Origin of the sequence: Streptomyces sp. MJM8645 (assembly GCF_001625365.1) — a bacterium.
Lineage (GTDB): Bacteria > Actinomycetota > Actinomycetes > Streptomycetales > Streptomycetaceae > Kitasatospora.
Map to the genome: position 1 here is coordinate 1932698 of NZ_LJJF01000001.1, position 228602 is coordinate 2161299.

The window sequence follows — 228602 nt, forward strand, 5'->3', positions numbered from 1 at the left end:
CCGGCCGCGTAGTCGCTCGCCAGGGCGGCCGGGTCGGCGATCGCGGCCAGGGCACCCTTGGAGGGGCTGGAGCGCTTCACCTCGCAGATCACCCGGACCCCGTCGCCCTTGAGCGCGGCGACGCCGTCCTTGGCCTCGGGGGCCTTGGCGGCGAGTTCCTTCAGCTGGTCCAGGGAGACCCGGGCCTGCCGTTCGGCGAGGTCCTCGCGGACCCCCTCGATGATCGTGTCGAGCACACTCATGCGCACACCTCGCTTCGCTCAGCAGGCGCTGCGCGCAACACGCACCTGTCAATGGTTCGCTCGCTCACGCGAAGTGCCCCCAACATTTCTGTTCGTTCGCCGGCGACGAGCCGTCCGGGCGGTGGCCCGGCGGCACTTCGATGGTATCGGCACCCGGGGGCGCGGGGCGCATCCGCCCGGTGTGCGTCTCGCGTGCCGGACGCCCCCCTGAGCAGCCCCCAACTGCGGTTTCACCGGTTCCCCGGCGGTGCCCGGACGCGCGGTGCGGACCAAGTGGACCGATGTACGGGCCCCGGTGTGGACCGGTGCGCGAGCCTGCGCGGCTCGCTACCCGCCGGCGTGGGCGATCAAACCAGCAGGGGCGCCAGCCCCGCCCCGACGGGCAGGTTGCGCACCACCGTGAACACCAGCAGCAGCAGGAGGATCAGCACCCAGCGCCGGGCCCCGACCGGGGGCCTGGGCCGCGGCCCGGCGCCGGTCAGCGCGGCCCAGGCCCAGCGCAGCCACAGCAGCGCCAGGACGCCGAACAGCAGGACGGCCGCGGCGTTGTCGTGCAGCGCGCCGGTGAAGTCCCCGTGGGCCAGCGCGTGGACGCAGCGCAGCCCCCCGCAGCCGGGGCACCACCAGCCGGTGGCGGCCAGGAAGGGGCAGTCGGGGTAGTGCCCGGGGGTGTTCGGGTCCACCGCGGCGACGTAGACGGCGGGGACGGCCACCGCCGCCAGCGCGGCCAGCGGCGGGCCGAGCCGGCGCAGGACGGGCGGCAGGGCGGAGGTGGTGGAGGCGGAGGTCACGCCCCGATTCTGCCCGTGCCGGGCCCGGACAGAACGAAACGGCGGGCGTGGCGCGCCCGCCGTTCGGTACTGCTACAAGTCGGTACTGCTACGAGTCGTACTCCTGCGAGTCGTACTGCTGCGAGGAGTCCGTCGTCAGGCGGCGACGGCGGCCCGGGCCGCGCGCTGCTCCTCGTGCGAGGCGTACACGTTGGCGCTCGGCTGCTGGCCCATGCCCGCCATCGACATCGCCTTGCCGACCACGCCGCCGGCCAGGATGACCGCAATGCCGGCCCAGACCAGCATCACCGACGGGAGGATCATCGCGACCCCCGCGATCCCGAAACCGATGAACGTGATGGTCACGCCGGTCCAGGCGGCGGTGGTGTGACCGTGTGCTGCTGCTGCCATCTGAGTGGTGCTCCTAGCCTCTCGGGGCCCGGCCGGGCCTGCGGGGCCGCCGGCGGGTTGACGGGTTCCATTGTGCCGGGCCACACACCGGCGACCCAAAGCGGGTGGCGGGTCTATCGCGTCACACCGCCGCCGGGGCCCGTTGAGGGCCGCTGGAGCCCGAAGCCCGGACCCGCTCGGGCCCGGCACTCGAAGCCGGCGCTCAGACCGTGGTCGGGTCCTCGCCCCGGTCCAGCGCCTTCCACAGGTCGGCCGGGGTCTCGCTCTTCGCCGGGGCCTTGCGGGTGGGCGCCTCGTAGCGGCTGCCCATGGCCGGCCAGCTCCGGCCGTAGCGGAGGGTGAGCAGCCCGGCGACGGCCAGCAGCAGCCCGCCGGCCAGCGCCACCCAGGGCCAGCCGGTGTGGCCGACCTCGGTGGCCGCCGACCCGGACAGCGCCAGCTTGCGGGCCGCCTCGGCGTCCAGCGCGGCGGTGTCCCCGGCGCCCGCGGCCGAGGCGGCTGCCGCGCCGAGGCCCGCCAGGAGGGTCAGCGCGCCGACCGCGAGCCGGCCCGCGCCGCGCACCGCGAACACCGCGACGGCCGCCGCCAGCCCCACCAGGGCCAGCCCGCCCGGGAGTTCGGAGATCGCGCCGCCGGAGACGGACACCGCCAGGGTGCCGGCCCGGCCCTCGGCCCAGACCCGGCCGACGGCGGTCAGCACCAGCACGGCGCTCAGCACGGTCAGCAGGAGCATCACGCCGAGCGTCCGGCGGCCCGCCGCGGGGGCCGGCGGGGCGGGTACGGGGGTCTGGTCAGGTGCGCTCACCCGTCCACTATCCCCCGCCCGGCGTCCGGCCCCGCACCCGGGGTGGGCGGCCCGGCCGGGAACTCGTCCGTCCGCAGCACCAGCGTCCGCCCGGCGAGCGGCAGGAACAGGTCGTTGCCGAACGGCACCCGCTCCGCCTCCCGGTACCCGCCGTCGGCGGACGGCGCGGTGTGCACGGTGCAGGCCGCCGCCGCCGGGTCGACCACCACGTACAGCGGGATCCCGCTGCGCGCGTACGCCAGCGCCGCCTCGGCGAGGTGCGGCCGGGCCACCTCCAGGACGGCCTCGACGTCGCGCCCGGCGTACCGGCCCCGGCCGTCGGGCTCCGCCCCCGGGGCGGTCACCGTCAGGTCGGGGATCAGGTCGGGGGCCCCGGGGACGTCGGTCACGGCGCCGGACAGCACCCGGCCGTGCCCGCCCAGCTGGTCCTCGATCTGGGCGGCCGCATCGAGCACGACCACCCGCCGCAGTTCGTCGGGCGACACCTCGGACATCCCGGCCGCCTCCCTCGACGACTCACGGCTTACAGCTCACGACTGTCGACTCACGACAGTTCCGGCGTCCGCAGCGTATTGGCGGTGGCGACGGCCCGCAGCACGGCAGCCGCCTTGTTGCGGCACTCGGTGTCCTCCCCGTGCGGGTCGGAGTCCGCGACCACGCCCGCGCCGGCCTGCACGAAGGCGGTGCCGTCGCGCAGCACGGCGGTGCGGATCGCGATCGCGGTGTCGGAGTCCCCGGCGAAGTCCAGGTAGCCGACGCAGCCGCCGTACAGGCCGCGGCGGGTGGGCTCCAGCTCCTCGATGATCCGCATCGCACGGGGCTTGGGCGCGCCGGACAGGGTGCCGGCCGGGAAGCAGGCGGTCAGCACGTCGAAGGCGGTCCGCCCGGGCGCCACCCGGCCGGTGACGGTGGAGACGATGTGCATCACGTGGCTGTAACGCTCGATGTGCATGAAGTCGACCACCTCCACGCTGCCCGGCTCGCAGACCCGGCCGAGGTCGTTGCGGCCCAGGTCGACCAGCATCAGGTGCTCGGCCCGCTCCTTGGGGTCGGCGAGCAGTTCGGCGGCCAGCGCCGCGTCCTCGTGCGGGGTGGCGCCGCGGTGCCTCGTCCCGGCGATCGGGTGCACCATCGCCTCGCCGCCGGTCACCTTGACCAGCGCCTCCGGGCTGGAGCCGACCACGTCGAAGCCGCCCTCGGCGGTGCCGTCCGGCCCCGGGAAGCGGAACAGGTACATGTACGGGCTGGGGTTGGTGGTGCGCAGCACGCGGTAGACGTCCAGCGCCGAGGCCGGGCAGGGCGCCTCGAAGCGCTGCGAGGGGACGACCTGGAAGGCCTCGCCGGCCCGGATCCGCTCCTTCACCACCTCCACCGCCGCCCGGTACGGCGCGCCGCCGAACGGGGAGCGGGCCTCGCCCGGCCCGGCCGGGGTGAAGGTGGCCAGGCCCGGGTCGACCGGCTTGAGCAGGTCGGCCTCCATGGCGTCCAGACGGGCCACCGCGTCCGCGTAGGCCTCGTCCACGCCGCTGGCCAGGTCGTTGTGGTTGACGGCGTTGGCGATCAGCAGCACCGTGCCGTCGACGTGGTCGAGCACGGCGAGGTCGGTGGCGAGCATCATGGTCAGCTCGGGCAGCCGCAGGTCGTCCGGGTTGAGATCGGGCAGCTTCTCCAGGCGGCGGACGACGTCGTAGCCCAGGTAGCCGACCAGGCCGCCGGTGAGCGGCGGCAGGCCGTCGTCGTCCCGGCGCGGGGTGTGCAGCGCCTCCAGCGCGGCGCGCAGCACCTGCAAGGGGTCACCGCCGGTCGGGATGCCGACCGGCGGGGTGCCCAGCCAGCGGGCCTCGCCGTCCTCCCCGACGGTGAGGACGGCGGCGCTGCGGACGCCGACGAAGGAGTAGCGCGACCAGCTGCGGCCCTGCTCGGCAGACTCCAGCAGGAAGGTGCCGGGCCGCTCCTCGGCGAGGCTGCGGTACAGGCCGATCGGGGTGAGACCGTCCGCGAGGAGCCTGCGGGTGACCGGGATGACCCGGGTGTCGACGGCGAGCTTGCGGAAGGCTTCGAGATCCATGGCGAGCGGCACCTTCTGGAGATCCGGTAGGAGGAGCAGGAGGAGAGGTCAGGCGAGCGGGAGCACGTCGGCGTCGAAGCAGGTGCGGTCGCCGGTGTGACAGGCGGCACCGGTCTGGTCGACCTTCACCAGCAGGGTGTCGCCGTCGCAGTCCAGCGCCACCGACTTGACCGCCTGGGCGTGGCCGGAGGTGTCGCCCTTCACCCAGTACTCGCGGCGGCTGCGGCTCCAGTAGGTGCAGCGGCCGGTGGTGAGCGTGCGGTGCAGCGCCTCGTCGTCCATCCAGCCCAGCATCAGCACCTCGCCGGTGTCGTACTGCTGCGCGATCGCCGGGAGCAGGCCGTCCTCGGTGCGCTTGAGGCGCGCGGCGATCTCGGGGGCCAGGGCGGTGGTGCCGGGGGTGGCGGGTGTGGTGGACATGGGGCCATTGTTGCAGTCCGGCCCGCAGCCCCGGTGCGGCCTGCGCCCTGCGCCGTGCGCCTTGTGCGGTGGGCCCTACCCCGTGGGCCCTACGCGGTGCACTCACTACCTCCGGGCCGGATCCGTGCGGCCGGGGAGCCTATCCCGTCCCACCCCGAACCTCGCCGTAAAGGGGCGATTTCGGCCAACCGCCTGCCGGGCGGGCCCCGCGTGGGCCATCCTCATGGCCATGACCTCCGAGCAGCAGCCGCCCGCAGCCGCCGACCCCCGCCCGTCCCGGGGCCTGGTCCTCGCCGTCGTGGCCGTCCTGGCCGTGCTGCTCGCGGTGGTGGCCACCGTCCTGCTCTGGCCGGAGGAGCGCAAGCCCGCCGCCGCGCCACCCCCGCCCACCCCCACAGCCACCCTGACCCCGACACCCACCCCCACGCCGACACCCACCCCGACCAAGGCCCCGCCGTACGCCTTCTTCCCGGTCGGCGCCTGCTTCGACCACCCGCAGCTCAGCCCGGTGATCACCAAGGCCGAGGAGCGCCCCTGCACCGGCGAGCACGACGGCCAGGTGATCGCCGACCTGAAACTGGCCGACGGCCTGACCGGCGAGATCCCGATCTCGCTCGCCATGCGCGAGGGCTGCAAGGAGGCCGAGGCCGCCGCCAAGGCCCGCCAGAACGACGGGAAGACGTACTACGGCCGCCAGTTCGGCCCCGCCCAGGCCAACTACCAGCAGGGCTGGCGGGACTACACCTGCACCCTGACGGCCTCCAACAAGCAGGGCGGCCCCAAGCTCACCGGCAACCTGCACTGACAGCCTCTATCGTGGCGCCATGTCGAACCACGCCCTCGCCGAACGCCACCGCCTCGCCGCACTCCTGGCCGCCGCCGGGCCGGACGCCCCCACCCTCTGCGCCGGGTGGACCACCCGCGACCTCGCCGCCCACCTGGTGATCCGGGAGCGCCGCGCCGACGCGGCAGCCGGCATCCGGGTCGGCGCCCTCGCCGACTGGACCCACCGGGTGCAGTCGGCGTACGCCGAACGCCCGTACGAGGAACTGCTGAAGCTCTTCCGCTCCGGCCCGCCGGTGTTCTCCCTGTTCGCCCTGCCCGGCGCCGACGAGGCCGCGAACACCGTCGAGTACTACGTGCACGCCGAGGACGTCCTGCGGGCCACCGACGACTGGACGCCCTCCCCGGTGCCCGCCGGCCGCGCCGAAGCCCTGTGGCGCCGCCTGCCGCTGCTGGCCCGCCTGGAAGCCGGCCGCCGCTCCCCCGTCCGCCTGACCCTGCGCCGCCCCGACGGCCAGTCCCTCACCGTCGGCCCCACCGGCTCCCCCACCGTCCAACTCACCGGCGAACCGGGCGACCTGGTCCTCTTCATCTACGGCCGCGGCACCCACACCACCCTCACCACAGACGGCTCCCCCGACGCCCTCGAAGCCCTCCGCCACGTCCTCCCCCTGCCCGCGCGGTAGGGCCGACCTTGCATATCAAAAGAGAAATTTAGATACAAAAGGGAAAAATGATGCGCCCGGATCTGGTGTTGCCCCTCGGTGCGCCGAGGGGCAACACCAGATCCGGTCAACAGCGGCGCCCCCTTGGCAGACCAAGGTGGCGCCGCAAACAAAAGCATCAGCCGACCCAGCAGAGGGCACGCTTCGGACACGTTCATTCTCGATCAACGCCGCACAGCAGTGGGGCTGATCGAGACCGAGCGCCCGGCGAGCCAGGACCCACATCATCCACCCGGCCTCTGAGATGCTGTCGTTCCGTCGAGAGGGGCCGCAGCGATGCAGTGGAAGATCCACGGGGAACGTCCGATCTACGAGAACCCCTGGGTGAACCTGTGGCTCGCCGACGTCGAGCAGCCCGACGGGCACCGGTGGGAACACCACGTGGTCAAGCTGCGGCACCTCGCGGTGGCCGCCGTCGTGAACAGCGAGAAGCAGATCCTCATGATGTGGCGGCACCGCTTCATCACCGACACCTGGGCCTGGGAACTCCCGATGGGGCTGATCGAGCCCGACGAGACCCCTGCGGAGGCGGCAGCCCGGGAGGCGCTGGAGGAGACCGGTTGGAAGGTCGGTGAGGTCAAACCACTGATCTACGCCCAGCCGGCGAACGGCATCACGGACTCCGAGCACTTCGTCTTCCGAGCCGATGCGGTCGAGTACACGGGACCGCCCACCGAGCGCAACGAGTCCGACCGGATCGAGTGGATTCCCCTGTCCGCGCTGCGCGGGATGGTCGACCGCCGCGAGATCGTCAGCAGCGGCACGCTCGTGGGCGTGCTCTACCTGCTCCTGGACGAGGCCGGTCTCTGAATCACCTGGCCATGCCGGTGATCCGGTCGACCAGATCCACAACCGGGGCACTTCTGCGGTAGGGCCCAAGGAGCCAACGGAACTCCTGGAGGTGGGCAACCACCCGGGGAGACTCAACAACCGCCGTGAGGTCGAGGGCCTTTGTGGCAGTGGCGCAAGCCAACTCGACCTCTCGTCGTTGGACTTGGGTCCGCGCGAGCCAGAAGGTGTGGAACGCGCGCCCTCTGAGGTTCGTCGTTGACTCGGTCCGCAGCGCTTCGGCGATGAGGGGTTCGGCAGCGATGGCTTCCCCCATTTGGCCAAGGGCGATTCCGGTATCGCCCCGCCCCCGGCTGCGGATGTCAGTGGGCGGGTGCAGACTCGCAGAGGGTCGGGGAGGGTGCGTGCGCGCGCCTGACGGAACCGGCCTGGTCACGTCTTCCGTCGAAGGGGCACCACCTCATGCTCACCACCGACTTTCCGGCCGGCGCGCCCTGCTGGATCGACCTCGGCAGCCCGGACATCCCCGCCACCGCCGAGTTCTACGGCAAGGTCTTCGGCTGGACGTTCCGGTCCGGCGGCCCGGAGGCGGGCGGCTACGGCTTCTTCCAGCTGGGCGGCAGGACGGTCGGCGCCGTCGGCCCGCTCGACGAGGGTGACCAGCCGATCTGGACGACGTACTTCCATGCCGCCGACGTGCATGCCACGGCGAAGGCCGCCGAGCAGGGCGGCGGCTCGGTGCTGGTGCCGCCGATGGACGTCATGGGCGAGGGGTGGTTCGCCCAGTTCGCCGACCCGCAGGGGGCCAGGTTCGCGGTCTGGCAGCCGGGCAAGACCGCCGGTCTGGAGGCCGTGTCGGAGGACGGCGCGCTGGTCTGGTCCGAGCTCCACACTTCGGACCAGAGCGCCGGGGTCGGCTTCTACCAGGCGCTGTTCGGCTGGCGGGTGGAGAAGTTCGAGCCGGCTCCGGGCATGGACTACCGGGTGATCTCGACCTCCGAGGGCGACCAGCAGGCCACGGCCTTCGGTGGCATCGCCCCGACCATGTCCCCGCAGGAGCCCTCCGCCTGGACGCCGTACTTCGCCGCCGACGACGTTGACGCGGTGATCGCGAAGGCGACGGCGGCCGGCGGCTCGGTGCTGATGCCCGCCGAGAGCGTGCCGAACGTCGGCCGGCTGGCCTGGCTGGCGGACCCGCACGGCACGCCGTTCGCGCTGATCAAGGGCGAGCCGCCGCAGGCCTGAGAACGCAGGAGACCTGAGAACACCGCAGGCCTGAGAACGCGGAAGGGCCCGCCACGCACCAGCGCGGCGGGCCCTCAGGGCGTACGTCCGGTCACCGCACCGGGTGCCCGGCCTCCCGCAGCGCGTCCTTGACCTGCCCGATCCGCAGGTCCCCGAAGTGGAAGACGCTCGCGGCGAGCACCGCGTCCGCACCCGCCTCGACGGCCGGCGCGAAGTCGGCGAGCTTGCCGGCGCCGCCGGAGGCGATGACGGGCACGGAGACGGTCTTGCGGACGGCCCGGATCATCTCCAGGTCGTACCCGTCCTTGGTGCCGTCGGCGTCCATCGAGTTGAGCAGGATCTCGCCGGCGCCGAGTTCGGCCGCGCGCCCGGCCCATTCGACGGCGTCGAGGCCGGTGCCCTTGCGCCCGCCGTGGGTGGTGACCTCGTAGCCGGACGCGGTCTCGGTGCCGGGAGGGCAGCGCCGGGCGTCCACGGACAGCACCAGGACCTGCCGCCCGAAGCGCTGGGCGATCTCGCGGACCAGTTCCGGCCGGGCGATGGCGGCGGTGTTGACGCCGACCTTGTCGGCGCCGGCCCGCAGCAGCTTGTCGACGTCCTCGACGGCGCGGATGCCGCCGCCGACGGTGAGCGGGATGAAGACCTGTTCGGCGGTGCGGCGGACCACGTCGTAGGTGGTTTCCCGGTCGCCGGAGGAGGCGGTGATGTCGAGGAAGGTCAACTCGTCGGCGCCCTCGGCGTCGTAGAGCTTGGCCATCTCGACCGGGTCGCCGGCGTCGCGCAGGTTCTGGAAGTTGACGCCCTTGACCACCCGCCCGGCGTCGACGTCCAGGCAGGGGATGACACGTACGGCGAGGGTCACGGCTGTTTGCCTTCCAGGGTCTTTGCCAGCCCGGATCGATAGGCGTCGAGCTCGATCTCGACCATCATCCGGGAGTCGATCAGCCCGTCGACCACCACCATGGTGGCCACCGGGCGGGCGGCGTCGAAGAGTTGGTGGTGGGCGCGGCCCACCTCGTCGGCGTCGCGGACGTGGGTGATGTACATCCGGGTGCGGACCACGTCGTCCGCCGTCAGACCGTACGCGGCGAGGGCGTTGAGCCCGACGCCGAACGCGGCGAGGGTCTGCCGGTAGGGGTCTCCCTCGTGCTCGATCCGGCCGTCCACCCAGGCGGTGGAGCCGGCCACGTGCACGTGGTCTCCCGCGGCGACCGCCCGCGAGTAGCCGAACTGGTCCTCCCAGGGGGAGAATCCGCCGACCCTGCCACGTACGATCCGACGTTCCGTCATCCTGAAACCGCCTCCAGGGCCTCTTCGAGGGTGAACTTCTGCTCGTAGAGTGCCTTGCCCACGATGGCGCCCTCGACACCCGCACCGACCAGGCCGGCGATGGCGTGCAGGTCGTCGAGCGAGGAGACGCCGCCGGAGGCGACGACGGGGCGGTCGGTGGCGGCGCAGACGTCGCGCAGCAGCTGCAGGTTGGGGCCGGTCAGGGTGCCGTCCCGGTTGACGTCGGTGACGACGTAGCGGGCGCAGCCCTCCTGGTTGAGCCGCTCCAGCACCTCGAAGAGCTGGCCGCCGTCGCGGGTCCAGCCGCGGCCGCGCAGGGTGGTGCCGACGACGTCCAGGCCGACGGCGATCTTGTCGCCGTGCTCGGCGATGGCCTTGGCGACCCACTCGGGGGCTTCCAGGGCGGCGGTGCCGAGGTTGACCCGGGTGCAGCCGGTGGCGAGCGCGTTGGCGAGCGACTCGTCGTCGCGGATGCCGCCGGACAGCTCGACCTTGATGTCGAGGCGGCCGGTGACCTCGCGCAGCAGCTCGTAGTTGGTGCCGGTGCCGAAGGCGGCGTCGAGGTCGACCAGGTGCAGCCACTCGGCGCCGGCGTTCTGCCAGGCGAGGGCGGCGGCGAGCGGTTCGCCGAAGGAGGTCTCGGTGCCGGACGCGCCCTTGACCAGGCGGACGGCCTGGCCGTCCCGGACGTCGACGGCGGGAAGCAGTTCGAGGCGGCTCATAGTCACAACTCTTCCAAGCTCAGAGGGTGTTGACCCAGTTGGTCAGGAGGGCGGCGCCGGCGTCGCCGGACTTCTCGGGGTGGAACTGGGTGGCCCAGAGCGGGCCGTTCTCGATGGCGGCGACGAAGGGCTGCCCGTGGGTGGCCCAGGTGACGAGCGGGGCGTGGATCCGTGCGCTGTGGGTCTCCAGCTCCCAGTGCCGCACGCCGTAGGAGTGCACGAAGTAGAAGCGGCTCTGCGGGTCGAGGCCGGCGAACATCCGGCTGCCCTCGGGCACGTCGACGGTGTTCCAGCCCATGTGCGGGATGACGGGGGCGTCCAGCGGCTCGACGACGCCGGGCCACTCGTCGCAGCCGGCCGTCTCCACGCCGTGCTCGACCCCCTTCTCGAAGAGGATCTGCATGCCGACGCAGATGCCCATGACGGGGCGGCCCCCGGCGAGCCGGCGGCCGATGATCCAGTCGCCCCGGACGGACTTCAGGCCGCGCATGCAGGCCTCGAAGGCGCCGACGCCGGGGACGAGCAGGCCGTCCGCGTTCATCGCGGTGTCGTAGTCGGAGGTGACGGTGACGTCCGCCCCGGTCCGTTCGAGCGCGCGCTGCGCGGAGCGGAGGTTGCCCGACCCGTAGTCGAGGACGACGACGTTCTTGCCCATGTTCAGGTGTCCAGTCTCTCTACGTGTCCGGAGCTCACGTGTCCAGAGCCCATGTATCCAGCGTCCATGCGGCTAGAGGCGCATGATGCCGGAGGCCAGGCACATGACCGAGCCGAACGCGAGCACCAGGATGACGCCCTTGGGCAGCTTCTGCTTCCAGAACGAGATCACGCCGCCGGCCAGGAAGAGGCCGACGAAGATGAGGGCGAGGGTCGCCTTGCTCACAGTGCACCCTTGGTCGAGGGGAGGATTCCGGCCGCGCGCGGGTCGCGCTCGGCGGCGTAGCGCAGGGCTCGGGCGAGCGCCTTGAACTGGCATTCCACGATGTGGTGGGCGTTTCGCCCGTACGGCACGTGGACGTGCAGGGCGACCTGCGCCTGGGCCACGAAGGACTCCAGGATGTGCCGGGTCATCGTGGTGTCGTACGAGCCGATCATCGGCGCCATGTGCTCGGGCTCGGTGTGCACCAGGTACGGCCGGCCGGAGAGGTCCACGGTGACCTGGGCGAGCGACTCGTCCAGCGGCACCGTGCAGTTGCCGAAGCGGTAGATGCCGACCTTGTCACCGAGCGCCTGCTTGAAGGCGGCGCCGAGCGCGAGGGCGGTGTCCTCGATGGTGTGGTGGGTGTCGATGTGCAGGTCGCCGTCGGTCTTGACGGTGAGGTCGAAGAGACCGTGGCGGCCGAGCTGGTCGAGCATGTGGTCGTAGAACCCGACGCCCGTGGAGATGTCGGTCTTCCCGGTGCCGTCGAGGTCGATCTCGACCAGGACCGCGGTCTCCTTGGTGGTGCGTTCGACGCGTCCGATGCGGGACATACGGGTTACAGCTCCTTGATCACTGTTCGAACGGCGTCCAGGAAGGCGTCGTTCTCTGCGGGCGTGCCGGCGGTGACGCGCAGCCACCCGGGGACGCCGTTGTCACGGACCAGGACGCCCTGGTCGAGGATGGCCTGCCAGACGGCGTGGGTGTCGGCGAAGCGGCCGAACTGGACGAAGTTGGCGTCCGAGTCGGTGACCTCCAGGCCGAGCCCGCGCAGCGCGTCGACCAGCCGGTCGCGCTCCGCCTTGAGCCGGCCGACGTACCCGAGCAGGGTGTCGGTGTGCTCCAGGCAGGCCAGCGCGGTGGCCTGGGTGACGGACGACAGGTGGTACGGCAGGCGGACCAGCTGCACCGCGTCCACCACGGCCGGGTCGGCGGCCAGGTAGCCCAGGCGCAGCCCGGCCGCGCCGAAGGCCTTGGACATGGTGCGGGAGACCACCAGGTTGGGGCGGCCCTCGATGAGCGGCAGCAGCGAGGCCCGGTGCGAGAACTCGACGTACGCCTCGTCGACGACGACCAGGCTGGGCCCGGCGGCCTGCGCGGCCTCGTACAGCCGCAGCACGGTGTCGGCGGCGACGGCGGTGCCGGTCGGGTTGTTCGGCGAGCAGATGAAGACGACGTTCGGCCGGTGCTCGGCGATCGCGCCGAGGGCGGCGTCCAGGTCGATGGTGAAGTCGTCGTTGCGCGGGCCGGAGATCCACTCGGTGCCGGTGCCCCGGGAGATCAGCGCGTGCATCGAGTAGGAGGGCTCGAAGCCGAGCGCGCTGCGGCCGGGGCCGCCGAAGGTCTGCAGCAGCTGCTGGAGCACCTCGTTGGAGCCGTTGGCGGCCCAGACCTGCTGCCGGGTGACGGCGAAGCCGGTGGTCCGGCCGAGGTACGCGGCGAGGCCTTCGCGCAGTTCGACGGCGTCCCGGTCGGGGTAGCGGTTGAGGTTGCGGGCGGCCTCGGCGACGCGTTCGGCGATCCGGGCGACCAGCTCCTCGGGGAGCGGGTACGGGTTCTCGTTGGTGTTCAGCTGGACGGGCACGTCCAGCTGCGGCGCGCCGTACGGGGACTGGCCGCGCAGCTCGTCGCGGATGGGGAGGTCGTCGATCCGAGTCACCCGAGTCGCACCAGCCACCGGAGTCGCACCAGCCTCAGAAGTCACAGGAGTCACAGAAGAAGTAACAGCAGTCACGATCCCGGCACCGTCCAGTCGAAGCGCGCCTTGATCGCGTCGCCGTGCCCGGGCAGGTCCTCCGCGTTGGCGAGGTTGACCACGTGCGCGGCGACGTCGGCGAGCGCGTCCCGGTCGTACTCGACGACCTGGACGCCGCGCAGGAAGGTCTGCACGGACAGGCCCGAGGAGTGGCAGGCGCAGCCGCCGGTGGGCAGCACGTGGTTGGAGCCGGCCGCGTAGTCACCCAGCGAGACCGGCGTCCAGCGGCCGATGAAGACGGCACCCGCGTTGACGACCTTGGCGGCCGCCGCGTGCGGGTCCCGGGTCTGGATCTCCAGGTGCTCGGCCGCGTAGGCGTTGACCACGGCGAGGCCCTGTTCCAGGTCGTCGACCAGGATGATCCCGGACTGCCGGCCGCCCAGCGCCTCGGCGACCCGCTCGCTGTGCTTGGTCCTGGCGACCTGGACGGCGAGTTCCGCCTCGACCGCGTCGGCCAGCGCCGGCGAGTCGGTGACGAGCACCGAGCCGGAGGTCGGGCCGTGCTCGGCCTGGCTGATCAGGTCGGCGGCCACGTCGGAGGGCAGCGCGCTGTCGTCGGCGAGGACGGCGATCTCGGTCGGGCCGGCCTCCGAGTCGATGCCGATCCGGCCGGCGAAGAAGCGCTTGGCGGCGGCCACGTAGATGTTGCCGGGGCCGGTGACCATGTTGACCGGCGCGCACTCCTCGGTGCCCAGCGCGAACATCGCCACGGCCTGGGCGCCGCCGACGGAGTACACCTCGTCCACGCCGAGCAGCGCGCAGGCCGCCAGGATGGTCGGGTGGACGCGGCCGTCGAACTCCTTCTGCGGCGGGGACGTCACGGCGATGCCCTGGACGCCCGCCTCCTGGGCCGGCACCACGTTCATCACCACGGAGGACGGGTAGACGGCCAGCCCGCCCGGCACGTACAGGCCGACGCGCTCCACGGGCACCCAGCGCTGGGTGACGGTGCCGCCCGGCACCACCCGGGTGGTGTGCTCGGTGCGGCGCTGGTCGGCGTGCACGGCGCGGGCCCGGCGGATCGACTCCTCCAGCGCGGCCCGCACCTTCGGGTCCAGCGTCTCCAGGGCCTCGGTCAGCTGCTCGGCCGGGACACGGGTCGACTCCAGCCGGACGCCGTCGAAGCGCTCGGTGATCTCGATCACGGCCGCGACCCCGCGATGGCGTACGTCCTCGGCGATCGGCCGCACCTTCTCCAGGGCGGCCGCCACGTCGAACTCGGCACGGGGCAGCAGGTCACGCGGGTCGTCCAGCGAGCCGCGGAGGTCGATTCGAGAGATCACGCCACCCAGTGTAAGGAGTGGCCGGAACCCCTGGTCCCGCATTTCAGTCCGTGATACGAAAGGCGAGACGACCGGGGGGACGGGGAAAACCATGCTGGAGCACGCTCCGGAGGGCTGGACCGATACGGAGCGTGAGCTCTGGGAGGCCTTCCGTCGCGGCAACGTCTTCGACCGGCGCAGTGGCGACGCCGCCACCGACGACCCGTTCGGGGACGCCGCCTGGGGCCCCGGGCGCACCGTCCGGGCCAGGGTGCTCGCCCATCTGCTGCTGGCCGGCCCGGCCGCCGCGACCGGGCGGGTCGCCTCGCTGCGGCTCAACGGCGTGCTGGTCACCGGCGCGCTCAACCTGGCCGGCGGCGCCATCGGCCACTACGTCGAGCTCCGCGAGTGCCGTTTCGAGCGCAAGATCCTCATCTCGGAGGCCTCGGCCTCGACGCTGCGCTTCGTCACCTGCCTGATCCCCCGCCTGGAGGCCTCCCGGCTCACCACCACCGGCGACCTCCATCTGGCCCGCTGCCGGATACCCGAGGGCGTACGGCTCACCGACGCCAAGGTCGGCACCGACCTGCTGCTCAACCAGACCGTCCTGGGCGGCGACCGCTACGGCCGCGCGCTGTCCGCCGACGGCCTGGCCGTCCACCAGGATTTCGAGGCCGAACGCGTCGATGTGCAGGGCGAGTTGAGCCTGCGCACGGCCCGGATAGGCGGCCGGCTGTCGCTGCGCGGCGCCCAGCTGCACGCCGTCCCGCAGAACCGCACCTGCCTCAACGCCGTCCGGCTCACCGTCGGCCACACCCTCTACCTGACCAGCTCCGCCGACGGCGGCTGGTTCGGCTCCCGCAGCTACTACGGCTCCGGCTACGGCCAGAACCCGCCGCCCGGCGCCCCCAGCACCCCGTTCCGCGCCTTCGGCCGGGTCCGGCTCTCCGACGCCCGCTTCGAGAGCGCCTGCCTGATCTCCGGCGAGTTCCACCTGGAGGGTGACGACGAGCTCTCGCTGCGCCGCATCCACACCCCCGAGCTGCGGTTCACCTGCCGGGTCCGCCCCACCGGCACCGTCTCGCTCTCCCGCGCCCGGGTCGGCAACCTCGTCGACACCCCGGACGCCTGGCCGCGCGGGCGCCACCTGGGCCTGACCGGCTTCGTCTACGAGGTGCTGCGCCCGGTCGGGCCCTTCAGCGTCCAGCAGCGGATCGCCTGGCTGGAGGGCTCCGCGGTGGACTTCCAGCCCGAGTCCTACGAGCAGCTCGCCGCCGCCCTGCGCCGCGACGGCGCCGACGACGACGCCCGCGAGGTGCTGTACGCCAAGCAGCGCCGCCGCCATCGGACCCTCCCGCTGCCCGCCCGGATCTGGGGCCGCGTCCAGGACGCCACCGTCGGCTACGGCTACCGCCCCGGCCGGGCCGGCCTGTGGCTGCTGCTCGCCTGGGCGCTGGGCAGCGTCTGGTTCGCCACCCATCCGCTGGAGCCGCTGAAGGCCGACGAGCACCCGCACTGGAACCCGGTGCTGTACACGCTCAGCCAGCTGGTCCCGGTCGTCGAGCTCGGCCAGCAGGGCTGGAACCCCGGGGGCCTCAGCCAGTACGTCACCGCCGGGCTGGTGATCGTCGGCTGGCTGCTCGCCACCACCGTCGTGGCCGGCGCCACCCGCATGCTGCAACGGGGCTGACCGCCCCGGCGGGCCGCCCTCGGGCGCAACCCCGACGCGCCGCGACCGCGCGGGGAACTACGCTGTCCGCCGTGACAGAACGGCTCCCGCTCTTCCCGCTGAACAACGTGCTCTACCCGGGCCTCGTGCTGCCCCTGAACGTCTTCGAGGAGCGTTACCGCCGTCTCGTCGCCGACCTGCTCCAACTACCGGCCGACACGCCGCGCCGCTTCGGCGTGCTCGCCATCAAGGACGGCCGCGAGGTCTCCCCGGTCCGCCCCGAGGAGGGCCCGGCCGGGCCGCTCGACGGCCTCGGCACCGCCACCGGGGACCCGCTGGAGGCGATGTTCCACATCGGCTGCGTCGCCGACGTCGCCTCCGTCCAGGAGCAGCCGGACGGCCGCTACGAGCTGCTGGTCACCGGCACCACCCGGTTCCGGCTCCGCTCGGCGGACGTCTCCGGCCCGTACCTGACCGGCGAGGCCGAACTCGTCGAGGAACAGCCCGGCGAAGGCTCCGGCGCCCTCGCCGCCGAGGTCGAGCGGGCCTTCCGGGTCTACCAGAAGCGCCTCGCCGGGGCCCGCGAGGCCAGCACGGTCGGGCGCCAGGAGCTCCCGGACGACCCGCAGGTGCTCTCCTACCTGGTCGCCGCCGCCTCGGTGTTCGAGACCCCGGTCAAGCAGCAGCTGCTGGCCTGCCCCGACACCGCCCAGCGGCTGCGCACCGAACTCGACCTGCTGCGCCGCGAGAGCTCCGTGCTCAGCTGGCTGCCGTCGCTGCCCGCCGTCGACCTCACCCGCCAGTCGTTCAGCCCCAACTGATCCGGGAAGCCCGCACGCCGACCCGGAAAACCCGCACGCTGACCCGGGAAGCCCGCACGCTGACCCGGAAAACCCGCACGGCGAAGAAGGAGCCCCACATGGCGAAGAAGCCGAAGAAGGGCGGGCAGGGTACCCCCGCCACCGTCGCCCTGGAGACCGCCGCCGTCCCGTTCACCGTGCACGCCTACGAGCACGATCCGGCCGCCGCCTCCTACGGCGGCGAGGCCGCCGAGGTCCTGGGCGTCGCCGCCGAGCGGGTCTTCAAGACCCTGGTCGCCGACGTGGACGGCGTGCTCACCGTCGGCGTGGTCCCGGTCGCCGGTCAGCTCGACCTCAAGGCCCTCGCCGCCGCCGTCGGCGGCAAGCGCGCCGCCATGGCCGATCCGGCCGCCGCCGAGCGCAGCAGCGGCTACGTCCTCGGCGGCATCTCCCCACTCGGCCAGCGCCGCCCGCTGCGGACCGTGGTCGACGCCAGCGCGCTCACCCACCCCACCGTCTACGTCTCCGGCGGGCGCCGCGGCCTGGAGGTCGAACTCGCCCCGGCCGACCTGGTCACCCTGACCGGCGCCCGCACCGCACCGATCGCCCGCTGACCCCGGCCGACGGGCCCACCCGCGGGTGGGCCCGGGCCTACGCGGTCAGCCCTGCCCGCGCTCCCCCGGCCGTGCAGCGTCCTCCGGCCGAACACCGTCGTCCGCCCGCACGGCGTCCTGCGGCCGCGCCGCGCCGTCCGCCCACACAGCGTCGTCCGCGGGGGCCTGCGGCGCAGCCGCCCCGTACGGCCCGGCCCAGTACGGCGGCGGGTCCTCCTCGCGCTTGCCGAACGCCGCCGACAGCGCCAGCAGCACCACCATCGCCGCCATCGGCCACACCAGCAGCGCCCCCAGCGCGCCGAGGTCGATGCTCGCGTCGAAGTGCCCGCCGTTGCCGACCCGCCGGGCTTCGGCGATCAGGTCGTTGCTGGGGCCGAGCCACCGGCCGAGCCGCCAGGCGCCGACCGAGCCGAGGAGTCCGCCGACCATCAGTCCGAGCGCGACCGCGATGCCGCCGCCGCGCTGCCGGGTGGCCAGGAAGGCCCCGAGCGCGGTCAGGAGGCCGGCGCCGAGCGCGATCAGGGCGAAGACCGCGTCGGCCCCCGCCCGCTGTTCGCCTTCGGGGTCGGCGTAGAGGATGCGGTCGCCGTCCACGACCAGCGGCACCTTGGGCGCGAGCCAGACCCACAGCCCTGCCATCACCAGTCCGACCGCGATGCAGGCCAGTACCGTGCCCGCGCCGAGCCGCAGCTCGGGCAGCAGCCGCTCCTTGAGCGTGGGGCCCGGCGACTGCGCGACCGCGAGGCCGGCCGGCGGCGGGGTCCCGGCGTCGGGGGCGGGCGGCGGCGCGTACGGATCGGGGGTGATGTCCGGCACCGCGTCCGCGGCGGCGCGGGTGGGGTCCGGAGGTGTGTTCGGTACGGTCACAGGCCCCATCGTTTCACGATCGCGGCCGGGACGAGCCGCCGCCCGTGCCTCCCGGAACCCGAACCCCGCACCTCGCGGAGCCGGACCCCGGGCGACCCCCGGGACGCCCCCTACCGGGAGACGGCCCGCCGGTAGGCCCAGGTGGCGATCGCCAGCGACACCACGCCGACGCCCGCGCAGACGGCGAGGTCGCCCGCGATCAGCGCCCAGTCCGGGTCGGGTTCGAACGTCCGGGCGAAGGCCTCGACGCCGTACGTGGAGGGCAGCAGGTCGCGCAGCCACAGGACGGGCTGCGGGAGGTGGTCGACGGGCAGCACGCCGAGCAGCAGCGCCGCCGACATGCCGAGCTGCCCGAGCATGGTGGCGATCTCCTGGCGGGGCGCGAGCAGCCCGCAGGCGGCCCCGAGCCCGGACAGGGCGGCTCCGGCGAGCGGGACGACGGCCAGCAGCACCCACAGCTGCCCGAGCGGCAGCCCGAACATCACGGCGCCGAAGGCCGCGGTGAGGACCGTCCCGGGCAGCGTGAACGAGGCGTAGGCGGCGGCCGCGCCGAGCACCACGGAGGCGGCGGGTACGGGCAGCGTCGCGTAGTGGTCGAGTCCGCCGGTGGCCCGCAGCTTCCCGAAGTACTGGGCGAGCAGGTTGAGGGCGACGAACGCCACCACCAGCACGCTGGACCCGGCGACCACGGACCGCGCGGCCGAGGTCTGCCCGGCGTCCACCACGCCCCGCATCATCACGAGGATGCCGACGGACTGGAAGGTGGCGACGAACAGCAGCGGGATCCGCGCCACCCGGGCCCGGGCGAGCTGGGCCCGGTAGACGGCGGCGAGGGCGGGCAGCAGCCGGGCCGCGGGGGCGAGCGGGGCGGGGGTGCCGCCGGTCGCGGGGGCGGTGGCCTGCGGCGGCACCGAGAGCAGCGTCACTTGGCCAGTCCTCCGTGGCGGCCCCCGAGCTTGAGGTAGGCGTCCTCAAGGCTTGGGGTGGCGAGGGTGAAGTCGTCGAGGGCGGCGAAGGCCGGGCCGGTGGTGACGGCGGCGACCAGTTCGCGGGCCTGTTCGGGGGTGGTGCGGACGGTCCAGCGGCGGCCGGTGCGTTCGGCCCGTTCGGCGAGTTCGGCGACGGCGGGGACGGTGAGCGGCGCCTCGTCCCGCCAGACCAGGTCGAGCCGGACGTCGCCGTCGACGAGGGCCTTGAGCCCGCCGGGGGTGTCGCAGGCGATGACCCGCCCGTCGTCGATGACGGCGACCCGGTCGAGCACGGTCTCGGCCTCGATGACGTTGTGGGTGACCAGCAGGACGGTGGCGCCGCGTTCGGTGCGGCGCCGGTCGACGGCGGTCCAGACGGCCCGCCGGGCGACGGGGTCCATGCCGGTGGTGGGTTCGTCGAGGACGAGCAGCGGCCGTTCCCCGACGAGGGCGGCGGCGACGCAGGCGAGTCGGCGCTGGCCGCCGGAGAGCTTGGCGAGCGGCCGCTGGGCGAGGGGTTCGAGCCCGAGTTCGGTGAGGACGTCGGCGGCTTCGGTACGGGCCTGGGCCCGGGTGAGGCCGCGCAGCCGTCCGGTGGTCTCGGCGGCGAGCGCGACGGTCAGTTCGTCGAGGGCGCTGGATTCCTGGCCGAGGTAGCCGAGCAGCCGGGCGGCCCGTTCGGGGTGGCGGACGATGTCGTGGCCGAGGAGTTCGACGGATCCGGAGTCCGGGCGCAGCAGGCCGGTGAGCTGGCGGACGAGGGTGGACTTGCCGGCCCCGTTGGGTCCGAGCAGCCCGAAGATCTCGCCCTGGTGGACGGTGAGGCTGATTCCGTCGTTGGCCCGGATCTCGCCGGCGCCGGCTCCGCGCCCGGTGCGGTAGGTCCTGACGAGGTCGCGCACGGCGACGCACGGCGGGGTGTTCTGGGGTACTCGCCCTGCCGACTCGGTCACGACCGAAGACTTTACGCGTTCGCCCGGGCGAACCGGACAAGGGGGCCTGATCACCGAAAACCGGCACGCGGCTCGCCGGGTCCAACCCGGGCCGTGCGCCCGTCAGTCGTCCACGACGACCATCGATCCGCCGGGCACCCGCACCGCCAGTTCCTTCCAGAATCCGGCCCGGATGGCGTAGCGGTCGTGTTCGTCGATCTGGTCGTCCTTGTGCGCGAGCAGTCCGAAGCGGGCGGCGTAGCGGAGGAGTTCGCCGTCGACCCGGTGCGGGATGCGGGGGTAGTCGGGCCAGAGCACGGTGAGCCGTTCGACGTCGCCCAGCCGTTCGCTCCAGCGGCGGGCGAAGACCTGGCCGACTTCGTGGGCGTCGCCGCCGATGGAGGTGATGTCCTCCTCGCGGTCGGCCCAGCGCTGTTCGGCGGTGGTGAGGTGGGCGAGGGTGGGGAGGCTGTCGCCGGCGGTGACGGCGGGTTCGGGGGCGGGGCGGTCGACCCATCCGCGGTCGGAGGACCAGCGCAGGACGGGGCCGGCCTGTCCGGGGGCGCCCGTCGTGCCGACGGCCTGCCCGTTGGTGCCGTGCCCGTTCGCCTGCCCGTTCGCCTGCCCGTTCAGGAACCCGTTGCCGCCGTGCCCGTTGCCGCCGTGCCCGTTGACGAGCCCGTTGCCGCCGTGGCCGTTCGCGAGTCCGGTGCCGCCGTGCCCGTTGACGGCCGGGGCGACGGCGGGGGTTCGCCCGGCGAGGTCCTTGGGGGTGGGGACGACCTTGAGCGCGGCGGCCGGCTGGGGCCGCCCGGCGCCTGGGACGGCCCCGACGGCGGAGGCCCCGAGGGCAGCGGGCACGGCGGCAGCGGGCACGGCGGCCGGGGCGACGGCGGCCGGCTGGACGACCGGGGGCGCCACGACCGGCGCCGCGGCGGGTGCCACCACGGGCGGGGCGCCGGGCGGGGCGGCGAGGATCTTGGCGATCTCCTGGCGGGCGCCGGGCGCCGGAAAGACGTTGGCGTTGTCCCGGAGGCTGAAGGAGCCCTCGATCCACTCGCGGTCGAGCACTCTTCGCTCGTCGGCCTCGCCGACCAAGTCCTCGGACTGGTTGAAGTCGCCGTCGGCGGCCTGGAGCGCCCACAGGTGGACGGCCACGCCGTGTTCCTTGGCGGTCATCATGCCGGGCAGCAGGTCGCCGTCGCCGGTGATCAGGACGACGTCGGCGCAGGCCCGGTTGCGGGCGAGTTCGGAGAGTTCGGCGTGCATGGCGGCGTCGACGCCCTTCTGCACCCAGCGCCCTTCGGCGCGGGTGAGGGCGCCGAGCCGCACGGTGACGCGGGGCAGGACGCGCAGTCGGCGGTGTTCGGGCATCGGGCGCCGGTCGGGGGCGGCATCGAACCAGTAGATGCGCAGCAGCGGAAGCCCGGTCTCGGCTTCGGCACGTTCGCGCAGCGCGGTGATCAGCGCGGTGTGGTCGACGGTGACTCTGGAACGGGATGGGTCACCGGCGAGCAGGCTGGCGGCGGCGCCCAGCAGGTATCCGGCATCCACCAGGACGACACAGCGGTCCATCGCGCACCTCTTTCCACTCGCCCTCGTGTGGGGGTCGGGCCGGGTGGGCGCGGATCCGCCCGTCGTCCGGACGTGGTGGGGTGAGGGGCCCCCGTGGCCGCCCGATCGTTGGGTCACCTTTTCCCCCTGGTTCGCGCGCCGAACCTCGACGGATGTCGCGGTACCGCAACGGCAAGCCCAACGGAACGCAAAGGCGGGCCCCGTTCAACGACGGGGCCCGCCCTTGGTCACGCCGGGGAGTGCGAGCGGGCGCCCCCCGCGAGGTGCGAGGCGCTCGCCGCGAGGTGCGGGGTGCGAGCGCCCGCGGCCCGGCGGGGCCGGGTGTCAGCCCTTGAGCTCGGCGGCGACCAGCTCGGCCAGCTGGACGGCGTTGAGCGCGGCGCCCTTGCGCAGGTTGTCGTTGGACACGAACAGCGACAGGCCGTGCTCGACGGTCTCGTCGGCCCGGATGCGGCCGACGTAGCTCGGGTCCCGGCCGGCGGCCTGGAGCGGGGTGGGGATGTCGGACAGCTCGACGCCGGGGGCGGCGGCGAGCAGTTCGGCGGCGCGCTCGGGGCTGATCGGGCGCTCGAAGCGGGCGTTGATCTGGAGCGAGTGGCCGGAGAAGACCGGGACGCGCACGCAGGTGCCGGCGACCTTGAGGTCCGGGATGCCGAGGATCTTGCGGCTCTCGTGGCGGAGCTTCTGCTCCTCGTCGGTCTCGTTGGAGCCGTCCTCAACGATGGAGCCGGCCAGCGGCACCACGTTGAAGGCGATCGGGCGCTGGTAGACCTTGGGCTCGGGGAACTCGACGGCGGAGCCGTCGTGGGCGAGCGCGGCGGCGCCGTCGACGACCTTGGCGGCCTGGTCCTGGAGTTCGGCCACGCCGGCCACGCCGCTGCCGGAGACGGCCTGGTAGGTGGAGACGACGAGCGCGGCGAGGCCGGCCTCCTCGTGCAGCGGGCGCAGCACGGGCATGGCGGCCATGGTGGTGCAGTTCGGGTTGGCGATGATGCCCTTGGGCCGGTCGGCGATGGCGCCGGGGTTGACCTCGGAGACGACCAGCGGGACGTCGGGGTCGCGGCGCCAGGCGGAGGAGTTGTCGATGACGACGGCGCCGGCCGCGGCGGCCTTGGGGGCGAGGGCCTTGGAGGTGGAGCCGCCGGCCGAGAAGATCACGATGTCCAGGCCGGTGTAGTCGGCCGTGGCCGCGTCCTCGACGGTGACCTCGGTGCCCTGCCAGGGCAGGGTGCGTCCGGCCGAGCGGGCCGAGGCGAACAGCCGCAGCTGCTCGACCGGGCCCAGTCCGCCTTCACGACCAGCGCGCTCCGCCAGGATCTCGCGGACCACTGCGCCGACCTGGCCGGTGGCCCCGACAATGCCGATCTTCATTCCGACTACTCCTCTGGATGGTGCTGTCTACAGCCGCACTCTGCCCATCATGCCTTGTCACGAGGGTGCGGCGGCCTGGTGTTCCACGGTGTGAGAGCGACTAGTGGTCCAGACCACTCACGAGCTTCAGCGCCGCCTCGACCTCCGCCCCGCCGGCCGGCAGCAGCGGCAGCCGGACGTCCGGGGTGGGGATCCGGCCCTGGGCGTGCAGCACGCCCTTGATCACCGTCGGGTTCGGCGCGGCGAAGGCGGCCAGCGCCAGCCCGGTGAGCCGGTGCCCGAGCGCCCGGGCCCGGGTGGCGTCCCCGGCCTGCCAGGCCTGCGTCAGCTCGACGAACCGGGCGGTGGCCAGATGGGCGGAGGCGAGGATGCCGCCGGCCGCGCCGAGCGCCAGCAGCGGGGACAGGAAGGCGTCCTCCCCGGTCAGCACCGCGAAGTCGGCGGGGGCGGCGGCGAGCAGTTCCACCGCCGTCTGGTCCACTCCCCCGGTCGCGTACTTGACGCCCACCACGCCGTCCAGCGCGGCGAGTTCGAGCAGCGCGGCGGCGGACAGCTGCTGCCCGGTGCGGTACGGGATGTGGTAGACGACCAGCGGCAGCGGGCTGCTCCCGGCGAGCGCCCGGAAGTGCGCGACCGTCCCGGCCTCGCCCGGCCGCAGGAACGCCGGGACGGTGACCAGCGCGGCCGCGGCCTGCGGCACCCGCTTGCCGAGCGCGGCCAGCGACTCGGCGGTGGAGCGGGTGTCGCCGCCGTGCGCGCCGACGGTCAGGAGGGCCCCGCGGGCGGCGCAGGCGGCCGCGGCGGTCTCGACCACGGCCCAGCGCTCGTCCTCGCTCAGCGCGGCGGGCTCGCCGGTGGTCCCGAGGGCGACCAGCCCGGCCGCACCGGCCTCCAGCAGCTCGGCGGCGAGCACGGCGAGGGCGTCCAGCGCGACCGTGCCGTCCGCGGCGAAGGGCGTGATCAGGGGGACGTGGATGCCGGTGAGTTCCATGGCCACGATCCTGCGGCCCGCCGATCACCCAGGTCCAGTTCACATTCGTGATGCTTCTCGTAAGCTGAGCCGATGCTCGACGTCCGACGCCTGCGCCTGCTGCGCGAACTCGCCCACCTCGGCACCATCGCCGCCGTCGCCGAGGCGCTCTCCTTCAGCCCTTCGGCGGTGTCCCAGCAGCTGTCCGTCCTGGAGAAGGAGGCGGGCGTCCCGCTGCTGGAGCGGACCGGGCGGCGGGTCGCGCTCACTCCGGCCGGGCGCAACCTCGTCCGGCACGCCGAGGCGGTGCTCGCCCTGCTGGAGCAGGCGGGCGCCGAACTCGCCCACGCCCGACGGGGGTTGGCCGGCCCGCTGCGGATCGGCACCTATCCGTCGGCGGCCCGCGCGATCATCCCGGCGGTGCTGGGCGAGCTGGCCGCCTGGCACCCGGGCCTGGAGCCGATGGTGACGGAGGTGGATCCGGCGGGCGTCGCGGCGGCGCTGCGCGCGGGCGAGCTGGACGTCGCGCTGGTCCACGAGTACGACCTCGTCCCGGCCGATCCGGAGCCGGGCCTGGCGGTGACCCGTCCGGTGTTCACCGAGCCGATGTACCTGGCGGCCCGCGCCCCGGGCACGGTCGCCGAGCAGCGCGGCGCGCCGTGGATCATGGCCCCGCCCGGCACGCTCTGCCACAGCATGGCTGTCCGGGCCTGCGAGGCCGCCGGGTTCGCGCCCCGGATCCGGCACCAGATCGACGACTTCGCGACCGTCCTGGCCCTGGTCGCGGCCGGCCAGGGCGTGGCCCTGGTCCCGCAGCTGGGCGCCGCGCAGCCCCCGCCCGGCGTGGTCCTCACCCGGCTGCCGATGTACCGCCGCACCCGGGCCGCCTTCCGCGCGGGCGCCGGTTCCCACCCGGCCATCTCGGCCTTCGTCTCCGCCCTGCACACGGCCGTCCCCCCGGGCCTGGGCGGGCACGGCTGATCCCCCGGAGCACGCCCCGGGGGATCAGCGCCGAATCCGGCTCAGCCCGCCAGACAGCTCGGCCCGAGCAGCTGCTTGAGGTCCCCGAATAGCGCCGGGTCCGACTTCACCCGGTGCCGGTCCAGCCGCAGCACGGTCGTCTTGTTCCGGCTCTCCAGCCGCACCCGGACCTCCGTGGTGCCCCGGTGGCTGCCCAGCACCTCGCCGAGCCGGGCGATCAGCGGCGGGGTGATCTTCACGCTCGGGATGTTGATGATGATCGGCGCCTCGGCGTGCGCGTTCGACAGGTCCGGGACGGTCAGCTCCATCCCCATCAGTCGCGGCACGTCCTCCCGCTTGTCCAGCTTGCCGCGCACGAACACCACGGCGTCCTCGACGAGTTGGGCCGAGACCAGCTGGTAGCTGGCGGGGAAGAACATGCAGTCGATCGAGCCCGCGAGGTCCTCGACGGTCGCGATCGCCCAGGCGTTGCCCTGCTTGGTCATCTTGCGTTGGAGGCCCGAGATGATGCCGCCGATGGTGACGATGGTGCCGTCGGGCCGTTCGGCGAGGTCGGCCACCGCACAGTCGGCCTTGTCGGCGAGCACGTGCTCGATGCCGTGCAGCGGGTGCGAGGAGACGTACAGGCCGAGCATCTCGCGCTCCTGGGTGAGCAGGAAGGACTTCTCCCACTCCTCCTCGGAGAAGACGACGTCGAGGCCGAAGCTGGGCTCGTCGGAGACGGCGTCCCCGCCGAACAGGTCGAACTGGCCCTCGGCCTCCTTGCGCTTGACCCCGACGACGTTGTCGATCATCGGCTCGAACTGCGCGCTGAGGCCCTTGCGGGTGTGCCCGAGCGAGTCGAAGGAGCCCGCCTTGATCAGCGATTCGACGGTCCGCTTGTTGCAGACCACCGACTCCACCTTGTCGAGGAAGTCCGGGAAGGAGCTGAACTTCCCCTTCGACTTGCGGGTGCGGATCATCGAGTCGACGACGGGGCCGCCGACGTTGCGGATCGCGGTGAGGCCGAACCGGACGAGCGTGTCACCGTGCGGGGTGAAGTCCGAGTCCGACTCGTTGACGTCCGGCGGCAGCACCTGGATGCCCATCTTGCGGCACTCGTTGAGGTAGATCGCCGACTTGTCCTTGTCGTCCTTGACGGACGTCAGCAGGCCGGACATGTACTCGGCCGGGAAGTTCGCCTTGAGATAGGCCGTCCAGTACGAGACCAGCCCGTACCCGGCGGTGTGCGCCTTGTTGAACGCGTAGCCGGAGAAGGGGACCAGGACGTCCCACACCGCCTGGATCGCCGCGTCCGAGTAGCCGTGGTCCCGGCAGCCCTTCTGGAAGGGCACGAACTCGGCCTCCAGGATCTCCTTCTTCTTCTTGCCCATGGCCCGGCGCAGCAGGTCTGCCTGGCCGAGCGAGTAGCCGGCGAGGATCTGGGCGGCCTTCTGCACCTGCTCCTGGTAGACGATCAGGCCGTACGTCGGCTTGAGGATCTCCTCCAGGGGCTTCTCCAGCTCCGGGTGGATCGGGGTGATCTCCTGCTGGCCGTTCTTGCGCAGCGCGTAGTTGGTGTGCGAGTTGACGCCCATCGGGCCCGGTCGGTACAGCGCGAGGACGGCGGAGATGTCTTCGAAGTTGTCGGGCTTCATCAGCCGCAGCAGCGAGCGCATGGGGCCGCCGTCGAGCTGGAAGACGCCGAGCGTGTCGCCGCGTGCCAGCAGTTCGTAGGTCGGCTTGTCGTCCAGGGGCAGATCAAGCAGGTTGATCTTGATGCCCTTGTTCTTCTCGATCGCCTTGACGGCGTCGTCCATGATCGTCAGGTTGCGCAGGCCGAGGAAGTCCATCTTGAGAAGGCCGAGGCCCTCGCAGGTGGGGTAGTCGAACTGCGTGATGGTGACGCCGTCGGTGTGCCGGGTCCAGACCGGGATGTGGTCGGTCAGCGGCTCGGCGGACATGATGACGCCGGCCGCGTGCACGCCGGGCTGGCGGATCAGGCCCTCGATGCCGCGCGCGGTGTCGATGACCTTCTTCACGTCCGGGTCGCTCTCGTACAGCCCCCGGATCTCACCGGCCTCGCTGTAGCGCGGGTGGCTGTTGTCCGTGATGCCGGACAGCGGGATGCCCTTGCCCATCACGTCCGGCGGCATCGCCTTGGTGATCCGGTCGCCCATCGCGTACGGGTAGCCGAGGACGCGCGAGGAGTCCTTGATCGCGGCCTTCGCCTTGATGGTGCCGTACGTGACGATCATGGCGACCTTGTCGGATCCCCACTTCTCGGTCACGTACCGGATCACGTCACCGCGCCGGCGCTCGTCGAAGTCGATGTCGACATCGGGCATGGAGATGCGCTCGGGGTTGAGGAAGCGCTCGAAGATCAGGCCGTGCGGAATGGGGTCGAGGTCGGTGATGCCCATCGCGTACGCGACCAGCGAGCCGGCCGCCGAACCACGGCCGGGGCCCACCGCGATGCCCTGCTCCTTGGCCCACATGATGAAGTCGGCGACCACGAGGAAGTACGCCGGGAACCCCATCTGGATGATGGTGTCCATCTCGTACTCGGCGAGCTTCTTGTGCTCCTCGTCGTACCCGCCCGGGAAGCGCCAGTCCATGCCCTTCCACACCTGGGACTTGAAGAAGTCCGCCTCGGACTCGAAGCCCTCCGGGATCGGGAAGCGCGGCATGAGGTTGCGGAACTTGAACATGCCCTCGGTGTCGACCCGGGAGGCGACGAGCAGCTGGCTGTTGCGGCAGCCCTCCTGCCAGGCGTCCGAGGAGTCCAGGGCGTACATCTCGGCGGCCGACTTGATGTAGTAGCCGGTGCCGTCGAAGCGGAAGCGGTCCGGGTCCGAGAGGTTCTTGCCGGTCTGCACGCAGAGCAGCAGGTCGTGCGCCCCGGCGTCGGCCTCGGTGGTGTAGTGCGAGTCGTTGGTGACGACCGGGGGGATGTTCAGCTTCTTGCTGATCTCCAGCAGCCCGTCGCGGACCCGCTTCTCGATGTCGAGGCCGTGGTCCATCAGCTCCAGGAAGTAGTTCTCCTTGCCGAAGATGTCCTGGTAGTCGGCGGCCGACTTCACCGCCTCGTCGAACTGGCCCAGGCGCAGCCGGGTCTGCACCTCGCCGGACGGGCAGCCGGTGGTGGCCATCAGGCCGCCGGACAGGTCGGAGATCAGCTCCTTGTCCATCCGGGGCCACTTCACCAGCCAGCCCTCGGCGTACGAGCGCGAGGTCAGCTTGAAGAGGTTGTGCAGGCCCTCCTTGTTACGGGCCCAGATGGTCTTGTGGGTGTACGCGCCGGAGGCGGAGACGTCGTCCCGCTTCTGGTGCGGCTGGCCCCACAGGATGCGCTTGGTGTTGGAGCGGGACTCCGGCGCGACGTACGCCTCGATGCCGATCACCGGGGTGATCCCGGCGGCGGTCGCCTGCTTGTGGAACTCGGCGGCGCCGTACATGTTCCCGTGGTCGGTCATCGCGACATGGGTCTGGCCCAGCCGCTCGACCTCCTTGAACATCTGCTTCAGCCGGGCGGCACCGTCCAGCATCGAATACTCGGTGTGGACGTGCAGATGCGCGAACGGCTGATCGCTCAAGGCGGGGCCTCCGGAGGCGAGTGCGGGTCTGGTGGGCCGGCGAACGCGCAGGTACGCGCAGGTCACGGAAGGTGCCTGGAAACGGATGTGGCCCGGACCACCTCGTGGGGTCCGGACCATCACTCACACGTTCACGCGTCTACTCTAGCTCCCCTTCGGAGCCGGCTCCCTCCGGCTCGGAGCCTCCCGAGCTCAGCCCGGCGAGTCGCGCCCCGGCGGCCTCGCGGACCTCCGCCTCCTCCATCGGATCGTCCCGCAGGTGGGCGAGGCGTTCCCGGACGTGGGGGCGGTCGGGGGCGTGCGCGACGGCCGGCAGGCGGGCGCCGGCCTCGCAGTCCCAGAGGCACTCGGTGTACACCTCGGCCAGCCCGACGGGGGCGACGGCGGCCAGTGCCTCCAGGTAGGCGGGGCGCTCGGAGGAGTGCGGCGTCCACAGCCAGAAGCGGCGCAGCAGCGACGCGGCCCCGGCGGCTTCGGGGCCGAACCGGGCCAGGCCCCGGGCGGTGTGCATCGGGCCACACCACTCCTGGGACGCCCACTGCCGCTCCAGCTCTCCCGTCAGCATGTTCAGACCGGGATCGCTCTCGCCGCCGTGCTCCGACAGCAGGGCGCGCGGGCTCGCACTGTCCTGCTCGGGGACGGGGTCCATCGAGCCGCGGGGGCCACGCCGCTGGCGTACGTCCTGCCCAGCCACCCGGTGCTCGCCCTCTCGGACGTGGGTACGGAGTGCTTCCCGGGCCTCGGCGGAGTCGGCGAGTGCGAGCAGCTCCAGGACTCCGGTGGCCCGCAGGCAGGTGTCCTCGTCCCCGGTCAGCAGGTCGACGATCGGTCCGACCGGCAGTTCCAGGTCCCGGACGAGCCGCGCCAGGTAGAGGTGCCGGTCGTCCACCTGTCGGTTCCAGCGCCAGTCCCAGCGGATGCACCCGTAGACCAGGTCGGCGGCTGCCGCCGGGTCCTCCGCCGCCATCTGCGCGCCCAGGCCCCGGCCGCGCTGCAACAGCCCGGGCAGGGTGCCTGCCGGGGCGTACTCGTATCTCCGCTGTGCCACGTGCCCAATCGTCCCTTAGCCCCCGACGGCTGGGCGGCGGGGGCTGGGGGTGGGGCTGGGGGTTAGGTGTCCTCGTCGGGCGGGGTCACCTTGAGAGCCGTGATGACACCGAGGACGACCGTGGCGATCGCCAGAGCGAGGAGGACCGCGAAAGCGGTGGCGATCAGGAAACGCACGAGTCGTCGCCTCGCTCGGCGGCGAGGAGGAGGGAGAGGAGGTTGAGGAGGGTGGAGGCGGGGGCGGCGTTGAAGCGGACGAGGATGCGGCCGTCGATGGTCTTGTCGGTGGTCGCGGAGGGCCAGATCAGGCCGAACCTCCGGCCACGCTCCTGGACTTCGGCGAGGAGCGTGTGGATGTGGTCGTCGGTGTAGTGCCGGATCCGGGGGTCGGTCGGCAGCATGGGGCGACGACGCGGGAGCGGGAAGGACATCAGGCGGCGTCCAGCTCGAACCAGACCATTTTGCCGCGTTCCTGGGGGTCCACGCCCCAGCGGTGGGTGAGGCCTTCGATGAGCTGGAGGCCCCGGCCGGACTGCGCGAGGGGCGCCGGCGCTTGCTTCTTGGGGAGGTCCGGGCTCTCGTCACTGACGGACACCCGGAGGGTGGGGCCGACGGCGAGGATGAGGACGAGCGGCGCGGGGGTGCCGCCGTGCCGCCAGGCGTTCACGAGCAGTTCCACGAGCGCGAGTTCGGCATCGTCGGTGACCGAGGGCAGGTACCCGCAACGACCCATCGCGTCCCGGAGGGACTGGCGGGCGATGGCGAGGGAGGGCGTGTTGAGGTGGCGCATGGGGAGTTCTCCCGAGGCGTGATGGTGAGGGAAGAACCGGCGGGCATGCCGCCGAAAGCCCAACGAGAGGGCTTTATTGACGATCCGTCGGATCGCCATGACACCGAACATAGCGCAGATGAGTATCCAAATTTCTACGCTCTCGGGAAGTTCCCCCTATGGTGGTAACTGGTGGACCGGCGCTCGACGAGCGCGGCAGACTTGGCCACACTGCACGCCAGGAAGGAAGCCATGCCGCCACGCTCGAACCCAACGCTCCGTCAACGCCGACTCGGAAGCGAGCTGCGGAGAATGCGCGAGCAAGCCGGGTTTGGCGGCTCACAACTCGGCCGCGTCGTCGGTATGAGCCCCGCCCAAGTGACGCAGATGGAGTCAGGCCGGATCGGCATCAGCGTCGAACGTCTTCACACCATCGCCGCCGCATGTAACTGCGCAAACCGGCCCCTGGTCGATGCGCTCGCCGCCATAATCGCGGAGAGGGGAAAGGGCTGGTGGGAGGAGTACGGCGAGGTCCTCACGTCGGACTTCCTTGAGGTAGCCGAGATCGAGGGGTACGCCGAGAAGCTCTCCATGTGCACGACCACCTACATCCCGGGGCTACTCCAGACCGCCACCTACGCCTCCGCTGTGTTCAAGCGGATCTATCCACCACTGCCTCGCAAGGATGTCGACATCCGAACAGCGTTCCGCGTCCAGAGGCAGCAGGTCGTCCGATCCGGCCGAACGCCGTTCCGAGCGTTCATCCACGAGGCTGCACTGCGGATGCAGTTCGGCGGGCCGAAGGTTCTTGTGGACCAGCTTGAAGCTCTGCTCGAAGACTCCCAGCAGCCCGGAATCTCCGTTCGCGTAGTTCCCTTCGCGGTCGACACCTTTCCCGGGGCCGGTGAGAACCTCACATTCGCAGAAGGGTCGGTCCCCGAGCTCGACACCATTCAGCTGGACGTCTCCCAAGGAGCCCTGTTCTTCGACTCTCCTGCGGACCTTGCCCGCTACCGGGCGATCTTCGCCCGCCTGGCCTCCACAGCTCTCCCCGAAGATGGGTCTCGAAGCTTCATCCGATCCATCAAGAAGGAACTGGAACAAACTTATGCCTGAGTCGACATGGCAAAAATCCAGCTTCAGCGCCTCAAGCAATGAGTGCGTCGAAGTCCGAACGGTCGACGGGCTGGTCGAACTCCGCGAGTCCGACCAGGGCCACCTCACCATCCCCACCACCCCCACCAACTTCGCCGCCTTCCTCCAGGCCGCCAAAGCCGGCGAGTTCGACCACCACGCCTAGTACTGCAACCGCATCTGCGTGACGGATGTGGTGTTGGGCTCGTTGGTATCTCTGTGTGCTGATGAGCTGATGGTCGAGCAGGTCGAGTCGCCCCTCGGGTAGGACGATTTGCAACTCGGGGCTCGGCGCCCCGCAGTGCGGCGGGACGCCGAGCGGGTCCTATCGAATCTCCCTACCCAGAGCTGGAGTCGGTGGCCTATTCGCGGCCGCTTCGAGACGGCCTCGGGGTGCCGACAGTGGCACCGCCATCGCCGGCTCCGAGCGACGGGTCGCCGCAGCTGACCGTGATGGACTGCACCGATCTCCAAATCGCCAGGCAACTGCGCATCAACGCAAGTAGGGTGGAGCAGCGCCTGACACGCGTGTACCGGAACTCGACGTCAAACGCCGAAGAGACCTTCCCATGGGCCTGCGCAACGACGGAACCACGACCGGGCGGACAGGCCCCGGAGGCCTCTGACACGGAGCACTCCCAGCCGTCCTCGCCCCCACGGAACCGACTGCCCCTGCCTAAGGATTCATGTGCCGCACACCTCGGACGACCGACCGACCACCCTTGCAGTCGGCACCTACACCATCGACGCCGGACGCAGCACGATCGCCTTCACCACGCGCCACTTCTTCGGCCTGGGCGCCGTGCGCGGAACGTTCGGCCTTACCTCGGGGCAGGTGCACGTCGCCGCCGAGCCCACGCAGTCGTCGGCCACGGCTGTCATCGATGCCGACAGCTTCTCGACCGACAGCGGTACCCGCGACAGGGTCGTGCGCTCACCCAAGTACCTGGGCACAGCCGCACACCCCCACATAGCCTTCGCCTCGAACGCCGTCCAGTCCACGGACACCGGGTACGTCCTGCGCGGAGAGCTGACCGTCAAAGCCACCACGCGGCCCATCGAACTTACCGTCGAGCAGCCGGAATTCACAGCCGATGGAATCCGGTTCCGCGCCACCACCAGAATCGACAGGTACGCATTCGGTATCACCGTCGACAAAGGCATGACCGCCCGTCACCTCACCCTTTCCCTCGACATTCTCGCCGTACCCGCCGTAGGCGGCATCCCCGGCGACTAGTACTGCAACCGCATCTGGGGGTTGTGGCCTCGGCGTTTGCCGTGGGAGCGGCGGGCTCGGGCCTGGCTGCGTCGGCGGAAGCGTGACCAGCGCAGATGGTGCTCGTTGGTGTGGTGGCGGGGTGTGACGATGAGGTGGCCTGCCGAAACGGTGCGCGAAGCGGGCATGGAAGCCCACTATCACCTCGGACCACGACTCGACCTGCTCAACCGTCAGCTCGTCAGCACACAGTCATACCAACGACGCCGAACGCCAGCGGTAACGACAGATGCGGTTGCAGTACTAGACACACCACGGCGCAGGAAGTCTGCCAGCCCGACTTCCTGCGCCAAACAACCAACGGGGCCCCAAATGACCAACACCAACTGGCAGAAGTCCACCTACAGCGGCGCGACCAACGAGTGCGTGGAGATCCGCACCGCCGACGGCCTCGTCGAACTCCGCGAGTCCGACCAAGGCCACCTCACCCTCCACCCCACCCCCGCCCACTTCGCCGCCTTCCTCCAGGCCGCCAAGGCCGGCGAGTTCGACCATCACGCCTAGTGCAGCGCCGCGTTGATCCTTCGGGGGTTCATGCGGCTTTGAGTGGGCTGCCGTCGTAGGTCCAGCGGCAGGGCTTGGCGTCGTGTTCGTCGTAGGCCAAGACGAAGGTGACGCTCGACGATGCCGGCGAAGGGAACCCCGCGCCGCACGACATAATCCCGGCGGATTACTCCGGTACCTCGCGGGGGCTACGAACGACACCAGAATGTCTACATCCATGGGCTGATTCGATACGGAGCTGCGGAACCTAGCGTCGATCCCATGAAACGCAATCGCCGTATCAGCGCTGTCGCGGTGTTGGCGCTCGCCGCCCTCGTCACCGGAACCGGCGCCGGGTTCGCCGCCACGACCACACCGTCGGCCACACCGGTGGCCACGCACGCGTTAGACACCGCACCGGCCACGGCCACCGCGCCCACGCGGTCCTTCCAAGGCACGCTCCCCGCGCCGACCGGCCCCTACGCCGCCGGCGAGGACGTCATCCACCTCACCGACGCGAGCCGTCCCGACCCGTGGGTGCCGTCATCCGGCCCCCGCCAACTGACCGTCACGATGGTCTACCCGGCCGTCCCCGGGACCGGGACTCCGGCCCCTTACATGACCCTCGCCGAGGCAGCCGGAGTCATCCAGCAGCGGAAGTTGCCGGCGAGCTACGGCGTCACCGCACAGAACCTTTCCGGCGTCACCACTCACGCCTTCGACGGCGCGCGGCCGCAGCGCGGCAAGCATCCGCTGGTGGTCCTCTCACCCGCGTACGAGGACCCGCGCATGACGCTCACCTCGCTCGCGACCGACCTGGCCAGTCACGGCTACGTCGTCGCGCTCGTCGGCCACACCTACGAGGACAGCGGCGAGACGCTGGCGAACGGCCAGACGCCGCCGTGCGCGATCTGCGATGACCCGACGCGGCTCGACTTCGACTCCGTCGCCGCCAGCCGCGCGCTGGACGTGTCCTTCGTGATCGACCGGTTGACGCACGGCAATACCGCGTGGCGCCTGGCACACCTCATCGACAAGCACGAGATCGGCATGGCCGGGCACTCCCTCGGCGGAGCGGCGGCCGCCGCCACGATGATCGCCGACCCGCGAGTACGGGCCGGAGTGAACATGGACGGCGCCTTCCACCCGGCCCCGATGCCCGGCCAGATCAACCGGCCGCTCCTCATGCTGGGTGCGGCCGACAACCACCCGGTCGGCGGCCACGACACCTCGTGGGGGCAGACCTGGGCCGCCCTCGGCGGCTACAAGAAGTGGCTGACGGTCGCCGGAGCCGACCACTTCAGCTTCGCCGACCTGGACCTGCTCCTGGAGCAGGCCGGGTTCCCGACGCCGCCCCTCTCCCCGGAACGCGGGGTGGCGATCACCCGCGAGTACGTGGCAGCGTTCTTCGACCAGACGCTGAAGGGGATCGACAGTCCGCTGCTGGACGGCCCCTCGCCGAACAATCCGGAAGTGCTCTTCCAGTCCTAGTGCAGCGCCGCGTTGATCCTTCGGGGGTTCATGCGGCTTTGAGTGGGCTGCCGTCGTAGGTCCGGCAGTAGGGCTTGGCGTCGTGTTCGTCGCAGGACAGGACGAAGGTGTCGATGGCCGCGGCCAGTTCGTCGCGGGAGGCGAACTGGCCGCGGCGTCGTAAACGTCGGGTCAGGGTGGAGAAGAACAGCTCGACTTGGTCGAGCCGGCCGGCCTGTTCGGGCGTGTGGTGGATGTTGAAGCGGGGACGGGACCTGTGCTCTCCGGCTGGGGCGGCTGGTGCTGCCGCGAGACTCCGCCGAACCGGCCCATGGGACTGGCCCGTTACTCGCGCGGTGACGCCTGCTGGCTGTCGTAGTGCTCCTGGGCGGCGAGCAGCTCGCCTCCGTGCCGGCCGAACCACTGGATCAGTTCGGTCAGCGGCCCGGCCAGGCTGACACCGAGTTCCGTCAGGCTGTAGGTGACCTGGGGCGGGTTGGTGGGCGCGACCTGGCGGTCGACGAGCCCGGCCCGGGCCAGTGCCTTGAGGTTCTGCGACAGCATCTTCTGGCTGATGCCACCGACTCGTTGGTGCAGCTGCGCGAAGCGGTGCGGGCCGGCGATGAGGGCCGAGATGATCAGTATCGCCCAGCGACTTGTCGTCTGGTCCATGATCGGCCTGAGCACGCACTTGTTGTCGAAGGTGTCGTGGGCCAGGAGCCGGGCGGCTGTCGCGACCTGCTGAGTTTCCATCACAGCAGGAGCTTACAAAAAAGTAGGTACTTCCCAGCAGTAACTGGCTTTCCTACGGTGACCTCGTAAGCACCAACGTTCGAGGAGCCACTGTGAGCAGCAGCAACGCGCGTACGGCGATCGTCACGGGCGCATCGAAGGGCCTGGGCGCGGGGATCGCCAAGGCGCTGGCCGGGACCGGCGCAGCCGTCGTGGTGAACTACCGGGAGGATGCGAAGGGCGCCGAGCGGGTCGTCGCGGGCATCACCGCCGAGGGCGGCCGGGCGATCGCGGTCCGGGCCGACGTGGCCCGCAGCGACGAAGTGCGCCATCTGTTCGATCGGGCGCGCGAGGAGTACGGACCGGTCGACGTGCTCGTGAACAACGCGGCCGTCGCCGCCTTCGCGCCGCTGTCGGGCATCACCGAAGAGGAGTTCCAGCGCGAGATGACCACGAACGTCCTGGGCACGATCCTCACTACGCAGGCCCTGGCCGCGCAGGACGACATCGGCGCCGCTTCGATCATCAACGTCTCGACGGCCGGCACACTCACCCACCCGCCGTACGCCTCGCTCTATGTCGCGTCCAAGAGCGCTGTCAACGCGTTCACCATCGTTGCGGCCAAGGAGCTGGGCCCGCGCGGCATCCGGGTCAACGCGATCATGCCCGGGCCGTCGGACACCGAGGGCACCAGGGCCATGGGATTCCCCGGCTCGGCCCAGGAAGCACAGGCGATCGCCGGCACCCCGCTGGGCCGAACGGGCACCCCGGACGACTACGGCCCGCTGGTGGCTTTCCTGGCTTCCGACGACGCGCGCTGGATCACCGGGGATGTCATCCTCGCTTCCGGCGGCATGCGCTGACGTCCCGTCCGTTCGGCTCCGGGCTCCGTCGGCCAGCACTTTCGAAACACGCCCTGGACACACCACGGCGCAGGAAGTCGGCCAGCCCGACTTCCTGCGCCAAACAACGGGACCCCAGCTGACCGACACCAGCTGGCAAGAGTCCAGCTACCGCGCCCCTGGCCCATTCGAGGCCGGAAGATAGCCAACAAACCGGGGCCGCCCGGCACCGAAGTGCGCCGGGCGGCCTCGGCGCCGGGACGTCAGCGGCCTCAGCGGCCCCAGCGGCCTCAGCGGCAGAGGGCGGCTTCCACCAGGCCCTCGACGTGCTTCATGGCCGCCGGGTCGGCCGGCCGGTTCGTCACGGCGATGTTCGCCGCAGCGCTGCCGTCCTCCGTGACGCCGCCCCGGGTCTCGTAGCCCGGGAAACTGCCGCCGTGGCCCCAGTAGAGCCCGCCGCCGCAGGGCAGGGGCTTGCTCACGAGGCCGAGCCCGTAAGCGGCGCCGGGGCCGAGGTAGTCGGCGGGGACGGTCTTCTTCATCTCGGCGAGCTGGGCGGGCCGGAGCAGGTCGCCGTGGAGCAGTTCGGAGAAGAACCGGTTGAGGTCGGAGTTGGTGGAGATCATCTGACCAGCTGCCCAGCCGAAGGACGGGTCCGTCTCCGTGACGTCGCCCAGCGGCGCGTCCGGGGTGTCCCGGTAGTAGCCCTTGGGGTGCGGCTCGCGGATGGTCACGTCGCCGGGGGCGGGGAAGTAGGTGTGGCGCAGGCCGATGCGCTTGACGATGCGGCGGTCGATCTCCGCCGCGAGCGGGCGGCCGGTGACCCGTTGGACGATCAGTCCGGCCACGATGTAGTTCGTGTTGCTGTACTTGGACCGGTCGCCCGGGGCGAAGTCGGCCTTGAACTTCAGTGCGGTGTCGAGGAGGTCGCGCGGCTCGTAGTAGCGGGGCGGGACATCGCCCTTGAGGTAGTCCGGGAGCCCGCTGGTGTGCTGGAGGAGCTGACGGACGGTGATCTTTCGCCCGTCGATGCCGTCCCCGCGGAGGAGGCCCGGCAGGTAGGTCTCGACGGGCCCGTCGAGGTCGATCTTCCCCTCTCCGACCAGTTGCAGCACGACCGTCGCCGTGAACGTCTTGGTGTTGCTGCCCATCCGCACCTGGCCGTCGACCGGGACCTTCGCCTTGGTGGCCAGGTCACCCACCCCGGCGGTGTAGTTGCGGGCGCGGCCGTGCCCCTTCTCGACGCTCGCCAGCGCGCCGGGAATGCCGTCGTCCCGCACCAGCGCGTCGAGGCCCTGCTGGACGATGTCCGGCTTCGGCGCCGCGAACGCCGCGGTCGGGGCCAGCACCCCCGTCGCCAGGGCACCGACGGCCATGGCGGCCACCAGGACCTTCCGGTGCCGGGACGGATGGACGGTCTGCCGCGCCTGCTTGCGCATGTGTCAACTCCGGTTGTTCGTCGAGGGAAACGGCGGATCGCGCCGTTACCCCCACCCTCTCCGGAACAAACCACCTGCGACGATGCTGCTACCCACCCGGTCTTGGGTGGGGTTATCCCCCTATGTCCGCAGGAGTACGGGTTCACGGCAGCACGGCCACCGCCTCCACTTCCACCAACTGGTCGTTGAGGCTTCCTTGTCAGCGGACCTGGTCGCTCTTCGGCCCGATGCCTTCGACCCTGGCCGGAGTTCCGTCCGGGGCGAACGCGTGGTGGAAGGTGAAGGCGTGCGGCGCGGAGCCGTGGTCGTGGAGGTGTTCCAGCCTCGAAACCCCGTCCTGCCAGACGGGTATCACGCCGTCGGAGACCCACCAGAACACGTAAGCCGGGCGTCCTGTCCTCTCGAACCAGTCGTAACGCCTGTTCAGCGCCTCACGGTGCAGACCGGTGTAGATGGCGTCGAGGGCGGAGCGCAGGTCGGTCCAGAGGGAGAGGGTCGCGGCCAGGGCAGTGGTTTCCGCCGTGCAGCCCTTGCCGTACCAGGCCGGTACGGCGAACTCCCCCCATGCGCCCCAGTCCAAGTCGAAGTGCGTGCCCCGGCCGCCGTCTGCCGCTTCGGCATGGGCGAGGTACCCGGGGTGCTCGCTGATCTTCCGGTAGACGGCCTCGCCGGTGTCGTGGAGTTCGCGCGTGAGAGGTGAGGGATCGGCGAGAGGTGACTTCAGGACGCCGAACGTGTACAGCGCAAGATGAGGCATGCGTCTCTCCCTGGTTGGGGGTGCCTGGTGCGGGCCCGGTCGCGGGCGGCTCAGCTCGAAGGAACTCCCGTACGACCGTGGGCGATCGCCGAGGACCAGGTGAAGATAGCCGCCTCCGCGACCCCTGTCGAAGTTGCGTTTTCCCCGCCAAAATGGCCTCTCGCGCCGGCCGTTGCGGGCGCCCCGAACAGCCGGCGGATCGCGAGACGCCTCACCGCGCGTCGAGGAACGAGCTGTCTGCGAACAGGTGCTGGTCTCGGGAGTACAGGAACAGCTCCGCGTCGGCGGAACCGGAGACGAGCGCGCGGGCGGCATCGAGGTCCAGCTCCAACAGGGTCGGCGGATCGTAGGCCGTGACGGCGCCGGAGGCGATCACGGTGAGGCCGTCGGGATCGGTGGCCAGCCAGCGGAGCACCACCGCGCCGCCCTCCGCCGGATCCAACCGGCCGGCGGCAGCCAGCCAGCGCCGCAGCAGTGCCGGGCGCGACAGGTGCCGCCACACCGCGGCCACCGGCTGCGGGTAGTGACGGTAGAAGCACACAGCCTGGTGACCTGCGTCGATGGCGACGATCCTGCCGTCGGGCCTGGGGACGCTCGGGGTGCCGGTCACGCTCCGATCACCGCCTGCCGCCACCGTTGCGGCACCCCGGACTGCGTCGTCGGAGGAGGCTGGACCCACCACGCGGGAGCCCGCCGCGCGGCTCACGAACGGCGAGTCCGTGAGCCGCGCGCGGGTACCGCCCCGCACCGAGCCGTCGGCCTACGCCCCGGACACCGCGCGCGACAGGCGCGGCGGCGCCTCGACGGCGCTGGCGGCGCCGAGTTCGCGCACCGCCTCCCGCCGCGTCGCCGCGACCGGAGCCGCGAGCTGAGCCAGGGTCGCCGCCGGAGCGTGGACCGTCAGCTCGAAGTCGCGGCGGGCCTTGGCGTCCGGGGCGAGCGGCAGGCGGATGCGGCCGTCCGCGACCATCCGGCGGACCCGGCTGCGGCTGAGGCCGAGGCCGGACATGAGCAGGCGTTCGACCCGGACCGGGACCGGCAGCTCGAAGCTCACCAGCACTGTCAGCGGGGTCGGATCGTCGATCGCGTGGAGCGGCGTGCGTGCCTCCAGCTCCCAGGTGCCGCTCCAGTCCAGGCTGTAGTCGTTCTTGGCGGCGAGCGACGCACTCATCGTCAGTTCCCGCACCACGGCGAGGTCGTTGTTCTCGTACGCCTCCCTGCGGGCGGGTTCCAGCGACGACGTGTGGACGCGCTCGTGGACGGGCACCTTCGAGGTCCGGTCGCAGCCCGCGCAGCTGAGCAGCAGCCAGACGTCGAGGAGCTTGCCGTTGGCGTTTACACGGATCTTGCCCGAGGGCCGGTGCCGCGTGCTGGAGCAGTCCGGGCAACTGCGGACGACGGTGGGCAGCGCGGACTGGCGCACGGCCCAACGGGCCTTGCGTTCGGTATGCATGGTGGTCTGTTTCCTGGTTCAGCAGGAACGCGCGCAGGCCGGATCGGCTGGATCGGCCGGGGTTCCTGGGATCTGATGAGTGCTCACGAGGGCGCGTGTCATCGCCTCGGGGCGGGTGGCCGCATGGCGGGCGTCCCGAGGTCGATCGCGCAACAGGTCGTGCCTCTCCGTGGCAACTCGCGACAGCGCGTCTCATCGCCTCGGGACATGGCCGCATGGCCACATGGCCGAGCGCCGAGGGCGGTCGATCGCGTGAGCGCGCGTGTCATCGCCTCAACGCGCGGCCGGTGGCCCGGCGCAGAGGTCGATCGCGTAGGGGTGAGTTGCTACGTGGCAGTCGTCAGCACAGGTACATGCCGCACATCGTGATCTGGGGCGGCGCTCCCCCGCAACCGGTTTTTTCGGACCAACGCCGTCAGACCGGCGTAGTGCTCTGGTGATGCGCACGGCGGTCGTCACCCGCCAGGTCGGAGCGCCGGCCTTGACCAGCCGGTCGCCGCCCCGGGCGGTGACAACCGCCGTGACCAGGCGAGGCAGGTGACAACAATCTCGACCACTTGGTGACAGCTAGCGCGACCACGGCGAGGCGAACGCGCAGGTCGTAGATCGCCCTCGACCGTCGCCGGACCAGATGAACTGAGACAACACCTTGCATCCCAGCTTCCGGGACCAGCTCGCTTGAGATTTTCGGCACCTCAGCGCCTCAACCGATCTGGTCGCCACAGGTCAAAGTCCTTCCCGCAGACCAGATCATTTGGGACGGGGCATCCGCCGACTAGCGCTGACAGTCACATGTGCCCGTTCCTGTGGCCCGCGCACCGCTAACGTCGAGCCCATGATCGTATGGCTCAACGGCACCCACGGCGCAGGCAAGACGACGACCAGTGCACTCGTGCAGCAACTGATCCCCGACTCCCGGGTGTTCGACGCCGAGAAGGTCGGCGAGACACTCATGGACATCACGCCGGGCCTGCCCGGGACGGACAACTTCCAGCACTGGCCGCCGTGGCGGCCACTCGTAGTCGAGACCGCCCGCCACGTGCTCGACTACACCGGCGGGACTCTGGTGATGCCGATGACCGTCCTGGTCGAGCAGTACTGGCGTGAGATCAGCACGGGCCTCGCCCAACACGCCATTCCGGTACGGCACTTCGTACTCCACGCCGACCAGGAGACCCTCCGCGGCCGCATCGCGGGGGACACTGTGGTCGGCCCCAACTCCCGGTTCCGCCTCAACCACCTTGAGCCCTACGCCGAAGCGGCCCGTACCTGGTTGCACGCCGAGGCCGAGGTCGTCGACACCACGCACCTCACGCCCGCCCAGGCCGCCCTGCAGATCGCAGAGGCCGTCAGGAGTTGAGGTCCGCCCGCCACACGCGACAACAACGAGCTCCGGTGTCGATCGAGTAGCGCGAACAGCCTCCACCAGGGACCGGCTCAGCCCGCCCAACGCCCCACTGCGCAGGAAGTCGGCCGGCCCGACTTCCTGCGCAGCCCCGGCGCAGGATCAGACGCTGCCCGCCTTTTCCTCGACCAGGACGGCGCCGGATGCCGGTTCGGGCTTGCGCAGCGGGAGCTTGGACCAGCGGAACGGAGCCAGCAGCAGGCCGAGGTAGGAGTCCGGCAGGCGGACCTGGTCGGCCAGGCCGATGTCCTCGGGCGGCATCCGGTCACCGGGCAGGTAGAAGGTCCCGAACAGCAGATCCCACAGGACGACCTTGCCGCCGAAGTTCTTGTTGGCTTCGCGCAGGTCCCTTGAGTGGTGCCAACGGTGCCCTTCCGGTCCGGGCACCAGGTAGTTCAGCGGGCCCAGCCGGACGTCCATGTTGGAGTGCATGGTGACGCCGTGGCAGTTGTAGAAGGTGAGAAGGATGATCAGGCCGGAGATGCTGTGCAGCGTCCACCCGGTCAGGGCCAGCGGGAAGACGATCGCCACGTCGTCGAGGAAGAAGTCAATGGGGTGGAACCGGGCGGAGTTGAGCCAGTAGAGCCGCTCCGAGCTGTGGTGCACCGCGTGGAAGCGCCAGAAGACCCGCGAACCGTGAATCCAGCGATGCATCCAGTAGTAGAAGAACTCTCCCACCAGGAGCGCCAGTGCGGCCTGGGCGACGGGAGGCCAACTCGTCGGCCACAACGTGCTGTCCAGCTCTTCGGACAGCAGGACGGATCCGGCGAACAGGACCGAGAGGAACAGCGGCTCGATCAGCCGGGCGACCACCAGCAGGGCCACCAGACTGGAGGTGGCGTCCGACACGACGTCCTTGCGCGAGCGGTTCCAGCCCTCGTAGAACGGCTGGACCCGCTCCAGGACGGCCACGTACACCGAGGCGAAGAGGGTGACCATCGGCACGATGGCCCACTGCGGGAACGAGGTGTCGACCAGGGTGATGGACGCCCCGAGTGTCAGCACCATGAGGATCGGATAGCTGAGATAGCGGATGGTGAAACGCAGGGTTCTGCGCGCGGCGCCAAGTTCTCTTGCGGTTGCTAAGTTCATTCCTGATCTCCCCCTGGACTTCTTCGGAATTCTTCTGCACCCCTCCGCGCGGGACGGGCAGGTATTTATTGGCTTCCGGCCATCTGCTGCCATATCCGAACCGGCCCCAGCGGCGCGAATCCGTTTTCCTCGGCGGCCGCCAGCTCCGCGTCCCGCTCATATCCGACCAGGTCGACTCCCGGCGCCTCTTCGTGAGCACAGGAGACGAGACCGGCCCATGTCCGGGCGGATTCCCCCGGGGGGCCGAAGACGTTCGTCACCCCCGCCACACCATGGCTCAGGTGAAGCACGGCTCCCGCCACCAGGCTGTCGCCCGAGAATCCCCCGAGGAAGATCACGTCGTCATCGAGCAGAAGGGTTTCTGGGAACGTGTTCACCGATGTGTCGCCGCCCGCCCATGCCCGCTCCCACGTGCGCAACTCATCGGCACCGGTGATACGCCGCCACCGCTGGTCGGCGCCGCCCCGTGACGCCACCGGCACCGAGGCCGCGACCGCAGCCGGCCGATGGATCCACTCCGCCTCGATGAGAATTCGATAGTTCCCCGGGAGGAGATCGGCGTTGGCGAAACTGTCCTTGACGAAAAGCGGCCCCAGCGGTGCCTCCCGCAGGACGTCGAGAACCTCCGAGCCGGACATCGACGGGCTCAGAATCACCAGATTCGGGTAGTACGTGAGGCTCTTCTTCAGATTCACCCACGCGACGTCGGAGAGTTCTCCGGAGAACCCGTGCGCCCGACACATCGCCTCGCACCAGGACGAGTTGTTCCGGGCCGCGGCGAGCAGCATCGGCGCCACCTGGGAGTCGGCAGCCGCAGCCCGGTCATTGCCGAACCGTCTCACCGCGAAGGCCCCAACCGGGAGAACCGATCGACACCAGCGGACCCACAGCCTCGCAACGTCCACCAACTCCCTTTCATCAAGGCCGAATCCGCGCCCGGCCGGCTTCCGCACCGCCGACCCTTCGAAAGGGATGGGTCCTGTCCGGGAAATCCCCGGACTGCACTCCGGCCGCCCGAGCAAACGCCCCGACCGGCACACCCGAACACGACGGGCTACTGGACCGCCACTGACGCCTCGGGCCGAACGCCTTCAACGACCTTCTCGCGCATCAGCGTTGCGCAGTGCTCCGCTATGATCACCCCTGCTCATGACCACGTCAAGATCCTTTCCGGGGTCACTCCTACGGCACCCGCACACGCCCGCCGGCGTCGACGCGTCCGTGGACCGGAAGCGCGGTCGGGCCGACAATTACCGCGCACACTCGCGGTTTCGTGCACCACAATGCCCGCATGGAAACGGACACCGTGGCGGAGCTGGTCACGCGGGCACTGTCGGCAATGCGCGCCATCATCGCCTCGGACGACCCGGACGACCACGACGGCTGGGACGAGTACGCACCGCTGCTGTGGCGCGCGTCCGCCGACGAGGCGGCGCTGCCGCTCGGCCTGGAGCTCATCGGCTCCGCCGATCCGATCGAGCGCGCGACAGGCTGCGACCTGCTGCGCGACACCAACTACCACCACGAGGCAGTCCGCACCGAAACGGCCACCGCACTCGTCGCCCTCGCCCAGCGGGAAACCGACGAGCACGTGCTGCGCTCCCTGGCACGCGCGATCGAGCAGACGCACGACCCGCGCGCCGTCCCCGTCCTCGTCACCCTCGCCGGGCACCCTGACGCCGAGGTCCGCGAGCAGGTGGCCCGCTCGTTCGCCGAGGTCCTCACCGGCCTGCCGGACGGGCCGGACATCCACACCCTCATCGGGCTGACCCAGGACCAGAACCCGCACGTCCGCGACTGGGCGACGTTCACCCTCGGCGTCCAATCCGGGGCGGACAGCCCCGCGATCCGGGCCGCGCTCTGGGAGCGGACGGCCGACGAGCACGACGAGACCCGCATGGAAGCACTCCACGGACTGGCCAGTCGGCACGACCCCCGCGTCGTCCCGCTCCTCGCCGAACTGGTCGGCAACCCCGAGGGCGCACACGCCCTCACCTTCAGCGCGGAGCCGATCACGGGCGCCCCCCAACTCCTGCCGCCCCTCCCGGAGTACGAGCCCGGCGACGACTGGACCACCGACGCCGTGAACGCCTGCAACCCGGTGCGGCGGGCCCGCCTGGACGCCTTCGCCTGGGAACTGGTCTGCACGCTCCACCGGCTCCGCCCCGACCTGGACGCCGCCGTCTCGATGGAACGCTGCGGCTGGGGCCGTTTCCTCGGCATCCACGCCGCCTCGGAGGCAACGGGCTACGACATCGAGGCGCTGCTCACCCGCGCGGACGGCGACCCCATACGCGCTGCCGAACTGGTCTCAACCGACCTGCCGAGAACCCAGCCCGCCTGATCTAGCCCGACTGATCTAGCCCTTGGTGCCCCTGCCGCGCAGGAGGTCCGCGATGCGCGCGTCGACCTGCTCGCGGTCGTAGCCGCGCCGCACGATCTCGAACGCCGGCGGGGGCGGCGGTGAACCGGCTTCGGACAGGGCGCTGAGGTAGCGGTCGACTTGCTGGCGCTCGTAGCCACGCCGTACCAGGTCAAAGCCACGGAACTCTGGCGTTGTTGACACTTCGCGTGTCCTCCCACCTTCTGTGTCCACGTTGATCGCCATGGCACTGGCGATGGAAACGCCGGTGCGGCCACCGGTGCCCACCGGCGTGGCCGCAGCTCACACCCTAGACCCCACCCACCGACGGACGGCGGGCAGTCTCCGGGCCGTCGAAACCCGTCAGCCCAAGGCCGTCTGAACCCGTCAGCCCCCGCCCGTCAGCCCCGCCCCCTCCGGTCGAGTCGCAGCGGCAGCACCCCGCGGACGCGCCAGCCGCGGGCGTGCGGGCCGGCGGACAGGTCCCCGCCGAGGGCGCCGATCCGCTCGGACAAGCCGGCCAGGCCGGTGCCCCCACCGCCGGGGCGGCGGGCCGGCAGACCGCCTGGGCCACCGAGGCCGCCCTGCCGCCCGCTGTCGGTGACGGTGACCCGCAGGGCGGGGCCCGGGACGCCAACCACCTCCACCTCCAGCCGGCCCGCGCTCGGGGCGTGCCGACGGACGTTGGTCAGCGCCTCCAGGACGACGCGGTAGGCCGCGTCCTGGATCGCGTGCGGGGCGGTCCCCGCCAGGCCCGGCTCCAGTTCGAGGGAGCCGCCGGTCGTGCCGGACGCCAGGAAGCGGTCGACCATCTCCGGGAGGTCGGCGAGGCCGTGGACCTTGGTCGGCGGCGGTTCGGCGAGCGCGGGCGCCTCCGGGTCGCGCAGGGTCTGCAGGGTGTGGTCCATCGAGTCCAGCGCCCGCAGACCGGCCGCCTCCAGGCGGGACAGGAGCTCGCTGTTCTCCTCTTCGTCATAGGCGCTGACCTGGGCGGCCTGGACCTCCAGCAGGATCCCGGTCAACTCGTGGGCGACGAAGTCGTGGAGATCCCTGCCCACGTCGAGCCGCTGCTCCCGGCGGGCCCGCTGGACGGCGCGGGCCCGCTGGTTGTCCTGGCCCCGCAGGTAGAGCCCGACGCCGACGGCGCAGGCCACCGGGAACATCGCCATGGCGACGGCGACCACCGACGGTTCGAGGACCGCCTGCGGCAGCAGGCGCGTGAAGCGCAGCGGGAGCGCCATCAGCGCGAGCGCCAACGCCGAACCGACCAGGGCGGCTTGGCGGACCGGCGCCCGCCGGATCACCCTCCCGGCCAGCACCAGCATGGCCACGAACTCGACCGGGAGCCACGACAGTACCAATCCCTGCGGTCCGGGATGGACGGCGTCCGTGACGAGCGAGAGCCCCGCGACCAGGCCGGCCGCCAGGACGGGGGCGACCGGGCCCAGCGGCCGGCGCAGGATCGCGGTCGCCATCGCCGCGGCGGCGACGACGGCCCCGGTCCACGCACTCGGTGGGGCGATCGCCGCCGGGGCCGCGACCACTGCCGTCGCCGCCGCACACACCGCGCGGCGGCGACGCGTGTCAGGCACCAGTTCGGTCTGCACGGGCCGAGCCTACGCACGGCGGAGGAGCGGTACACCCCCCAGCACATGACGGATCGTCAGGCATCTGCCGTTCGGCAAACCGGCACTGGTCGACCGACTCCCCGAAGAGCCGTACGGGGCCGCTGACTTGACCTTCCCAGAGCTGTCCCTTGACCTTTCGAAGGCCGGCCACCGGCATTGAATTCGGTCCGCGGAGTCCACTCATCCGGGACGGCACATAAAAAGGCGTCAAGACCTCCCGGCTCGCCATATGGATTCCGTATGGAGTCGCGAGACGGAGGATTCCGGAACCTACGATCCATCCTTGCCGACCAGAAAGATGAATCCGATATGAAACCCCTGTCCCGCCTCAAACGCGCCCTGGCCTGCGGGATCGCCGCAGTCGCCATGGTCTCCGGCCTGACCGCACAGGCCCAGGCCGCGCCGGAGCCGCCCCTCCACGCGGACAAGACCTGTGGAACCCCGGCCTCGCCGGGCGGCGGCAACTGCATGACCGCGCTGATCAGCTCCGCCTTCGACACGATCAGGCTCATGCGCAACGCCGCCAACCTCAACAAGCTGGACAACGCGGAGTTCACCCAGAGCACCGCGTCGAAGTTGAGCGCGAAGTTTCCCGGGTTCAACGTCATGGTGTTCAAGACCGTGGGCACCGACCTGTACGACACCGAGTGGTTCAAGAACGAGTACAAGTCCGACATGAAGGGGGTGTTGATCGACACCACCTACAAGCTCAACCATTTCATGGACAAGGAGAAGAAGGAGCCCTCCGGCTACGACATATTCCGGATCTGGGTTTTCCAGGGGGACTCGACCCTCCGCAACCGCGGCGACGGCGGGTACATGAACTGGGCGTTCATCGGCAATGACGGCGACACCGTCAAGAAGGAGCCGTGGACCTGCCGGGCGGGCACCGCGCGGCCGTACAAGTGCGACGGCGACGTGCGCAGCATCCACTTCCCCGCGCGGTCCGGCTACGGCACCAGGACCGGCAGCCTGACCCCCGACTCCAGCCCCGGCTACCACGCCTGCCTGGACGTCAACGGCAACGGCAACGCGAACGGCACCCCCGTGCAGATGTGGGAGTGCAACGGCAGCGACGCCCAGAAGTGGACGTACAACGGGTACAAGCTCCAGGCGGCCAACGGCAAGTGCCTCGACCTGGAGGCCAACAAGGCCGCGAACGGGACCAAGCTCCAGGTCTGGGACTGCCTGGAGATCCCCGGTCAGCGCTGGAACATGTCGGCCAGCGGCGGTTTCCGGCACATGACGGACATGGACGACCGGTCCAAGGACGTCTGCATCGACGACTTCAACGGCCGGACCTCCAACGGCAGCACCGTGGCGGCCTGGGCCTGCGGCTCCGAGGACCGGCGTGACGCGCCCAACCAGAACTGGGCCTGGGACGGCACCCCGCCGACCACCAACCCGCCCACGCCCGGCGGAGGCGGCGGCAACAACGGCGCCGACGTGTACCTGAAGCTCGACAACGGTCTGGGCGCCGTCCCGGTCAGCGGCTCCGCCGGCGCGTCGGTCGTCCCCGGCCTCCGGGGTGGCAACGAGTCCAAGTGGAAGCTCACCTCGGTCGGCGGCGGTCGCTACCGGATCACCAGCTCGTACGGGCTGGAACTCACCGAGAACGGCAACTACATGGCTGAACTCCAGCCGTGGAGCAACTCCTCCCAGCAGAAGTGGGAGCTCGTCGGAGTCGGCAACGGCAAGTACCAGATCCGGATCTCCGACGACGACTGCCTCGCGCACGACGCCGACTTCAAGCAGCTCGGCGTGTGGACGTGCAAGTCGGGCTGGCAGCAGGCGTGGGTGCTGGAGTCCACCTCCGGCGGCGTGATCACCCCGACCGACCCGACCACCCCGACGAAGCCGGACCCGAAGCCCAAGCCGGACCCCAAGCCGAAGCCGGACACCAAGCCGACCGTCCCGACCGAGCGGCCGCTGTTCCTGAAGCTCTCCAACGGCCTGGGCGCGTCGGCCCCCACCGAGACCTCGACCTGGGGTGCGCCGATCGTGGGCGGGATCCTGGGGTACAAGGGGTCCACCTGGACGATCAAGCCGCTGGGCGGGGACCGCTACCGGATCGTCAACGACCTCGGGTACAACCTCACCGAGAACCCCGACACCTACGTCGCCGAGCAGCAGGCGTGGGGCGGCACCTCCAACCAGAAGTGGCAGTTCGTCGGCCTCGGCAACGGCAAGTACCGGGTCCAGATCGACGACGACAACTGCCTCACCCACGACTCCGACTTCAAGCAGCTCGGGGTGTGGAGCTGCGAGGGCGGCTGGAAGCAGGAGTGGACCTTCCAGCTCCTCTGACCCCGGCCGCACCAGGCCGCAGTCACGACGAAGGACGAAGGGCGCCAGCCGCGTACGGTTGGCGCCCTTCGGTCGTTCTTCTCAGCCGACGTCCCGCCCGGAGGCGGAGTGGTAGCGCAGGCCGTCCATCAGGAGGTCGAGGAGGCGTTCCATCCGGGCGTGGTGCTCGGGGGTCGTCGCGGCCATGGACAGGCCGCTGAGGCTGAACAGCACGTCCTCCGGTTCGACGTCGGCGCGCAGCACGCCCGACTCGGCCCCGGCCCGCAGGAGTCGGGTGATCGCGGCGGTCAGCATCGCGCGGCTGTGCGAGAAGGGGTCGCCGCCGGAGGCTATGAGCGCGCGCAGCGCGTCGGACATCCCGCGCTTGGTCGTCATGTAGCGGACGAAGCCGTCCATCCAGGCGCGCAGCGCGGCGTCGGGCCCCCTACTGGCCAGGAGCTCCGCGGCGGAGTCGCACAGCTTGGCGAGTTCGCTGCGGTAGGCCGCGTCGACGAGTTCCTCGCGGGTGGCGAAGTGCCGGTAGAGGGTGCCGATGCCCACGCCGGCCTCCTTGGCGATCGCTCCGAGCGTCGCGTCCGGTCCGTCCTGGGCGAAGGCCCGTGCGGCCACTTCGATCAGTCGGTCGCGGTTGCGGCGCGCGTCGGCGCGCAGCGGCCGGGGGTCGGCGGTGGTCACGGCTGGTCCTCCTCGGGTTGCAAGCGGAGGATCCTCCGCTTAACCTGGAGACATGCGGAGGGCCCTCCGGTTTCCACTCTACCGGCCGCACCCTCCCGCGCACCCCCAGCTCCGGTCACCCAACCAGACGGGAAATGATCATGAACGCCAGCGCCCCGCGCCTCACCTCCCCCTTCGGCGCCGAGTCCACCGCCGCCGAGGTCATCTCCGGCGTCGACCTGACCGGCCGCCGCGCCGTCGTCACCGGCGGCGCCTCCGGCATCGGCGTCGAGACCGCACGCGCCCTCGCCTCGGCCGGCGCGCAGGTCACCCTCGCGGTCCGCAACCTCGACGCCGGCGCCCGCACCGCCGAGGACATCACCGCGACCACCGGCAACAAGGACCTCCGGGTCGCCCCGCTGGACCTGGCCGACCAGGCCTCCGTCGCCGCGTTCGTCGCCGCCTGGGACGGGCCCCTGCACATCCTGGTCAACAACGCCGGCGTGATGGCCTCGCCCGAGGTCCGCACGCCGGAGGGCTGGGAGCTCCAGTTCGCCACCAACCACCTCGGGCACTTCGCGCTGGCCACCGGCCTGCACGCGGCCCTGGTCCGGGACGGCGGCGCCCGCGTCGTGGCCGTCAGCTCCAGCGCCCACCACCGCTCCCCCGTCGTCTTCGAGGACATCCACTTCCGCGAGCGCGCCTACGAGCCCTGGTCCGCCTACGGCCAGTCCAAGACCGCCAACGTCCTGTTCGCGGTCGAGGCCGCCAAGCGCTGGGCGGCGGACGGTATCACCGTCAACGCCCTGATGCCCGGCGGCATCCGCACCGCCCTCCAGCGCCACGTCTCCGAGGAGGAGCTCGACCGGCTGCGCGCCCAGGCCGCCAACGGCGCGGAACTGCTGTGGAAGACCACCGAGCAGGGCGCGGCGACGTCCGTCCTGCTCGCGGCCTCGCCGCTGCTGGCGGGCGTCAGCGGCCGCTACTTCGAGGACTGCAACGAAGCCGTCCGCGGCGAACTCAGTGCCCGCACCGGCGTCGCCGAGTACGCCCTCGACCCCGAGGCGGCCGCCCTGCTCTGGCAGGTCTCGCGCGACACCCTGGGCAGCCGCGACTGACAGCCCCCAGCAGAACGCCCCGCTCCCCCAACTCGCAGAGGGGGAGCGGAGCGCGGGGCGGGCCAGTTACCTGCGCGGCCCCACCAGGGCGTAGACCCCGGCGCCGGTCACCAGCAGGCCCACCGCCGTCCAGGTGGACGCCTCCGTGCCAGGGGGGTAGGACATCCAACCGAACGCCTTCCCCACGGTGTTGGGCGGCAGCGGCGGGGAGAGGACGGCGAACGCGAGCCAGGCGGTCGGCAGGGTCCAGGCGAGGTGCGCCCCGCACACCACCGCCCCGAACGCGGCCAGGCCGGCCAGGCCCGCGGTGTCCCGGACGACGACCTCGGTGGGGGCGAACCTCGGCCCCACCGCCTGGACCGCCAGCAGCGCCGCACCCGCGACCACGCCGATCAGCAGCGCGTGCGCCGCCCGGCGGGGCGCCCACCGGATCGCGGCCGTCCTGTCCAGTGCGGCGTCCTGCCCGCCGAGCCCGACGGAGCCGGCCGCCACGCCCGCGGCGAGCACGAAGTACACGATCGGGTTGATCGCGTCCGCGTCCATCGCCCCCGTGCCGCCGCCCCGGTTGAAGGCCCACACCACCAGCGCGGTGAGCGCGACCGCGGCGGCCGACGTGGACACCTGCCGTGAACGCGCGTACAGCATCAGCCACCTCATCGCGACGCTCCCCCGGCCAGCTTCGGAACCTGCTTGTACCCCTCGCAGGAGAGCGCGGCGGCGTGCAGCTCGACGATCCGCGAGCGCTGCTCGGCCGGCGGCAGCGCCATCAGCTTCTGCCACGCGAGGTCGGCCTCCGCCCAGGTTTCGAGCGCGTACCGGCTGGTGCCCTTCTCCTGCAGCGGTTGGAGCTGGGAGTCGTGGAGGGCCCAGCTCACGGCGATGCTCTGGGCGGGGATGTCGTGGCTCCCCCCGCCCTCCTTGTCGTTGTCCGGGTAGCAGCTCGGCGCCAGGCCCCTGGCGATCAGCGCGCGGGTCAGCTTGTCACCCTTCGCGTCGGCGAGCATCCGGTCGTTGAAGTCGACCAGCAGCACGTCTGCGGAGAGTTCGCGTGGCGCGGCGAGCTCGTGCAGCGCGGTGTCCTCCCGCACCGAGGTCGGCGCCTTGTCGCCCAAGGCGTCGTGCAGCACGGGCATCGCGTCCTTGCTGCGCTGCGCGAGCTCGGCCAGGCGTGAACGGCTCGCCTGCGTCACGCACACCGGCCCGTCGCACACCAACGCCGCGGCGGCCTTGTCGACGACGTAGGTGTCGCGCGCGGCGGCCGGGAGCACCAGCAGGGCCAGGCCCAGGCCGGCCAGGACGGGAGTCACCGCGAGCAGCCGGGCCCGGCGGGTCACGGCCGCCAGCAGCGCGAAGCCGGTGGCGAGCAGGCCGAGCAGCCAGAGCGTCTGGCCGAGGTGGACGGAGCCGGACAGGGTCAGCAGCATCTGCCGCGGCTCCACGGTCGCCGGGGACAGCTGGGCGAACCGGTTCGACACCCTGCCCGTCGGCACCGCCGCTTCGTTGTTCATGCGCAGGAACAGGCCCGTCCCCACGAAGACGATCACCACCAGGGCCGGCGGCGTGAGGGTGGAGGGCAGCGCCCGCGCGACGCCCATGCCGAACACGGCGCCCGCGACCAGGGACAGTGCCGCCACCAGCGAGATCGGCAGCCAGCCGAGGGATGCGTAGCTGGTCGGACCGGCCGCCACCTGGACTCCGCCCACCAGAACCAGCAGACCGAAGCCCACCGCCAGCGCGAGCCCGATCGCACCGGCCGGCAGCGCCGCACGGCGCCAGGCCGGCAGCGGCGTGGTCGTCAGCAGCTCGGTCATCCGCGAGCGGGATTCGCGCAGCCCGTACACCGCCCCGATGCCGATCACGAACGGCCACCAGAAGGCCAGCAGGGACCGGGTCCACATGGCCATGGTGGTCCACTGGGCCGTCCACCCCGCGGTGCCGTGCCACCAGAGCGCGTCGAACGGGAAGAAGACCGCCAGGCTGCCGGCCAGCACGACGATGCCGGCCCACGGGGCGGCGGAGCGCCTCAGCTCCGTCCGCAGCACACGTCCGTTCACCAGGCGCTCCCCTGCTGGCCGGAGTTGCTGAGCAGCGCCGAGTAGCCGCGCTCCAGGGGGCTGTCGCCCGGGTGGTCGGTACTGCCCGCCGCGCCCAGTTCGTCCGGCGTGCCCTGGAAGACGAGGCGGCCGTCGGCGAACAGCACCACGTCGGAGCAGGCGGCCGCGACGTCCTCGACCAGGTGGGTGGAGACGACCACGCAGGTGTCGCGGCCCAGGTCCTGCAGCAGTTCGCGGAAGCGCAGCCGCTGTGCCGGGTCCAGGCCGGCCGTCGGCTCGTCCAGCAGCAGCACCGCGGGGGAGTTGACGATGGCCTGGGCGATGCCGGCCCGCCGCACCATGCCGCCGGACAGGGTCTTCATCCGGTGGTCGGCGCGGTCCGCCAGGCCCACCCGTTCCACGGCCCGCTGGACGGCCCCGGGGATGTCCGCCTTCGGCACCTCCTTCAGCCAGGCCATGTACTCGACGAACTCGCGCACCGTGAAGCGCTTGTAGTAGCCGAAGTCCTGCGGCAGGTAGCCGATCTGGCGGCGCAGGGCCCGGTGGTCGACCACCCGGCCCCCCAGGGAGGTGCCGAGCATCTCCAGTTCGCCCTCGGTGGGGCGCAGCACGGTGGCCAGCGTCCGGATCAGGGTGGTCTTGCCCGCTCCGTTGGGCCCGAGGAGCCCGTGGGCGCCGATGCCCAGGGAGAGGTCGAGCCCGTCGACGGCCATCTTGCTCCGTCCGACGCGTACCCTCAGGCCGCTGGCCCGGATCTCCCAGGCGTAGGTCTTCGGCGCGGTGTCGGCCGCGCTCGCCGTATACGTCATGCGATGGTCCCTTTCCAGGGTGGACATGGGTTTCACAGCGTTGAGTACGCGTCCCTGCGGGCGATCACGGCGCAGACGCCGAGCGCGAGGAGCAGCCCCCACACGGGCAACTGGTCGCGGTGCAGGGCGAGTTCGAGGACAGCGGGGATGCGGCCGGTGACGAACGTGGGCACCACGACGGCAGCGCCCCACACGGTCACCAGCCCCACGGCGGCGCGGGTCACGCCGATCACGGTGCCCAGCGCCAGGGCGGTGGAGGTGAAGGCCAGGGAGGGCAGCAGCCACTGCGCGGCCGTCGTGTTCCCGGTCAGCCATCCCCCCAGCAGGAGCCCGGGCACGACCACCACGAGGACCGCGGTGGTGCGCCTGAGCAGCAGGGCCAGGCCGGCCCGGGCGGTCGAGGCGGTCAGTTCGTGCGCCGGGTCCAGGCCGCGCGACCACGATGCGGCGACACCGCACAGCGGCAGCACGGGCGCGATCAGCGCCACCATCGAGGAGCCGCCGAAGACCTTCGCCGGCGCGGCCACGTCCAGCAGCAGCGCCATCAGGGTGACGACGGCGGTCATCGCCAGCCACGGGGTCATGGCCGGTGTCAGCCAGGCCGACACCCAGGTCGGGCGGTGCCGCCTCCGAGGCGCCCCGACGGCCGCGCCCAACTGCGCGTCCAGACCGGCCCGGACGGTGTCGACGAGCGCGGCGACGCCGGGCGCCTCGGTGGCCACGGAGGCCGCCAGCAGGCTCCGGCACGGCGCGCACGTCTCCAGGTGGGCCTCCAGTGCCCACACCGTGTCCGCGGCCATCGCCGTGTCACCACGCGCGTAGTCGTCGATCAGCCGCCTCGACGCGTGTTCCGCGTTCATGCCAGCGCCTCCCGCATCGCGATCCGGGCCCGGCGGGCACGGGTCTTGACCGTGCCTTCGGGCAGTCTGAGCAGGACGGCGGTCTCCCGGACGGAGAGCCCGTCGAGCACCGTCGCCTGCAGTACGTCTCGGAGTTCCGGCGCCAGCCGCCGCAGGGCGTCGCCCACGTCGCCGCCGACGGTCCCGGCGAGCGCCTCCTCCTCCGCCGCGGGCACCACGGCCCGCTCGGCGGCGGCGACCGGCGGTTCGGCGTGGTGGGCACGGCGCCGGAAGGCGTCGACGAGGCGGCGCGCCGCGATCGTCCACAGCCATCCGACGGCCGTCCCGCCGACGGCGCTCCCGGCGAACGCACCGGCCGCGCGCCACACCGCCAGATAGGTCTCCTGCATGACCTCGGCGACGATCTGCTCGTCCGCGCAGCGGCGGCGCAACCGCACCGCCAGCCATGGCGACGTGCGCCGGTACAGCTCGTCGAACGCCGCGCGGTCACTTCTGGCGATCAGCCGGACGAGGCGTTCCTCGTCCAGCTCGTCCAGTGCTCTCCTGCGTGATCTCACACCAGCCAGACGCCGGCGACCGCGCGCAGGTTCTGCGTTCGACATGACCTGCGTCACATGAAAGCAGCACAGGAAGTCGGCCTACCCGACTTCCTGCGCTGCGGCGACCTCGACGCCCGGATCAGGCACCTGCGGTGGCGAGCACCCCGCCGCCCTACCGGTCCTCGGCCGTCCGCGCCAGCAGCGCGATCTCGGCCGCCACCGCCTCCGGCTCGGCCGCGACGGCGATGTCGAACACCGGCAGCATGTCCCGAACCGGCCTGGCCGACACGAGGACCACCCGGTACCGGCCCGCTCGCACTCCCCGATCGCCACCGGCGCTCCGGCCTCCCGAAAACCGCTTGCCGGGCGGACGACGGCCCCCGTACCGTCGCCCGGCGTGACCCCGACCCTGCGCACCGAGCGCCTGCTGCTCGACCCGTACGTCCTCGCGGACGAAGAGGACTTCGTGACGCTGTTCCAGGACCGGGAGGTGTCCCGGTGGATGGGCGACGGCCCGCAGTCCGAGGCCGAGGACCGGGCCCTGTTCGGCCGCATCTTCACCCAGGTGTACGCCTCGAACCGGTTCGACGTCTGGGCCGTCCGGCAGGGCGGCCGCCTCGTCGGGCACGCCGAGATCAAGCCCACCACCGTGGTCGAGGGCTTCGAGATCGTCTACGCGCTGGCCCCGGAGGCGTGGGGCCGCGGCCTGGGCACCGAACTGGCGGCCGCGATCGTCGACTACGGCTTCACCGCCCTGGGGCTGGCCGAGGTGCACGCGACGGTCGCCGACGCCAACCTCGCTTCGCTGGCATTGCTGGGCAGGATCGGCTTCCGGCACGTCCGCGACATCACGGAGGACGACGGCAGCACGACCCGCCTGCTCACTCGGGGCCGCGCCGATGCCGCCGGAGCCGCCTCGCCGTAGCCGTCCCGCCGGAACAGAAAGACCGGAACGAACGCTCCCCCGATCGGGGGAGGCCCCCCATGAGCTGCGCCGCAATACTGGTGATCATGATCAGGGGAATCCGGCCGCTGCTGCGCGGCTCCACGTACTCGGGTGTGCTGTTCGCCTTCCTCGGCGCGCTGGCGAGCCTGCCGCTACTGCCGTTCGCGATGCTGCCGATGATGGCCTGGCCGTCCGGCCCCTACCTCACGCGGGCGGTGCTCACCCTGCTGTTCTGGGCGGCGCTGCTCGCCGTGGTCGGGCTGGCCCGCACCACCCGGCGGGTGCTGATCGGCGGCGTCCGCCGGCTGCTGAGGGTGTCGCTGCCGGATCCGGTGTCCGGCGCCCGGGCGGCGGACGCCCCCGGCACCGACCGTTGGCGCACCCCGCTGTGGCTGGTGCTGCACGTGGCGCTGGGCTGGGTGGGAGGCCTGGCCAGCCTCGTGCTGCTCGGCGCAGCCGTGGCCCTGCCGGGCGGCTGGGTCTCCGGTGATGCCCGGCTGAGCTGGCCCGGCCGGTCGGTGCAGCTGACGGGCGCCTGGAGCTGGGTGGTGGCGGCGGCCTGCCTGCTGCTGGCGCCGGTGGTGTGCGCGGCGGTGGCGGGCGCGCTGCGCGGGCTGGCCCCGAAGCTGCTGGGTCCGTCGGCGGCCGAGCGGCTGGCGCTGGCGGCGGAGCGGGAGCGCCGGCTGGCCGAACGCAACCGGCTGGCCCACGAGTTGCACGACTCGATCGGGCACACCCTGACGGCGGCCACGATCCAGGCGGCGGTGGCGGGCGAGGTGCTCTCCGCCGACCCGGTGGCGGCGCGGGCCGCCATGCGCAGCATCGAGGAGTCGACCCGGGCCGCCCTGGAGGACCTGGACTACGTGCTGGGCGCGCTGCGCGAGGAGGAGTCGGGGGCGGCCCCGGCCCGGACCTTGGCCGACCTGCCCGAGCTGCTGGACCGGCTGCGGCACGCCGGCGCGGTGGTGGAGCCGGAGCTGTCCGGCGAGCTGGCGCAGGTGCAGGGGACGCTCTCCCGGGCGGCGTACCGGATCCTCCAGGAGGGGCTGACGAACGCGCTGCGGCACGGAGCGGGCGGCCCGATCGAGGTCCGGGTGGCGGCCGGGCCGGACACCCTGGAGCTCAGCGTGGCCAACCGGACCGGGGCGGGCCCGCGCCAGGGCGCCTTCCCGACCTCCGGCCACGGCCTGCCGGGCCTGGCCGAGCGGGTCCGGCTGCTGCACGGCGAGATCGAGGCCGGGCCGGACGGGCCCCAGGCCTGGCGGCTGGCCGTCCGGCTGCCCGTACGGTTGTCGGCATGACCGGCCCAGATCCCACCGACGCCGCGCCCGACGCCCCGGGCGACGCCACCGGCACCCCCGTCACCCTCCTGATCGCGGACGACGACGAGGTGACCCGCAGCGGCCTGCGCACCCTGCTCGCGGCGCAGCCGGGGATCACGGTGGTCGGGGAGGCGGCCGACGGCGTCGACGCGGTCGAGCAGGCGCAGCGGCTGCGGCCGGACGTGGTCCTGATGGACGTACGGATGCCGCGCCGCAACGGGATCGAGGCCACCCGGCAGTTGCTGGCCGAGTCGGCCGCGCCGCCGAAGGTCGTGGTGATCACCACCTTCGAGAACGACGGCTACGTCACCGCCGCGCTCAGCGCGGGGGCGAGCGGGTTCGTGCTGAAGCGGCTTCCGGTGCGGCAGATCGCGGAGGCGGTGCGGGTGGCGGCGGCCGGGGAGGCGATCCTCTTCCCGGCGGCGCTGCGCCGGATGGTCTCCGCCCGCCCGCTGGACTCCGCCGAGGCGTTGCCCCGGGCGGCGTTGACGGTGCGGGAGGAGGAGGTGCTGCGGTCGATGGCCACGGGCCAGTCCAACCCGGAGATCGCGGAGTCGCTCAGGGTGAGCCTGGAGACGGTGAAGACGCACGTCGGGAACGTGCTGACCAAGCTCGGCGCGCAGAACCGGACCCACGCCGTGGTGATCGCGTACGAGTCCGGCCTGGTGGTGCCGGGGCTCGCCGGCTGACCCGGCCCGCCCCGGCACCCGCCCTCGGTCAGGAATCCAGCTCGCCGAGGAAGTCCAGCGCGATGGCCCAGGCCCGCTCCGCCGCCTCGGCGTCGTAGTCGGCCAGCTCGGTGTCGGTGAACAGGTGCCCGGCGCCCCGGTAGCGGTGCACCTCGACGTCGGCCCCGGCCCGCCGCATCCCCAGGTACCAGGCGTTCAGCCAGTCCTCGGTCTCGAACGGGTCCGGCTCGGCGACGTGCAGCTGCACCGGGATCTCGGTGGCCGCGTCCTCGCGCAGGTCGGAGGTGCCGTGCAGGAGCAGCAGGCCGCGGGCCTTGTCGTCGGCGAGGGCGAGGTTCTGCGCGAGCGAGCCGCCGAGCGAGAAGCCCGCGTAGACCAGGCCGCCGTCGGACAGCGGAGCGGCGGCGGTGACGGCCCGGCGCAGCAGTTCCTCGCTGCCGCCGACCTCCTCCTGGTACGCCAGTCCGGCCTCGATGTCGTCGAAGGTCCGCCCGTCGTACAGGTCCGGGGTGTGCACGGTGTGCCCGGCGGCGCGCAGCCGGTCGGCGGCGGCGTGGACGGCGGAGCGCAGCCCGAGGGCGGAGTGGAAGAGGACGATCTGGGCCACGGTCGGGGTCCTTCGGCAGCTGAGGGCGGGTACTCCCCCATGATCCCGCATGATCCGGCGACCCGACTTCCCCGGCCCGCCCACCCCGGCCTCCCCCGCTCGCCCGCCCCGGGCAACCACACCCGCCCGCTCCACGACGGATCGTCAGGTCACCTGATTTACCTACGCTTTACTAACGGGTAACCTTCCGGACGTGAACGATCTTGTCCATGACATGGCCCCTGCCCACCCGCGCCGCCGCCAGGTCCTGAAGGCCGGCGCGCTGGCCGCCGGCGCGACCGCCGCCCTGCCGATCGCCCTCCCCACCCCCGCCGAAGCCGCCGAGCCGGCCCAGGCCACCCAGACCGCCCAGGCCGCCGGAGCCGCCCAACCCGCGCAGGCCCCCGAAGCCGCCCCCCGCTTCCTGCACGGCATAGCCTCCGGCGACCCCCTCCCCGACGGCGTCCTGCTCTGGACCAGGGTGACGCCCCGCCCCGAGGCCCTCCCCGGCTCGGGCCTCGGCCCCGACACCGAGGTCCGCTGGGAGCTGGCCGCCGACCAGGCCTTCACCCGCGTCGTCGCGAGCGGCACGGTGACCGCCACCGCCGCCGCCGACCACACCGTCAAGGCCGACGTCCGCGGCCTGACCCCGGACACCCCCTACTGGTACCGCTTCACCGCCGCCACCGCCACCACTGGTACCAGCAGCGCCGTCTCCCCCACCGGCCGCACCCGCACCACCCCCGCCACCGACGCCGCCCTCTCCCGGCTGCGGTTCGGCGTCGCCTCCTGCGCCAACTGGGAGGGCGGCTACTTCTCCGCCTACCGCCACCTCGCCGCCCGCGGCGACCTGGACGCCTTCCTCTTCCTCGGCGACTACATCTACGAGTACAAGACCGGCGAGTTCTGCGCCCGCGGCACGGTCGTGCGCCCGCACGCCCCCGCCCACGAGATCCTCACCCTCGCCGACTACCGCACCAGGCACGGCCAGTACAAGACCGACGACGACCTCCAGACCCTGCACGCCAAGCTCCCGACCATCGCGATCTGGGACGACCACGAGTTCGCCAACGACGCCTGGTCCGGCGGCGCCGAGAACCACACCCCGGGCACCGAGGGCGCCTGGGCCGACCGGATGGCCGCCGCCAAGCAGGCCTACTTCGAGTGGATGCCGGTCCGGCCCTCGATCGCCGGCACCACCTACCGCCGCCTGCGCTACGGCAAGCTCGCCGACCTGCACCTGATGGACCAGCGCTCGTTCCGCTCCCAGCAGGCGAAGACGGGCAGCGGCGCCGTCGACTCGGCCGACCGCACCCTCACCGGCCGCGCCCAACTGGACTGGCTCAAGGCCGGGTTGTCCGCCTCCGACACCACCTGGCGACTGATCGGCAACGAGGTGATGATCTCCCCGGTCGCCTTCCTCTCGCTGCCCGACTACCTGCTGCGCCCGCTGGCCAAGCTGCTCGGCCTGCCCGGCGAGGGCGTGGCGGTCAACCCCGACCAGTGGGACGGCTACACCCACGACCGCCGCGAGCTGCTCGGCCACCTCAAGGCGAACGGGATCACCAACACCGTCTTCCTGACCGGCGACATCCACTCCGCCTGGGCCGCCGACGTCCCGAACGAGGCCGCCACCTACCCGCTGTCCGGCAGTGTCGCCACCGAGTTCGTGGTCACCTCGGTGACCTCCGACAACGTCGACGACCTGCTGAAGGTCGCCCCGCAGACCGTCTCGCTGGCGGCCGGCACCGCGATCAAGGCGGCCAACCCGCACGTCAAGTGGGTCGACCTGGACTCGCACGGCTACGGGGTCCTGGACATCACGCCCGAGCAGACCCAGATGGACTACTACGTCCTCTCCGACCGCACCCGCAAGGACGCGACCAGCAGCTGGACCCGCTCCTACCGCACCCGCACCGGCACCCAGCGGATCGAGCGCGCGAACGCCCCGATCGCCTGACCCCAGCCCTGACCCCCGCCCTGCGCCCCACCCCGGTCACCCACCCCGGTCACCCACCCCGGGCCCGCCGCACCCCCGCGGCGGGCCCGCAGCACAACGGCCCTACGACACCACGTCCTTGCGCGCGAACCCCCGGAACGCCAGCGCGAGCAGCACCGCCGCGTACGACAGCGACAGCGAGACGCCCTGCACCATGCCGCCCCACTCCAACTGCGGCTGCAGGGCGTCCGCCCAGGCGTACTGCCAGTGCGCGGGCAGCCACTCCCGCAGGCCCCCCAGCGCCGTGACGGCGTCCAGCACCCCGGTGATGATCGACGCGAACACCGCCCCGCCGACGGCGCCCAGCGGCGCGTCCGTCGCCGTGGAGAGCCAGAACGCCAGCGCGGCGATCACGATCTCGGCGAGGAACACGTACGCCGCCGCGACGGCCAGCCGGGGCAGCGCCTCCCCGGCCGAAAGGCTGGCCCCGGTGGGCAGTTTGAGGTCCCCCCAGCCGTACGCGGCGGTGCCGACGACCAGCCCGATCAGCGGCAGCATCGCCACCGCCACCGCCGAGAACGCCAGCCCGACCGCGAACTTGCGGGCCAGCAGCCGGGCCCGGGGCACCGGCGCGGCCAGCAGGTAGCGCAGCGAGGACCAGCTCGCCTCGGAGGCGACCGTGTCGCCGCAGAACAGCGCCACCGGGATGACCAGCAGGAAGCCGGTGCCCACGAACAGCATGGTGGCGGCGAAGTTGGGCCCGGACGCGGTGGCCAGGTCGATGAAGGTGGTCCGGTCGGGGCGGCTCGGGGTGCCGCCGATCTGGAACGCGGCCAGCATCACGAACGGCAGGGCGGCCAGCACCGCACCGATCACCAGGGTGCGGCGCCGCCGCAGTTGGCGCATCGCCTCCACCCGCAGCGGCAGTGTCCGGCCCGCCCGGTACCCCTCGGCGTGGTCCGCCGACACGACGCCGCTCACGTCACCGCTCACGCCATCACCCACCTCGCTGCTCACCTCACTGCTCACGCCACCGTTCGCACCCCTGCTCACGCCGCACCTCCGATCAACGACAGGAACGCGTCCTCCAGCCGCCGCTGCGGCCCGGCGCTCTCCACCGGCACGCCGAGGCGCACCAGTTCGGCCAGCAGTTCGTGCGCCGCCAGCCCGTCCAGGCGCACCAGCAGCCCGCCCTCGACGGCCTCCGCCGAGCCGACCCCGGCCAGCGCGCCGACCTTCTCGACGACCGACCCGGGCTCGTACCCGGCGGGCACGCCGAGGAACAGCAGCTCGCCCGCGCCGACGATCTCGCCGACGGCCCCGGTGGTGATCAGCCGCCCGCGGTCCATCACCACCAGGTCCGTGCAGCTCTGCTCGACCTCGGCGAGCAGGTGGCTGGAGACGATGACGGTACGGCCGGCGGCGGCGTACCGGATCATCACCTCGCGCATCTCGCGGATCTGCGGCGGGTCGAGCCCGTTGGTCGGCTCGTCGAGGATCAGCAGGTCCGGCATCCCGAGCATGGCCTGGGCGATGGCGAGCCGCTGCCGCATGCCCTGCGAGTAGGTCCGCACGGCGCGGTCGAGCGCCTCGCCGAGACCGGCGATGGCCAGCGCCTCGTCGAAGCGGGCGTCCTCCTCCGGCCGGCCGGTGGCCTGCCAGTACAGCCGCAGGTTGGCCCGGCCGGTGAGGTGCGGCAGGAAGCCCGCGCCCTCGACGAAGGCGCCGACCCGGGAGAGCACCGGCGCACCGGGGCGCACCAGGTGGCCGAAGATCCGGATCTCGCCCGCGTCGGGCCGGATCAGGCCCATCAGCATCCGCAGCGTGGTGGTCTTGCCGGCGCCGTTGGGCCCGAGCAGGCCGAGCACCTGCCCCTGCTCCACCCGAAAGCCCAACTCCCGTACGGCGTAACGGTCCTGGGCGCCCTTGTAGCGCTTGCTCAGGCCGGTGATCTGCAACGGCACCCCGGCCAGCGCCGGGTCGTACGCCGGCCCGTCGCCCGCCCCCCGCCGACGGCGGCGCAGCAGCCGGGGCGACAGCACCAGGCCCAGCGCCACCACGACGGCCGCCAGCGGCAGCAGCCAGGTGCGCGCGGGCAGCGGCGTGGCCTCGGTGACGAGTTCGTCGTCGGTCGGCACGGTGAGCGCCCCGGCCGGCGCGACCCGGTAGGTGGCGGGCTCGACGGGCGAGGCGTACGCGAGGTCGGTGGCGGCCAGCACGAGCCGCAGCCGGTGCCCGGTGGCGAAGGTGTGGTCGACGGCGGGCAGCGCGACCGTGACGGTGCGGCCCGCGTCGGCGCCGGTGACCCGCAGCGGGGCGGCGAGCTGCTGCGGGAGCACGGCCTTGCCGTCCGGGCCCACGTCGTACAGCTTGGCGAAGAGCACCGCGTCCGGCCGGTCGGCGTGCACCTGGACGGGCACGGTGGGCTGCCCGGTCAGGTGCAGCGGCTGGCCCAGCGGCGCGGAGTCGAAGGCGGCGTGCTGGCCGGGGAAGTCGAGCGACAGCCCGGCGCCGAGCGAGGCGGCCTGGCTGAGCGCCCCGATCCCGGGCAGCGTCGAGATCCCGGGCGGGGCGCCGCCGGGCGGGTTGGCGATGGTCTGCTCGCCGCCGGCCAGTTCGACGCCGTGGGAGCCGGTTCCGTCCAGGCCCGGGTAGCGGTCGGCGGAGGCGCCGCGCAGCACGGCCTGGAAGCCGGTGGAGTCGACGCCCCCGGTGCGGGTGACCCGGAACGCGGGGCCGGTGTCGTCGCCCTGCCCCTTCAGGTAGTGGTCGAACCAGGCGGTCACCCGGTCGTCGACCCGGGCGCTGGTGTCGGTGCCGCCGTCGTGCCCGCCGGCGAACCAGTCCACCGAGACGGGCGCGCCGTTGGCCGCGACGGCCCGGGCGATCCGGTCGCCCTGGTCGAGCGGGAACAGCGAGTCCTGCTGGCCCTGCACGACCAGGGTGGGCGCCTTGAGCTGCGCGGCCACCGAGGACGGGCTGGAGCGGTCCAGCAGTGCGACGGCCTCCGGGTCGGCGTGCCCGGCGGTGGCGACCCGGTCGTACATCTGGCAGAGCGACTCCAGGAACCGCCCGCAGCCGACCGGCCCGCCCGCGGCGTCACCGCCCTGCCCGGAACCGCCCTGCCCGGGAGCGCCCTGCCCCGGCCCGGCCCCGCCGCCGCGCGGCGCGCCGCCGGAGGGGCCGAGGTCGCCGGCCGCGCCGGTGGTGAAGAAGATCCCGGCCCAGAGCTTCTTGAACACGCCGTCGACGGCGCCCGAGCCCTGCACGCCCTGCGGGAACAGCGCGTCGGCCAGGTTCCACCAGGTGATCTGGGTGGCCACCGCGTCGATCCGGTGGTCGTACGCGGAGGCCAGCAGCGAGACGGCGCCGCCGTACGAGGCACCGGTGATGCCGACCCGGGGGTCGCCGGGCCCGTCGAGCTGCACCTCGGGCCGCTGGGCCAGCCAGTCCACCAGGTGCTTGACGTCCTCGACCTCGCGGTCGGGCGCGTTGAGGCCGATCTTCCCGCCCGAGTGCCCGAAGCCGCGCGCCGACCAGGTCAGCACCGCGTAGCCCTGTCGGGCCAGCTGCTGGGCGCGTTCGCGCTCGCCGTCCTTGGAGCCGCCGAAGCCGTGCGCGAGCAGGACCGCCGGGCGCGGGGTGCTGCCGGTGGTGAAGAAGGAGGTGTCCACCTGGACCTGCTGGTCACTGCCGGGGGTCTCCGGCATGGCGAGGAAACGGTCCTCCTGATGGACCGCCGGCTCACCGCCGGACGCCACCGTCGCCGTACCCGCCCCGGCCACCACCACCAGGGCCACCGCACCGGCCACCACCCTGCGCCGCACCGTCGTACCCCGGCTGCGCCACCGGCGCCACGCCCCACCGAACTCCATGGGGGCTGATCGTATCCGCCCCCCGGGTAGGCGTCCGATAAGGCCACCGCCGAAGCCGCCGCTTGCGCCCTGTTCACCCCGTTGCGTCCGGGTACCGCACGGGAAAACGGAGATCCCCGCACCCCGTCAGGGGCACGGGGATCCGCACGGCCGGGCCCGAAGCCCTACAGCACCCGCGTCATCGTCCGATGCGGTATCCCCGCGGACTCGTACACCGGGCCCTCGGCCGTGTACCCCAGCCGCTCGTAGAACCCCAGCGCCCCCACCTGCGCGTGCAGTTCCACCTCGACGGCCCCGCGGTCGAGCCCGGCCGCCTCGATCGCCCGCACCAGCTGGGCCCCGAGCCCGGTCCCCCGGGCCGCCGACACCACCGCGAGGCGTCCGAGCAGCACCCGGCCCTCGACACCCCCGGTGAGCTTCAGCGCCTGCTCCCCGAAGATCAGCCGTGCGGTCCCGAGCGCGGTCCCGTCCGCCGCCACGGCCAGCAGGTGCACCGAGGTCGCGTCGTACTCGTCGTACTCCAGTTCCTCCGGCACGTGCTGCTCGACGATGAACACCTCGCGCCGCACGTCCCGCACCAGAGTCAGGTCCGCGGCGCCCGCCGCGGTCCGGATGGCCGCCGTCATCTCAGCTCTCCGACGAGATGATGTCGAGCGCCTTGCGCAGGTCGGGCGAGTACTCGCTGGAGAACTCGACCCACTGCCCGTCCGCCGGGTGCTCGAAGCCGAGCGACACGGCGTGCAGCCACTGCCGGGTCAGCCCGAGCCGCTTGGCCAGCGTCGGGTCGGCGCCGTAGGTCAGGTCGCCCACGCAGGGGTGGCGCAGCGCGGACATGTGGACCCGGATCTGGTGGGTGCGCCCGGTCTCCAGCTTGATGTCGAGCAGCGAGGCCGAGCGGTAGGCCTCGACCAGGTCGTAGTGGGTGACGGACGGCTTGCCGTCCTTGGTCACGGCCCACTTCCAGTCCGAGCTGGGGTGCCGTCCGATCGGCGCGTCCACGGTGCCGCTCAGCGGGTCCGGGTGCCCCTGCACGAGGGCGTGGTAGCGCTTCTCGGTGATCCGGTCGTGGAACTGCCGCTTGAGGTCGGTGTACGCGCGCTCGGACTTGGCGACGACCATCAGCCCGGAGGTGCCGACGTCGAGCCGGTGCACGACGCCCTGGCGCTCGGCGGCGCCGGAGGTGGAGATCCGGTAGCCGGCCGCGGCGAGCCCGCCGATGACGGTGGTGCCGGTCCAGCCGGGGCTGGGGTGCGCGGCGACGCCGACCGGCTTGTCGACGAGCACGATGTCCTCGTCGTCGTGGACGATCCGCATGCCCTCGACCGGCTCGGCGATGATCCGCACGGGGGCGGCGGGGGCGGGGATCTCGACCTCCAGCCAGGAACCGGCGGTCACCCGGTCCGACTTTCCGGCCACGGCGCCGTCGAGCGTCACCTTGCCGTCGGCGGCCAACTCGGCGGCCTTCGTCCGGGAGAAACCGAACATCCGGGCGAGGGCGGCGTCGAGGCGCTCGCCCTCCAGGCCGTCGGGTACGGGGAGGCTGCGGATCTGCGCTGCGGTACTCACCCGTACGAGTATGCCGGAACCGCGGCCCTCCGCCGCCCGCCCGACCGCCCGGGGCCCCTGCTACTCGGTCTTGCCGCCCTGCTGGTGGACGGTGCCGTCCGGGTTGCTGCCCCGGAAGGAGAGCAGCACGACGAGGATTCCGCCGCAGACGATCGCCGAGTCGGCGAGGTTGAAGACCGCGAAGTGCTGGACGGAGATGAAGTCGACGACGTGCCCGCGGAAGACGCCCGGCGAGCGGAACAGCCGGTCGGTGAGGTTGCCCAGGGCCCCGCCGAGCAGCAGCCCGAGCGCGATCGCCCAGGGCAGGCTGTACAGCCGGCGGGCGATCCGCCAGATCACCACGATGACGGCCGAGGCGATCATCGTGAAGACGACGGTCAGCGCCTGCCCCATGCCGAAGGCGGCGCCGGAGTTGCGGATGACCTGGAAGGTGACGACGTCCCCGATCACCTTGATCGCCGCGTGGTTCTCCAGCCGGGCCACGACCAGCAGCTTGCTGCCGAAGTCGATCAGGAAGGCGAGCAGCGCGACGACCATCAGCACGCCGATCCGCCGACGGCCCTTCGGCGCCTCCGCCGCGGCCGGGGCGGTCGCCTCGGCGGGCTCGGCAGGCTCCGCGGGCTCGGTGGGCTCGGCCACGGCCACCTCCACGGCTTCGGCGGGGGTCGGGACGGCGTCGTCCCGCGTCTGGGGGGAACCTTGCGTACTGATGATCCGCTCCGCTGCCGGTGGAGCTCCCCCGGTTGGAGGTGGGGGAGGGTGGGCCCATGGTCGCCGTACCGGACACCTCCGAACCGGACGTGTCCCAGGATTCAGGCGACGTTACGGGGTCGAGCGTACGGCAAGCCCGACCCCCTGCGCCGCCCCGGTCGGCCGCGTCAGCGGCGTTCCTGCTTGGCCTTGCACTGCACGCAGAGCGTGGCCCGGGGGAAGGCCTGCATCCGGGCCTTTCCGATGGCCTGCCCGCAGGACTCGCAGGTGCCGAAGCCGACGCCCTCCAGCCTGGTCAGGGCCCGCTCGGTCTGGGCGAGGCTGTCCCGGGCGTTGTTGGCGAGCGCGAGTTCACTCTCCCGCGAGATGTTCTTCGTACCGGCGTCCACCTGGTCGTCACCGGCTCCGTCGTTGGAGTCACGCATCAGGCCGGAGATGGCCGCCTCGGCGGCGTCGATCTCGTTCTGCAGCCGCTCCAGCTCGCTGATGAGCTCGGTGTGCAGCTCGTGGACCTCGTCGGTGGTCCACGGGTCCTCGCCGGGCCGGACCGGCAACGTGGCCGGGTCCACCGACTCGGCGCCGCGCGGCACGGTGACGGTGTCGGTGCTGCTCTTCTGCCGTGCGGTAGTGGTCACGGTCCCCTCCCCTGGATCGGCCGCCACGGCCTTGCGTGCCCGCTTGGTGGCGGTACCCGCGCCGGTTGCCTTCTCAGCCATGGCTTCGACCCCATCTACGAACGAATCGAGCCGCCGGTTCCCGGCGGCCTCCAGTGCCGGAACGATAATCCCGATCAAAACCGGTCACAACATGACATTCCGACGCCCCATGATGATCCCACCCAGGCAGTCGCCCCAGCCGCCACGCCCCGCGCGCTGACCAGACTTGTGCCCAGATCACCCCCGCCTAACCACCACCGCCGCCGGCCCCGGAGCGCCCCGGCCGTCCACCGCGGGGAAAAACGATTTGGACAAACCGACTCACCCGGCCGATACACTGGCCCTGCAAGGCGCAGATGGGACGAGTACCGACGTACGCAGCCACCAGCGACCCGGGGACGGTGCGAGCCCGGGGGTGTGCACGGCGGGAAGATCACCCCGGAGCCGCCGGAAGAACGGCCGCCCGCCACCGCGCGGGCCGGCCCACTAGACCCGGCAGCAAGCCCAAACAAGAGGGCCGCAGCAGCACCGCGGCCAAGGAGGGTGGTACCGCGGGGCGGCTCGCCGTCTCGTCCCTCCGTCGGATCCCGTTCACATCCGCCGGAGGTATGACGCCCGCGATGAGCACCTACAACTCCGTCCCCGCACAGGTGGACCTGCCCGCCCTCGAACACCAGATCCTGTCGTTCTGGCAGGACAACAAGATCTTCCAGCGCAGCCTGGAGCAGTCCGAGGGCCGCCCCGAGTGGGTCTTCTACGAGGGCCCGCCGACCGCCAACGGCATGCCCGGCGCCCACCACATCGAGGCCCGCGTCTTCAAGGACGTCTTCCCGCGCTTCCGGACGATGAAGGGCTACCACGTCGCCCGCAAGGCCGGCTGGGACTGCCACGGCCTCCCGGTCGAGCTCGCCGTCGAGAAGGAGCTGGGCTTCTCCGGCAAGCAGGACATCGAGGCGTACGGCATCGCCGAGTTCAACGCCAAGTGCCGCGAGTCGGTGACCCGCCACACCGACGCCTTCACCGAGCTGACCACCCGCATGGGGTACTGGGTCGACCTCGACGAGGCCTACCGGACGATGGACCCGTCGTACGTCCAGTCCGTCTGGTGGTCGCTCAAGCAGATCTTCGACAAGGGCCTGCTGGTCCAGGACCACCGGGTCGCCCCCTGGTGCCCGCGCTGCGGCACCGGCCTGTCCGACCACGAGCTGGCCCAGGGCTACGAGACCGTCGTCGACCCCTCGGTCTTCGTCCGCTTCCCGCTGACCAGCGGCCCGCTGGCCGGCCGGGCCGCGCTGCTGGTCTGGACCACCACCCCGTGGACCCTGGTCTCCAACACCGCCGCCGCCGTCCACCCGGAGGTCACCTACGTGGTGGCCACCGACGGCGAGGAGAAGCTGGTCGTCGCCGAGCCGCTGCTCGCCAAGGCCCTCGGCGAGGGCTGGGAGGCCACCGGCGAGTCCTTCACCGGCGCCGAGATGGAGCGCTGGGCCTACCGCCGCCCGTTCGACCTGGTCGAGATCGAGAACGCGCACTACGTCCTCAACGCGGACTACGTCACCACCGAGGACGGCACCGGCATCGTCCACCAGTCGCCCGCCTTCGGCGCGGACGACCTCGCGACCTGCCGCAAGTACGGCCTGCCGGTGGTCAACCCGGTCCTCGCCGACGGCACCTTCGCCCCCGAGGTCCCGCTGGTCGGCGGCCAGTTCTTCAAGAAGGCCGACGAGGCCCTGGTCGCGGACCTCAAGGAGCGCGGCCTGCTCTTCCGCCACCTCCCGTACGAACACAGCTACCCGCACTGCTGGCGCTGCCACACCGCGCTGCTCTACTACGCGCAGCCGTCCTGGTACATCCGCACCACCGCGGTCAAGGACGCCCTGATCCGGGAGAACGAGGCCACCAACTGGTACCCGGAGACCGTCAAGCACGGCCGCTTCGGCGACTGGCTGAACAACAACATCGACTGGGCGCTCAGCCGTAACCGCTACTGGGGCACCCCGCTGCCGATCTGGCGCTGCGAGGAGGGCCACCTCACCTGCGTCGGCTCGCTGGCCGAGCTCTCCGAGCTCACCGGCACCGACCAGAGCGAGCTCGACCCGCACCGCCCGTACATCGACGACGTGACCTTCGCCTGCCGCGAGTGCGGCGGCGCCTCGACCCGGGTCCCCGAGGTCATCGACGCCTGGTACGACTCGGGCTCGATGCCCTTCGCCCAGTACGGCTACCCGTACCAGAACAAGGAGCTGTTCGAGAAGCGCTACCCGGCGCAGTTCATCTCCGAGGCGATCGACCAGACCCGTGGCTGGTTCTACACGCTGATGGCGGTCGGCACCCTGGTGTTCGACAAGAACAGCTACGAGAACGTCGTCTGCCTGGGCCACATCCTGGCCGAGGACGGCCGCAAGATGTCCAAGCACCTGGGCAACATCCTGCAGCCGATCCCGCTGATGGACCAGCACGGCGCCGACGCCGTCCGCTGGTTCATGGCCGCCGGCGGTTCGCCCTGGTCGGCCCGCCGGGTCGGCCACGGCACCATCCAGGAGGTGGTCCGCAAGACCCTCCTCACCTACTGGAACACCGTCGCCTTCCAGGCCCTGTACGCCCGCACCGCCGGCTGGTCCCCCTCGGCGGCCGATCCGGCCCCGGCCGACCGCCCGCAGCTGGACCGCTGGGTGCTCTCCGAGCTGAACACCCTGGTCCGCGAGGTCGACGCCGCCTTCGAGGCGTACGACACCCAGCGCGCCGGCAAGCTGCTGTCCGGCTTCGTCGACGACCTGTCCAACTGGTACGTCCGCCGCGGCCGCCGCCGCTTCTGGCAGGGCGACGCGGCCGCGCTCGCCACCCTGCACGAGGCGCTGGAGACGGTCACCCGCCTGATGGCCCCGATGACCCCGTTCATCACCGAGCAGGTCTGGCAGGACCTGGTCGTCCCGATCGCCGCGGACGCCCCGGCCTCGGTCCACCTGGCCACCTGGCCGCAGGCGGACGAGTCGCTGATCGACACCGACCTCTCCCGGCACATGGCGCTGGTCCGCCGCCTGGTGGAGCTCGGCCGGGCCACCCGCGCCGAGTCCGGCGTGAAGACCCGTCAGCCGCTGTCCCGCGCGCTGATCGCCGCCCAGGGCTGGGACGAGCTGCCCGCCGACCTGCGCGCGCAGATCGCCGAGGAGCTCAACGTCTCCACCCTGGAGTCGCTCGCCGAGGTCGGCGGCTCGCTCGTCGACACCAGTGCCAAGGCCAACTTCCGCGCCCTGGGCAAGCGGTTCGGCAAGGGCGTGCAGGACGTCGCCAAGGCGGTCGCCGCCACCGACGCCGCCCGCCTGGCCGCCGAACTGCGCGCCGACGGCGAGACCTCGGTCGAGCTGAACGGCGAGCCGGTCGCCCTCTCCCCGGACGAGGTGATCATCACCGAGACCCCGCGCGAGGGCTGGGCCGTCGCCAACGAGTCCGGCGCCACCGTCGCCCTCGACCTGGCCATCACCCCGGAGCTCAAGCGGCTCGGCGTCGCCCGCGACGCCATCCGCCAGATCCAGGAGGCCCGCAAGAACTCCGGCCTCGACGTCGCCGACCGGATCGTCCTGCGCTGGCGGGCCACCACCGAGGAGACCGCCGAGGCCATCGCCGAGCACGGCCCCCTCGTCGCCGAGGAGGTCCTGGCCACCGACTTCGCCGCCGGCACGGCCGACTGGGACTCCGAGACCTTCGCCGACGAAGCCCTCGGCCTCGCCTTCCAGCTCCGCAAGGCCTGACCGACTCCGAAGCCGCCGTCACCCCGCCCGGGGCGACGGCGGCTTCGCCGTACCCGCGCGCCCCTGAAGTGGCGTCACCACCCCGCGCGCGCCCATCCCCCGCCCCCGTCCGCACCACAGCAGAGCGCCCCCTGTTCGACCCGTGGGTCGAACAGGGGGCGCTCTCAAAAGGCCGTGCTACAACCTCAGTTGTCGCCGTCCTCGTCGATCAGGAAGCCCCGCATCGGCGCCGGAGCCTGCTGCATCGGCTGCGGAGGCTGCGGGCGGACGGCCGCCATCGGCTGCGTCATCCCGGCCGGCTGCATCTGCGGCGCGCCGGTGTTGCCACCGGACGCCTGGCCGCCGAAGCTCGGCGCCGGCGGGTTGCCGCCGAAGGAGCTCTGCCCACCGAACGACGGCGCGTTGCCGCCGAAGGCCGGCTGGTTGCCACCGAAGGCCGGGGCACCGCTCATCGCACCGGCACCGGCCGGAGCCATCGACGAGGCCGCCGGCGGCAGCGACGCGGTGGCGGGGATCCGCGGCGGGGCGAGCGAGTCGTCGGCCTGCGACTCCAGCTGGCGCAGCTGGGTCTCCAGGTACGACTTCAGGCGCGTCCGGTACTCGCGCTCGAACGCCCGCAGGTCCTCGACCTTGCGCTCCAGCGTGGCGCGCGCGGACTCCAGCGAGCCCATCGCGACGCGGTGCTTCTCCTGCGCGTCCCGCTCCAGGGCGTCGGCCTTGGCACGGGCGTCGCGCTCCAGGCCCTCGGCGCGGCTGCGGGCCTCGCCGACGATCTTGTTGGCCTCGGAACGGGCCTCCGAGATCGCCTGGTCGGCGGTCTGCTGAGCGAGCGCCAGAACACGGGCGGCACTGTCGCCACCGGGGCCCTGCTGCTGCATGGGGGCGCCGAGCGGGCCGCCCATCTGCTGCTGCGGCGGGCCGCCCATGGGGCCACCCATCGGCTGCATCTGCTGCTGCTGGCCCATGCCCTGGCCCATCGGGTTGCCCATCTGCTGCGGACCACCGGGGCCGCCCATGGGCTGGAGCATCTGACCGCCCATCGGCTGCACCAGCTGCTGCTGGCCGCCCATGGTCTGGTTCATCTGCTGCTGCTGGCCGCCCATCTGCTGGGGGCCGGCGGGGAGCTGCGGGGCGCCGGAGGGCAGGCCGAGCGGCTGGTTGCCCATCTGCTGCTGCTGCGGGCCGCCCATCTGCTGCTGCTGCTGCGGACCACCGGGGCCCATCTGCTGCTGCTGCGGACCGGGGCCCTGCTGGCCGGGAACCGGCGGGCCGGATATGGCGGCCGGGACGGGGGCGCCGGAACGGGCGTCCTGCGGCGGCTCCTTCCGCATGTTCGCCTGGTTCTGCGCGGCGGCGCGAGTCGCGGCGGCCAGCTTGGCGCGCAGGTCCTCGTTCTCGCGAAGCAGGCGGGTCAGCTCTCCTTCGACCTCGTCGAGGAAGGCATCGACCTCGTCCTCGTCATAGCCTTCGCGCAGGCGGACGGTCGTGAACTGCTTGTTCCGAACGTCCTCGGGGGTCAATGGCATCTCTTCACCTCAACGTGATCGTCGGCACACCGGCATCCTGTCGCATCGCTCACCTACGACTAGGGCCGCACAAGCGAGATCAGGACATACACAATGATCATCAGTACGAAGAAGGACAGGTCGAGCGCCACGCCCCCGAAACGCAACGGCGGAATGAACCGCCGAAGAAGCTTGAGCGGCGGATCCGTGACAGTGTACGTGGCCTCCAGGACCAGGACCATGGCCTTGCCGGGCCGCCACGAACGCGCGAACTGGAAGACCCAGTCCATGACCAGTCGCACAAGCAGGAACACCAGGAAGACGGTCAGGGCGTAGTAGAGCACCGCCCACACGATGTCCATCGCGTTTCCCTCTCCCCGGTTCCGGGCCCTCGGGCCCGCCGCTCGTCACCTGTCGCTAATCCACTGTTGATCAGATCCACACGTAAAGTCGTGGCCGGGTCAGCTCTGGTTGAAGAACCCACCCTCGGCGATCCGAGCCTTGTCCTCCGCCGTGACATCGACGTTAGCAGGCGACAGCAGGAACACCTTCTGTGTCACGCGCTCGATACTGCCGTGCAGACCGAAGACGAGTCCAGCGGCGAAGTCTACGAGTCGCTTCGCGTCGGTGTCGTCCATCTCGGTCAGATTCATGATCACGGGGGTCCCGCCACGGAACTGTTCCCCGATGGTACGGGCCTCGTTGTAGGTTCGCGGGTGCAGCGTGGTGATGCGGTAGGGCTCTCGTTCGTTCACTACCTTGGGCATGATCACCGGGGCGCTCTTCTCCAGGTTGTGGCGGCGTTCGGGTGTGATGGACGACACGGGGGCCATCCTCGGGGTCTCCTGCCGGATCGGCACCGCGGCCGGAACCGGCTGCGGGGTGATCGAGGAGACCGGGGCGGGCGCGGCGGCCGGCCGGGGGATGTCCTCGGTCCGCTGTCCCGTTCGAATCGGCTCGGGGTCCGCGTCGTAGTCGTCGTCAGGGTCGTACCCCTGACCGTCGTACGTCTCGTCCTCCACGAGGCCGAGGTAGACCGCCATCTTGCGCATTGCGCCGGCCATGCTCCTGTCTCCTCCGCTCATAGCCACCTCGCTGGCGCTCGGTGGCGGCTTCGCGAAACGCGCACCTTCCGATGGTCGCTCGCTCTGCTCGCTCCGTGCGGACCGGCTCCGTCCCGGCGGCCAGGCCGTGCGGCCCTGCCTGCGGATTCCGCGGTCCACCCACGACGGCCCGTCAGGCCGACGGCCGGTCAGAGTTCTTGGGGTGGGGGCCGCGGAGCTGCGATCCACGGTTCGCTAGCGCTCCGAGGAGCTGCTAGATTCTGTCCTATTTTGTCCTGCAGTCTGATCTACTACCCGGTGACGTTACCTGAGGGGTGACCTCACTCCGAGTACCGCCGTTCCGACGCGCACATGTGTCGCCCCGGCGGCAATCGCCTGCTCAAGGTCACCGCTCATCCCTGCGGAGACCATGGTGGCAGCAGGATGGGTCGTGCGTACTGCGGTTGCGATTTCCGTCAGCCGCTCGAAGGCGCGGAGCGGGTCCCCGGCGAGCGGACCGGCCAGCGGAGCGACGGTCATCACACCGTCCAGCCGCAGGCCGGGCGTGTCGGCGATCGCGTCCGTGAGTTCCGCGACATCCTCCGGGGCGACTCCGGCCCGGTGGGCCCCCTCGCCGTGCTCCTTGTCCAGGGCCACCTGCACCAGGCAACCCAGCTCCGGGCGCTCGGACTTGAGCACCGCCGCGGAGAGCGACCCGACCAGCCGCAGCCGGTCCACCGAGTGCACGTGGTTCGCGTACCGGACGACCGAGCGGACCTTGTTGGTCTGCAGCTGTCCGACGAAGTGCCAGTCAAGAGGAAGGTTTCTGCACTGCTCTGCCTTGGGAGCGGCGTCCTGGTCGCGGTTCTCCGCGACATCCGTCACACCCAGTCCGGCCAACAGCGCGGTGTCCTCGGCGGGGTAGGTCTTGGTGACGACGACCAGGGTGACCTCGTCACGCGGCCGTCCGGCAGCCGCACAGGCGTCGGCGATCCGCCGCTCGACCACGTCGAGGTTGGTCCCCAGCTCCTCGTACCGGGCCCGCTGCCCCTCCGTCAGGGTCTCCAGCCAGCTCTGGTCGGGAAGGCCGCCGCGACTCCCCGGGAACGGTCCGTAGATGTCGTTCGTCATCAATGATCAGAGCCCAACCAGACGTAGCTCGCGAGCCGGCCGGTGCGCTGCTCGCGGCGATAGGAGTAGTGGTCCGCGGATTCGAGGGTGCAGACCGGTGACCGCACCAACTCGGTGACCCCGGCGGCGGCCAGCTGGGCCGCGACCCCCTCGGCCACGTCCAGCGCCGGTGTTCCCCAGGAGGTCTCGGCGAACGCGGCGGGCACCACCGCGGCGACCTCCGCCCGCAGGCCGGCCGGCACCTCGTAGCACCGGCCGCAGACCGCCGGGCCGGTGGCCGCGGCGATCCGGCCGGGTTCGGCCCCCAGTTCGACCATCGCCCGCACGACCGCGGGCACCACCCCGGCCGCCAGCCCGGGCCGGCCCGCGTGGGCCGCGCCCACCACGCCCGCCACCGGGTCGGCCAGCAGCACCGGGGTGCAGTCGGCGGTCAGGACGGCGAGCGCCAGCGGCCGGTCGGTGACCACCGCGTCCACCGTGGGGGCTTCCCCCGGCGACTGGCGCTGCGTCACCACGGCGACCTGCGCACCGTGCACCTGGTTCATCCAGACCACGTCGGCCGGGTCGAGCCCGAGCTCCCCGGCGGCGATCGCCCGGTTCTCCCGGACGGTCTCCGGGTCGTCCCCCACCGCCCCGCCGAGGTTGAGCTCCCCGTACGGCGAAGTGCTCACCCCGCCCCACCTGTCGGTGAAGGCGAAGTGAGCACCCGCGCGTACGGCGTGATCGATCACTTAAGGAAATCCGGGACGTCGAGCTCCTCCGCCGGGCTCTCGACGTACGGCTGCCGGACCGGCTGCACCTGCGGCGGCACCGGGGCGGCGGTCACGGTCTCGGTGGCCCGCGGCGAGGCGTGGGTCTCCCCCTCCGAACGGGAGGTCACCGAGCCGATGCTCCCGTAGGACGGCCGGGTGGCCGGGCGCTCCGGGGCGGCCGGCGGCGTGGCCGCGGCGGGGGTGGCCTTGACCACCGGGTCGCGGACGATCGCCGGCGGCTGCCCGCCGTCGAAGCCGGCCGCGATGACGGTGACCCGGACCTCGTCGCCGAGCGCGTCGTCGATGACCGCGCCGAAGATGATGTTGGCCTCGGGGTGCGCGGCCTCGCTGACCAGCTGGGCCGACTCGTTGATCTCGAACAGGCCGAGGTCGGAGCCGCCCGAGATGGAGAGCAGCACGCCGCGGGCGCCGTCGATCGAGGCCTCCAGCAGCGGCGAGGAGATCGCCATCACGGCGGCCGCCTTGGCGCGGTCCTCGCCGCGGGCCGAGCCGATGCCCATGAGCGCCGAACCGGCCTCCGACATGACGGACTTGACGTCGGCGAAGTCGAGGTTGATCAGGCCGGGGGTGGTGATCAGGTCGGTGATGCCCTGGACACCGGAGAGCAGGACCTGGTCGGCCGAGCGGAACGCGTCGAGCACGCTGACCTGGCGGTCCGAAATGGACAGCAGCCGGTCGTTGGGGATCACGATGAGGGTGTCGACCTCTTCGCGCAGGCTCGCGATGCCGTCCTCGGCCTGGTTGGCGCGGCGGCGGCCCTCGAAGGTGAAGGGCCGGGTGACCACGCCGATGGTCAGGGCGCCGAGCGAACGGGCGATGTTGGCGACCACGGGCGCGCCGCCCGTGCCCGTGCCACCACCCTCACCCGCGGTGACGAAGACCATGTCGGCCCCCTTGAGGACCTCCTCGATCTCCTCGCGGTGGTCCTCGGCGGCCTTGCGGCCGACCTCGGGGTTGGCGCCGGCGCCGAGGCCCCGGGTGAGTTCACGGCCCACATCGAGCTTGACGTCGGCGTCGCTCATCAGGAGGGCCTGCGCATCGGTGTTGATCGCGATGAACTCGACGCCCTTGAGACCGACCTCGATCATCCGGTTGATGGCGTTGACACCACCGCCGCCGATTCCGACGACCTTGATGACTGCGAGGTAGTTCTGCGGTGCTGCCACGTCGAAGGCCTCTCGCCTCGAATTTCCGGGTCGGTCCGACCCGACGGGGGATCGTACCGACGGATGTCGATGGGTAGGGAGCCTGGTTTCTGACTGAATGTCCGAAATGCCGACCGCCGACCCCAACCCTAAACTTGACCTTTAGGGTTAGTCCTGTGCCTCCGTCACATCACCAGGGGGCACAGTCTGGTGACACAGGACACTAGGTGGCTCCAGGCACGTGTTTCAACGAACACGCCGAGCTTCCCCTTTTCTTTTGAGCCTATGTGATCATCGGCCGGCATATGAAACCGGGGTGACCACCAAGGGTCGGGCCGACACTTCACAGCGTCAACCCCTCCCTCAGGCACAGAACCTACCGGATCATCCCGACACCGCCGGCGCCTCCGGCGCACTCACGTCGAAGTTCGAGCCCTTCTGAGCCATCAACGCGACCAGTGTCCGGGCCTTGCGATCGGTCTGCTCCGGGCTCCCCCAGCGCACCGTTGCACCCCCGCTGAGCTGCAGCTGAATATCGTCGTACGAGTGCACCAGCACCGCTCCGGCCCGCTTCGCCACCTCGGGCGGCAGTCCGGCGGCCACCGACACCGCGCCCTGCACCAGCTGCGCACGGGAGATCACCCCGTCCGCGTCCTTCGCCTGCTGACTGAGCCGCAGTTCCACCACCGGCACCCCCTCCGGCGGGGCCGCCTCGGTGGCGAAGCTCACGCCGACGGCGTCCACCTGGGTGAACTGACCGTCCTCCCCCTTGACGGCCGCCACCGCCGTGCGCTGGACGACCTTCACCCGCAGGGTGTGCGGCCAGCCCCGCCACACCTCGGCCTTCGCCACCCGGGGGATCGCCTCCACCCGGTGCTGGACGGCGTCCAGGTCCACTCTGGCCAGCGGGCCGTCACCGATCCCGCCGATCGCCTCGCGGACCTGGTCCGCCGTCAGCTTCTCGTCCTTCGACCCCTGGACCGCGACCTCGCGCACGTCCAGCACCGAGGAGAAGAACACCACCCAGGCCAGCACGCCCAGCACCGCGGCGCCGAGCACGCTCAGCACCACGATGCCCCGCCGGGAGAGCCGGAGCCGAGGAGCGGACTCCTCGGCCTCCAGCTCTTCCTCCAACGGGTCGGCGAGCCGGCCGTCAGCCACGGCGGCGACCGCCGCGGGAGGCCTGGATGGCCTCGTAGACCATGCCGACCAGCAGGTCGTCGGCGTCCCGGCGGCCGAACTCGGCGGCGGCCCGGCTCATGTCCCACAGCCGCTGCGGGTCGGTGAGCACCGGCAGCACGTTCTGCAACACCCATTCCGGGGTCAGCTCGGCGTCGTCCACCAGCAGGCCGCCGCCGGCCTTGACCATCGGCTGGGCGTTCAGCCGCTGCTCGCCGTTGCCGATCGGCAGCGGGACGAACGCGGCGGGCAGCCCGACGGCGGCCAGCTCGGCGACGGTCATGGCACCGGCCCGGCAGAGCATCAGGTCCGCCGCCGCGTAGGCGAGGTCCATCCGGTCGACGTACGGCACCGCGCGGTACGGCGGCATCCCGGGGATGTCCTCGACCTGCGGCAGCTCGTTCTTCGGGCCGACGGCGTGCAGGATCTGCACGCCGTACTGCTGGAGCCGCGGGGCGATCGCGGTGACCACCTCGTTGAGCCGGCGCGCGCCCTGGGAGCCGCCGGAGACCAGCAGGGTGGGCAGCCGCTGGTCGAGGCCGAAGTAGTGCCGGGCCTCCGGCCTGGCGGCGCCCCGGTCCAGGGTGGCGATGGTCCGGCGCAGCGGGATGCCGATGTACCGGGAGTCGCGCAGCTTGCTGTCCGGCGTGGAGACCGCGACGAAGTCCGTGTAGCGGGCGCCGATCTTGTTGGCCAGGCCCGGACGGGCGTTCGCCTCGTGCACCACGATCGGCACGCCGGCCCGCTTGGCGGCCAGGTAGGCGGGCATCGCGACGTAGCCGCCGAAGCCCACCACGGCGTCCGCGTTGACCCGCTCGATGATCTCCTGGGCGGCCCGGACGGTGCCGCGCAGCCGGCCGGGGACGGTGATCAGCTCGGGGGTGGGCTTGCGGGGCAGCGGGACGGCCGGAATCAGCTCCAGCTGGTAGCCGCGTTCCGGCACCAGCCGGGTCTCCAGTCCGCGCTCGGTTCCCAGGGCGGTGATCCCGATGGACGGGTCGTGCCTGCGGAGGGCGTCCGCGAGGGCCAGCGCCGGCTCGATGTGACCGGCGGTCCCCCCGCCGGCGAGTACGACATGCACCGAAATTCACCGCTCCCTGCGTGCCGGCCCCGGGGCCGGGCGCGCTGTGGTTCGTCGTCGTGGCAGCACCCGGGCCAGTCGTCTCCTGATCCGGGAGTTCTTGCTCCGGGCGGCCAGCGCCGCCTTCGCGCCCGAGGTGCTGCGCGCCAGGCACAGCAGCACTCCGATCGCGGACATGGCCGACAGCATGGCGGAACCCCCGTAGGAGAACAGCGGGAGCGGGACGCCCGCGATGGGCAGCAGTCCCAGCGCCGACCCCAGGTTGATCATGGCCTGCGCCATGATCCAGGTGGTGGCGGCTCCCGCGGCGTACCTGACGAAGGGGTCCTTCGTACCGATGGCCACACGGATACCCGCGTAGCCTAGTGCCGCGAAGAGACCGATCACCGACAGCGTCCCCACCAGGCCCAGTTCCTCGCCGGTCGCGGCGAAGATGAAGTCGGTGTGCGCCTCGGGCAGCTGGCCCCATTTCTCCACGCCGGCACCGAGGCCGGTGCCGAAGCCTCCGCCGAGCGCGAACGAGTAGACGCCGTGCAGCGCCTGGAAGCAGGCCCCGTCGGGGTCGGGCTTGGTGACGCCGATGCAGCCCAGGCGCTCCGCCCGGTGCGGGACGCTGATCACCAGCGCGGTGCAGACGACCACGGCCACCCCTACGGTGGCCACGAACAGCCGCAGCGGCGCGCCGACCATCCAGAGCATCGCGAACAGCATCGCCACCAGGATCATCGAGGTGCCCATGTCGCCGCCGAGCATGATCAGCGCGAGCAGCAGCAGGGCGCCCGGCACCAGCGGGACGAGCAGGTGCTTCCAGGTGGTGAGGGTGCCGGCCTTCTGCTTGCGGGCGAGCAGGTCGGCGCCCCAGAGCACCAGCGCGAGCTTGGCGAACTCCGAGGGCTGGAACTGGAAGAAGCCGAAGTCCAGCCAGTTCTGGTTGCCGTTGATCCGCACCCCGATGCCGGGCACGGCGACCAGCGCGAGCGCGCCGATCACCCCGAACATCACCGGGTAGACGATCACCCGCAGCACCGCCAGCGGCACGGAGGCGAAGCCGATCAGCAGGACCAGGCCGAGGATGGCCGCGATCAGCTGCTTGAGGAAGTAGTACTGCGCCGAGTGGTGCTGGCCCAGGGCGAGGATCTGCGAGGCCGAGAAGACCATCATCAGGCCGAGCACCACCAGCAGCAGCGTCGTGCCGATGACGAGCAGGTAGGGCGTGAGCGGCCGGTCCAGCCAGTACCGCACCCGGTACCGGAAGGCCCGGACCCGGGCCAGCGGTCCGGCCGACTTGTACTTGGTCGTGGTGGCCGAGATCACGCGCCACGGCTCGGCGGCCTCCCGCTCCGGTGCTCCGGAACCCGCCCTGCCCTGCCCAGCCACTCCCCGCTCACTCTCTCTTCACGGCTCACCCGCCGCCGGGCCGCTTTGGCCCGGCACGGCCCTTCGGCTCACTCCCCGCGGTCCGCCAGCTGCCGGACCGCGGCGGCGAAGAGGTCGCCGCGCTCGCCGTAGTTGGTGAACATGTCCATCGAGGCGCAGGCCGGTGCCAGCAGCACCGTGTCACCCGACCGGGCGAGCGAGGCGGCCGTCCGGACGACCTCCGCCATCGCCACCGCGCCAGTCTGGCCCTCGGCCGCCTCGATCACCGGGACATCCGGAGCGTGTCGCTCCAGCGCCTCCCGGATCAGCGCGCGGTCCTCGCCGATCAGCACGGCCGCGCGCAGCCGCCCGGCAGCGCCCTGGACCAGGTCGTCGAAGGTCGCGCCCTTGGCCAGGCCGCCGGCGATCCAGACGACCGGCCGGTAGGAGGCCAGCGAGGCGGCGGCGGCGTGGGTGTTGGTGGCCTTGGAGTCGTCGATGTAGGTGACCTCGCCGACCACGCCGACCTCGGCGATCCGGTGGGCGTCCGGGCGGAAGGCCCGCAGGCCCTCCCGGACGGCCTTCGGCTCGACGCCGTACGCCCGGGCCAGCGCCGCCGCGGCGAGCGCGTTGGCGATGTTGTGCGGGGCCGGTGGGTTGACGTCCTCGACGGCGCCCAGCTCGGCCGCGTTCTTGGCCCGGTCGGCCACGAACGCGCGGTCCACCAGCAGCCCGTCGACCACGCCGAGGTTCGACAGGGCGGGCGCGCCGAGGCCGAAGCCGATCGCCCGGCAGCCCTCCTCGACGTCGGCCTCGCGGACCAGCGCCTCGGTGGCCGGGTCGGCCAGGTTGTACACGCAGGCGACGGTGTTGCCCTGGTAGATCCGGCCCTTGTCGGCGGCGTACGCCTCCATCGAGCCGTGCCAGTCGAGGTGGTCGGGGGCCAGGTTGAGCACGACCGCCGAGTGCGGGCGCAGCGAGGGCGCCCAGTGCAGCTGGTAGCTGGAGAGCTCGACGGCGAGCACGTCGTAGGGCTCCTCGGCGAGGACCGCGTCCAGCACCGACACCCCGACGTTGCCGACGGCGGCGGTGCGCCTGCCGGCGGCGGTGAGGATCGAGGCGAGCATCTGGACGGTGGTGGTCTTGCCGTTGGTGCCGGTGACGGCCAGCCAGGGGGCGGGCTCGCCGGTGGCGGGCAGCGGCCGGCGCAGGCGCCAGGCGAGTTCGACGTCGCCCCAGACCTCGATGCCGGCCGCCGCGGCGGCGGCGAACAGCGGGCGGTCGGGCGCCCAGCCGGGCGAGGTGACGACCAGCCGGGTGCCCTCGGGCAGGCTGTCGCCGTCGCCGAGGCGGACGGTGACGCCGAGCGCCTCCAGCTCGGCGGCCCGGGCGGTCAGGCCCGCGCCGCTGCCGCCGTCCACCACGGTGACGTGGGCGCCGAGGCCGTGCAGGACGCGCGCGGCGCTGATGCCGGAGACGCCGAGCCCGGCGACGACGACGGGCAGCTTCACGAACTGCGAATTGATCAACTGGGGGTTCGTCATCCGGTCCGGTATCCCGCGTAGAAGAGGCCGAGGCCGACGGCCACGCAGAGTCCCTGGATGATCCAGAACCGGACCACGACCAGGACTTCGCTCCAGCCCTTGAGTTCGAAGTGGTGCTGCAGTGGCGCCATCTTGAAGACGCGCTTGCCGGTCATCCGGAACGAGCCGACCTGGATGATCACCGACAGGGTGATGATCATGAAGAGGCCGCCGAGCAGGATCAGCAGCAGCTCGGTGCGCGAGCAGATCGCCAGGCCGGCCAGGGCGCCGCCGAGGGCGAGCGAGCCGGTGTCGCCCATGAAGATCTTGGCGGGCGAGGTGTTCCACCAGAGGAAGCCGAAGCAGGAGCCCATCAGGGCGGCGGCGACCACCGCGAGGTCCAGCGGGTCGCGGACGTCGTAGCAGCTGACGGTCGCGGTGACGGAGTAGGCGCAGCTCTGCCCGTACTCCCAGACGCCGATGAAGGTGTAGGCGCCGAAGGCCATCACCGAGGCACCGGTGGCGAGGCCGTCCAGACCGTCCGTCAGGTTCACGCCGTTGGAGGTCGCGGCGATCATGAAGTAGGCGAAGATGACGAACAGCACCGGGCCGATCGACCAGCCGTAGTCCCGCACGAAGGACAGGTGCTGGGACGCCGGGGTGAGCCCGCGGTCGTCGTGGAACTGCAGCGCCAGCACGGCGAAGGCCAGGCCGACGATGGACTGGCCGGCCAGCTTCGCCTTGGCCCGCAGACCGAGCGAGCGGCGCTTGACCACCTTGATGTAGTCGTCCAGGAAGCCGACCAGGCCCAGACCCGCCGTCAGGAAGAGCACCAGCAGGCCGGAGGCGGTCGGGCTCTCGCCCGTTATCGCCTTGGTCCCGAAGTAGGCGATCAGGGTCGCCAGGATGAAGGCGATGCCGCCCATGGTGGGCGTGCCCTTCTTGCTGTGGTGCGCCTTCGGCCCGTCGTCACGGATGTACTGGCCGTAGCCCTGCCGGGCGAGCAGCTTGATCAGGGCGGGGGTGCCGGCCAGCGACAGGATCAGGCCGATCATGCCGGAGAAGAGGATCTGCTTCATTACGCGGCCACACCGTCCGAGAGGAGGGCCTCGGCCACCTTCTCCAGCCCCACCGAACGGGACGCCTTCACCAGGACCACATCCCCCGGCCGAAGTTGACTGCGCAGCAGCTCGACCGCCGCGTCCGCGTCGGACACCAGCACCGACTCCTCACCCCACGAACCTTCGTTCCTCGCGCCGAGTTCCATGCAGGCCGCCTCGCGTCCACCGACCGCCACCAGCTTGGTGACGTCCAGTCGGACGGCGAGCCGCCCGATGGCGTCGTGCTCGGCCAGGCTCTCCTCGCCGAGCTCCCGCATCTCGCCGAGCACCGCCCAGGTGCGGCGGCGCTCCGGGCCGCGTCCCCCCATCGAGACCAGCGCCCGCAGCGCGGCCCGCATCGAGTCGGGGTTCGCGTTGTAGGCGTCGTTGACGACGGTGACACCATCGGCCCGGTCGACGACCTCCATGCGCCAGCGGGACAGCGCACCCGCTTCGCCCAGGGCGGTCGCGGTGTCGTCGACGGACATCCCGAGCTCCACCGCCACCGCAGCGGCGGCGAGGGCGTTCGAGACGTGGTGCTCACCGTACAGGCGCAGCTGCACGGGCGCGGAACCGGCCGGGGTGGTGAGCGTGAAGGACGGCCGTCCGGCGGCGTCCAGCTGAACGTTCGTCGCCCGGACGTGGGCGTCCGGGGATTCCCCGAACAGGACCACCTTCGCCCTGGTACGGCTGGCCATCGCGCGCACCAGCCGGTCGTCCGCGTTGAGGATCGCGGCGCCGTCGGCGGGCAGCGCCTCGACGAGTTCGCCCTTCGCCTCGGCGATCGCCTCCTGCGAGCCGAACTCGCCGACGTGCGCGGTGCCGACGTTCAGCACCAGGCCGATCCGGGGCGGCGTGATCGTGGTGAGGTACTCGATGTCGCCCTTGTGCCGGGCGCCCATCTCCATGACCAGGTGCCGGGTGCCGGGCTCGACCCGCAGCGCGGTCATCGGGTGGCCGATCTCGTTGTTGAGCGAGCCGGGCGGGTAGACCGTGTCGCCGATGCGCTGCAACAGCTGCGCGATCAGGTCCTTGGTGCTGGTCTTGCCGGCCGAGCCGGTCAGCGCGACGACGGCGGTGCCCTCGGCGCGGGCGACCACGGTCCGGGCCAGCTTGCCGAGCGCGTCCACCACACTGTCGACCAGGACGGCGGGCACGCCGACCGGGTGGTCGGCCAGCACCGCGACGGCGCCGGCCCCGACCGCGACGGCGGCGTAGTCGTGGCCGTCCACGTGCTCGCCGACGAAGGCCGCGAACAGGCCGCCGGGGCGCACCTTCCGCGAGTCGACCTCGACCGGGCCGGTCACCAGGGCGCCGGGGTCGGCGCCGTCCAGGATGCCCCCGACTGCGGCGGCCACCTCGGCGAGGGTCAGTGCGATCACTGCTGCTCTACTCCTCGGTCGCCCCGGGCGGCCGTGGTCTGCGTGATGGATTCGCGCAGCACCTCCCGGTCGTCGAAGGGGCGGATCTCGTCTCGTACGTACTGGCCAAGTTCGTGGCCCTTGCCGGCCACCAGCACGGTGTCCCCGGCGTGGGCGCGGGCGACGGCGATCCGGATCGCCTCGGCCCGGTCGGGGACGACCAGGACGGTCCCGCGCTCGGCCTCGGGCACCGCTGCGGCGCCGGTCAGCATGCTGGCGAGGATCGCCAGCGGGTCCTCACTGCGCGGGTTGTCGCTGGTCAGCAGGGCGGTGTCGGCGAGCCGGGCGGCGATGGCGCCCATCGGGCCGCGCTTGTGCGGGTCGCGGTCTCCGCCGCAGCCGACGACGACGTGCAGCCGGCCCTTGGTGACCTCGCGCAGCGAGCCGAGGACGGCCTGGAGGGCGTCCGGCTTGTGCGCGTAGTCGACCACGGCGACGAACGCCTGTCCGGCGTCCACCCGCTCCAGCCGGCCCGGCACGCCGGGCACCGCGGCGACGCCGGCCACGGCCCGCTCCAGCGGCAGGCCGGCGGCGACCAGCAGGGTGATCGCGGCGAGCGCGTTGGCCACGTTGAACGGGCCGGGCAGCGGCACGGCCGCGTCGGCCTCGGCGCCGTCCGGGCCGAGCACCCGGAAGGTGGAGCCGACCGGGCCGAGCTGGACGTCCACCGCCCGCCAGTCGGCCTCGACGGCGCCGGTGGCGGAGAAGGTGGTCACCGGGATCTTGGCCTCGGCGGCCAGCCGGCGGCCGTACTCGTCGTCCACGTTGACCACGCCGTGGCGGGACTTACCGGGCTGGAAGAGCCGGGCCTTCGCCTGGAAGTAGTCCTCCATGTCCGGGTGGAAGTCGAGGTGCTCGGGGGTGAGGTTGTTGAACAGGGAGACGTCGTACGTCACCCCGTCGGTGCGGCCGTAGACCAGCGCGTGGCTGGAGACCTCCATGGTCACCGCGTCCGCGCCGCGCTCGGCCATCACGCCGAGGATCGCGTGCAGGTCGGTGGCCTCGGGGGTGGTGCGCTCGCTCTTGATCCGCTCGTCGCCGACCCGCATCTCGACGGTGCCGATCACCCCGGGGGCGCGCCCGGCGCCGAGCAGGCCGCCCTCGACCAGGTAGGAGGTGGTGGTCTTGCCGTTGGTGCCGGTCAGCCCGATCATCAGCAGCCGCTCGGAGGGGCGGCCGTAGACGGCGGCCGCGAGCTCGCCCATCCGGGCCCGCGGCCGGTCGACGACCAGCAGCGGCAGGCCGGTGCCGGCCGCCAGCTCGGCGCCGGCCGGGTCGGTGAGCAGCGCCGCCGCGCCCGCCGCCGCGGCCTGGGCCGCGAAGGCCGCGCCGTGGTGGTTGGCGCCGGGGAAGGCCACGTACACGTCGCCGGGGCGCACCGCCCGGGAGTCGTGGGTGACGCCGCTGACGAGGCCCCCCTCGACGGGGTCGAGGCCCAGCTGGCGGGCCAGTTCGGCGAGCGGCAGGGCGGCGGTCCCGGCCGGGCGGGGCGGACTCACGGTGATTTGATCGGGTTTCGGCACGGCGGGAAGGCTATCCGCCGAAGGGTGTCCAGGGCCAAACCGGCCCTTCGCCGCGCCGCCGTCCGGCCCGACCCGCTCGTTGCTCATGCTCGCTCACGGCTTCCACTCGACGGGCAGGTTGGGCGCCTCGCTGCCGCTGGGCGGGACCTGCATGGTCTTCAGGGTGAACTCCATCACCTGCTTGAACACCGGTCCGCACAGCTGGCCGCCGAAGTGGCCGTTGACCGGCCCCTGGAGGGTGCAGGAGACGGTGTACCGGGGGGCGTCGGCGGGGGCGAAGCCGATGAAGGAGGCGGTGTAGCCGTCGTAGCCGACGCCGTTGGCGGCCCCCCGGTTGGCGGTGCCGGTCTTGCCGGCGACCCGGTAGCCGGGGATGGCGGCCTTGCCGCCGGTGCCCTGCTCGTCGTCGACGACCGACTCCAGCATCGAGGTGAGGGTCTTGGCGGTCTCTTCGCCGACCACCCGGGTCTGCTCGCCCGGCGGGGTCGCGGTGTACTTGCCGTCCGGGCTGGTGGTGCCCTGGACGATGCTGGGCGCGACCCGGACGCCGCCGTTGGCGATGGTCGAGTACACCGAGGTGGCCTGCAGCGCGTTCATCTGCATCGGGCCCTGGCCGAAGGAGGTGTTGTACTTCTCCGAGGCGACAAGGTCCTCCGGCTTCTTGAGCTTCCCGGCCGTCTCGCCGGGGAAGTTCAGACCGGTCGGCTGGGCGACGCCGAACTTGCGCATGTAGCTGTCCAGGATCTGGTTGGCCTTCAGCTGGTCGCCGTCGCCGAGCGTCTCCATGGCCTCGATGGTGCCGATGTTGGAGGACTTGGCCAGCACCCCGGCCAGGGTCAGGTACCAGGTTTTGTGCTCGATGTCGTCCTTGAACTGCTGGCCGGCCCGGACCAGCGGGTAGGGCACCGTGACCTTGGTGTCCCAGGTGGCCTTGCCGGTGTCCAGGACGGCTCCCAGGGTCATCAGCTTGGCGGTGCTGCCCGGCTCGTACGCGTCGACCAGCGCGGCGTTGCCCATCTGGGACTGCTTGGCGGTGCTCAGGTCGTTCGGGTTGAAGCCGGGCGCGGTGGCCATCGCGAGGACCTGACCGGTCTTCACGTCCTGGACGACGACGTAGCCCTTCTCCGCCCCGGAGTTGGCGACCTGGTCGGTGAGCGCCCGCTGGGCGGCCCACTGGATGTCCCGGTTGATGGTCAGCTTCACGTCGGTGCCGGGCACGGCCGGGTCCATCGAGCCCCCGGCGGTGGGCACCAGCCGGCCGCCCGCCTGGGCGTAGCTGCTGTGCCCGTCCTTGCCGGCGAGCTGCTTCTGGTACTGGAGCTCCAGGCCGCCGGCGCCCTCGCCCTCGCCGTTGACGAAGCCGACCAGGTTGGCGGCCAGGCCGTCGGCGGGGTAGATCCGCTTCTGGGTCTCCCGGTTGAACACCCCGGCCAGCGGGTTGGCGCACTCGTTGTCGACCCGGGTGCGTCCGCCCTGGCCGGCGGCCTTGGTCAGCAGCCGCTTCTGGGCCTGGCAGGTCCGCGAGCCGGCCTGCTTCTCCAGGCCCGCCTTGAGGTCGCTGATCTGGCTCTTGGTGGCCGGGGTCTGCTGGGCGGCGAGCCGCTTGTAGCGGGTCTTGGGGGTGTGCAGGTCGGCGGCGATCTTGTCCTTGGGCACGCCGAGGATCGGCGACAGCAGGGCGGCCGCCTGCTCCGGGGCGTCCGGGATGCCGGTCGCCGCCGGGGTGAACATCGCCGGGTCGGCGGTGATGTCGTACGCGTCGACGGTGGCGGCCAGCGCCACCCCGTCGGAGGACGTTATCGAGCCGCGCTCGGCGGTGATCGGGATGTTCAGGTAGCGGTTGGTGTTGGCGTCGGCGGCCAGCGCGTCGGAGTCCAGCAGCTGGAGCTGCACCAGGCGGCCGGCGAACACCGAGAACACCAGCGACATCACCACGGTGATCACCCGCAGGCGGCGCTTGGGCTCGGCCAGCCGGAGCGCCTTGGGGCGCTGCGGGCGGCGCGGCCGGACGGCGGCCTGGCTCCGGGCCGGCGGGCGGCCCTCGGGGCGGCGCTGCTGCGGTGCCCGGGGTGTACGGGCGGCGGCGGCCTTGGCGGGCTGTCCCTTGACGGGCTGCCCCTTCGCGGGCTGCCCCTTTGCGGGCTGGGCCTTGCCGGCGGACTGGCCGCGCGGCGCGGCCGCGCGGGGCGCGGCGCCCTTGGGCGGCTGACGGCGGCCGTTGCCGGAGCCTCCGGACGGCTGACGTGGCGTGCTCATCGGCCCGCACCTCCGGTCGACGGTGCGGGCGCGGCCGGGGAGGCCGGGTTGATCTGGACCACGGAGTCACCGGCAGTCGCCCCCGGACTCGGTGCACCTGGGGGCGCACCCGTCGGGGCGCTCGGCGCCGGCTGCTTCATCGGCCACGGGTCGACCGTCGAGCGCTTGACCGGCGGGCTGTCCTGCGCCGGTCCGGGCGTGCCGATCACCTTGCCGCCGTTCGGGACGTCCAGGAAGGCCATCCCGCCGGCCGGGACCATGCCCAGCTCGGCGGCCCGCCGGGCCAGCGCGTCCGGCGCCGAGCTCTGGTCGATCTGGTGCTGGAGGCCCTGCTTCTCGTCGGTCGCCACGGTGGTCTGCTTCTGCAGCCGGGACAGCTCGAAGGAGCCCTCGTTGAGCGCCGTGTTCAGCGCCAGCAGCCCGAGCAGCCCCGCCGCGAGCAGCACCACCACGAGCACCGCGAACGGCGTGCGGCCCCGCACCGGACGCCGCCCCGGCCGGACCGTGATCCGCGCCCTGCCCTGTCCGGGGAACGATCCCCGCCCCGCCCGGACCTCACCGGCCACCGGCCCCACTGCTCTCCTCCGCCCTTCGGACCCCGCCGGGGCCAACGTTTCAGCCCCGCTTGCTACGGTCCCTGATCCTCTCCGCCACCCGCAGCCGTACGGGCGCGGCGCGCCGGTTCTCCTCGATCTCCTCCTCCGTGGCCTGCTCGGCACCACGGGTGATCAGCTTGAGCCAGGGCTGGTGCTCCTCCGGGATGAACGGCAGCCCCGGCGGCGCGGTGTTGGTCGACCCGGCGGCGAAGTACTGCTTCACCAGCCGGTCTTCCAGCGACTGGTAGGACATCACGACCATCCGACCGCCGATCGCCAGGGCCTCCAGCGCTCCGGGGATCGCCCGGTCCAGGACCTCCAGCTCGCCGTTGACCTCGATCCGCAGCGCCTGGAACGTCCGCTTGGCCGGGTTCCCGCCGGTCCGGCGGGTCGCCGCCGGAATGGCGTTCCGCACCAACTCGACCAGACGCGCGCTGTTGGTGAACGGTTCCTTCTCCCGCTCCCGCAGGATCACCGAGGCGATCTTCCCGGCGAACCGCTCCTCGCCGTAGACCTTGAGGATCCGGGCCAGGGCACCGTGGCTGTAGGTGTTCAGCACCTCCGCCGCGCTGATCCCCCGGGTCTGGTCCATCCGCATGTCCAGCGGCGCGTCCTGCGCGTACGCGAAACCGCGATCGGCCTCGTCCAGCTGCATCGAGGAGACGCCGAGGTCGAACAGGACGCCGTCCACCCGGTCGATGTCCAGGCGCTCCAGCACCTCGGGGATCTCGTCGTAGACGGCGTGCACCAGGGTGGCCCGGTCGCCGAAGGGCGCCAGCCGCTCGCCGGAGAGCTTCAGCGCCTGCGGATCGCGGTCCACCGCGACCAGCCGCACCTCGGGGAACTGGGTGAGCAGCGCCTCGCTGTGCCCGCCGAGGCCGAGGGTGGCGTCCACCACCACCGCCCCGGGGCGCGAGATCGCCGGAGCCAGGGCGTCCATGCACCGCTGCAGCATGACCGGAACGTGCTTGGGGCCCGGATCGTTGGTGGTCATGCGCGGTGGCGCCCTTCCTCAGGTGCGGAGCAGCCCGACGACCGGGAGCTTCGACCATTCTCGCCCACCACTGCACGACGCGACGACGCGGCCCGTGGTCCCCGCCCGCTCCAAGGGGAAGATCGTGACCGCCCGGCGCCGGGGAAGGTGCGCCAGGTGGGCACGGAGCGGGTGGAGGCCACGGGCCGCATCGACCGGGCCACCCGGGCCGGAAAAGCCCGGTTGACGGGATCCGGCGGGTGTGCTCCACTGCGCCGCAAACTCTATCGCGCGGACCCCGCCAGTCAATGGTCCGCTCCGGCGCACCACCCGGGCGGCGGTACGGATCACCGCAGGTCGCAGCCGTGGGACTGGCCCCGCGGAGGTGCCGGCCGGGGGCCTGCGGGAGCGGCCGCGCGCCCCACCCGCGCACCCGCCCCGCGGGCGCTCCGGGACCAGCCCGGACAAACCCTCCCGAACGCGTGGAACGGTCGGCCCGTTGTGGCTATGCGCTCGATCACAGCGGCCCGATCTGTAGCTCTCCTCCCCACCGCGGGCGCCCGAATCGCACTAACGTCGCCACCATGACAGTGACCCCCGACCGGCCGACGCCGACCGACGCTGCCGACTCCCCGCGACCCGCCATCATCGACCGCTTCGTCACGGACAACCGCGAGTACGCCGTGACCTTCCGGGACGGCGGGATGGACGCCCGCCCGGTCCAGAAGATCGCCGTGGTGGCGTGCATGGACGCCCGCCTCGACCTCTTCGCGGCACTCGGCCTCGAACTGGGCGACGCCCACGTCATCCGCAACGCGGGCGGCGTCGTCACCGACGACACCATCCGCTCCCTCACCATCAGTCAGCGCGCCCTCGGCACCCGCTCGGTCGCGCTGATCCACCACACCGGCTGCGGCCTGCTCGGGCTGACCGAGGACTTCCGCCGCGAGCTGGAACTGGAGGTCGGCCAGCGCCCGCAGTGGGCGGTGGAGGCCTTCGTCGACCTCGACGGCGACGTCCGCCAGTCCATGCAGCGGGTCCGCACCTCGCCCTTCCTGCTGCACACCGACGACGTCCGCGGCTTCGTCTTCGACGTCCACACCGGGCTCCTGCGCGAAATCCACTGAACCCCGTACCGCACCACCGCCCCCGCACCGTGCACCGCCCGGCCAACGGCGTCCGGGCATCCGGGGCCCTCCCGAGGGTGACTTCTGGTCACCGGTCAGGGGAGAATGCGCCTGCCGGTCAGACCCCGAACCACCTGGGGCGGCCAGGCCGCAGGCCGCTGCCCCGGCGCCGGATCCCCGACGGAACCGCCCCTGGGAAGGCCGCGTCAAGCATGGGGTGGGGTCCGGCCTCGGGGTGAGGCGGGCACAGGGTGCCAGGGAGCGTATACGGGTGACGAGCTACAGCGATCAGGCCGGTCTCGGCAGTTCTGCGGGGGGCGACCAGGGGACGGACGGGTACCACCGGGCCGGACTTCCCGAGCTCGCCGCGGTCGTGGACCGGATCCGCGCCAACATCGAGAGCGTGATCGAGGGCAAGCCGGAGGCCGTCCGGATCGCACTGACCGTCCTGCTCGCCGAGGGCCACCTGCTGCTGGAGGACGTGCCCGGCGTCGGCAAGACCATGCTGGCCAAGGCACTCGCCCGCTCGGTCGACTGCACCGTCCGCCGCATCCAGTTCACGCCCGATCTGCTGCCCTCGGACGTCACCGGCACCAACATCTACGACCAGCACCAGCGCGACTTCGAGTTCCGCCCGGGCGCGATCTTCGCGCAGATCGTGGTCGGCGACGAGATCAACCGCGCCTCGCCCAAGACCCAGTCCGCACTGCTGGAGTCGATGGAGGAGCGCCAGGTCACCATCGACGGCACCAGCTACGAGCTGCCCTCGCCGTTCATGGTCGTGGCCACCCAGAACCCGGTCGAGATGGAGGGCACCTACCCCCTGCCGGAGGCCCAGCGGGACCGCTTCATGGCCCGGATCTCGATCGGCTACCCCAGCCCCGAGGCCGAGTTCGCGATGCTCGACGTGCACTCCGGCGCCAGCCCGCTGGAGGACCTCCAGCCGGTGGCGCACGCCTCCGACATCCTCAAGCTGGTCGACCTGGTGCGCAGCGTGCACATCGCCGACCCGGTCCGCCGCTACGCCGTCGACCTGGTCGGCGCCACCCGCACCAGCCACGAACTGCGTCTGGGCGCCTCGCCGCGCGCCACCCTGCACCTGGTCCGGGCCGCCCGCGCCGCCGCCGCGCTCGACGGGCGCGACTACGTCACCCCGGACGACATCCAGCGCCTGGCCGTGCCCGTCCTCGCGCACCGTCTGATGCCGACCGCCGAGACCCAGCTCAGCCGCCGCACCGCCGAGCAGATCGTGACCGACCTGGTCGCCCGGCTGCCGCTGCCGCGCCCGCAGGGCGGCCCGGCCGTCCGGAGGGGCTGAGGTGGCCCCGTCCGACCCGACGTCAGGACTGCGGGCCGGGCTGCGCGGCCTCACCACCCGGGGGCGCTCCTTCCTCGCCGCCGGCGTCACCGCGGTCGGCTGCGCCTACCTGCTCGACCAGGACGCGCTGCTGCGCGTCGGCGTGCTGCTCGCCGCGCTGCCGCTGGCCGCCGCGCTGATGGTCGCCAACACCCGCTACCGGGTGGCCAGCGGCCGCCGGCTGAGCCCGCGTCGCGCGGTGGCCGGCCAGGAGGCCCGGGTCCACCTGCGGGTCGACAACGTCTCCCGGGTGCCCACCGGGCTGCTGCTCCTGGAGGACAAGGTCCCGTACGTGCTCGGGCCGCGCCCGCGCTTCGTGCTGGACCGGGTCGAGCCGCGCGGCCACCGCGAGGTCTCCTACCGGGTCCGCTCCGACCTGCGCGGCCGCTACCCGCTCGGGCCGCTCCAGCTGCGGCTGTCCGACCCGTTCGGGATGTGCGAGGTGAACCGTTCCTTCTCCGCCTCCGACGTCCTCACCGTCGTCCCCCAGGTCCAGGCCCTGCCGCACGTGCGGCTGAGCGGCGAGTGGGGCGGCCAGGGCGAGAGCCGTGCCCGCACCCTGGCGCTGGCCGGCGACGACGACGTGATCCTGCGCGAGTACCGGCCCGGCGACGACCTGCGCCGGGTGCACTGGAAGTCCACCGCCCGGTACGGCGAGCTGATGGTGCGCCGCGAGGAGCAGCCGCAGCGGGCCCGGGCGACCGTCCTGCTGGACACCCGGGAGATCGGCCACCGGGGCAGCGGCCCCGCCTCCTCCTTCGAGTGGGCCGTGAGCTGCGCCGCCTCGGTCGCCGCGCACCTGCTGGAGCGCGGCTACCAGACCCAACTGCTCACCGACACCGGCCAGTGGGTGCCCGGCCCCGGCGGCGGCAACACCGCGGCCGACGCCTCCGGGCTGATCCTGGACGCGCTCGCGGTGGCCGACCTGTCCGACGGCGGCGGCCTCTCCCGCGCCGAGGAGCCGCTGCGCGCCGGCGGCGAGGGACTGCTGGTCGCCGTGCTCGGCGAACTCGACGAGGCGCAGACCGTCCGGCTGGCCCGGCTGCGCAACCGCACCGGCGGGGCCGTCGCGTTCCTCCTCGACACCGGCACCTGGGCGGGCCTGCGGATGCTCGCCCCCAACACCGGCGGCGACGAGTTCCGCAACCGGGTCCGGCAGCTGCGCGAGGCCGGCTGGACCGTCCTGCCGGCCAGCTCCGGGGACTCCGTCCCGGACCTCTGGCAGGCCGCCGACGGCGCCAAGACGACCTCCCCCTACCGAGAAGAGACCGGCGCGTGACCACCCGGGCCAAACTGACCGTCTACTCGGCGCTGGCCACCGCCCTCGCGTCGCTCTGCCTGACCCCGCTGCTCACCACCAGGAGCTGGGTCACCCACGCCTTCCTGGTGATCGCGGTGATCGCGGCGGTCGGCGCGGGCCTGCGGCGGGCCCCGCTGTACCGCTGGACGGTGCCGGTCGGCCAGCTGCTGGTGCTGTTCCTGCTGATCCTGATCGGCTTCGCCGGCTCCGGCTCGCTGCTGGGAGGCGTGCTGCCCGGGCCGTCCTCGCTGCGCGCCCTCGACCACGTCGTCAGCTCCGGCCTGGACGACATCCAGGTGTACGCCATCCCGGCGCCCCCCAACCCGGGCCTGCGGCTGATCCTGGTCGCCGCGGTCGGCCTGGTCGCCGTCGTGGTGGACACCGTCGCGGTGACGTACCGGCGCTCGGCGCTGGCCGGGCTACCGCTGCTGGCGCTGTACTCGGTCGGCAACGGGCTCTCCGGGGACCACGGCAGCTGGCTCTGGTTCGCCCTGGCGTCGGCCGGCTACCTGGTGCTGCTGTTCGCCGAGGGGCAGGACCGGGTCTCCCGCTGGGGCCGGGTCTTCCACGGCAGCTCGCGCGACTGGACGAGCTCCGGCCGGGTCAGCCCGGGCGGCCAGCAGGTCGGCGTCCTCGCGCTGGTCGCGGCGCTGCTGCTGCCGGTCGTCCTGCCGCACTGGGACTCCGGCCTGCTGAGCCCCGACTCCGGCGGGTCCTCGGGCAGGAGCTCCATCGGGTCGGCCACCAGCCTCGACCCGCTGGTCAGCCTGGAGTCGGCGGTCACCAAGCCCACCAACAACGAACTGCTCACCTACACCCTGGACAGCGAAATCGCCGACCAGGTCTACCTGCGCACCGGGGCACTGGACCAGTTCGACGGCACCAACTGGCGGCTCGGCAGCACCACGGTCAACGACCTCCCGTCCTCCTTCCCCGCCCCCGAGGGCCTGCGGGACGCCAACCTCCCCCGGATCGAGGGCGACTTCCAGATCAGCGACCGGCTGGAGAAGAGCTGGCTGCCGATGCCCTATCCGGCCGCCTCCGTCCAGGTCCCCAACCGCTCCGACTGGAAGCTCGACCCGTTCACCCGCACCGTCCTGCCGACCAACGACCGGGCGATCCGCGGCCTGCGCTACCACGTCAGCGCCCTGGACCTGCGGCCCACCGCGAACGAGCTGCGCACCGCCTCGACCGCGCCGCAGGACATCCGGGACCACTACACCAGCCTCCCCCAGGACCTCCCGCCGGTCGTCGCGCAGCAGGCCCACGAGGTCACCGCCAAGGCGACGAACGACTACGACCGGGCGATGGCGCTGGTGAACTGGTTCACCGGCCCGCAGTTCCAGTACGACACCGCGGTCAACGGCGGCACCGGCAGCAACGCGATCGCGGTCTTCCTGCGCGACCGCAAGGGCTTCTGCGTCCACTTCGCCTCCACCATGGCGGCGATGGCCCGCACCCTGAAGATCCCGTCCCGGGTGGCCGTCGGCTTCACCCCCGGCGACGCCAAGGGCGGCAACGTCTACTCGGTGACCGGCCGGATGTACCACGCCTGGCCCGAGCTGTACTTCTCGGGCTACGGCTGGCTGCGCTTCGAGCCCACCCCGAGCCGCGGCAACCAGCCGCGCTACACCGAGCAGTCCACCACCGCGACCACCGCGCCGTCCCAGCAGCCGACCGCCTCCGCGCAGAGCTCGGCGCCGGTCCCGGCGCCGACCGACAGCAAGGGCTGCGACGCGAAGCAGCGCCAGCTGGGTGAGTGCGGCGACAGGAGCAAGGCCGTCAGCAGTGCCGCCGAGGACTCCTGGCTGCTGTCCGGGCAGGTCCTGGGCAGCGCCGCCGTGGTGGTGCTGGTGATCGCGCTGCTGCTGGTGCCGATGCTCTGGCGGTCGGCGCTGCGCCGGCGCCGGCTCGGCTCCGGCGGCCGGCGCGGGCCCGGCCGTGGCCCGGCCGAGCTCACCGACGCCCAGGTGCTGGCCGCCTGGGACGAGCTGATCGACTCCGCCTGGGACGTCGGAATTCCCCCGGACGAGTCACACACCCCGCGCTCGGCCGCCCGGCGGATCACCGAGAAGGCTGAGCTGGACGCGGACTCGGCGGCGGCCGCCGGTCGGCTGGCGCTGGCCACCGAACGGGTGCTCTACGCTCCGGCCGGCCAGGTCACCACCGCCCCGCTGTCGGCCGACGTCCGGACCGCCCGGCAGGGCCTGCGGGCCACCGCCAGCCGGGCCGGACGGACCAGGGCGGTGCTGCTGCCGCCGTCCTCGGCCCAGCTGTGGTGGCGGATCTCCGACGCCCTGCGAGCGGCCCGGGAGGCGGTCGGCACCAGGGTCGGCCGGGTGTCCACCGCGGTCACCGGCCCGGTGCGGCGGGTGGTCTCCCGGCGCAAGCGCAAGCCGGAGTCCGAGCAGGACCCCGGGGAGTCCTGAGCGGGGCCCGAGCGAACGGGCCGTCGCGCGGATACGAGAACGCCGGGGCGGGCAGTCGATCGACTGCCCGCCCCGGCGTTCGTCCAGCGTGTGCGCGCCCCGGCGGGCGTGCGGTGCGCGGCTCAGAAGCCGCCGGTCTGCTCGTCCCGTCGACGCTGCCAGCGCTGTTCCACCCGGTCCATCATCCCGGCCTTGCGGCGGGGCGCGGCGGCCGGCCGGGGGCCGGAGCCCTGGCCGGCGGGGCCGCGGCGCCAGCCGGTCACGGCGAACACCGCGCACCCGAGCATCACCAGGAAGCCCACGACGCTGACCCAGATCTGGTCGGGGACGACCATGCCGCCCATCAGCAGGCCGATGCCCACCACGAAGCCGGCAACGGCCAGGTACACCCGCCGGCGGGTGTAGGTGCGCAGCCCGGTTCCCTCAAGCGCCGTCGCGAATTTGGGATCTTCGGCATACAGCGCTCGCTCCATCTGGTCGAGCAGTCGCTGCTCGTGCTCCGAGAGCGGCACGGAGTCCTCCTACTCGTCGGTCGCGGGTGCGACCGGTCCGCCACCCCGGTCGGGGAGGCAAAGTCCAATCAGCCTTCGGGGCACACGGTCGGACGCCTGTGCGGGGGGACCCGGCCCGTGTCGTCCATATGCCCCACGCATCCGGCTGTCATGCTTTCCGGCTTTACCCAGATCATACGGTCCGTGAGCCCGTTACGGAGTGGTCTGCGCCGCGTGGGACGGGCCACTTCGACCGGGCACGGCCGCACCCGGCTCAACGCCACGAGACGCGGACAAGTGCCCGAACGGGTGGAATCGGTCCGGACCTGGGCAGGTTCGGGACCACCCGGACGAGGCCGGGGGGCGTCCGGAAGGCGAACCGCCGCCGCACGGCGTGCGAACCGTACGGCGGTGGGCGGTCCCGCGGCCGCTCAGGCCAGGGTGGCCAGCAGGTGCAGCTGGGTCGCCACGGCGTGGAACGCGGGCTGCTCGGCGGCGGCCTCCTCCAGCTTCAGCAGCGCCTCCATCGCGCCCGGCTCGGCGTCCACCAGCACCCCGGGCACCAGGTCGGCGAAGACCCGGACGCCGTGCACCGACTCCACCCGCAGGCCCGCGCCCTCGGCCAGCCGGCCCAGCTCCTCGCCGGTGAAGCGGCGCGGCATCGGGTCCTGCTCGCCCCAGCGGCCGTCGGTCGCGGACAGCACCGTCCGGGCCTCGGTGAAGTGGCCGGCCAGCGCCCGGGCCAGCACGGCGCCGTTGCGGTTGGCGGCCAGCAGGCTGACCAGGCCGCCCCGGCGCAGGGTGCCGGCCAGGCTGCCGAGCGCCTCCGCCGGGTCGTCCACGACCTCCAGCACACCGTGGCAGAGCACCGCGTCCACGGAGCCGGGGGCGACCAGCTCGGGCAGCGTCTGGGTGTCGCCCTGGACGGCCCGGACCAGCTCCGTCACCCCGGCCTCGGCTGCCCGGCGCTCCAGCGCGAACAGCGCGTCCGGGCTGGGGTCGACCACGGTGACCCGGTGGCCGAGCTTGGCCACCGGCACGGCGAAGTTGCCGGTGCCGCCGCCGGTGTCGACCACGTCGAGCACCGGCTGGTCCAGCTCGGCCGCCCGCTTCTCCAGGGCGGCCCGCACCACCTCCCACACCACGGCGGTACGCAGGGCACTGCGGGGACGCGTCGGGTACAAGGCGGGGCTCCTCGGCACATGCAGATCGATCAGGATGCCTCCACCTTAGACCGGGCGGGTGGCCGGGCCCGTCACCCCCGGCGGGTCGTCGCCGTCCAGCGGAAGCCGCAGGGCCGGCGGGGCCGGGCGCAGGCCGAGCAGGCGCTCCACCAGGCGCAGGAACAGGGCGGAGTTGCGGACCAGGTCGTCGGCGTCACGGGCCGAGGCGGCGCCCCTGATCCCGGCCTCGGCGGCCGCCCGGCGGCGGGCGCCGGCGGCGTAGTAGAGCGCCCACTCGGCCAGCTCGGGGGCCATCTCGGGCAGCACCTCCCAGGCACTGCGGATGGCCTTGCGCCGGCGCGGGCTCTTCTCCGGCCGCCCGCGCACCGCGAGCACGGCCGCCACCGTGCGCAGCGCGGCCAGGTGCGCGGTGGCGTACCGCTCCAGCGGGTCCTCCAGGAGGCGGGCCCGGGCGAGCGTGCGGTGGGCGTCGGCAAGCAGGTCGAGGGCGGCCGGCGGCGCGGCGGCCCGGCGCAGCACGGGGTGGACGTCCCCGCCACCCGGGCGCCCGCCCGGGGAGGACGGCAGGGCGGTGGAGTGGAGGCGGGCGGTGACGGGCTCAGGACGGCTGATGGTCATGGTCTCCCCCGTTCCGAGGCAGCGCGCGGACCGGGCGGTCCGTGCCCCTCCATCGTGAACGGGACCACTGACAACGCGGCCCGGAACGGGTGAGCGGCGGCGGGCACCGGCCTGTCCCCCCAGGTCCTGTGCCGCCGCCGTACGCCGCCGCTCCGCCGTTCCCCACAGGCGGCGGTGGCCAGCTCCCCCTTCCGGTGGCCGGTCTCCCCCCGGCCCGCTCCGCCGCCCCGTGTCGGCGGTGCAGGGCCCGTGACCGGCTCCAGTGGCGGATCTCCGCCGCCGCCCCGCCGACCCCTCATCTGCCGGCTGGGCGGACGGATCCGCCGTCCGGGGCGGGGCGCCCGACGCGCCGCCGTCCCGGTGCCACCACTCTCCCGTCCCGGCAGGTCGGCGGGCCATCCGCTGACGTACTCAACCCCGGATCTGAGTACGCGTACTCAGATCCGTCGGCCCCGGGCCCTGGCGTGGCCGGAACCGGCGGGCCGACCCGGCACGTCCCGGTACGGTACGGCCGTGGCCCGGGCGGCCCGGCCACGGCCACGAGAAGGAGGGGGAAAGCGATGAGGAGGGGGAAGCCATGACGATCGTGCCGCTGATCTTCACCAGCGGACTCGCCAGCGGCATCAACGCCTACGCGGTGGTGCTGCTGCTCGGACTGCTGGGCCGCTTCGGCGGCGCGGACTCGGTGCCGCCCGCACTGGAGCGCACCGACGTGCTGGCCGCGGCCGCCGTGCTGTTCCTGCTGGAGGCGGTGGCCGACAAGATCCCGTTCGTCGACAGCCTCTGGGACTCCGTGCACACCGTGATCCGGCCGATCGCGGGCGCCACCGTCGGCGCGCTGATCGCGAGCACCGACCCGGGCTCGCTCGGCGAGGTCGCGGCGGGCGCCATGGGCGGCACCACGGCGCTGGTCAGCCACCTGGTCAAGGCCTCGCTGCGGATGGCGGTCAACACCTCGCCCGAGCCGGCCAGCAACATCGCGGTCAGCATGGCGGAGGACGTGTCGGTGGCCGGGCTGGTCTCCCTGGCGATCTTCCACCCCTGGCTGGCCGCCTCGATCGCCGCCGTCCTGCTCGCCGTCGGCCTGCTGCTGGTCTGGTTCGCGGTCAACCGGATCCGCGCCTTCCGGGCCCGCCGCCGCGAACGCCGCGCCGCCCGCGACGCCCGGTCCGCCGCCCGCGGACAGGAGGCGGACCGGCCGTACGTCCCACGGCGCTGAGGACGGCGCCCGCCGGGCCCGGCCCGGCCCAGGTCACGCCCTAGGATCAGGTGCCATGGCACGGATCGTCATCATCGGCGCAGGAATGAGCGGGCTCGCGGCGGCCTCCAGGCTGGCCACCCTCGGACACCGGGTGACGGTCTGCGAGGCCGGCGGCACGTACGGGGGCATGGTCGGCCGGTACGAGCGCGACGGCTTCGCCTTCGACACCGGCCCCGGCCTGCTGACCCTCCCGGCCGTCTACCGCGACCTCGCGCTGAAGACCGGCAAGGAGCCGCTGGAACAGCTCGTCGACCTCGCCCCGGTGGACCCGGAGAGCCGGCACCTGTTCCCGGACGGCACCGCCGTCAGCCTGCCCAACGCCTCCCGCGGCGGCGTCAGCCAGGCCCTGGACGCCGCCTTCGGCGCCGGCTCGGGCGCCCGCTGGAGCGCGGTCATGAACCACGGCCGGACGGTCTGGGAGGCCACCCGCCGCCCGCTCCTGGAGGAGCCGCTCCCGGCCGACCGGTCGCCGCTGCACACCGACCCCTACCCCGTCCCGCCCCGGCGCGGCCTGCTCGCGCGGCTCGGCCGGCCCCGCCCGTGGACCCTCGCCGACGTCGCCGCCCGCGAACTCGGCGGCCACCCCGGCCTCACCGCCCTGCTGGCGGAGCACGCCCTACGCTTCGGCCTGCCCCCCGGCTCCGCCCCCGCCGGGGCCACCGTGCTGCCGTACATGGAGCAGTCCTTCGGCGTCTGGTACGTCCGGGGCGGCCTGCGGGCCCTGGCGGACGCGGTGCACCGGCGCTGCGAGCTGCGCAAGGTGGAGTTCCGCTTCGACACCCCGGTCACCGAGGTGCTGGTCGAGGACGGCCGGGCCTGCGGCGTCGACACCCCGGGCGGCCGGATCGACGCGGATCTGGTGGTCTCCTCGATGGACGCCAGGACCCTGTTCCGTGACGGTCTCGCCCGGTGGCCGGAGCTCGGACCCGGCCACGGGGAGCCGTCCGAGGTGCCCGGCCGGTTCAGCGTGCTGCTCGCGCTGAGCGGCGCCCGGCCGGCCGGCACCCCGCACCGGACGGTGGTGCACGCCGCCGACCCGGCGGCCGAGCGGGACGCCCTGACCCTCTCGGCCCCGCCCTGCGAGCGCCCCACCCTCCAGGTGCTGCGCCCGGACGATCCCTCGCTGCGCCCCGACGACGCGCACGAGAGCGTGGTGCTGACCGCGACCGTCCCCGCCCAGGGCGACGTCGACTGGACGGCGCCCGGGGTCGCCGAGCGCTACGCGGACCAGCTGTTGGCGCACGCCGACGCCGCCGGCCTGGGCCTGCGCGAACGGGTGCTGTGGCGGGTCGTGCGCACCCCGGACGACACCCGCCGGGAGACCGGCGCCCTCGGCGGGTCGGTCCCCCGCCCCGCGCTCGCCGGAGACGGCGGCGGATGGCTCCAGCCCGCCAACGAGTCGCCCGTCCCCGGCCTCTACCTGATCGGCGGAGCGGCCCACCCCGGCGGCGGACTGGCCCGGACCGGCATGTCCGCCTGCATCGCCGCCAACCTGATCGGCCCGGCGTAGCGGCCCTGGCGCCGGAACTCAGCCCTGGGGCCAGGTGTTCTGCTGCTGGTAGCCGTACGTGTGGTCGTAGGACTGCTGCTGCGGGATGCCCTGGGGGTGCTGGCCCGGCTGCTGGCCGGGGTGCTGCTCCAGGTGTTGCTCGGGGTGCTGCTGCGGGGTCTGCCACTGCTGCTGGGGGTGCTGCTCCCAGCCGGGCTGCTGCTGCGGGTAGGACTGGTACTGGTCCTGCTGCGGGTAGCCGTTGTACGGATCGGGCTGCTGGGGGTAGGCCCCGTAGCCCTGGTCGTAGGCGAAGGCGGGCTGCTGCTGGCTCTGCCACTGCTGCTGCTCGTAGGCCGGCTGCGGCTGGGCGGCGTTGTCGTAGCCGGACTGGTAGGCCTCGGCGTAGGGGTCGTGCGGCGCCTGCTGCTGCTCGTAGTAGGCGGGCGCGTAGACGCCGTCCTGGGTGAGTTCCTGCATCTCGAAGGCGGCGGTCTGCTCGACCTCGGGGATGTCCTCGGCAACCGGGGCAAGGACGGGGGCGGCGACCGGGGCCTCCTCGACGGCGCTGACCTCGCCGATCCGCTTCTCGGTGTCCTCGACCGCGGCCACGGCGGCCGCGCCGCCGGTGAGGGCGCCGAGCAGGGGCACCTTGGCGAGCGGGCCGGGCAGCGAGCCGTCGGCCTTGCGCAGCGACCAGCCGGCCCGGTAGCCGCGCTTGACGGAGAGGGTGACGAAGGTCTGGCCGGCCGCGAAGAGGGCGGCGCCGGCGCCGATCACCGGGACGGAGCCGAGCACCATGCCGGCGGCCACCCCGAGGAAGCCGACCAGGGCGAGGGCCCGCCAGTGCAGCGGGGCCCGGTTCTGCAGCAGGACCTCGGCGACCAGCCAGAGCGCCACCACCGCCAACGCGACGTACAGCAGCAGGTATCCGATGCCCATCCGCCCGCTACCTCCAGTCGCGTGCCCGCGCTCGCCGCGCGTGTGCGGCGACTGTACCGGTTCAACGGCCGGGGTACCGCATCGCGTTCCCGCCGGTCGCGGCCGGGGCGCACACGACCGAGCCCGTCACCGTCGGGGCGGTGACGGGCCGGTGAACGTCCGGGCTCGCGGACCCCGGTCTGCCCGGAGCAGGGCCCCCGACGGCGCCGGACGGGGCCTACGCGTGGCGCTGGTGCAGGCCGAGGTTCTGGTAGATCTCCAGCGTCGCCGTGGAGTGGTTGAGCGTGATGAAGTGCAGGCCCGGCGCGCCCTCGGCGAGGAGGCGTTCGGCCATCGCGGTGGCGTGTTCCATGCCGATCGCGCGCAGCGCCGCCGGGTCGTCGACGGCGGCCCGCAGCCGGGCCTCCAGGTCGGCGGGGAAGGCGGAGCCGCTCAGCTGGGGGAAGCGTTCCAGCTGCTTGGCGTTGGTGACCGGCATGATCTCCGGGATGATCGGCGTCTCGCAGCCGGCGGCGGTGACCCGGTCGCGCAGCCGCAGGTAGTCGTCGACCTCGAAGAACATCTGGGTGATCGCGTAGTCGGCGCCCGCCCGGACCTTGCCGACGAAGTGCCGGATGTCCTCGTCCCAGTCGGTGGAGCGCGGGTGCATGTTCGGCGAGGCGGCGACGCCGACGCAGAAGTCGCCGATGCCCTTGATCAGCTCGACCAGCTCGTACGCGTACGTGACGCCGTCGGGGTGCTTGACCCATTCGCCCATCGGGTCGCCGGGCGGGTCCCCCCGGACGGCGAGGACGTTGCGCACGCCCTGGTCGGCGTACTGGCCGATGATGTTGCGCAGCTCGGCGATCGAGTGGTCGACGGCGGTCAGGTGGGCGACCGGGGTCAGCGTGGTCTCGGTGGCGATCCGGCCGACGATGTTGACGGTGCGCTCGCGCGAGGAGCCGCCCGCGCCGTACGTCATGCAGACGAAGTTGGGGTCCAGCGGTTCGAGCCGGCGGATGGCGTCCCAGAGTCTCTGCTCGCCGACCTCGGTGCGCGGGGGCATGAACTCGAAGGAGAAGGACCGCTTTCCGGCTGCCAGGAGTTCGCGGACCGTCAGTGCGCGGTCCGGTCTGGTGGAAGCGATGCCGAGTGCCATGCTGGCAGGTTATCGGGCGTTCGAAGGGGCCGGACAACTCGGTACCACGGATTGAGACAAGCGGTGGACGATACTCCGTCCGTGGTCCGACGAATTCCGACCGGCGCTCGAAGCCCGCGCCCGCCGGCCCGCACGCCGGCTCGCACATCCGTTCCCAGCTACCCCGCTACGCTTGCTGCACCCCAGCGAACCAGCGGAGCCTCATCGTGACCTCGTCCAGCAACCGGCCGGCCAACCCCATAGACGTGGAGGACGTCCGCGCGCGCGTCAACGCCGCCCTCGCCGCGTTCATGGACGGCCAGTCCGCCCTGTTGGACAAGATCTCCCCGCAGCTCGTGCCCGCCGCAGACGCCCTGCGCGACTTCCTGCTGGACGGCGGCAAGCGGCTGCGCCCGGCCTTCTGCTACTGGGGCTGGCGCGGCGCCGGCGGCCCGGCCGGCGGCGAGGGTATCGCGAACGCGGCGGCCGCGCTGGAACTGCTCCAGGCGAGCGCCCTGGTGCACGACGACCTGATGGACCGCAGCGACACCCGCCGCGGCCTGCCCTCGATCCACCGCCGCTTCGAGGCGCTGCACCGGGCGAACGGCTGGCGCGGCGACCGCGAGCAGTACGGCGCCTCGGCGGCGGTGCTGCTCGGCGACCTGCTGCTGATCTGGTGCGACGAGCTGTTCCTGCGCTCGGGCCTGGAGCCGGCCGCCGTGCTGGCCGCCAAGCCGGTGTTCGACCTGATGCGCACCGAGGTCATGGTCGGCCAGTACCTGGACGTCCTGGAGCCGGTGGCCGGCGACTCCGCCGACGAGGGCGCGCTCGACCGGGCGCAGACGGTGCTGCACTACAAGTCGGCGAAGTACACGATCGAGCGCCCCCTCCAGGTCGGCGCGCTGCTGGCCGGGGCCGGCCCGGAGCTGGTGGCGGCGCTGGGGGCGTTCGGGCTGCCGCTGGGCGAGGCCTTCCAGCTGCGGGACGACCTGCTCGGCGTCTTCGGCGATCCGGCGGTCACCGGCAAGCCGGCCGGGGACGACCTGCGCGAGGGCAAGCGCACCCTGCTGGTGGCGCACGCGATGCGGGGCCTGCCGGCCGCCGACGCCCGACACCTGGACGAGCGGCTCGGCGCGCCGGACCTGGTGCCCGAGGAGGTCGCCGGGCTGCGCGACCTGGTGGCCCGCAGCGGCGCGCCCGAGCGGGTGGAGCGCCGGATCGACGAGCTGATGCGGCAGTCCCTGGCCGCGCTGGAGGCGGCGCCGCTGGCCGACGAGCAGGCCCGCACGGTGCTGCTGGCCCTGGCCGAGGCCGCCACCGTCCGCAAGTACTGAGATCCGCACGCAAGAGGATCCGCAGGTACGGAGAACGGTGACGGCCCCCGGGGCCGTCAGGCCGAGCGCACCCGCCGGGCGAGCTCGGCGGCGGCGGCCTGCGGGTCGTCGGCGGCCGTGATGGCGCGGACCACGACGATCCGGCGGGCGCCGGCGGCCAGCACCTCGTCGAGGTTGCCGAGGTCGATGCCGCCGATGGCGAACCACGGCCGGTCGGTGCTCTGCTTCGCCGCGTACGAGACCAGGCCCAGGCCCGGCGCCGGGCGGCCCGGCTTGGTCGGGGTCGGCCAGACCGGGCCGGTGCAGAAGTAGTCCACGCCGGGCTCGGCGACCGCCGCGTCCACCTCGGACTCGGCGTGGCAGGACCGGCCGATCAGCACCTCGTCGCCGAGGATCGCCCGGGCGGCCGGCACCGGCAGGTCGTCCTGCCCGAGGTGCAGCACGTCCGGCCGGGCCGCGTGCGCGACGTCGGCGCGGTCGTTGACGGCCAGCAGCTTGCCGTGGCGGCGGCAGGCGTCCGCGAAGACCTCCAGGGCCTCCAGTTCCTGCTTGGCCTCCAGGCCCTTGTCCCGGAGCTGGACGATGTCCACCCCGCCCGCCAGCGCCGCGTCCAGGAACTGGGCGAGGTCGCCCTGCTCCCGGCGGGCGTCGGTGCACAGGTACAGCCGGGCGTCGGCCAGCCGCCGGCGCGGCGTGTCCGCCGCCATCAGATCAGCATCGCCTGGGCGCGCCGCTTGACCTCGGTGCCGCGGTTCTCCTGCAGCGCCTGGATCGGGCTGCCGGGCAGCGACGGGTCCTCGGTGAAGAGCCACTCCAGGATCTCCACGTCGTTGTAACCGCAGTCGCGCAGCACGGTCAGGGTGCCGGACAGGTGCTTGACCAGCCCCTGGCCGTCGATGAACGCCGCAGGGACCTGCAGCGACTTGTTGGGGCCCCGCCGGACGGCGATCAGCCCGCCGGTGCGGACCAGGTCGCGCACCTCGGTGACGCGCACCCCCCACTGCTCCGAGATGTCGGGCAGGTACATCCACTCGGAAACCAGGGCTTCAATCTTGCTTTCAATCTCACTCACGCCACCAGACTGCCACCTCCACAGCCCCCCGCGCACCAGCCGCTACCCCGCGACCGCCGACTTCAGCGGCACCGAGGGGTCCGCCGCGCGGGCCCGGTCCAGCGCGGTGCCGCGCTCGATCAGCCGGCGGCCCTGGGTCAGATCGCGCGGCCGGTCGACGGCCAGCAGCGCGCTCGGCACCCCGTCGCGCAGCCAGAGCACCGTCCAGGAGGCGTCCTGCGGGCCGCCCCGCCACAGCAGTTCGTCGCCCTCGGCGTGCCGCCCGGCGTACTGGACCATCCGGCCGAACTGCTCCGACCAGAAGTACGGCACCGGGTCGTACGGCGGCGCGTCCGCGCCGAGGACGGCGGCCGCCGCGGCCTCGCCGGACTGCAACGCGTGGTCCCAGTGCTGGACGGCCAGCCGGGCGCCGGAGCGGGCGGACGGGTAGCTGACGCAGTCCCCGGCCGCGAAGACGCCGGGCAGGCCGGTGCGCAGCCGCCCGTCCACCAGGACGGCGCCGGTGCCGTCCAGCTCGACACCGGAACCGGCCAGCCAGCCCGTCGCGGGCCGGGCGCCGACGCCGACCACGACCTCGTCGGCGGGCAGGTGCGAGCCGTCCGCGAGCAGCACCGCGCCCGCCTCGACGGCGGCCACGCCGACCCCGCAGCGCAGGTCGACACCGGCCTCGGCGTACCAGGCGGCCATCGCCGAACCGACCTCGGCCGGCAGCGCGCCGGGGACGGGCGCCGGGCCCGCCTCGACCACCGTCACCTCGCAGCCGGCCGCTCGGGCGGCGGTGGACACCTCGGCGCCGATCCAGCCCGCGCCGACCAGCACCAGCCGCAGGCCGGGCCGCAGCAGGGCGCGCAGCGCCAGCGCGTCGTCCAGGGTGTGCAGCAGGTGCGCGCGCTCGGCGCCGGGCAGGGCGCGCGGGGTGGCGCCGGTGGCGATCACCAGGGCGTCGTACGGGAGGTCGCCGGCGCCGGTGTGCAGCACGCCGGGGGTGAGGCCGGTGGCGCGGCGGCCGGTGAGCAGCTCGATGCCCAGGTGCGGGTAGTCGATGTCCAGGGTGGTGGCGTCGGCCTTGCCGAGCAGCACGTCCTTGGAGAGCGGCGGCCGGTCGTACGGCGCGTGCGGCTCCTCCCCGACCAGCGTGATCCGCCCCCGCCAGCCGCCCTGCCGCAGCTTCAGGGCGCACTGCGCCCCGGCCAGCCCGGCCCCGACGACGACCACCTGATCCGTTGCGTTCAGCTCTGCCACGCCCGTCACTGTACTCAGCGCCCTGCCGGGGCCACCGGCCCGTCCACCCCGCATACGGGCCTTCGGCCGGGCCCGCCCCCGGCGTTATGGTGGGGGCACCATCACGGGAGCCCGGCGTACCGGGCTGAGAGGCGGGCTGGCACGGCCCGCGACCGTCCGAACCTGATCCGGGTCATTCCGGCGAAGGGAGAAGAGCAGCCTTGTCACGCTTGCCCGAGGAAACCCACGCCGACGTGCTGGTGATCGGCGGGGGCATCATCGGCCTCGCCGTCGCCTGGCGCGCCGCGCAGCGCGGGTTGCGGAACATCGTCGTGGTCGACCCCTCCCCCGGCGGCGGGGCGGCCGGGGTCGCGGCCGGGATGCTCGCCCCGGTCACCGAGCTGCAGTACGGGGAGGAGCCGCTGCTGCGCCTCGGCATGGCCTCCAACCAGCGGTACGGGGACTTCGCCGCCGAGCTCACCGAGGCGAGCGGCGGCCTGGACACCGGGTACCGCCGGTGCGGCACGATCGCCGTCGCGCTGGACTCCGACGACCGCGAGGAACTGCGCGAGCTGCACGCCTTCCACCAGCGGCTCGGCCTGGACTCGTCCTGGCTGACCGGCCGGGAGGCCCGCAGGCTGGAGCCGATGCTCGCCCCCGGCGTACGCGGCGGCCTGCACGTCGCGGACGACCACCAGGTGGATCCCCGCCGGCTGCTGACCGCCCTGGTGGCCGCCTGCGAGCTCGCCGGGGTCGTGGTCCACCGTGCCGAGGCCGTCGGGCTGCTGGTCGAGGGCGGCCGCGCGGTCGGCGCCCGGCTCGGCACCGGCGAGACCCCGAGGGCCGACCAGGTGGTGCTCGCGGCCGGCCCGCACAGCCACCGGCTGCCCGGACTGCCGGAGGGCGTGCTGCCGGCCGTCCGCCCGGTGAAGGGGCAGATCCTGCGGCTGCGGATCCCCGAGGCGTACCGGCCGTTCCTGTCCCGCAACGTCCGCGCGGTGGTGCGCGGGCAGCACCTGTACCTGGTGCCCCGGGAGAACGGCGAGCTGGTGATCGGCGCGACCACCGAGGAGCAGGGCTACGACACCACCGTCACCGCCGGCGGGGTGTACGAACTGCTGCGCGACGCCCACGAGTTGGTGCCGGGCATCACCGAACTCCCGCTGCTGGAGACCTCGGCCGGGCTGCGGCCCGGCTCGCCGGACAACGCCCCGCTGCTGGGCCCGACCGCGCTGCCCGGGCTGGTCGCCGCCACCGGCCACTACCGCAACGGCGTGCTGCTCACCCCGGTGACCGCCGACCTGCTCGCCGAGTACCTGGCGACCGGCGAACTCCCCGAGCTCGCACAGCCGTTCACACCCACCCGGTTCTCCCCCGACCGCTCCACCACGAAGGCCTCCGCATGACCGAGATCGCACCACCCGAGACCACACCGGCCCAGACCACCCCAGCCCGGACCGCACCGGCCGAGATCGCGCTGACCGTCAACGGCGAGCCCCGCCGGGTGTCCACCACGACCACCCTCGCGGAGGTCGTGGCCACCCTCAGCACCGCCCACAGCGGCGTCGCCGCCGCCCTCAACGAGGCCGTGGTGCCGCGCAGTTCGTGGCCGGCCACGGAACTGTCGACGGGCGACCGGATCGAGATCCTCACCGCCGTCCAGGGAGGCTGACATGGCCGACGACCTGCTGACCATCGCCGGGGCGTCCTTCGGCTCCCGGCTGATCATGGGCACCGGCGGCGCACCCAGCCTGGAGATCCTGGAACGGGCGCTACTGGCCTCCGGCACCGAGCTGACCACCGTGGCGATGCGCCGGGTCGACGCCGGCACCCAGGGCTCCGTCCTGGACGTGCTGACCCGCAACGGCATCCGGGTACTGCCCAACACGGCGGGCTGCTTCACCGCCGGGGAGGCCGTGCTGACCGCCCGGCTGGCCCGCGAGGCGCTCGGCACCGACTGGGTGAAGCTGGAGGTGATCGCCGACGAGCGGACCCTCCTGCCGGACCCGATCGAGCTGCTGGACGCCGCCGAGACCCTGGTCGACGACGGCTTCACGGTGCTGCCGTACACCAACGACGACCCGGTGCTGGCGCGCAAGCTGGAGGACGTCGGCTGCGCGGCGATCATGCCGCTGGGCTCGCCGATCGGCTCCGGCCTGGGCATCCGCAACCCGCACAACTTCCAGCTGATCGTGGAGGGCGCGGGCGTCCCGGTGATCCTGGACGCGGGCGCCGGCACCGCCTCGGACGTCGCGCTGGCGATGGAGCTGGGCTGCGCGGCGGTGATGCTCGCCTCCGCGGTGACCAGGGCGCAGGACCCGGTGCTGATGGCCGAGGCGATGCGGCACGCCGCCGAGGCGGGCCGGTTCGCCCACCGGGCCGGCCGCATCCCGCGCCGGTTCCACGCCGAGGCCTCCTCGGCGATGGCCGGCCGGGCGGAGCTGGACACCCGCGAGCACCCGGCGTTCTGACGCCCTGGCGCCCGGGCACCCGCCGCGTGTGCCGTGTCACAAACCGGGCACAGCCGGGCCCGGAGGCGATGTCCTCCGGGTCCCGCTGCCGCCTGCGGCCCTAGACTCTCCGGGTGGACATGGCATTGCACGACCCCTTGATCGGTACCCTGCTCGACGGCCGGTACCGGGTCGAGCAGCGCATCGCGACCGGCGGGATGTCCACCGTCTACAGGGGCACCGACACCCGGCTGGACCGGGTCGTCGCCCTCAAGGTGATGCACCCCGCGCTGGCCGGGGACGACGGCTTCACCGCCCGGTTCATCCGCGAGGCCAAGGCCGTCGCCCGGCTCTCCCACCCGAACGTGGTGAACGTCTTCGACCAGGGCGCGGACGGCGCAAACGTCTTCCTCGCCATGGAGTACGTGCCCGGCCGCACCCTGCGGGACCTGCTGCGCGACCGCGGCGCGCTGTCCGTGCGGGCCGCGCTGGACGTGCTGGAGCCGGTGCTGGCCGCCCTCGGCGCCGCCCACCGGGCCGGGCTGGTGCACCGGGACGTCAAGCCCGAGAACGTGCTGATCACCGAGGACGGGCTGGTCAAGGTCGCCGACTTCGGCCTGGTCCGGGTCCTCGGCACCGCCGACGGCGCGCCCACCTCGACCAGCACCGCGACCGGCGGCACGGTCCTCGGCACCGTCTCCTACCTGGCCCCCGAGCAGATCCTCCCGGACGCCCCCACCGACCAGCGGGTCGACGTCTACGCGGCCGGCATCCTGCTCTACGAGATGCTCACCGGCCGCCGCCCGCACACCGGCGACAACCCCGTCCAGGTCATGTACAAGCACCTGCACGAGGACGTCCCCGCCCCCTCGCTGATCGCCCCGGCCGTCGGCCCCGGGCTGGACGCCATAGTGGCCGGCGCCTGCGCCCGGACGGCCGAGGCCCGCCCGTACGACGCGGTCGAACTGCTCGCCGCCCTCCAGCGGCTCCGCCGCACGCTCACCCCGGCCGAGCTGGACGCCGAGCCGCCGGCCTCCACCCGGCCCAGCCCGCGCTACCCGACCAGCGAGCCGACCTCGGTGATCCAGCAGCCGACGGGGCCCGTCGACGCCGCGGCGCCGGAGCCCACCAGCGTGCTGGACGTGCCGGCGGAGCTGCTGGACCAGCTGCTGGTCGAGCCGCGCCCGTACGACGAGCCGACCCCGGTGCGCGGGCGCCGGCCCGGCCTGCTGCGCCGCCTCCCCCGCAAGCCGCTGATCTGGGCGGCCGCGCTGACCGCCCTGGTGCTGGCGGTCGGCGGCGCGACGTACGGGCTGTCCGAGGGGCTGTACGGGCCGGTGCCCGGCGTGCTCGGCAAGGACCGGGCCGAGGCCCAGCGGATCCTGGACAAGGACGGCATGCACGGCCGCTTCGTCGAGGTGTTCAACGAGAGCGTCCCGGCCGGGCAGGTGATCGCCACCGACCCCGGGGTGGGTGCGCGGACCCGCAAGAGCGACACCGTGACGGTGACCGTCTCCAGGGGCCCCAAGCGGATCGCGGTGCCGGACCTGACCGGGAAGACCGCCGACCAGGCCGCCGACGCGCTGACCGCCGCCCAGCTGACCAGGGGCGGCGTGACCGGGACGTACGACGACACCGTGCCGGAGGGCGTGGTGATCAGCAGTTCGCCGGCGGCCGGGCAGCTGCTCCAGGAGAACACCGCGGTCTCGCTGGTGGTCAGCAAGGGCATGGTGCCCGTCCCGGACGTCACCGGGATGAGCAAGGACGACGCGGCGAAGGCGCTCCAGGCGGCCGGCTTCACGATGCAGACCAGCGGGGTCAACCTGTTCGGCACGGGCAAGGTGTCCGGCCAGTCCCCGGCGGCCGGCGAGCGGCGCCCGCAGCACACCGCGGTGACGGTCAACTTCCCCTTCTTCTAAGGGGATCCCTCGCTTCTGAGGGGATTCCTCCGAACGCCGGCCCGCCCTCAGCGCAGCGGGCCGTCGCCCGGCTCCTCCTGGTGGGAGTAGCGCTGCTCGCGCCACGGGTCGGCGAGGTTGTGGTAGCCGCGCTCCTCCCAGAAGCCCCGGCGGTCGGCCCGCATGTACTCCACCGCGCGGACCCACTTGGGGCCCTTCCAGGCGTACAGCCCGGGGACGATCAGCCGGACGGGGAAGCCGTGCTCGGCGGTCAGCGGCTCGCCGTTGCGGTGGGTGGCGAAGATCGTCCGCGGGTCGGCGAAGTCGGCCAGCCGCAGGTTGGCGCTGTAGCCGTACTCGGCCCAGACCATCACGTGGGTGACGCCGGGCGCGGGGGGCTCCAGGTCGAGGAGGGCGGCGGCCGGCACGCCCGACCACTCGTTGCCGAGCAGCGTGAACTTGGTGACGCAGTGCAGGTCGGCGACGACGGTGGTGCGCGGCAGGGCGTGGAAGGCCTCGAAGTCCCAGCTGTGCTTCTCCGCCGAGGCGGTCGCGCCGAACACCTGGAGGTCCCAGGTCAGCGGTTTGAAGCGGGGTACGGGCCCGTAGTGCAGGGCGGGCCAGCCGCGCTGCACGCGCTGCCCCGGGGGGAGCCTCGGGTCAGACGGCGGAAGCGGTTCTTGTTCGGACTGACCCATGACTCCATGGTGACAGACGGCGGTCGACGCGCCGTGCGCGCCCCTTGGCGCGGCCACGCGCCCCATCCCCAAGAACCGGTGGTCGAGCCCGTATCAGCTCAAATCGGATATTCCGAAACATGTCCTAGTGAGTGTGAACTTACTGGAATTTCCTCCCATTTCGATGCCAGGATGCGCAGCGCAGGAGTCACAACAGGCCGTAGCGCAGGGAGGCACCAGCCATGCAGGGCGACCCAGAGGTCATCGAGTTCCTCAACGAGCAGCTCACCGCGGAGCTCACCGCGATCAACCAGTACTTCCTGCACGCCAAGATGCAGGAGAACTTCGGCTGGACGAAGCTCGCCAAGTACACCCGGCACGAGTCCTTCGACGAGATGAAGCACGCCGAGACCCTCACCGACCGGATCCTCTTCCTGGACGGGCTGCCGAACTACCAGCGGCTGTTCCACGTCCGGATCGGCCAGACGGTCAAGGAGATGTTCGAGGCGGACCGCCAGATCGAGGTCGAGGCGATCGACCGGCTGAAGCGCGGGATCGTCGTGATGCGCGCCAAGAACGACGTCACCTCGGCGAACATCTTCGAGGACATCCTGGCCGACGAGGAGCACCACATCGACTACCTCGACACCCAGCTGGAGCTCCTGGAGAAGCTCGGCGAGGCACTCTACCTCGCCCAGGTGATCGAGCAGCCGGAGTCCTGAGCCCTCAAGGCCGAGCCCTCAGGCCGAGTCCTCAGGCCGCGCGCAGCGGGGCGACCAGGGCCGGGGCGGCGGGAGCCGCGGCGGCCACCGGCGCGGGCGCGGCCTGGGCCTGCGGGTCGGCCAGGCCGAGCTTCGCGGCGAGGCGGGCGGTCGGGCAGGGCCGGGCGCCGTGCTCGCCGAGCAGGGCCTGGATCCGGCGGACGCAGGACCCACAGTCGGTGCCGGCCTTGCAGCCCCGGGCGATCTGGCGCGGGGTCTCGGCACCGGCGTCGATCGCCTTCTTCACCTGGTCCTCGGTGACCGCATGGCACATGCACACGTACATCGCGGACTCTCCAGGGTGGTGCGGCGCCGACCGGCGGAACGATCTTGACTAAGGCTTGCCTTACTTCACTAAGCCTCACCTTACCCGGCGATCCGGGTACGAAAAAGCCCCTCCGGGCTCGGGGACCCCGAATCCGGAGGGGCTTTCGTCACATTCGTTCACCGGTGACCCGCCGGCGGCGGCTCACCCGTGGCAGCTCACTGGCCGCGGTACATCTCCGCCACCAGGAACGCCAGGTCCAGCGACTGGCTGCGGTTGAGCCGCGGGTCGCAGGCCGTCTCGTAGCGCTGGTGCAGGTCGTCGACCAGCACCTCGTCGCCACCGCCGACGCACTCGGTCACGTCGTCGCCGGTCAGCTCCACGTGGATGCCGCCCGGGTGGGTGCCCAGCGCGCGGTGCACCTCGAAGAAGCCCTTGACCTCGTCGAGCACGTCGTCGAAGCTGCGGGTCTTGTGGCCGCTGGAGGCCTCGAAGGTGTTGCCGTGCATCGGGTCGCAGATCCACACCGGCTGGGCGCCGGACGCGGTGACCTTCTCCACCAGGGTGGGCAGGTGGTCGCGGACCTTGCCCGCGCCCATCCGGGTGATGAAGGTGAGGCGGCCCGGCTCGCGCTCCGGGTCCAGCTTCTCGATCAGGGTCAGTGCCTCGTCGACCGAGGTGGTCGGGCCGAGCTTGACGCCGATCGGGTTGCGGACCTTCGAGGCGAACTCGATGTGCGCGTGGTCCAGCTGGCGGGTGCGCTCACCGATCCACACCATGTGGCCGGAGACGTCGTACAGCTCGCCGGTGCGCGAGTCCACGCGGGTCAGCGCGGTCTCGTAGTCGAGGATCAGCGCCTCGTGCGAGGAGAAGAACTCGACGGTCTTGAACTCCTCCGGCGCCACACCGCAGGCGTTCATGAACGCCAGGGCGTTGTCGATCTCCCGGGCGAGCTGCTCGTAGCGCTGGCCGGCCGGCGAGTTGCGCACGAAGTCCTGGTTCCAGGCGTGCACCTGGCGCAGGTCCGCGTAACCACCGGTGGTGAACGCGCGCACCAGGTTCAGCGTCGCGGCGGACGCGTTGTACATCCGCTTGAGGCGCTCCGGGTCCGGGATGCGGGACTCGGGGGTGAAGTCGAAGCCGTTCACCGAGTCGCCGCGGTAGACCGGCAGCGTCACGCCGTCGCGGGTCTCGGTCGACTTGGAGCGCGGCTTGGAGTACTGGCCGGCGATCCGGCCCACCTTCACGACCGGCACCGAGGCCGCGTACGTCAGCACGGCGGCCATCTGCAGCAGGGTCTTCAGCTTGTTGCGGATGTGCTCCGCCGAGACGCCGTCGAAGGCCTCGGCACAGTCACCGCCCTGCAGCAGGAAGGCCTCCCCGCGCGCCACGGCTCCGAGCCGGGCGCGCAGCTGGTCGCACTCGCCGGCGAACACGAGCGGCGGATAGGAGGCGAGCTCGGCAAGGGTCTTGCGCAGAGCCTCTTGGTCCGGCCATTCAGGCTGCTGCGCCGCGGGCAGGGACTGCCAGGAGTGGCCAGTCCTCGATGTCTCAGTCGTCACGGTCACACCACCAAGGCTACGGGGTGACCCGAGCGATTCGTGACCATTGCCCGAGGGGTGAGACATAACTCGGACAAACACGTGACCGGGCTCACCCTCCCCGCACGATCCGCTACGCTCGAAACATGCACGCGCCCCACACCCACTCCTGGTGGTGGGCCTCCCCCAAGGGTGGCCCACCGATCGCGCGTTCCTAGACGAACACGACGGCCGCCCCTCGGGGCGGCCGTCGGCGTATGCGCAGACGGCCCTCCGGGAGCGGATCCCAGCACCGCACCTCACCAGTCCCCCGGAAGGAAGCCGCTCCGTGACCGCCACCGCCGACCTGCTCGCCCGCCTCACCGCTCCCGACGCGCCCGCGTTCGCCCTGCTGCACCGCCGCACCCCCCGGCTCGCCCCGGACACCGTCGAGGTGCTGGTGGGCACCGTCGACAGCTACCGGAACCTCGCCGACCTGCCGGTCCGCACCGGCGTCCCGGCCGACGGCCCGGTGCACGACCTGCTCGCGCTCGTCCCGTACCGGCAGATCCGCGAGCGCGGCTTCGAGGCGCACGACGACGGGACCCCGCTGCAGGCCCTCTCGGTGACCGAACAGCACACCCTGCCGCTGGCCGAACTCACCGCCGCCCTGCCGCAGTCGCCGGTCTCGCTCACCGGCGGCTCGTTCGACATCGACGACGAGGCGTACGCCGCGATCGTCCGCCGGGTGATCGAGGAGGAGATCGGCAACGGCGAGGGCGCCAACTTCGTGATCCGGCGCGACTTCGGCGCCACCCTGGAGAACTTCTCGCCCGCACTCGCGCTCACCCTGTTCCGGCGGCTGCTGGAGCAGGAGCGCGGCGCCTACTGGACCTTCCTGGTGCACACCGGAGAACGCGTCCTGGTCGGCGCCTCCCCCGAGGTGCACGTCCGGCAGAGCGGCGGCACCGTCGTGATGAACCCGATCTCCGGCACCTACCGCTATCCGGCCGGCGGCTCGGACATCGACTCGCTGCTCCGGTTCCTCCACGACCCCAAGGAGCTGGAGGAACTGACGATGGTCGTCGACGAGGAGCTCAAGATGATGTGCACCGTCGGCGACCTCGGCGGCCAGGTGCTCGGGCCCCGGCTCAAGGAGATGTCCCACCTCGCCCACACCGAGTACGAGCTGCGCGGACGCACCTCGCTGGACGTCCGCGAGGTGCTCCGCGAGACGATGTTCGCCGCCACCGTCACCGGCAGCCCGGTACAGAACGCCACCCGGGTCATCAAGCGGTACGAGCCCGGCGGACGCGGCTACTACTCCGGCGCGCTCGCCCTGATCGGCCGCTCCGCCAGCGGCGGGCAGCTGCTGGACTCGCCGATCTGCATCCGCACCGCCGACATCGACCCGGCCACCGGCCGCCTGGTCGTCCGGGTCGGCGCCACGCTCGTCCGCCACTCCGTCCCCGAGTCCGAGGTCGCCGAGACCCACGCCAAGGCCGCCGGGGTGCTCACCGCGATCGGCGCCCGGCCCGCGCCCGCCCGGCTGCCCGGCCCCACCGGCCCCCGGCTGGCCGACGACCACCGCGTCCAGGCCGCCCTGGACGCCCGGCGGGCCGACCTCGCCCCGTTCTGGCTGCGGATGCAGACGCCGACCGTGGTCACCGAGTCCGCGCCGACCCTGGTGGTCGACGGCGAGGACACCTTCACCTCGATGCTCGCCCACCTGCTCACCTCGATCGGCCACCAGGTCAGCGTCGTCCGCTACGACGCGCCCGGGCTGCCCGCCCTGCTGGCGGCGCACCGCGGGCCGCTGGTGCTGGGCCCCGGGCCCGGCGACCCGGCGCTCGCCGACGACCCCAAGATGGCCCTGCTGCGGCCGGTCGTCGCGGACGCCCTGGCCGCGGTCCGGTCCGGGGCCCGCACCGCGCCGCTGCTCGCGGTCTGCCTCAGCCACCAGCTGCTCTGCGGCGAGCTCGGGCTGGCGCTGGGCCGCAAGGACGTCCCGTACCAGGGGGCGCAGGAGAGCGTCGACCTGTTCGGCACCAAGCACACCGTCGGCTTCTACAACACGTTCACCGCGCGCTGCTCGGACGCCGACGCGGCCCGGCTCGCCGCACAGGGCGTCGAGGTCGCCCGGGACGCCGCCACCGGGGACGTCCACGCGCTGCGCGGGCCCGGCTTCGCCGGCCTCCAGTTCCACCCCGAGTCGGTGCTGACCCGCGACGGCGTCGGCATCGTGGCGGGCCTGCTGCGCGAGGCGGCGGCCGTCCGCGGCTGAGGAACCGGCTGAGCAGCCGGTGGGGGGCCGGTCCCGGGACCGGCCCCCCACCGCACGCGGGACCGCCGACGCGGCCGGACCCGCCGGAGCCGTCAGATGTCGTCGTCCAGCCCCTGCTCGATCGCGTACCGCACCAGTTCCACCCGGTTGTGCAGTTGCAGCTTGCCGAGCGTGTTCTGGACGTGGTTCTGCACCGTCCGGTGCGACAGCACCAGCCGGTCGGCGATCTGCCGGTACGACAGGCCCTTGGCCACCAGGCGCAGGACCTCGGTCTCCCGCGCGGTCAGCTGCGGGACGGCCGGCGCGGAGGCCGGGGCCGGTTCGGCGGCCAGCCGGCGGAACTCGCCCAGCACCAGGCCGGCCAGGCCCGGGGTGAACACGGCGTCGCCCACGGCCGTGCGCCGCACCGCGTCCAGCAGTTCCTCCCGCCCGGCCGACTTGACCAGGTACCCGGTCGCGCCGGACTTCACCGCCTCCAGCACGTCCTGGTGCTCGCCGCTGGCCGAGAGCACCAGCACCCGCACCGCCGGGTCCTGCGCGACCACCTGGCGGCACACCTCGGCGCCGGGCAGACCGGGCAGGTTGAGGTCCAGTACGACGACCTGCGGCGAGCAGGCGCGGGCCCGGCGGACGGCCTCCTCGCCGTCGCCCGCGGTGGCCACCACGTCGAGCCCCGCCTCGGCGAGGTCCCGCGAGACGGCGTCGCGCCACATCGGGTGGTCGTCCACGACCATCACCCGTATCGGCCGGTCAGTCGTCGGCTGATCGGTCATCAGAACCCTTCCTCGGGACACGGAGTTCGACCTCGACGCCCTCTCCGGGCGCCGAGTACAGCTCGGCCGTGCCGCCGAGGTCCAGCAGCCGGCCGCGGATGGACTGGGAGACGCCCAGCCGCCCGGCCCGCTCCGCCTCGCCGAGGCGGCCGGGGGCGAAGCCGGGGCCGTCGTCGCGGATGCTGACCGTGACGGCCTGCGGCTCGTCCTCCACCAGGATCCAGGCCCGGGCCCGCTCCCCGGCGTGCCGGCGGACGTTGTCGACGGCGGCGCCGACCGCCGCGGCCAGTTCGCCGGCCGCCCCGGCGGGCAGCAGCACCGGCCCGCCGGGGGCGGACAGCGTGATCCGCTCGTCGGCGTACGGGCGCAGCAGCGCGGTGAGGTCCTGCGGCTCCCCGGCCCCGCACTCCTGCGGGCGCTGCCCCGGGATCGGGCCGCCGGTCATCAGCGCCCGCAGGGCGCGTTCCTGCTCACCGGCCAGTCGGCCGAGTTCGGCGAAGTCGGCGTCGCCGCCCGGGCGTCCACCGGCCGCAGCCGCGGCGCCCTCGGCCGGCCGCGCGGTGAGTTCGGCGCCGTGGCGCTGGACGAGGGCGAGCACCTGGAGCACGCCGTCGTGGATGTCCCGGGAGAGCCGCTCGCGCTCCCGGGTGGCCGCCTCGACCTGGAGTGCCCGGGTGAGCGTCGCCTCGCTGGCGCGGGCCAGTTCGATGACGTAGCCGATGGCGCAGCCGGCCACCATCAGCAGCATGATGTTGTGGATGTTGTCGCCGGTCGGGCCGCCGTGGCCGAGGATGTTGGCGACGCCGATCACCGTGCCCGCGGCGGCCGCCCAGCGCCAGCCGCCCTTGCCGGCGAAGCCGAGCACCGTACCGGCGGCCCAGATGGTCGGCAGGGTGGGCGCGCCGTGGCTGATCCGTACCGGGTCGTCGGTCAGGCCGCTCATCACGATGCCGGTGACGGCGAGGGTGAGGTCGGTGCCGAGCACGTACCAGGTGCAGCGCTGCGGGCCGGCGAAGGCCCGGGTGCTGGCGAGTGTCCAGAGGGTGAGCGTGCCGAGGAAGATCCAGCCGGCGACGGGGTGCAGGAAGTCCAGGTAGGAGTTGAGGTAGCGCAGCAGGGCGTAGCACAGGGCCAGCACCCGGAAGTAGGAGATGGCCTTCCACAACGGCAGTTCGACGGACATGCCCCCGGCCGCGACCGCGCCGCCGACTGCCCCGGTTCTCTCGCCGTCCGTCATCCTTGCGCCCCTCCCCTGGGCCGTGCCCGCGGTCGTCAGGCCGACCCGGTCTCCTTCGGCTCCTGCCCGGACTGCTCGGCCTGCTCGGCCTTCTCCGTCGCGGCGGCCTTGTCGGCGGCGGCCTTCTCGGCATCCGCCTCCGCCTTCTCCGCCTTGGCGGCGGCCTTGCGCTCGGCGTCGGCCTTCTTCTTGTCGTCGGCGATCTGCCGCTTGGCGGCGGTCGCGTAGATGTCCACGTACTCCTGGCCGGAGAGCCGCATGATCTCGTACATCACCTCGTCCGTCACCGAACGGAGGATGAAGCGGTCGTTCTCCATGCCGTGGTAGCGGGAGAAGTCCAGCGGGCGGCCGATCCGGATGCCGGGGCGGGTGCCGAAGTTGGGGATCACCTGACCGGGCGGCTGGACCTTCTCGGTGTCGATCATGGCGACCGGGATGACCGGCGCGCCGGTGGCCAGCGCGACGCGGGCCAGGCCGCCGACCTTGCCGCGGTACAGCTTGCCGTCGGGCGAGCGGGTGCCCTCGGGGTAGACGCCGAACAGCTCGCCGCCGTCCAGCACCGCGATGGCGCTGCGGATCGCGGCCTCGCCCGCGCCGCGCACGCCCGAGCGGTCCACCGGCAGCTGGCCGACGCCCTTGAAGAACGCGGCGGTCAGCCGGCCCTTGATGCCCGGGGTGTTGAAGTACTCGGCCTTCGCGATGAAGGTCACCCGGCGTTTGATCAGCGCGGGGAAGAAGAAGGAGTCCGAGAAGGACAGGTGGTTGCTCGCGATGATGGCCGCGCCCTCGGTGGGGATGTTCTCCTCACCCTCGATCCACGGCCGGAAGAAGATCCGAAGCAGTGGCGCGACGATCATCTTCATCAGTCGGTAGAACAACCCGGGCCTCCTGTTATGCGGACCGGTCGATCCTAATGCCCCGTGGGCTCGGCCCGCGCCCCGCCCCGCCCCGGCGGGCCGCCATCGGACTCCCGCAGGCACTCGCACGGGGGCCGCCGAGAGGGGTGTGCGGCCCGCGCGGAGGCCGCCATGAGGGGTGTACGTCCCGGGCGGGGCCGTGGGACGATGCGGATTCCCGCAGCCTCCCCCTCCAGCGTCCCTCCCCCAGCGCCACCCGCCCGCGAAGGAGTCCGCCATGCCGTTGCTGCCCGGTGCCGAACCGTACCGCCACCACGGCGGACCGGTGGGGGTGCTGCTGTGCCACGGCTTCACCGGATCGCCGCAGTCGCTGCGGCCCTGGGCGGAGGAACTGGCGGCGGCCGGGTTCAGCGTGTCGCTGCCGCTGCTGCCCGGGCACGGCACCCGGTGGCGGGACATGCAGGTCACCCGCTGGGAGGACTGGTACGCCGAGGTCGAGCACGAACTGCTGACGCTCTCCGCCGAGTGCGAGCAGGTCTTCGTCTGCGCGCTGTCGATGGGCGGCGCGCTGGCGCTGCGGCTGGCCGCGCTGCACGGTCCGGCGGTGTCCGGGCTGGTGCTGGTCAACCCGTCGGTGCGCTCGGACAACCCCGCGAGTGCGCTGCTGCCGGTGCTGCGGCACCTCGTGCCGAGCGTGCCCGGGATCGCCGACGACATCGCCAAGCCCGGCGCGGTCGAGCTGGGCTACGACCGGACGCCGCTGAACGCCGCCTGGTCGCTGGGCCGGCTGTGGCGGGACGTCCAACGGCGGCTGCCGCAGGTGACCCAGCCGGTGCTGCTCTTCCGCAGTCCGCAGGACCACGTCGTCTCGCCGGCCAACTCGGAACTGGTGCTGGCCCGGATATCCTCGACCGACGTGACGGAGCGGCTGTGCCAGCGCAGCTTCCACGTCGCGACGCTGGACCACGACGCGGCGGAAATATTCGCGGCCAGCCAGGACTTCATCCGACGGCTGGCCCCCGCGCACGCGGTGGGCGTCACCGGGGTCGAATCCGACGATCACCATGGCTGAAGGGCCGGAAGTGCACGAGAGCAGCACGGCGGGCGGCGGGGACGAGGCACCCCGCGAGGACGGCACGGCGAAGGACAGCACAGCGAAGGACGGCACGGCGAAGGACGGCACCGCGCACAGCGGCGCCCCGGCGGACCGTCCGGGGGCGGACGGCGTCACCGCCCCGGCCGCGGAGGCCGCCGAAGCACCGGCCGCCGACCGGCGCCCGGCCGAACCGGACGCCACCGCGCCCGCGGAGCCCCGCACCCGGCGCGCCCCCGAGCGCAGCCAGGCCGAGCAGGACGAGATCTTCGCCGCCCTGGTCGCCCAGTTCGACGACCCCGTGGACCTCACCAACCCCAACTGGCCGGAGGTCGAGAACCTCCGGGCCCAGAGCGAGCTGAAGGGCGGCTTCAAGGACGCCCCCGGCTCCCGGACCGACCCGGACGACCTCGCCGACCTCGCCCCGCAGCCCCGCCCCCGCTCCGGTCGGCCGGTGATGCCGGCGGCGGGCTCGGGCCCGCGCGACTTCGAGCTGGCCGAGGAGACCGACGAGGACCACTACGTCCCGCCGGAGCCCCCGCCGCTGCCGACCGCCGACGTCACCGCGAAGTTCGCCTGGCTCGCGGTGCTCGGCGGCCCCGCCCTGCTGCTGTTCGACGCGGTGGTGTGGCGGGAGATCGCCGGCTGGCCGGCCTGGGTCGGGATCACCGCCTTCCTCGGCGGCTTCGTCACCCTGGTGACCCGGATGAAGGACCGCGACGAGGACGAGCCCGAGGACCCGGACAACGGCGCGGTCGTCTGAGCCAAGCTCCTAAGCCTCCGGCAGCTCCAGCACCGCGAGCACCGGCAGGTGGTCGGTCGCGGCGCGCAGGTCGGCCTCGGTGACGCCGGGCAGCCCGTGCGGCACCCCGCAGCCGAGGACGGTGATCCCGGGCGTGGCGAACACGGCGTCGATCCGCTGGTAGGGGCGCTCGGGGACGGACGTGAACTCGCCGCCCCAGGGCGCGGTCGGGTACCCGTCCTGGAGCCGCGCGGCCAGCAGCTGCCAGCCCCTGCCGTCCGGGTGCTCGTTGAAGTCCCCTGCCACGATGCCGTGTTCGGCGATCCCGAGCTGGTCGAGCAGCAGCTCGAACTGGCCGTACCGCTCGTCGGCGTCCAGGCTGAGGTGGCAGCTGGTGAGGGTGAACGGCGCCGTTCCGGGCAGTCGCAGCAGCGCGGTGGCGAAGCCGCGGGCGTGCAGGCCGCGGGTCTTGGGCAGCAGCCGGTCGTGCACGCCCAGCAGTTGCGCCGCGCCGGGCCGGCCGAGCAGCAGCGGCCCGGCGGCGGTCCGGCCGCCGCCGGCCAGGACGACCGTCCCGGTGCTCCGGGCCAGCCGGGCGGCCTGGCCCTCGGGCCGCCAGTAGCGCGGTGACTCCTGGATGCAGACCAGGTCGGGTGCGCAGGCCCGGATCACCCGGGCCAGCGCCCGCCGGTCGTCCCGCAGCGAGCGGATGTTGTAGCTGAGCAGGCGCAGCCGGCGCGGGCCGGGCGGCGGCGGTTCGGCGGGTGCCGTGGTCATGGTCCTGGTCCTCCCCGTACGTGGTGCGTGGGACGACCGTACGGCAGGGCCGGGGGCGTGCGTCGGCGGCGGCGCGTCCGGGGTTGGTCGGGGTCCGGTCGCACCGCCGCCGGCGGGTTCAGGGGGTGGCTACGCGGTGCGGGCCAGGTCGGCGGCGCCGACGATGCCGGCGGCGGAGCCCATCGAGGCCAGCACGACCTCGGCGCGCGGGCGGTGGATGCCGCCGGTGAGGTAGTGCTCGAAGGCCTTGGCGACCGGGTCGAGCAGCAGGCGGCCGGAGTCGGAGACGCCGCCGCCGAGGACGAAGACGCCCGGGTCGAAGAGCGCGGCGAGGTCGGCCATGCCGCGGCCGAGCCAGTCGGCCAGTTCGGCGTAGCACTCCAGGGCGAGCGGGTCGCCCTCCTCGGCCGCCTCGGTGATGTGGATGCCGCGGATGGTCTCGGCGACGCCGTCGTTGAGCTCCAGCATCCGCCGGCCGCGCACCTGGTCGGCGGCGGCCTTCTCCCGACCGTAGCGGCGCAGCGCCCGCCCGGAGCCGTACTGCTCCCAGCAGCCCTTGCCGCCGCAGCCGCAGGTCAGGCCGTCGGGGACCATGTTGAGGTGGCCGATCTCGCCGGCCACGCCGAACCGGCCGCGGTGCAGCCGGCCGTCGAGGACGATGCCGCCGCCGATGCCGGTGCCGACGGTGATCAGCACCATGTCCTGGTGGTCGGCGGCGGCGCCGAAGCGGAACTCGGCCCAGGCGGCGCAGTTGGCGTCGTTCTCGACGACGGTGTCCAGGCCGGCGAGCTCCTCGATGCGGCCGCGCAGCGGCTCGTTCTCCCAGTCGATGTTGGGCGCGAAGATCACCGTGGAACGGTTGCTGTCCACGAAGCCGGGGGCGCCGACGCCGACGGCGGTGACGTCGGGGTGCTGCTCCTTGAGCTCGCGCACGGCCTGCGCGATGGCATCGACCGCCCACTGCGGATCGGCCGGGGTGGGCACCCTGGTCCGGGCCAGGATCGCGCCCGCCTCGTCGACCACGCCTGCCGCGATCTTGGTCCCGCCGACATCGACGCCGATGGTCAGAGCCATGTGTCCCTCAGCTATTCACTCGTTCCCGCTGGGCGGAACGGTACCGCCCAACCCTGCCCCCCGTACACAGCCTCGCATACATTAACCGAAGACAATCATGGACCAACCGGGCCGTGACGCTTCAAAAGTCGTATCTAATCGCCCGCTTCGTCACGCACCAGAGCAACGCGATCACGGTTCGAAGGTTACGGATTCACTGCTTGGCGGACGCCTCGTCAGGCGTGTCGAGGTCGATCCGCTCGGTGGCGGCGCCCCCGCCGGCCGTCCAGCGGTGCTCGTGGCCGGCCACCGCGGCCCGGTAGGCGGCCAGCAGTTCGGTGCCCGCGGCGGCCAGTCCGGAGCCGGCGGCGGCGAGGTGGGAGTAGACCTCGGGCTGCTGGGTGCGCAGCCGGTCGGCCAGCCCGGAGAGGGTGATCAGGGTGTCGGCGCTCGCCTCCTGCGCCTTCTGGCCGACGGCGGAGACGAGCTTGCGCACCTCGTCCACCAGCGGGCCCAGCTCCGGCCCGAACGGGTGGGCCTGCGGGCCGCCCGGCTCGGCGGTGGGCTCGGTCCGGTCGTCGGTGCTGGTCATCGCGGGCGCCTCCTCAGCCGGGGCCGCACCCCGCGGCCCTCGGGCCCGACGCTACCGGACAGCCCGTAGGGGCCCCGAAAGCACTTCAGCCCCGGGGCCAGAGCGCCGGGTCGGGCGCGAACCGCACCGAGAGCGCCCCGTCGTGCAGGCTCGCGCCGGCCACCGTGCAGCGGCGCAGCGCGGACGGCAGGGTGAGCACCCGGCGGTGGGCGCCGAGGCCGACGACCAGTTCGTCGCCGCGCCGGACGAGGTCCAGCTCGGCCCGGTCGGCGCCGGGCAGCGCGAGGTGCCAGACCAGCAGGCCCTCCTCGGCGAGGCGGTCCTCGACCGGCCAGGGCTCGGGGGCCAGCCGCTCCGGGCCGGGCCCGTCCCCGTACAGCCGGTCGGCGACGGCCTCCAGGGTGGCCTCGGCCAGTCCGGTGGCCAGCACCGGGGCGTCGGTCTCGGCCGCGAGCTCGGCCAGCTCCTCCCGGCGGCGGCGGGCCAGCGCGGCCAGCCACGGGTCCGGCGAGTCGGCCGCGCCCTCGGGCAGCACGCCGTGCACCACGACGGCGTCCGGCCGGTGGCCGTGCAGGGCCAACCCGGCCCGGATCCGGCCCAGTTCCTGGTACGGGTGGCCGTCGGCGGGCACGACCAGGCGCACGCTGGTGCCGGGCGCGGCGATCGCGGCGCGGGACTCGGCGAGCACCGCGGCGGCCTTGGTCCGCCCCTCGTACAGCCACTCGGCGGGCATCGGCACGCCGGCCAGGCCGGCCAGCAGCGGGCGCAGCGCCCGGGCCGCCTGCCGCTGCTCGGGGACGAGCCGGTCCAGGTAGCGCTCCAACTGCTCGGGCAGGGCGAGGGTGGCGATCAGCTCGGCGGGCGGCGGGGCGAGCACGACCAGGACGTCCTGGTCGGCGGCGGGCAGGGCGCGCAGCAGGGCGATCCGGGCGATGCCGGGGAGGGCGGTCAGCTCCTCGGGGTCGAGCTGCTCGGCGCCGAGCAGGTCGAGGGCGGGCTTGAGCCGGCTGGTGAGCTCGCCGGCGGCGTACCGGAAGGCGGCCTGCTCGTCGATCCGGGAGACGGTCAGGCCGGGTGCGCAGCGGGCCGGTTCGGGCTCCAGGCGGGTGCCGAGGACGCCGTCCAGGGCGCGGTGCGGGTCGTCGGCGGCCAGCAGCCAGGTGCGGTGGCCGCGCCGGGCCGCGTGCAGGGCGGTGGCGGCGGCCACCACGGGCGCGCCCGCGTCGCCGCTGACCAGGATGATGCGTGTCGCCGTCATGCCGTCGGCCCCCGTTCCGCCGCGTCAGCCCTGGACGGGCTTCTTGCCGTCGGCGTCCTCGACGCGCTTCTTCAGACCGGCCAGGGCGCGGTCGATGATGACCTTCTCGGCCTTGCGCTTGATCATGCCGAGCATCGGGATCTTGACGTCCACGGCGAGCTGGTACGTCACCTCGGTGCGGCTGCCGGAGAGCGGGGCGAGGGTGTAGGAGCCGTCCAGCGAGCGGAGCATCTGGCTGCGCACGAGGGTCCAGCCGACCTCGCGGTCGCCGTCCCAGGTGTAGGCGAGGACGTGCTCGTCACGGATGGCGCCGGCGTCGAGCAGCAGGCGGACCTGGGCGGCGCGGCCGTTCTCGCCGGCTTCCAGGACCTCGACCTCCTTGACCTCGCCGGTCCAGGCCGGGTAGGCGGCGAAGTCGGCGATCACGGCCATGACCGTGGCCGGGGTCGCGTCGATGGTGATGCTCGACCTGGTGTGCTCCGCCATGGAATGGCCCTCCGCGTCGTCCCTCTGCCTGCCGGTCCGGTCGAGCGTGCTCGGCCTTGTCCGCCCGGAGCAGGCTACCGCGACCGGCGATCGGCTCGGCCGCGCGGGCCGCGGCTCGGCGGGGGCCCGGCGCCGGTCGGCGGGGCATGCTACCGGCCGGTCACCTCGGGGCTGTCGTAGGGTGCCATTCGAACGACCCGGTCACGGCCTGGTCGGACCCGGCCGGGTGTGACACTTCGAACACCGGAGCCGACCCCCCTGGTCGAAGCTGCCTACCGGGCAGTAACGTCCTGCCGTCCCGCAGCGTCGCGAACGAGGAGCAGTCTTGCTCGACTTCAGCCTTCCGGCTCTCTACCAGGTACCCAGCGGCGGTAATCTCTCCGACCCTGTGCACCGGAACGCAGCGGAGCACCCGGATGTCGCGGTGCTCAGCCGTAAGGTGGACGGCCGCTGGCAGGAGTTGACCGCGGTGCAGTTCCTGGCCGAGGTGCACGCCGCCGCCAAGGGCCTGATCGCCGCGGGCATCGAGCCGGGCGACCGGGTGGGCGTCATGTCCCGCACCCGGTACGAGTGGACGCTGCTGGACTTCGCGATCTGGACGGCCGGCGCGATCACCGTCCCGGTGTACGAGACCTCCTCCGCCGAGCAGGTCGAGTGGATCCTCGGCGACTCCGGCGCGGTCGCCGTCGTCACCGAGACCGACCAGCACGTCAAGGTCGTCGACGAGGTCCGCGGCCGGCTCACCGGGCTGAAGCACACCTGGCAGATCGAGGGCGGCGCGATCGCCGCGCTGGCCGAGGCCGGGAAGGACGTCCCGGACGAGACGGTGCAGGAGCGCCGCTCGACCGCGACCGCCGACTCGATCGCCACCATCGTCTACACCTCGGGCACCACCGGCCGCCCGAAGGGCTGTCAGCTGACGCACGCCAACTTCCTCGCCGAGTGCGGCAACGTGGTGGAACGCCTGGCCCCGCTGTTCCGCACCGGCGACAGCTCCGTCCTGCTGTTCCTCCCGCTGGCCCACGTGCTCGGCCGGATCGCCGAGATCGCCACCGCGATGGCGCCGATCAAGCTGGGCCACGTCTCCGACATCAGGGACGTCACCGCCGAGCTGGCCGCCTTCAAGCCGAGCCTGATCCTGGGCGTGCCGAGAGTCTTCGAGAAGGTCTACAACACCGCCCGCGCCAAGGCCCAGGCCGACGGCAAGGGCAAGATCTTCGACAAGGCCGCCGACACCGCGATCGCCTACAGCCGGGCGCTGGACGCCGGCGGCGCGGGCCTGGTCCTGCGGATCAAGCACGCGGTCTTCGACAAGCTGGTCTACAGCAAGCTGCGCGCCGCCCTCGGCGGCCGGGCCACCCACGCCATCTCCGGCGGCGCCCCGCTCGGCGAGCGGCTGGGCCACTTCTACCGGGGCATCGGCTTCACCGTCCTGGAGGGCTACGGCCTGACCGAGACCTGCGCGGCCACCGCCTTCAACCCGTGGGACAAACCGAAGATCGGCACGGTCGGCCAGCCGGTCCCCGGCGCCTCGGTGCGGATCGCCGAGGACGGCGAGGTCTTCTTCAAGGGCCCGCACGTCTTCACCGGCTACTGGAACAACCCGCAGGCCACCGCCGACACCCTCAAGGACGGCTGGATCGCCACCGGCGACCTCGGCTCGCTGGACTCCGAGGGCTACCTGACCATCACCGGCCGCAAGAAGGAGATCATCGTCACCGCAGGCGGCAAGAACGTCGCCCCGGCCGTGATCGAGGACCGCATCCGGGCGCACGCGCTGGTCGGCGAGGTCATGGTGGTCGGCGACCGCAAGCCCTTCGTGGCCTGCCTGGTCACCGTCGACCCGGACTTCTTCCCCAAGTGGAAGGAGCTCAACGGCAAGCCCGCCACCGCCACGGTGGCCGAGCTGAGCCAGGACCCTGACCTGCTGGCCGCCCTCCAGGCCGCGGTGGACGACGGCAACGCGGCCGTCTCGCACGCCGAGGCGGTCAAGAAGTTCCGCCTGCTGGACACCGAGTTCTCCGAGGAGAGCGGCCACCTGACGCCCTCCCTCAAGCTCAAGCGCAACCTCGTGCTGAAGGACTTCGCCGCCGACATCGAGGCGATCTACCAGAAGTAGCCGCAGGGCCCCGCCTCCGCGGAAGGAGGCGGGGCCCGCTCACGTACCTAGGCCGCCAGCAGCGAGGTCAGCCGCCCGGCCAGCAGGTCCCAGCGCCAGGAGCGCTCCACCCAGCGCCGCCCGGCCTCGCCCATCCGCCGCCGCAGCTCCTCGTCGCCCAGCAGCCGGACGATCCGCTCGGCGGCCGCGGCGGCCGAGCCGCCCGGCACCACGTACCCGGTCTCGCCCTCCAGCACCGCGTCCGGCGCGCCGCCGGAGTCGCCCGCGACCACCGGCAGACCGGTCGCCGAGGCCTCCAGGTAGACGATGCCCAGGCCCTCGACGTCCAGCCCCCCGCGCCTGGTCCGGCAGGGCATCGCGAAGACGTCCCCGGCCCCGTAGTGGGCGGGCAGCTCCTCCCACGGCACCGAGCCGGTGAAGCGCACCGAGGCCCGGACTCCCCTGGCGTCGGCCAGCTTCTCCAGGTCCGCCCGGTACGGGCCGCCGCCGACGATCAGCAGCACGGCGTCCGGCACGTCGGCGAGGATCTGCGGCATCGCCTCGATCAGCGTGTCCTGCCCCTTGCGCGGCACCAGCCGGGAGACGCAGACCACCACCGGCCGGTCCGCCAGCCCGAGCCGGCGACGCACCTCGGCGCCCCCCGAGCCCGGGTGGAAGGTCGTCTCGTCCACGCCCGGCGGCAGCTGCACCATCCGGGCCGCGGCCTGCGGCCCGACCGCGCCCGCGATCCGGGACCGGGTGTACTCCCCCAGGTACGTCAGCACGTCGGTGCCCGCGCCGATCCGCCGCAGCAGCTGCCGGGCGGCCGGCAGCTGGGCCCAGGCGGCCTCGTGCCCGTGGGTCATGCCGAGCAGCCGCGCCGCACCGGCCCGGCGCAGCGCGGGCGCCATCAGCCCGAGCGGGGCGGCGGCGCCGAACCAGACCGAGTCGCACTTCTCCGCCCGCAGGATCTCGGCGGCCCGCCGGGTGACCCGCGGTGTGGGAACCATCACCTTCGTCCGGTCCCGGATCACCGGGAACGGCTGCTCGGCGTCGAAGCGGGCCACCTCGGTGCCGTCCCGCCAGGTCGAGGCGTACACCACGATGCTCCCGGCGGGCTGACGTACAGCCATGTTGTGCACGAAGGCCTGGATGCCGCCGGGGCGGGGCGGGAAGTCGTTGGTGACGATCAAGGTTCGGTGCATTCAGGCCACGGCTCGCTTGTCGGGGGGTGCGCGGTGTACCGCTGGGTGATCCGTACGATAGGTCAACACCATGACCCGCCGGGAACGGATCCGCGCACGGCAACCGTTTCACCCCCGGGTCAGTCCTAGAACCTAGGCGGCCGGTGGCGGCCCGGCCCAGCGTGCCGTGCCCGCCCCTCCGACCGCCCGGGCGTCCGTCGCGCGGCGCCTCCGGTGGGACGTCCGAGACGAACGAGGGAGCGCAGTGGAGTTGGCCCCGGCCACCGAGTCCGGTACACCCAGCGGCGCCGCCGGCCCCGGCCCGACGCCGGCCGCCCGGCAGGAGCCGGCCCGTGCCCCCGGCCGCCCGTTCGGGGCGCTCGCCGCACTCGGCGCCACCTGGCTGGCCACCCGGACGGTGCTGGTGCTGCTGATGACCGGCGTGGTCAAGGGGCTCGGCGGGGACATCACCGCCGACGTCTGGATGATCTACCACGCCTGGTACGGCGTCCTGCAGACCGGCACCTTCCCGTTCGACGACGTGACCTGGCAGTACCCGCCCGGCGCGGCCCTGGTGATCCTGCTGCCGGGCCTGCTGCCCTGGTCGTACCTGGTCTCCTTCTGGGTGATCTGCGGGATCGCCGACATCGCCGCCACCGCCCTGCTGGTCCGCACCGGACTGCGCCGGGGCCGGGCACTGACCGGCGCCTGGATGTGGGTGGTGGCCGTGCCGCTGCTCGGCCCGATGGTCTACAACCGGCTGGACATCATCGTCACCACGATCGCCCTGGCCGGCCTGCTGGCGCTGATCCGCCGCCCGGCGATCGGCGGGATGCTGCTCGGCCTGGGCGGGATCATCAAGATCTGGCCGCTGCTCGCCCTGATCGGCACCCCCTCCGGCCGCCGCACCCGCCGCGCCTGGACGCTGGCCGCGGCCACCGCCGTCTCGGTGGGCTTCCTGCTCGCGGCCGGGATGAACGGCGCCTTCGGCTTCCTCGCCTTCCAGAAGGAGCGCGGCATCGAGGTGGAGTCGCTCGGCGCGCTGCCGCTGCACTTCGCCCGGCTCGCGGACGCCTGGGACGGCAAGGTCACCATGAACTACGGCTCCCCGGAGATGCTCGGGCCGTGGGTCCCCGTGATCAGCAAGGTGATGATGGCCGGCACCGTGCTGGGCTTCGCCTGGCTGCTGCTCTGGCGCTTCACCGCCAAGCGCCGCAACGCGGCCACCATGTACGACGCGGCGCTCAGCGCGCTGCTCATCTTCACCGTCACCAGCCGGGTGATCAGCCCGCAGTACCTGGTCTGGCTGATCGGCGTCGCCGCGGTCTGCCTGACCGTGCGCGGCAGCAGCCAGCGGCCGGTGGCCCTGCTGATCCTGCTCGCCTGCCCGCTGACGCTGGCCGAGTTCCCGCTGATGTTCAGCCGGATCCTCGCCAGCGAGCCCTGGGGCGTCACCGTGCTCAGCCTGCGCAACCTGCTGCTGCTGGCCGCCACCGTGCTCTCCTGCATCCGGCTCTGGCGCGCCACCCGCGGCCCGGCACAGCTCCCGGCGACGGTGGTGCTGGCCAAGCCCGAGGCGGTGCCCGCCGGCGCCTACCCGGTGCGCCCCGGCATCGCCTACGAGCAGGACCTGCTGGACGGCATCGACCGGCCCGGCACTCCGGCCAGGCAGCGGCCCGGCACCCCGGCCAGGCAGCGGCGCTGAACGACGCGCGCCTTCAATCGCGCAGCGCGGCCACCTCGGCCAGCCAGAGCCGGGTGAACTCGGCCAGGCCGACGCCCGGTCCGGCCCGGAGCAGCCGGTCGAGCCGGCGGTCCCGGTCCTCCCCCTGCCCGTCGGCCGCGCCGACCGCCCGGTAGAACGCCACGAGCCGCTCGGGCCCGTAGCGCCGGGCGATCAGCTCGCAGACGAACCAGGCCTGCTCGTACGCCTGCGCGATGCCGTCGGCGCCCGCGGTGAAGTCCCGGTCGGCGGGCAGCGCGGTGGGCAGCCGGCCGGCGGCGACGTCCCGGGCCAGCTCGGGGGCGATCTGCTGCGGGCGCCGGCCGGAGCCCCGGTAGGCGGTCCAGTCGGCGACGCCCTCGGAGAGCCAGAGCGGTGTCCAGGCCCGGGTGTCGGCCCTGGTCGCGACGTGGGTGGCCTCGTGGGTGACGACCACCTGCCGGCCGAAGTCGCTGAGCCGCCCGAACGTCCCGGGGTTGACCAGCACCCGGTCGGCGGGGGTGTGCCAGGGCGCGCCGGCGGCGGCCGAGGTGACCGCCGCCATGCCCGTCCAGCCCGCCGGGTCGACCTCCAGCAGCCGGGCGAACTGCTCTGCGGTAGCGGGCACTTCGAGCAGCAGGCGGCCCGCCCAGCCGGTGCCCCAGGCCTCGCTCACGGCGGGCACGGCCCGGTCCGCCACCGCGACCAGGCCGGCCGGGTCGGGTCCGTCGGCCAGGCCCAGCACCAGGCAGTGCGCGCCCGCCGCGGACCGGGCGGAGCCGAGGTCCCAGAGTGCCGGGGGCCCGCTCGCGCTCTCCTCCCGGTCGACCCGCCAGCTGCCGCCGGCCCGGACCAGGTCGATCCGGCGCGGGTACACCACCGGGTAGTCGTCGTACCCGGTGATCCGGACCGCCAGGTCGGCGGCGGCCGTGAGCCGCTCCGGCCCGGCGTCCGCGCCGAGCACCAGGTTGCGGTAGCCGGCCTCGATCGCCGCCGGTCCGGACCAGGAGGGCAGCGCCCGGGCCCGCGCGTCCAACAGTGCGGCCACCTCGGCCCGCCGGTCCGCCGCCCACCGGTCCGCCGCCCGCCCGGCCGCCGAGGGGGCCGCCGGCGGCAGCGACAGCTGGGCCAGCCCGCCGGCCGCGAGCAGCAGCGCACCGCGCCGGGACAGCGTCCGGCGGGCGCCGTCTATCGGGTGGGGGGTGTCGGGGTCGGACGGTGCCGGGCTCAGAGCCGGACCACCCCCGCGACCGGCATCGCGTTGACGCTCTCGTAGCGGACCCTGGCGCCCGGGTAGGGGGCGTGCACGATCACCCCGCCGCCGGCGTACATCCCGACGTGGTGCATGTCCCGGTAGAAGATCACCAGGTCTCCCGGCCGCGCTTCGGAGAGGCTGACCCGCTGCCCGGCGTACGCCTGGGCCTGCGAGGTGCGCGGCAGGGTCACTCCGGCCTGCCGCCAGCTGTAGTACATCAGACCGGAGCAGTCGAAGGCGCGGGGCCCGGTGGATCCGTAGAGGTAGGGCGAGCCGATCATCCGCACCGCGGCGGCCAGCGCGGCCGCCCCGCGCTCGGAGGCGGGCGGGGCCGTGCCGAGGTCCAGCCGGTCGGTGCCCCGGGTGGCGCGCTGCTCGGCCTCCTGGGCGTCCTGGGCGGCCATCCGGGCCCGCTCGGCGACGCCCAGGCTGTTCAGCAGCCGCTGGGCCTTGGTGAGCCGCTGCTGGATCTGCTGCTTGCTGTCGGCGAGCGAGCGGCGGGCCTGGTCGAGTTCGGCGAGCTTGCCGGCGGTCTCGGTGCGGCGCTGGTCGAGCCGGCGCTGGCGGGTGGCCAGTTCGTGCAGGGTCTCCTGCTGCCGCTCGGCGGCCTGGTCGAGGGTGCGGGCCCGGGACAGGTAGCCCTCCGGGTCGGTGGAGAGCATCAGCTGGACGGTCTGGGCCATGCCGCCGCCGCGGTACTCGGCGCCGGCCACGGTGGCGAGGTCGCCGCGCAACTGGTTGAGCTGCTCCTGGGCGACGGCGATCTCGCCCTGGAGGACGGTCGTCTCGCCCTGGAGGCGCTGCTGCGTCTCCAGGGCGGCGTTGTACTTCTCGGACGCCTGCTCGGCCTCGCCGTAGAGCTGTTCCACCTGCGCCTTGACGTCCTTGCGGGTGGGCGTGTCCGGCACGGCGGGGGCGGCCTGGGCGCTGCCGCCCGCCGTCACGCCCAGGGCGGTGGTGGCGGCCGCGGTCAGCACCAGCGCACGGGCGAGCAGTTGGGGACGACGGTGCACGGGCATGGCGGCAGCGGCTCCGATCCGGCGGTGGGGCCCCGCCGCCGCACCAACGCGGGCGGCCCTGGAAGCGGAGTCCGGTGGCAGACGTTAGCGAGTCCGGGCAACCGAGTCCAAACCCCTGCCAACCCGAATATTTGACCCGTAATCGGACATCAGTCCGAGGCGCCGGAAAAGCCGCAGGCCCGGCCTTCCGTGGTGGAAGGCCGGGCCTGGGAGGGCCTGCGCGGGGATCAGACCCGCACGATGGAGGTCAGCGGCATGTTGCCGACCGCCTCGTAGCGGACCGACGCGCCGGGCTTGGGCGCGTGCAGCACCTGGCCGTTGCCGGCGTAGATGCCGACGTGGTGGGCGTCCCCGTAGAAGATCAGCAGGTCGCCGGGCTGGGCCTGGGAGAGGTCGGTGCCGATCCGGGTACCGGCGTGGGCCTGCTCCTGCGAGGTGCGCGGCAGCGCCACGTCGACCTGGTTGAACGCCCAGACCATCAGGCCCGAGCAGTCGAAGGAGCCGGGGCCGGAGGCGCCGTAGACGTACGGGCTGCCGATCTTGGAGGCGGCGATGGACAGCGCCGCGGCGCCGCGCGAGCTGCCGGCGCTCGGCTTGGTGACCGGCGCGGCGGGGGCCTGCGACGCGCTCAGGTCGGTGCGGCTGTTGTCGCGGGAGGAGCGGTCGGCGGCCTGCTGGGCCGCCGCCTGCTGCTGGGCGGCCTTCGCGGCGGCGTCGGCCTTCGCCTTGGCCTCGGCGGCGGCCTTCTCCTCGGCCGCGCGGATCGCCTGGCGCTCCTGCTCGGACAGGGTGTTGAAGAGGTCCTGCGCGGCCTTGAGCTTGCCCTGGACCTCGTCCTTGGCACTCTTCAGCTGCTGGGTGGTGGTCTCCATCTCGGCGAGCTTGCCCTGGGCCTCGGAGCGCACCTGGTCGAGCTTGCGCTGCTCGTCCTGGAGCTGCTTGAGCTGGCCCTTCTGGGTGCCGCCGGCCTGGTTCAGCGTGTCGGCCTGGCTCAGGAAGGTGTCCGGGCTGGCGGAGAACATCAGCTGGACGGTCTGCGATATGCCGCCGTTGCGGTACTGCTCGCCGGCGATCTCGGCCAGGCCGCCCTGAAGGTCGGTCACCTGCCCCTGCTGCCGCGCCACCTGGTCCTGGAGGTCGGTGACCTGCTTCTGCAGCTGCTGCTGCTTCTCCTGGGCGGCGTTGAGCTTCTCGGTCGCGACCTCGGCCTGCTCGTTGAGCTGGTCGACCTGCTCCTTGACCTGGTCCTTGGTCGGCTGCGGGTCGGCGTGGGCGCCGGACTGCGCGGACAGCGCGACGGCCGCGGCGGCGAAGCCGGTCATGATCGAGACCCGGGTGCGACTAGCGGGCTTGGGACGACGATGGGACGCCACGAAGGCGGACTCCTTCTTCCTACGCCGTCTACCGGGTGAGCTGACGGGTTCGGGCCGGAAGCGTGCCCTACGACGCCTCACGGCCGTTCCACCGGCCGACCTGGCGCCGATTCACCCCGGAGGAACGTGGTTCCCCGGCTCCGTTCGACAGCACCCCCGACTGCTGGGCTCCCCGTCGGGCAGGCACTGGGCCCGCCCCGCTGCGTCACGAACTCGACGGAAACCACCGCCGTCACCCTGGCTGGGCGATCGGGAGTGCGGTGGTTCGGGGCACGACCCTAGTAACTGAACCGTGATCCGTTCAAATCCTTGTCAGAAAAAAGACGGAAGAAGACCAAAGTTCTTTTGTGAATATGACACATAGTGATCACCGCCGTACGCAAAGCTGATCAGTCTTCACCGGGGACTCGCGCGGCGGACAAAACCCGAACGCCACCCCCGGCCGGAGGGTGGCGTGGATCACAGGCCCGGACGGGGCCCTTCGGGCGTGTCGGGCCGTCAGACCCGGCGGATCGTGTTGATCGGCATCGCGTCGACCTTCATCACCTTCACCACGTCGCCGGTGTGCGGCGCGTGCACCACCATGCCGTTGCCGATGTACATCCCGACGTGGTGCCGGTCGGGGCCGTAGATGACCAGGTCGCCCGGCTGGGCCTGGTCCAACGTGACCTTGGTGCCGACGTTGCCCTGCTCCTGCGAAGTACGCGGCAGCGAGACGCCGGCCTGGCCGTACGCCCAGACCATCAGGCCCGAGCAGTCGAAGGTGGTCGAGCCGGTGGCGCCCCACACGTACGGCGAGCCCTGCTTGCTCATCGCCTTGGCGACGGCCACGCCCGCGTAGCCGCCGGCCTGCGGGAGGCTGCCGAGGTCGGCGCGGTCGCTGCCGCGCGAGGCGCGGTCGTCCTGCTGCTGCTGGGCCCGCAGCGCGGCGCGGTCGGAGGCGCTGAGCGAGTTCAGCAGGTCCTGCGCGGCCTTGAGCTTCTGGTTGACGTCCGTCTTGGCCTGGTTCAGGTCCTTGGTGGTGGAGTCGAGCGAGGCCAGGACGGCGGCGGCCTCGGACTTCTCCTGGTCCAGCCGGCGCTGCTGGTCCAGCAGCCCCTTGAGCGCCTCGGACTCGCTGGCGCTGGCCTGCTGAGCGCTGGACGCCTTCTCCAGGTAGCCGGACGGGTCCGAGGAGAGCATCAGCTGGACGGACGGGTCGATGCCGCCGGTGCGGTACTGCTCGCCCGCCACGCCGGCCAGGCCGGTCTGGAGCTGGGTCATCTCGTCCTGGCTGCGGGCCACCTTGTCCTGCAGCTGGTCGGACTGCTTGCGGAGCTGGTCGGCCCGCTCCTTGGCGCCGTTGTACTTCTCCGCCGCCTGCTCCTGGTCCTGCTGGAGCTGGTCGATCTGCGCCTTGACGTCGCTCTTGCTCGGCTGGGGCGCGGCGTGCGCGGCGACCTGCGCGGAGAGGGCGACCGCGGTCGCCGCGGCAGCGGTGAGCACGGAGACCCGGGCGCGGCTCGGCTGCTTGGGACGGCGGTGGGAGGCCAAGGGAATTGCTCCTTCTTCCATCGGCCTCACCCGATCAGGTGAGAATCCGGAAAATAGGTTTGACGCCACACCCTAGGGAAGATCCACGGGTTTTGCCACTCCCCCGAAGGCGTGAACTCCACTTCCCCCGCAGGCTTCACCGGATGTGCACACCGCCGCAAACCGGGCGCTGACCAGGCGTCATTCCGTCGCGGCAGCCGTCAGGGCCGCGCCAGCCGGTTCAGCAGCAGAACGGAGGCCACGGGGCGCGCGCCCGCCTTCCGCACGCCCTCCGCGACCTCCCGGTCGGTGGACACCACCACCACCGGACGCCCCTGCGGCTCGGCCCGCACCAGACGGCGGATCAGCTCGTCCGCGGTCTCGCCGGTCCGGCTGAACCGCACCCGCACCCCCCGCGGTGGCGCCATGATCACCGGAACGTCCAGGTCCTGCCCGTCGAACACGCAGGTGACCTCCGCCTGCGTGCGCTGGGCCAGCATCGCCAGCCCGCCCAGCAGCCGGATCCGCTGCTGCTCCAGCGGCAGCGTCGGATAGCCCGTCTTGGTCACGTTGTAGCCGTCCACCACCAGGTGCACCTGCGGGATCGCCAGCAGCTGGTCCAGCAGCGCCGGATCGTCGTCGGCCAGACCGCGCCGGGCCACGTCGTGCGGCGAGGCCGCCCCCGGCACCACCGCCTCCACCAGGTCCCCCGGCCGGATCTGGGAGACCGGCAGCGCCAGCTCCCGCTGGAGCCCCTGCGCCGACTGCAGCACCGTGTCCAGCAGCAGCCGCAGCCGCATGTCCTCGACGCTGCGGCCCTCGCGGGCCGACCGGCGGCCCTGCTCGGCCGCCGTCTCCAGCTCGCCGACCCGGTGCCGCAGCCGCCGCGCCTCGGACTCCGCGGCGCCGCGCTCGGTGGCCGCCTGCGCCCTCGCGGCCTCCAGCTCGGCGGTCAGCCGCCTGGTCTCGGCCTGCGCCCGGCGGGTGTCGCTCTCCAGCGAGCGCACCTTCTTCCGCAGCGACTCGGCCTCCCGGCGGACGTCCTCGGACTCCGCACGCTGCCGCTCCAGGTCCGCCCGGGCGGCGGACCGCAGCTCGGCGAGCTCCGCCTGCAGCTTCTCCACCAGCCGGGTGGCCTCGGCGGCCGCGCCCTCGGCGCCGGCCCGCTCGGCCTCCTCCCCGGCCTCGGCCACCAGCCGGCTCCAGCCGGCCGACCGCACCAGGTAGGCGGCGGCCGCGACGTCCATCGGATCGGCGGCGCCCGGGACGCTGCCCGACTCCAACGCCTTCACCAGGTCCGGCTGGCCCAGCCTCAGCCGCTCCGCTATCCGCACCCGGAACGCCGGCTCCGACTCCAGCGCCGCGGCCAGCGCCGTGGCCGCGTACTTGGCCCGCCGGGCCGGGGTGAACTTGACGTACTGGCGCAGGCTCTGCGGGAGCTCGCCGGGCGGCAGCCCGCCGAGCGCGTCCGAGGCCAGGCCGACCACGCGCCGGCGCACGCCCTCGGGCAGCGGCCGGTCCAGCTTCTCGGCAGCACGCTCCGCCACCGCCTCGCCGGAACCCACCGACGCATCGGAACCCGCCGCCTCGCCGACGGCCGCGGGCCCGGACGGGGCCGCGTCGGCGGCCTGCGCCTGCGCGGCGGCAGCAGGCTGAAGCCCCTGCGCTTCGGCGGGCTCCCTCGCTGCGTCCACCACGTCCTCGGCTCCGATCCTGGTCCTACGGGGTCACGGCCCGCGGCCGCCGCCCTGTCGTCACGCTCCGTGCGTCCTGTCTGTATTGTCCCAGCGCGGCGGGCAGGCGCGCCGCGCACCCGCCCCCCGCGCCGTCGGGCGTCAACCCTGCTCGGCGGAGGCCTCCGCGCTCTCGGCGCCCGGACGGGCCACCAGCTCGACCTGGTCCACGGCGTTGCACCAGCGGCAGCGCACCGACTCGATCGTCTCGCTCAGCACCTCGGTCTCCTCGACCTTGGACTCGCCGGCCAGGTCGAAGTGCAGGAACTCGGTGACCCGCGCGGTGCGGGTCACGTCGAAGCGGGTGAGGTTTCCGCACAGGGTGCAGCGCCAGCGCGTCTCGGCGGTCAGGGCGGGGACGGTCATCGGGGGTCCTCTCGGGTGGTCCCTGGGTGGGCTAGGCGCTCCCCCCGGGGCCCCGGCGTCGGCGGCGGGAGGCGGGATTGCCCGCCCCAAGCCTATTGCCTGAGGCAACCATCCCGGCCACCAGTCAGGAGAACGAGCGGGCTAGTCCACCTGCCGTACAAGGCCGTGTCACACGCCCGACACGGAGGGATGCTTGGCCGCATGGCACTGACGGCCCCCGGGCACACCGACGCGCGGGGCGAACGCCCGTCCGTGCCCGCCCCGGCGGTCACCTACGCCCTGATCGCGGTCAACACCCTGGTGTTCCTGTTGGGCCCGGCCGCCGGGCTCAATCCGCTGTACGGCACCGGCCAGTCCCGGCTCTGCGCGGAGCAGCGGTACGAGCAGCGCTGGGGCGTCATCCCCGCCGAGGTGCTGGCCGGCCGCCCGCTGACCGCCGAGCAGCTGGCCCAGGCCCCCGACCCGGCCCCGGGCTGCCCGGCCGCGCCCACCCCGGCCAAGCACCCGGCGCTGTCCGTCCTCACCGGGCTCTTCGTGCACGCGGGCTGGCTGCACCTGCTGGGCAACCTGCTCTTCCTCCACGTCTTCGGCCCCACCGTCGAACAGCGGCTGGGCCGGGCCCGGTTCGCCCTCTTCTACCTGGCCGCCGGCAGCCTGGCCACGTACGGCTTCGCCCTCGCCGAGGCGCACTCCCCGGGCTCCACCCGGGTGCTGATCGGCGCCTCCGGCGCGATCTCCGCCGTCCTCGGCGCCTACCTGCGCTTCCATCCGCGCGCCCGGGTGACGACGCTCGTCCCGCTGCTGCTGTTCCTGCCGCTGCGCTTCCCGGCCTGGCTGGTGCTCGGCCTCTGGTTCGCCCTGCAGTGGTGGTCGGTCCACTCGGCCGGGCCCGGGGTGGCCTATCTGGTCCACGTGATCGGCTTCGCGGCGGGCTTCCTCTACGCCTGCACGGCGGTCAGCCACCCCCCGAGACGACCCGGCTGACGCCCGATACGCTGGCGGCACCCCACAAAGGAGCCCGAACAGTGATCACCGCCATCGTCCTGATCAAGACCAGTGTCGACCGCATCCCGGAGATCGCCGAGGCCATCGCGGCCATCGAGGGCGTCAGCGAGGTGTACTCGGTGACCGGTGGCTACGACCTGGTGGCGATGGTCCGGGTGCGCCGGCACGACGATCTGGCCGCGGTCATCCCGGGCCGGCTGAACAAGGTCCCGGGCGTGGCCCACACCGAGACCCAGATCGCCTTCCGCACATACTCCCAGCACGACCTCGAGGCCGCCTTCGCCCTCGGCCTGGACGAGTAGGCCCCTCAGCCCTGCCGACCGGGCCCCTCAGCCCTGCCGACGCCCCCGGTCGACCTCCACGGTGGCGACGCAGCGTCCGCCCTCGTTGCGGTAGTTCCACGCGGCACCGTCCGTGACCAGCTCGCGGACGGCGGTCAGGAAGCGGTCGACGTGCTCGTCCGGGGTCCCGGCCCCGAAGCTCACCCGGATCGCGTTCAGGCTGCGCTCGCCGGGCAGCGACGGCTCGGGCGCCCCGCACTCGGAGGGGGAGACCTCTTCGTCCCCGAGCAGGGTGCGCAGCAGCGGGTGCGCGCAGAACAGGCCGTCGCGGACCCCGATGCCGTACTCGGCGGACAGCGCGGCCGAGAAGTGCGAGCTGTTCCAGCCCTGGACGACGAAGGACAGCACGCCCACCCGGGCCGCCTCGGCACCGAACAGGTTCAGCACCTTGACCTGCGGGATCTCCGCCAGCCCGGCGGTCAGCCGGGCGATCAGCTGCCGCTCCCGGGCCTCCAGCGCGTCGAAGCCCGCCTCGCTCAGCGCCCGGCAGGCCGAGGCGATCGCGTAGGCGCCGATGACGTTCGGCGAGCCGGCCTCGTGCCGGGCCGGGCCGGAGTGCCACTGGACGGCCACCGAGCCGTCGGTCTCCCGGGCCACCGTCCGGGTCGCCCCGCCGCCGGCCAGGTACGGGTCGGCCGCGTCCAGCCAGTCCGCCCGGCCGGCCAGCACACCGGCGCCGAAGGGCGCGTAGATCTTGTGGCCGGAGAAGGCGATCCAGTCGACGTCCAGCTCGCGCACCGAGACCCGGTGGTGCGGGGCCAGCTGGGCGGCGTCCAGCACCACCCGGGCGCCGTGCCGGTGCGCGGTCCCGGTCAGCTCGGCGACCGGCCACAGCTCGCCGGTCACGTTGGAGGCTCCAGTGACGCAGAGCAGCTTGGGGCCCTCGGGCGCCTCGGCGAGCGCGGCGTCCAGGGCGGCGACCGCCTCGGCGTGCGAACGCGGCGCGCGCAGGTAGTGGACGTCGAGCCCGGCGTGCGCCCAGGGCAGCAGCGAGGCGTGGTGCTCGGTCTCGAAGGCGAACACCCGGGTCCCGGCCGGGACGGCCGAGGCGAGCAGGTTCAGCGAGTCGGTGGTGGCCCGGGTGAAGACCACCTGGTCGCCCTCGCGCAGGTCGAGGAACTCGGCGACGGTGCGGCGGCTCTGCTCGAACAGGTCGGTGGACAGCTGGGAGAGGTACCCGGCGCCGCGGTGCACGCTGCCGTAGTAGGGGGCGTAGGCGGAGACGTCGTCCCAGACCCGCTGGAGCGCCGGGGAGCTGGCCGCGTAGTCGAGGGCCGCGTACCCGACCTTCTCGCCGCTGGCGAGCGGGACCTGGACGTCGTGGCCGAGGACGGCGAGGGGGGCGCAGATTTCGGTGGCGACGGACATGAGGATGCACTCCTTCTGGGGGTGTGGGACCCCGGGAGTACTAGTCGTCGGGCGTCCGCGCTTGCCGCACGGACGATTCGCCGAGCGACCCGGTCCTCACCCAGGGCACCCCGCCACGGACGGAGGGTTGCCGGACAGCAAGCTGGGGCTTGACGCTGTCACTCATGACCTGGCCAAGACTCTAGGTCGCGCCCAGCGAGTGGTCAAACAGGCATCCACCATCCGGACAGCCGAGGAGCCCGCGCCGACGTTGCGGCACGGGCTCCCAAGTACCGCCTCACACCCGGCTGGTGGCCTCCGACCAACGCCGCAGCAGCTCCTGCGCCGCGCCCGAGTCGATGGCCCGCTCCGCCCGCGCCATGCCGGCCGCGAGCTGTTCGGTGAGCGGCGCCTCGCCCAGGTCGAGCGCGACCAGCGCCGCCGCCGTGTTCATCAGGACGGCGTCCCGCACGGCCCCGCGCTCGCCAGCCAGCAGCCGGCGCGCGACCTCGGCGTTGTACGAGGGGTCCGCCCCGCGCAGCGCCTCGATGCCGACCAGCTCGACGCCGACGTCCCGCGGGTCGAAGGTGGTCTCGGTGACGGTCCCGTCCCGCACGATCCACACCTGCGAGGTGGTGGTGATGGTCAGCTCGTCCAGGCCGTCGTCGCCCCGGAAGACCAAGCCGGTCGAGCCGCGCCGGGCGAGCACACCGGCGATCAGTGCGGCGAGCCGGGTGTCGAAGCAGCCGATCGCGTGCGAGGTGACCTTGGCCGGGTTGGTCAGCGGGCCGAGGATATTGAACGCGGTCGGCACTCCGAGGTCGCGCCGGGCGGTGGCGGCGTGCCGCATCGACGGGTGGAACTTGGCCGCGAAGCAGAAGGTCAGCCCGACCTCCTCGGCGATCTCGGCGACCCGCCGGGCCGACAGGTCGAGGCGGACGCCGAGCTTCTCCAGCACGTCCGAGGAGCCGCTGGCCGAGGAGGAGGCCCGGTTCCCGTGCTTGACCACCTTGGCGCCGGCCGCGGCCGCGACGATCGCCGACATGGTGGAGATGTTGACGGTCTTGGCCCGGTCCCCGCCGGTGCCGACGATGTCCACGGCCGGGCCGGGGATGTCCAGCGGCTCGGCGTGCGCGTACATCGCGTCCACCAGGCCGGTGATCTCGTCGACCGTCTCGCCCTTGGCCCGCAGCGCCACCATGAACCCGGCCACCTGGACGGGGGACGCCTCGCCGCTCATGATCCGGTCCATCGCCCACGCGGTGGCCGAGCGGTCGAGGTCCTCCCCCTTCAACAGCGCCGCCAGGACGTCCGGCCAGGTGCGGACCACCTGCGCGGGTGCGGTACCACCGTTCGCAGGGTTCACGTTCACCATGGCTGACTCCAGCTGTTGTCGGGTTCCCCGCGTCGGGGGGACGTCCGTACGGATGGAGTCAGCCTATCGACCAGTCGGGTTCCCGAGGCGGCGTCTTCTCTAGTCGTGAGACGGCACCGCTCAGCGGCTGACGGGCGCCCGCTTGGCCAGCCGTGCCCGCAGCAGGGTGGCGACCGCGCCGGCCAGCGCCACCGGGTCCACCGGGCGGGAGATCGCGGCGTCGGCCCGGCTCCAGGCGGCCAGCCAGGAGTCCTGCGGCCGGCCGATCAGCACCAGCACCGGCGGGCAGCCGTAGATCTCGTCCTTGAGCTGGCGGCCGAGCCCGAGCCCGCCGGCCGGCACCGCCTCGCCGTCCAGGATGCAGAGGTCCACGCCGCCCTTCTCCAGTGCCTTCAGCACCGCCGGGGTGGTCGCGCACTCCAGGTAGGACAGTTCCGGAAGGTCCTCGACGGGCCGGCGGCCGAGTGCCGTCAGCACCTGCTCGCGGGTGTTGCGGTCATCGCTGTAGACGAGGACGGTGAGCGTCTCGTCGGTCGTGTACGCCATGGGCCCTGCTCCCTCAAGTGTGATCCGGACCACGTTCGCCTGATCCGGATGCTACTCCCGATCACCCGTCGCCGAGTCCCCCTCGCGGACCTTCCTCCTCAAGCCGCCGCGCCCGCGACTCACCCGCCCGGAGGACGGCCCGTCACCCGGACCCGTCCAGACCACCCGTACGGCCGATAAGGGGCCCGCGCATTACCCCCGGAGGCTCCGCCAAGCGTGCAACGACGCGCTGGGCAACGGGGTCGCGGGCCCCTTCGAGGAACCGTCAGAAAAGGGACACGCCGCTGCTCAGCCGCCATTGGGGTCCCCCACCGCCCCTCAGGGGGGCATACCGCACGCACCGGACACTCCGAGGGACACCCCCCGGCGTGAAGACGGAATAAGGGACCGACATAATGTCCGTCGTGGCGACAGCAACAGCAGTAGAAACCGGGCACGCGCACGGATCGGTCAACCGGCCGAACATGGTCAGCGTCGGAACGATCGTCTGGCTCAGTTCCGAGTTGATGTTCTTCGCGGCCCTCTTCGCGATGTACTTCACGCTCCGCTCCGTCAAGGGAGCCGAGTTCTGGACCGAGAAGGCGCACGCCCTCAACGTGCCCTTCTCCTCGGTCAACACCACGATCCTGGTGCTCTCCTCGCTGACCTGCCAGCTCGGCGTGTTCGCTGCCGAGCGCGGGGACGTGAAGAAGCTCCGCTCGTGGTTCGTCATCACCTTCGTGATGGGCGCGATCTTCATCGGCGGCCAGATCTTCGAGTACACCGAGCTGGTCAAGAAGGACGGCCTCTCGCTGTCCTCCGACCCGTACGGCACGGTGTTCTACCTGACCACCGGCTTCCACGGTCTGCACGTGACGGGTGGTCTGATCGCCTTCCTGCTGGTCCTGGGACGGACGTACGCAGCCAAGCGCTTCACGCACGAGCAGGCCACCGCCGCGATCGTCGTGTCGTACTACTGGCACTTCGTCGACGTCGTGTGGATCGGCCTGTTCGCGACCATCTACCTGATCAAGTAACCAGCTGATCAGGTCGCTGGCCACCGGCTTCGGTCCCCGCCCTCACCGGCGTCGGGCCGATTCTGCCGGTGGGCGACGCTCCCACCGACCGACCGCGCGCGCAGCCCTAGACAGGCAGCCTCGTGCCGGCCAGACCGGCCGCCGGGTGCACCCACCAGTCGACCAGATCCTGACACCGGGGTTATTCCGTGAAAAAGCTCTCCGCACGACGGCGCCACCCATTGGCGGCGCTGGTCGTCCTACTTCTCGCCCTGGCGGCAACCGGGGGGCTGTACGCCGCGTTCGCGCCCGCCGACAAGGCGCAGGCCGACGTCGCCGCGCAGTCGCTCGCGATCGATGAGGGCAAGAAGCTCTTCGCCGTGGGCTGCTCCTCGTGCCACGGCCTGAACGGCCAGGGCAGCAGCGACGGTCCGAGCCTGGTCGGCGTCGGCTCCGCCTCTGTCGACTTCCAGGTCGGTACCGGCCGCATGCCGGCCCAGCAGCCCGGCGCCCAGGTGCCGCGCAAGAAGAACATCTACTCGCAGGCGGAGATCGACCAGCTCGCCGCCTTCGTCGCTTCGCTCGGCCCCGGCCCGGTGACGCCGACCCCGGAGCAGTACACCTCGACCAACCCGGACGACATCTCCAAGGGTGGCGAGCTGTTCCGCACCAACTGCGCCCAGTGCCACAACTTCGCCGGCCAGGGCGGTGCCCTGACCAAGGGCAAGTACGCCCCGTCGCTGGAGGGCGTGGACGCCAAGCACATCTACGAGGCCATGCAGACCGGCCCGCAGAACATGCCGTCGTTCCCGGACACCACCATGCCCGAGGAGCAGAAGAAGCAGATCGTGGCCTTCGTCCGCCACACCACCTCCGATGAGCCCAACCCCGGTGGTCTCACGCTCGGCAGCCTCGGTCCGGTGACCGAGGGTCTGTTCGGCTGGATCTTCGGTCTCGGCACGCTCATCGCGGTCGCGATCTGGGTCGCCGCCCACACCACCAAGGCCAAGAAGTCATGAGCCACGACATGTCAGAAGAGAAGCTGCCGGAGTCACACGGCTCCGCCGGTGACGTCGCCGCACACGGCGACCCGTTCGCCGACCCGGGCCTTCCGGCCCACGAGCCCCGCCGCACCGACATCGACGAGCGGGCCGCCCAGCGGGCCGAGCGCCAGGTCTCGCTGATGTTCGTGGTCTCGATGCTCGCCACCATCGGCTTCATCGCCTCGTACGTGGCCATCGACCCGGACAAGATCGTCTACATCTTCCCGCTCGGTCACGTCAGCGCGCTGAACTTCGCGCTCGGCATGACCCTGGGCGTCGCGCTGTTCATGATCGGCGCGGGTGCGGTCCACTGGGCCCGCACGCTGATGTCGGACGTCGAGCTGCCGGCCGAGCGCCACCCGATCGAGGCTGACGACGAGGTCCGCGCGGACGTCATCGAGCAGTTCAAGACCGGTGCCGCCGAGTCCGGCTTCGGCCGCCGCAAGATGATCCGCAACACCCTCATCGGCTCCATGGCGCTGGTCCCGCTCTCCGGCGTGGTCCTGCTCCGCGACCTCGGGCCGCTGCCCGAGAAGAAGCTGAAGGAGACGGGCTGGAACGAGGCGACCCCGGCCCAGCCCCTGCAGCTCATCAACATGAACACCAACCTGCCGATGAAGGCCGAGGACATCGTCATCGGCTCGCTGACCTTCGCCATGCCCGAGGGTCTGCACGTCCACGACGAGGACTTCCAGCAGGCGATCGCCAAGGACGCCCTGATGCTGGTGCGCATCGCACCGGACGACATCAAGGACGACCGGTCGCGGGAGAAGGGCTTCGAGGGCATCCTCGCCTACTCCAAGATCTGCACCCACGTCGGCTGCCCGATCAGCCTGTACGAGCAGCAGACCCACCACGCGCTCTGCCCCTGCCACCAGTCGACCTTCGACCTGGCGGACGGCGCGCGCGTGATCTTCGGCCCGGCCGGCCACCCGCTGCCGCAGCTGAAGATCATCACTGACGAGAAGGGCTACCTGGTCGCCACCGGCGACTTCGACGAGCCCGTCGGCCCGAGCTACTGGGAGCGTGCTCGATGAGTACGAGCAGCACCACCGGTGCCGCCAAGCCCGCCAGCACGCGCGCCAAGCCCGCCAACAAGTGGGAGGCCGCTGCTGACTGGACGGACGGCCGGGTGGGGATCTACTCCCTCGCCAAGGCCAACCTGCGCAAGATCTTCCCGGACCACTGGTCCTTCATGCTGGGCGAGATCTGCCTCTACACGTTCGTCATCATCATCCTGACCGGTGTCTACCTGACGCTGTTCTTCAAGCCGTCGATGGCCGAGGTCGTCTACAACGGCTCGTACGTGCCGCTCAAGGGCATCGGGATGTCCGAGGCGTACGCCTCGACGGTGGACATCAGCTTCGAGGTCCGCGGCGGTCTGCTGATCCGGCAGATCCACCACTGGGCCGCCCTGGTCTTCGTGGCCGCGATGCTCGTGCACATGATGCGCGTGTTCTTCACCGGCGCGTTCCGCAAGCCGCGTGAGATCAACTGGGTCTTCGGCTTCCTGCTGCTGATCCTGGGCATGTTCGACGGCTTCTTCGGCTACTCGCTGCCGGACGACCTGCTGTCGGGTACCGGTATCCGGTTCATGGAAGGCGCGATCCTCGCCGTCCCGCTGGTCGGCACCTACATCCAGATGTTCCTGTTCGGGGGCGAGTTCCCCGGCCACGACATCGTGCCGCGCTTCTTCACGATCCACGTGCTGCTGATCCCGGGCATCATGCTCGGCCTGCTGGTGGCGCACCTGATCCTGGTCTTCTACCACAAGCACACCCAGTGGGCGGGCCCGGGCAAGACCGAGAAGAACGTCGTCGGCATGCCGCTGATGCCGGTCTACATGGCCAAGGCCGGTGGCTTCTTCTTCCTGGTGTTCGGTCTGATCGCCGCCATCTCGGCGATCGCCACGATCAACCCGATCTGGGCGTACGGCCCGTACCGCCCGGACCAGGTGTCCACGGACGCCCAGCCCGACTGGTACATGGGCTTCTCCGAAGGCCTGATCCGCGTCATGCCGGGCTGGGAGGTCGGCCTGTGGGGCCACACCCTGAACCTGGGTGTCTTCATCCCGCTGATGATCTTCCCGCTGGTCCTGGTCTCGATCGCGGTCTACCCGTTCATCGAGGGCTGGATCACCGGCGACAAGCGCGAGCACCACATCCTGGACCGCCCGCGCAACGCGCCCGTCCGCACCGCGCTCGGCGCCGCCTGGATCAGCCTGTACCTGGTGCTGCTGGTCGGTGGCGGCAACGACCTGTTCGCCACCCACCTGCACCTGTCGATCAACTCGATCACCTACTTCGTCCGCGTCGGCTTCTTCGCGGTGCCGGTCATCACCTTCATCATCACCAAGCGCTGGTGCCTCGGCCTCCAGCGCCGGGACAAGGAGAAGGTGCTGCACGGCCGCGAGACGGGCGTCATCAAGCGCCTGCCGCACGGCGAGTTCGTCGAGGTGCACGCCCAGCTGCCGCAGAAGGACCTGTACAAGCTCACCGCGCACGAGCAGGTCCAGCCGGTCGAGCTGCCGGCCCAGACGGACGAGAACGGCGTGGCCGGCAAGGCCGGCCTGATCGGCCGCACCCGGGCCAAGCTGTCCCGCGGCTTCTACGGCGGCGGCGCCCAGATCCCCAAGCCGACCTCCGAGGAGCACCACGAGATCACCAGCGGCCACGGCCACCACTGATCCCGTACGCCCCGCAGCGTCACACCCGAGGGCCGCTGACCAGAGTTCTTCTGGTCGGCGGCCCTCGGGCTTTCCCGTCCCCCGTCCGCACCCTCCAGGAGCTCCCGTGCAGCTGTCCGTCGACCCCGCCGCCGCCACTCCCCCGTACGAGCAGATCCGGGCCCAGATCGCCGAGCGGGCCCGTTCCGGCGAACTGCCGACCGGGCTGCGGCTGCCCACCGTCCGGGCCCTGGCCGAGGAGCTGGGGCTGGCCGCCGGGACGGTCGCCCGGGCGTACCGGGAACTGGAGGCGGACGGCGTGGTGGAGACCCACGGCCGGCGCGGCACGCTGATCGCGGCCACCGGCGACACCGCGCACCGGCTGGCCGCCGCGGCCGCCGCCGAGTACGCCGAGCGGGCGACCCGGCTCGGGCTCCCGCGGGCGGACGCGCTGGCCGCCGTGGACGCCGCCCTGCGGCTGGCCTACCAGGAGGCCTGAGAAGGCGCTCCAGGGGCCCTCAGGCCTCCGGGCGGATCATCCCCGAGGCGTGGGCCTGGGAGGACGGCACGGTGGTGCTGACGGGCTGTCCGAGGGCGCTGTGCTTGATCCAGTCCGTCCAGGAGATGTTCCAGTCCCCGAAGCCGTTGCCGAAGGGCTCCATGGTGGCGCCGCGGCTGTTCACCACCGTCACCAGGTCCCCCACCCTGGTGTTCTGGAAGTACCACTTGGCGTTCTCGGTGCTCATGCCGGTACAGCCGTGGCTGACGTTCTCCAGGCCCTGCGAGCGGACCGACCAGGGCGCCGCGTGAACGTACTCGCCGCTCCAGGTGACCCGGGTGGCCCACTCCACGTTGAGGTCGTAGAACTCCGAGCTCCCGGCCTTTATCCCGATCGTCTCGCCGTTCATCCGGACGGACCGCTCCTGGCCGAGCACCACCTTGACGCCGTTGCGGGTGTCGAAGCCGGGCTTGCCGGTGGTCACCGGGATGCTCCGGAGCAGCTCGCCGTCACGGCTGAGGGTGAGCAGGTGGGCGGCCGCGTCGACCACCGTCTCGACCCGTGCGCCGATCCGCAGGCCCAGCGTGCTGCGGTCGCCGCCGTAGAGGCCGTCCGCGATCCGGACGCCGGTGCCGTCGAAGGCCAGCGAGACGGTGGTGCCGGCCGGCCAGTACTCCTGCGGGCGGAAGTGCAGTTCCTTGTCGCCCACCCAGTACCAGGCGCCGGTGACGGCGGGCTGGGAGCTGACGGTCAGGACGCGCTCGACCTCCTGGCGGGCCTGCGGGTCCTGCACCGCCTCGGAGAGCTGCACGGTGAGCGGCTGGCCGACGCCGTAGATGCCGCTGCCGGAGGAGTCCGGGCCCAGCTTGGCGGTGAGCAGGCGCTGGGCGGCGAGGGTGCTGAAGTCCGCCGTGGTGTCGCCGCGGCCGCCCTTGCCGTCGTCGGCGGCGATCCGCACCGAGTAGTCGGTGTCGGCCTTCAGCCGGCCGGTGGTCTGCCAGCTGCGCTGGTCCTCGGCGAGCTGACCGGCCACCACCCGGCCGTCCGGGCCGGTCACGGTGACGTCGGTGAGCCGGCTGCCGGGCACGGACGTCACCGTGACCGGTTTGGAGGGGTCGACCTTGCCCCCGCCCTCGGCCGAGAGATGGACGAGCACGGCCGCGTCGATCCGGTGGGGGCCGACCGCCTCGCCGCCGCCGGACGAGCAGGCGGCCAGCGGGGCCAGTACTGCGAGGGTCAGCGAGATGCCGCCGATACCTGCGATTCCGCGCCTGTCGGCCATGAAACGCCTCCGAGAGTCCGCACGATTGCTCAGATCGTAGGAACGAGGCCCGCCGAAGCGACATCGGAGCGCCCCCGCGTTCACCCGGGTGAGTGAGTTCGTCACCCTGGAGACGCAACGGGGCCGGTCCTCCCCGTGCGGGAGGACCGGCCCTGTCGTCGTCGGCGGAACCCGGGAACCTACTGGTTCTGGTTCTCGCCCCGGTAGAACTCGAAGACCCAGCCGAAGAGGCCGATCAGGATGATCGGGATCGACCAGAACAGCAGCCACCAGCCGAAGATCACTCCGAGGAACGCCAGCGAGCCGCCGATCGCCAGGGAGAGCGGCTGCCAGCTGTGCGGGGCGAAGAAGCCCAGCTCGCCGGCGTCGTCCGCCACCTCGGCCTCGGGGTTGTCACCCGCGCCGCTGTCCACCCGGCGGGCGGTGAAGGCGAGGTAGTACCCGATGAAGGCGCAGAGCGCGAAGGCGAGGAACAGCGCCGTGGTGCCGGCCGCCTCGATCCCGTGCTCCGAGTGGTTGGTCCACAGGCCGTAGGTGACGGCCATCGCGAGGACGAAGACCGCCAGCCCGAGGAAGATCTTTCCCTGTTCCTTCATCAGACGTCGCCCTCCTTCTTGCCCTTGTCCAGCTTCGGGGCGTCGTACTTCGCCGGGGTCACGCCGGCGAGGTGCTTGGCCGGCTCACCGTGGTTCTCCAGGTAGTCCAGCGCGGCGATCTCCGGGTGGTGGAGGTCGAAGGCCGGGGATTCGGAGCGGATCCGGGGCAGGGTGAGGAAGTTGTGCCGCGGCGGCGGGCAGGAGGTCGCCCACTCCAGCGAGCGGCCGTAGCCCCACGGGTCGTCGACCTCGACCTTCTCGCCGTACTTGGCCGTCTTCCACACGTTGTAGAGGAACGGCAGCATCGAGGCGCCGAGCACGAACGAGCCGATGGTCGAGACGGTGTTCAGCGTGGTGAAGCCGTCCGAGGCCAGGTAGTCGGCGTAGCGGCGGGGCATGCCCTCCGCGCCGAGCCAGTGCTGCACCAGGAAGGTGGTGTGGAAGCCGAAGAACAGCGTCCAGAAGGTGATCTTGCCGAGGCGCTCGTCCAGCATCTTGCCGGTCATCTTCGGCCACCAGAAGTGGAAGCCGGCGAACATCGCGAAGACGACGGTGCCGAAGACCACGTAGTGGAAGTGGGCGACGACGAAGTACGAGTCCGAGACGTGGAAGTCGATCGGCGGGGAGGCCAGCAGCACACCGGTCAGACCGCCGAAGAGGAAGGTGACCAGGAAGCCGACCGTCCAGAGCATCGGCGTCTCGAAGCTCAGCGAGCCCTTCCACATGGTGCCGACCCAGTTGAAGAACTTCACACCGGTCGGGACCGCGATCAGGAAGGTCATGAAGGAGAAGAACGGCAGCAGCACCTGCCCGGTGACGTACATGTGGTGCGCCCACACCGTCACCGACAGACCGGCGATCGCGATGGTGGCCGCGATCAGGCCGGAGTAGCCGAACATCGGCTTGCGGCTGAAGACCGGGATGATCTCCGACACGATGCCGAAGAACGGCAGCGCGATGATGTACACCTCGGGGTGGCCGAAGAACCAGAACAGGTGTTGCCACAGCATCGCCCCGCCGTTGGCGGGATCGAATACGTGGGCCCCGAATTTACGGTCCGCCTCCAGGGCGAACAGCGCGGCGGCCAGGACCGGGAAGGCCAGCAGGACCAGCACGGCGGTCAGCAGGACGTTCCAGACGAAGATCGACATCCGGAACATCGTCATGCCGGGGGCGCGCATGCAGATGATCGTGGTGATGAAGTTGACCGCACCGAGGATCGTGCCGAAGCCGGAGAAGGCCAGGCCCATGATCCACATGTCGGCGCCGACGCCCGGCGAACGGACCGCGTCCGACAGCGGGGAGTAGGCGAACCAGCCGAAGTTGGCCGCGCCGTTCGGGGTCAGGAAGCCCGCCACCGCGATGGTCGAGCCGAAGAGGTACAGCCAGTACGCGAACATGTTCAGACGCGGGAACGCCACATCCGGGGCGCCGATCTGGAGCGGCATGATCCAGTTCGCGAAGCCGGCGAACAGCGGCGTCGCGAACATCAGCAGCATGATCGTGCCGTGCATCGTGAACGCCTGGTTGAACTGCTCGTTCGACAGGATCTGGGTCCCGGGACGAGCCAGCTCGGCGCGCATGACCAGCGCGAGGATGCCACCGATCAGGAAGAAGGCGAACGACGTGCCCAGGTACAGGGTGCCGATCGTCTTGTGGTCGGTGGTGGTCAGCCACTTGATGATGGTCGAACCCGGCTTGCGGGTCCGCTGCGCCCCGACCGTGACGGCCCCGGCGCCCCCGCCGGCCGCGGCGGGCTCGTTGAGGATGGTCACTTCTCTTCACTTCCCATGGTCGTGATGCCGGAGGGCAACGCGCCGGTCTGGCCCTTGGCCCGGAGGTCCGCCAGGTGCTTGTCGTAGTCGGCGCGGTCGACGACCTTGACGTTGAACAGCATGCGCGAGTGGTCGACGCCACAGAGCTCCGCGCACTTGCCCATGTACTCGCCCTTGACGGTGGGGGTGACCTCGAACCTGTTCACCACGCCCGGCACGACGTCCATCTTCATCATGAAGTTGACGGGCCAGAAGTCGTGGATGACGTCACGCGAGGTCAGCCGGAACTGCACCGACTCGTTGACCGGCAGCCAGAGCGTCGGAACGTCCCTGGGCGTACCGACGTCGTACGCGGCGTCCTTGTTGGCCGGGTCGGGGTTCTCGGTGTTCTCGTAGTTGAACGCCCAGCTCCACTGGAAGCCGACCACGTTGACCGTGTGCTGCGGCTTCTCGGAGACGGCGATCAGCTTCGACTCGTCGCGGGCGACGAAGTAGAAGAGCACCGAGACGATGATGATGGGGACCGCGGTGTAGAGCGCCTCGATGGGCACGTTGTACCGGGTCTGCGGGGGGACCTCCACGCCGGTGCGGCTGCGCCGGTGGAAGATCACGCTCCAGATGATCAGACCCCACATCAGTACGCCGACCACCAGCGCCGCGATCCAGGAGCCCTGCCACATCTGGAGGACCATCGGCCCTTCCTTGGTGACGGGGCTCGGGAGGCCAAGCCTGGGGAGGTCGTTGGCCGAGCAGCCGGTGGCGGTCGCGATGACGAGGCCCAGTGCCAGCGCCTGAGGCAGCTTCCGCCGCATCGTGCGCCGCGGCGAGCGGTCGGAGCCGTTGGGACTCACGTAGCGCCTTCCCGAAGTCTCGCCCGCCTTCGCGTCGCCCCGCGGAGGATTGTGAGCCTCCCCGGCGACCCGTCCACGGGCACGGTTTGAATGCTTATGCGGGCCAAACCCTACTCCAGCCTTATGCGCTCCTGACGGGCAGCCCCCGGTAACGCGCCGCCCGGTCGCCCGATCAGGCCCGGCAGGGGCTGCGTCGCAGGTCATCGTAGGCATTCGAGGTCCTTACGCCCGATCGGGGGATGACCTCGAACTACGCGGGTGACGGTCCGTCGGACGCGGACGAAGCGGACATTCGGGGTGATCGACTGACGGCCGGTAAGCGATGTCGTCGGACCGGAACGGCTCCGGGTGTGTCGTTAAATGTGACCGTGTACTTCGACGCGGCCTCGACGGCCCCTCTGCACCCCGTCGCACGGCAGGCGCTGACCGCCGCCCTGGACGAGGGCTGGGCCGATCCGGCCCGGCTGTACCGCTCCGGCCGGCAGGCCCGGATGCTGCTGGACGCCGCCCGCGAGACGGTGGCCGAGGCCCTGGGCGCCCGGGCGGACGAGATCTCCTTCACCGCTAGCGGGACGCAGGCGGTGCAACTCGGCATGCTGGGCGCGCTGGCCGGCCACCGGCGGCGCGGCGGCCACCTGGTGCACTCGGCGGTCGAGCACTCCAGCGTGCTGCACGTCGCCGAGCGTCAGGAGGCGGGCGGGGGCACCGTCTCGGTGGCGCCGGTGGACCGCGCCGGACGGGTCGACCCGGACGTGTTCGCCGCGCTGCTGCGCGCGGACACCGCGCTGGCCGTCCTGCAGAGCGCCAACCACGAGGTGGGGACGGTCCAGCCGGTCGGCGAGGTCGCCGGACACTGCCGCGAGGCCGGTGTCCCGCTGCTGGTCGACGCCGCGCAGAGCGTCGGGCGGATGGACGTCCCGGCGGGCTGGTCGCTGCTGACCGCCAGCGCGCACAAGTGGGGCGGGCCGCCCGGCGTCGGGGTGCTGGCGGTGCGCAAGGGCGTCCGGTACGCCTCGCCGCTGCCGGCCGACGAACGCGAGGGCGGGCGGGTGCCCGGCTACGTCAACGTCCCGGCGATCGTCGCCGCGGCCGCCTCGCTGCGGGCCGTCCGGGCCGAGGCCGCGCGGGAGAACGCCCGGCTCCACGCGCTGGTGGAGCGCATCCGGGCCCGGGTGCCGCAGCTGGTGCCCGAGGTGGAGGTGGTCGGCGACCCGGTGCGGCGGCTGCCGCACATCGTCACCTTCTCCTGCCTGTACGTGGACGGCGAGGTGCTGCTCACCGAACTGGACCGGGCGGGCTTCGCGGTCTCCTCCGGCTCCTCCTGCACCTCCTCCACCCTGACGCCGAGCCATGTGCTGGCCGCGATGGGGGTGCTCACCGAGGGGAACGTCCGGGTCTCGCTGCCGCCCGGGACGGCCGAGGCCGACGTCGAACGCTTCCTCACCGTGCTGCCGGAGCTGGTCGCTGGCGTCCGGGCGCCGCTCGGGCTGGACCTGCCGGCCCCGGAGCCGGAGCCGGCGGCCGGGCCCCTGCTGGTGATCGACGCGCTGGGCAAGCGCTGCCCGCTGCCGGTGATCGAGCTGGCGAAGCGGATCGGCGAGGTGCCGGAGGGCGGCACGGTCGCCGTGCTCGCGGACGACGAGGCGGCCCGGCTGGACATCCCGGCCTGGTGCGGGATGCGCGGTCAGGAGTACGCGGGCGAGGCCCCGGCCGCCGACTACGGCGGCGACCGGGGCTCGGCCTACCTCGTCGTCCGGCGGACTACTTGACCAGGTGCGCGCGGACGTCCGCGGCGGCCTCGGCGCCGTAGGCGTCCTCGAAGCGCTTCAGGAAGGCGGTCGGGCGCAGCTCGTACTCCTGGGTGCCGACGGTCTCGATCACCAGGGTGGCGAGCATGCAGCCGAGCTGGGCGGCGCGCTCCAGGTCGAGCTGCCAGGACAGGCCGGTCAGGAAGCCGGCCCGGAAGGCGTCGCCGACGCCGGTCGGGTCGACCTTCGCCTCCTCGGCGGCGCAGCCGACCAGGATCGCCGCCTCGCCCTTGCGCTCGATCCGCACGCCCTTGCTGCCCAGGGTGGTGATCCGGGTGCCGACCCGGGTGAGGATCTCCTCGGCGTCCCAGCCGGTCTTGCTCTCGATCAGCGCGGCCTCGTACTCGTTGGTGAAGAGGTACGCGGCGCCGTCGACGATGTCGCGGATGTCGTCGCCGTCCAGGCGGGCCAGCTGCTGGGAGGGGTCGGCGGCGAAGGCGAAGCCCCGGGTGCGGCACTCCTGGGTGTGGCGCACCATGCCCTGCGGGTCGTCGGCACCGATCAGGACGAGGTCGAGGCCGCCGACGCGGTCGGCGATCGGCTTGAGCTCGATGTTGCGGGCCTCCGCCATGGCACCGGTGTAGAACGAGGCGATCTGGTTGTGGTCCTCGTCCGTGGTGCACATGAAGCGGGCGGTGTGCCGGGTCTCGGAGATGTGGACGGAGTTGCAGTCCACGTTGTTGCGCTCCAGCCAGCTGCGGTACTCGGCGAAGTCCGCGCCGGCCGCGCCGACCAGGATCGGGCGGAGCCCGAGCACGCCCATGCCGAACGCGATGTTCGGCGCGACTCCGCCGCGGCGGATGTCCAGGGTGTCGACCAGGAAGGACAGCGACACGGTGTGCAGCTGCTCGGCGACGAGCTGGTCGGCGAACCGACCGGGGAACGTCATCAGGTGGTCGGTGGCGATCGAGCCGGCGACGGCGATACGCACGGGAGGTCTCCTCAGGATGGCTGCGGGGCCAACGGGCAAGCACGGGTGAACCCACACACGGTACCGGGCTCGGGGCGGGCGGCAGCAAGACCGCCGCAATCCGCCGGCCCGCAGTGCCATCGTGGCACCCGTCACCGTCGAACGTGTACTACCTCCGGGTAGCACTGGTGGGTGGGCCGAACCCCGGCCTAGGGTCGGCAGCAGGGGCCCTGCCGAGCCGGGCGGGCCCCGTCGTCGACCGTGGCAGTGCGGCCACGGCCATGGATCGGAGCGATGCTCGATGATGCCCAGCCACGCCCCGCTGTCCGCCCTCCGGACCGAAGCCGACGGCGAGAGCCTCGACGCGCTGGTGAGTTCGTCCCGGCGGCTGCGCCGGTTCTGGCCGCTGCTGGCGACCGGTCCCGAGCCGGCCGCGCCCGCCCGGGAGGGGTTCCGGGTGCCGTCCGACGCGCAGCGGCTGGTCGCCGGGATGGCCGAGTACGACATGTGACCCGGCGCCCGCCCCGGCCCGGGGCGGGTGGAACCGGATCCGACCGGGTCACGTCACATCCGCGCGGAGCGGCCGAGCGGGCGGCACCGCTGAGCCCTCGGGAGGATGTGCAGATGGACCTGGAGACGATGCCCCGGCGCGGTCGGCGGGCGGTGGCCCTGGCGGGCCTGGCGCTGGCGGCGGTGGTGACGGTGGCCGGGTGCAACGGGGACGGCAAGACCTCCTCGGACGCGGCGGCGGGCGGCGTGGCCACGACCTCGGCGGGCGCGAGCGCCTCCCCGGAGGCCCCGGCGTCCTCCGGCGCCCCGTCCGCGCCGGCTCCGACGGCTCCGGCGGCGAGCCCGTCGGCCACGTCGGACCAGCCCGGCCAGACACCGCCGACCAAGTGGGCCCCCACCCCGGCCTCGCCCGCCCCTGGGCAGCCGTCGACGGCAGGCTCCGGGGGCACTCCCCCGGGCCCCGGGATCGCGGTGGGCGAGCCCGACCCGGCCGGGTCGGGGGCGCGCCCGGCGGTCTCCTACCGGGTGGACGGCAGCAACGGGCTGACCGTCTACTTCTTCGGCGGGGTCTGCCAGAAGTACGCGCTGAAGGCGGACGAGTCGCACCCCGGCCGGGTGGACGTCAGGATCGTGGTGGCGGCGCCGGTGCAGCCCGGGCAGGTCTGCAACGCGCTGGCCAAGCGGCAGTCGGTGACCGCCGATCTGCGCTCGCCACTGGCCGGGCGGACGGTGACCGACCAGTCGAGCGGCCAGAACGTGCCGCTGGAGGCCGATCCGCACATGGGGCCGGACCCGGTCACTCCGGACGTCGCCGGCCAGTAGCCGCGACGACCCAGTAGCCGCGACAACGGTGTGGAACGCGGAGGCGGCCCCGGGGATGATCCCCGGGGCCGCCTCCGTACCGCGGCTCGAACGAGCGTCGAGCGGTGCTGCTTAGGCCTAGCTGAACGAGTCGCCGCAGGCGCAGGAGCCGGTGGCGTTCGGGTTGTCGATCGTGAAGCCCTGCTTCTCGATGGTGTCGACGAAGTCGACGGTGGCGCCGCCCAGGTACGGGGCGCTCATCCGGTCGGTGACGACCTTGACACCGTCGAAGTCCTTGAGCACGTCGCCGTCGAGCGAGCGCTCGTCGAAGAACAGCTGGTAACGCAGGCCGGAGCAGCCACCGGGCTGGACGGCGACGCGAAGTGCGAGGTCGTCGCGGCCCTCCTGCTCCAGCAGGCCCTTGACCTTGGCCGCGGCGGCATCGGTAAGGAGGATGCCACTCTCGACGGTGGTCTCGTCCTGGACGGTCATCTGCTTTCTCCCGGTCTTTGACGACGGTTTGCCCACAGTGCCAACCAACGGCCGTCCGGATTCATTTCCCGAACGGCGATTGTCTTCGTCGGCTTGCTGGTGGCGGAATTTCCGTGGGCCGGGTGTGCCACCCGTGTCCCCTACGCTCCCCATGCTCGCACAACCCGGGAGGGCGGGTCACCGCCCGAGCCGCGGAATCCGGGGAACCGGCCCCGAGCCGGGCCGGCGGACGCCAGGATGGTGGCCATGATCCTGCGCCAGGTCAGGGACACCGCCGCCGACGCGGAGGCCGTCCAGGAGCTCTCCCTCGCCGCGTTCGCCGATCCGGCCCTGCCCGGTCCGGCGGCCGTGCCGACCCCGCTGCAGCTGGCCCGGACGAGACATCTGGCGCGCACCGATCCGGCGGGCTGCTGGCTGGCGGAGAGCGGCGGGGAGCCGGTCGGCGCGGTGCTGTCGATGCGCCGGGAGGGCCTGTGGGCGCCGTCCCTGTTCGCGGTCCGGCCGCAGGCGCAGGGCAAGGGCGTCGGGCGGCTGCTGCTGGAACGGGCGGCGGCGCACTCGCGGGGCTGCCTGCGCGGGATGGTCTGCGCGTCGGCGTCCCCGGCGGCGGTCCGCCGCTACCGGCTGGCCGGGTTCACCCTGCACCCGGCGATGCGGCTGACTGGGCGGGTGGACCGGGCCGGGCTGCTCGACCCGGGGGACATCCCGGTGCACCGGGGCGGCGCCGTCCACCGGCACCTGCTGGACTCGGTGGACCGGCGGCTGCGCGGGTCCGCGCACGGCCCGGACCACGAGCTGATGCTGGGCCACTTCGAGGAACTGCTGATCGCCGACGCGCTGGCCGGCAGCGGCTACTGCTACCGGGACGGCGGCGAGGTGAAGCTGCTGGCGGCCACCACCAAGCGGATCGCCGCCCGGCTGCTGCGCGAGGCGCTGGCCCGGGTGCCGGACGGGGTCGAGGCGCGGGTGGAGTTCCTGACCGCCGAGCAGGAGTGGGCGCTGGACGTCGGCCTGGAGGTGGGGCTGACCCCGCAGAGCCGGGGCTTCGTCGGGCTGCGCGGGATGCGGCCGCCGGCGCCGTACCTGCCGAGCGGCGCCTTCCTGTGAACAACGGGACGACGGGACGACGGGACGATCGGACGACGGGACGACGTGGCCCCCGCCGGCTGCCTGCTCCGACGGGGGCCACGGGTCACCGGGGGCCGATCAGGCCATGGTGTCCAGGATCTCCCGGACCATGTCCATCGTCGTGCCCGGGTGCAGGAAGGCGAAGCGGGCGACCGTCTCGCCGTCCCAGCCGGTGGGGGTGACGAAGCCGATCTGGTCCGCGAGCAGCTGCTGCGACCAGCGGTAGTAGTCCTCGTTGGTCCAGCCCTTGCGCTTGAAGCAGACGGCCGAGAGCTGCGGGTCGAACAGCAGCTCCAGGTGGTCGGTGTCGCGGATGAGCTGGGCGGTGTCCCGGGCGAGCGTGAGGCCGGCCTCGATGGCGTCGGTGTAGGCCTGGGTGCCGTGGACGGCGAGGGAGAACCACAGCGGCAGGCCGCGGGCGCGCCGGGTGAGGTGGTAGGCGTAGTCGGTGGGGTTCCACTCGTCGCCCTCGGTGTGCAGGACGTCGAGGTAGGAGGCGTCCTGGGTGTGCACGGCCCGGGCGAGCTGCGGGTTGCGGTAGATCAGCGCGGCGCAGTCGAAGGGGGCGAACAGCCACTTGTGCGGGTCGACGACGAAGGAGTCGGCGTGCTCGATGCCGTTGTAGCGCTCGCGCACCGAGGGGGCGAACAGGCCCGCGCCGCCGTAGGCGCCGTCGACGTGGAACCACAGGTCCCGCTCGCGGGCGACCTCGGCCAGGCCCTTGAGGTCGTCGACGATGCCCTCGTTGGTCGTCCCGGCCGTGCCCACGACCGCGATGACGGTCTCCGGGTTCGGGTCGGCGGCCAGCGCGGCGCGCAGCGCCTCGCCGGTGAACCGGCGGTTCACGGTGGGGACCTTGAAGGCCTCGACGCCGATGATGTTGAAGGTGTTCTTGACCGAGGAGTGGACCTGGTCGGCGACGGCGATCCGCAGCCGCGCCTCCGGCCCGACGCCCAGCTTGCGGCGGGCGGTGTCGCGGGCGACGACGAGGGCGGAGAGGTTGCCCGCGGAGCCGCCGGAGACGAAGGTGCCGCCGGCCGAGGCGGGCAGGCCGGCGCGGTCGGCGATCAGGCGCAGCACCTGGTTCTCGGCGGCGATCGCGCCGGCCGCCTCCAGCCAGGAGATGCCTTGCAGGGACGCGCAGGAGACCACCATGTCGAAGAGCAGCGCGGCCTTGGTCGGGGCGCACGGGATGAACGACAGGTAGCGCGGGCTGTCGGCGGAGATCACCGCGCGGGACAGCTCGTGGTCGTAGAGCTTGAGCACGTCGGCGGGGGCGTTGCCGTCCGCGTTCAGCAGACCGGCCAACTGGGCGCGCAGGTGCTCGCCGTCACCGGGGTGGTCGAGCGGGACGGGGTCGTACTGCAGCCGGTCCCGCATGTAGTCGAAAACCAGGTCGACCAGTTCGTTGTCGGGCCGGTGCATGCGGTCGGGGGCTGCGGACACGGCTGTCCCTCTCGGCTGTGGGGTGTCGGGGGATGCCCGGTCGGCGGGGCGGTTCACCGCGTGGACCGGACGTGATCAGCGTAGGCAGCGGGAGGGGTTCGCCGCGCGTCGGAACCCGGCTGGTCAGGCAGCTTTCGGGCGTCTTCGGGTCGGTCCGCGCAGGATTCCTGCGCACCGGCCGGAGGGGGCCGGACGGGGGAGCCTCAACCGATGAGCTGGGAGAGGACGACCGAGGAGCGGCTGCGCTGGACGCCGGGCTCGCGGCGGATGCGCTCGATGACGGCCTCCAGGTGGCGCATGTCGGCGGCGCGCAGGTGGACCAGGGCGTCCGGGTCGCCGGTGACCGTCCAGGCGGCGATCACCTCGGGGAACTGGCGCAGGCTGGCGAGGATCTCCTCGGGGGCGGTCCGCTCGCGACAATAAACCTCGACGAAGGCCTCGGTCTGCCAGCCGAGCACCGACGGGTCGAGCACCACGGTGAAGCCCCGCACCACGCCGCGCGCCCGCAGCCGGTCGATCCGGCGGCGCACGGCGGTGGCCGAGAGGTTGACCTGGAGGCCGATCTCGGCGTACGAGGCGCGGCCGTCGCGGCCGAGCCGGGCGAGCAGGAGCCGGTCGGTCTCGTCCAGGTCGGCCCCGACCACCTCGTGCGCTCGGCTGCTGGTCATCGGTGCGGGGCTCCACGGGTCGTACGGGTCGGTTGCGGCCTCGGGCGGCGGCCCTCGGACGGAGGGCGGTAGGGGCGGCTGCCGAAACGGTTCGCCAACCATTCTGGCGGATGTCAGGAGCGAGTTCACCGCTCGCAGATGACGGCCGGTGGTCCGCCGCCGGTCGGCAGCCGGTCCGCCGTCAGTCGGCCAGCAGGACGATCTTGCCCCGGGTGCGGCCCTCGGCGCTGAGCGCCTGGGCGGAGGCCGCCTGGGCGAGCGGGAAGGTGGAGGCGACGGTGACGGTCAGCCGGCCGTCGTCGGCCAGCGCGGCCAGTTCGGCGAGGTCCGCGGCGTCCGGGCGGACCCAGACGTAGTGGCCGCCGAGGGCCTTCACCCCGAAGTCGGTGATCGAGGCGATCCGGCTCTGGTCCGCCACCAGGCTCGCCGAGAGCGGGACGGCGCCGTGGCCGACCAGGTCGAGGGCCGCGTCGACCCCGCCCGGGGCGAGCGCCCGGACCCGGTCGGCCAGGCCCTCGCCGTAGAGCACCGGCTCGGCGCCGAGGCCGCGCAGGTAGTCGTGGTTGCGCTCGCCCGCGGTGCCGATCACCCGGGCGCCGAGGGCCCGGGCGATCTGCACGGCCAGGTGCCCGACCCCGCCGGCCGCGGCGTGCACCAGCAGGGTCTCCCCCGCCCGCAGCCGCAGCGCCTTGAGGCTCTGCAGCGCGGTGAGCCCGGCCAGCGGCAGGCCGCCGGCCTGGGCCCAGTCCAGTGCGGCCGGCTTGCGGGCGAGGGTGCGGACCGGGGCGGAGACGAGTTCGGCGTAGGTGCCGTGCTCGACGGTGTCCTTGCGGACGTAGCCGTAGACCTCGTCGCCGGGCGCGAACTCGGTGACGCCGCCGCCGACGGCGCGGACCACGCCGGCCAGGTCCCAGCCCATGACGAGCGGGAAGTGCACGTCCAGCAGGCCGTCCAGGGCGCCGTCCCGGATCTTCCAGTCCACCGGGTTCACCCCGGCCGCCCGCATCTGCACCAGGACCGAGTCCGGGCCGACCTTGGGGTCGGGCAGGTCGGTGTACTCGACGACTTCGGGGCCGCCGTAGCGGTTGATCGCGATTGCCTTCATGGCCTCAGCCATACCCGGGCCCGGCCGGATATCGATTCGGCCACGCGAGGACCACCCCAAAACGGTCATCCGGCTCCGCCGGGGGTCCGATTCGGCGAGCGGTTCTCGTCACATCGACAGGATGGCCATCGTCACTCTGACGCTAACCGGTTATCATAGATAGCGTCAGATAGACGAAAAGGCTTCAGGCTTGATCGGCCGCACAGAAGGGCACCCGCCCGTGACCACCACCATCACCGAGACCCACGGCGTCGACCCCACTCCGACGCCGCTCGCTCTGCTGCTGCTCGGCCGCGAGGCCGACCCGAACAGCGAGCGCGGCGTCGAGTGCCCCGGCGACCTCCCCCCGGCCTCCGACCCGAACCTCGTCGAGCGCGCCCGCGCCGCCAAGGCCGCGCTCGGTGACCGGGTCTTCATCCTCGGACACCACTACCAGCGCGACGAGGTGATCGAGTTCGCCGACGTCACCGGTGACTCCTTCAAGCTCGCGCGCGACGCCGCGGCCCGCCCGGAGGCCGAGTACATCGTCTTCTGCGGCGTGCACTTCATGGCCGAGTCCGCCGACATCCTGACCGGTGACGCCCAGCAGGTCGTCCTCCCGGACCTCGCGGCCGGCTGTTCGATGGCCGACATGGCCACCGCCGAGCAGGTCGCCGAGTGCTGGGACGTGCTGACCGACGCCGGCATAGCCGACGTCACCGTCCCGGTCTCGTACATGAACTCCTCCGCCGACATCAAGGCCTTCACCGGCAAGCACGGCGGCACCATCTGCACCTCCTCCAACGCCGAGCGCGCCCTGGAGTGGGCCTTCGAGCAGGGCCAGAAGGTGCTGTTCCTGCCCGACCAGCACCTCGGCCGCAACACCGCGGTGCGCGATCTGGGCCTCTCGCTGGACGACTGCGTCCTGTACAACCCGCACAAGCCGAACGGCGGCCTGACCGCCGAGCAGCTGCGGGACGCCAAGATGATCCTGTGGCGCGGCCACTGCTCGGTGCACGGCCGGTTCAGCGTGGACTCGGTGAACGACGTGCGCGCGCGGATCCCCGGCGTCACCGTGCTGGTGCACCCCGAGTGCAAGCACGAGGTCGTCTCGGCCGCCGACATGGTGGGCTCGACCGAGTACATCATCAAGGCGCTGGACGCCGCCGAGCCCGGCTCCAAGTGGGCCATCGGCACCGAGCTGAACCTGGTCCGCCGCCTGGCCAAGGCCCACCCGGACAAGGAGATCGTCTTCCTGGACCGGACGGTCTGCTTCTGCTCCACCATGAACCGGATCGACCTGCCGCACCTCGTCTGGGCGCTGGAGTCGCTGGTCGAGGGCCGGGTGCCGAACGTGATCACCGTCGACCCGGAGACCGAGAAGTACGCCAAGGCGGCGCTGGACCGGATGCTGGCCCTGCCGTAGCCGGCCCGGCCCGACCCGGCCGCCGGAACACGACGAAGGGCGGGTCCCCTCCCACCGGAGGGGACCCGCCCTTTCGTCTGGCACCGGCCGCGGCGGCTACTCGGGGTAGCCCGGGATCACACCCTCGCCGTCGGCCATCAACAGCTCGCGGACCTCGTCGATCGTCGCCTCGGCGCTCGGCAGGATCAGCTCGGACGGCGCCAGTGAATCCAGCGGCACCGGGGTGCCGAACTGCTTCACCGCGTCCAGCAGCTTGCCGTAGGCGCGACGGAAGTGCTCCTCGTCCCCCGACTCCACTGCGGTGACGAGCTCGGAGTCGAGCTCGTTGAGCAGGTTCAGGTGGTCATCGCCCACCTCGTACTGCCCCTCACCCATGACCCTCATGATCATGCCGTGCGTCTCCCTGGTTCGTGGGATGGAGCTCAGATCACTTGTTGTAGTTGATGCGCGGGGTGTCCTGCTGGGGGTGGGCCTGCGGCTGCTGCGGCTTGCCCTGCTCGATCGCGGCCGGACCGGAGGACGGGCCCCCCAGCTCGGCCTTCATCCGGGCCAGCTCCAGCTCGACGTCGGTGCCGCCGGCCACTCGCTCCAGCTCGGCCTCGATGTCGTCCTTGCGGCCGAGACCGCTCGCGTCATCGAGCGCACCGGACGCCAGCAGCTCGTCGATCGCACCGGCCCGGGCCTGCATCTGGGCCGTCTTGTCCTCGGCCCGCTGAATGGCCAGGCCGACGTCGCCCATCTCCTCCGAGATCCCGGAGAAGGACTCGGCGATGCGGGTCTGCGCCTGAGCAGCGGTGTACGTGGCCTTGATGGTCTCCTTCTTGGTGCGGAAGGCGTCCACCTTGGCCTGCAGCCGCTGGGAGGCGAGCGTGAGCTTCTCCTCCTCGCCCTGGAGGGCCTGGTACTGCGTCTCCAGGTCGGTGATCTGGGACTGCATGTTGGCCCGGCGGGTCAGCGCCTCGCGCGCGAGGTCCTCACGGCCCAGGGACAGCGCCTTGCGGCCCTGGTCCTCGTACTTCGCCGACTGCTGCTGGAGCTGGGTCAGCTGGAGTTCCAGGCGCTTGCGCGAGGTCGCGACGTCCGCGACGCCACGCCGTACCTTCTGCAGCAGTTCGAGCTGCTTCTGGTAGGAGTAGTCGAGCGTCTCTCGGGGATCCTCCGCCCGATCCAAGGCCTTGTTCGCCTTGGAGCGGAAGATCAACCCCATACGCTTCATGATTCCGTCGCTCATGGGCCTCGGGTGCCCCCTTCTCCGGCCTGCGGTCTCTATCTCGATACCAGACACGACGAGTGTATGTGCAGCGAGCCCGTCGCCGCAGTGCACCTGCCTGCTACAAGACTGCTACAGCGACCAGCGGAGTTCCTCCTCCCCCGGGTGGATCCGCCTCTCATCCCCTCCATAGTCCATCCGATTGATCCCCTACGGGAAGGGGCCGGGAAACCCCGGCGGGCGGCCGACCTCGCGGATCGATACGCGTTTGGGTCCGAGGGGACCCCGAGAAGCCGCCCGGCACCCCGTACGCTGGTGGTGTGTTCCGACGCCGTTCAGATGATGCAGCCGCCTCCGCCACCGTGCTGGAGAAGCCGGACGAGACCCGCCACCCCCAGGCCAAGAAGGGCCGGCCAACGCCCAAGCGCAGTGAGGCCGAGGCCAACCGGCGTACCCGGGTGACGGTGCCCAAGGACCGCAAGGAGGCCGCCCGCCAGGCCCGCGAGCGGATGCGCTCCGAGCGCGAGAAGCAGCGCACCGCGCTGATGGAGGGCGACGAGCGCCACCTGCCGGCCCGCGACAAGGGCCCGGTGCGCAAGTTCGCCCGCGACTACGTGGACGCCCGCTGGTCGCTCGCCGAGTTCTTCCTGCCCGCCGCCGTGGTCATCCTGGTGCTGAGCATCATCAAGGTGCCCGCCATCCAGCTGCTGTCCACGCTGCTGTTCCTGCTGTTCTTCGTGCTGGTGATCCTGGACTTCGTCCGCCTCGGCTTCGGTCTGCGCAAGCAGTTCGCCGAGCGCTTCGCCGGCCAGAACACCCGCGGCGCGGTCGCCTACGGCCTGATGCGCATCCTGCAGATGCGCCGGCTGCGACTGCCCAAGCCGCAGGTGCGGCGCGGGGAGAAGCCCTGACCGCCGAACCGGTGGACTCCGGCTGGGCCCCGCCTTCCTGGGAGGGGCCCGGCCTGTACGCGTTGCCGGGGCAGGGGGACGGCGGCCACGACCGGATCGGCCAGGAGCGCCGGCTGCCCTCGCGCAGCGGCTCCTTCGCCGGCGGTACCGGCGCCTGGCTGGACCGGCTCGGCGGACTGCGCAACTTCGTCCGCCAGGAGCTGGTCTCCCGGCAGCTCGCCGAGCAACTGGCCGGCCGCACCGCGCAGCGCGTCCTCGACATCGGCTGCGGCCAGGGCACCCAGGCGCTGCGCCTGGCCCGGGCCGGCCACTACGTCACCGGCATCGACTCCGACCCGGTCGCGCTCGGCGTCGCCCAGGGGGCGCTCGCCGAGGAACCGCCGGAGGTCGCCGGCCGGCTGCAACTGCTCAGCGGCGACGCCCACCAGTGCGGGCGCTGGTTCGGCCCGCGCAGCTTCGACGTGGTGCTCTGCCACGGCGTCCTGATGTACCTGCCCGCCCCCGACCCGATGATCGCCTCGCTGGCCCGGCTGCTGGCCCCGGGCGGGCTGCTCTCGCTGCTGGTCCGCAACCGCGACGCGCTCGCCCTGCGGCCCGCCGCCGCCGGGGACTGGCGGGCCGCCCTGCACGCCTTCGAGAGCGACCGGTACTACAACCGGCTCGGGCTGGCCGCCCGCGCCGACCGCCTCGCCGACCTCACCGTCACCCTCTCCGAGGTGTCGGTGCCGCTGAAGCACTGGTACGGCGTACGGGTCTTCACCGACAACGCGCCCGACGACGCGGCCCCGCCGGTGGACGGGCGGCAGCTGGCCCAGCTGCTGGAGGCCGAGGACCGGGCCGGCCGCACCGACCCGTACCGGCAGGTCGCCGCGCTGCTGCACGTGGTCGGGGCCAAGTAGCGGCCCCGCGACGGCGGTTACGCCTCGTGCAGGCTCATCGAGTAGATCACCCGGTCGTCGTCCAGCAGGACCGCCGTGTCGATGCCGTCCTCGGCGAGCTGCTTCCAGGACTCCCCGATCCAGGTCTCGGCGTCCCCCTGGCCCGCGAACTCCTCCTGCGCGCCCTCCGGCACCACCGCGGTGCCGTCCGACTTCTCGTACCGCCACGTCCAGACCATGCCCGGCTCCTCCCACCGACGACGCTGCCTGCGTGCTGCGCACCTTAGCCTGCCCGGCCCGATCTTCCGTATGCCTGGCCGGACGCTCCGGATGCCCGGTCGGGCAGGATGGGCGGCATGGCGATCCACCACCCGCTCCCCCGCACGCTGCTGCTCGGCGGCGCCCGCTCCGGCAAGTCCACCCGGGCCGAGCAGCTGCTCGCCGACCACCCGGACGTCCTGTACGTGGCCACCGGCGGCACCCGGGACGGCGACGCCGAGTGGGCCCAGCGGGTCGCGCTGCACCGCGAGCGGCGGCCGGCGAGCTGGCGCACCGCCGAGACCTGCGACCTGGAGGCCGTGCTGGCCGACCGGACCGACCCGGCGCCGGTGCTGGTCGACTGCCTGGCACTGTGGCTGACCACCGTGATGGACGAGTGCGGCGCCTGGGACGACGCGGTCTGGGCGGCGGGTGGGGAGGCCGCCGTCCAGCGGCGCTGCGAGGCCCTGGCGCGGACCTGGGCGGCCACCGGGCGCACGGCCGTCGCGGTCAGCAACGAGGTCGGGATGGGCGTCGTCCCGGCGACCGCCGCAGGCCGGCGCTTCCGCGACACCCTGGGCCGGCTGAACATGGCCGTGGCGGACGCCTCCGAGCGTGTGCTGCTGGTCGTGGCCGGGCAGGTTCTGACCGTCAAGCCAGCCGCCGCCTGAACATCTGCGGCGTGTAGCCTTCCGGACGATGGACACGACCGTGGATCTCGATACGTTCTCCTCGCTCGTCGAGCGCCCCGACGAGAGCGCCCGACGGGCCGCCGAGGAACGCTGGCAGGAGGCCGGCCGGCCGCGCGGCGGGCTCGGCAAGCTGGAGGAGCTGGGCAGCTGGCTGTCGTCCGTACAGGGGCGATCCCCCGTGCGGCCGGTGTCGGCCCCCAAGGTGCTGCTGTTCGCCGCCGACCACGGCGTGGCCGCGCTCGGGGTGTCCCGGCTGCCCGCCAAGGGCGGCACCGCCGCGCGGGTGCGCGCCGTCCTGGACGGCACCGCGCCGGTCACCCGGCTGGCCCGGCGCTACGGCGCCGAGGTGCGGGTCGTCGACGTCGCGGTGGACGCCGACCCCGCCGACTTCCCGGACGACGTGGTCACCCACCGGATCCGGCGCGGCTCCGGCCGGATCGACGTCGAGGACGCGCTCACCCCCGAGGAGACCGCGCGGGCCTTCCGGGCCGGCATGGCCGTCGCCGACGAGGAGGCCGACGCCGGCACCGACCTGGTGCTGCTCGGCGACCTCGGCGTCGGCGCCACCACCGTCGCCGCCGTCCTGGTCGGCGCACTGTGCGGAACGGACGCGGCCGCCGTCACCGGGCGCGGCTCGGGCGTCGACGACCGGGTCTGGATGGTCAAGTGCGCCACCATCCGCGACTCCCTGCGGCGGGCCCGGCCCGTCCTCGGCGACCAGCTGGCGCTGCTCGGCGCCACCGGCGGGGCCGACTTCGCGGCGATCACCGGCTTCCTGCTCCAGGCCGCGGTGCGACGGCTCCCGGTGGTGCTGGACGGCGTCGTCTCGGCGGCCTGCGCGCTGGTCGCACAGCGGATCGCCTTCCGGGCGCCGGAGTGGTGGCGGGCCGGGCAGTCCAGCGGCGAGCCCGCCCAGGCCAAGGCCTACGACCGGCTCACCCTGACGCCGCTGCAGGACCAGGGGATCACCATGGGCGAGGGCCTCGGCGCGCTGCTGGCCCTGCCGCTGCTCCAGGCCGCGGGCGACGCGCTCGCGGACGAGGCCCCGCGGCCGTTCGTGCCGTCGGCACCGAAGGAGCAGCCGAAGCTGCCCTCGGCGGCGGACCTGCTGCGGCGGCTGTAGCAACCCGCGGCAACCTGTGGCACCAGGATCATGGGCGCCCCGTCCGGCACATCGGACGGGGCGCTTCCGTTCGGAGGGAAACACGTCGTGCAGGGCGCCAGTTGGGCCGAGGGGCTCCGGTTCGGGTTCGGGACGCTGTCCGTGCTGCGGGTGCGGGTGGAGCGGTGGGACCGGGCCGCGGCCGCGCGGGCGATGACCGCGGCCCCCGTGGTGGGGCTGGTGCTCGGCGCGGCGGCCGCCGGGGCGGGGTCACTGGTGGCCTGGCGGGCCGGCGGGCTGCTCGGGGCGGTGGCGGCGGTGGGGGTGCTGGCCGCGCTCACCCGGGGGCTGCACCTGGACGGTCTGGCGGACGTGGCCGACGGCCTGGGCAGCGGGAAGCCGGCCGAGGACGCGCTGCGCATCATGAAGCAGTCCGACATCGGCCCGTTCGGCGTCCTGACCCTCCTTCTCGTGCTGCTGGCCCAGATCGCCGCGCTGGCCGGACAGTTCGCCGAGTCGACCACACGCGGCGCGCTCGCGGTGCTGGCGTCGGCGGTGACCGCGCGGTGCGCGCTCGCCTGGGGCTGCCTGCGGTCGGTGCCGGCCGCCCGGCCGGGCGGCCTGGGCGCGATGGTGGCGGGCACCGTGGCACCCGCCGGAGCGGTCGCGGGGACGGCCGCCGCGGCGCTCGCCCTGGCCGCCCTCGGACTGTTTGACGGATCGTCAACCCTTCGTCTCCCCACGGCCGTTGTGCTCGGCGTCGGCTGCGCCAAGCTGCTGCTCCGGCGCTGCGTACGGCGGTTCGGCGGAATCACCGGGGACGTGCTCGGCGCGATGGCGGAAACCGCCGCGACCGCTTCGCTGTTCGCCCTGGCGTTGCTCGGCTGACACCGGGCGGCGCGTGATCCCACCATGCGGACTACCATGCGGGGAGCACCGCAGCCCTGCACCGTCGCAGGTCCTGCCCGCCCGGCCTGACCCGAGGAGCCGGGGCCTCTGGTGTGCGTGGCCGCGACCTGCGCGGGTGCGCGCGCCAGGGGGCCCGGACCCGGAGCGTGCCGGGCGGTCCGGCCTGCGACGGCGGGTTGCGCCGGTGCGGCAGCCTCGCCGCAACCGGCCGTGGACCGCGAAAGAACAGGACGCATTACGTGACTGCATTGTCTGTGAGCACCTCCTCCGCCGCCTCGCTGCGCGCGGACGCCCTGGTGGTCGGTGTCGCCAAGGGCCCCAAGGGCATCGTGCTGGCCCCCGGCTCCGAGGCCGTGAACGAGGCGTTCGAGGGCAAGCTGACCGAGGTCCTCAGCACCCTGGGCGCGACCGGCGCCGAGGGCGAGGCCGTCAAGGTGCCCTCCCCCGCCGGCCTGAAGGCCGCGCTCGTGCTCGCGGTCGGCCTCGGCGAGGCCGCCGAGGTCGGCTACCAGCTGGAGGCGCTGCGCCGCGCCGCTGGTGTCGCCGCCCGCACCCTGGCCGGCGCCAAGAAGGCCGCGCTGGCCCTGCCGGCCGAGTCCGCGGACGAGGTCGAGGCCGTCGCGCTGGGCGGCCTGCTCGGCTCGTACGCCTTCGGCACCTACAAGGCCGACGGCAGTGGCAAGGAGCCGGTCGGCGAGCTGGTCGTGCTGGCCCCCCGCAAGGGCAGCAAGGACGCCAAGGCGGCCGTGGAGCGCGCCGCCGCGGTCGGCGAGGAGATGAACCGGGCCCGTGACCTGGTCAACACCGCGCCGAACGACCTGAACCCGAAGAGCTTCGCCGCGATCGCCCAGGCGGCCGGCAAGGAGCACGGCCTCAAGGTCGAGGTGCTCGACGAGAAGGCGCTGCTCAAGGGCGGCTTCGGCGGCCTGCTGGGCGTCGGCAACGGCTCGGCCAACCCGCCGCGGCTGGTGAAGGTGGCCTACACCCACCCGAAGGCGAAGGCCACGCTGGCCTTCATCGGCAAGGGCATCACCTACGACTCGGGCGGCATCTCGCTGAAGCCGGCCGGCCACAACGAGACCATGAAGTGCGACATGGCCGGCGCCGCCGCCGTGTTCGCCGCCGTGGTGGCCGCCAAGCGCCTGGGCCTGGCCGTCAACGTGACCGGCTGGCTGGCGCTGGCCGAGAACATGCCGTCCGGCTCCGCCACCCGCCCCGGCGACGTGCTGCGCATGTACGGCGGCAAGACCGTCGAGGTGCTGAACACCGACGCCGAGGGCCGTCTGGTGCTGGCCGACGCGATCGTGCGCGCCGGCGAGGAGAACCCGGACGTCATCGTCGACGTGGCGACCCTGACCGGCGCCATGGTGCTGGCCCTGGGCAACCGCACCTTCGGCGTGATGTCCAACAACGACGAGCTGCGCGCGACCCTGCACACCGTCTCGGGCGAGGTCGGCGAGCAGTCCTGGCCGATGCCGCTGCCGGCCGAGCTGCGCAAGGGCATGACCGAGTCGACCATCGCCGACCTGGCGAACATGGGCGAGCGGATGGGCGGCGGCCTGGTGGCCGGCCTGTTCCTGAAGGAGTTCGTGGCCGAGGGCATCGACTGGGCGCACCTGGACATCGCCGGCCCGGCGTTCCACGAGAGCGCGCCGTTCGGCTACACCCCGAAGGGCGGTACCGCGAGCGCGGTGCGCACCCTGGTCCGGTTCGCCGAGCAGACCGCGGCGGGCGGCAAGGCCTGATCAGGCACCCGAGTCGACGGGGGTCCGGCGCGCGTGCGCCGGGCCCCCGTCGGCGTTCGCGCGCGGGTCAACCGTGGGTCCGCCGTGGGTCCGCTGTCGGCCCGTCGCGGGTCCGTCACGTTCCGGCGCCGGTTACCTGCGAGTAGGCCGGGACCTCGCCCCGCACCTCTGTTCGCTGCGGGCGAAACTTTGTTCCACCCTGCGGAAGACGCGGCGCCGCAGGGCCGCCCCGACGCCCGTCCGGCGGCTGTCAACCCCGCGTTGAGCTGCAATGATGCCCTTCCGTCGGGGGTATTCCCGCCCCGGTGACCGCTCTGTGGGACACCCCTGGGGTGGACCCGGACATCAGCCACCGCGAACAAGTGCGAAGATGTATTTCCGGCACGACTGGGCGCCTCACAAAGGCTTCCGACCCACCGGACCGCGACCGGCCCGGCGACCCACCCCATTGCATGGAGGACGTGACGTGGCGAACGACGCCAGCACCGTTTTCGACGTAGTCATTCTCGGAGGCGGAAGCGGCGGTTACGCCGCGGCGCTCCGCGCCGCTCAGCTGGGCCTGAGCGTCGCCCTGGTCGAGAAGGGGGAGCTGGGTGGCACCTGCCTGCACCGCGGCTGCATCCCGACCAAGGCTCTGCTGCACGCCGCCGAGATCGCGGACGAGACGAAGGAGGCCGCCGAGTTCGGCGTTCTGGCCACCTTCCAGGGCATCGACATCAACGGCGTCCACAAGTACAAGGACGACGTCGTCGCCGGCCTGTACAAGGGCCTCCAGGGCCTGGTCGCCTCCCGCAAGGTCACCTTCATCCAGGGCGCGGGCAAGCTCTCCTCGCAGACCTCGGTGGACGTCAACGGCCAGCGCATCGAGGGCCGCCACATCCTCCTGGCCACCGGCTCCGTGCCGCGCTCGATCCCGGGCCTGGAGATCGACGGCAACCGCGTGATCTCCTCGGACCACGCGCTCAAGCTCGACCGCATCCCGAAGTCGGCCGTCATCCTCGGCGGCGGCGTGATCGGCGTCGAGTTCGCCTCCGTCTGGAAGTCCTTCGGCGTCGAGGTCACCATCGTCGAGGCGCTGCCGCACCTCGTCCCGCTGGAGGACGAGAACTCCTCCAAGCTGCTGGAGCGCGCGTTCCGCAAGCGCGGCATCAAGTTCGAGCTGAAGGCCCGCTTCTCGGGCGTCGAGTACACCGAGGCCGGTGTCCGCGTCTCCACCGAGAACGGCAAGCAGATCGACGCCGACCTGCTGCTCGTCGCCATCGGCCGCGGCCCGGTCTCGTCCGGCCTCGGCTACGAGGAGAACGGCGTCGCGATGGACCGCGGCTACGTCCTGGTCGACGAGTACATGCGCACCAACGTGCCCACCATCTCGGCCGTCGGCGACCTCGCCCCGACCCTGCAGCTGGCCCACGTCGGCTTCGCCGAGGGCATCCTGGTCGCCGAGCGCCTGGCCGGCCTCAAGCCGGTGCCGATCGACTACGACGGCGTCCCGCGCGTGACCTACTCCAACCCCGAGGTGGCCTCCGTCGGCATCTCCGAGGCCAAGGCCGTCGAGCTGTACGGCAAGGAGAAGGTCGTCACCCTCAAGTACAACCTGGCCGGCAACGGCAAGAGCAAGATCCTGAAGACCGCCGGCGAGATCAAGCTCGTCCAGGTCAAGGACGGCGCCGTGGTCGGCGTCCACATGGTCGGCGCCCGCATGGGCGAGCAGGTCGGCGAAGCTCAGCTGATCTACAACTGGGAGGCCCTGCCGGCCGAGGTCGCGCAGCTCATCCACGCGCACCCGACCCAGTCCGAGGCCCTGGGCGAGGCGCACCTGGCGCTGGCCGGCAAGCCGCTGCACGCGCACGACTGATCACGCCACCACCCCCCATTTCCAGTACGCAAGACTTGATAGGAGTCGCTGAAACCATGGCGGTCTCAGTAACACTGCCCGCGCTGGGCGAGAGCGTTTCCGAGGGCACCGTCACCCGTTGGCTGAAGGCCGAGGGTGAGCGTGTCGAGGTCGACGAGCCGCTGCTCGAGGTGTCGACCGACAAGGTCGACACCGAGATCCCGTCGCCGGCCTCCGGCATCCTGGCCTCGATCAAGGTCGGCGAGGACGAGACCGTCGACGTCGGCGCCGAGCTGGCGATCATCGACGACGGCTCCGGTGCCCCGGTCGCCGCTGCGGCCCCGGTCGCCGAGGCCGCGCCCGTCGCCGCCCCGGCCCCGGTCGTGGAGGCGCCCGCCGCCCCCGCCCCGGTCGCCGCTGCCGCCCCGGCGGCTCCGGCTGCCGCTCCGGCCGCCGACGCCACCCCGGTCCTGCTGCCCGCACTGGGCGAGTCGGTCACCGAGGGCACCGTCACCCGCTGGCTGAAGGCCGAGGGTGAGACGGTCGAGGTCGACGAGCCGCTGCTCGAGGTCTCCACCGACAAGGTCGACACCGAGATCCCGTCGCCGATCGCCGGTGTCGTGGTGAAGATCCTGGTCGGCGAGGACGAGACCGCCGAGGTCGGCGCCCAGCTCGCGCTGATCGGTGCCGCGGGTGCCGTCGCCGCCGCCCCGGCCCCGGTGGCCGCTCCGGCCCCGGTCGCCGCTCCGGCCCCGGTTGCCCCGGCCCCCGTCGCTCCGGCCGCCCCGGTCGCTCCGGCTGCTCCGGCTCCGGTTGCCCCGGCTCCGGTCGCCGCCGCCCCGGCCCCGGTGGCCCCGGCCGCGCCCGCTCCGGTCGCCGCCCCGGCTCCCGTCGCCCCGGCCGCGCCGGCTGCCCCGGTGGCCGACGCCGGTGACGCCTACGTCACCCCGCTGGTGCGCAAGCTCGCCGCCGAGCACGGTGTCGAGCTGTCCTCCGTCGCCGGTACCGGCGTCGGCGGCCGCATCCGCAAGCAGGACGTCGTCGCCGCCGCGGAGGCCGCCAAGGCCGCCCCGGCCCCGGTCGCCGCCGCCGCTCCGGCCGCTGCGCCGAAGGCCGCCGCCGCGCCGTCCGCCCTGCGCGGCCAGACGGTCAAGATGACCCGCATGCGCAAGGTCATCGGCGACAACATGCTGAAGGCCCTGCACGAGCAGGCCCAGCTGACCAGCGTGGTCGAGGTGGACGTCACCAAGATCATGTCGCTGCGCGGCAAGGCCAAGGAGGGCTTCCTCGCCCGCGAGGGCGTCAAGCTGTCCCCGATGCCGTTCTTCGTCAAGGCCGCCGCCCAGGCGCTGAAGACCCACGCGGTCGTCAACGCCCGGATCAACGAGGCCGAGGGCACCATCACCTACTTCGACACCGAGAACATCGGTATCGCGGTGGACTCCGAGAAGGGTCTGATGACCCCGGTCATCAAGGGTGCGGGCGACCTCAACATCGCCGGTATCTCGAAGAAGACCGCCGAGCTGGCCACCAAGGTCCGCGACAGCAAGATCACCCCGGACGAGCTGTCCGGCGCCACCTTCACCATCAGCAACACCGGCTCGCGCGGTGCGCTGTTCGACACCGTGATCGTGCCGCCGAACCAGGTCGCCATCCTGGGCATCGGCGCCACCGTCAAGCGCCCGGTGGTCATCGAGGCCGACGGCGGCACCGCCATCGGCATCCGCGACATGACCTACCTGTCGCTCTCCTACGACCACCGCCTGGTGGACGGCGCCGACGCCGCCCGCTACCTGGTCGCGGTCAAGGAGATCCTGGAGGCCGGCGAGTTCGAGGTCGAGCTCGGCCTGTAAGGCACCACTGCAGGTCCGCGGTTTCGGCTGCACGGAGCCCCGCGTCGTCCCTGGACGGCGCGGGGCTCCGCCGTTGCCGGGGTCCGCCTGCCGTCCACCTGCTCCTGGCCGCGCCTGGCCGCTTCCGACCCGCGCCCGGCTGCGTCGAACATCACCAGCGTTTCGCCGGGCCATGGCATGCGCGGGGGCTGGCGAACGGGGATGCTGGAGCGGTGATGGACGAGACCGACTTCTGGCAGATGATCGACGAGACCCGGGAGGACGCCGACGGCGATCCGGACGAGCAGGCCGACCGGCTGGTGGAACGGCTGGTCCAGCTGACCCCGGACGACGTCATCGACTTCGCCCGGCTGTTCGAGGCCCGGTTCCAGCGGGCCTACCGCCACGACCTCTGGGGCGCCGCCTACCTGCTGCTTGACGGCGCCTCCGACGACACCTTCGACTACTTCCGCTGCTGGCTGATCGGCCAGGGCCGGGACGTCTTCGAGGGCGCTCTGTTCGAGCCGGACGACCTGGCGGACCTGCTGCCCGAGTTCGACGAGGAGGAGGACGGCGAGGCCGAGGACCTCGGCTACGCCGCCGACGAGGCGTACGAGCAGCTGACCGGGCTGCCGCTGCCCGAGATGGGCGGGCGACAGTCCGGCCGACCGGCCGGGGCCGCGCTGGACTTCGACGACCCGGACGTCATGGCGAAACGGTTTCCCAAGCTCTGGGAGCGCTACGGGGATTAGGGGCTCTCTTTCGGATCACGCCCACGGCGTGAGCGGCGCCGGACGCGTCAGGCGGTGCTGCCGCCGCCGGACGTGCCGTCCTGCTTGATGCCCCTGAGGATCTGGTCCAGCACGGACGCGTCCGGCGCGCTCGGGGTGTCGTCCACCCCGCCCTCGAACACCACGAAGCCGCCGCCCTTGGCCGGGACGGCGGCCAGCAGGACGTAGCCCTGGGTGCCGTCCGCGGTGCGGATGTGCCAGCGCACGGCGTAGCCGGACACGCCCGCGACGGTCGTGTAGCCGGAGCCGGAGTCGGTGTGCGAGCTGATCCCGGTGAAGATCTGGCCGGCGTACGCGGGCATGGTGGCCTCGGCGGCCGTCTTGGCGGTGACGCCCTGGACGGTGTCGGTCTCGACCGAGAACTGGCCGCGGATGCAGGAGTTGCCGTCCGGGCAGGTGTAGCGGCCGGTGCCCAGGTAGACCGTGGAGTGCGGGGAGTTGGGCGCCACGTCCCAGCCGTCGAGCACCGGGACGGTGATCGCGTGCTGGGTGTCCGGGACGGTGCTCCTGACGGTCGGCGCCGGTTTGGGCGCGGGCGTCGGGGCGGGCGTGCCCGCCGTGGGGCTCGGGGCGGGGCCGGCGCCCCGGGTGATGGTGACCGTCGGGTTCGGGGTCGGGTCGGCCTGCGGGGAGCCGCCGCCGCTGAGCACGATCCCGGCGACGATCCCGCCCACGGCCAGGACGGCGACCGCGATGCCGACGACCAGACCGGGCCTCATCCGGCCGGGCCCCGGCTGCTGCGGCGGGTAGCCCGGCGCCGGGTAGCCGTAGCCCGCGCCCTGGGCGGGGTAGCCGTCCTGGGCCGGGTAGTAGCCGTCCTGGCCCGGGTAGCCGTAGCCCGGGGCGGGGGCGCTGCCCGGGTAGCCGTGGCCGGGGGCGTCCTGCGGGCCGCCGTAGCCGTACCCGGGCTGCTGGCCGGGGGGCTGCCAGCCCTGGGTGGGGGCGTCGGCGAGTTGGCCGGCGCCGCCCTGGAGCGGGCGCACCTCGCTGGTCCAGGCGTTGCCGTCCCACCAGCGCTCGTGACCGGGGGTGCCGTCCGCACCGGGGACCGGGTACCACCCGGGGGGCGTCGAGTTGCTCACGGCCGTACGGTACCCGGCGGGGTGCTGGTCCAGACAGAGCGGATCGGTCACGACTCTGCACCGCCCGCGAGGCCTGACGTGTCGTCAGTTTCGGTGGGCGGAAAGGCCGGTCGGGCTTGTCAGTGCGCCAGGCTGCGGGCCATCAGGACGTCGTCCACGTACGACCCGTCGATCAGGAACTCCTCCGCGAGCGAGCCCTCGACGACGAAGCCGCAGCCCTCGTAGAGGCGGCGGGCCGGGGCGTTCCAGCCGAGCACCCGCAGGGTCATCCTGCGCGCGCCCGCGGCCCGGGCGGCCTCGCACGCCGCCTCGACCAGGCGCCGGCCGACACCCCGGCCGCGGGCCGTGCCGTCGACGACCAGGCCCTGGATCTGCCGGACGTGCCGGTTGCTGGCCAGCGGGGTCGGCGGGACCTGGCGGACGTAGCCGACCACCCGGCCGTCCAGGAGGGCGAGCAGGTACTGCTCCGGGGTGTGCCGTTCGTCGAAGACGCCGTCCCCCTCGGGCGGCTGCGGGGAGACGTCGGCCAGCGGGGACCAGGCGGCACGGTTGAGGACGGCGAGTTCGGCCTCGTCCTCGGGCTGAGCTGGGCGGATGATCAGATCGTCCTCGTGCATGCGCGTCATGCTAGTGAGGCGCATGCCGACATGACAGGGCTTTGGGAACTGGGAGGATGGACGCATGCGCATCGCTGTCACAGGCTCCACGGGATTGATCGGCTCGGCTCTCGTCCGCTCCCTGCTGGCGGACGGCCACGAGGTGGTCCGGCTGGTCCGGCGCCGCTCCAGGACGGGCCCGCAGCCCGACGGCAGCACGGCCATCGGCTGGAACCCGCTGCTCGGCCAGGTCGAGCAGGACGGGCTGGCCGGGGTCGAGGCGGTCGTGCACCTGGCCGGCGCCGGGGTCGGCGACCACCGCTGGACGGACGCCTACAAGCGGGAGATCCGGGAGAGCCGGGCACTCGGCACCGAGACGCTGGCCGTCGCACTGGCCGCGCTCAAGGAGCCGCCCCGGGTGCTGGTCAGCGCCTCCGCCGTCGGCTGGTACGGGCAGACCGGCGACCGGGTGATCGACGAGGACTCCCCCGCCGGCGACGACTTCCTGGCCGAGGTCTGCGTGGAGTGGGAGGCGGCCGCACGGCCGGCCGAGCTCGCCGGCATCCGGGTCGTCCACCCGCGCACCGGGATGGTGCTGTCCGCGGCCGGCGGGGCCGGCGCGCGGCTGTTCCCGCTGTTCAAGCTGGGGCTGGGCGGGCGGCTCGGCGACGGGCGGCAGTACTGGAGCTTCATCTCGCTGGCCGACCAGGTCGCCGCGCTGCGGTTCCTGATCGACCGGGACGACCTCTCCGGCGCCGTCAACCTCACCACACCCGATCCCGTCACCAACGCCGAGCTGACGGCGGCGCTCGGGCGGGTGCTCCGGCGGCCGACTCCGTTCCCGGTGCCGGAGGCGGTGCTCAAGGTGGTGCTCGGCGAACTGGCGGTCGAGGTGGTCGGCAGCCACCGGGTGGTGCCGCGGCGGCTGCTGGACGCGGGCTTCCGCTTTGCGCACCCGGACGTGGACGCGGCGGTGCGCGCGGCGCTGTAAGTGGCGCTGTGCGTGGCGGTGGGGGCGACCGGTGGCGCGGAACCCTGCCGTCCGCCGCGGGTTTCCGGCACGGGCTGCACGGCGGGGCTCCGGTACGTCCCGCTGCGTACGGCGGCTACGGCATTCGCGCTGGCCAGGGGCATATGCCGGGCGGAGATCGGGTGGGGGTCGGACGGGGCTCCGGGAGGGGGCGCATGGGAGCACACACCGGGCGCGTCGCACGCCCCCGGTGACCGTGCGCGCCCGCCAACCCCGGAACCCGGCCCCAACGGCGCACTGTCCGTGACCGCGCTCCCGCCCGGTGCCGCACGCCCCCTCTCGACCCTTGGATCGGGCCCGATGCGCTTGTCTGATGCTCACACTGACTGGGCATCACACCGTCGGACCGTGTCCCGGCACCCCGCTGCCTGCGTCGGCCGGAGCCCCGGGACCAGGGAGGGAGCACGCCAGTGCCCACATACGACTTCACCCGCCGCGCCCGCCGCCCGTCCGACCCTGACGTCATCGTCATCGGCGCCGGACTCGCCGGCCTGGCCGCCGCACGCACGCTCACCGGCCGCGGCCTCACCGTGCAGATCCTTGAGGCCACGGACCGGATCGGCGGCCGGATGGCCACCCGCGAACTGGACGGATTCCGGCTCGACGACGGCAGCCACCTGCTGAACACCGCCTTCCCCGAACTCCGCCGCGTCCTCGACCTCGACCGCCTCGACCTGCGCCCGCTCGCCCCCGGAGTCCTCGTGCACAGCGGCGGCCGCCGCTACCGCACCGGGGACCCGCAGCTCACCACCGCCCGGCAGGCCGCCACCCGCGCCCCACTCGGCAGCCCGCTGGACAAGGCCCGGCTCGGCAGCTGGCTCGGCCGGCTCGCCACCACCCCCGCCAGCCGGCTCAAGGCCCGCCCGGAGACCACCACCGCCCGCGCGCTGGCCGGCCACGGGCTCGCCCCGCGCACCCTCGACGGCTTCCTGCGGCCACTGCTCAGCGCGCTGCTCAGTGACCCCGCCCTCGGCACCAGCAGCCGGATCGCCGACCTGGTCCTGCGCTCCTACGCGCGCGGACGGCTCTGTCTGCCCGCCGGCGGGATCGCGGCCGTGCCGGCCCAGCTGGCCACCACCCTGCCCGCCGGCACCGTACGCACCGGGGTGCAGGTCACCTCGATCACCGCCGACGGCGTGGAGACCGCCGCCCACGGGCGGATCGGCGCCCAGGCCGTCGTCCTCGCCACCGACGCCCGCTCCGCCGCCGAACTGCTGCCCGGGCTACGGCTGCCGGACTTCCACCCCGTCACGACCTTCTACCACGCGGCCGACCGCACCCCGCTGGGCGAGGCCGTCCTGCTGCTCGACGGCGACCGGCCCGGCGGGCAGCCGCCGCTGGTCTCGCACTCGCTGGTGCTCAGCGAACTGCACCCCTCCTACGCCCCCGCCGGACAGGCGCTGATCGCCACCACCGTGCTCGGGCGGCGCTCCTTCGACGCGGGCGGCCCGGCCGGACTGGAACCGGCGGTCCGGGCCCGGCTCGCCGAGCTCTACGGCGCCTCGACCACCGGCTGGCAGTTCCTGAACGTGCGGCACGTCCCGGACGCGCTGCCCGCGATGCCGCCGCCGCACAACCCCCGGCGCCCGGTGCGGGTGCTGGCCGGGCTGTACGTCGCCGGGGACCACCGGGACACCAGCACCGTGCAGGGCGCGCTGGTCTCCGGGCGGCGGGCCGCGCAGGCGGTGCTGCGCGACCTCGGCGTCCCGGCCAACACCCGGGAGGCCGAGGCGGCGGCCTGAGCCCGTCGGGGTCGGCCTGACGGGCTCCCGGCCTGGTTCCCGGCCCGGCTCCCGGCCCGGCGGGCTTTCGGTCTGGCTCCCGGGACACGCTGACGGCCCGCCGGTGGGTGACGGACCGGCGGCATGCCAGGATGCCGACATGACCGCTCATCGGATGATTTACACCGTCCGGCCGGTTGCGCGGTGAGCGCCGCCGTCCAGCCGGTGGCCCTGATCCTGATCCCCGCCGCGGCCGTCGCCGCGCCGCTGCTCGCCGACCGCCTGCTGCGGTGGATCGCCGTCCCGACCGTCGTGTTCGAGATCCTGCTCGGCGTCCTGATCGGCCCCGACGTCCTGAACTGGGCGCGCGTCGACGACCTGGTCAACGCGCTCTCCCAGTTCGGCCTGGCCATGCTGATGTTCCTGGCCGGGTACGAGATCGACTTCGCCAAGCTGCGCGGCGGCCCGCTGAAACGGGCGGGCACCGCGTGGCTGGTCTCGCTCGTGGTGGCGCTCGGCGTGGGCGCGCTGGTCAACCGGGACCCGCTGAACGGCGCCTTCGCCGGGCTCGCGCTCACCACCACCGCCCTCGGGACCATCCTGCCGATCCTCCGCGACTCCGGCGAACTTCCCACCCCCTTCGGCTCGTTGGTGATGGCCACCGGGGCGGTCGGCGAGTTCGGGCCGATCATCGCGATCGCCATCCTGCTCAGCGGCAACTCCCCGGTCCGGACAGCCGTCATCCTCGGCGCCTTCGCGGTGATCACCGCCGTCGCGGTCCTCGGCGCACGCCGCCCCCGGCCCGCCTGGGCCACCCGGCTCATCGAGCGCACCCTGCGCACCTCCGGGCAGTTCGCCGTCCGGGCGGTGATCCTGGTGCTCGCCGTCATGGTGGCCGCCGCGATCTGGCTCGACCTGGACATGCTGCTCGGCGCCTTCACCGCCGGGATCGTCTCCCGGCTGCTGCTCTCCGACATCCGCCGGGCCGAGGAGGAGGTGATCGAGGCCAAGCTGGAGAGCATCGGCTTCGGTTTCCTGGTGCCGGTGTTCTTCGTGGTCAGCGGGATGAACTTCGACCTGTCCGCCCTGCTGGACGACCCCGGCACGATACTGCTCGTCCCGGTGTTCCTGCTGCTGCTCCTGGCCGTGCGCGGACTGCCCGCCGGGCTGCTCGCCCCGGCCGGACTCGGCCGGCGGGACCGCACGGCGCTCGGGCTCTACGGCGCGACGGCGCTGCCGCTGGTCGTGGTGATCACCACCATCGAGGTGGACGACGGCCACCTGCCGTCCTCGACAGCGGCCGCGCTGGTCGGCGCCGGCATGCTCTCGGTGCTGGTGTTCCCGCTGGTGGCGCAGCGGGTGCGCGGCGGCGTCCGGCCGCCCTCGCCTGAGGCCGGGCAGCCGCGCGTCCGGGCCGAGAGCTGGTGAGCCGCTTCGCTCCCGCCCGTCGCCGAGGTGCTCGGAGCCGTCGCCGGGATGCTCCAGCCCGTCACCGGGGCGCTCGGAGCCGTCGCCGGGCGGATGGGCCCTTCGGCCCGGGGCGGACCCGGGCCGGACGGGTTTCCAGGGCCGCCGGGGCTCGCCCGACCGGCCCCTCTGCGACAGGTCCTCAGATCACGCCGGCCTGGCGGGCCGTCTCCTCGAAGGCACGGGCCACCGGGCTGCCCCGGTAGGGGGTGAGGCGGCGGTGGAAGTCCCGGACGTACTCCAGCGAGCGGGCCGAGCGCATCTCCCCCGCCGCCCGCAGCGCGTCGGTGGCCATGGTGCAGGCCTCGTCGAGGTCCCCCATGCCGAGCCGGGCGGTGGCCAGCACCAGCCGGCAGAAGATCCGGCTGCGCGCGTAGGCGGGTGAGCGCAGCCGCAGCGACTTCTCGGCGTGCTGCGCGGAGGTGCGCCACTGCTGGAGGTCGCGGTAGCAGTGGGCGAACTCGTCGGAGAGCTGGGCCTCGTCGAAGTACCGCGCCCAGGAGGGCAGTTCGTCGCCGACCCGGGCAGCGGCCAGTGCCCGCTCGGAGCGCACCAGGGCGGTGGTGCAGGCCCGGACGTCGCCCAGCAGGCCGTGCCCGCGCGCCTCGGCGGTGTGCATCAGCGACTGGACCACCGGCGGCACGGCGGTGCCCACGCCCTGCTGGGCGACCCGGGCCAGTTGGACGGCCTCCCGGCCGTGGCCCAGGTGGACGGCCTGCTGGCTCATCGTCACCAGGACGTACCCGCCGAGCGCGCGGTCCCCGGCGGCCTGGGACAGCCGCAGCGCCTGGACGAAGTAGCGCTGGGCGAGGCCGTGCGCGGCGATGTCGAAGGACGTCCAGCCGGCCAGCCTGGTCAGGTCGGCGACGGCGCCGAACAGCGCCCGGCCGATCTGCTCGCCGTAGCGGCCGCGCAGCATCGGCTCGGCCTCGCTCTCCAGGTAGCGGACCAGCGCCTGCCGGGCGTGCCCGCCGCCGTAGGCGTGATCGAGCGCCCGGAAGAGGTCGCCGACGGCGCGGATGGCGGCGATGTCGCCGCGGCCGACCCGCAGGGCGGGGCGCGACTCGCGGGCCGGTTCGGTGTACGGCGGCTCGACGGCGGTCGGCGGGCGCCGGCTCTGGGTGGGCACCCGGCCGATGGTGGGCGCGGCGGGGCCGGCCGCGCCCGGCACGGAGCGCATGCCGGGGGCCCCGTGGTGGGCCTGGCCGCGCACCGGGCTCGGAGGGGGAGCGCCGGGCGCGGGGGGCACGCTCTGGGCGGGTGCGGCGGGTGCTCCGGATGCCGCCGTCACGGCGGATGCTGCGGTGCCGGCGGTACCGGCAGCGGCGGCGGACGGACCGGCGGGCGGACCGGTGGCGGCGTCGGGGCGGACCATCGTCGAACCGTCCCGGGCGACGCGCTCGTCGGTGCGGCCGATCAGCCAGTCCCGGCTGGGGACGACCAGGCCCGCCGGGGTGAAGGCGATCCGGCGCAGTTCGGACTGCGGGCCGTTGTCCTTGCGCCACATGCTCGCCACGATGTCCACCGCCTCCTGCGGGGTCTCGGCGAACTCCAGGCCCGCGTACACCGGGGCGCAGGCGTCCAGGCCGAGGTCCTGGGCGGTGAGGCGGCGGCCGAGGCGGCGGGTGAAGACCTCGGCGATCAGCGCGGGGGTGGCGCCGCGGGGCTGCTGGCCGCGCAGCCAGCGGGTGACCGAGGTCTTGTCGTAGCGCAGGTCGAGGCCGTGTTCCAGGCCGAGCTGGTCGACCCGGCGGGCCAGGCCCGCGTGCGAGAAGCCGGCTTCCTCGATGAGCGCGGCGAGTTGGCCGTTCTGCGGGGACGGGCCGGAGTGCCCGGAGTGGCCGCCGACCGGCCCGGGCGCGGGGACGGCGGGTTCGTGCCGGTCGGTTGTGGCCTGCGCGGGCAGCCGCAGTTCGTCGGCGGTCGGGGCGTCGGCGGTCAGGGCGTCGGGGGCGTCCGGCAGGGTCCGGCCGACCGGGCCTCGGTGGTGGCCGAGCGGGTCGAGCGGTCCGTACGCCGGGCTGTCGGTTGCAGGCCGTTGGGGCATGTCAGTCAACACCTCTCGGACGTCGCACCGGGCTCTACCAGCACTTCGGCTGCCTGGGGCGGCGCCCCCTGTCGGGAATCGGCGTGAATGTAGCGAGCATTCGGGCGCTATGGGTGGATCTGACCGAGCAATCCTCCGAACGGGTGAAGCAATCGCGCCCATTGTGGGGAAGCGCGGGCGGCGCGGGTTTGGCCTTTCGCGGTCGAACCGTCGATCGACCATCATGGCGGTGAACACCACAGCCCACCGGGATGCTGTGGTGGACCACCACATGGGAGCCGGGCCCCCGGGTTTCCTAGCGTTCTCGGCCATGGACACCACTACAGCCCGCCCGCTCGACGGCCGGACGGCCCTGGTCACCGGGGCCGCCTCGGGCATCGGCCGGGCCTGTGCCGAGGCCTTCGCCGGGGCCGGCGCCCGGGTCTACGTCGTCGATCTCGCGGCCGGTCCGGCCCGGGAGCTCGCCGAGCGGATCGGCGGCCGCGCCGTCGTCGCGGACCTCGCCGACCCCGAGGCCGTGGAGGCCCTGCCGGCCGACGCCGACATCGTGGTCAACAACGCCGGCCTCCAACACGTCGCGCCCGTCCACGAGTTCCCGCCCGACCGCTTCACCCTCATCCAACGCGTCATGGTCGAGGCGCCGTTCCGCATCCTGCGCCGCACTCTCCCGCACATGTACGAGCGGGAGTGGGGCCGGGTGGTCAACATCTCCTCCGTCCACGGTCTGCGGGCCAGCGCCTTCAAGTCCGCCTACGTCACCGCCAAGCACGCGTTGGAGGGCCTCAGCAAGACCGTCGCCCTGGAGGGTGCCCCCTACGGCGTCACCAGCAACTGCATCAACCCGGGCTACGTCCGAACTCCCCTGGTGGAGAAGCAGATCGCGAGCCAGGCGCTCGCCCACGGCATCCGCGAGGACGAGGTCGTCGAGCAGATCATGCTCGAACGCACGGCCGTCAAGCGTCTCATCGAACCCGAGGAGATCGCCCAACTCGCCCTCTGGCTCTGCTCTCCGCCCGCCTCCTACATCACCGGCGCCAGCCTCCCCGTCGACGGCGGCTGGACGGCGCACTGAGCGGCGGCACCTGGCCGCCCTCCCCAGGCCGACCCCCGGGACTATGTGGGCGGCCCACATAGTCCCGGGGAACGCGCCTCCCTACCTTGTGGCGACGTCCCTTGGGGCGGCGCCCCTTGTGACGACATTCCTCGGGGCGACGCCTCTCGGGGCGACGTCCTCCCCCCGGCCCGGAAGTGGTGACCATGAACGCCTCCGCACCAGCCACGGCAGCCACCCGCTCACTCCCTCGGGTCGTGGCCGCCAGTCTCATCGGGACCACCATCGAGTGGTACGACTACTTCTTGTACGGAACAGCGGCCGCGCTGGTGTTCAACAAGCTGTTCTTCCCGAACACCGATCCGCTGACGGGGACGCTGCTGTCCTTCCTCACCTACGCGATCGGGTTCGCCGCGCGGCCGGTCGGGGCGCTGGTGTTCGGGCACTTCGGGGACCGGGTCGGGCGGAAGAAGCTGCTCGTCGTCAGCCTGCTGCTGATGGGCGGGTCGACCACGCTGATCGGGGTGCTGCCCACCTACAGCTCCATCGGGGCGGCGGCGCCGGTGCTGTTGACGGTGCTGCGCCTGGTGCAGGGCTTCGCGCTCGGCGGGGAGTGGGGCGGGGCCGTGCTGCTGGTGTCGGAGCACGGGGACCAGCGGCGGCGCGGGTTCTGGGCGTCGTGGCCGCAGGGCGGGGCGCCGGCCGGGAACCTGCTGGCGGCGGGGGTGCTGTCGCTGCTGACGGCGGTGCTGTCGGAGGACGCGTTCCTGTCGTGGGGGTGGCGGGTGCCGTTCCTGCTGTCGGCGGTGCTGGTCGGGGTCGGGCTGTGGATCCGGCTCGCGGTGGACGAGTCGCCGCTGTTCAAGCAGGCGCTGGCGGCCCAGCAGCAGCGGAAGACCGTCGAACAGCCGCCGCTGGTGGCGGTGTTGCGCAACCACTGGCGGGAGGTTCTGGTGGCGATGGGCGCACGGATGGCGGAGAACATCTCGTACTACGTGATGACCACGTTTGTGCTGACGTACGCCGTCACCCACGCGCACTTCTCCAAGCAGACCGCGCTGAACGCCGTACTGATCGGCTCGGCGATCCAGTTCGCGCTGATCCCGCTGTTCGGAGCGCTGTCCGACCGGGTCGGACGCAAACCGGTGTACCTGGTGGGCGCGGTCGGGGTGGGCATCTGGGCGTTCGTCTTCTTCGGGCTGGTGGACACCAGGTCGTTCGGACAGCTGGTGGTCGCGGTGACGGTCGGACTGGTCTTCCACAGCGCGATGTACGCACCGCAGGCGGCGTTCTTCTCCGAGCTGTTCGCCACCCGGATGCGGTACTCGGGCGCCTCGATCGGGGCCCAGTTCGCCTCGGTGGCCGCCGGCGCGCCCGCGCCGCTGATCGCGACCGCACTGCTCAAGGACTACGGCAACGCCACCCCGATCTCGGTGTACGTGGCGATCGCGGCGGCGATCACCGTGCTGGCGGTGCTGTGCGGGCGGGAGACCAGGGGCAGCGACCTGGCGGACGTCGAGGCGGCGGTGGAGGCGGAGGGCGCCGCCGTGGCGGCCAAGCCCGCCACCGCCTGACGGCCGAGCCGCTACGATCGCGCTTCCGCCGGACCCGACGCCGATTGGCGGCACGCACCATGAACCACCCTCACGAAAGCGCCGCGCCCGCGCTGCGGCGGCTGCTCGACCTGCTCGCCTCCGGCGCCGCCACCGAGGACTTCGCCGACGTGCTGGCCGACGCCCGCCGCCGCGGGGCGCCGGCCGCCGTCCTCGCCGAGATCGACGACGCCACCTGGCAGGCCCTGCGGGTGCACCGCACGCTGCGTCAACACCGGCGCCGGGAAGCCGAGTTGACCGCCCTGTTCGACACCGCCGGGGACCTCGCCGCCTCCCGGGAGCTGGACACCGTGCTCCAGGCGATCGTCCGCCGCGCCCGGATGCTGCTCGGCACCGACACCGCGTACCTGACCCTGCCGGACGAGGCCGCGGGCGACACCTACATGCGGGTCACCGACGGCTCGGTCTCCGTCCTGTTCCAGACCCTGCGGCTCAGCCTCGGCCACGGCCTGGGCGGCCTGGTCGCGCAGACCGCCCGCCCGTACGCCACCCCCGACTACCGCACCGACGAACGGTTCCACCACACCGGCACGATCGACGCGGGCGTGCTCGACGAGGGCCTGGTGGCGATCATCGGGGTGCCGCTGCTGCTCGGCGGCGAGGTCATCGGGGTGCTGTTCGCCGCCGACCGCTCGCCCCGCGCCTTCTCCCCCGACGAGGTGGCGCTGCTGTGCACGCTGGCCGCGCACGCCGCGATCGCCCTGGACACCGCCAAGTCGCTGGCCGACACCCGGGCCGCGCTCGCCGAACTGAACAGCGCCAACGAACTGGTCCGCGCCCACTCGGCCGCCGTCCAGCGCGCCGAGCAGGCGCACGACCGGCTCACCGACCTGGTGCTGCGCGGCGCCGAGGTGCCGGACGTCGCCGCCGCCGTCGCGACCCTGCTGGGCGGCGAGATAGCCGTCCTCGACGCCGAGGGCGAGCCGCTGGCCGGGCGGTCCGCACCCGCCGGCGAACTGGCGGAGGCGGTCGCCGCGTCCCGGGCCGAGGGGCGGTCCGTCCGGCACGGCGAGCTGTGGGTATGCGCGGTGCTCGCCGGGCACGACGCGCTCGGCACCCTGGTGCTGCGCGGACGCCCCGGCCTCGACGACGCCGACCGGCGGCTGTTCGAACGGGCCAGCGTGGTGACCGCGCTGCTCCTGCTGCTGCGCCGCTCGGTGGCCGAGACCGAGAACAGGGTCCGCGGCGAACTGCTCACCGACCTGCTCACCGCCCCCGACCGCGATCCGGCCGGGCTCACCGCGCGCGGCCGCCGGCTCGGCGTCGACCTCGCCCGCCCGCACCTGGTCCTGGTCGCCGAACCGGCCGAACCCGCCGGACCCCCCGTCCCCGACCGCGGCCGGCTGGCTGGCGCCGCCCGGCGGTACCTGTTCGGCTCCCGGGGCGTCAGCGCCGAGCACGGCGAGGCGGTGGTGCTGCTGGTGCCGGAGGCCGGCGACCCGGAGGAGGCCGCACGGCAGGCCGCCGAGCGGCTGGCCCGGCTGGCCGGGTTCCCCGTCACCGTGGGCGCCGGCCGCCCGGCCGCCGGCCCGCCCGCGCTGGCCGCCTCGTACGCCGAGGGCCTGCGCTGCGTCCGGGCGCTGCGGGTGCTCGGCCGCGCCGGGGAGGGCGCCTCGGCCCGCGCGCTGGGCTTCCTCGGGGTGCTGCTCGGCGACGGGCACGACGTGGACGGCTTCGTCGGCTCGGCGCTCGGCCCGCTGCTCGCCTACGACACCCGCCGCGGCACCGAACTGGTCCGCACCCTGCGCGCCTACTTCGACTGCGGCGGCAGCCTCACCCGCGCCAAGGACGAACTGCACGTCCACGTGAACACCGTCGTCCAGCGGCTGGACCGGGTCGAGGCGCTGCTCGGCCCGGACTGGAACCACCCCGAGCGCTCGCTCGAACTCCAGCTGGCGCTGCGGCTGCAACTGCTGGCGGGGGGCTGAACGGGTCCTTGCGGGCGCGGTCCCTACGGGCCGCCCGTGCGGGCGGTTCAGCCGTGCGTACGGGCCGTACGGGCGGCTGAACCGCCCGCACGGGCGTGGGCGTACAGTGGCGAGGTTGGTCTCGAACGCCTGGCAAGGAGCGGCAGCGGTGAGCGAGAACGTGCGTTTCGTTCGAATGGGGACAGGCGAGGGCGCCATCGCCTACCAGGAGGCCTGGGAGGAGCAGCAGCGCCTGCACGCGCTGCGGGTCGCGGACGAGATCCCCGACACCGTGCTGCTGCTGGAGCACCAGCCCGTCTACACGATGGGCAAGCGCACCAACCCCGCCGACCTGCCGCTCGACGGCACCCCGGTGGTCGAGGTCAACCGCGGCGGGGAGATCACCTGGCACGGCCCCGGCCAGCTGGTCGGCTACCCCATCGTCAAGCTGCCCGACCCGATCGACGTGGTCGCCTACGTCCGCCGGCTGGAGGAGGCGCTGATCCGCGCCTGCGCCGGGTTCGGCGTCGGCACCACCCGGGTCGAGGGCCGCAGCGGCGTCTGGGTGCTGGGCGATTCCATCCCGGACGCCGTGGTGGACCCGGCGCAGGTGGTGGACATCGGCAAGCTGACCCTGCGGATGGGCCTGCCGCTGGGCATCGACCCGCGGCTGGCCGGCCCCGAGTACGCGCCGTCCAACGCCGGCCAGCGCGGCGACGACCGCAAGCTCGCCGCGATCGGCGTCCGGGTCGCCCGCGGGGTCACCATGCACGGCTTCGCGCTCAACTGCGACCCCGACATGACCTGGTTCGACCGGATCGTGCCGTGCGGCATCCGGGACGCCGGCGTCGCCTCGCTCGCCGGCGAGCTGGGGCGCGACTTCACCGTCGGCGAGGCGCTGCCGGTGGTCGAGCGGCACCTGGCGGACGTGTTCGCCGAGCTGCCCGAACCCGCGCTCACCCGCTGACCCGGGCCCGGGTCCTCGCCCGGGCTCTTCCCCGGGCCCCACTCCGGATTGCCCCCCGGGAATCTACCGGCCAGTAGCGCTGTTGCCCTGCGATTGCGGGGCAACAGGCCGCGCGAAGGCCTTACAACCACAGGCGTACCCTGGGGGTACCCCGTCTAGTTCTAGGAGTCGCACGTGTCCGCTGTCGCGCCCGACGGCAGGAAGCTGCTCCGCCTGGAGGTCCGCAACAGCGAGACCCCCATCGAGCGGAAGCCCGAGTGGATCAAGACCCGCGCGAAGATGGGGCCGGAGTACAACGCCCTCCAGTCGCTGGTGAAGAAGGAGGGGCTGCACACCGTCTGCCAGGAAGCCGGCTGCCCCAACATCTTCGAGTGCTGGGAGGACCGCGAGGCGACCTTCCTCATCGGCGGCGACCAGTGCACCCGCCGCTGCGACTTCTGCCAGATCGACACCGGCAAGCCCGCCGAGTTCGACCGGGACGAGCCGCGCCGGGTCGCCGAGTCCATCGTCACGATGGACCTCAACTACGCCACCATCACCGGCGTCGCCCGCGACGACCTGCCGGACGGCGGCGCCTGGCTGTACGCCGAGACCGTGCGCCAGGTGCACGCGCTGACCGCCGACCGCGAGAGCGGCCGCACCGGCGTCGAGCTGCTGATCCCCGACTTCAACGCGGTGCCCGAGCAGCTGGCCGAGGTCTTCTCCTCCCGCCCCGAGGTGCTCGCGCACAACGTCGAGACGGTGCCGCGGATCTTCAAGCGGATCCGCCCGGCCTTCCGCTACGAGCGCTCGCTCGACGTCATCACCCAGGCCCGCGCGGCCGGGCTGGTGACCAAGTCCAACCTGATCCTCGGCATGGGCGAGACCCGCGAGGAGGTCAGCCAGGCGCTGGCCGACCTGGTCGGCGCCGGCTGCGAGCTGATCACCATCACCCAGTACCTGCGCCCCTCGCTGCGCCACCACCCGGTGGAGCGCTGGGTCAAGCCGCACGAGTTCGTCGAGCTCCAGCAGGAGGCCGAGGAGCTGGGCTTCGCCGGGGTCATGTCGGGCCCGCTGGTGCGCTCCTCCTACCGGGCCGGGCGGCTGTACCGGCAGGCGCTGGAGCGGCGCGCGCAGGCCGCGGTCTGATCCGGTTGATCCGGCCGGGTCGGCTGGGTCGGCTGGGCTGATTGAGCCGGCAGATTCTGATGATCCTGCTGATCCGGTGCTTTTGAGCCATCCGGTGCGCGAGCGAAGGGCGGAGCCTCGGCTCCGCCCTTTCGGTTTCACCGCACTTTGACTGCCTGGTCACCGCCTGGTAACACGGGATGGTGACGATGGACTCGTTGCGATCGTTCGATTCTTCTCAGCCACGAGGGGAGCTGTTCGGCATGCGGATGCGCATCCGGTCGGTGGGGGTCGCGCTGCGGCTCGCCGAGAGCGTCCTGCTGGCGGGTGGCCAGCAGCAGGCCCGGCGCAACGCCTGGGCGGCGGTCTGCGAGAACCGCCGGTACGCGGCGGACCGCCGACACGACGCGCGGGCGGCGACGACGTCACCGCCACGACGGTGACGTCCTCGACGGTTCTCAGCAGTTCTCAGCGGTTCTCGATGGTTCTCAGCGGTTCTCGACGGTGACGTTCTCGACGCGGCCGCGCCGGGGCCGTTCGCCGCGGCCGACGGTCGCTGTGTGCGACGGCACAGGGCACACGAGTCACGGATCGAGGCGAACGGGTACCCGGGCTTGGATATCCCGTACCCGTGCCACGTACCATGAGCGTTATGGCGAGGGAAACATCCGAGAACCCCGGGCGACTGAAGCAGATCCGCCTGGCTTACACCATGACCAAGAAGGTCGACACCAAGATCGGCCTGATCATCGCCGGCGTCGGCCTGCTGACCTTCGGCGTGTTCCTCGCCATCGGCTTCGCAATCGACCACCCGATCTACCTGGGCATCCTGGGCTTCATCGTGGCCTTCCTGGCCATGGCGATCGTCTTCGGGCGCCGGGCCGAGCGCGCGGCGTTCGGACAGATGGAGGGGCAGCCGGGCGCCGTTGCGGCGGTGCTGAACAACATCCGACGCGGCTGGAGCTCCAACTCCACCCCGGTCGCGGTCACCCGCAACCAGGACGCGGTCTACCGCGCGGTGGGCCGGGCCGGAATCGCGCTGATCGGCGAAGGCAACCCGAACCGGGTGCGCCAGCTGCTGGCCTCCGAGAAGAAGAAGATGGCCCGGGTCGTCGGCGACGTGCCGGTGCACGACATCGTGGTGGGTACCGGCGAGGGCGAGATCCCGCTCAAGAAGCTGCAGATCCACCTGATGCGACTGCCCCGCGCCATCACCGCGTCCCAGGTCACCGAGACCAACGACCGTCTGCGCGCCCTGGGCGACCTGCTCTCCAAGGCGCCGATCCCCAAGGGCCCGATGCCCAAGGGTGCCCGGATGCCCAAGGGCGGCCAGGCCCGCTGACGCTCCCCCGACCACAACACTGAACGGCCCCGCCGCGGAGATCCCGCAGCGGGGCCGTTCAGTGTTGTGCGGCAAGGCCGTCCGGCCCTGGATCCAGGCTGGGTTCCGGACTGGATCCGGACCTCGCAGATCCGGACTAGATCCGGACTAGATCCGGACCTCGACGGTGCCGACCGCCTTGTCGTGCAGACCGCGGGTGTCGCGGTCCCAGACCAGCGGCGGCACCACCAGGCAGAGCAGCAGGGTGCGCAGCAGCACCTGCGGGATGGTCGCGCGGCCGCCGTCCAGACGGATCACCCGGAGGCCGAACAGCCGCTTGCCGACGGTCGTCCCGGTGGTGGCGAGCAGCACCGCCGCGACCAGGAAGTAGAGCGGGCAGGTCCACAGGTTCGCCTCGGCCGGGCTGCCCTTGCCGATCAGCCCGTAGGCGATCAGGGCGACCAGCCAGCCGTCCACGAACAGGGCGCCGATCCGGCGGCCCGGGCCCGCGATCGAGCCGGGGCCCTCCTTGGGCAGGCCGAGGCGCTCGCCGCGGAAGCCGAAGTCGGCTCCCATCTTCTCGGCGGCCGCCTTCGGGCCGTCGATCCACGATCCCAACGCTTCTCTGGTGTCCACGAATCCACACTAACCGGGCGACCCGTCCGCGCCGCCACCGGCTCCCCCGAACGCCACGGGCGGGTGAATCGTGCCGCCGGAGCTTTCCAAGTGGTCCAGACCACTTGTGGAGAGCCGAGCCTGACGGCGGTGCGTTTTGCCCCGTCCCGTACATCTTTGCCACCCGATCGGCGGGCGTGGTTAACATTTATGAAACGACCGGGTCACCGGCCGGAAACGGCCCGTTCCTAGGGTGAGCCCCATTCGCACGCCGAGGAGGATGGATGTTCAACAACGCCGCCGAAGTGAAGCAGTTCATTCAGGACAACGACGTGAAGTTCGTCGATGTCCGCTTCTGCGATCTGCCTGGCGTCATGCAGCACTTCTCCGTACCTGCGGCGACCTTCGACCCGTCCGAGATCCTGATGTTCGACGGCTCGTCGATCCGCGGCTTCCAGGCCATCCACGAGTCCGACATGGCCCTGGTCCCGGACCTCGCCACGGCTCGGCTCGACCCCTTCCGGGTCGAGAAGCACCTCAACATCAACTTCTTCATCCAGGACCCGGTCACCGGCGAGGCCTACAGCCGCGACCCGCGCAACGTCGCCAAGAAGGCCGAGGCCTACCTCGCCTCCTCCGGCATCGCCGACACCGCGTTCTTCGGGCCCGAGGCCGAGTTCTACGTCTTCGACTCGGTCCGCTTCGAGACCAGCGCCAACGCGTCCTTCTACCACATCGACTCGGAGGCCGGCGCCTGGAACTCCGGCGCCGCCGAGGGCGACGTCCGCGGCTACAAGGTCAAGTACAAGGGCGGCTACTTCCCCACCCCGCCGGTGGACCACTTCGCCGACCTGCGGGCCGAGATGTCGCTCGAACTGGCCAAGTCCGGCCTCGAAGTCGAGCGCCAGCACCACGAGGTCGGCACGGCCGGCCAGGCCGAGATCAACTACAAGTTCAACACCCTGCTGCACGCCGCCGACGACCTGATGCTGTTCAAATACATCATCAAGAACGTCGCCTGGCGCAACGGCAAGACGGCCACCTTCATGCCCAAGCCGATCTTCGGCGACAACGGCTCGGGCATGCACGTCCACCAGTCGCTGTGGACCGAGGGCTCGCCGCTCTTCTACGACGAGCAGGGCTACGCCGGCCTCTCCGACACCGCCCGCTACTACATCGGCGGCCTGCTCCGGCACGCCCCCTCGCTGCTGGCCTTCACCAACCCGTCGGTGAACTCCTACCACCGCCTGGTCCCGGGCTTCGAGGCGCCGGTCAACCTCGTCTACTCCCAGCGCAACCGCTCCGCCGCGATCCGCATCCCGATCACCGGCTCCAACGCCAAGGCCAAGCGCATCGAGTTCCGCGCGCCCGACCCCTCCTCCAACCCGTACCTGGCCTTCGCCGCCATGCTGATGGCCGGCCTCGACGGCATCCGCAACAAGATCGAGCCGCTGGAGCCGGTCGACAAGGACCTCTACGAGCTCGCCCCCGAGGAGCACGCCAACGTCCCGCAGGTACCCGCCTCCCTCCCGGCCGTCCTCGACGCCCTGGAAGCCGACCACGAGTACCTGCTCGCCGGCAACGTCTTCACCCCGGACCTGATCGAGACCTGGATCGACTTCAAGCGCACCAACGAGATCGCCCCCATCGCCCTCCGCCCCCACCCCCACGAGTTCGAGCTGTACTACGACCTGTAGGGGCGCCTCCGACCTGCGGAAACGCAGTTCGACCTCTCATCGTTTCCGCAGGTCAGACAAGGTTCTGACCTGCGGAAACGCCTGGAGAGGGGTCGGCTGCGACACCCCTGGGGCTCGCGATGTGGAATGAGAGTGCACTGGGTTCGATCTCCGCAGGAGTTCTGTGTAGTGCCGGCGGCTCGGGCAGCGCCGCCTCGTTCTTCTGATCCTGTCCCTACCGTCTACGCGGCATGAGTCCGGACCGTCTACGCGGCATGAGTCCGGCTTCGAAGGCGACGATCGCCAGGTGGACGCGGTCCCGGGCTTCGAGCTTGGCGAACAGGCGCGCGACATGCGTCTTCGCGGTCGCCGCGCTGATCACCAGCCGCTCGGCTATCTCAGTGTTCGACAGTCCCTGTCCGACCAGTGCCAGCACCTCACGCTCCCGGTCGGTGATCCCCGCGAGGAGACGTGGGTCCGCAGCGGGCTCGACGTCCGGTTCGGGGGCCGCGGGGCGGGACGTCCCGGCGAAGTCCGCGATCAGCCGTCGGGTCACGCTCGGTGCGATCAGCGCGTCGCCCGCGGCCACCACGCGGATCGCTCCCAGGATCGCGTCCAGGGCCATGCTCTTGAGCAGGAATCCGCTGGCCCCGGCGCGCAGTGCGCCGTAGACGTACTCGTCGTCGTCGAAGGTCGTCAGCACCAAGACCTTGGGCGGGTCCGGTTCGGCGGTCGCCTGCCGGGTCGCCTCGATCCCGTCCATATCCGGCATCCGGATGTCCATCACCACGACGTCCGGCCGCAGTTCACGCACCAGGCGCACCGCCTCGCGGCCGTCGCCGGCCTGGCCGACCACCTCCAGGTCGTCGGTGTCGCCGATCAGGATCCCGAGCCCGACCAGCATCAGCGGCTGGTCGTCTACCAGCAGCACCCGCACGCTCATGCCGGGAGCCTCGCAGCCACCCGGAATCCGCCCTCCGAACGCCGGCCCGCGCTGAACTGGCCGGACAGCAACGTCACCCGCTCGCGCATGCCGAGCAGGCCGAAGCCGCTGCCGCCGGCCCCCGCCGTGAACCTCGGACGGCCCGGCCCGCCGAGACCGTCGTCCCCGTCGTCCACCACCTCGATCGTCACCCCTTCCGGCTCGTAACCGACCGCGACCCGGCACGTCCGCGCACCGGAATGCCGCACCACGTTCGTCACCGACTCCTGGACGATCCGGAACGCCGACAGTTCGATCTCCGGCGGCAGTGGACGCCGCTCGCCCCGCCAGGTCACATGGACCCGCACCCCGGCGCCGGCCGTGCGTTCGGCGAGCTGCGGGACGTCGGCCAGGCTGCTGGCCGGCGCCAGCGGAGCGGCCTGCGGCATGGCGTCATCCGGCTCGGCGCGGCGGAGCGCCCCGAGCATGCGCTGCAGCTCCAGCAGCGTCTCCCGGCTGGTGGTCTCGATGCCGGTCAGCGCCTGCCGCGTCTGCTCGGGCTTGGTCTCCACGACCCGCGCCGCCGCTCCCGACAGCACCGTGATGATCCCGATGCTGTGCGCGACGCTGTCGTGCAGCTCGCGGGCGATCCGCAGCCGCTCGGCCAAGACGACGCGGGCCGCGGTCTGCTCCTGCAGGGCTTCGAGGTATTCACGGCGTTTGCGATACACGCCCCCGAAGACCCACGCGACCGCGAACCACAACGCGAACCCCCCGGCCCACTGGACCGCGTCGCTGACGGACTGCTCGCGGGTGTGGATGTCGTTGACGAGCGCGGCCGCGACGCCCGCGACGGAGCCGACGGCGGCAGCCTTCGGCCGCCGGACGGCGAGGTACCCGCCCAAGCCGACGAGCAGGACGAACACGATCGAGGGCCGCGCGCCGAAGGCGTCGCCGAGGACTGTTTCGCCCAGGACCGCCGCGAAGACCGCCGCCGGCAGGCGGCGCACCAGCAGAACCGGCAGGGCGAGCACGATGTACAGACCGATCATCTGGGCGGGCTCGAGGTCGGGGAACCGGAACAGGCCGTTCTCAGGGGTCGGCATCGTCAAGGGGAGCATCAGCGCGTACAAGCAGGCAGTGGCGAGTACCACGGCCTGTGACGTCAGCCAGGTCACGCGCTTCGATGCCGAGAGACGCTGGAGAAGCTGTTCCATACGGAGATCGTATTCAGTGGCATCGGCTCTGCGCGTCGCCCCGGGGATGTACGCCGGATACGCCCCCGGGCCGATGACCTGGGAAGAGGTGACATCCGCCGGCCGACGCGGTGGATCGTGGTCCGTTCCTAGGTTCATGGTCATGACGAATGCACCGATGATCGACCTCCGCGACGCGACGAAGAAGTACGACGACGGCCCGCCCGCACTGGCCGGCGTCACCTTGTCCGTGGCGGCTGGTGAGTGCGTGGCGATCCTCGGCCATTCCGGCAGTGGCAAGTCCACGCTGCTGAACCTGATCGCGGGTCTGGACAAGCCTTCCAGTGGCACCGTGACCGTCGACGGCACCCGCGTCGACCAGCTCGGCGAGGCCGGTTCGGCGAAGTACCGCCGGGCCTCCATCGGCATGATCTTCCAGTTCTTCAACCTGCTGGACGACCTGACCGTATTGGACAACATCATGGTTCCGGCACAGCTGGCCGGGATGGGCAAGCGCGAAGCGCAGCGGCGGGCCGTCGAGCTGCTCGGCTCGCTGGACATCGACCGGCATGTCAATGCCTATCCGCAGCGGCTGTCCGGCGGGCAACGGCAGCGGGTGGCGATGGCCAGGGCCCTGATGAACGAGCCGGCGCTGCTGCTGGCCGATGAGCCGACCGGCGCCCTGGACTCGAGCTCGGCCGAGGACGTGCGCCAGCTGCTGCTGGAGCTGAACAGCGATGGCCAGACCATCCTGCTGGTCACCCACGACGTGCAGTTGGCCGCGAGCACCGCGCGCCGCACGATCGAGTTGGTGGACGGCGCGGTCGAGCGGGACGTGGTCAACACCGCCGGCGGCGCCACCGTCAACAGCTCGGCGGGAGCGGTCCGGTGAGCGCCCTGGGCAAGGTCGTACGTTCCGGCGTGGGCCGCCGTCGGGTCCAGTCCATCGTCATGGCCCTGACCACGTTCGCCGCGGTGACGTCCTCAGTACTCTCCCTCGGTCTGCTGACTGTCGTGCAGGCCCCGTTCGAGCACGCTTTCAGTGCCCGGAACGGGGCGCACCTGGCGGTCCAGTTCGACAGTTCGAAGGTCACGGCCGCGCAGGCCGCCGCCACCGCGCACGCCGCCGGCGTCACCGAGGCGGCCGGGCCGTACCCGGTCGCCGCCGCCCTGGACACAACCATCGGCACGGACTGCCCCAAGAACGATTTCGCCGGTACTGACAACCATCCGATCACCGTCACCACCCGGCCCGACCTGGGCAGCACCTCCGGGATGGACCAACTGGCGCTGACCCAGGGGCGCTGGCCGACGAGCCCGGACGAGATCGCCCTGCCGTGGCAGCACTATGCCACCGACTGCTTCGGCAGTTCAGTGGTGTTCTCCTCCCTGCCGGGCAAGCCGTCGTTCAAGGTCGTCGGCTTCGGCGGCTCGGTGACCGACAGCGCGACCGCCTTCGCCACCGCCGACGGTTTCGCGCGGCTCACCGCCGCCGGTGCCAAGTCCGACGAGCAGATGCTCTACCGGTTCGCCGAGGCCGGGACCGCCACCGACATCGCCACCGACAAGCAGGCGGTGGCCGCCGCCGCGCCGGCCGGTGCGGTCGAGGGCGGACAGTCGTACCTGACCACGGAGCAGCAGACGACCGGCAACGCCAAGGCCTACGTGCCGTTCCTGATCGGCTTCGGGATCCTCGGGCTGTTCATGTCGGTGCTGATCATCTCGATCGTGGTCAGCGGGGCTGTGGCCTCGGGAATCCGGCGCATCGGGATTCTGAAGTCGTTGGGCTTCACCCCTTCGCAGGTGGCCCGCGCCTACACCGCGCAGGCCATGATCCCGGCGACACTCGGCGTGGTGCTCGGCACGGTTTTCGGCAACCTCCTGGCTGTGCCGATCCTGGACGGGGCCACCAAGCAGCTCGGCGCGGCCCGTACCACGATTCCGTTGTGGGTCAGCGCCGTGGTATCGCTGGGCACCCTGCTGACCGTCGGCGTCACAGCTTTGATCCCGGCACTGCGAGCCGGCCGGATGTCGACGGTGCGGGCCCTGGTGGTCGGCCGCGCCCCCAAGGCCGGGGGCGGTCAGGCGGCGCAGCGTCTGGCCTCGCGGCTGCCGCTGCCCCGGGCCATGTCGCTGGGGCTGGCCCAGCCGTTCGCCCGGCCGGCCCGGGCCGTCCTGGTCGGTACGGCGGTGCTGTTCGGCGTGGTGAGTGCCACGTTCGCGGTGGGGCTGGGGACCGGGTTCAACAAGTACCTGGACGCCAGCACCTCAGGCTTCAACGTCGCGTCGGAGATCGCGATACCCACAGCCGACGTGGGCGTGCCCTGGGGTCTCTACGGCCCCAACGACCCGCGCACCCCGCACCTGGACGCCGCCAAGGTGGCCGCCGCGCTCGCCGGAATCCCGGGCACGAAGGCCGCGTTCGGCTGGGGCGAAAGCGGCGCGGCCATGGTCGGCGCTCCGCCCGGCGGCGAACCGCCGAAGGTGTTCACGGTCACCGGCGACTTCTCCTGGACGCACCTGGAGCTGGTGTCCGGCCGCTGGTACTCGGCGCCCGGCGAGGCCGTGGTCGGCGACAAGCTGGCCACGACGGCGGGGATCCACGTCGGTGACGACGTCACCGTGACGCAGCAGAACAAGCAACTGCCGCTGAAGGTCGTCGGCATCAACTTCGACACCAACCAGGGCGACTACACCGTCATGACGGATGCGGCCACCTTCACCGCCGCCGGTCTGCCCCCGCACATCGACCAGTTCAACGTCGAGCTGACCGACAACGTCAACGGATCGGACTGGTCCACCTCGGCCGCCGCCGCGCTGACCCCGCTGAACGCCTCGGTCCAGTCGAACTCGAGCTCGGGCAAAAACATCGTGGTGCTCACCATGAGCGCCCTGGTGGCCACGCTCACGCTGATGATGATCGCGGTCGCCGCGCTCGGGGTGCTGAGCATGGTGGTGCAGGACACCCGGGAGCGGGTCCATGACCTGGGGATCCTCAAGGCCCTCGGGATGACACCCAAGCAGACCATCGCGATGGTCCTGACCTCGGTGACACTCACCGGCCTGATCGCCGGGCTGATCGGGGTCCCGCTCGGGGTCGCGGTGGAGAAGGCGACGCTGAACCCGATGGGGAACGCGATCGGCCGACACCTGCCGCCGAGCGTGACCCACACCTACACCGCCGGGCTGCTCATCCCCCTGCTGGCTGGCGGGATCGTGATCGCCCTGCTCGGGGCACTGCTGCCGGCCGGCTGGGCGGCCCGGTCGCGGACCGCCACCGCGCTGCGGACCGAGTAGGACCGAGCAGGACCGAGCAGAGCCGCTGGTCGCCGCGGCAAGAACGCCGATGCCGACCTCCCCCGGTTGACACCCTCGGGAGGTCGGCATTCCGGCGTTTCCCCTCAACACAGAGGCACTGGATGACGCGAGCAATGTGGACGGCGCATACGAGCCGGTTCGAAGTTCGGTAGCACTGCGTAGCGCCCTGCAGCGACCAGCCAACGCGATCCCTCGTCACTGCTCCGCACTTCTCGACTCATCTCATCCGTTGAAGCCCCCGCGTGTGCACTGGCTGTGAAATGATCTTCCATGCGACCATCATTTGCGCAGGTCAGAGGCATTTTCGAGCTGCACTACGACCTCTAAATCGCGGTTGCCGGTGCGGGCATGGAGCCTGTTCAGGGCCCCGTCGCACTCTTCTCGGGCGCGGCGGGGCCCTGTCGGCGGGTGCGGCCGATCGGGTGGAAGTGGGGGGGTGTGCGTTGCGTCGGGGGAAGGACGGTCGGGCGGTCGGATGAACTTCCCAGATGCGCATTCACTTCCGGACCGGGCGGATCGCCTCGGTGCTGGCCCTGCTGGCCGGTTCGCTGCTCGGCAGCAGCGTGCTGGCGCCGCCGGCCCAGGCCGCGATCTCTTTCACCAAAACCGTCGACAAGGCGACCGCCTCCCCGGGGGAGAACGTCACCTACACCCTCCGGTACACCTGCTCCATCACCGAGTGCACCAACGGGCGGATCACCGACACCCTGCCGTCGAACATGCAGTTCGTCGGCTGGACGCCCGACCCCTCGTCGGTGGACCAGGCCGCCTCCACCGTGCCCGCCGCGGGGGCGATGGGCGGCGCCATGGACATCAGGCTCAAGGACCTCAGTCCGGGCACCACCGCCACCATCACGGTGACGATGAAGTACCCGAACTTCACCACCCCCGACGGGGCGGCCTCCACCAACTCGGCCACCATGACGGCCACCGGTGAGCCCAGCCAGACCGCCTCCGCCGACACCAAGGCCCAGGTGCAGCCGCAGTACACGGTGACCAAGGGCATCCAGACCTCCAGCGGCGACGGGCGCACCGTCACCTACCAGTTCAGCGCCTGCGCCACCGACCTGGTGCCCAACGTCGACCTGGACACCAGCCGGCTGCTGGACACCCTGCCGCCCGGCGCCGTGGTGGACACCGGCCGCTCGCCCGGCTGGAGCCAGGTCGCGCCCGGCCCCAACACCTGGGGCTACGACATCGGGGAGTTCCGCTCCGGCAACGGCCGCGGCGGCTGCCGGCTGCCGGGCGTGCTGGTCGTCAACTACCCGGAGGCCGACTTCCCGGACGGGACGACCTCCGACAACACCGTGGACCTGTACGGCGACCCGATCGGGCCGGACGCCGAACGCAAGCTCGACACCGCCGGCACCACCACCGGCCAGTTCCGGCCCCCGGCCACCGGTGTGACGGTGACCGCCAGCAAGGTGTGGCGCGACGGCGTCACCTCCGGTGACATCAACTCCTTCAGCCTGTCGGCCACCAACACCTCCGGCCCGGCCACCAGCCTGACCATGACCGACCCCGGCGCCGGCACCACCGACGGCCTGTACAACTGGCTCTTCCCGCAGTCCCTCCAGCTGGAGCCGTGGAACCCGACCAGCATCGGGCTCACCCTGCAGTACCGCCTCGACGGCGACCCGACCTGGCTGACCTTCAGCCCGTCCAGCCCGCTGGACGGCTCCAGCACCCGCCGGATCACCTTCGTCCAGGGCGCCGGCGACCCGGCCCGCGACGAGCTGGGCATCCCGGCCGGCCGCTGGCTCGACGGCCTCAGGTTCACCTGGGACGGCCCCATCCCGACCGGTTGGAGCCCGGGCAACTCGGTGCAGGTGATCGCCCAGGTCGTCACCCCCGGCCACGACGGGCGCCCGGCCCCCAGCCCGCTGACCAACTGTCTGGACACCACCGCCGGCGACGGCACCAGCACCTCCGCCGCCAACGCCTGCGCCTCGACCACCGTCACCGCCGCCACCAACCTCGGCGCGGCCAAGACCACCGTCGCCGGCGAGCTCTCCGCGCCCGGCGGCATGGCGACCTTCCAGGTGATCCCGTACAACCGCAGCGGTCGCGACCTGACCCGCCCGCTCGTGCTGTACGACGTGCTCCCGGCCGGTGTCGTCTACGTCGAGGGCTCGGCCCGGCCCGACCCGGCCTACCCGGATGCCAAGGCCCCCCAGTCGATCACCGTCACCCCCGGCCCGGACGGCCGCCAGATCGTCCGGATGGAATGGCCGCCCGGCGCGCCCGACATGATGTACCTGCACGACGCGCTGGCCTACCGGATGCTCTTCGACGTCCAGGTCGCCAGCAGCATCCGCTCCGGCGAGCTGACCAACGACATCTACGTGACCGTCGACCGGCCGACCGCGCCGGTCGCCTGCATGTTCTCCGGCTCCGACAGCGGTGTCCCGGACCTGCTGGACCTCAACGGCAACGGCGACACCTCCGAGCTCATGTGCCACGACTCCTCCCGGATCCAGGTGGACGTGCCGAGCGTGCTGCGCTCGTACAAGGAGGTCATGGGCGACCTGGACGCCGACTACGTCAGCATCGGCAGCGCCACCCCCGGCGGCCGGATCTCCTACCGGATGACCGTCCGCAACGACTCCCCCGACCCGGTCACCGACTTCATCGCCTACGACAGGCTCCCCACCCCGGGCGACAACTACGTCCTCACCCAGGACGCTCCGCGCGGCAGCGCCTGGACCCCGTCGCTGAGCCAGCCGATCACCACCAGCGACCCGACCGTGGGGATCGAGTACACCACCGACCCCAACCCGTGCGTCGACGCCGCCCTGGTCAACCGGACCGGCTGCAACGCCGGCGCTACCTGGAGCAGCACCTTCCCCGGCCCGGGAACGGCCACCTGGTTCCGGGTCCGCCGCCCCGGCAGCCTGGCCTCCGGCGAGGCCTTCACCCTGACCTGGCCCATGGTCGCCTCGGTGGACGCCCCCGACGGGGAGTACGCCTGGAACAGCTTCGCCTTCACCGCCACCGACGCCGGCGGCCGCCAGCTGCTGCCCGCCGAGCCGGCCAAGGTCGGCGTCGCCGTCAAGCAGACCAAGCCCTCCGACAACGCGCTCGGCGACTTCGTCTGGCAGGACGTGGACGGCTCCGGCATCCAGAAGCCCGGCGACCCGGGCATCGCCGGCGTCACCGTGAAGCTGCTCGATGGCAACGGCCAGCCCGTCCGCGACAAGAACGGCAAGCCGGTCACCACGGTGACCGACCAGAACGGCCACTACCTCTTCGACCACCTGCCCGACGGCAGCTACGCGGTGCAGTTCGACCTGTCCACCCTGCCCGACGGCGCCACCGTCACCAAGCGGGGCGTCGGCACCGATCCGGCCAAGGACTCGGACGCCGACCCGGCCACCGGCATCACCCAGACCGTCACGCTCAGCGGAGGGCAGCGCGACCTCGACCTCGACATGGGCGTGATCCTGCCGACCACTCCCACCGGGTCACCGTCCCCGTCGCCGTCCCCTTCCCCGACCTCCTCCCCGTCGCCGACGTCCTCGCCGTCGCCGACGCCGTCGCCGACCGCGTCGACGTCTCCCTCGCCGACCGCGACCCCGTCCGGCAGTACGACCCTGACCGCCGGCCCGACCCACAGCGCGAGTTCGTCGGCGAGCGGCGGGACGCTGCCCAACACCGGCAGCTCGGCGCCCGACGCGTTGATCGCAGCCCTCGGCGCCCTCGCCGTCCTGGGCGGTGTGGCGCTGTGCGCGATGGCCTACCGCCGGCCCGGACGACACAGCTGACACCGACGACGGGCAACTGAACACCCGACCGACACCAGTGGCGCCGACACCAGCGGCGCCACTGGCGCGTTGTCGGAGGCAGGCGGGCAGGCAGTCCGGCAGTCGGGCAGTCCGGCAGGCAGGCGGGCGGGCGGGCGGGCGGGCAGGGCTGGAACCGGGGGCTCGGGCTGCGGGAGTTCACCCGGGGAAGGCCTACGGGCGCTCCGGGGTGAGCGCCAGGACGGCGAGGTCGTCGGCGAGCAGGCCGGCGTACTCGTGGACGTCCTGGGCCAGGAAGGAGACCAGCCGGTCGGGCGAGGTGGTGCCGAGGGCGGCCAGGCGGGGGCCAGCGGGTAGAAGGCGCCGGTGGCGTCGCGGGCCTCGCTCACGCCGTCGGTGTAGAGCAGGACGGTGTGGCCCGGGGGCAGGGCGACGGCGGTCGGCTTGCCACGCTCGTCGGGGGGCCCGAGGTGGGCGAGGCCGAGCGGGAGCTCGTCCGCGCAGGACACCGGGGTGATGGTGTGCTCGGTGAGCAGCAGCGGGGTGGTGTGGCCCCGGTTGACGATCTCCACGCAGTCGGAGCCCGGCCGGTACTGCAGCAGGACGGCGGTGACGAACAGCTCGTCGTCGCCCCGGTCGGCGGCGTCGCGCAGGACGGCACGGTCCAGCTGGTCGGCGAGGTCGACCAGGTCGGGGGTGTCGTGGGCGGTCGCCCGGAAGGCGCCGAGCACGTCGGCCACCGTACGGACGGCGCCGAGGCCCTTGCCGCGGACGTCGCCGAGCAGCACCCGGACGCCGAAGCGGGTGTCGCACACCTCGTACAGGTCCCCGCCGACCAGGACCTCGGCCTGGGCCGGGCGGTAGAGGCCGGCCACCCGCAGGCCGCCCGCCCGCTCGGGCACCGGGCGCAGCACGGTGCGCTGCAGGGTCTCGGCGACGGTACGGGCGTGCAGCAGGGTGCGGTTCTGCCGGGTCCGCTGCCAGGACAGGGCGGTGCCCATCACCCCGGAGAGCAGCGTGGCGATGTAGACCCAGACGTGGTGCTGCTCGTTGATGTGGCCCGCCCGCACGGCCAGCACCAGTTGCAGCGCCAGGGCGCCGACCGTGGTGGTGGCGGTCAGCGCCGGGCCGTAGCTGAACGCCGCCACCACGGGCAGCGCGGTCAGCAGGAAGCCGGCCGCGACCGCGTCCGGGACGATCGCCTCGGCGGCCAGGTCGAGCAGCAGCAGGAGCACCGGCAGCCAGGGCACCCAGCGCGGTGCCCGGGGTTCCACGGCCGCCGGATGCTCCGGGCGGGGTGCTACGGGCACGGTGGAGTCCTCCTGCCCGACCGGTCCGGTATGACCGGTTCGTCCCTCCATGCTCTCCTACGGAGGACCCGGCCACGAATGGCCGAACGTCCCGGTTTCCGGGGCCGACCGGGCCCGGAAGCGGGGCGTCAGGGCCGGTCGACGGACGGTGACGGAACCCGCCCCGCCCCGGCCGACGGGCGGGCGGGCGGGTCGGTGGGCGGTCAGCGGCGAGACGGTCGTCAGCGGACGATCACCGGCAGGGTCTCGAAGCCGCGCAGGACCAGGCGGTCCCGCCGGACCGGCACGCCGCCTTGGGCCAGCCGGGGGAAGCGGTCGAGCAGGGCGGGCACCGCGACCTCGGCCTCCAGCCGGGCCAGCTGGGCGCCCAGGCAGTAGTGCGGGCCGCCGCCGAAGCTCAGCGGCTGGCTGTCCCGCCGGGTCGGGTCGAACACCTCCGGGCGGTCGTACCGGGCCGGGTCGTGGTTGGCCGCGCCGAGCAGCAGAAGCGCCACGTTGCCGACCGGCACGGGCAGCCCGTCGACGGCCAGCCCCTCGGCCAGCGCCACCCGGGAGGTGAGCTGGACCGGGGAGTCGAAGCGCAGCACCTCGTCGGTGAAGCCTGCCGGGGTGATCGCGCCGCTGCGCAGCCCGGCGGCCGCCTCCGGGTGGCGGAACAGCAGGGCCAGGCCGTTGCCGAGCAGGTTGGTGGTGGTCTCGAAGCCGGCCACCAGCAGCAGCACCAGGTTGGCCAGCAGCTCTCGGGCGGGCAGCCGCTCCGGGTCGTCGGCGGCGATCCGGGCCAGGTCGGTGACCAGGTCGTCCTGCGGGCGGGCGAGGCGCTCGGCGGCCAGCTCGGTGAAGTAGCCGGCCAGTTCGTCGGCGGCCTGGTCAGCCTTGGTGAGCTCGGAGCGGTCGTCGATGAACTCCAGGGCGACGGTGAGGTCGGAGGCGAGGTCGCGGAAGCGGTAGCGGTCCCGCTCGGGGACGCCGAGCAGTTCGCAGATCACCCCGACCGGCAGCCGGAAGGCGAAGGCGTCCATGAAGTCCACCGGCGAGCCGTCGGCGCCCTGCTCGGCCATCTCGTCCAGCAGCCCGGCGACCGCCGCCTCCACCGCCGGGCGCAGCGCGGCCACCCGGCGGGCGGTGAAGACCGAGGCGATCAGCGAGCGGACCCGGGGGTGGTCGGGCGCGTTGCGCTGCAGGATCGAGCGGCCGAACAGCGCCATCGACGGGTGCTCGGCGAATTCCGGGGTCAGCTCCGCCATCATGTCGGCGGTCGCGACGGCGAAGGCGGGGGTGCGCAGCACCTTGTCGGCCGCGGTGTGGCCGACCACCAGGAAGGTGTCCGGCCCGGCGGGCACCGCCGCGCCCAGCGCATGTGCCCGCGCGTACAGCGGGTACGGGTCGGCCCGGCCCTCGCTGGTCAGCAGTTCCTCGATGATCGCCGCGCCGTCCATCCGGTGCTCCCCTCCCAGAGGCCACGTTCCTGGTGCGTGAACCACCGGAGGGTGCAGCGGAGTTCCCGTCCGGCCGAGGTACCGGGCCGGGCCGGGGGCTCGCCCGGCGTCGGCCCGGGTGCGCGTCCGGCGGGGGCGCCGGGCCGGGCGGGTTGGCGCCCGGCCGGCGGGCGGCTCGGTAGGGTTGCCGGTATGGAGATCTGGATCAACCCGCGCTGCGGCAAGTGTCGGTCGGCGCTCGGCGCGCTGGAGGCCGTCGGGGCCGAGTACACCGTGCGGCGCTACCTGGAGGACCCGCCGACCTCGGCCGAGCTGGAGCAGGTACTGGAGCGGCTGGGCCTGGAGCCGTGGGACATCACCCGCATCGACGAGCAGGTCGCCAAGGACCTGGGGATGCGGAAGTGGACCCGGGAGCCGGCGGACCGGGATCGCTGGATCGCGGCGATGGCCGAGCACCCGATCCTGATCCAGCGCCCGATCATCACCGCGGACGACGGCCACGCCGTCGTGGCCCGGACCCCCGAGGCGGTCAAGTCCGTCCTGCCGTAGCAGCGCCGCGTCCGGAGCCTCCGACGTGTCCGAGGCGTCCGAGGCGTCCGGGGCCGGTCAGTGCAGTTGGATCCGCTGCACCGGTCGGCCCGGGTGCCAGTTGAGGATCCACAGGTGGCCCTCCCCCACGGCGGTGTGCACCACCTGCTCCAGGTCCAGCCGGAAGGCGTGGAAGGCGGTCGGCGGCGGCTCGGGCAGATCGGCCGCGTAGGCGGACAGTTCGGCCTCGTCGGTGATCTCGACCGCGCGGCCGGAGACCTTGGAGTCCCCGCTGGCCATCGTCTCGTCCCCCGGGTGGGCGTGCAGCGCGAAGCGGGCGTCCCGCTGGAGGTCGCGCGCCTTGGCCGAGCCGTACATCGACCCGAGCATCAGGTCGGCGCCGACGAAGCCGACCTCCGTACCGCTCACCCGGGGCGAACCGTCCTTGCGCAGCGTCGCCAGGACGTGGTGCTTCTCGGCTTCGAACCGGGCCCGCACGAGGGGGGCCAGCTCGGGTGCCTGCTGCTCGAAATCCTGCCAGGTGACCATGGCGCCAGTCTGGCACCGGGCACCGACAACCGCCGGGCGCCAGGGGCGACCTCCGGGTGTCAGGGGCCGGTGCCAGACTGGCGGGGTGACCACCACGACCACGTACATCGCGTTCCTGCGGGCGATCAACGTCGGCGGCCGGACGGTGCGGATGGAGCGGCTGCGGGCGCTCTTCGCCGAGTTGGGGCTCGGGGGCGTGCGCTCCTACATCCAGAGCGGCAACGTCTTCTTCACCACCGACGAGCCGGACCGCGCCGCCCTCACCCGGCGCATCGAGGAGCACCTGGAGCGGTCCCTCGGCTACCCGGTGCCCGCGCTGCTGCGGACGGTCGACGAGGTGGCCGCGCTGCTGGCCGCCGAGCCGTTCAAGGGCGTCGAAGTGACGCCCGACGTCCGGCTGGTCGTGGCCTTCCTCTCCGAGCCGCTGCCCGCCGACCTCGCCGTCCCCCGTCTCTCGCCGAAGGGCGACCACGAGGTGGTCGGCGCCGACCCGGGCGCCGCGTACGTGGTGGTCCACCTGCGGGACGGCAAGTGGGTCACCGGGGAACTGTTCGGCAAGGCCTACCGAGGTGCGGTCACCTCCCGGTTCCTGCACACCACCGAGAAGATCCTGGCGGCCGCCCGGAAAGGCTGACCCCCTGACCCCCTGACCCTCGCTCTGCCCGCCCCGACACCCAGGCACCCGGCCGCCCGGAACCGCGGTGGCGCACCGGGCGTCTGGAGTGCAGTGACGTACTCACCGTGCGCCGGCACCCGGCGTGATCTGGACAGTCCGAGCCGGCCGAGCCGACAATCGGGCCATGACGTCTCCTGAGTTCCGCACCGGCGCCGTCCGGCCCTCCGGCGCGGTCCGCCCCTCGGACGCCGAACGGGACCAGGCGCTCGGGGTGCTCAAGGACGGAGCGGGCAGCGGACGGCTGTCGCACGACACCTTCCTCGGCCGGATGGAGATCGTCCTGCACGCCACCAGCCGGGGCGAGTTGGACGAGGCGATGACCGGGCTGCCGACCGGGAGCCCGGTCGAGCGCTTCCTGCTGCGGACGGTCGGCCGGGTCTCCGCGTTCGGGGACCGGCTGCGCCGGGCCTGGCGCACCGAGCGGCTGCCCGGGCTGAGCCTGCCGGAGACCGGGGCAGGGCAGTTGACGATCGGTCGGTTTCCCGGCTCGGGGCTGCGGCTGCACGACGCCTCGGTCTCCCGACGGCACGCCGAACTGCGGCGCGAGGGCGGCGGCTGGGTGCTGTACGACCTGGGCTCGACCAACGGCACGCACGTGAACGGGCGCCGGATCGCGGGCGGGGTGCGGGTCCGGCCAGGCGACCAGGTCCGGTTCGGGAACCTGGAGTTCCGGCTCGCCTCTGACTGAGCCGCACCCCCGGCCGGTCGGTACGGCCTGAGCGGGCGCCGGGGAGGCGTCGGGCGGGCAGGCATGCGGGCGTGCGGGCGTGCGGTGTCAGCCGTGGGTGACGTGCAGTTCGGCGTAGCGGTCGCCCTTGTCCGCCTTGCGCAGGGTGACCTTCGCCGTGCCGACGGCGGTCTCGGCGCCCTTGCCGACGGTCTTCCGTTCGTCGCCGACCGCCACCTCGACCGTGCTGTCGGTGATGTGGCCGACCGTCATCTTCACGGTGCGGTCGCCGCCGAAGACCTGGAGGGTCTTGAAGGCGTCGGCGCCGTCGGTGCGGACGACGACGTCGCAGCTGTCGTCGTCGAGGCAGAGCGCGACACCGCCGTCGCAGGCGGTCAGTCCGGCGCCGAGGGCCAGGACGGCGCCGGCGGCGAGGAGCGCCCGGCGGTGGACGGCGGGCCCGAAACGGCGCCGGGCAGGGGTTCGGTGGGAGTTCGGGGTGCTCGCTGTGGTCATGGCGTCGACGGTAGGCGCCCGGACGCGCCCCGCCATCGGCCGTCGGCGGTACGCACCCCCTGGCCGGCCCCGGAGCGCCCGAACAGCCGCAACCCCGAGGGTGATGGGTCCAATCCCCTAGGGGACGAGGGGAGTTGGAACTGCGGGTAGCGGATTCCGAAGAGGCTCGGCATATGCCTCGGGGGTATGCCACGCGCGTAGATCGACGGGCCGCGAAAAGGACCGGCGCTCAGTCGGCGACACCGCCCAGGTCGCTGCCCAGCGCACCGGCCGGGCCCCACAGCGGCGCCATGCAGCGCTGGTAGGTGGCCTGCCAGTGCGGCCAGTTGCGGGCCACGTCGTCGTCGCACTCGGCCAACAGCCGCTCCACCAGCGCCGGTTCCACGCCCTCCAGCAGCCAGGCCAGCGCGTCCGCCGTCCCCGGGCCGTCCGCCGAGCGCAGCAGGTCCATCAGCTCGCCCAGGCCGCCGAGCCGGGAGCCCTCCGGGACCACCCGCTCCATCCGGGGCAGCAACTGGCGCTCCTCGATCCGCAGGTGCGTCTCCAGCCGGGCCGCCAGGTCCTCCATCGCGTACGCCACCGGCCAGGCGCTACCGGTGTCCCGGCTGGCGATCCGCACCAGCGTGGTGACCCGGGTGAACGAGTGGTCGAGGTTGTGGTGGTCCGCCTCCAGCCAGTTGAGCAGCAGCCGCAGCTCGGGGGCGAAGCGGCGCACGATCGGCCAGATCCGGCTGTCCTGCTGCTCGTGGTGGCAGGTCAGCATCGCGGTCACGAAGCTCCAGTGCCGCAGCAGCGCCTCGCCGGCGTCGTCCTCGCCGGGCTGGAGCAGCCGCAGGGCGTTGGGCAGCCGGGCGAGGTCCCGGCGCAGCGCGGCGTGCACCAGCCGCAGTCCGGCGAAGCGGGCCGTCACCGGCTCCTCACCGACGGCCCGCACGGGCACGGCCGCGCCCCGGGTGTCGACCCCGGACCCCGCCTGCTCGGGCACGGAGGGGGACGGCTGAGGCAGTAGATGGATCGGCATGGGACTCTCTTCACGACGTCGTGGGGCGGGCGGGGCCAGCCGGTGGAGCGGCCCCATCCAAGGTGCTCACAGTCGATCAAAAGTGAATCAATGTCCGATTGACGCGCAGGTCACAGGCATGCGCGCGGGGGAAACGGCGCTGCGCGGGAGCCGCCCCGCGCTCGCCCGCCCGGCCTCCGGACGCTGCCGGAACGCCGTGGGCCCGGGGCACCTGGGTGCCCCGGGCCCACGGCGTGCGGGTCGTCGTGCGGGTCGCTGTACAGACGGCCGTACGGGTCGTCGCGCCGCTGGGATCAGTCGGCCTCCGGGCCCGCCAGGTTCTTGGTGAGCCACTGCAGCGTGTCCGGGATCATCTTCTTGAAGTCCGAGGTCAGGTGCTTGCCGCCGGGCTGCTCGTAGTACTCCAGCGACACCGGCGGGGCGGCCTTGGCGACCCAGCCCTTGACCAGCTTGGTCTCGTACGGGTTGGCGCCGCCCGCGGTGACCAGCATCTTCACGTCGGCCTTGCCCTGGGCGACCAGCACGTCGGGGTTGTTGGCCTGCCGCTCGGCGTCGTGGCCCTTCCACAGCCCCGAGTCGGGAACGTAGTAGCCGTCGATCGGGACGGCGGCCTTGTAGACGTCCGGGTGCTGGAGGGCGAGCTTGGCGCTGCAGAAGCCGCCGGTGGAGGCGCCCATCACGCCCCAGCCGTCGCGGCCCTTCACGGTGCGGAAGTTGGCGCGGACGAAGTCCGGGAGGTCCTGGGACATCCAGGTGCCCATCTTGGGCTGGCCCGGGATGTCGGAGCAGTCCAGCGCGTTGTGCTCGTCGCTGTTGAAGTTCTGCACCGGCATGATCATGATGAACGGGTGGGACTTGCCCGCCTTGACCAGCTGCTCGTTCTCCTCCTGGATCGGCAGCTGGTTGTCGGTCCAGGTGTTGTAGCCGTTGCTCTGGCCGCCCGCGAAGAGGGTGAGCACCGGGAAGCCGGTCTTGGCGAACTTGGGGTCGTTGTACTCGGGCGGCAGCCAGACCCAGACCTTGCCGGAGACGCCGGACTTCGCGCCGGTCACCGTGGTCATCATGATCGGACCGGCGGACGTGTCCCGGGCCTTGCTCAGGTTTGCGGCCGGACCGGTGGGCATCAGCACCTTCCCGGTGGCGGCCGCGGGCTCCGCGGTGGTGGGCGCGGGCGTACCGCCGCCACCCGCGCTGGGCGAGCCGCCCGTGGCAGCGGTACCGGTCGCACCCGGGGTGCCGGCCGCCTTGCCGCCGTCCCCCTTCCCGCCGCCGGAACTCCCGCAGGCCGCGAGCGAGGCGGCCAGGGCGAGCACGGCGGCGCCGGTCAGGACGGCGCGGGAACGGGACGACTGCCTAAGCACGGTGAGGACTCTCCGACCGATGACACGCCCGGTCCGTCTGACCGGGCTGTGGCCCCCCGGTGGGGCCGGACAGACCGGGGGCGCGGCGCTGGTGCGGTCCCCGGGGTGGCGGCGCGTCCTCCCTCGCGGTGGCGCGCCTTCCTGCGATCTTATGACGTGGACCGGGGTGGCCCGGTTGCGCGGTGGCCACCGGAAATCCAATGTTTGTTCGCGATCAGGTAAAGGCCTTCACCACTCCCCCCGAACGACGGGGGCCGGACGGCGGGGAGCACGGTCCGCGGCCTGTCCGGGGGCGCGAATTTTGGGGCCTTCGACCAGTGACGGCGGCCCCCGTATCCGCAACGATCGGCTCACGCCCCAACCGACCCGCGCCCAGCCGAAGCCGAAGCCGAACCGACCCGAGCAGACCCAGGAGAACGCCATGCCCCAGCAGATCGCCGTCGTCACCGGAGCCGGGAGCGGAGTGGGCCGGGCCGTGGCGGTCGAACTGGCCGCGGCCGGCTGGCGGCTGGTGCTGGCCGGCCGGCGGGCCGAGCTGCTGCGGGAGACCGCCCGCCTGAGCGGCACGCCGACCGCGGTGGTGCCGACCGACGTCACCGACCCGGCGGCGGTGGACGCGCTGTTCGCCGCAGCCGTCGAGCGCTTCGGCCGGGTGGACCTGCTGTTCAACAACGCCGGCACCTTCGGCGCGGCCGTGCCGGTGGAGGATCTGGAGGTCGAGGCCTGGCGGGCGGTGGTCGACCTCAACCTGACCGGGGCGTTCCTCTGCGCCCGGGCCGCGTTCCGGCAGATGAAGGCGCAGGACCCGCAGGGCGGCCGGATCGTCAACAACGGCTCGATCTCGGCGCACGTCCCGCGCCCGCACTCGATCGCCTACACCGCGACCAAGCACGCCGTCACCGGGCTGACCAAGTCGCTGTCGCTGGACGGCCGCCCGTACCGGATCGCCTGCGGGCAGATCGACATCGGCAACGCGGCGACCGACATGACCGCCGCGATGAGCACCGGGGTGCGGCAGGCGGACGGGCGGCTCGCGGTCGAGCCGACCATGGACGTGGCCGACGTGGCCCGCACCGTCCGGCACATGGCCGAACTGCCGCTGGAGGCCAACGTGCAGTTCGCCACCGTGATGGCGACCGCCATGCCGTACGTCGGACGGGGTTAGAGCCTGCCGTCGGCCTCCCGCCGTCAGCCCGCCACGGACTCGCGCAGCCGCTTCTTGTCCGGCTTGCCGACAGACGTCAGCGGGATCGCGGCCACGACGTGCAGGGCCTCCGGCGCGTAGATCCGCCCCTTGTGGGCCGTGACGAACGCGCGGACCTCCTCCAGGTCCGGCCGCTGCCCCGACGCGGCGACGACGGCGACGTGGACGTGCTCCGCCTCCTGCGCGTCGCGCACCCCGAAGACCGCGCACTGCGCGATCGCCGGGTGGGTGAGCAGCAGGTCCTCGACCTCGGACGGGTAGACGTGCCCGCCGACCACGATGATCTTGTCCTTGAGCCGGTCGGCCAGGTAGAGGTAGCCGTCCGCGTCGAAGTAGCCGATGTCGCCGGTGTTCAGCCAGCCGTCGCGCAGCACCTCGGCGGTCAGGTCGGGCCGCTTCCAGTACCCGGCCATGACGGTGTCCGAGCGGACGTGGATCTCGCCCTGCTCCCCCGTCGGCAGCTCGGTGCCGTCGGCGGATCGGATCGCCACCTCGATGCCCGGGAGGGGTCGGCCGACCGCGATCTGGCCGCCGTGCCCGACCCGGTCGTGCTCGTGCGGGGCGAGCATGCAGATGTTCTGCGCCTCCGACTGCCCGTAGCCGCTCCACAGGACCGGCCCGAACACCTTGAGCGCCTCGCGCACCCGGGTGGGCGAGGCCGCGCAGCCGCCGTACGAGACCCGGCGCAGGCTGGACAGGTCGGTGCGGCCGATCGCCGGGTGGTCGAGCAGCTGGTAGAGCAGCGGCGGCAGCACCCACAGGTCGGTGATGCGCTCGCGCTCGATCGTGGCCAGGACCTCGCCGGGGTCGAAGGACCGCTGGAGGACCACCGTGCCGCCGTGGTGGAGCGTCAGGTCGGAGAAGAGCCCGGCGAGGTGGGCGAGCGAGGTGGCGGCGAGGAAGCGGGGTGTGTCGCTCTCCATGCGGCCGGGGGTGTCGAAGACCTTCCGGTAGGCGCCGTGCAGGCTGCGGATGCCCTTCGGGATTCCGGTGGTCCCGCCGGTGTGCCGGATGCCCCAGTCGTCGTCCGGGCCGACCCGGACGGCCGGCGGCTCGGCGGGCCGGTGGGCCGCGGCGGCGATCACGTCCTCGCCGATGGCCGCCGGGCCGGGGCCGAGACGGAGGACGGTCGGCACGTCGATCAGGGGCAGCAACTCGGCGGCCACCGGGTACCGTTCGGCGTCGACGAGCAGGACGGCGGTGTCAACGCTCGTCGCGATCTCGGCCAGGGTCGAGGCGCTCATGCCGTCGTAGAGGTTCACCACCCGCGCACCCGCGAGGCCTGCCGCGTAACGGCCGCTCAGCGCCTCGGCGGTGTTGCCCGCGAGCAGGGTCACGGTGTCGCCGCGCACCACGCCCCGGGCGATGAGCTCGTGGGCGAGGCGGTAGGTGGCGGCGGCGAAGTCACCCGCGGTGAGTTCGATGCCGTCGGCGGTGGTGATGGCCCGCCGGTCGGGGTCGGCGGCGAGGGACTGAAGAATCAGGGCGGGAGCGCTGACGAACTCCGGTTCGTTCACGGCCACTTCTTCCTTGCAGTTTGCAACCATGTCCCCACCCTAACCCAACCCCACGTCCAGGGGCGGGAGTTAGTTCCCGTGGTGATCACTCGTCGTGCGAGTAGCGGTAGCGGAGAGGACGAGGGGGGTGGTTCTCATCCCGCGATCGTGTCAGCGCCGCCTCGCCGGCCGAGGTTTGAACCTGCACGGCCACCCGCACGAGGGACCCCCGTCAGGCCAGGCTGACGGGGGTCCAGGGGCGGCCCGAGGGTGGCCGGACAGGGCCTACGGCCGCCAGGTGTCGTTCAGGGTGACCAGGCCCGAGGCCGGCGCGGTCGCCGTCCGGTTGGCCCCGGACTCCCAGGTCACCGCGCCGCTCGCGTCCTTGCGGACGTACTTGTACTGGAAGGCCGTGCCGGCCGGCAGCGCGAGCGACAGCGACCAGACCGGGTAGCCGGCCGAGGAGAGCGGCAGCGCCTTGGCCGGGTCCCAGCCGCCGAGCGCGGCGACGTCGCCGACCACGTAGACGTTCTGGCCGTTGACGGTGGTCGCGTTGACGTTGAACGAGGCGCCGGAGGTGCTGGCCGCCCCGCCCGGGACGTACAGCGCGATCGCGTCGCCCGCGCCGACCGTCGCGGTGAACTGCCCGTTGGCGCCCACCTGGTAGGTCGGGCCGGTGCAGCCGCCGCCCGGCTGCGGGTCGCCGTGCTGGATGTCGCAGTAGGTGCCGGCCGCGAGCCCGGTCTGGAAGGTCCGGGTGATCGGGCCGCTCTCGTGGTTGAGCGCGACGTAGCCCTTGTTGCCGCGGCCGAAGGCGATCGCGTTGTTGCCGTTGGACCACCAGTTGGTCACGCCGGTGCCCGCGACGGCGTTGCGGAAGCCGACCATGTTGGCAATCTGCCGCCAGGCGTGGGTGCAGTTCCAGCCGTCCTGGTAGCAGGCGTTGACGGTGCCGCCGTTGGGCGGGCCGTCGTCGTTGTTGGTGAAGGCGTAGCCGGAGTAGACGTTGGGCGCGCCGTACGGCGAGGCGAGCAGGAAGACGTTGGCCAGCGTGTAGGTGTTGCCGTAGGTGTAGTTGAGGGTGGAGCCGTTGCGCTCGGTGTCCCAGTTGTCGATGAAGGAGCGCGCCTGCCCGCTCGGCAGGTACCCCCAGGAGGCGCCCCAGCCGGACAGGTTGGCGAGCTTGTCGCTGGTGAACATCCGCTTGAGGTCGGTGCCGACGCGGAACTCGTCGACGTCGCCGGTGCCGGTGTACTCGGTGGGCTGGACCGGTTCGCCGGCGCCGTAGATGACCTCCTGCACCCAGTAGGCCTTGGGGTTGGCCGTCTTCGCCTTGATCGCGGCGAGGTCGCCGGCGGCGATGTGCTTGGCGGCGTCGATCCGGTAGCCGTCGACGCCGAGCGAGCCCAGGTCGTCCAGGTAGCGGGCGATGGTCTGCTGGACGTACGCGCTGCCGGTGTCGAGGTCCGCGAGGTTGACCAGCTCGCAGTTCTGCACGTTGGAGCGGTCCTGGTAGTTGGTGATCGGCTGGCGGCAGGAGTGGAAGTCCTGGTCCTGGTAGGTGCCGGGGTAGGTGTACTTGGTGTACGCGGTGCCGCCGGTGCCGGTGCCGGAGCCGGCCGTCATGTGGTTGACGACGGCGTCGGCGATGACCTTGACCCCGGCGGCGTGGCAGGTGTCGACCATGTTCTTGAAGGACGTCCGGTCGCCGAGCCGCCCGGCGATCCGGTAGCTGACGGGCTGGTAGGAGGTCCACCACTGCGGACCCTGGATGTGCTCCTGGGGCGGCGAGACCTCGACGAAGCCGTAGCCCTTCGGGCCGAGCGTCGAGGTGCAGGCCTGGGCGACGGAGTCGAAGCGCCACTCGAAGAGGGTGGCGGTGACGTCCTTGCCGTTGTTGGCGGGTGGGGCGGCCTGGGCGGCGGGGGCGCCGAGGGAGGTGGCGAGCGAGAGCGCCAGGGCCGCCGAGGCGGCGAGGGCGCCGGCCGCGCGGGCGGTCCGGCGGGTGGGGGCGGTGGTGACCACGTCGTCTCCTGGGGGTGGCTGGGGTGGGGGCAGCCGGGGATGAGCTGTGCAGGAAGAGCTATGCAGGAAGTTTCTGTAACTTGCCGGAAACTTGCAGCGCTGAACCTAGGGCCGCCGGGAGAGAGCGTCAAGGGCCTGGGAGGAACGTTTCTGCACCACCTGGGCCCGGACGCACGACAAGGGCCCGGCAGCCGTAGCCGCCGGGCCCCTCACCTGTCCTGGTTCACCGGGCCCGCGGGGGCCCGGTCCGGACTCAGCCGGTCTGGATGGAGGTGTCGTCGATCACGAAGCTCGTCTGCAGCGAGGCGTCCTCGGTGCCGGTGAACTTCAGGGTGACCGTCTGGCCCGCGTAGGACGAGAGGTCGAAGGTCCGCTGCTGGTAGCCCGCCGCGGCGTCCACGTTGGAGTACGTCTTCAGCGTGGTCCCGTTCACCGACACGGCCAGCTTGTCGTACGCGGTGCTGCCCGACTCAGCGGTGTCGATGTGCAGCCAGAAGCTCAGCGTCGCCTTGCAGCCCGCCGGGATCGTCACCGTCTGCGCCAGCGTGTCGGTGTGCGAGGAACCGTAGCCGTTCAGCCACGCCTTCCACGAACCACCGTGCGCCGCCTGCGAGGAGCTGTTGTCCACCACACCGGAGCTGGTCGTCCACGGCGCCGCCGAACCCGTCTCGAAGCCCGCGTTGCCCAGCAGCTGCGCCGGCGTGCAGGTACCGCCACCGCCACCGGTCACCGTCCACGTGAAGCTGGCGGTACCGGACTTGCCCGCCGAGTCCTTCACCGTCACCGTCACGTTCGACGAGCCCGCCGTGGTGGCGGTACCGGTGATCGCGCCGGTCGAGGCGTTGATCGCCAGCCCGGCCGGCAGGCCCGTGGCGCTGTACGACAGCGGCGCGGTACCACCGGAAGCGTTGATCTGGAGGTTCACCGCACCGCCGACCGCGGTGGACTGGTTGCCCGGGCTGGTGACGGTGATGCCGCCCGGGTTGGGCAGCGAGCCGACGCTGACGGCGGCCCAGGCGGTGGCGACCGCGTTGTACTCGGCGCTGTTCGCGCCGTACAGGTCGGTGGCCGCGTTCAGGGTCGCGGTGCGGGCGGCGGCGTAGTTGGTGGTGGAGGTCATGTACGCGGTCAGCGCCTTGTACCAGACCTGCAGCGCCTTGTCGCGGCCGATGCCGGTGACGGTGATGTTGTTGACCGTCGGGCTGTTGTAGTTGAAGCCGTTGATGGTCTTCGCGCCGCTGCCCTCGGACAGCAGGTAGAAGAAGTGGTTGGCGACACCGGACGAGTAGTGCACGTCCAGGTTGCCGACGCCCGAGTACCAGGAGTCGGCCGAGGTGCCGTCCTTGGAGGGCTTGTCCATGTAGCGCAGCGGCGTGCCGTTGCCGTTGATGTCGATCAGCTCGCCGATGAGGTAGTTCGGCGGGTTGGCGGGCAGGTTGGCGTAGAACTCGACGCCGGTGCCCATGATGTCGGAGGTCGCCTCGTTGAGGCCGCCGGACTCGCCCGAGTAGTTCAGGTTGGCGGTGGCGGAGGTGACGCCGTGGCTCATCTCGTGGCCGGAGACGTCGAGTTCGGTCAGCGGGTGGGTGTCGCCCGAGCCGTCGCCGTACGTCATGCAGAAGCAGCTGTCGTCCCAGAACGCGTTGACGTAGCCGGTGTCGTAGTGGACCCGGCTCATCGCGCCGACGCCGTCGTTCTTGATGCCCGTGCGGCCGAAGGAGTTCTTGTAGAAGTCCCAGGTGACGGCGGCACCGTACTGGGCGTCGACGGCGGCGGACTCGCGGTTGCTGGCCTGGCCGTTGCCCCAGGTGTCGCTCGACTTGCTGAACAGCGTGCCGTTGCCGGAGGTGCCGTTCTTCATGTCGGTGGTGTACTGGCCGCCGCGGGTGGCGTCCTTCAGCGAGTACGTCGAGCCGCTCTGGGTGGTGGTCAGCGGCACGTTGCCGACGAACACGCCGTTGCCGGTGCCGCGCTTGATGCCGTCGGCCTTGCTGAGCACGTCACCGGTCTTGGCGTCGGTGACCACGTGCAGCTTGCTCGGGGTGCCGTCGGACTCGCGGCCGGAGACGACGGTCTCCCAGGCGAGCTTCGGGGTGCCGTCGGCGGCCCAGACGACCAGGCGCGGCGCGGTGTCGACGGCGGCGCCCTGCTCGGCGGCGAGCGCGGCGGCCTGGGCCTTCGGCGCGGCCTGGGCCGGCGTGGTGTCGACGCCGCCGAGGTTGGCCTCGCTGGCCTTGGTCACGCTCTTGGTGGCGCCCGCGGCGTCCTGGTGGACGATCAGGTCGCCGCCGAGCACCGGGAGTCCGGCGTAGGTGCGCTCGTAGCGCAGGTGGCGGCCGCCGTTGACGTCCTGGACGACGTCCTTGGTGACCAGCTTCTCCTGGCTGCTCAGGCCCAGGGCCTGGGCGAAGGACGCGGACTGCTGGTTCGCGGAGGCGATCAGCGCGGCCCGGGTCGACTGCTGGGCGGCGACGGCGGACGGGGCGTCGGGCGTCGCGGCCTGCGCGATGACCGGTATGCCGGTCACCAGCAGCGCGGTGGTTGCGGCCATGACAACCGCGGCCTTCCGGGCGTGAGCGTAACGGGACATGCGGACTCCTTTTCCGACCGGCGCGGGTTCGCACCGGTGGAGAGAAACCTGGGCCGCGGGGTTGCGGCGCAGTGGGGGCCCCCGCCCGGGGTGTGCGACGGGGGTGCGGTTGCGGTGCTCACAAGTCGTGGCAGGTTTGGGACGCGCTGCACCTGATCTGGTCGGCTGCACCGGGGGGTGGGGCCCCCTCGTCTGCAGCCGCAGGAATCGTGGCAGCAAACGAGTCGTCAATGACAGATGCATGCCACGGAATGGCCGATTCATTACCGAAACCGTATGCATGACTGTTCATCAGTTGTGTTACCCCTTTGAGAACTCATGAACACGGTTTTCATGATCCGGGGAATGTTCGATCACTTCCGGAAGTCACTGACCAGCGCTCAGGGCCCCCGCCCGCGCCACCCGGCGGCCGACGGCACCGGGCGGGGGCGGCACATCACGCTTCCGGCCGTGCCATCGGTGCTTTCCGGCCACCGGGCGGCCAAAACGAAACGGGTCCCGCGCCGCCACAACGGCGGTGCGGGACCCGGGGGTTCCGGAGTTCGTCGATCAGCCCTGGACGAACACCGCCACGGTGCGGCCCGGCACGGTGAAGGTGCCGGTCGCGGCGTCGAAGCCGGACTGCTTCACCACCGCGTCCGCGCCGCCCGCCTGGACCGGGTGCAGGGCCTGGCCCGTCCCCTTCAGGGCCGCCACGGTCTGCGCCTGCGCGGTGGGCGTGGCGTTGAACACCACGGTGACGCCCTTCTCGGCGCCCTTCAGCCCGGTGCCGTCCAGGTGCAGGGTGATCACCCCGGGCGTCTCACCGGGCGTGCCGGAGAGCGGGTAGGACAGCCGCTGCTGGACGGCGGCCAGGGTGGGCAGCGAGAACAGCGGCGAGGACTGCTTGATCCGCAGGAACTCCTGGTACTGCGCGGAGGTCGCACGGATCTCGGCCGCCCCCACGGTCAGCCGCGGGTTCGCCAGCAGGGACTGCGCGGTCGGCCACATCTCCTTGTTGTCGGCCGCCGGCGGCAGGCCCCGGCCCCAGCCGTTGCCCTGCGTCGCGTCCCAGTGGATGGCGTTGAACCAGTCGCCCGAGTCGTAGGAGTTGGCGTCCAGCGACTTGGAGCGCAGCAGGTCGCTGCCGGCCTGGGCGAAGCCCGCGCCCTGGGTGAGCGCGGTGAGCGAGAGCCCGAGCGCCTGCATCCGGGCCCGGTCGGCGGGCGCGGTGCCGGTCGGCAGCTTGTACGCGAGCGCGTCGAACAGGTCGGTGTTGTCGTGGGCGTCCACGTACTCCACCGCCTCGCCCGGCTTGGCCGCGTACCCGGTCGGGGCGCCGTTGTAGTCGACCTGCGCGCCGGTGACGGCCCGGCCCGAGCTGTCGGTGAAGGAGTAGCCGGCCAGGTTGCCGGCCAGTCCGACCTTCAGTTGGTCCATCTGGTGCAGCAGCCGGTCCTTCTGCTCCTGCGGGGTGCCGTTGGCGGGCGAGCCGTTGGGGTCGGTGTACAGGCCCGAGGCGAAGCCCTGCTGCGGGGCGGAGTTCAGCATGAAGTTGCCGCCGCGGGCGGCGTCGCGGAGCCGGTCGTCGAAGGTGGCGATGCCGGTGCCGGCCAGGTTGAGCTGGGTGGCCTGTTCGAACCGGGCGTTGTTCGCGACGACGCCGAAGTTCCAGCCCTCGCCGTAGAGGAAGACGTTCTTCCCGTCGATGCCGTCCGAGGCGGGCGTCATCTTCCGCAGCGCGGCCTGCACGTCCAGCATGGTGGACTTCGGGTCCAGGCCCATCAGGTCGAAGCGGAAGCCGTCGACCTTGTACTCGCGGGCCCAGGTGGTCACCGAGTCGACCACGAGCCGGTTCATCATGGCGTGCTCGGGCGCGGTGTCGGCGCAGCAGCTGTCCGCGGTGACCTTGCCGTTGTCGTCCAACCGCTGGTAGTAGCCGGGGACGACCTTGTCCAGCACCGAGTGCTCGGCCTGGCCGCTGGCGGCGGTGTGGTTGTAGACCACGTCGAGCACCACCCGCAGCCCGGCCTCGTGCATCGCCTGCACCATCCGCCGGAATTCGACGGTGCGCGCCGTACCGTTCGTCTCGGTGGCGTACGACCCCTCCGGCACGGTGTAGTGCAACGGGTCGTAGCCCCAGTTGTACGCGTCGTCGGCGGCGACGGCCGCCACGCATTCCTGCTGCTTCGGACCGTCCGGGGGCAGGGACTTGAGGTCGCAGGCCGGCAGCTTCTGGTCGGCCCGGTTCTCCCGGATGGTGGCGATGTCGAAGGTCGGCAGCAGGTGGACGGTGGTCACCCCGGCCTGGGCGAGCTCCCGCAGGTGCCGCATGCCGGCCGACTGCGACTCGGTGAACGCCAGGTAGGTGCCGCGCTCGGCGGCCGGGACGGTGGTGTCCTCCACCGAGAAGTCCCGGACGTGCAGTTCCTGGATCTGCTGCTGCGCCGGCGGGACGGGCTCGGGGACGTTCTGCTCCTCCCAGCCCGCGGGCTTGAGCTCCTTGGCGGCGAGGTCGGCGACCAGGCTGCGCCTGGAATCGGTGGACAGCGCGACCGAGTACGGGTCGGTGACGGTGTTGACCACCACCTGCTGGACGGAGGGCGCCCAGACCTTCACCTGGTACAGGTAGTACTTGCCGTCCAACTCGCCCTTGTCGCGGACGACTTCCCAGACGCCGGTCTCGTCGTCCAGCTTCAGCGGCAGCGTCTTCGGGGTGCCGCCGGTCGCACTGTCGAAGACCTGGACGGACACCTCCTGCGCGGTCGGCGCCCACACCGACAGCGCCACCTTGCCGTTGTAGTAGGCCGGGCCGAAGTCCACCCGGCCGGTGCGGCGCGCGTAGAGGTCGTCCAGCACGCCGGGGGTCTGCACGCCGGTGGCGGCCAGCACGGCGCCACTGGGCAGGTGTTCGGTGAACAGCAGCTGGCTGCGCAGCGCGGCCGGGACGCGGGCGGTGTCCCGGGCGTCCACGGTGAAGGCCCGGTAGCCCGCCAGGTGCGGGAACGCGGCCTTCTGCGCGGCGGTCAGGCCGCCCTGGGCGGCGTTGAGCCGGATCCACCGGCCGGGCTTGGTCAGCACACCCTTGTCGGCGCGGATGCCGCCCTCGGGGTCGTACACCAGCTGGGCGCTGGTGCCGCCGGCCAGGGCCGCGTCGCCCGCGCCGTAGGCCGCCGGGACGACGACGGTCCTGGCGTCGATCCACTGGGCCTTGGCGCTGCCGAGGTCCACCTGCGCGGAGGCGGCGGCGTTCTGCGGCAGCAGGTGGCCCTCGCGGCCGCCGAGCAGCCACACCTCGCGGCCGTCGACGGCGAGGTCCAGGGACTGGTCGGTGGGCAGGTCCTTGTCGTTGCCCTTGTGCAGGATGTAGCTGAGGCTGGTCGCGCCGGGGGCCAGCGGCACCTCGAAGACGGCGCCGAAGGCGTCGCGGCGCACCGGCATCAGCGGCTTGCCCCAGTCGGTGGGGGTGGCGGCGCCGGTCCAGTCGTGCAGGCCCCAGCCGTCGTAGTCGCCGTCGGCCCGGTTGTAGTGGAGGACGGCGGTGTTGGCGGGCGGAGTGTGCACCGGGCCCGGGTCGGCGGTGCGCACGACCGGGTCGCCCTGCCGGAGCCAGACCTCGCCGGTGGCGCCGACGTCGACGTGGCGGTCGGCGTCGACGTCCTTGACGCCGTTCTTCTCGACGACGAACCCGACGTCCGAGGCGCCGGGCTTGAGCTTCACGTAGGCGAAGGCGCCGTACGCGTCCCGGCCGGTGAAGGCGTGCCCGGCGGGCCACGGGGTGGCCTCGCCGTCGGCGAGGTCGCCCCAGGCGTAGAGGTTCCAGCCGTCGTAGTCGCCGTCCGGCCGGTTGTAGTGCACGACGGCGTACGGGCGGGCGGCGGCGGTGGGCACCGGCTTGGGCGCGGGGGCGCCGGTGGTGAAGCTCGCGGTGGCGGAGCGCAGTCGGCCGCTGGAGTCCTGGACGACGGCCTTGTAGCGGACGACCGTGCCGGGGGCGGTGGCGCCCAGGTCCTGGGTGACCAGGTTCTTCCCGGTGTCGGCGGTGCCCAGGGTCTGCCAGGGCCCGGTGCCGATCTGGGCGGCGAAGGTGACGCGGTTGAAGCCGCCGCCGGTCGTGGCGCCGACGGTGACGGTGCCGCTCGAACCGTCGGCCGGCGGCTGCACGGAGAGCTGCGGCGCCGCCGTGGTGGGGGCGAGCCCGGCGCCGGCCTTGAACACCACCGAGGAGAGCCCCGGCACGGTCACGGTGACCTTGCGGTCGGCGCCGGAGGTCACCTTCCCGCCCGTTGCCGGGTAGATCCGGTCGAAGCCCATCCCGGCGGAGAAGGTGTCCAGGGTGACGGTCTTCGCCTCGGCGGCGTTGTTGACCGCCACCAGGTACTCGGTCCGCTGCCCGGCGTCGATCCGGGAGAAGGCGTACACGCCCGCGCCGTCGGCGGCGTAGCGCTCGATCTGGGCGCCGTCGGCGAGCGCCGGGTTGTCGCGGCGCAGCTTGGCCAGCGCGGCGACGTCCTGGTAGAGCGCGCCGCCCTGCCCGTACCGGTCGGCCGGGCCGGAGGGGCCGCCGAGCACCCGGTCGCCGTTGTAGGAGGGCGTCTTGGAGGCGAACATGTCCTGTCGGGCGTCCTGGTCGCCGCCCGCGCCGGTGAAGCCCTGTTCGTCGCCGTAGTAGACGACGGGCTGGCCGCGGGTGAGGAACTGGAGCTCGGTGCCGAGCCGGTCCTTCTTCAGCAGGGTGGCCTCGTCGGCGCCCGGGTTGTCGGCGAGCAGGAAGGAGCCGAACCGGCCCATGTCGTGGTTGCCGAGGAAGGTCGGCAGCTCGTACGCGTCGGTGTCGGCGGTGGTGTAGCGGTAGTCCTGGCCGTAGACGTCGGCGAGGTTCTTCGCCGAGCCGCCCTGGGAGACGTAGCCGCGGGCGGCGCCCTGGAACGGGAAGTCCAGGGTGGCCTGGAGCTTGCCCTTGGTGACGTACGGCGAGGTGATCGCCGGGTCGCCGGAGTAGACCTCGCCGAACATGAAGAACTTCTTGTTGCCCTGCTTGGCGGCGAAGTCCTTGAGCGCGGGCGCCCACTGCTGCCAGAACGCCATGTTGACGTGCTTGACGGTGTCGATCCGGAAGCCGTCCACGCCGGCGTCCTTGACCCACTGCTGGTAGACCTTCTCGAAGCCCTTCACCACCCGGGGGTTCTGGGTGTCGAGGTCGTCCAGACCGCTGAAGTCGCCCTCGGTGGCGGACTCGCCGACGAAGGTCGAGTCACCGCGGTTGTGGTAGAGCGCGGGGTCGTTGAGCCAGGACGGGGTCTTGGCCGTGGCGTCGGCGGGCTTGCGGAAGACCGGGGTGTAGGGGAAGGAATCCTTGGTGAGCCGCGGCCAGGGCGCGCCCGCGTCGGCGATCGCGGTCTCGTCGACGGGGTTGCCGTCGGCGTCGAGGGTCGGGTAGGCGCCGACGGAGCGGTAGCCGTGCTGCTGCTCGGCGTCGTCGATGACGTCGGCGGTGTGGTTGGTGATGACGTCGAAGAAGACCTTGATGCCGCGGGCGTGGGCCTTGGCTATCAGGTCCTTGAGCTGGTCGTTGGTACCGAAGTGCGGGTCGACCTGGGTGAAGTCGGTGATCCAGTAGCCGTGGTAGCCGGCCGAGGCCTGGTCGCCGCTGCCCTGGACCGGCTTGTTCTTGAAGATCGGGGCCATCCAGATCGCGGTGGTGCCGAGGTTCTGGATGTAGTCGAGCCGCTGGATCAGGCCGGCCAGGTCGCCGCCGTGGTAGAAGCCCTTGTCGGCCGGGTCGAAGCCGTGGTCCAGCCGGCCACCGGTGATGCCCCCCGTGTCGTTGGCGGGGTCGCCGTTGGCGAAGCGGTCGGGCAGGACGAAGTAGAACTGCTCGCGGCTGAGGTCGTGCCGCCCGGCGGTGGCCGCCAGGGCGGCGTCCGAGGGCGGGGGCGGCGGGGCGGCGGCGAGGGCCGCGGGGGCGCTGCCGAGGGTGGCGGCGGTCAGCGCGGCGGCCAGCAGGACGGCCGTGCGGCCGGGTCTGCGTCGGGGGGTGCTCCGCCGGGGGCGGAGCCGGACATCGGCCACTGAGGGTCTCCCTTAGGGGAAGGGGTGAGCGAGTTCCCTGGAAGCTAGCGGCCTGCAATATGTTTCAGCAAGATGCAGAAACGGTTTCTTTCCGGGAAACTCCAGGCCAGGACCGTTGCCGCCACCCCGATTACGCCCTTGGAGCGGTCGGCGTAACAATGGGACGCATGCCTGTCCCACCGGTAAGCACCAGACCCGACCTCACCCCCTACCCCGGTGGGAGCCTCCCCCTAGCCCTCAAGGGGGACAGCCGGTGAAGAATCCACTGCCAGGGGATGATCGGACGGCGACGGGACGTCTGGCAGACTTCTCGTCCATGGGGGAACCGACCAAGATCCAACACGGCCGCGCACAGCGGGCCGAAGCGGCGCTCGGTGACGGTTCCGGAGCACGGCCGGCCTCCTCGGGACGCCTGCCCGACGGAGCCGCCCGCGCCACCCAGTCCCGTATCGCCGCACTGCGCGGCCGCATCCGCGACCAACGGCGCTCACCGGCCCGGCCGAAGATCTGGTTCGAACTGGCCCTGATCGGGATCAGCTACTGGATCTACTCGATCATCCGCAACGCCGTCCCGGAGCAGGCCTCGATAGCCCAGAAGCACACGCGCTGGATCTGGGACCTGGAGCAGTCGCTGGGCATCGCCGTCGAGCGTTCGATCAACCACGCCGTCGACAGCGTCGGGTGGCTCATCACCGGGATGAACTACTACTACGCGACCCTGCACTTCATCGTGACCATCGGCGTGCTGGTCTGGCTCTACCGCCGCCACCCCGGCCGCTACGTCGCCGCCCGCACCGTGCTGTTCGCCACCACCGCGATCGCCCTGATCGGCTTCTACTTCTTCCCGCTGGCCCCGCCCCGGCTGATGACCGACGGCGGCTTCATCGACACCGTGAAGGTCCACGGCACCTGGGGCTCGATGGCCTCCGGGCCCGCCGCGCACGTGTCCAACCAGTACGCGGCGATGCCCTCGATGCACATCGGCTGGTCGATGTGGTGCGGGCTGGCCATCTTCTACCTGGCCCGCCGGACGTGGGTCCGGGTGCTCGGCCTGCTCTACCCGCTGGCCACCCTGACGGTGATCGTCTCGACCGCCAACCACTTCTGGATGGACGCCGTCGGCGGTGAGCTCTGCCTCGCCCTGGGCTTCCTCACCGCCCGCTGGATGTACCGCTCCTGGGTCTACAAACTGCCCCAGGTGCCCGCCCGGGAGACGGCGGAGGAGCCGATCACCGTCCCCGAGCAGTGGAGCGAACCCGCGGTGAGCAGCGCCCGCCGGTAGAGCTGCCGGACCTGGACGAACCGAAGGGGCCCCACCCGGGGCCCCTTTCGCGTGCCCGGGCCTCAGCCGCGGGCCTCGACGCCGGCCTCAGCCCCCGGGCCTCAGCCGCCGGCCTCAGCCGCCGGTCTCAGCCGCCGTAGAACAGCCGCTCCACCACCGCCCGGGCCCGCCGGGTGGTCCGCCGGTAGTCGTCCACCAGCTCGCCGCTGTGCCCGGCGCCGTACCCGAGGTAGCGGGCCACCCCTGCCAGCTCCCGGGCCTCCCCGGGGAAGCTGTCGCCGGGCCGGCCGCGCACCAGCATCACCGCCGAGCGCACCCGGGAGGCCAGCACCCAGGCCGCGTCCAGCACCTGCGCGTCCGACCGCCCGACCAGCCCGGCCCCGGCGGCGGCCGCCAGCGCGGCCCTGGTCCGGGTGGTGCGCAGGGCCGGCAGCTCGTGCCCGTGCTGGAGCTGGAACAGTTGCACCGTCCACTCCACGTCGGCCAGCCCGCCGCGGCCGATCTTGGTGTGCGTGGTCGGGTCGGCGCCGCGCGGCAGCCGCTCGGCCTCGATCCGCGCCTTGATCCGGCGGATCTCCACCAGGTCCCGCTCCGGCACCCCGACGCCCGGGTAGCGCAGCGGGTCGATCAGCTGCCGGAACCGCGCGCCCAGCTCCTCGTCCCCGGCCACCGGCTCGGCGCGCAGCAGCGCCTGGCTCTCCCAGGCGTGCGACCAGCGCCGGTAGTACGCCGCGTACGAGGCGAGGGTGCGCACCAGCGGGCCGCTGCGCCCCTCCGGCCGCAGGTCGGCGTCGACCAGCAGCGGCGGCTCGGTGGACGGCGCGCCGAGCAGGGTCCGCAGCTCGTTGCAGACCGCCTGGGCGGCCCGGGCGGCGTCCTGCTCCAGCGAGCCGAGCAGCGGCTCGTGGACGAAGAGCACGTCGGCGTCCGAGCCGTAGCCCAGCTCGTGGCCGCCGAACCGGCCCATCGCGATCACCGCGATCCGGGTCGGCAGGTCGCCGTGCTCGGCCTCCCAGCCGGCCGTGCAGGCGCGCAGCGCGCCCTGGAGGGTGGCGGCGTTCAGCGCGGTCAGCGCCTCCCCCGCGGTGTCCAGCGCCTCCGCCGGGTCCTCGCCGAGGCGGCCGAGGACGTCCGCGGCGGCGGTGCGGAACAGCTCCCGGCGGCGCACCGAGCGGGCGGCGGCGACGGCCGCGGCGGTGGATCCGGCCCGGCCGACGGCGGCCAGTATCTCCTGCTCCAGGGCGGCCCGGCCGCGCGGCGCCAGGCCCTGCGGGTCGCCCAGCATGGCGACCGCCTCGGGGGCGCGCAGCAGCAGGTCGGGGGCGAGCCGGCCGGCCGACAGCACCCGGGCCAGCTGCTCGGCGGCGGCGCTCTCGTCGCGCAGCAGCCGCAGGTACCAGGGGGTGCGGCCGAGCGCGTCGGAGACCTGGCGGAAGTTGAGCAGCCCGGCGTCCGGATCGGCCGAGTCGGCGAACCAGCCGAGCAGCACCGGCAGCAGGGTGCGCTGGATCGCGGCCTTGCGGCTCACCCCGGAGGCGAGCGCGCTGAGGTGGCGCAGCGCGGCGGCCGGGTCCGCGTAGCCCAGCGCCTCCAGTCGGGCCCGGGCCGCGTCCGGGGTCAACCCGGCCGCGCCCGGCGGCAGTTCGGCGACGGCGTCGAGCAGCGGCCGGTAGAACAGCTTCTCGTGCAGCCGCCGGACCTCCACCGCGTGCCGCTTCCACTCGCGCTGCAGCGCGGCCACCGGGTCGGAGCGGGTGTCGTCGTTGATCAGCGCGGCCAGCGAGCGGGCCAGCCGGCGCAGGTCCTCCGCGCCGGTGGGCATCAGGTGGGTGCGGCGCAGCCGGTAGAGCTGGATCCGGTGCTCCAGGGAGCGCAGGAAGCGGTAGGCGGTGTCCAGCGAGACGGCGTCCGCCCGGCCGACGTACCCGCCGCGGGAGAGCGCGGCCAGCGCCTCCAGGGTGTTGCCGCTGCGCAGCGCCGGATCGGTGCGGCCGTGCACCAGTTGGAGCAGTTGGACGGAGAACTCGACGTCGCGCAGCCCGCCGGGGCCGAGCTTGAGCTGGCGGTCCAGTTCGGTGGCGGGGATCGAGTCGATGACCCGGCGGCGCATCTGCTGCACGTCGGTGACGAAGTTGTCCCGGGCGGCGGCCTGCCAGACCATCGGGGCCAGCGCCTCCAGGTAGGCGGCGCCGAGTTCGGCGTCCCCGGCGACCGGGCGGGCCTTGAGCAGCGCCTGGAACTCCCAGGTCTTGGCCCAGCGCTGGTAGTAGGCGAGGTGGCTGGCCAGGGTGCGCACCAGCGGGCCGTTGCGGCCCTCGGGGCGCAGGTTGGCGTCCACCGGCCAGATGGTGCCCTCGCCGGTGGTGTCCGCGCAGAGCCGGGTGAGGGCGGCGGCGAGCCTGGTGGCGGCCTTGACGGCCTCGTGCTCGTCCACGCCCTCGCGCGGCTCGGCGACGAAGATGACGTCCACGTCGGAGACGTAGTTGAGTTCGCGGCCGCCGCACTTGCCCATGCCGATCACGGCGAGCCGGCAGGCCCGGGCGGCGTCCTGGTCCTGCTCGGCGGCGAGGTCCAGGGCGGTCTGCAGGGTGGCGCCGGCCAGGTCGGCGAGTTCGGCGGCGGTCTGCGCGAGGTCGGTGGTGCCGGTGAGGTCGCGGGCGGCGATGGCGAGCAGGCAGCGGCGGTAGGCGACGCGCAGCGCGTCCGCCGGGCTGCGGCCGCCCTCCCGGCCGCGCCGGACGCCCTCGGCGAGCGCGCGGCGGAAGTCCTCCGGGCCGGGGTGCATGTCGCGCAGCTCGAAGGTGACCAGCATGTGCCAGTCGTGCGGGTGCCGGGCCAGGTGGTCGGCGAGCGCGGTGGAGACGCCGAGCACGCCGAGCAGCCGGTCGCGCAGCGGCTTGGAGGTGGTGAGGGTGTCGCGCAGGGTGTGCCGTTCGGCCTGGTCGGCGGCCTCCAGCAGCCGGGCCAGGCCGAGCAGGGCGAGGTCGGGGTCGGCGGTGGCGCCGAGCGCGTCCAGCAGCACGGGGTCGTCGGCCAGGCCTTCCAGGCCGGGGCCCGCCAGCAGCCGCACCGCCTGCGCCGGGTCGGTGAACCCGCGCCTGACCAGCCTGATCTCCGGCCGGCTGACCCGGCTCCCGGCCCGCTGTTCGTCCACCGCCATGGCCCCTCCATCCGTCCGCCCCAGCAGGTTACGCGCCCTGACGGCCCGGCGCCGGACACGACCGCCGGACGGCCCGCCGCCGCGCGCCGCGCCGTCCGTCCGTGACCTCGGGCCCGCCGCGCTCGTTCTCCCCGCGCCGACCGTGCCACCCCGTCCCACCCCATCCCGTGCCACCCCGTACCGTCCCGTTCCGGAGCGCCGATGCCCAGCCGCCTGCCCTCGCTCACCGGGCTGCGCTTCTGGGCGGCCCTGCTGGTGGTGCTCTACCACCTGTCCCGCAAGGTCGGCGGGCTGCCGGTGCTCGACCCGCTCGCCTGGTACGGGCGTTCGGGGGTGACGTTCTTCTTCGTCCTGTCCGGTTTCGTCCTGGCCTGGACGTACGGCGGCTCGCCCGTCCCCGCCGGGGCGTTCGCCCGCCGCCGGTTCGCCCGGATCTGGCCGCTGCACGTGCTGAGCACCGTGCTGTCGCTGGGCGCGGACGCCGCGATCGGCACGGCGCTGCCGGTGGCGGCCACGCTCTGGTCGCTGCTGCTGGTGCATCCGTGGGCGCAGGCGACGGTGTACGGCGGCAATCCGGCGTCCTGGTCGCTGGGCGCCGAGGCCTGGTTCTACCTGCTGTTCCCGCTGCTGCTGCGGTTGCTGGCGCCGCGCCGCCGGGCCTGGCTGCCGGTGGCGGCGGTGTGCGCGGCGCTCGGCCCGGCGCTGTGGGCGGCGGGCCCGCTGCTGCCGGCCGATCCGACGGTGCGCGGCTGGCTGCTGGACTACCTGCCGCTGGCCCGTACCCCGCAGTTCGTGCTCGGGGTGGCGGTCGGGCTGGCGGTGCGGCACGGGATGGTCCCCCGGGTGCGGCTCGGCGCGGCGGCCGCGGCGGTGGCGGGCTGGCACCTGCTGCTGGCGCCCTGGCACGCGGCCGTCCCGGACGCGCTGTGGTGGGGCCCGTACAGCGCCTCCCAGCTGGTGCCGGCGGCGCTGTTCGCGGCGCTGCTGGTGGCGGCGGCCCAGCGGGACGCGGCCGGTGCGGTGCCCCGGCTGCCGGACGGACGAGGGCCGGACGGGCGGGGGCTGGCCGGACGGACGGCGGTGCGGCTCGGCGAGTGGTCCTACGCCTGGTACCTGGTGCACGAGATCGGCATCCGCTGCTGGCTCGCCGAGTTGGGCCGCCCGGCGCCCGGGGCGGCGGCGCTCGGGGTCTGGCTGCTGCTGGCCGGGGGGTCGCTGGCGGTGGCGGCGGGCCTGTACCGCTGGGTGGAGCGGCCGTGCGAGCGGCTGCTGCGCGGCTCGCCGCG

Annotated in this window: 201 protein-coding genes, 3 pseudogenes and 3 riboswitches (2 of these 207 running past the window's edge); of the genes and pseudogenes, 81 read left to right on the forward strand and 123 right to left on the reverse strand. The window is 72.6% G+C overall.

The features are described 5' to 3' along the window. The 7 genes from trpC to hisI all read right to left on the reverse strand — a co-directional run. Positions 1-242 carry the start of an indole-3-glycerol phosphate synthase TrpC gene (gene trpC / locus A6F73_RS08195; protein ID WP_063347167.1) on the reverse strand. 565 nt of this gene lie to the left of the window's left edge, so 242 of the gene's 807 nt are visible here — the first part of the coding sequence; the start codon lies at positions 240-242; its stop codon lies off the left edge, out of view. A gap of 347 nt (positions 243-589) precedes the next feature. Then, positions 590-1033, reverse strand: a complete 444-nt coding sequence (locus A6F73_RS08200) for a DUF2752 domain-containing protein (protein WP_063347168.1) — start codon at positions 1031-1033, stop codon at positions 590-592. 135 nt (positions 1034-1168) lie between these two features. Beyond that, complete coding sequence (locus A6F73_RS08205; RefSeq protein ID WP_063347169.1) at positions 1169-1423, reverse strand: HGxxPAAW family protein; 255 nt, start codon at positions 1421-1423, stop codon at positions 1169-1171. A 202-nt stretch (positions 1424-1625) separates the two neighbouring features. Next, entirely contained in the window at positions 1626-2228 is a 603-nt protein-coding gene (locus tag A6F73_RS08210; protein ID WP_063347170.1) for a TIGR02234 family membrane protein, read from the reverse strand. After that, positions 2225-2722: a Uma2 family endonuclease gene (locus A6F73_RS08215; protein ID WP_063347171.1), complete on the reverse strand. Its 498-nt coding sequence runs from the start codon at positions 2720-2722 to the stop codon at positions 2225-2227. Before A6F73_RS08215 ends, A6F73_RS08210 begins: the two co-directional genes overlap by 4 nt. A gap of 50 nt (positions 2723-2772) precedes the next feature. Further along, positions 2773-4296, reverse strand: coding sequence for an anthranilate synthase component I (locus tag A6F73_RS08220; protein WP_063351042.1), 1524 nt, complete (start codon positions 4294-4296; stop codon positions 2773-2775). Between the two features lie 48 nt (positions 4297-4344). After that, positions 4345-4716: a phosphoribosyl-AMP cyclohydrolase gene (gene hisI / locus A6F73_RS08225; RefSeq protein WP_063347172.1), complete on the reverse strand. Its 372-nt coding sequence runs from the start codon at positions 4714-4716 to the stop codon at positions 4345-4347. Positions 4717-4945: 229 nt separating this feature from the next. Between hisI and A6F73_RS41355 the strand changes: the two genes are divergently transcribed. The 3 genes from A6F73_RS41355 (at position 4946) to A6F73_RS08240 (ending at position 7034) form a co-directional block, all read left to right on the forward strand. Beyond that, complete coding sequence (locus A6F73_RS41355) at positions 4946-5521, forward strand: hypothetical protein (RefSeq protein ID WP_159398402.1); 576 nt, start codon at positions 4946-4948, stop codon at positions 5519-5521. Positions 5522-5540: 19 nt separating this feature from the next. Continuing rightward, the gene (locus tag A6F73_RS08235; RefSeq protein ID WP_063347174.1) at positions 5541-6185 is read left to right on the forward strand and encodes a TIGR03085 family metal-binding protein; all 645 of its coding nucleotides are present in this window, start codon (positions 5541-5543) and stop codon (positions 6183-6185) included. Positions 6186-6500: 315 nt separating this feature from the next. Further along, entirely contained in the window at positions 6501-7034 is a 534-nt protein-coding gene (locus tag A6F73_RS08240) for an NUDIX domain-containing protein (RefSeq protein ID WP_063347175.1), read from the forward strand. 1 nt (position 7035) lies between these two features. Here the strand turns inward: A6F73_RS08240 and A6F73_RS08245 are convergent, their stop codons facing one another. Then, positions 7036-7329 carry a hypothetical protein gene (locus A6F73_RS08245; protein WP_063347176.1) on the reverse strand — a complete coding sequence of 98 codons (294 nt, stop codon included), beginning with the start codon at positions 7327-7329 and terminating at the stop codon, positions 7036-7038. Positions 7330-7475: 146 nt separating this feature from the next. Between A6F73_RS08245 and A6F73_RS08250 the strand changes: the two genes are divergently transcribed. Further along, positions 7476-8258, forward strand: coding sequence for a VOC family protein (locus A6F73_RS08250; protein ID WP_063347177.1), 783 nt, complete (start codon positions 7476-7478; stop codon positions 8256-8258). A 91-nt stretch (positions 8259-8349) separates the two neighbouring features. Here the strand turns inward: A6F73_RS08250 and hisF are convergent, their stop codons facing one another. The 8 genes from hisF to hisD form a co-directional block, all read right to left on the reverse strand. Beyond that, positions 8350-9120 (reverse strand): imidazole glycerol phosphate synthase subunit HisF, encoded by a 771-nt coding sequence (gene hisF, locus A6F73_RS08255; protein WP_063347178.1) that lies wholly within the window; start codon positions 9118-9120, stop codon positions 8350-8352. Beyond that, on the reverse strand, positions 9117-9548 hold the full coding sequence (locus A6F73_RS08260) for a RidA family protein (RefSeq protein WP_063347179.1): 432 nt from the start codon (positions 9546-9548) through the stop codon (positions 9117-9119). The genes hisF and A6F73_RS08260 overlap by 4 nt, the downstream gene beginning before the upstream one ends. Further along, positions 9545-10270 (reverse strand): bifunctional 1-(5-phosphoribosyl)-5-((5-phosphoribosylamino)methylideneamino)imidazole-4-carboxamide isomerase/phosphoribosylanthranilate isomerase PriA, encoded by a 726-nt coding sequence (priA, locus tag A6F73_RS08265; RefSeq protein WP_063347180.1) that lies wholly within the window; start codon positions 10268-10270, stop codon positions 9545-9547. The genes A6F73_RS08260 and priA overlap by 4 nt, the downstream gene beginning before the upstream one ends. Positions 10271-10289: 19 nt before the next feature. Then, a complete protein-coding gene (gene hisH, locus A6F73_RS08270) occupies positions 10290-10925 on the reverse strand; it encodes an imidazole glycerol phosphate synthase subunit HisH (protein ID WP_063347181.1) in 636 nt (211 codons plus the stop codon). 72 nt (positions 10926-10997) lie between these two features. Continuing rightward, entirely contained in the window at positions 10998-11150 is a 153-nt protein-coding gene (locus tag A6F73_RS42165; protein WP_167745856.1) for a hypothetical protein, read from the reverse strand. Then, on the reverse strand, positions 11147-11740 hold the full coding sequence (hisB, locus tag A6F73_RS08275) for an imidazoleglycerol-phosphate dehydratase HisB (protein ID WP_063347182.1): 594 nt from the start codon (positions 11738-11740) through the stop codon (positions 11147-11149). Before hisB ends, A6F73_RS42165 begins: the two co-directional genes overlap by 4 nt. A 5-nt stretch (positions 11741-11745) precedes the next feature. After that, positions 11746-12846: a histidinol-phosphate transaminase gene (locus A6F73_RS08280; RefSeq protein WP_063347183.1), complete on the reverse strand. Its 1101-nt coding sequence runs from the start codon at positions 12844-12846 to the stop codon at positions 11746-11748. 71 nt (positions 12847-12917) lie between these two features. Beyond that, complete coding sequence (gene hisD / locus A6F73_RS08285) at positions 12918-14225, reverse strand: histidinol dehydrogenase (protein WP_063347184.1); 1308 nt, start codon at positions 14223-14225, stop codon at positions 12918-12920. 91 nt (positions 14226-14316) lie between these two features. Between hisD and A6F73_RS08290 the strand changes: the two genes are divergently transcribed. From A6F73_RS08290 to ybaK, 3 genes are all read left to right on the forward strand, one after another. After that, positions 14317-15894: a hypothetical protein gene (locus A6F73_RS08290; RefSeq protein ID WP_063347185.1), complete on the forward strand. Its 1578-nt coding sequence runs from the start codon at positions 14317-14319 to the stop codon at positions 15892-15894. Between the two features lie 71 nt (positions 15895-15965). Then, entirely contained in the window at positions 15966-16694 is a 729-nt protein-coding gene (locus tag A6F73_RS08295; protein ID WP_063347186.1) for an LON peptidase substrate-binding domain-containing protein, read from the forward strand. A 98-nt stretch (positions 16695-16792) separates the two neighbouring features. Further along, positions 16793-17287 (forward strand): Cys-tRNA(Pro) deacylase, encoded by a 495-nt coding sequence (gene ybaK, locus A6F73_RS08300; RefSeq protein ID WP_063347187.1) that lies wholly within the window; start codon positions 16793-16795, stop codon positions 17285-17287. 45 nt (positions 17288-17332) lie between these two features. Here ybaK and A6F73_RS08305 read toward each other — a convergent pair whose 3' ends face one another. The 6 genes from A6F73_RS08305 to A6F73_RS08330 form a co-directional block, all read right to left on the reverse strand. Further along, on the reverse strand, positions 17333-18154 hold the full coding sequence (locus A6F73_RS08305) for a hypothetical protein (protein WP_063347188.1): 822 nt from the start codon (positions 18152-18154) through the stop codon (positions 17333-17335). Between the two features lie 110 nt (positions 18155-18264). Then, complete coding sequence (locus tag A6F73_RS08310) at positions 18265-19080, reverse strand: ABC transporter permease (RefSeq protein ID WP_063347189.1); 816 nt, start codon at positions 19078-19080, stop codon at positions 18265-18267. Continuing rightward, entirely contained in the window at positions 19077-20075 is a 999-nt protein-coding gene (locus A6F73_RS08315; RefSeq protein WP_063347190.1) for an ABC transporter ATP-binding protein, read from the reverse strand. The genes A6F73_RS08310 and A6F73_RS08315 overlap by 4 nt, the downstream gene beginning before the upstream one ends. Positions 20076-20177: 102 nt before the next feature. After that, positions 20178-21629, reverse strand: coding sequence for an NYN domain-containing protein (locus A6F73_RS08320; protein ID WP_063347191.1), 1452 nt, complete (start codon positions 21627-21629; stop codon positions 20178-20180). A gap of 324 nt (positions 21630-21953) precedes the next feature. Beyond that, complete coding sequence (locus A6F73_RS08325; protein WP_063347192.1) at positions 21954-23000, reverse strand: aspartate-semialdehyde dehydrogenase; 1047 nt, start codon at positions 22998-23000, stop codon at positions 21954-21956. Between the two features lie 100 nt (positions 23001-23100). Then, complete coding sequence (locus A6F73_RS08330) at positions 23101-23991, reverse strand: dihydrodipicolinate synthase family protein (protein WP_063347193.1); 891 nt, start codon at positions 23989-23991, stop codon at positions 23101-23103. 72 nt (positions 23992-24063) lie between these two features. Between A6F73_RS08330 and A6F73_RS08335 the strand changes: the two genes are divergently transcribed. Next, a complete protein-coding gene (locus tag A6F73_RS08335; RefSeq protein ID WP_063347194.1) occupies positions 24064-24951 on the forward strand; it encodes a LysR family transcriptional regulator in 888 nt (295 codons plus the stop codon). 41 nt (positions 24952-24992) lie between these two features. On the opposite strand, the gene dnaE is transcribed toward A6F73_RS08335, so the two are convergent. The 4 genes from dnaE to A6F73_RS08355 all read right to left on the reverse strand — a co-directional run bounded on the left by dnaE (position 24993) and on the right by A6F73_RS08355 (position 30363). After that, positions 24993-28526 (reverse strand): DNA polymerase III subunit alpha, encoded by a 3534-nt coding sequence (gene dnaE, locus A6F73_RS08340; protein ID WP_063347195.1) that lies wholly within the window; start codon positions 28524-28526, stop codon positions 24993-24995. Between the two features lie 139 nt (positions 28527-28665). Beyond that, positions 28666-29574 (reverse strand): hypothetical protein, encoded by a 909-nt coding sequence (locus tag A6F73_RS08345; protein WP_063347196.1) that lies wholly within the window; start codon positions 29572-29574, stop codon positions 28666-28668. 163 nt (positions 29575-29737) lie between these two features. Beyond that, positions 29738-30004 carry a hypothetical protein gene (locus A6F73_RS08350; RefSeq protein WP_159398403.1) on the reverse strand — a complete coding sequence of 89 codons (267 nt, stop codon included), beginning with the start codon at positions 30002-30004 and terminating at the stop codon, positions 29738-29740. After that, positions 30004-30363, reverse strand: a complete 360-nt coding sequence (locus A6F73_RS08355) for an ATP-binding protein (protein WP_063347198.1) — start codon at positions 30361-30363, stop codon at positions 30004-30006. Before A6F73_RS08355 ends, A6F73_RS08350 begins: the two co-directional genes overlap by 1 nt. Positions 30364-30534: 171 nt before the next feature. On the opposite strand from A6F73_RS08355, the gene A6F73_RS08360 reads away from it, so the two are divergent. The 5 genes from A6F73_RS08360 (at position 30535) to A6F73_RS08380 (ending at position 34726) form a co-directional block, all read left to right on the forward strand. Then, positions 30535-31458, forward strand: a complete 924-nt coding sequence (locus A6F73_RS08360; RefSeq protein ID WP_159398404.1) for a helix-turn-helix transcriptional regulator — start codon at positions 30535-30537, stop codon at positions 31456-31458. Further along, complete coding sequence (locus tag A6F73_RS08365; RefSeq protein ID WP_063347200.1) at positions 31451-31642, forward strand: DUF397 domain-containing protein; 192 nt, start codon at positions 31451-31453, stop codon at positions 31640-31642. Before A6F73_RS08360 ends, A6F73_RS08365 begins: the two co-directional genes overlap by 8 nt. 522 nt (positions 31643-32164) lie before the next feature. Next, a complete protein-coding gene (locus A6F73_RS08370) occupies positions 32165-32713 on the forward strand; it encodes a YceI family protein (RefSeq protein ID WP_063347201.1) in 549 nt (182 codons plus the stop codon). 351 nt (positions 32714-33064) lie between these two features. Next, positions 33065-33256 (forward strand): DUF397 domain-containing protein, encoded by a 192-nt coding sequence (locus tag A6F73_RS08375; protein WP_063347202.1) that lies wholly within the window; start codon positions 33065-33067, stop codon positions 33254-33256. Positions 33257-33517: 261 nt separating this feature from the next. After that, complete coding sequence (locus A6F73_RS08380) at positions 33518-34726, forward strand: acetylhydrolase (RefSeq protein WP_063347203.1); 1209 nt, start codon at positions 33518-33520, stop codon at positions 34724-34726. Between the two features lie 324 nt (positions 34727-35050). On the opposite strand, the gene A6F73_RS08385 is transcribed toward A6F73_RS08380, so the two are convergent. Then, on the reverse strand, positions 35051-35458 hold the full coding sequence (locus tag A6F73_RS08385; protein ID WP_063347204.1) for a helix-turn-helix domain-containing protein: 408 nt from the start codon (positions 35456-35458) through the stop codon (positions 35051-35053). A gap of 92 nt (positions 35459-35550) precedes the next feature. Here A6F73_RS08385 and A6F73_RS08390 point away from each other — a divergent pair, with 92 nt between their 5' ends. Further along, positions 35551-36300 (forward strand): SDR family oxidoreductase, encoded by a 750-nt coding sequence (locus tag A6F73_RS08390; RefSeq protein WP_063347205.1) that lies wholly within the window; start codon positions 35551-35553, stop codon positions 36298-36300. Between the two features lie 269 nt (positions 36301-36569). On the opposite strand, the gene A6F73_RS08395 is transcribed toward A6F73_RS08390, so the two are convergent. The 5 genes and pseudogenes from A6F73_RS08395 to A6F73_RS08410 all read right to left on the reverse strand — a co-directional run bounded on the left by A6F73_RS08395 (position 36570) and on the right by A6F73_RS08410 (position 39928). Continuing rightward, positions 36570-37718, reverse strand: a complete 1149-nt coding sequence (locus A6F73_RS08395) for a serine hydrolase domain-containing protein (RefSeq protein ID WP_063347206.1) — start codon at positions 37716-37718, stop codon at positions 36570-36572. Positions 37719-37917: 199 nt separating this feature from the next. Next, entirely contained in the window at positions 37918-38475 is a 558-nt protein-coding gene (locus A6F73_RS08400) for a DUF3291 domain-containing protein (protein ID WP_063347207.1), read from the reverse strand. A 211-nt stretch (positions 38476-38686) separates the two neighbouring features. Further along, positions 38687-38797, reverse strand: a pseudogene (locus A6F73_RS42940) (dienelactone hydrolase); the annotation flags it as partial. 9 nt (positions 38798-38806) lie between these two features. Then, positions 38807-39223: pseudogene (locus tag A6F73_RS44365) on the reverse strand (SRPBCC domain-containing protein); the annotation flags it as partial. A 12-nt stretch (positions 39224-39235) separates the two neighbouring features. Beyond that, on the reverse strand, positions 39236-39928 hold the full coding sequence (locus A6F73_RS08410; protein WP_063347209.1) for a DUF1062 domain-containing protein: 693 nt from the start codon (positions 39926-39928) through the stop codon (positions 39236-39238). 835 nt (positions 39929-40763) lie between these two features. On the opposite strand from A6F73_RS08410, the gene A6F73_RS08415 reads away from it, so the two are divergent. After that, a complete protein-coding gene (locus tag A6F73_RS08415; RefSeq protein ID WP_063347210.1) occupies positions 40764-41288 on the forward strand; it encodes a hypothetical protein in 525 nt (174 codons plus the stop codon). Positions 41289-41435: 147 nt separating this feature from the next. Here the strand turns inward: A6F73_RS08415 and A6F73_RS08420 are convergent, their stop codons facing one another. Further along, positions 41436-42341 (reverse strand): sterol desaturase family protein, encoded by a 906-nt coding sequence (locus A6F73_RS08420; RefSeq protein WP_063347211.1) that lies wholly within the window; start codon positions 42339-42341, stop codon positions 41436-41438. A gap of 149 nt (positions 42342-42490) precedes the next feature. Then, positions 42491-43213, reverse strand: coding sequence for a hypothetical protein (locus A6F73_RS08425; protein WP_063351043.1), 723 nt, complete (start codon positions 43211-43213; stop codon positions 42491-42493). 503 nt (positions 43214-43716) lie between these two features. Between A6F73_RS08425 and A6F73_RS08430 the strand changes: the two genes are divergently transcribed. Then, positions 43717-44769 carry a HEAT repeat domain-containing protein gene (locus A6F73_RS08430; protein ID WP_079135528.1) on the forward strand — a complete coding sequence of 351 codons (1053 nt, stop codon included), beginning with the start codon at positions 43717-43719 and terminating at the stop codon, positions 44767-44769. A gap of 15 nt (positions 44770-44784) precedes the next feature. On the opposite strand, the gene A6F73_RS08435 is transcribed toward A6F73_RS08430, so the two are convergent. Continuing rightward, positions 44785-45033, reverse strand: a complete 249-nt coding sequence (locus A6F73_RS08435; RefSeq protein WP_159398405.1) for a hypothetical protein — start codon at positions 45031-45033, stop codon at positions 44785-44787. A 155-nt stretch (positions 45034-45188) separates the two neighbouring features. Continuing rightward, positions 45189-46394, reverse strand: coding sequence for a histidine kinase (locus tag A6F73_RS43930; RefSeq protein WP_079135529.1), 1206 nt, complete (start codon positions 46392-46394; stop codon positions 45189-45191). Positions 46395-46724: 330 nt separating this feature from the next. Between A6F73_RS43930 and A6F73_RS08445 the strand changes: the two genes are divergently transcribed. Beyond that, positions 46725-48722, forward strand: a complete 1998-nt coding sequence (locus A6F73_RS08445; protein WP_063347214.1) for a ricin-type beta-trefoil lectin domain protein — start codon at positions 46725-46727, stop codon at positions 48720-48722. Positions 48723-48803: 81 nt separating this feature from the next. Here A6F73_RS08445 and A6F73_RS08450 read toward each other — a convergent pair whose 3' ends face one another. Then, positions 48804-49397: a TetR/AcrR family transcriptional regulator gene (locus tag A6F73_RS08450; RefSeq protein ID WP_063347215.1), complete on the reverse strand. Its 594-nt coding sequence runs from the start codon at positions 49395-49397 to the stop codon at positions 48804-48806. 140 nt (positions 49398-49537) lie between these two features. On the opposite strand from A6F73_RS08450, the gene A6F73_RS08455 reads away from it, so the two are divergent. Then, positions 49538-50494: an SDR family NAD(P)-dependent oxidoreductase gene (locus A6F73_RS08455; protein WP_063351045.1), complete on the forward strand. Its 957-nt coding sequence runs from the start codon at positions 49538-49540 to the stop codon at positions 50492-50494. Positions 50495-50560: 66 nt separating this feature from the next. Here A6F73_RS08455 and A6F73_RS08460 read toward each other — a convergent pair whose 3' ends face one another. The 5 genes from A6F73_RS08460 to A6F73_RS08480 are packed head-to-tail and all read right to left on the reverse strand — an operon-like array spanning position 50561 to position 54774. After that, complete coding sequence (locus A6F73_RS08460; protein WP_063347216.1) at positions 50561-51151, reverse strand: hypothetical protein; 591 nt, start codon at positions 51149-51151, stop codon at positions 50561-50563. After that, a complete protein-coding gene (locus tag A6F73_RS08465) occupies positions 51148-52548 on the reverse strand; it encodes a hypothetical protein (protein WP_063347217.1) in 1401 nt (466 codons plus the stop codon). The genes A6F73_RS08460 and A6F73_RS08465 overlap by 4 nt, the downstream gene beginning before the upstream one ends. Further along, a complete protein-coding gene (locus A6F73_RS08470) occupies positions 52545-53357 on the reverse strand; it encodes an ABC transporter ATP-binding protein (protein ID WP_208869062.1) in 813 nt (270 codons plus the stop codon). The genes A6F73_RS08465 and A6F73_RS08470 overlap by 4 nt, the downstream gene beginning before the upstream one ends. 32 nt (positions 53358-53389) lie before the next feature. After that, positions 53390-54217 (reverse strand): zf-HC2 domain-containing protein, encoded by an 828-nt coding sequence (locus A6F73_RS08475; protein ID WP_063347219.1) that lies wholly within the window; start codon positions 54215-54217, stop codon positions 53390-53392. Continuing rightward, positions 54214-54774: an RNA polymerase sigma factor gene (locus A6F73_RS08480; RefSeq protein ID WP_063347220.1), complete on the reverse strand. Its 561-nt coding sequence runs from the start codon at positions 54772-54774 to the stop codon at positions 54214-54216. The genes A6F73_RS08475 and A6F73_RS08480 overlap by 4 nt, the downstream gene beginning before the upstream one ends. Before the next feature lie 379 nt (positions 54775-55153). Here A6F73_RS08480 and A6F73_RS08485 point away from each other — a divergent pair, with 379 nt between their 5' ends. Genes A6F73_RS08485 through A6F73_RS08495 form a run of 3 tightly spaced genes read left to right on the forward strand, consistent with a single transcriptional unit; the run spans position 55154 to position 57713 of the window. Beyond that, positions 55154-55681 carry a GNAT family N-acetyltransferase gene (locus A6F73_RS08485; protein ID WP_063347221.1) on the forward strand — a complete coding sequence of 176 codons (528 nt, stop codon included), beginning with the start codon at positions 55154-55156 and terminating at the stop codon, positions 55679-55681. Between the two features lie 59 nt (positions 55682-55740). Then, positions 55741-57003 (forward strand): histidine kinase, encoded by a 1263-nt coding sequence (locus A6F73_RS08490; protein ID WP_279634887.1) that lies wholly within the window; start codon positions 55741-55743, stop codon positions 57001-57003. Continuing rightward, complete coding sequence (locus A6F73_RS08495) at positions 57000-57713, forward strand: response regulator transcription factor (RefSeq protein ID WP_063347222.1); 714 nt, start codon at positions 57000-57002, stop codon at positions 57711-57713. Before A6F73_RS08490 ends, A6F73_RS08495 begins: the two co-directional genes overlap by 4 nt. 28 nt (positions 57714-57741) lie before the next feature. Here A6F73_RS08495 and A6F73_RS08500 read toward each other — a convergent pair whose 3' ends face one another. Then, positions 57742-58371 (reverse strand): dienelactone hydrolase family protein, encoded by a 630-nt coding sequence (locus A6F73_RS08500; protein WP_063347223.1) that lies wholly within the window; start codon positions 58369-58371, stop codon positions 57742-57744. 163 nt (positions 58372-58534) lie between these two features. On the opposite strand from A6F73_RS08500, the gene A6F73_RS08505 reads away from it, so the two are divergent. Next, a complete protein-coding gene (locus A6F73_RS08505; RefSeq protein ID WP_063347224.1) occupies positions 58535-60259 on the forward strand; it encodes an alkaline phosphatase D family protein in 1725 nt (574 codons plus the stop codon). A gap of 102 nt (positions 60260-60361) precedes the next feature. Here A6F73_RS08505 and A6F73_RS08510 read toward each other — a convergent pair whose 3' ends face one another. From A6F73_RS08510 to A6F73_RS08535, 6 genes are all read right to left on the reverse strand, one after another. Then, complete coding sequence (locus A6F73_RS08510; RefSeq protein ID WP_063347225.1) at positions 60362-61231, reverse strand: ABC transporter permease subunit; 870 nt, start codon at positions 61229-61231, stop codon at positions 60362-60364. A gap of 56 nt (positions 61232-61287) precedes the next feature. After that, positions 61288-64113: an alpha/beta fold hydrolase gene (locus tag A6F73_RS08515; RefSeq protein ID WP_063347226.1), complete on the reverse strand. Its 2826-nt coding sequence runs from the start codon at positions 64111-64113 to the stop codon at positions 61288-61290. Positions 64114-64277: 164 nt separating this feature from the next. Next, positions 64278-64739 carry a GNAT family N-acetyltransferase gene (locus tag A6F73_RS08520; protein ID WP_063347227.1) on the reverse strand — a complete coding sequence of 154 codons (462 nt, stop codon included), beginning with the start codon at positions 64737-64739 and terminating at the stop codon, positions 64278-64280. A 1-nt stretch (position 64740) separates the two neighbouring features. Then, entirely contained in the window at positions 64741-65679 is a 939-nt protein-coding gene (locus A6F73_RS08525; protein WP_063347228.1) for an RluA family pseudouridine synthase, read from the reverse strand. Positions 65680-65739: 60 nt separating this feature from the next. Then, positions 65740-66318, reverse strand: coding sequence for a signal peptidase II (gene lspA, locus A6F73_RS08530; protein ID WP_244293329.1), 579 nt, complete (start codon positions 66316-66318; stop codon positions 65740-65742). A 239-nt stretch (positions 66319-66557) separates the two neighbouring features. Next, the gene (locus A6F73_RS08535) at positions 66558-67025 is read right to left on the reverse strand and encodes a TraR/DksA family transcriptional regulator (RefSeq protein ID WP_244293330.1); all 468 of its coding nucleotides are present in this window, start codon (positions 67023-67025) and stop codon (positions 66558-66560) included. 641 nt (positions 67026-67666) lie between these two features. Between A6F73_RS08535 and ileS the strand changes: the two genes are divergently transcribed. Next, a complete protein-coding gene (gene ileS, locus A6F73_RS08540; RefSeq protein WP_063347230.1) occupies positions 67667-70795 on the forward strand; it encodes an isoleucine--tRNA ligase in 3129 nt (1042 codons plus the stop codon). A gap of 185 nt (positions 70796-70980) precedes the next feature. Here ileS and A6F73_RS08545 read toward each other — a convergent pair whose 3' ends face one another. From A6F73_RS08545 to rsmH, 16 genes are all read right to left on the reverse strand, one after another. Next, the gene (locus tag A6F73_RS08545; protein WP_063347231.1) at positions 70981-72321 is read right to left on the reverse strand and encodes a DivIVA domain-containing protein; all 1341 of its coding nucleotides are present in this window, start codon (positions 72319-72321) and stop codon (positions 70981-70983) included. 59 nt (positions 72322-72380) lie between these two features. Continuing rightward, a complete protein-coding gene (locus tag A6F73_RS08550) occupies positions 72381-72662 on the reverse strand; it encodes a YggT family protein (protein ID WP_063347232.1) in 282 nt (93 codons plus the stop codon). A 99-nt stretch (positions 72663-72761) separates the two neighbouring features. After that, the gene (gene sepF / locus A6F73_RS08555; RefSeq protein ID WP_031071810.1) at positions 72762-73364 is read right to left on the reverse strand and encodes a cell division protein SepF; all 603 of its coding nucleotides are present in this window, start codon (positions 73362-73364) and stop codon (positions 72762-72764) included. Between the two features lie 303 nt (positions 73365-73667). After that, the gene (locus tag A6F73_RS08560) at positions 73668-74402 is read right to left on the reverse strand and encodes a YggS family pyridoxal phosphate-dependent enzyme (protein ID WP_063351048.1); all 735 of its coding nucleotides are present in this window, start codon (positions 74400-74402) and stop codon (positions 73668-73670) included. 71 nt (positions 74403-74473) lie between these two features. Next, on the reverse strand, positions 74474-75205 hold the full coding sequence (gene pgeF, locus A6F73_RS08565) for a peptidoglycan editing factor PgeF (protein WP_208869064.1): 732 nt from the start codon (positions 75203-75205) through the stop codon (positions 74474-74476). Beyond that, entirely contained in the window at positions 75202-76413 is a 1212-nt protein-coding gene (ftsZ, locus tag A6F73_RS08570) for a cell division protein FtsZ (protein WP_063347233.1), read from the reverse strand. The genes pgeF and ftsZ overlap by 4 nt, the downstream gene beginning before the upstream one ends. 363 nt (positions 76414-76776) lie before the next feature. Further along, a complete protein-coding gene (locus A6F73_RS08575) occupies positions 76777-77553 on the reverse strand; it encodes an FtsQ-type POTRA domain-containing protein (protein ID WP_063347234.1) in 777 nt (258 codons plus the stop codon). Beyond that, positions 77546-78652 (reverse strand): undecaprenyldiphospho-muramoylpentapeptide beta-N-acetylglucosaminyltransferase, encoded by a 1107-nt coding sequence (gene murG, locus A6F73_RS08580; protein WP_063347235.1) that lies wholly within the window; start codon positions 78650-78652, stop codon positions 77546-77548. The genes A6F73_RS08575 and murG overlap by 8 nt, the downstream gene beginning before the upstream one ends. A gap of 6 nt (positions 78653-78658) precedes the next feature. Next, entirely contained in the window at positions 78659-79924 is a 1266-nt protein-coding gene (gene ftsW, locus A6F73_RS08585; protein WP_244293603.1) for a putative lipid II flippase FtsW, read from the reverse strand. 173 nt (positions 79925-80097) lie between these two features. Further along, positions 80098-81552, reverse strand: a complete 1455-nt coding sequence (gene murD, locus A6F73_RS08590) for a UDP-N-acetylmuramoyl-L-alanine--D-glutamate ligase (protein ID WP_063347237.1) — start codon at positions 81550-81552, stop codon at positions 80098-80100. Next, positions 81549-82610 (reverse strand): phospho-N-acetylmuramoyl-pentapeptide-transferase, encoded by a 1062-nt coding sequence (gene mraY / locus A6F73_RS08595; RefSeq protein WP_063347238.1) that lies wholly within the window; start codon positions 82608-82610, stop codon positions 81549-81551. The genes murD and mraY overlap by 4 nt, the downstream gene beginning before the upstream one ends. Next, positions 82610-84013 carry a UDP-N-acetylmuramoyl-tripeptide--D-alanyl-D-alanine ligase gene (murF, locus tag A6F73_RS08600; RefSeq protein WP_063347239.1) on the reverse strand — a complete coding sequence of 468 codons (1404 nt, stop codon included), beginning with the start codon at positions 84011-84013 and terminating at the stop codon, positions 82610-82612. The genes mraY and murF overlap by 1 nt, the downstream gene beginning before the upstream one ends. Next, complete coding sequence (locus tag A6F73_RS08605; RefSeq protein ID WP_063347240.1) at positions 84010-85575, reverse strand: UDP-N-acetylmuramoyl-L-alanyl-D-glutamate--2,6-diaminopimelate ligase; 1566 nt, start codon at positions 85573-85575, stop codon at positions 84010-84012. The genes murF and A6F73_RS08605 overlap by 4 nt, the downstream gene beginning before the upstream one ends. A 93-nt stretch (positions 85576-85668) precedes the next feature. Continuing rightward, entirely contained in the window at positions 85669-87831 is a 2163-nt protein-coding gene (locus A6F73_RS08610) for a penicillin-binding protein 2 (protein WP_063347241.1), read from the reverse strand. After that, positions 87828-88313 (reverse strand): hypothetical protein, encoded by a 486-nt coding sequence (locus tag A6F73_RS08615; protein ID WP_079135534.1) that lies wholly within the window; start codon positions 88311-88313, stop codon positions 87828-87830. Before A6F73_RS08615 ends, A6F73_RS08610 begins: the two co-directional genes overlap by 4 nt. A 133-nt stretch (positions 88314-88446) precedes the next feature. After that, positions 88447-89421 (reverse strand): 16S rRNA (cytosine(1402)-N(4))-methyltransferase RsmH, encoded by a 975-nt coding sequence (gene rsmH / locus A6F73_RS08620; RefSeq protein WP_063347242.1) that lies wholly within the window; start codon positions 89419-89421, stop codon positions 88447-88449. A 563-nt stretch (positions 89422-89984) separates the two neighbouring features. Here rsmH and A6F73_RS08625 point away from each other — a divergent pair. The 4 genes from A6F73_RS08625 (at position 89985) to A6F73_RS08640 (ending at position 95613) form a co-directional block, all read left to right on the forward strand. Further along, positions 89985-90527 carry a carbonic anhydrase gene (locus A6F73_RS08625; protein ID WP_063347243.1) on the forward strand — a complete coding sequence of 181 codons (543 nt, stop codon included), beginning with the start codon at positions 89985-89987 and terminating at the stop codon, positions 90525-90527. 373 nt (positions 90528-90900) lie between these two features. Next, on the forward strand, positions 90901-91845 hold the full coding sequence (locus tag A6F73_RS08630; RefSeq protein WP_244293604.1) for a MoxR family ATPase: 945 nt from the start codon (positions 90901-90903) through the stop codon (positions 91843-91845). Between the two features lies 1 nt (position 91846). Then, on the forward strand, positions 91847-93163 hold the full coding sequence (locus tag A6F73_RS08635; RefSeq protein ID WP_063347245.1) for a DUF58 domain-containing protein: 1317 nt from the start codon (positions 91847-91849) through the stop codon (positions 93161-93163). Further along, positions 93160-95613, forward strand: coding sequence for a DUF3488 and transglutaminase-like domain-containing protein (locus tag A6F73_RS08640; protein WP_063347246.1), 2454 nt, complete (start codon positions 93160-93162; stop codon positions 95611-95613). Before A6F73_RS08635 ends, A6F73_RS08640 begins: the two co-directional genes overlap by 4 nt. 122 nt (positions 95614-95735) lie before the next feature. Here A6F73_RS08640 and A6F73_RS08645 read toward each other — a convergent pair whose 3' ends face one another. The 3 genes from A6F73_RS08645 to A6F73_RS08655 form a co-directional block, all read right to left on the reverse strand. Further along, the gene (locus A6F73_RS08645) at positions 95736-96125 is read right to left on the reverse strand and encodes a DUF3040 domain-containing protein (RefSeq protein WP_063347247.1); all 390 of its coding nucleotides are present in this window, start codon (positions 96123-96125) and stop codon (positions 95736-95738) included. 410 nt (positions 96126-96535) lie between these two features. After that, positions 96536-97288, reverse strand: a complete 753-nt coding sequence (locus A6F73_RS08650) for a methyltransferase domain-containing protein (RefSeq protein WP_063347248.1) — start codon at positions 97286-97288, stop codon at positions 96536-96538. Positions 97289-97333: 45 nt separating this feature from the next. Beyond that, positions 97334-97906 carry an SAV_6107 family HEPN domain-containing protein gene (locus tag A6F73_RS08655; protein WP_107452842.1) on the reverse strand — a complete coding sequence of 191 codons (573 nt, stop codon included), beginning with the start codon at positions 97904-97906 and terminating at the stop codon, positions 97334-97336. Positions 97907-98483: 577 nt separating this feature from the next. Here A6F73_RS08655 and A6F73_RS08660 point away from each other — a divergent pair. Both A6F73_RS08660 and A6F73_RS08665 read left to right on the forward strand, forming a co-directional pair. Further along, positions 98484-99125, forward strand: coding sequence for a DUF4126 domain-containing protein (locus A6F73_RS08660; RefSeq protein ID WP_063347249.1), 642 nt, complete (start codon positions 98484-98486; stop codon positions 99123-99125). 55 nt (positions 99126-99180) lie between these two features. Further along, positions 99181-100677, forward strand: a complete 1497-nt coding sequence (locus A6F73_RS08665; RefSeq protein WP_063347250.1) for an NAD(P)/FAD-dependent oxidoreductase — start codon at positions 99181-99183, stop codon at positions 100675-100677. 18 nt (positions 100678-100695) lie between these two features. On the opposite strand, the gene A6F73_RS08670 is transcribed toward A6F73_RS08665, so the two are convergent. Together A6F73_RS08670 and metF are read right to left on the reverse strand one after the other, a co-directional pair. Further along, complete coding sequence (locus A6F73_RS08670) at positions 100696-101598, reverse strand: hypothetical protein (protein WP_063347251.1); 903 nt, start codon at positions 101596-101598, stop codon at positions 100696-100698. 217 nt (positions 101599-101815) lie between these two features. Then, entirely contained in the window at positions 101816-102736 is a 921-nt protein-coding gene (metF, locus tag A6F73_RS08675; protein WP_063347252.1) for a methylenetetrahydrofolate reductase [NAD(P)H], read from the reverse strand. Positions 102737-102942: 206 nt separating this feature from the next. Here metF and A6F73_RS08680 point away from each other — a divergent pair, with 206 nt between their 5' ends. Continuing rightward, positions 102943-104049, forward strand: coding sequence for a polyprenyl synthetase family protein (locus A6F73_RS08680; RefSeq protein WP_063347253.1), 1107 nt, complete (start codon positions 102943-102945; stop codon positions 104047-104049). 56 nt (positions 104050-104105) lie between these two features. Here A6F73_RS08680 and thiE read toward each other — a convergent pair whose 3' ends face one another. Genes thiE through A6F73_RS08695 form a run of 3 tightly spaced genes read right to left on the reverse strand, consistent with a single transcriptional unit; the run spans position 104106 to position 106372 of the window. Next, the gene (thiE, locus tag A6F73_RS08685) at positions 104106-104756 is read right to left on the reverse strand and encodes a thiamine phosphate synthase (protein ID WP_063347254.1); all 651 of its coding nucleotides are present in this window, start codon (positions 104754-104756) and stop codon (positions 104106-104108) included. Then, the gene (locus A6F73_RS08690; RefSeq protein ID WP_063347255.1) at positions 104756-105121 is read right to left on the reverse strand and encodes an Rv2175c family DNA-binding protein; all 366 of its coding nucleotides are present in this window, start codon (positions 105119-105121) and stop codon (positions 104756-104758) included. Before A6F73_RS08690 ends, thiE begins: the two co-directional genes overlap by 1 nt. Positions 105122-105163: 42 nt before the next feature. Next, a complete protein-coding gene (locus A6F73_RS08695; protein WP_244293332.1) occupies positions 105164-106372 on the reverse strand; it encodes an FAD-dependent oxidoreductase in 1209 nt (402 codons plus the stop codon). An 84-nt stretch (positions 106373-106456) separates the two neighbouring features. Beyond that, positions 106457-106569, forward strand: a riboswitch (TPP riboswitch). Positions 106570-106572: 3 nt separating this feature from the next. On the opposite strand from A6F73_RS08695, the gene thiO reads away from it, so the two are divergent. From thiO to pknB, 4 genes are all read left to right on the forward strand, one after another. Further along, entirely contained in the window at positions 106573-107748 is a 1176-nt protein-coding gene (thiO, locus tag A6F73_RS08700; RefSeq protein WP_063347256.1) for a glycine oxidase ThiO, read from the forward strand. Then, positions 107745-108014 (forward strand): sulfur carrier protein ThiS, encoded by a 270-nt coding sequence (gene thiS / locus A6F73_RS08705; RefSeq protein WP_079135536.1) that lies wholly within the window; start codon positions 107745-107747, stop codon positions 108012-108014. Before thiO ends, thiS begins: the two co-directional genes overlap by 4 nt. Position 108015: 1 nt before the next feature. Beyond that, positions 108016-108813, forward strand: a complete 798-nt coding sequence (locus A6F73_RS08710; RefSeq protein ID WP_063347257.1) for a thiazole synthase — start codon at positions 108016-108018, stop codon at positions 108811-108813. 119 nt (positions 108814-108932) lie between these two features. Beyond that, positions 108933-110711: a Stk1 family PASTA domain-containing Ser/Thr kinase gene (pknB, locus tag A6F73_RS08715; RefSeq protein ID WP_107452843.1), complete on the forward strand. Its 1779-nt coding sequence runs from the start codon at positions 108933-108935 to the stop codon at positions 110709-110711. A 47-nt stretch (positions 110712-110758) separates the two neighbouring features. On the opposite strand, the gene A6F73_RS08720 is transcribed toward pknB, so the two are convergent. Beyond that, entirely contained in the window at positions 110759-111388 is a 630-nt protein-coding gene (locus tag A6F73_RS08720; protein WP_063347259.1) for a molybdopterin-dependent oxidoreductase, read from the reverse strand. 221 nt (positions 111389-111609) lie between these two features. On the opposite strand from A6F73_RS08720, the gene bfr reads away from it, so the two are divergent. Beyond that, positions 111610-112089 carry a bacterioferritin gene (gene bfr, locus A6F73_RS08725; RefSeq protein ID WP_063347260.1) on the forward strand — a complete coding sequence of 160 codons (480 nt, stop codon included), beginning with the start codon at positions 111610-111612 and terminating at the stop codon, positions 112087-112089. A gap of 31 nt (positions 112090-112120) precedes the next feature. On the opposite strand, the gene A6F73_RS08730 is transcribed toward bfr, so the two are convergent. Continuing rightward, positions 112121-112414: a (2Fe-2S)-binding protein gene (locus tag A6F73_RS08730; RefSeq protein ID WP_063347261.1), complete on the reverse strand. Its 294-nt coding sequence runs from the start codon at positions 112412-112414 to the stop codon at positions 112121-112123. A gap of 197 nt (positions 112415-112611) precedes the next feature. Continuing rightward, positions 112612-113961 carry a 3-deoxy-7-phosphoheptulonate synthase class II gene (locus tag A6F73_RS08735; protein ID WP_063347262.1) on the reverse strand — a complete coding sequence of 450 codons (1350 nt, stop codon included), beginning with the start codon at positions 113959-113961 and terminating at the stop codon, positions 112612-112614. 301 nt (positions 113962-114262) lie between these two features. Here A6F73_RS08735 and A6F73_RS08740 point away from each other — a divergent pair, with 301 nt between their 5' ends. Further along, a complete protein-coding gene (locus A6F73_RS08740; RefSeq protein WP_063347263.1) occupies positions 114263-116197 on the forward strand; it encodes an anthranilate synthase family protein in 1935 nt (644 codons plus the stop codon). A gap of 92 nt (positions 116198-116289) precedes the next feature. Here A6F73_RS08740 and A6F73_RS08745 read toward each other — a convergent pair whose 3' ends face one another. From A6F73_RS08745 to A6F73_RS08755, 3 genes are read right to left on the reverse strand one after another with little or no spacing between them, the layout of a single operon-like run. Beyond that, positions 116290-116970, reverse strand: a complete 681-nt coding sequence (locus A6F73_RS08745) for a response regulator transcription factor (protein ID WP_063347264.1) — start codon at positions 116968-116970, stop codon at positions 116290-116292. Continuing rightward, positions 116948-118207 carry a DUF5931 domain-containing protein gene (locus tag A6F73_RS08750; protein ID WP_244293333.1) on the reverse strand — a complete coding sequence of 420 codons (1260 nt, stop codon included), beginning with the start codon at positions 118205-118207 and terminating at the stop codon, positions 116948-116950. Before A6F73_RS08750 ends, A6F73_RS08745 begins: the two co-directional genes overlap by 23 nt. A gap of 35 nt (positions 118208-118242) precedes the next feature. Continuing rightward, a complete protein-coding gene (locus A6F73_RS08755; protein ID WP_063347265.1) occupies positions 118243-119085 on the reverse strand; it encodes a lysophospholipid acyltransferase family protein in 843 nt (280 codons plus the stop codon). Between the two features lie 256 nt (positions 119086-119341). Here A6F73_RS08755 and A6F73_RS08760 point away from each other — a divergent pair, with 256 nt between their 5' ends. Both A6F73_RS08760 and A6F73_RS42955 read left to right on the forward strand, forming a co-directional pair. Continuing rightward, positions 119342-120136, forward strand: a complete 795-nt coding sequence (locus A6F73_RS08760) for an alpha/beta fold hydrolase (RefSeq protein WP_063347266.1) — start codon at positions 119342-119344, stop codon at positions 120134-120136. Positions 120137-120146: 10 nt separating this feature from the next. Continuing rightward, complete coding sequence (locus A6F73_RS42955) at positions 120147-120920, forward strand: hypothetical protein (protein ID WP_079135537.1); 774 nt, start codon at positions 120147-120149, stop codon at positions 120918-120920. 9 nt (positions 120921-120929) lie between these two features. Here A6F73_RS42955 and A6F73_RS08770 read toward each other — a convergent pair whose 3' ends face one another. The 5 genes from A6F73_RS08770 to A6F73_RS08790 form a co-directional block, all read right to left on the reverse strand. Continuing rightward, entirely contained in the window at positions 120930-121676 is a 747-nt protein-coding gene (locus tag A6F73_RS08770) for an endonuclease/exonuclease/phosphatase family protein (protein ID WP_063347267.1), read from the reverse strand. 129 nt (positions 121677-121805) lie between these two features. After that, positions 121806-122750 (reverse strand): ROK family glucokinase, encoded by a 945-nt coding sequence (locus A6F73_RS08775; RefSeq protein WP_063347268.1) that lies wholly within the window; start codon positions 122748-122750, stop codon positions 121806-121808. Between the two features lie 193 nt (positions 122751-122943). After that, positions 122944-123321 carry a DUF5304 family protein gene (locus A6F73_RS41360; RefSeq protein WP_063347269.1) on the reverse strand — a complete coding sequence of 126 codons (378 nt, stop codon included), beginning with the start codon at positions 123319-123321 and terminating at the stop codon, positions 122944-122946. A gap of 85 nt (positions 123322-123406) precedes the next feature. Continuing rightward, positions 123407-124579, reverse strand: coding sequence for an ArsA-related P-loop ATPase (locus tag A6F73_RS08785; RefSeq protein ID WP_063347270.1), 1173 nt, complete (start codon positions 124577-124579; stop codon positions 123407-123409). A gap of 24 nt (positions 124580-124603) precedes the next feature. Continuing rightward, positions 124604-125065: an SRPBCC family protein gene (locus A6F73_RS08790; protein ID WP_063347271.1), complete on the reverse strand. Its 462-nt coding sequence runs from the start codon at positions 125063-125065 to the stop codon at positions 124604-124606. Positions 125066-125390: 325 nt separating this feature from the next. Between A6F73_RS08790 and A6F73_RS08795 the strand changes: the two genes are divergently transcribed. Further along, positions 125391-127184 (forward strand): long-chain fatty acid--CoA ligase, encoded by a 1794-nt coding sequence (locus tag A6F73_RS08795; RefSeq protein ID WP_063347272.1) that lies wholly within the window; start codon positions 125391-125393, stop codon positions 127182-127184. A gap of 47 nt (positions 127185-127231) precedes the next feature. Here A6F73_RS08795 and A6F73_RS08800 read toward each other — a convergent pair whose 3' ends face one another. After that, positions 127232-128368 (reverse strand): glycosyltransferase family 4 protein, encoded by a 1137-nt coding sequence (locus tag A6F73_RS08800; RefSeq protein WP_063347273.1) that lies wholly within the window; start codon positions 128366-128368, stop codon positions 127232-127234. Positions 128369-128612: 244 nt separating this feature from the next. Between A6F73_RS08800 and A6F73_RS08805 the strand changes: the two genes are divergently transcribed. Further along, positions 128613-130052: a glycosyltransferase family 87 protein gene (locus A6F73_RS08805; RefSeq protein WP_063347274.1), complete on the forward strand. Its 1440-nt coding sequence runs from the start codon at positions 128613-128615 to the stop codon at positions 130050-130052. 13 nt (positions 130053-130065) lie between these two features. On the opposite strand, the gene A6F73_RS08810 is transcribed toward A6F73_RS08805, so the two are convergent. The 6 genes from A6F73_RS08810 to A6F73_RS08835 all read right to left on the reverse strand — a co-directional run bounded on the left by A6F73_RS08810 (position 130066) and on the right by A6F73_RS08835 (position 137307). Continuing rightward, complete coding sequence (locus A6F73_RS08810; protein ID WP_079135538.1) at positions 130066-131097, reverse strand: hypothetical protein; 1032 nt, start codon at positions 131095-131097, stop codon at positions 130066-130068. Between the two features lie 179 nt (positions 131098-131276). After that, positions 131277-132323: a C40 family peptidase gene (locus A6F73_RS08815; RefSeq protein WP_063347276.1), complete on the reverse strand. Its 1047-nt coding sequence runs from the start codon at positions 132321-132323 to the stop codon at positions 131277-131279. A 227-nt stretch (positions 132324-132550) separates the two neighbouring features. Continuing rightward, the gene (locus A6F73_RS08820) at positions 132551-133696 is read right to left on the reverse strand and encodes an NlpC/P60 family protein (RefSeq protein ID WP_063347277.1); all 1146 of its coding nucleotides are present in this window, start codon (positions 133694-133696) and stop codon (positions 132551-132553) included. A gap of 10 nt (positions 133697-133706) precedes the next feature. Beyond that, positions 133707-133856: riboswitch (cyclic di-AMP (ydaO/yuaA leader) on the reverse strand. A 338-nt stretch (positions 133857-134194) separates the two neighbouring features. Further along, entirely contained in the window at positions 134195-135229 is a 1035-nt protein-coding gene (locus A6F73_RS08825; protein ID WP_063347278.1) for an NlpC/P60 family protein, read from the reverse strand. 200 nt (positions 135230-135429) lie between these two features. After that, entirely contained in the window at positions 135430-136773 is a 1344-nt protein-coding gene (locus A6F73_RS08830) for an NYN domain-containing protein (RefSeq protein WP_063351055.1), read from the reverse strand. A gap of 270 nt (positions 136774-137043) precedes the next feature. Then, entirely contained in the window at positions 137044-137307 is a 264-nt protein-coding gene (locus A6F73_RS08835; protein WP_063347279.1) for a hypothetical protein, read from the reverse strand. A 201-nt stretch (positions 137308-137508) separates the two neighbouring features. Here A6F73_RS08835 and A6F73_RS08840 point away from each other — a divergent pair, with 201 nt between their 5' ends. Both A6F73_RS08840 and A6F73_RS08845 read left to right on the forward strand, forming a co-directional pair. Continuing rightward, positions 137509-138291: a rhomboid family intramembrane serine protease gene (locus A6F73_RS08840; protein WP_063347280.1), complete on the forward strand. Its 783-nt coding sequence runs from the start codon at positions 137509-137511 to the stop codon at positions 138289-138291. A gap of 41 nt (positions 138292-138332) precedes the next feature. Then, positions 138333-138614 carry an Lrp/AsnC ligand binding domain-containing protein gene (locus tag A6F73_RS08845; RefSeq protein ID WP_063347281.1) on the forward strand — a complete coding sequence of 94 codons (282 nt, stop codon included), beginning with the start codon at positions 138333-138335 and terminating at the stop codon, positions 138612-138614. A 27-nt stretch (positions 138615-138641) separates the two neighbouring features. Here A6F73_RS08845 and A6F73_RS08850 read toward each other — a convergent pair whose 3' ends face one another. From A6F73_RS08850 to A6F73_RS08860, 3 genes are all read right to left on the reverse strand, one after another. After that, positions 138642-140021 carry an aminotransferase class V-fold PLP-dependent enzyme gene (locus A6F73_RS08850; protein WP_063347282.1) on the reverse strand — a complete coding sequence of 460 codons (1380 nt, stop codon included), beginning with the start codon at positions 140019-140021 and terminating at the stop codon, positions 138642-138644. Between the two features lie 52 nt (positions 140022-140073). Then, positions 140074-140191, reverse strand: a riboswitch (SAM riboswitch). Positions 140192-140298: 107 nt separating this feature from the next. Then, positions 140299-141375 (reverse strand): anthranilate phosphoribosyltransferase, encoded by a 1077-nt coding sequence (gene trpD, locus A6F73_RS08855; RefSeq protein WP_107452844.1) that lies wholly within the window; start codon positions 141373-141375, stop codon positions 140299-140301. 120 nt (positions 141376-141495) lie between these two features. Next, complete coding sequence (locus A6F73_RS08860; RefSeq protein ID WP_063347283.1) at positions 141496-141921, reverse strand: hypothetical protein; 426 nt, start codon at positions 141919-141921, stop codon at positions 141496-141498. A 395-nt stretch (positions 141922-142316) separates the two neighbouring features. Here A6F73_RS08860 and A6F73_RS08865 point away from each other — a divergent pair, with 395 nt between their 5' ends. The 5 genes from A6F73_RS08865 to A6F73_RS08885 all read left to right on the forward strand — a co-directional run bounded on the left by A6F73_RS08865 (position 142317) and on the right by A6F73_RS08885 (position 147123). Then, positions 142317-142937: a heme-copper oxidase subunit III gene (locus tag A6F73_RS08865; protein ID WP_063347284.1), complete on the forward strand. Its 621-nt coding sequence runs from the start codon at positions 142317-142319 to the stop codon at positions 142935-142937. A 188-nt stretch (positions 142938-143125) separates the two neighbouring features. Then, positions 143126-143935, forward strand: coding sequence for a c-type cytochrome (locus tag A6F73_RS08870; RefSeq protein WP_063347285.1), 810 nt, complete (start codon positions 143126-143128; stop codon positions 143933-143935). 8 nt (positions 143936-143943) lie between these two features. Continuing rightward, entirely contained in the window at positions 143944-144996 is a 1053-nt protein-coding gene (locus A6F73_RS08875) for a Rieske 2Fe-2S domain-containing protein (RefSeq protein ID WP_063347286.1), read from the forward strand. Then, positions 144993-146645: a ubiquinol-cytochrome c reductase cytochrome b subunit gene (locus A6F73_RS08880; RefSeq protein WP_063347287.1), complete on the forward strand. Its 1653-nt coding sequence runs from the start codon at positions 144993-144995 to the stop codon at positions 146643-146645. The genes A6F73_RS08875 and A6F73_RS08880 overlap by 4 nt, the downstream gene beginning before the upstream one ends. A 106-nt stretch (positions 146646-146751) precedes the next feature. Continuing rightward, on the forward strand, positions 146752-147123 hold the full coding sequence (locus A6F73_RS08885; RefSeq protein WP_063347288.1) for a GntR family transcriptional regulator: 372 nt from the start codon (positions 146752-146754) through the stop codon (positions 147121-147123). Positions 147124-147142: 19 nt separating this feature from the next. Here the strand turns inward: A6F73_RS08885 and A6F73_RS08890 are convergent, their stop codons facing one another. The 4 genes from A6F73_RS08890 to coxB form a co-directional block, all read right to left on the reverse strand. Continuing rightward, a complete protein-coding gene (locus A6F73_RS08890) occupies positions 147143-148405 on the reverse strand; it encodes an Ig-like domain-containing protein (RefSeq protein WP_063347289.1) in 1263 nt (420 codons plus the stop codon). 179 nt (positions 148406-148584) lie between these two features. Then, positions 148585-149001 carry a cytochrome c oxidase subunit 4 gene (locus tag A6F73_RS08895; protein ID WP_063347290.1) on the reverse strand — a complete coding sequence of 139 codons (417 nt, stop codon included), beginning with the start codon at positions 148999-149001 and terminating at the stop codon, positions 148585-148587. After that, positions 149001-150776 (reverse strand): cytochrome c oxidase subunit I, encoded by a 1776-nt coding sequence (ctaD, locus tag A6F73_RS08900; protein ID WP_063347291.1) that lies wholly within the window; start codon positions 150774-150776, stop codon positions 149001-149003. The genes A6F73_RS08895 and ctaD overlap by 1 nt, the downstream gene beginning before the upstream one ends. Beyond that, a complete protein-coding gene (gene coxB, locus A6F73_RS08905) occupies positions 150773-151627 on the reverse strand; it encodes a cytochrome c oxidase subunit II (protein ID WP_063347292.1) in 855 nt (284 codons plus the stop codon). The genes ctaD and coxB overlap by 4 nt, the downstream gene beginning before the upstream one ends. A gap of 368 nt (positions 151628-151995) precedes the next feature. On the opposite strand from coxB, the gene A6F73_RS08910 reads away from it, so the two are divergent. Next, on the forward strand, positions 151996-153396 hold the full coding sequence (locus tag A6F73_RS08910; RefSeq protein ID WP_063351057.1) for an aminotransferase class V-fold PLP-dependent enzyme: 1401 nt from the start codon (positions 151996-151998) through the stop codon (positions 153394-153396). Here the strand turns inward: A6F73_RS08910 and A6F73_RS08915 are convergent. Continuing rightward, positions 153389-154366, reverse strand: coding sequence for a carbohydrate kinase family protein (locus A6F73_RS08915; protein WP_063347293.1), 978 nt, complete (start codon positions 154364-154366; stop codon positions 153389-153391). The two genes, A6F73_RS08910 and A6F73_RS08915, sit on opposite strands and share 8 nt — an antisense overlap. 280 nt (positions 154367-154646) lie before the next feature. Here A6F73_RS08915 and A6F73_RS08920 point away from each other — a divergent pair, with 280 nt between their 5' ends. Together A6F73_RS08920 and A6F73_RS43935 are read left to right on the forward strand one after the other, a co-directional pair. Continuing rightward, the gene (locus tag A6F73_RS08920; protein WP_063347294.1) at positions 154647-154856 is read left to right on the forward strand and encodes a hypothetical protein; all 210 of its coding nucleotides are present in this window, start codon (positions 154647-154649) and stop codon (positions 154854-154856) included. A 113-nt stretch (positions 154857-154969) separates the two neighbouring features. After that, positions 154970-155677 carry a hypothetical protein gene (locus A6F73_RS43935; protein ID WP_063347295.1) on the forward strand — a complete coding sequence of 236 codons (708 nt, stop codon included), beginning with the start codon at positions 154970-154972 and terminating at the stop codon, positions 155675-155677. 117 nt (positions 155678-155794) lie between these two features. On the opposite strand, the gene erpA is transcribed toward A6F73_RS43935, so the two are convergent. Further along, positions 155795-156148 (reverse strand): iron-sulfur cluster insertion protein ErpA, encoded by a 354-nt coding sequence (erpA, locus tag A6F73_RS08930; RefSeq protein WP_030391519.1) that lies wholly within the window; start codon positions 156146-156148, stop codon positions 155795-155797. 246 nt (positions 156149-156394) lie between these two features. Between erpA and A6F73_RS08935 the strand changes: the two genes are divergently transcribed. Beyond that, on the forward strand, positions 156395-157255 hold the full coding sequence (locus A6F73_RS08935) for a GNAT family N-acetyltransferase (protein ID WP_063347296.1): 861 nt from the start codon (positions 156395-156397) through the stop codon (positions 157253-157255). Positions 157256-157354: 99 nt separating this feature from the next. Here the strand turns inward: A6F73_RS08935 and A6F73_RS08940 are convergent, their stop codons facing one another. From A6F73_RS08940 to A6F73_RS08950, 3 genes are all read right to left on the reverse strand, one after another. Beyond that, positions 157355-158722: a pyridoxal-dependent decarboxylase gene (locus tag A6F73_RS08940; RefSeq protein WP_244293334.1), complete on the reverse strand. Its 1368-nt coding sequence runs from the start codon at positions 158720-158722 to the stop codon at positions 157355-157357. 203 nt (positions 158723-158925) lie between these two features. Beyond that, positions 158926-159390 (reverse strand): Lrp/AsnC family transcriptional regulator, encoded by a 465-nt coding sequence (locus A6F73_RS08945; protein WP_063347298.1) that lies wholly within the window; start codon positions 159388-159390, stop codon positions 158926-158928. A gap of 181 nt (positions 159391-159571) precedes the next feature. Continuing rightward, a complete protein-coding gene (locus tag A6F73_RS08950) occupies positions 159572-160495 on the reverse strand; it encodes an NADP-dependent oxidoreductase (protein WP_063347299.1) in 924 nt (307 codons plus the stop codon). Positions 160496-160727: 232 nt separating this feature from the next. Between A6F73_RS08950 and nadA the strand changes: the two genes are divergently transcribed. Beyond that, positions 160728-161900 carry a quinolinate synthase NadA gene (nadA, locus tag A6F73_RS08955; protein ID WP_063351058.1) on the forward strand — a complete coding sequence of 391 codons (1173 nt, stop codon included), beginning with the start codon at positions 160728-160730 and terminating at the stop codon, positions 161898-161900. A gap of 96 nt (positions 161901-161996) precedes the next feature. Here nadA and A6F73_RS08960 read toward each other — a convergent pair whose 3' ends face one another. Both A6F73_RS08960 and A6F73_RS08965 read right to left on the reverse strand, forming a co-directional pair. Further along, entirely contained in the window at positions 161997-162290 is a 294-nt protein-coding gene (locus A6F73_RS08960; protein ID WP_063347300.1) for a hypothetical protein, read from the reverse strand. 37 nt (positions 162291-162327) lie between these two features. Next, positions 162328-163131 carry a PspA/IM30 family protein gene (locus A6F73_RS08965; protein ID WP_079135541.1) on the reverse strand — a complete coding sequence of 268 codons (804 nt, stop codon included), beginning with the start codon at positions 163129-163131 and terminating at the stop codon, positions 162328-162330. A 299-nt stretch (positions 163132-163430) separates the two neighbouring features. Between A6F73_RS08965 and A6F73_RS08970 the strand changes: the two genes are divergently transcribed. Both A6F73_RS08970 and A6F73_RS08975 read left to right on the forward strand, forming a co-directional pair. Then, the gene (locus A6F73_RS08970; RefSeq protein ID WP_063347302.1) at positions 163431-164021 is read left to right on the forward strand and encodes a DUF3043 domain-containing protein; all 591 of its coding nucleotides are present in this window, start codon (positions 163431-163433) and stop codon (positions 164019-164021) included. A gap of 158 nt (positions 164022-164179) precedes the next feature. Then, the gene (locus tag A6F73_RS08975; RefSeq protein ID WP_107453016.1) at positions 164180-164920 is read left to right on the forward strand and encodes a class I SAM-dependent methyltransferase; all 741 of its coding nucleotides are present in this window, start codon (positions 164180-164182) and stop codon (positions 164918-164920) included. A 17-nt stretch (positions 164921-164937) separates the two neighbouring features. Here A6F73_RS08975 and A6F73_RS08980 read toward each other — a convergent pair whose 3' ends face one another. Next, the gene (locus tag A6F73_RS08980; RefSeq protein WP_063347303.1) at positions 164938-165138 is read right to left on the reverse strand and encodes a hypothetical protein; all 201 of its coding nucleotides are present in this window, start codon (positions 165136-165138) and stop codon (positions 164938-164940) included. A 135-nt stretch (positions 165139-165273) separates the two neighbouring features. Here A6F73_RS08980 and cobU point away from each other — a divergent pair. The 7 genes and pseudogenes from cobU to A6F73_RS09015 all read left to right on the forward strand — a co-directional run. Continuing rightward, positions 165274-165828, forward strand: a pseudogene (cobU, locus tag A6F73_RS08985) (bifunctional adenosylcobinamide kinase/adenosylcobinamide-phosphate guanylyltransferase); the annotation flags it as partial. A gap of 28 nt (positions 165829-165856) precedes the next feature. Then, positions 165857-166972 (forward strand): nicotinate-nucleotide--dimethylbenzimidazole phosphoribosyltransferase, encoded by a 1116-nt coding sequence (locus tag A6F73_RS08990; RefSeq protein WP_063347305.1) that lies wholly within the window; start codon positions 165857-165859, stop codon positions 166970-166972. A gap of 87 nt (positions 166973-167059) precedes the next feature. Further along, a complete protein-coding gene (locus A6F73_RS08995) occupies positions 167060-167839 on the forward strand; it encodes an adenosylcobinamide-GDP ribazoletransferase (protein WP_063347306.1) in 780 nt (259 codons plus the stop codon). Between the two features lie 260 nt (positions 167840-168099). Next, the gene (locus tag A6F73_RS09000) at positions 168100-169605 is read left to right on the forward strand and encodes a leucyl aminopeptidase (protein WP_063347307.1); all 1506 of its coding nucleotides are present in this window, start codon (positions 168100-168102) and stop codon (positions 169603-169605) included. A 466-nt stretch (positions 169606-170071) separates the two neighbouring features. After that, the gene (gene lpdA / locus A6F73_RS09005; protein ID WP_063347308.1) at positions 170072-171460 is read left to right on the forward strand and encodes a dihydrolipoyl dehydrogenase; all 1389 of its coding nucleotides are present in this window, start codon (positions 170072-170074) and stop codon (positions 171458-171460) included. Between the two features lie 56 nt (positions 171461-171516). Then, on the forward strand, positions 171517-173292 hold the full coding sequence (sucB, locus tag A6F73_RS09010; RefSeq protein ID WP_063347309.1) for a 2-oxoglutarate dehydrogenase, E2 component, dihydrolipoamide succinyltransferase: 1776 nt from the start codon (positions 171517-171519) through the stop codon (positions 173290-173292). Between the two features lie 215 nt (positions 173293-173507). Then, the gene (locus A6F73_RS09015) at positions 173508-174023 is read left to right on the forward strand and encodes a DUF4240 domain-containing protein (RefSeq protein WP_063347310.1); all 516 of its coding nucleotides are present in this window, start codon (positions 173508-173510) and stop codon (positions 174021-174023) included. Between the two features lie 47 nt (positions 174024-174070). Here A6F73_RS09015 and A6F73_RS09020 read toward each other — a convergent pair whose 3' ends face one another. Together A6F73_RS09020 and A6F73_RS09025 are read right to left on the reverse strand one after the other, a co-directional pair. After that, positions 174071-175144, reverse strand: a complete 1074-nt coding sequence (locus tag A6F73_RS09020; RefSeq protein WP_159398406.1) for a DUF2510 domain-containing protein — start codon at positions 175142-175144, stop codon at positions 174071-174073. Between the two features lie 119 nt (positions 175145-175263). Then, complete coding sequence (locus A6F73_RS09025; RefSeq protein ID WP_107452847.1) at positions 175264-175761, reverse strand: GNAT family N-acetyltransferase; 498 nt, start codon at positions 175759-175761, stop codon at positions 175264-175266. Positions 175762-175825: 64 nt separating this feature from the next. Between A6F73_RS09025 and A6F73_RS09030 the strand changes: the two genes are divergently transcribed. The 3 genes from A6F73_RS09030 (at position 175826) to A6F73_RS09040 (ending at position 179919) form a co-directional block, all read left to right on the forward strand. Beyond that, positions 175826-176731 (forward strand): TIGR01777 family oxidoreductase, encoded by a 906-nt coding sequence (locus tag A6F73_RS09030; RefSeq protein ID WP_063347313.1) that lies wholly within the window; start codon positions 175826-175828, stop codon positions 176729-176731. A gap of 449 nt (positions 176732-177180) precedes the next feature. Then, complete coding sequence (locus A6F73_RS09035) at positions 177181-178512, forward strand: NAD(P)/FAD-dependent oxidoreductase (RefSeq protein ID WP_063347314.1); 1332 nt, start codon at positions 177181-177183, stop codon at positions 178510-178512. Between the two features lie 183 nt (positions 178513-178695). Beyond that, on the forward strand, positions 178696-179919 hold the full coding sequence (locus tag A6F73_RS09040) for a cation:proton antiporter (protein ID WP_063347315.1): 1224 nt from the start codon (positions 178696-178698) through the stop codon (positions 179917-179919). Between the two features lie 181 nt (positions 179920-180100). Here A6F73_RS09040 and A6F73_RS09045 read toward each other — a convergent pair whose 3' ends face one another. After that, the gene (locus A6F73_RS09045; RefSeq protein ID WP_244293335.1) at positions 180101-182005 is read right to left on the reverse strand and encodes a regulator; all 1905 of its coding nucleotides are present in this window, start codon (positions 182003-182005) and stop codon (positions 180101-180103) included. A 310-nt stretch (positions 182006-182315) separates the two neighbouring features. Between A6F73_RS09045 and A6F73_RS09050 the strand changes: the two genes are divergently transcribed. From A6F73_RS09050 to A6F73_RS09080, 7 genes are all read left to right on the forward strand, one after another. Beyond that, positions 182316-183077 (forward strand): 3-hydroxybutyrate dehydrogenase, encoded by a 762-nt coding sequence (locus tag A6F73_RS09050; RefSeq protein ID WP_063347316.1) that lies wholly within the window; start codon positions 182316-182318, stop codon positions 183075-183077. Between the two features lie 185 nt (positions 183078-183262). Beyond that, a complete protein-coding gene (locus A6F73_RS09055; RefSeq protein WP_063347317.1) occupies positions 183263-184630 on the forward strand; it encodes an MFS transporter in 1368 nt (455 codons plus the stop codon). Positions 184631-184689: 59 nt separating this feature from the next. Beyond that, positions 184690-186597, forward strand: coding sequence for a GAF domain-containing protein (locus tag A6F73_RS09060; RefSeq protein ID WP_063347318.1), 1908 nt, complete (start codon positions 184690-184692; stop codon positions 186595-186597). A gap of 148 nt (positions 186598-186745) precedes the next feature. After that, the gene (lipB, locus tag A6F73_RS09065; protein WP_279634888.1) at positions 186746-187543 is read left to right on the forward strand and encodes a lipoyl(octanoyl) transferase LipB; all 798 of its coding nucleotides are present in this window, start codon (positions 186746-186748) and stop codon (positions 187541-187543) included. Between the two features lie 174 nt (positions 187544-187717). Next, positions 187718-188671 (forward strand): lipoyl synthase, encoded by a 954-nt coding sequence (gene lipA / locus A6F73_RS09070; RefSeq protein ID WP_063347320.1) that lies wholly within the window; start codon positions 187718-187720, stop codon positions 188669-188671. 242 nt (positions 188672-188913) lie between these two features. Continuing rightward, entirely contained in the window at positions 188914-189093 is a 180-nt protein-coding gene (locus tag A6F73_RS09075; protein ID WP_063351061.1) for a hypothetical protein, read from the forward strand. A 209-nt stretch (positions 189094-189302) separates the two neighbouring features. Then, entirely contained in the window at positions 189303-189992 is a 690-nt protein-coding gene (locus A6F73_RS09080) for a DUF4191 domain-containing protein (RefSeq protein ID WP_063347321.1), read from the forward strand. Between the two features lie 147 nt (positions 189993-190139). On the opposite strand, the gene A6F73_RS09085 is transcribed toward A6F73_RS09080, so the two are convergent. Further along, positions 190140-190607: an RDD family protein gene (locus A6F73_RS09085; protein WP_063347322.1), complete on the reverse strand. Its 468-nt coding sequence runs from the start codon at positions 190605-190607 to the stop codon at positions 190140-190142. Between the two features lie 263 nt (positions 190608-190870). On the opposite strand from A6F73_RS09085, the gene glnA reads away from it, so the two are divergent. Then, positions 190871-192283, forward strand: coding sequence for a type I glutamate--ammonia ligase (gene glnA, locus A6F73_RS09090; RefSeq protein WP_063347323.1), 1413 nt, complete (start codon positions 190871-190873; stop codon positions 192281-192283). A gap of 214 nt (positions 192284-192497) precedes the next feature. On the opposite strand, the gene A6F73_RS09095 is transcribed toward glnA, so the two are convergent. Both A6F73_RS09095 and A6F73_RS09100 read right to left on the reverse strand, forming a co-directional pair. Continuing rightward, on the reverse strand, positions 192498-193205 hold the full coding sequence (locus A6F73_RS09095; RefSeq protein WP_063347324.1) for a response regulator transcription factor: 708 nt from the start codon (positions 193203-193205) through the stop codon (positions 192498-192500). Then, entirely contained in the window at positions 193202-194401 is a 1200-nt protein-coding gene (locus A6F73_RS09100; RefSeq protein ID WP_208869065.1) for a sensor histidine kinase, read from the reverse strand. The genes A6F73_RS09095 and A6F73_RS09100 overlap by 4 nt, the downstream gene beginning before the upstream one ends. A 157-nt stretch (positions 194402-194558) precedes the next feature. On the opposite strand from A6F73_RS09100, the gene A6F73_RS09105 reads away from it, so the two are divergent. The 3 genes from A6F73_RS09105 to A6F73_RS09115 all read left to right on the forward strand — a co-directional run bounded on the left by A6F73_RS09105 (position 194559) and on the right by A6F73_RS09115 (position 201462). Then, positions 194559-195272 (forward strand): ABC transporter ATP-binding protein, encoded by a 714-nt coding sequence (locus tag A6F73_RS09105; RefSeq protein WP_244293336.1) that lies wholly within the window; start codon positions 194559-194561, stop codon positions 195270-195272. Positions 195273-195331: 59 nt separating this feature from the next. Next, positions 195332-197677, forward strand: coding sequence for an FtsX-like permease family protein (locus A6F73_RS09110; protein WP_208869066.1), 2346 nt, complete (start codon positions 195332-195334; stop codon positions 197675-197677). A 509-nt stretch (positions 197678-198186) separates the two neighbouring features. Then, on the forward strand, positions 198187-201462 hold the full coding sequence (locus tag A6F73_RS09115) for an SdrD B-like domain-containing protein (RefSeq protein ID WP_063347328.1): 3276 nt from the start codon (positions 198187-198189) through the stop codon (positions 201460-201462). Here the strand turns inward: A6F73_RS09115 and A6F73_RS09120 are convergent. Beyond that, entirely contained in the window at positions 201435-202751 is a 1317-nt protein-coding gene (locus A6F73_RS09120; RefSeq protein WP_159398407.1) for a PP2C family protein-serine/threonine phosphatase, read from the reverse strand. The genes A6F73_RS09115 and A6F73_RS09120 overlap by 28 nt on opposite strands. Before the next feature lie 221 nt (positions 202752-202972). Further along, positions 202973-204190 (reverse strand): cytochrome P450, encoded by a 1218-nt coding sequence (locus A6F73_RS09125; protein ID WP_063347330.1) that lies wholly within the window; start codon positions 204188-204190, stop codon positions 202973-202975. A gap of 192 nt (positions 204191-204382) precedes the next feature. Between A6F73_RS09125 and A6F73_RS09130 the strand changes: the two genes are divergently transcribed. Then, positions 204383-204739 (forward strand): arsenate reductase family protein, encoded by a 357-nt coding sequence (locus A6F73_RS09130; protein ID WP_063347331.1) that lies wholly within the window; start codon positions 204383-204385, stop codon positions 204737-204739. A 57-nt stretch (positions 204740-204796) separates the two neighbouring features. On the opposite strand, the gene A6F73_RS09135 is transcribed toward A6F73_RS09130, so the two are convergent. Beyond that, positions 204797-205267 carry a pyridoxamine 5'-phosphate oxidase family protein gene (locus A6F73_RS09135; RefSeq protein ID WP_063347332.1) on the reverse strand — a complete coding sequence of 157 codons (471 nt, stop codon included), beginning with the start codon at positions 205265-205267 and terminating at the stop codon, positions 204797-204799. A gap of 85 nt (positions 205268-205352) precedes the next feature. Between A6F73_RS09135 and A6F73_RS09140 the strand changes: the two genes are divergently transcribed. Together A6F73_RS09140 and A6F73_RS09145 are read left to right on the forward strand one after the other, a co-directional pair. Beyond that, on the forward strand, positions 205353-205901 hold the full coding sequence (locus A6F73_RS09140) for a DUF1697 domain-containing protein (protein ID WP_244293337.1): 549 nt from the start codon (positions 205353-205355) through the stop codon (positions 205899-205901). Positions 205902-206067: 166 nt separating this feature from the next. Continuing rightward, a complete protein-coding gene (locus tag A6F73_RS09145) occupies positions 206068-206631 on the forward strand; it encodes a DUF1707 and FHA domain-containing protein (RefSeq protein WP_063347333.1) in 564 nt (187 codons plus the stop codon). Between the two features lie 87 nt (positions 206632-206718). Here the strand turns inward: A6F73_RS09145 and A6F73_RS09150 are convergent, their stop codons facing one another. The 3 genes from A6F73_RS09150 to A6F73_RS09160 all read right to left on the reverse strand — a co-directional run bounded on the left by A6F73_RS09150 (position 206719) and on the right by A6F73_RS09160 (position 209508). Next, on the reverse strand, positions 206719-207126 hold the full coding sequence (locus A6F73_RS09150; RefSeq protein ID WP_063347334.1) for a hypothetical protein: 408 nt from the start codon (positions 207124-207126) through the stop codon (positions 206719-206721). A gap of 229 nt (positions 207127-207355) precedes the next feature. Then, positions 207356-208147 carry a hemerythrin domain-containing protein gene (locus A6F73_RS09155; protein ID WP_159398408.1) on the reverse strand — a complete coding sequence of 264 codons (792 nt, stop codon included), beginning with the start codon at positions 208145-208147 and terminating at the stop codon, positions 207356-207358. 293 nt (positions 208148-208440) lie between these two features. Continuing rightward, complete coding sequence (locus tag A6F73_RS09160) at positions 208441-209508, reverse strand: alpha/beta hydrolase-fold protein (RefSeq protein ID WP_244293338.1); 1068 nt, start codon at positions 209506-209508, stop codon at positions 208441-208443. A 421-nt stretch (positions 209509-209929) separates the two neighbouring features. Here A6F73_RS09160 and A6F73_RS09165 point away from each other — a divergent pair, with 421 nt between their 5' ends. Next, on the forward strand, positions 209930-210673 hold the full coding sequence (locus A6F73_RS09165) for an SDR family oxidoreductase (RefSeq protein ID WP_063347336.1): 744 nt from the start codon (positions 209930-209932) through the stop codon (positions 210671-210673). Between the two features lie 23 nt (positions 210674-210696). Here the strand turns inward: A6F73_RS09165 and A6F73_RS09170 are convergent, their stop codons facing one another. From A6F73_RS09170 to pulA, 4 genes are all read right to left on the reverse strand, one after another. Beyond that, positions 210697-212229, reverse strand: coding sequence for an AMP-binding protein (locus A6F73_RS09170; protein WP_244293339.1), 1533 nt, complete (start codon positions 212227-212229; stop codon positions 210697-210699). A 264-nt stretch (positions 212230-212493) separates the two neighbouring features. After that, positions 212494-214233, reverse strand: coding sequence for a carbohydrate-binding module family 20 domain-containing protein (locus A6F73_RS09175; RefSeq protein ID WP_063347338.1), 1740 nt, complete (start codon positions 214231-214233; stop codon positions 212494-212496). A gap of 253 nt (positions 214234-214486) precedes the next feature. Continuing rightward, entirely contained in the window at positions 214487-216823 is a 2337-nt protein-coding gene (locus tag A6F73_RS09180) for a M4 family metallopeptidase (RefSeq protein WP_063347339.1), read from the reverse strand. Positions 216824-217372: 549 nt separating this feature from the next. Beyond that, on the reverse strand, positions 217373-222874 hold the full coding sequence (gene pulA, locus A6F73_RS09185; RefSeq protein ID WP_063347340.1) for a pullulanase-type alpha-1,6-glucosidase: 5502 nt from the start codon (positions 222872-222874) through the stop codon (positions 217373-217375). A gap of 316 nt (positions 222875-223190) precedes the next feature. On the opposite strand from pulA, the gene A6F73_RS09190 reads away from it, so the two are divergent. Then, positions 223191-224156: a phosphatase PAP2 family protein gene (locus A6F73_RS09190; protein ID WP_063347341.1), complete on the forward strand. Its 966-nt coding sequence runs from the start codon at positions 223191-223193 to the stop codon at positions 224154-224156. Positions 224157-224283: 127 nt separating this feature from the next. Here A6F73_RS09190 and A6F73_RS09195 read toward each other — a convergent pair whose 3' ends face one another. Beyond that, positions 224284-227316, reverse strand: a complete 3033-nt coding sequence (locus tag A6F73_RS09195) for a bifunctional [glutamine synthetase] adenylyltransferase/[glutamine synthetase]-adenylyl-L-tyrosine phosphorylase (RefSeq protein WP_063347342.1) — start codon at positions 227314-227316, stop codon at positions 224284-224286. Between the two features lie 201 nt (positions 227317-227517). On the opposite strand from A6F73_RS09195, the gene A6F73_RS09200 reads away from it, so the two are divergent. Continuing rightward, positions 227518-228602, forward strand: partial view of an acyltransferase gene (locus tag A6F73_RS09200; RefSeq protein ID WP_063347343.1) — the 5' portion only. 115 nt of this gene lie beyond the right edge of the window; only the first 1085 of its 1200 coding nucleotides appear in the window; it begins with the start codon at positions 227518-227520; the stop codon falls past the right edge of the window.

What these genes read in the sequence shown, in the direction of transcription:
- A6F73_RS08785 (WP_063347270.1), bottom strand. Translation starts at nt 124,579, where the DNA reads ATGACGGCGACACGCATCATCCTGGTCAGCGGCGACGCGGGCGCGCCC.
- A6F73_RS09135 (WP_063347332.1), bottom strand. Translation starts at nt 205,267, where the DNA reads ATGGTCACCTGGCAGGATTTCGAGCAGCAGGCACCCGAGCTGGCCCCC.
- A6F73_RS08965 (WP_079135541.1), bottom strand. Translation starts at nt 163,131, where the DNA reads ATGAGCGACGGAATCATGAAGCGTATGGGGTTGATCTTCCGCTCCAAG.
- A6F73_RS08775 (WP_063347268.1), bottom strand. Translation starts at nt 122,750, where the DNA reads ATGGCTCTGACCATCGGCGTCGATGTCGGCGGGACCAAGATCGCGGCA.
- A6F73_RS09075 (WP_063351061.1), top strand. Translation starts at nt 188,914, where the DNA reads ATGCGGATGCGCATCCGGTCGGTGGGGGTCGCGCTGCGGCTCGCCGAG.
- A6F73_RS09045 (WP_244293335.1), bottom strand. Translation starts at nt 182,005, where the DNA reads ATGCCCCAACGGCCTGCAACCGACAGCCCGGCGTACGGACCGCTCGAC.
- A6F73_RS08495 (WP_063347222.1), top strand. Translation starts at nt 57,000, where the DNA reads ATGACCGGCCCAGATCCCACCGACGCCGCGCCCGACGCCCCGGGCGAC.
- A6F73_RS08490 (WP_279634887.1), top strand. Translation starts at nt 55,741, where the DNA reads ATGAGCTGCGCCGCAATACTGGTGATCATGATCAGGGGAATCCGGCCG.
- A6F73_RS08415 (WP_063347210.1), top strand. Translation starts at nt 40,764, where the DNA reads ATGATCGTATGGCTCAACGGCACCCACGGCGCAGGCAAGACGACGACC.
- A6F73_RS09125 (WP_063347330.1), bottom strand. Translation starts at nt 204,190, where the DNA reads ATGGACGGCGCGGCGATCATCGAGGAACTGCTGACCAGCGAGGGCCGG.
- glnA (WP_063347323.1), top strand. Translation starts at nt 190,871, where the DNA reads ATGTTCAACAACGCCGCCGAAGTGAAGCAGTTCATTCAGGACAACGAC.
- A6F73_RS08410 (WP_063347209.1), bottom strand. Translation starts at nt 39,928, where the DNA reads ATGCATACCGAACGCAAGGCCCGTTGGGCCGTGCGCCAGTCCGCGCTG.
- A6F73_RS43935 (WP_063347295.1), top strand. Translation starts at nt 154,970, where the DNA reads ATGGACCTGGAGACGATGCCCCGGCGCGGTCGGCGGGCGGTGGCCCTG.
- A6F73_RS08950 (WP_063347299.1), bottom strand. Translation starts at nt 160,495, where the DNA reads ATGAAGGCAATCGCGATCAACCGCTACGGCGGCCCCGAAGTCGTCGAG.
- A6F73_RS09195 (WP_063347342.1), bottom strand. Translation starts at nt 227,316, where the DNA reads ATGGCGGTGGACGAACAGCGGGCCGGGAGCCGGGTCAGCCGGCCGGAG.
- A6F73_RS08960 (WP_063347300.1), bottom strand. Translation starts at nt 162,290, where the DNA reads ATGATCATGAGGGTCATGGGTGAGGGGCAGTACGAGGTGGGCGATGAC.
- A6F73_RS09055 (WP_063347317.1), top strand. Translation starts at nt 183,263, where the DNA reads ATGAACGCCTCCGCACCAGCCACGGCAGCCACCCGCTCACTCCCTCGG.
- murD (WP_063347237.1), bottom strand. Translation starts at nt 81,552, where the DNA reads ATGACGAACCCCCAGTTGATCAATTCGCAGTTCGTGAAGCTGCCCGTC.
- A6F73_RS08760 (WP_063347266.1), top strand. Translation starts at nt 119,342, where the DNA reads ATGCCGTTGCTGCCCGGTGCCGAACCGTACCGCCACCACGGCGGACCG.
- sucB (WP_063347309.1), top strand. Translation starts at nt 171,517, where the DNA reads ATGGCGGTCTCAGTAACACTGCCCGCGCTGGGCGAGAGCGTTTCCGAG.
- A6F73_RS08550 (WP_063347232.1), bottom strand. Translation starts at nt 72,662, where the DNA reads ATGGACATCGTGTGGGCGGTGCTCTACTACGCCCTGACCGTCTTCCTG.
- A6F73_RS09095 (WP_063347324.1), bottom strand. Translation starts at nt 193,205, where the DNA reads ATGAGCGTGCGGGTGCTGCTGGTAGACGACCAGCCGCTGATGCTGGTC.
- A6F73_RS08720 (WP_063347259.1), bottom strand. Translation starts at nt 111,388, where the DNA reads ATGGGTCAGTCCGAACAAGAACCGCTTCCGCCGTCTGACCCGAGGCTC.
- A6F73_RS08945 (WP_063347298.1), bottom strand. Translation starts at nt 159,390, where the DNA reads ATGACCAGCAGCCGAGCGCACGAGGTGGTCGGGGCCGACCTGGACGAG.
- A6F73_RS08395 (WP_063347206.1), bottom strand. Translation starts at nt 37,718, where the DNA reads ATGCGCAAGCAGGCGCGGCAGACCGTCCATCCGTCCCGGCACCGGAAG.
- A6F73_RS08260 (WP_063347179.1), bottom strand. Translation starts at nt 9,548, where the DNA reads ATGACGGAACGTCGGATCGTACGTGGCAGGGTCGGCGGATTCTCCCCC.
- A6F73_RS09190 (WP_063347341.1), top strand. Translation starts at nt 223,191, where the DNA reads ATGGGGGAACCGACCAAGATCCAACACGGCCGCGCACAGCGGGCCGAA.
- A6F73_RS08290 (WP_063347185.1), top strand. Translation starts at nt 14,317, where the DNA reads ATGCTGGAGCACGCTCCGGAGGGCTGGACCGATACGGAGCGTGAGCTC.
- metF (WP_063347252.1), bottom strand. Translation starts at nt 102,736, where the DNA reads ATGGCACTCGGCATCGCTTCCACCAGACCGGACCGCGCACTGACGGTC.
- A6F73_RS08800 (WP_063347273.1), bottom strand. Translation starts at nt 128,368, where the DNA reads ATGCACCGAACCTTGATCGTCACCAACGACTTCCCGCCCCGCCCCGGC.
- A6F73_RS09130 (WP_063347331.1), top strand. Translation starts at nt 204,383, where the DNA reads ATGGAGATCTGGATCAACCCGCGCTGCGGCAAGTGTCGGTCGGCGCTC.
- A6F73_RS08245 (WP_063347176.1), bottom strand. Translation starts at nt 7,329, where the DNA reads ATGGGGGAAGCCATCGCTGCCGAACCCCTCATCGCCGAAGCGCTGCGG.
- A6F73_RS08750 (WP_244293333.1), bottom strand. Translation starts at nt 118,207, where the DNA reads ATGACGGACGGCGAGAGAACCGGGGCAGTCGGCGGCGCGGTCGCGGCC.
- A6F73_RS09030 (WP_063347313.1), top strand. Translation starts at nt 175,826, where the DNA reads ATGCGCATCGCTGTCACAGGCTCCACGGGATTGATCGGCTCGGCTCTC.
- A6F73_RS08920 (WP_063347294.1), top strand. Translation starts at nt 154,647, where the DNA reads ATGATGCCCAGCCACGCCCCGCTGTCCGCCCTCCGGACCGAAGCCGAC.
- A6F73_RS09015 (WP_063347310.1), top strand. Translation starts at nt 173,508, where the DNA reads ATGGACGAGACCGACTTCTGGCAGATGATCGACGAGACCCGGGAGGAC.
- A6F73_RS08790 (WP_063347271.1), bottom strand. Translation starts at nt 125,065, where the DNA reads ATGGCGGAGCACACCAGGTCGAGCATCACCATCGACGCGACCCCGGCC.
- trpD (WP_107452844.1), bottom strand. Translation starts at nt 141,375, where the DNA reads ATGGTGAACGTGAACCCTGCGAACGGTGGTACCGCACCCGCGCAGGTG.
- A6F73_RS08215 (WP_063347171.1), bottom strand. Translation starts at nt 2,722, where the DNA reads ATGTCCGAGGTGTCGCCCGACGAACTGCGGCGGGTGGTCGTGCTCGAT.
- A6F73_RS08980 (WP_063347303.1), bottom strand. Translation starts at nt 165,138, where the DNA reads ATGGTCTGGACGTGGCGGTACGAGAAGTCGGACGGCACCGCGGTGGTG.
- A6F73_RS08840 (WP_063347280.1), top strand. Translation starts at nt 137,509, where the DNA reads ATGGCACTGACGGCCCCCGGGCACACCGACGCGCGGGGCGAACGCCCG.
- A6F73_RS41355 (WP_159398402.1), top strand. Translation starts at nt 4,946, where the DNA reads ATGACCTCCGAGCAGCAGCCGCCCGCAGCCGCCGACCCCCGCCCGTCC.
- A6F73_RS08365 (WP_063347200.1), top strand. Translation starts at nt 31,451, where the DNA reads ATGCCTGAGTCGACATGGCAAAAATCCAGCTTCAGCGCCTCAAGCAAT.
- priA (WP_063347180.1), bottom strand. Translation starts at nt 10,270, where the DNA reads ATGAGCCGCCTCGAACTGCTTCCCGCCGTCGACGTCCGGGACGGCCAG.
- A6F73_RS09105 (WP_244293336.1), top strand. Translation starts at nt 194,559, where the DNA reads ATGATCGACCTCCGCGACGCGACGAAGAAGTACGACGACGGCCCGCCC.
- A6F73_RS08320 (WP_063347191.1), bottom strand. Translation starts at nt 21,629, where the DNA reads ATGGACCGCTGTGTCGTCCTGGTGGATGCCGGATACCTGCTGGGCGCC.
- A6F73_RS08545 (WP_063347231.1), bottom strand. Translation starts at nt 72,321, where the DNA reads ATGCCATTGACCCCCGAGGACGTTCGGAACAAGCAGTTCACGACCGTC.
- A6F73_RS08460 (WP_063347216.1), bottom strand. Translation starts at nt 51,151, where the DNA reads ATGAGGTGGCTGATGCTGTACGCGCGTTCACGGCAGGTGTCCACGTCG.
- sepF (WP_031071810.1), bottom strand. Translation starts at nt 73,364, where the DNA reads ATGGCCGGCGCAATGCGCAAGATGGCGGTCTACCTCGGCCTCGTGGAG.
- A6F73_RS08660 (WP_063347249.1), top strand. Translation starts at nt 98,484, where the DNA reads ATGACGATCGTGCCGCTGATCTTCACCAGCGGACTCGCCAGCGGCATC.
- A6F73_RS08330 (WP_063347193.1), bottom strand. Translation starts at nt 23,991, where the DNA reads ATGGAACTCACCGGCATCCACGTCCCCCTGATCACGCCCTTCGCCGCG.
- hisH (WP_063347181.1), bottom strand. Translation starts at nt 10,925, where the DNA reads ATGGGCAAGAACGTCGTCGTCCTCGACTACGGGTCGGGCAACCTCCGC.
- A6F73_RS09060 (WP_063347318.1), top strand. Translation starts at nt 184,690, where the DNA reads ATGAACCACCCTCACGAAAGCGCCGCGCCCGCGCTGCGGCGGCTGCTC.
- A6F73_RS08400 (WP_063347207.1), bottom strand. Translation starts at nt 38,475, where the DNA reads ATGCCTCATCTTGCGCTGTACACGTTCGGCGTCCTGAAGTCACCTCTC.
- A6F73_RS08380 (WP_063347203.1), top strand. Translation starts at nt 33,518, where the DNA reads ATGAAACGCAATCGCCGTATCAGCGCTGTCGCGGTGTTGGCGCTCGCC.
- thiE (WP_063347254.1), bottom strand. Translation starts at nt 104,756, where the DNA reads ATGGCGGCGGACACGCCGCGCCGGCGGCTGGCCGACGCCCGGCTGTAC.
- hisI (WP_063347172.1), bottom strand. Translation starts at nt 4,716, where the DNA reads ATGTCCACCACACCCGCCACCCCCGGCACCACCGCCCTGGCCCCCGAG.
- A6F73_RS08890 (WP_063347289.1), bottom strand. Translation starts at nt 148,405, where the DNA reads ATGGCCGACAGGCGCGGAATCGCAGGTATCGGCGGCATCTCGCTGACC.
- A6F73_RS08815 (WP_063347276.1), bottom strand. Translation starts at nt 132,323, where the DNA reads ATGCCCGTGCACCGTCGTCCCCAACTGCTCGCCCGTGCGCTGGTGCTG.
- A6F73_RS09110 (WP_208869066.1), top strand. Translation starts at nt 195,332, where the DNA reads ATGGCCCTGACCACGTTCGCCGCGGTGACGTCCTCAGTACTCTCCCTC.
- A6F73_RS09050 (WP_063347316.1), top strand. Translation starts at nt 182,316, where the DNA reads ATGGACACCACTACAGCCCGCCCGCTCGACGGCCGGACGGCCCTGGTC.
- A6F73_RS08435 (WP_159398405.1), bottom strand. Translation starts at nt 45,033, where the DNA reads ATGGCGATCAACGTGGACACAGAAGGTGGGAGGACACGCGAAGTGTCA.
- A6F73_RS08850 (WP_063347282.1), bottom strand. Translation starts at nt 140,021, where the DNA reads ATGTCCGTCGCCACCGAAATCTGCGCCCCCCTCGCCGTCCTCGGCCAC.
- A6F73_RS09100 (WP_208869065.1), bottom strand. Translation starts at nt 194,401, where the DNA reads ATGGAACAGCTTCTCCAGCGTCTCTCGGCATCGAAGCGCGTGACCTGG.
- A6F73_RS08235 (WP_063347174.1), top strand. Translation starts at nt 5,541, where the DNA reads ATGTCGAACCACGCCCTCGCCGAACGCCACCGCCTCGCCGCACTCCTG.
- A6F73_RS41360 (WP_063347269.1), bottom strand. Translation starts at nt 123,321, where the DNA reads ATGACCAGCACCGACGACCGGACCGAGCCCACCGCCGAGCCGGGCGGC.
- A6F73_RS08355 (WP_063347198.1), bottom strand. Translation starts at nt 30,363, where the DNA reads ATGCGCCACCTCAACACGCCCTCCCTCGCCATCGCCCGCCAGTCCCTC.
- A6F73_RS09180 (WP_063347339.1), bottom strand. Translation starts at nt 216,823, where the DNA reads ATGTCCCGTTACGCTCACGCCCGGAAGGCCGCGGTTGTCATGGCCGCA.
- A6F73_RS08895 (WP_063347290.1), bottom strand. Translation starts at nt 149,001, where the DNA reads ATGAAGGAACAGGGAAAGATCTTCCTCGGGCTGGCGGTCTTCGTCCTC.
- A6F73_RS08335 (WP_063347194.1), top strand. Translation starts at nt 24,064, where the DNA reads ATGCTCGACGTCCGACGCCTGCGCCTGCTGCGCGAACTCGCCCACCTC.
- A6F73_RS08205 (WP_063347169.1), bottom strand. Translation starts at nt 1,423, where the DNA reads ATGGCAGCAGCAGCACACGGTCACACCACCGCCGCCTGGACCGGCGTG.
- pknB (WP_107452843.1), top strand. Translation starts at nt 108,933, where the DNA reads ATGGCATTGCACGACCCCTTGATCGGTACCCTGCTCGACGGCCGGTAC.
- A6F73_RS08455 (WP_063351045.1), top strand. Translation starts at nt 49,538, where the DNA reads ATGAACGCCAGCGCCCCGCGCCTCACCTCCCCCTTCGGCGCCGAGTCC.
- A6F73_RS08475 (WP_063347219.1), bottom strand. Translation starts at nt 54,217, where the DNA reads ATGAACGCGGAACACGCGTCGAGGCGGCTGATCGACGACTACGCGCGT.
- A6F73_RS08220 (WP_063351042.1), bottom strand. Translation starts at nt 4,296, where the DNA reads ATGGATCTCGAAGCCTTCCGCAAGCTCGCCGTCGACACCCGGGTCATC.
- A6F73_RS08385 (WP_063347204.1), bottom strand. Translation starts at nt 35,458, where the DNA reads ATGGAAACTCAGCAGGTCGCGACAGCCGCCCGGCTCCTGGCCCACGAC.
- ileS (WP_063347230.1), top strand. Translation starts at nt 67,667, where the DNA reads ATGAGCACCTACAACTCCGTCCCCGCACAGGTGGACCTGCCCGCCCTC.
- bfr (WP_063347260.1), top strand. Translation starts at nt 111,610, where the DNA reads ATGCAGGGCGACCCAGAGGTCATCGAGTTCCTCAACGAGCAGCTCACC.
- mraY (WP_063347238.1), bottom strand. Translation starts at nt 82,610, where the DNA reads ATGAAGCAGATCCTCTTCTCCGGCATGATCGGCCTGATCCTGTCGCTG.
- A6F73_RS08880 (WP_063347287.1), top strand. Translation starts at nt 144,993, where the DNA reads ATGAGTACGAGCAGCACCACCGGTGCCGCCAAGCCCGCCAGCACGCGC.
- rsmH (WP_063347242.1), bottom strand. Translation starts at nt 89,421, where the DNA reads ATGACCACCAACGATCCGGGCCCCAAGCACGTTCCGGTCATGCTGCAG.
- A6F73_RS08430 (WP_079135528.1), top strand. Translation starts at nt 43,717, where the DNA reads ATGGAAACGGACACCGTGGCGGAGCTGGTCACGCGGGCACTGTCGGCA.
- A6F73_RS08375 (WP_063347202.1), top strand. Translation starts at nt 33,065, where the DNA reads ATGACCAACACCAACTGGCAGAAGTCCACCTACAGCGGCGCGACCAAC.
- A6F73_RS09165 (WP_063347336.1), top strand. Translation starts at nt 209,930, where the DNA reads ATGCCCCAGCAGATCGCCGTCGTCACCGGAGCCGGGAGCGGAGTGGGC.
- A6F73_RS09155 (WP_159398408.1), bottom strand. Translation starts at nt 208,147, where the DNA reads ATGCCGATCCATCTACTGCCTCAGCCGTCCCCCTCCGTGCCCGAGCAG.
- A6F73_RS08655 (WP_107452842.1), bottom strand. Translation starts at nt 97,906, where the DNA reads ATGACCATCAGCCGTCCTGAGCCCGTCACCGCCCGCCTCCACTCCACC.
- A6F73_RS08505 (WP_063347224.1), top strand. Translation starts at nt 58,535, where the DNA reads ATGGCCCCTGCCCACCCGCGCCGCCGCCAGGTCCTGAAGGCCGGCGCG.
- A6F73_RS08350 (WP_159398403.1), bottom strand. Translation starts at nt 30,004, where the DNA reads ATGTCCTTCCCGCTCCCGCGTCGTCGCCCCATGCTGCCGACCGACCCC.
- A6F73_RS08935 (WP_063347296.1), top strand. Translation starts at nt 156,395, where the DNA reads ATGATCCTGCGCCAGGTCAGGGACACCGCCGCCGACGCGGAGGCCGTC.
- A6F73_RS08515 (WP_063347226.1), bottom strand. Translation starts at nt 64,113, where the DNA reads ATGGAGTTCGGTGGGGCGTGGCGCCGGTGGCGCAGCCGGGGTACGACG.
- A6F73_RS08670 (WP_063347251.1), bottom strand. Translation starts at nt 101,598, where the DNA reads ATGGGCATCGGATACCTGCTGCTGTACGTCGCGTTGGCGGTGGTGGCG.
- A6F73_RS09080 (WP_063347321.1), top strand. Translation starts at nt 189,303, where the DNA reads ATGGCGAGGGAAACATCCGAGAACCCCGGGCGACTGAAGCAGATCCGC.
- A6F73_RS08710 (WP_063347257.1), top strand. Translation starts at nt 108,016, where the DNA reads ATGGCCGACGACCTGCTGACCATCGCCGGGGCGTCCTTCGGCTCCCGG.
- A6F73_RS09145 (WP_063347333.1), top strand. Translation starts at nt 206,068, where the DNA reads ATGACGTCTCCTGAGTTCCGCACCGGCGCCGTCCGGCCCTCCGGCGCG.
- A6F73_RS08625 (WP_063347243.1), top strand. Translation starts at nt 89,985, where the DNA reads ATGACAGTGACCCCCGACCGGCCGACGCCGACCGACGCTGCCGACTCC.
- A6F73_RS08500 (WP_063347223.1), bottom strand. Translation starts at nt 58,371, where the DNA reads ATGCGGGATCATGGGGGAGTACCCGCCCTCAGCTGCCGAAGGACCCCG.
- hisB (WP_063347182.1), bottom strand. Translation starts at nt 11,740, where the DNA reads ATGTCCCGCATCGGACGCGTCGAACGCACCACCAAGGAGACCGCGGTC.
- A6F73_RS08520 (WP_063347227.1), bottom strand. Translation starts at nt 64,739, where the DNA reads ATGACGGCGGCCATCCGGACCGCGGCGGGCGCCGCGGACCTGACTCTG.
- A6F73_RS08860 (WP_063347283.1), bottom strand. Translation starts at nt 141,921, where the DNA reads ATGGCGTACACGACCGACGAGACGCTCACCGTCCTCGTCTACAGCGAT.
- A6F73_RS08665 (WP_063347250.1), top strand. Translation starts at nt 99,181, where the DNA reads ATGGCACGGATCGTCATCATCGGCGCAGGAATGAGCGGGCTCGCGGCG.
- A6F73_RS08770 (WP_063347267.1), bottom strand. Translation starts at nt 121,676, where the DNA reads ATGACCACGGCACCCGCCGAACCGCCGCCGCCCGGCCCGCGCCGGCTG.
- A6F73_RS08470 (WP_208869062.1), bottom strand. Translation starts at nt 53,357, where the DNA reads ATGACGTATACGGCGAGCGCGGCCGACACCGCGCCGAAGACCTACGCC.
- A6F73_RS08240 (WP_063347175.1), top strand. Translation starts at nt 6,501, where the DNA reads ATGCAGTGGAAGATCCACGGGGAACGTCCGATCTACGAGAACCCCTGG.
- A6F73_RS08835 (WP_063347279.1), bottom strand. Translation starts at nt 137,307, where the DNA reads ATGACCGTCCCCGCCCTGACCGCCGAGACGCGCTGGCGCTGCACCCTG.
- A6F73_RS08445 (WP_063347214.1), top strand. Translation starts at nt 46,725, where the DNA reads ATGAAACCCCTGTCCCGCCTCAAACGCGCCCTGGCCTGCGGGATCGCC.
- ybaK (WP_063347187.1), top strand. Translation starts at nt 16,793, where the DNA reads ATGGCGAAGAAGCCGAAGAAGGGCGGGCAGGGTACCCCCGCCACCGTC.
- A6F73_RS09115 (WP_063347328.1), top strand. Translation starts at nt 198,187, where the DNA reads ATGCGCATTCACTTCCGGACCGGGCGGATCGCCTCGGTGCTGGCCCTG.
- A6F73_RS08990 (WP_063347305.1), top strand. Translation starts at nt 165,857, where the DNA reads ATGGACACGACCGTGGATCTCGATACGTTCTCCTCGCTCGTCGAGCGC.
- A6F73_RS08875 (WP_063347286.1), top strand. Translation starts at nt 143,944, where the DNA reads ATGTCAGAAGAGAAGCTGCCGGAGTCACACGGCTCCGCCGGTGACGTC.
- A6F73_RS08610 (WP_063347241.1), bottom strand. Translation starts at nt 87,831, where the DNA reads ATGAGCACGCCACGTCAGCCGTCCGGAGGCTCCGGCAACGGCCGCCGT.
- A6F73_RS08420 (WP_063347211.1), bottom strand. Translation starts at nt 42,341, where the DNA reads ATGGTGCTGACACTCGGGGCGTCCATCACCCTGGTCGACACCTCGTTC.
- A6F73_RS08325 (WP_063347192.1), bottom strand. Translation starts at nt 23,000, where the DNA reads ATGAAGATCGGCATTGTCGGGGCCACCGGCCAGGTCGGCGCAGTGGTC.
- A6F73_RS09150 (WP_063347334.1), bottom strand. Translation starts at nt 207,126, where the DNA reads ATGACCACAGCGAGCACCCCGAACTCCCACCGAACCCCTGCCCGGCGC.
- A6F73_RS08250 (WP_063347177.1), top strand. Translation starts at nt 7,476, where the DNA reads ATGCTCACCACCGACTTTCCGGCCGGCGCGCCCTGCTGGATCGACCTC.
- A6F73_RS08425 (WP_063351043.1), bottom strand. Translation starts at nt 43,213, where the DNA reads ATGCTGCTCGCCGCGGCCCGGAACAACTCGTCCTGGTGCGAGGCGATG.
- A6F73_RS08745 (WP_063347264.1), bottom strand. Translation starts at nt 116,970, where the DNA reads ATGACCGATCAGCCGACGACTGACCGGCCGATACGGGTGATGGTCGTG.
- A6F73_RS08865 (WP_063347284.1), top strand. Translation starts at nt 142,317, where the DNA reads ATGTCCGTCGTGGCGACAGCAACAGCAGTAGAAACCGGGCACGCGCAC.
- A6F73_RS08730 (WP_063347261.1), bottom strand. Translation starts at nt 112,414, where the DNA reads ATGTACGTGTGCATGTGCCATGCGGTCACCGAGGACCAGGTGAAGAAG.
- A6F73_RS09025 (WP_107452847.1), bottom strand. Translation starts at nt 175,761, where the DNA reads ATGCACGAGGACGATCTGATCATCCGCCCAGCTCAGCCCGAGGACGAG.
- thiS (WP_079135536.1), top strand. Translation starts at nt 107,745, where the DNA reads ATGACCGAGATCGCACCACCCGAGACCACACCGGCCCAGACCACCCCA.
- erpA (WP_030391519.1), bottom strand. Translation starts at nt 156,148, where the DNA reads ATGACCGTCCAGGACGAGACCACCGTCGAGAGTGGCATCCTCCTTACC.